Origin of the sequence: Arcobacter defluvii (assembly GCF_013201725.1) — a bacterium.
GTDB lineage: Bacteria > Campylobacterota > Campylobacteria > Campylobacterales > Arcobacteraceae > Aliarcobacter > Aliarcobacter defluvii.
On sequence record NZ_CP053835.1, the window covers coordinates 2247650 to 2478335 of the forward strand.

Here is a 230686-nt window from a genome sequence, read left to right on the forward strand (position 1 = left end):
TTTTTTATACACCATAACATTCAAAGGTAATAATGAAGAAGTTAAAACTCTTATTTTATGAAATCTTTTCCAACCGTCTAAAACTCTTGCTTTAAAAATATCACTTCCATTATTTAGGTCTTTAATAATATATTTTAATAGGTATTTTGAAGCGTAATTAACATTATCTTTAAAAGCTACTTCTTCTAAATCAGTTCTATCTAATTTAAAATGTTCAACTACTCTTTTATAAGTTCCTTTTATATGGTCTAATTTTTCATAAGGGAAATATAACACTAAATGTAAATGGGGAATCATTGTTGAATGATTTTCAATAGCCTTGATATAATATAATTCTGCTCCAACATAATTTTTAATTCTTTTATAAAATGTTTGATAAATGTTATTAAGTTCTTTATATCCACAAGAAACAGATTCTTTTAAACTACTAAATATAAAATCTTTGTTATCTTCAACATATAATCTACCTTTTGGAGTTGCCACACTTCTAAACGGATGGTATTGGCTTGGTAATGTTAAAGTTATGAAAACACTACAATATTCTTTTCTTCTTGCTAATTCTTGGATTGTTAAGGCTCTTTGTTCTGTAATCCTGGAATATTCCTTATATTTCTTTTCAAAATCATAATTTATTGATAAAGTTTCTTTTTTTGATAAATTTATAAATTTATGATGTTCCAAATAAGATTTTTGTTTTTGTTCTTTTTCTATTGAATGTTGATAATAGAGTTTTATATTTTCTTGAAGTTCTGCGTAGAGTTTTGAATGTTTTTGTAGTTTTTTTGAATAGTATCCTTTCATATTTTTCTCCCTTGGTCTTTACAACATATAAAACCTTGGAGAAAAAATCGGACGTTTTTATTTTAAGTTTTTAAAATTATATTAATTTTATTTATTTCTTTATATTCAACTTTTTCCAAAATTTCATATAAGAAATCAGGCTCAAAATACCTATTCCCGTATCTATTAAATAATTCTGAATCAGTAGCTCCACTATGCCCCATTAAACTTTCCCCTCTCTTATCTTTTAAAGATTCTGGAATATGTTTAATTTTATTAGCAAAACTATGCCGTAATGAATAAAATGATTTTCTATCTATATCTTTAAAATTAAGTTTTTTAAGTTTTGTATTAAATGTATCTTCACAACGCCTAACAGTATTTTTTATATTTTGCTTAATATCTAAATTTTCTTCTTCATTAACAAATATAAAATTATGCTTATCTTCTTTTCTTTGATTTACAAACTCTAAAAATTTTAAATTCTTTATAAATACATCCGTAAGGGGAAGTTTTCTTTTAGTATTTTTAGTCTTCTCTTTTTTTACTTCATTTAGATTTATATCTTCACTTGTATTCTCCGTTGAAACACTTAAATAATAAATTGTATTTCCCTTTTTATCTGTTGTATGTTGTAAATCATTTACCATCAATTGACCAGCTTCGATAGGTCTAATACCTAAAAACATTGTTAAAAAAATTCCATAAACTTTAAGAGGGTCATTTTTTAATGTAAAAAGAAGTTTATTATTCAAATAATCAAATTCATTAAAAATGATTTGTATTTCTTCATCCGATAAAGGTAATCTTTCAAGACTTGAATCACTTTTGATTCTATATCGTTGTAGCACTATTCCATCCAAAGGCGATTCAAATTTATATTTGGCTGAACAAAACTCTATAAAATTTGTTATTTGTTCAAAATGTTTATTTTGTGTTCCAAGTCCAATTACTTTATGGTCTTTATGTTCTAATCTAAAAACATTATTAGCTCTATCTTTTAGTATATTTTCCATAAATTCAACTTGCTTATGAATATCTAAATCTCGTGTAAGTTTCTTTTTATTCCTATTAGCAGGTAGAAAAGAAATTAAATGTTCAAGTTTTTCCAAATCTTTTGTTGTTAATTGGCTCAATTTTTTATTAGGGAATGCCTCATTAATAAGATAATAGCTTGGCACATAATCTTTTTTTGTATCTTCTATTATTTTTTGTTTTTTGATTAAATGATTTACATACATATCAACCATTATTTCAAAACTATCTTCTTTAATTTTCTTTTTCTTTGGCTCTACAAACTACTTGATTTTTATTTTTCTTATGTTTATCAATTGATTCTTCAACACTATATCCCTCAAATTTTGATAAATCAGCTTTTAAAACTTCTCCATAGTATTTAAACAATTTCCAATAAAACTCTTTTATTTCTCTTAATTCATTTAGTTCATTTTCATTTATTTTTGAAATAGGTATAACTTGATTTTCAACATAATCTTTGATTTCTTGAAAATCTCTTTTTTTATCTAATTTATTATGTTTTTTTAAATGATATAAAACAGCTTTTTTTGTGCTACCTTCATAAATTTCATTATCAATTTCAACACTATTTTTATGATGTCTTAATTCTTCCAATTCACTATATTCTTCAATAGAGTCTTGAAGATAATTAAATAAAATTTCGTCCATTTTTGAAGAAGTCATTACTATCCCCATTTTAAAGTATTCATTAGCCCAATAATTCAATAAACTTGCTAATTGTTTGGCAGTAGTATAACATTTCGTTTGTAATGATTTTCTAATAATCTGATTTTTATTTGTTGATAGTTCTTTGTTTACTTTTTTATGAAAATAGTAAACTCCGTTTCGTCTTTGTAGATAGTTCAATTTTAGCCCTTTGGTAGCACACAAAAGTAGCACACCAAACGAAAATCAAAAATTCAAACCCTTATTTATGGTATTTAGGAGATTTTTTCCGTTCGGGAAACACATCTCCACTAACAATGAAATACAGATAAAATCTCACTTATAAATGATGCTTCAAAGATATAAATCCAAAAAAAGAACTTTTATGGCATATAGATAAAGAAAGTCAGTATGCTTCTTATGAATATGAAGAATTACTAAAAAGACATGGAATAATTCAAGGTATCAGTCGAAAAGAAAATTGTAATGATCTTGTACTTTCACTCTCTTCGAGAATGCAGTTACAGAAAGTTTTTTCCATACATTAACTAAATTGATATATCATGAGATTTATCATATAAAAGAATAAGCAAAAAGATCTATATTTGAATATATAGAAGTATTTTATACTAGAGAAAGAAGTCATAATGCAAATAATAATTTATCACCTGTCGAGTTTGAAGAAAAACAAAAATTGATACAAAAGGAAGGTAGAAATTTCATTGTCAATCTGATAAAATAATATCAAGAATTGACACAGATTTTCTAACACTCTCTAAGCATCCCATCATTAGTAGAAATATATTTCTTTTCATCTGTTATCCTATTCTTTTACTTTCTCTACCCATTTTAAATCTTTACTCCATTTTACTTTTTCTACATAATCTTTTTGTTCTGCTGTTAAATCTCCTGGGTAATCATTAAAATGACAGAAAAAAGTTCTTTTACAAACTTTTTCTAGATAATCAAACATATCTTTATTTATCTCTATACCTACTATTTCTATCCAATTTAATGGCTCTGACACTCTTACATCCATTGAGTATCTATTTTTAGGAACTTTTTTATTATCTTCTATAATATATGACTCTTCATTTATTGCATAATATATATTCTTATCTCCATTTGGCAAATCATAACAAATTGGATCTCCCCATTTATGACATTCATGTGTTCTTAATTTCTCAAGAGTTCTTTTATATTCATTTGGTACTGCTTCTATACTCAAATCATTTACTCCTCCGATATAAAAAGACAAATTCCATCTATAATACATATCACTTTTAGCTGGATATATTACTTCATGATTCTCTGGCATTCTTGCGTAGTAGTATTTATATGTTGTTTGAGGATTAAAGGTTTCTGTAATATTTCTTCTACAAGTATCGTATTTAGAATATTTTTCATTATGAATCTTTCTTTCTTTCTTCCACTGTTCTACACTTATATCTCTACTAGATGGACTAAAAGTAGAAGGTACCCATTCCCCACACTCTTTATAATCTGGATCCATCCCCAAGGGATTCCTCCCTATTTTCCAGTAAGCAGTAAATGGTATATCTGCAGGAACTTTTTGTACATCTTTATTACGCTCTTTATCTATTAGATCAAGACTAAAACTAATTCTTTCTGTATCTCTTATCATATAACCACCATTATTTTTATCATATCTTAATGGTTCAAAGTAAGTTGTTGTTGTATAGGTTCCTTTATTTGATTCAAATGGCGAGCATCCTATTATTAAACTTTGAATTATTACAAGTAGAAATATATTTCTTTTCATCTGTTATCCTATTCTTTTACTTTCTCTACCCATTTTAAATCTGTACTCCATTTTACTTTTTCTACATAATCTTTTTGTTCTGCTGTTAAATTTCCTGGGTAATCACTAAAATGACAAACTTGTGAGTCTTCACAAACTTTTTCTAGATAATCAAACATATCTTTATTTATCTCTATACCTACTATTTCTATCCAATTTAATGGCTCTGACACTCTTACATCCATTGAGTATCTATTTTTAGGAACTTTTTTATTATCTTCTATAATATATGATTCTTCATTTATTGCATAATATATATTCTTATCTCCATTTGGCAAATCATAACAAATTGGATCTCCCCATTTATGACATTCATGTGTTCTTAATTTCTCAAGAGTTCTTTTATATTCATTTGGTACTGCTTCTATACTCAAATCATTTACTCCTCCGATATAAAAAGACAAATTCCATCTATAATACATATCACTTTTAGCTGGATATATTACTTCATGATTCTCTGGCATTTTTGCGTAGTAGTATTTATATGTTGTTTGAGAATTGAAGTTATTGTATATTTTATCGCTACAAGTATCGTATTTAGAATATTTTTCATTATGAATCTTTCTTTCTTTCTTCCACTGTTCTACACTTATATCTCTACTAGATGGAGTAAAAATACTAGATACCCACTCCCCACACTCTTTATAATCTGGATCCATCCCCAAGGGATTCCTCCCTATTTTCCAGTAAGCAAGAAATGGTATATCTGCAGGAACTTTTTGTACATCTTTATTACGCTCTTTATCTATTAGATCAAGACTAAAACTAATTCTTTCTGTATCTCTTATCATATAACCACCATTATTTTTATCATATCTTAATGGTTCAAAGTAAGTTGTTTTTGTATAACTCCCTTTATTTGATTTTAATGCTGTACATCCTGTCATAAAACTTATAATTAGTAGTAAAAATATATTTCTTTTCATCTGTTATCCTATTCTTTTACTTTCTCTACCCATTTTAAATCTTTACTCCATTTTACTTTTTCTACATAATCTTTTTGTTCTGCTGTTAAATCTCCTGGGTATTCATTAAAATGCATAGAAAACGTGTATCTATTCTCACCCTTTTCTAGATAATCAAACATATCTTTATTTATCTCTATACCTACTATTTCTATCCAATTTAATGGCTCTGACACTCTTACATCCATTGAGTATCTATTTTTAGGAACTTTTTTATTATCTTCTATAATATATGATTCTTCATTTATTGCATAATATATATTCTTATCTCCATTTGGCAAATCATAACAAATTGGATCTCCCCATTTATGACATTCATGTGTTCTTAATTTCTCAAGAGTTCTTTTATATTCATTTGGTACTGCTTCTATACTCAAATCATTTACTCCTCCGATATAAAAAGACAAATTCCATCTATAATACATATCACTTTTAGCTGGATATATTACTTCATGATTCTCTGGCATTTTTGCGTAGTAGTATTTATATGTTGTTTGAGAATTGAAGTTATTGTATATTTTATCGCTACAAGTATCGTATTTAGAATATTTTTCATTATGAATCTTTCTTTCTTTCTTCCACTGTTCTACACTTATATCTCTACTAGATGGAGTAAAAATACTAGATACCCACTCTCCACACTCTTTATAATCTGGATCCATCCCCAAGGGATTCCTCCCTATTTTCCAGTAAGCAAGAAATGGTATATCTGCAGGAACTTTTTGTACATCTTTATTACGCTCTTTATCTATTAGATCAAGACTAAAACTAATTCTTTCTGTATCTCTTATCATATAACCACCATTATTTTTATCATATCTTAATGGTTCAAAGTAAGTTGTTGTAGTATAGGTTCCTTTATTTGATTCAAATGGCGAGCATCCTATTATTAAACTTTGAATTATTACAAGTAGAAATATATTTCTTTTCATCTGTTATCCTATTCTTTTACTTTCTCTACCCATTTTAAATCTTTACTCCATTTTACTTTTTCTACATAATCTTTTTGTTCTGCTGTTAAATCTCCTGGGTATTCATTAAAATGCATAGAAAACGTGTATCTATTCTCACCCTTTTCTAGATAATCAAACATATCTTTATTTATCTCTATACCTACTATTTCTATCCAATTTAATGGCTCTGACACTCTTACATCCATTGAGTATCTATTTTTAGGAACTTTTTTATTATCTTCTATAATATATGATTCTTCATTTATTGCATAATATATATTCTTATCTCCATTTGGCAAATCATAACAAATTGGATCTCCCCATTTATGACATTCATGTGTTCTTAATTTCTCAAGAGTTCTTTTATATTCATTTGGTACTGCTTCTATACTCAAATCATTTACTCCTCCGATATAAAAAAACAAATTCCATCTATAATACATATCACTTTTAGCTGGATATATTACTTCATGATTCTCTGGCATTCTTGCGTAGTAGTATTTATATGTTGTTTGAGAATTGAAGTTATTGTATATTTTATCGCTACAAGTATCGTATTTAGAATATTTTTCATTATGAATCTTTCTTTCTTTCTTCCACTGTTCTACACTTATATCTCTACTAGATGGAGTAAAAATACTAGGTACCCACTCCCCACACTCTTTATAATCTGGATCCATCCCCAAGGGATTTCTTCCTATTTTCCAGTAAGCAGTAAATGGTATATTTGCAGGAACTTTTTGTACATCTTTATTACGCTCTTTATCTATTAGATCAAAACTAAAACTACTTCTTTTTGTATCTCTTATCATATAACCACCATTATTTTTATCATATCTTAATGGTTCAAAGTAAGTTGTTGTTGTATAGGTTCCTTTATTTGATTTTAATGGCGAGCATCCTATTATTAAACTTTGAATTATTACAAGTAGAAATATATTTCTTTTCATCTGTTATCCTATTCTTTTACTTTCTCTACCCATTTTAAATCTTTACTCCATTTTACTTTTTCTACATAATCTTTTTGTTCTGCTGTTAAATCTCCTGGGTAATCACTAAAATGACAAACTTGTGAGTCTTCACAAACTTTTTCTAGATAATCAAACATATCTTTATTTATCTCTATACCTACTATTTCTATCCAATTTAATGGCTCTGACACTCTTACATCCATTGAGTATCTATTTTTAGGAACTTTTTTATTATCTTCTATAATATATGATTCTTCATTTATTGCATAATATATATTCTTATCTCCATTTGGCAAATCATAACAAATTGGATCTCCCCATTTATGACATTCATGTGTTCTTAATTTCTCAAGAGTTCTTTTATATTCATTTGGTACTGCTTCTATACTCAAATCATTTACTCCTCCGATATAAAAAAACAAATTCCATCTATAATACATATCACTTTTAGCTGGATATATTACTTCATGATTCTCTGGCATTCTTGCGTAGTAGTATTTATATGTTGTTTGAGAATTGAAGTTTTCTGTTACATTATCTGTACATGCTCTGTATAAATCAAATTTTTCAAAATATTCTTCCATCTCTTTTTCTCTATACTCTTCTCCTAATTCTAATTTATACTTCGCTAATCTTGGCTTCTCCCCACACTCTTTATAATCTGGATCCATCCCCAAGGGATTTCTCCCTATTTTCCAGTAAGCAGTAAATGGAGTCCATGTATGAAGTTTTTGTACATCTTTTTTATTCTCTTTATCTGTTGGATCAAAACTAAAAACAACATGTTTTGTATTATTTTCACTGACAACTAAATGTCCTCCATTCTCTTTATCATATCTTATTGGTTCCAAATAAGTTGTTGTTGTATAACTCCCTTTATTTGATTCAAATGGTGAGCATCCTATTATTAAACTTTGAATTATTACAAGTAGAAATATATTTCTTTTCATCTGTTATCCTATTCTTTTACTTTCTCTACCCATTTTAAATCTTTACTCCATTTTACTTTTTCTACATAATCTTTTTGTTCTGCTGTTAAATCTCCTGGGTATTCATTAAAATGACAGAAAAAAGTTCTTTTACAAACTTTTTCTAGATAATCAAACATATCTTTATTTATCTCTATACCTACTATTTCTATCCAATTTAATGGCTCTGACACTCTTACATCCATTGAGTATCTATTTTTAGGAACTTTTTTATTATCTTCTATAATATATGATTCTTCATTTATTGCATAATATATATTCTTATCTCCATTTGGCAAATCATAACAAATTGGATCTCCCCATTTATGACATTCATGTGTTCTTAATTTCTCAAGAGTTCTTTTATATTCATTTGGTACTGCTTCTATACTCAAATCATTTACTCCTCCGATATAAAAAGACAAATTCCATCTATAATACATATCACTTTTAGCTGGATATATTACTTCATGATTCTCTGGCATTTTTGCGTAGTAGTATTTATATGTTGTTTGAGGATTAAAGGTTTCTGTAATATTATCTATACATGCTCTGTATTTTCTCTTAGTCTGATAATAAATTTCCATCTCTTTTTCTCTATACTCTTCTCCTAATTCTAATTTATACTTTGCTAATCTTGGCTTCTCCCCACACTCTTTATAATCTGGATCCATCCCCAAGGGATTTCGCCCTATTTTCCAGTAAGCAGCAAATGGTATATCTGCAGGAACTTTTTGTACATCTTTATTACGCTCTTTATCTATTAGATCAAGACTAAAACTAATTCTTTCTGTATCTCTTATCATATAACCACCATTATTTTTATCATATCTTAATGGTTCAAAGTAAGTTGTTGTAGTATAGGTTCCTTTATTTGATTCAAATGGCGAGCATCCTATTATTAAACTTTGAATTATTACAAGTAGAAATATATTTCTTTTCATCTGTTATTCCTTTTTATCCTATTATTTTATTTTTATCTTCTAAAATATCTATTTGAGAGTAAAATATCTTTGCATTTTGTTTATCAACTTTTTCAAACTCTGTTCTAAAATATTCTCTATGATATCTTTTATTTTTATTTCTTGGATTCATCCCTATATCTTTCATATAAGATATATGTATATATTTATCATGAAAATAGTTACTTAACTCTATAAACTCTTCTGCTTTACTTTTACTATTAAAAATATCAGTTAATTCTGCTATCTCATCTTTTAACTCATTTGGGTCTATTTTAGAAAAAATATTTTTTTTAGCTTTTAGCTCTTGTAATTTTTTATCTATTTTTTCATTATATATATTTCCTATTCCACCTATTCTAGTCACTGCTTCTATAGCTTCTATTTTATTTGATATTTCTATATCTGATAAGTAGGCTTGCTTTTCTCTTAATTTTTTATGAGATGTTTTTAGAGTTGAATATTTATCATATAAATTATTAAATCTATTGATATAATTTTCTAATTCTTCCTCATATTTCCACTCACTATTTTCTGGAATCTCATTTAAAGGAACTCCTACTTCTTTACACTTATCATACATCTTATTTAAATAATATTTTGAAAGTTCATTATTTGATATATTATGTTCTAATTTACTGGGATACCCTCCACCTATATCTGAGTGAGCACCTAAGAACACTATTTCTTCAAATTTATCTTTAATCAAATCTATTGGATATTGTTTATCATTGTTTGATATTAAATGTGCTGGGAAATTTATCCTAAATTCATCATCTGCCAAAAAATGATGTAATTTATCTACTATATATGATGGCTCTATATGAAAGCTATATGCAATATTTATATCATTTCCTGGCTTCCCAAAAGAAGCTACTGTATCAAAAACATTTAAAGTTCTTATTTTTACTTTTGAATGATGATATAAAAGCTTTTCATCATATCTGATACCATGTTGTTTTAAAAGATTTACAAAGTGCCTAGCAAGGGCTGCTCCTCTTGAAAATCCAAATATATCAAACTCTAAGTTTACTGGATAATAATCTATATTTTCATTTTTTCGGTATTCTTTTACATATTCTTCTATTGCAGTATTTATATAATACAACATCCCTTTTATTCTAATTTCCCCTCCACTTCCAAATGCTCCTCCACCAAACCAATCTTTATCTTGTGTACTAGATATTGAACCAACTCCTCTTACATATGCACACATTGTTTGTGGAAAAATTTCTCTATTTGTAACGATTACTTTTTCTCTCTTTGGATAATTCCCATTTTTCTTTTTATACTCTTCATCTTCTAATCTTTGTTTTTCACTTGTTTCCACTAAAGGATTTGGATAGACTTCAAAAAGTTTTCTTACATTTGATAAGGCATTTTCTTTTAGTTTTTCATCACTTATATCATTTCCTGTTCCATCAAAAAATATCCCCAATCTAAGAGTTTCTTTAGATAATCTATGATTTATTTTTATTATTACTGCTTCATCATATTCTCTAATACCATCTGCATCTAAATCTATCCAACCTATAATATAATTTACTTTTCTTATATCTTCATTTTTTTCTACTTTATCTTCTATTTTAAAACTATATCTTACTTCACCATTTTCTACTGATACTTTATCTTGTATTATTTGTTGAAAATTTTCTATTTTTAATTCATCATCTTCATTTTTGGTAGATTTTTTTAGTTTAATCTCTTCAAAACTTTTATTTTTCAAATCATTTATTTTTATTTTACTTCCAGAGTAGCTTTCGAGCATTATTAGTTCTAAATCTAATTCTTTTCCCTCTTTTATACCTAATGTTTGTGCTTTTAAAGTTATCTCTTCATTTATAAAATATTCTTTCATTATTGACCTTCAAAATCTAAATTAAATAAACTTTTTACGATTTGTGCATTATTTGCTACTATTCCATCATATGCACTATTACTATTAAAATTTAATGTATGAAAATATATTCCACTACTATTTATTGATATTGAATTATTTCCACATCTTAATACTATTTCTTCTTTGCCATTTAGATTTACTTCTTTATGTACCTCTTTTTTTATCTCTTTTGAATTTATATAAAAATCATTATCTATTTCTAACCCAAAATCTTTTACTACTTCTTGATATAAATTTTGAAGAAATTTTTCTTGTTTATCTTTTTCAACATAAATATGTAATATATTTTTTATTGTGCTTATTAGATTATTTTCTGTATAAATATTTAAATTATCATTAACCAAAAGATTAAGATTTTTGTTAACATTAATATCATAATCCTCTTCAACTGTTAATTCTTTATCTTTCTCTATCTTCTCTTTACTATTTGATTTTACTTCTACTATTTGTTCATTATTTATTATTATTTTTGAATCTCTTTTTATATCTTCTATCTTATCATTCTCTATTATTATCTTTTGATTATGTTTTACTATTCTTGTCTCATCATTTTGTATTAAAGAGTTCATATCTCTTTGTGCTTTTATATTTAATTCTTCTTCTCCTTGTTTATCTTCAAACAATATCTCATTAAATCCTATTTCATCTTCATATTGTGGTGTCGTATATGTTCTTATATAACTTTTCGTTTTATTATTTGGCAAAGAATGTGCTATTTTATTCTCACCATTATATAAGCTCCCTATTATTATTGGTTTATCAGGGTCTCCATTTATAAAGCTTACTATTACTTCACTATTTACTCTTGGTATAAACATTGAACCATAGTTATTCCCACTTGAAATATTTGACACTCTTAAGTAACAGGATGTTGTTTTATTTCTTTCAAAATGAAACACCACTCTTACTCTTCCTTGTTCATCTACATCTATATTATTCTCTTCTTCTTTTAAATTATTCTCATTATTTGAAACTATTGCTGTTTGTATTCCATATATTTTTGTTTGTTTTATTGTTTTATTTGGTTTATATATTATTTCTTTTGGAATACAAGTTACTTCTACTTCATATTGTAAGGTTTGATTTAAAGTTGTATATTCATCTAAAGCATTTGGAAAGTATGCTTTATATTTCACTCCTAATATTATTACTTCTTTTGATTTATTTACTTTATCATCATATAGTTCTACTAATAAACTATCTTTTAGTTGTATCTCTTTTGAATAAGCTTTTATTGTTTTTATTTTTGAAGTTTCTCTTAATGAATCTATATTACTATATCTAGTTAAATCTTCATAATAACTCTCATTTAATAGATTCAATTTATCTTTTAATTTTTCTACTTTTAATTCTTGTTGTAATTGTTTACTATTTGGATTTTCTTCTTCATTTTCTTTATATACATTACTATTTATTTTATATTCTTTACTTGGTCTATTATAATCATAATAATCCTCTATATGAGAAGTTGCATTAAATTTTTTGATTATATTAAAATTAGAAATTGATTTTATTACTGGATTTACTAAAGCATAATCATTTAATTGGCATAGTATTACTTTATATGGTTGATTATTACTATAATCAAATATTAAATTATATCCTTCTGTTTGAGCTAACATCATTATAAAATCTAAATCACTTTGATTATATTGAGTTGTATATTCTCTTATTGGTGTTTTATCTTTATCTATTCTTATCTCTAAAGATGTATTTAATAATGCTGAATATCTTTGTATTATTTCATAAATAATATCTTCAAATTTTTTATTCTGAAATATTTCATATTTATTTGTAAAGTTTAAATAATATAAAGGATGTACTACTTCAATTTTATACATATATTTTTTTGCAACAATCGAATCTTCTTCTATTTTACAAATTTTTCCAAATATATTTTTTTTTATTCTTAAATTTATTAAATCTTCAATTATAATTTCTACATCAGTATCTAATAATAAATCAATATTTAAAAATTCATTACTTATAAAAGATACATTAAAACTATATATTTCATCTATATTACTATTCCCTGTTAAAGAATAAATTGAATAATCCTCTTCTATTAATCCTTTTATCTCTTCTTGCTTATAGTTTAATAATTTTATTCTACCTTTTACTTTTTGCAATGTCGCTTTACTATCAAGTTTATTTATTGATTCATACATAAAATTAGAAATTTCATTTATCTTTTCCATAGTTGCTTTATTAAATTCCATTCTTAATTCCTTTTAATCAATATGCTTAATATAAATTTAATAGTTTTAAAGAAATAACTTTTAAATTCTTTTTTTTGTAAATTTTCTATTTCATCTTTATTTAAAGAACTACCAATAATAAATTCATATATTATTATAGATACAGAATAGATATCAAAATCAAAATTTACTTTATCTTTAATAATATTTGGTGAGCTATATTTTTTATTCATTGCAATATAATTTTCTCTATTAAATGAAATAGTGTTATTTGATAAATCTTTTGAAATACCAAAATCAAATAAAATTAAATCATCTTCAAAAATATAGATATTATAAGGAGAAATATCACAATGAACTATATTATTTTTATATAAATATTTTAGAGTTTTAATTAGTTCTTTAAATATTATATATTTATCTTTTAGACTCAAATCACTAATAGATATATCATTAAGCAATTTCCCATCCAAGTATTCCATTACTATATAAGGAATAACTTTTTGAGGATCTATGCCAAAATCAAAAACTTTTACAATATTTTTTGAACTTAATTTTTTTAAAATAGAATATTCTGCATACATAAAAGCATCAATATCTTCTTTTTGTAAAAGTTCTTTAGTTGGTACTTTAATCACAACTTTTGAAAAATTATTAAAATAGTTATCATAAATATCTCTTCCCAAAAAGATATCACAAAACCCTCCTTGTGATATCTTTTTTTCTATAATATATCTATTATTTAATACTATATTTTCCATTTTTATATATTATTTGGTATTGAGAAAGATAAAGTATTTCCACTATTATATAATCTAGAAACACCACCTATTTCAAAGGAACTTTTAAAATCATATTTTTCAAAAGATACGATTAAAGAATCATCTTTAACTGTTAAATTTTTTGATTTGTCAATAAATTTAAATAAAGCCCAATCATTATTTATATAATCTTCTACAACAATTTTATTACTTAAATCATATAGTTTAAGTTTTACAGAACTATTCAAAGAATCACTAGGCCAATTTATTTTTTTCATAATAATTGGTCCATGTTCATAAACAATAGAAGTATTATCAAATGTTATCTCAGCTGTTGCTAAATTTTCACCTAAAGTATGAGGTTTAATACTAAAAATCGTTCCAAAACTACCATCATTCTTAAAAAATACATTTCTAATATTTTGTGCTTTTATTAAACTATTAATAAATTCTTTTGAGAAATTCAATTTATTACCATCTATATTTCTTGCTCTTGCTGTTGATTTTTCATAATCTATATCAATAAAACCTGAAATATATTCTTTATAAAAATTATCTAAAACACCATCTTTTCTAAAAAATTCATTGAAATCATCAAGTTTTATAAAATTATCATCATTAGTTATATCAGCAGGATATTTTCCTTTTATTCTTTCTTTATAAAAAGATAAAACCATTCTTCTGTATTTTTTATTTATATAAGATTTTGCACCTTTTGAAATAAATACTAGATTGCCCTGCATAACAACTTCATACCATTTTTTTACCTGTGGAGGCATTAGTTTTAGTTGATTTAAAAGAGGAGCAACTTTTCCATGAACTCTATTTGAAACTATTTTAAAAGCATCCTCTTCAAAATTTACAGAACCATTTATATTGCTCATAATTTCATAAGTTTTATTAAACTCCTCAAATAATGTATTCAAAAGATTTTTTGATTGATATTTTTCATCTAATAAATCATTATATGGTTTAAAAAATTCTCTTATCATTGAAACACTATTCACATCAAAATTATCTAATTTATTTAATGCAATATTTGATGTTAATTCAGAAATAGTTTGATTATTTATATCTAATGTATCTTTTACTTTTTCAGAAGATGAATAAAGTTCTGTATTCTCTTTTAAATGTTTCAATATAATAAGAATAGGAGAATCACTAGAAGTTAATATGGCTAATTGTTCATTTAATTTTTCAATTTCATCATAAGATATAATATTCAAATTAATTAAAGCTTCATTCCAAAAAGTTTTATAATCATTAAAATAAAAACTCATAATTTTTTCAAAATATTCATCTTTTTCTTTTTCATTTAAATCAACTTTTTGTCCTATAACCCAATTATTTAATAAAATATCATTTAAAACTCTTTTTCCATCTAAAACAACAGCTTCATAACCTAATTTAGTAAATAACCCTGGTATTTTTATATCTGAACCAATAAATAATGAACTATTATTTCCCAAAACTTTTTCAAAAGAAAAATCTTTCGAGCTCAAATAAGAAAATTTACTTTTCCAATCTTCATAAGTCAATCTTTCTGCACTTAATTGAATCAATCTATTTCTTGCTGTTTCAATAACTTGTTTAGATGTATCAAAGGAATTAAATCCTTCATTTAAAAGATACTTCCAATGAGATAATAAATCATTTTTTAATATTTCATCTTTTGAATATGTTTGATTCCAATCATTACTCATATATGTAATTAAAAAATCTTTATCTCTTTTTTCCAAAATCTCTAGCATTAAATATGCTTTTGTACTATCCCATGTTTTTGAAAAATCATCTAAATTAATAGTAATGTTATTTTGTATTTTATTTGCAACTTGTGGTAATAATATTCTTAATAAATCACTATAATATAATCTTTTTAATTCTTCACTTCTATCTTTATATTTAAAAATAAAAGAGTTAAAAAAAGAGTTGTTTCTTAATTCAAATTCATCTTTTTGAATTTTATTTACTAGATTAAATAACTTATTACTATCTTTAAACTCACTTTTATAATCAACTATATTTCTTAGATTAGAATACTCTTTATAGCTATTTTCTAATTCATTAAGTTTTTCATTAGTATTTATAAAATTATTCATCATAAAAAAACCACAAAAAATAAGAAAAGTTAAACTTGCAACATAAGAAATTATTTGATTTCTTTTTACTTTTTTCTTATAGTTTTCATCAATTTTTCCGATTTCTGATTCTTCAAAAATTACATTTTCAAGAAGTTTTTTAACAAATAAAGCTTTTGATTTTCCACTTGATTCATAATCTTTTTTAATAGAAGTAAAATATACACCTCTTAACATCAAAGGTTTTCTATATCTTGTTTCAGTAAAACAAGTATCTACAAAATAATTTATTTTTGACAAAATTTGAGACATTTTTTCAGTAAATAAAAAAATCTTACCTCTGTTATCTAAATCCCATTCAAAATGCATCTTATCTAAAATAGAAGAATTTAATCTTTTTAATAATGAAGAAAAATCTTGAGTTATATTATTATCATTTAAACTCTCTTCTTCAAAAGTAACACCTAATATTTCATCTTTTTCATCACCATTTAAATTATTAAAATAGTTTTCAAATCCTTCTACTTTATCAGTTTTTGTAATCAAAATATAAATAGGTATACTAGACATAAAAGCACTAGATAATTCATCAAATCTATCTCTTAGATTTTTTGCAAAATTATCTAACTCTTTATTGTTTTTATTTTGTAAAGTATCTATACTAATAGCTAAAATGATTCCATTTATTGGTCTTTTCCATCTCCTTTTTATAAAGAATTTTAAAAAGTATTTCCAAATGATAGGATCTTCTGGATTATCTTTTTGTTGAATATAATTTCCTGGTAAATCAACAAAAATTGAATGTTCAGCAAAATACCATTTAAATTTTTCGTCTTCTTCATTTTGATAAGTATCTTCATAATTGATAGGGAAATTTAAACCTGAAGACTCAATAAAAGAAGTTTTACCTTCTAATTTTTCACCCATTATTAAATACCAAGGTAATTCATACTTTGATTTAAATCGATAGATAGAAGAATTTTTGACTATTCTCAATGCTTTATTAAACTTAGATTTTAAACTCTTTATTTTTTTATTAATAATTTTTTTATATTCATTTCTCAAAATTCTTTCTTCTAAAACTTCTTGTGTTTCTTTTTTTCTTAGTAAAGAAATCAATAATAATATTATTACTGTAAGAAAAAAAATAGTAAATGAAATCAATAATCTAAAAGATAAATCTTTAAAACTTTCAAATATAAAAGGTGTAATGAAAATAATTGACAAAGATATAACTAAAGATATTGTAATAGCCCAAATTGAAATCTTTTTAAAATTAAAATTTATCATTTTTTGTTTCCTCTATATTTTTCTGAATGTTAGTATTTGAAATATTATTAATTAAATTTAAAAAATTTTCATTTTTCTCATATAATCTATAACTTAAAAATATGAAAAAAGTAGTTAATAATAAGAAAATAAAAGTGAGTAATAAAGGATAAGATATTTTATTAAAAAGTTTATATCTTCTTTTTATTGGTTCAACTTTAGTATAAAATTTGATAGGATCTCTTCCTTGGACAATTTTTATTTGTTTATAGAGACTATCTTTTATATTATTTATTTCCATTTCACCTCTATCTACCACTCGATATTTACCAAGGAATCCTAAAGATAAACAAATATACATAAGTTCTAATATATTTATATATTTTGCAGGTGTTTTTAAAAATTTATCCATTAAGTGAAAAAAGTTTTCTCCGCCATAAGTTTCATTATGGAATATATTTAATAAACTTTTATTAAACCAACTATCATTATTTGAAAATGTACTATTTACAATCTCATCAATAAATGTACATAAAATATATCTTGCTACTAATATTTCCATATTTTCTATTTTATTTTCAACTGCCGACTCATTAAAAGTATTTATTTTTGCAATAAATTCATCTCTTATATCATCCATATTTAATTCTTTTGAATTTTCTTTTAATTCTAAAACAGATTCTATTAAGGGAGTTGCAACTAATAAAAATGGATTAAACGATACATTTTGAAAATCTTTTTCTTTTATATCATTTTTATATATTGCTTTGTTTTTAAATTCACTAAAACTATTTTCTTTTTTGAAATTTGTTATTTTTTGTTTATTAACATCTTTTGAAATTAATACTGTACTATTATTCATAAACTCTTCTTTAATTATTTTTTATTGCCCATAAAGCATATTCTACATTTGGAATTTCAGTAGATAAGTGAAATGCAAATGCAGCAGATTTTAATAACTCTTTTAGGTTTTCTTCTGTTAACTCTAATTTAAAATATAAATGATTAACTTTATAAGGAATCTCTTTGGGAGCTGTTGCTAAAGGCTTGATTTTAAAGCCTATAAGATGATAATTAACCAAATTTTTTATATTTTCAACTGTCCCAAATTTCAATCCATTTATCAAAATTTCTTTAATTTTATCAGCACTAATATCGGCTGAAACAGAGAAAATAAAATACGAATTTTTGATTAGTTCTTTATCTTGAATAGGAACAATATGTATTCCATATTTTCTTTTTTCAATTTGTAAAGATATACTATTTTGTTCTAGTACCATTGTTAACATATTTTTTAATTCGTCAAACAATCTTTTAAAACTTTCATACTGTTCATTATGATTATAATTAAATTGATTTAATAACCTTTTCTCTTTCTTCATAAAAACAGCCAACTCACTTGTTAAAGATACTAAATCAATAAATATTTTATCAGGATGAATTCTATTTTGTGTTAATAAATAATGTATTCGACTTTCATATTTATTTAGAAGTTGAAGTAAAAGATAATCTCCAATTTGAGTATTCTTCATAACAGAATCAGTTACTTTTTGTGATAATTTTTCAGCTCTAAAACCAATAATTTCTAGAATTTCTTTAGTTTGAGTATATAGCTTATTAGCAACTTGTATATCTAAATAAGTAGGTAAAAAATCATTATCTAAAGATATTGTTCCATTAAGTGAAATATCTGCAATTTTACAAATAGGTAAATATATAAATCTTGCATCTAAATCATCTTCAAAAAGTAATCTAAAGTTATATTCTGCAATTAGAATATCACTAATACTCGTTTCACCTGAATTTATATTTGGAATATTTTCAATCGTTCTTGCTTTAAGTCTAGTTTGCATATTTTTTTGTTCCTCAAAATATACCTCATCACTGTTTTTTATATTTATAGGTAAAGCCAAATATACAACTTTATTTAAATAATTACTTTTAATATCTAAAATTAAACTATTATTTTCTGAATTAATCTCAAAATAAGTTCCATCAAACAACAATCCAGAAGCTTTTGTTATAAGTAATTTACCTGTAGATAAAAGATGTTCATCAATTTGTAAATTATAAAATCCCCAATTATTTTCTCTAGACATTGAAGTTCTTTGAGCTAATTCATAAGTAAAATATCTATCATTTTGTTGGAAATGTTGTGGTTTTATAAAAAGTCCTTCTCTCCAAACTACTCTATTTTCCATTATCTACTCTTTGCATATTAAATTTATTAATTTCAAACTCTCCAAAATTATAAGAACTCTTTTTTAAATCAATAACACTTTTCCAAGTATAATCGTTATCTATTATTCTAAAATTACATAAAATACCTAAATATCTAGCTTTATTATTGAAAGCTATTTTATAGTTTTGAAGTTGATTTGCTAAAATCACATGTTTTGATTGAGAAATCAAATCATTTTTTAAACTTTCTTTATCATCAAGTATTGTCCAATAATCATATTTCATAAATTTTTCTGCTGATTCTAATTCATAGAAAGTGACCATTAAAGGTGAAGAACGATCATCAATATCTAGATTTAGTTTATCTCCTGATTTTAATACCAATTCTAAATGTGTTGGATCTTTTGCACACCCAATTATAAAAAATGTACTTATTAAAATTAATATAAACCTACTAAAATTCCTATACATTATTACTCCCTCTATATTTTTGATGTTTTTAAACTATTCAATAAATCAATATATTCTCTTGAATAGTTATTTTTAAGTTTATTGAAAATTTCACTATTTTCACTTTTTAGATTTTCATAGTCTTTGATATATAAATCCCATATTTGGAATTTTTTTGGTAGATATGATTTATATTTAGAATTTTTATCTAATTTATTAAGAACATTTTCAGGAGAAAATTCTTCTATAGTATTAGAAATAGTAAAATTTATATTAGAATTTACAACTAAATTATGATTATCTAAGTCCATGAAAGAATTTTTTACTGCTTGAGAAATAGTAATAACTTCATTTGATGTATTTAATAAAGTCATTAAAGATTCATTTTTACCTTTTTTTATTGGGTTTAAATCATCATTATTTGAAATTAATTTCTCTAAATTCATATCTGACAAAAATTTATCTTTAATTGCCAAAGAATTTCTTAATCCAGTAATTGTATTTAAAACAATATCAACTATTTCATCTATTACTTTTTTTTGTTCTACTTTTGATAATTTACTTATTTTTATACCTAATCTTTGTTCTAGTTGAGAAAGAATTTCATTATTGACTTCACTATTTTTTATTTCAATAATTTCATCTTCAATTTCACATTCTATTCCTTCTTCCATTGTCTCTACTTTATATGATGAAGTATCTAAATGTTCATTTAATACATCAAAACTTGGAATATTATCTTCATAATTTTCTTCTTCTAAAGAACTACTAGAATTTAATATATCAAATATTTTATTTTCATTGTTTTCATAAATATCAAAGAAATTATTTGTATTTATTTTTTTTTCTTCTTTTATAAAACTATTATTCATAACTGAACTATCTTCAAGTAAAAAATCATCATCAGGAATAATCATTTGATTATTCATACTTTTTTCATTATTAAGAAGATAATCAAAAGAAGATAGACTTTTTAAAGAGGCTTCTTGTTCTAAAAACTTAACTTTTATTTCATAATTACCAATTATATAAATATCATTAGTATTTATTTTTATTGGAATATCTTTAGGCAATTTTTTATATGGATTTTTAAGAAATGTTCCATTTGTACTAATATCAGTTAAAAAATATAATCCATCTTTATATTCAATTAAAATATGTTTGCCTGAGATATGACACATTTCATCATACAACTGCCAATCTGATTGAATAGAACGACCAATAATTGCATCTTTATTTTCTAATCTAAAAATATTATTTGTTCTATTATTTTCATTAATTATTTCAAATAATAATTGCATTTCTTTATTTTTCCTCTAAATTTTTAATAGTAGGTTTAGCGCTATATAATGGTTGATATGCCGCACTATATTTTGAACAAGAAACAAGTAATAAAGAAACAGATAACATTATTATTGTAAAAAGTAAATTTTTAATAAGTTTCATTTTTTCTCCTTAAAGTATTTTTATATATTAGTCAAATTTGCATTATATAATAATTATATAACTAATTTCATTTTATTATTATATTTAAATTATTATCTAAAGAAACATCTATATATTTGATTTTAGTTTTATTTAAACTTGCATTAATAATATAATTTGATATTTTTGGTAATACATTCATATTAATTATATAATCTATATTTCTTGCACCCGTATCTATAGTATTTGATATGGAAACAATATGATTTAATAAAGAATCTTCTATTTTTAAACTAATATCTCGTTTATGTAATTGTTTTTTTATACTACTAAATTTTAATTCAACTATTTGTTTTAAAGCTTCTTCTTTTAAATTTAAAAATGGAACAACATTCATTCTTCCTAATAATGCTGGTTTTAAATAATTACTTAAAGTTGGAGTAATATACTCATTTATTTCATCCAATGAATATTCTGTTTTAGTTAGACATAATTCTGTAATTATTTCTGTAGCTAAATTTGAAGTCAAAAAAATTATTGTATTTTTGAAATCTATAATTCGTCCTTCTGAATCGGATACTTCACCTCTATCAAAAATTTGATAAAATAAATTTAAAATATCAGGATGTGCTTTTTCTATTTCATCCAATAAAACAACACTATATGGTCTTATCCTTACAAAATCTGTTAATTGCCCTCCTTCAGAATACCCAACATATCCAGGAGGAGAACCAATTAATCTTGAAATTGCGTGTTTTTCTTGAAATTCTGTCATATTAATTACAGTTAGAAATCTTTCACTTCCATATAATAATTCTGCTACAGATCTTGCTGTTTCTGTTTTTCCTACACCACTTGGTCCAACAAGAAGGAAAACTCCATTAGGAGAATTTTCTTTTTTTAAACCAGCAATTGAGACTTGTAGGAATTTACTTAAAAATTCAACTGATTTTTCTTGTCCTATAACTCTTTTTTTTAAATTTTCTGATAAATTTAAAATATTTTTCATCTGCTCTTGAATCATATTCCCTAAAGGAATTCCTGTCCAAGATGAAACTACTTTTGCAATATCTTCTTTTGTAACATTTGGAGAAGAATCAGTTTTTTGTTCTTCTATTTTTTTATATTTGTTTTTTAGATTTTTGATTTCAAGTTCTAATTTTTTAATTTCTTTTTTATAATCTTTTATACTATTATCATTATCTCTTGATAAACTTTCTAACTCTCTATTTTTTTCTTCAAGTTGAACTTCTATAACTTGTAAATCTTTAGGAAGATTTGTTCTCATAATCTTTACATTTGTACAAGCTGTATCTAAAACATCTATTGCTTTATCTGGCAATTGCCTACCATTTATATATCTTGCAGATAAAAATGAAGCACTAAATAAAGCTTCATCTTCAATATACACATTATGTGATTCTTCATATTTTTTTGATAATCCTCTTAATATTGTCGTTGTTTCTTCAACTGATGGTTCAAAGATATTTACTTTTTGGAATCTTCTTGAAAGTGCAGCATCTTTTTCAAAATATTTTCTATATTCAAGCCAAGTAGTTGCAGCTAAAGTTCTTAGTTCTCCCCTTGATAAAGCAGGTTTTAAAAGATTCGCAGCATCTGAACTGCCTTCACTATTACCAGAGCCAATCAAAGTATGGGCTTCGTCAATAAATAAAATAATAAACTTACTACTTGATTGAATTTCTTTTATAATACCTTGAAGTCGTTTTTCAAATTCACCTTTAACACTAGCACCTGCTTGTAAGATACCCATATCTAAAGATAATATTTCTGCATAATATAACTCTTTAGGTACTTGTTTTTTTATTATTTTTATTGCTAAACCTTCAGCTACTGCTGTTTTTCCTACCCCAGCTTCACCTACTAAAATTGGATTATTTTTTCTTCTTCTTAATAAAATATCTATAACTTGACTTATTTCATCCTCTCTACATAAAACTGAATCTAACTTTTCTTCTTTTGCTAAATTTGTAAGATTTACAGTATATTGTTCTAATAAAGATGTTTTTTCTCTAGTGCTTTTACTTTGAGTAGCTTTTTTATCTAAAGTATCTTTTTCTGTTAGGATTAATTTTTTTAATTCATCATAATTGACATCTTTGAAGATAGTAAAATATTTTGTTTTAGAATATTTATAAATATTCTCAAAAAATGATAATACTAGAGAATTTTCTGTAATATCTTTAGATGAAAAATTAAAAATTGAATAAAAATAAGAATCTTCAAGAAGTTGTATTAACATGTTGGAAAATACTGGATTTGTACTTTCTGTTATTGATAATTTAGAACTATTTTCTATAATATTCTGAAATTCTTTTAAATTTAAATTATATTGATCTATTATTTTAAAAAGTAAACTCTCCTCTTCTAAAAGCATTGCATAAAATAAATCTTCAACAATAATTTCATTTCCCATTCTTTCGATTGTTCTTTGTGCTGCTTTTTCTAAATAATTTTTTGTTCTATAATTTAATGCATCAATTAATTCTTTTAATTCAATTTTCATATTTCTCCTTTTTTATTACTAATATATCTTCATCGACACTTGAGTTCCCTAACCAAAGGTTTATTCCTAGATAATTGTTATTATTCGATAAAATAAATTTTTTTTTATTCTCTTTTTTTATATTTAAAACTAATTCATAGCTAAATAAATCTCGTATACAAAAAAATATAAGTTCATCAAGTTCTTTACTTTTTTCACCTAAAATACTATATTTAAGTAAGTCTTCATAATCAACATCTTTTAATACTATTCTAAATTTGTTATTTCTACTTATTACATACTCTCCAATTAAAAAATCTTGACCAAGAGATGAATTATTAAAACCAAGTAAACTATTTTGAAAAGAAGGTATAATATATTTTTCTTTTATACATTGAATAATCTCTATATTTTCATGATTTAAATAATGTTTTAAAATTGTTTCTAAGGTTGAAGATGATTTATTTTTCATCATCAATATACCAAGAAAAGGAATAAGTTTTGAAAAATTCAATAAACTATTTTCTGTATTTGTATATAAACCTAAAAAAGACAAAATATATTTAGAAAATCTGTCACTTAAATCTTGTTTATATTGAACATAATATCTATGTTTTTCCCATATTGGATAAATAAATTTTTGTAGATGATGATTAAATAAATTTAAAAAATCATATAAAATTTTATCACTATCAAAACTTGATAAAACCATTTCACTATAATGAGTAGGAAGTGGTGATGATGAGCCAAAAATACTCAAAAAATTTAACGTAACTTCTACTTCCACACCGTTTTGTAAATCAATAAAATTTACATAATTAACTTCTGATTTTGGAAAACTTAAACTATGATTTGATTTAAATATAATTTTTTTATATAAATTTTCTTCAATTTCATTAGGATGATACATCTTTAAATATACAATTATTGCGCGTATTGATTGAGGTAAATCCATCTTAGTTATATCTTTATTTATTCTTTTATTTATTTCTTCTAAAGTCATTACTTTATCTTTATATTAAATACTGATTACCCATTTTTATAGGCCATTCAAATGAATCTTCATTAATTACATCTACACTTAATTTATGAAAAGAGTTTATATTATTATATAAAGCAAAAAATTTATTCAATACTGAAGAAAATATATATGCTTCACCAAGAGATGAAAATTTATTTTTATCTAATTTTAATTTTATATGAATACCTTTTATTGGTAATCCTTGATTAATAAACTCCATTGTTTCAAATTTTATATCTATTAATCCTTCTAATATTCTTTTTGTTTTTTCTTTCTGTTTTTTGTCATAAATAGATATAAAATCATAAGCTTCTAAAATCTTTTGCAAAGTTTTTATATCTTTTAAAGATAAATAATTTAATGATAAATTTGAAATAATTTTCCAAAAAAAATCTCCTTTTATAGGAGCAGGATAACTTCTTGTTGGGATAGTTATATTTTTAAAAGGAGTCTCATCCTTAGCATTAGAATAACTCGAAACACAAATATCACCTGTCATTAATGAAGATGGTAAATTTTTATTTGTAGATAAAGTTTTTATTGATATTGTAGAATTCATATTAGATAATAAATTATCCTTTGAGAAATTCGAAAATCTAACATATATATTTGTTTGAGTTCCATCTAAAGATAGTTTAGTTTTTATAGAATAATGTTCATTATCATCATTTGAATGTGCAAAATATTCAAAAGGTAAAAAATCTTGATAATTTTTATTTTTATCAGACCAACCTCTAACTTTTTCTATTTGAAAAATTTCACTAAATTCCCTATTTATTTCAGAAGTTAAAACTAAGTATTCTTCTTGTGTTGAAGTCTTTCTTATTGGAGTAGCATCTGAATTAAAAAGATTTATTATAGGAGTAGAATAAAGAAGAAAATTGTCCTTTGTTAAAGTATCAGAAAATGAAAAAGTTTTTTTTAAATCAATCTTTACTTCAAAACTATTAGACTGAAATAACAAATCACTATTTATTTTTTCAATCAAGTTTAAATTACGAATATCAACAAATAAAAATTTATCTTTAAAGCAAAAATATTCTTGTAATAATATATATCCTTCAAAAATATTTGCCGAATAAGGTAACATATATTCAGTTGAATCAAAACCAACTGGTTTTATAGAATTTTTATCAATTTTGATTTTTGATATATTCTCATTTTCTGTATTCTTTAAAATAACTTCTATATTTTCTACATAATTCATTAAAAAAAGATATAAATCTTGAGATAAAAATTCTGAACCATTTAAAAAAATTCTTAAACTTTCAAACTTAATATCTTTTAATGTTGAAGAATTTGTTGTTTTAAATGATAAATTTAAAGAACTTTTTTGACCAAAATTTGAATAATTAACTTTTTCTAATTCAAATGGCATAATAGTTGTTTCATAAACTGTTTTAAATTTACATTGAATAGTATCTGGTTTTAATTTACTTAAAACTTCTGTTCCTTTATTTATTACAATATTTTCTCTTCCATTTTTAACTGCATCATATTTAATAACACTATATGATGGAACAACCCTAGCATAATTTGGCCAAAGAAGTTGTACTAAAGTATTTGATAGCTCAGGTAATTCTTGATCTAATTGCTGTTTTAATCGTCCTGTTAAGAAAGCAAATCCTTCTAGTAATCTTTCAACATCTGGATCTTGTCCCTCTTTTGACAAAAAAAATGATAATCCAGGATTTTTTTTAGAAAAATTTACACCATCTTGTCGTAAAGCTATTAATTCATTTTTATAATATTCATTAAACATATTTATATATCTTTATAAAATTTTACTTTTTCTACATTTAACAAATTTGTTTTAAAATAAGACAACTTTGCATTTCCATTTACAATTAGGTAACCTTCTATTAGTATTTCCATTTTATTCATCTTTAAAGACTCTCTTAAAATATTAACTTTTGTTTTTAACAATCTCGGTTCATATTTTTTAATACAATCTTCACAATTAATTTCTATTTTTTCTATAGATTCTTTTAAACTTAAATTTATATTGTTTAAATCAGGTTTTCCATAATCTAAAACTGTTTCAGAACTTCCTGCATTTGTAGAGAATATTTTTGATAAATTATTTGATATAGAAGAATATAATACTTCTACATCATTAGAATAATTAAACTTTTTATGAGTTAATCTTTCAAATAAACTACCTTTATACATTATTATTCTTTCTCTAGCTTTCCTACTAAAGATAATTCAAAATTAGCTCCCATATACTTAAAATGAGGACGTAATGCAATTCTAACTTTATACCAACCTGGATCACCTACAATATCACTTACTTCTATTAACATATTTTTAAATGGTCTTTTACTTCTAATTTCAGAACTTGGATTTTCTTGATTTGCAATATATTGTTTTGCCCATTTATTTAATTCTCTTTCTAAATCAGCTCTTTCTCTAAATGAACCAATATATTCTCTTTGTAAAACTTTAATATAATGAGACATTCTTGTAATTGCAAATAAATAAGGTAACTGCGTACCTAGTTTATAATTTAATTGTGCTATTTGACCTTCTTCTGTATCAGGGAAAATTTTTGGAATTTGAACAGAGCTTGCAGCAAAAAAAGTAGCTGAATTATTACCTTTTCTCATTACTAATGGAATAAATCCTTGTTCTGATAATTCATATTCACGTCTATCAGATATTAACACTTCTGTTGGAATTTTCATTTCAATATCCCCCATACTTTCAAAAGTATGAACAGGTAAATTTTTTACTTCACCTCCAGAAGTTGGACCAATAATATTTGTACACCATCTATAACTAGCAAAACTTTCTGTTAATCTACTAGCAAAAGCATAAACAGTATTTCCCCATAAATAATTTTCATGACTTGCAGAAACATCTTCTTTATATGAAAAATTTAAAATTGGATTATCTTCTGGATCATATGGAGCTCTTAGTAAGAATCTCGGTAAAGTTAAACCTACATATTTTGAATCTTCATTTTGTCTAAATCCCCTCCAAGCAGTAAATTGAGGTGAATTTATAATATCTTCAAGATCTTTTAAATCAGGTAATCCCTCAAAACTGTCCAATCCAAAAAATTTAGGACCAGCAGCTGCAATGAATGGTGCGTGAGACATTGCTGCAATTGAAGATACTTTATTCAAAAATTTTATATCATAATTAGATGGAGATAATTCATAATCTGCTACAATTGTTCCAACAGGTTGTCCTCCATGTTGACCATAACCACTTGTATAAATATGTTTATATAGTCCAGATTGAGTAATATCTAAACAATCTTCAAAATCTTCCATTAACTCTTCTTTAGATACATTCAAAATTTCCATTAGAATATTCTGTCGGAAATCTGTTCTCTCAATTAAAAGATATAATCCTCTCCATCTTGATTCTAATTCTTGAAAATTTTTATTATGTATAATCTCATCCATTTGAGTAGAAATTTTGCTATCTAATTCAGCTATCATTTTATCAATTACTGATTTATTCACTCTTTCTTCTGAGTCATCTGTATTAATTAATTCTTGAATTAATGCTTCAACACCATTTTTAACAACATTATAGCTATCATCATTTTTATTAAGTTTTGTATGAGAAACGATATCATCTAATAAACTATTATTTTCTCTTATTTGGCTATTTTCAATTTGTTCTTTTGTTAACATATTAATCCTTTAATTATTATCTTTAGTTATTAAATTAAGTTCAGATAATAATTGTTCTCTTTTATTTGTATCTTGAACCAAACTTTCTATTGCTTTTCTAAATGCAGGAACATTTCCTAATGGACCTTTTAATGCAATCAATGATTGTCTAAGTTCCATAAGTTTTTTGAGTTCAGGTACTTTTTCTACAATTTTTTCAGGAGAAAAATCACTAATATGTTTTATATCTAAATCAATTTTTATTGAATCATTATTTGAATTATTCAATCTATTTTTTACATCAAAATTTAACTTTAAATTTTGAGCTTTTATTACTTCATTAAAATTATTTTTATTGATATTAATTGTTTTTTTCTCTTCAATTGATTTTCTTTCTTCTGAAGGATTAAATTCTCCTAAAATTGTCATTTTATATGGTATTTCAATATCTTCTAAAGCCTCTCCTACTGAATGCTTATAAGTAACATTTATTCTTTCTTTTGGTGATTCTGATTGCTTCATATTTTTCTCCTATAATTTAATTTCTAATGCTTTTTCTATATCAAGTTTACAAAATACTTTATACATATTTTCAAATTTTAATGGTTCAAAATCTATGTTTGTAAAATTACTTAATATTAAGTGATATACCTTTGCAGATAATCTTGGATTCCATTGTGTTAGATTAAAAATATTTATTTTTATTTCCAATTCTTCAAGTAAAACTAATGCTATCTCCTTTTTATCAAATTTTATTGCGAATTTCACATATTCAATTATTAAGTTAAATTTTTCTTCTTCATTCGATGAAGCAAAAACTTTTTTTTCAAAAAACTTCATTGCTTCTTTTATTTTTCCTCTTGATGCATATTCATTCACCAATACTAAAAAATCTTCTTCTTTAGTTTCTTCTTTTTCTAAAATTATCTCTTTACTATTAAGTTCGTTTTCTATCCATATTTTTGATTCATTATTACAAAATGGACTCCCATCAATAAAATTTAGATTTAAAAGTTCTTGATTTGTTTTTATGAAAGATAACAAATTATTTTTAATCTCTTCAGCATATTCATAAGATTTATTCTCTATTAAAATATTATATATGTAGTAATGTCCTGTTATCCAAAAAGGAGATACTTCTATAATCTCTTCAATTAAAATACTAGCTTCTTGAAAGTTTTTTTTGGAATATAACTCTTCTATAGCTAATAATTCATCTTTTTGTGGAGGATAAATAGAAGTTTTACTACCTTCTGAAAGTGGTAAGCCATCAACTTCTAACCAAGATAAAAATCTTGTAATTCTTAAAGCTGTTATATTTATAAAATTTTTATTTCTATAATATTTTAATCTTAGTTTTTACATCTTTTAATAGTTTATTAGCCTCAAAATCTGACTTTACATCTGTTATTTCTTTTTCTGATTTTTGAACTACAATTTTCTCAGTTTTATTAACAATATCAATTATTGTTTCTTTTGTAATTTCAAGTAAATTTCTAAAATACCTTTCATCTTTTTGTGTTAAAGTTACAAAAAGTTCAGATGATTTTTTAAATAAATCATTTATTTCTTGTTTTGATTGTATTGATTTTTTAAATATATCGTTTTTTGAAACTAAATTTGTTAGATTAGTTTCTAACCAAAGTAATAAATTGATTTTTGATTTTTTTGAATTTGGAAAAGATTGTTCAAAATATTTTTCTAAAAATTTAATATAAGTATCAAAGGAATAAATGAAACCAGAGAAACCTTCTAATTTACATTTTGAATAAAACCATAAAGTAATTAATTTTATATCTTTAGTATTCGAACAAAGATAATTTTCGCAATTTGTTATCAAAAAACTATAATCTATTATTTCTTGATTAACACTTGTTTCTTTATCTATTTCTTGCTCAATTAAAAGATAATTATCTTCTAACTTACAATCATATCCATAAAAATTATCAAATTCTTTTAAAATACTTTCTCTTAACAAATCATTTTCCTGTGTAATTTGATGAATTTTAATATATTATTTCTTTATTTATTATTTAATTATTAATATATGTCATAAAATTTTATATAATTATTTTATAATAATATATTTACAAACTAATTAAGTTTACTTTGGTTAAAATGAGAAAATTTGTGAAATTAAAGGAAAATATTGCTTAGAGGAATTGTATTAAAAGATAAAAATATAATTATATTATCTATTATATTTCTTTTATTAATTATTTTTATCTATATTTTCTACTTAAATTTTATTATTTCAGATTTAAAGAATGATTTAAAATCAAAAGAAAACCTTTATTCAATACAGATAAACAATAGAATAGATGAGATTTTAGAACTTTCTGAACAAATTAAAGAATTACATAGAATAATGGACGTTGGTTTAGTTTTAAATTCAAATGACAAAATAGTATTCAATAATAAAATAGATGAAAATAGTTTAAATAATTTATTTAAAATCATTCCAAATGGTTTTCCTTTAATAGATGTACAAGTCAGTTCTAGATTTGGAGAAAGAATACATCCAATTTCAAATATAGAAAAATTTCATTCTGGATTAGATTTAAAAACTAAAATTGGTAATAATGTTTATTCAACCGCTTCTGGAGTTGTATATAAAGTAAGAAATGAAGACAATGGAGGTTATGGAAAATTTGTAACAATTTTACATGCCTTTGGATTTACTACCTTATATGCTCATCTAGATGAAGTTCTTGTAAAAGAAGGTGATTTTGTAGATAAAAATAGTGTAATTGCAACATCAGGAAATACTGGAATATCAACTGGACCACATCTTCACTATGAAATTAAATTTTTAGAAAAACATTTAAATCCAATAGATTTTATTTATTGGAATAAAAAATCTTTTAACTCTATATTTATGAACAATTCTAATATAGAATGGAAAAATTTAATAAACAAATTCTAAAAAATTAGGAATTAAAATGCTTGATGATACTAAATACAAAAACATAATAGAACAAATTCATGAATTAAATAGACAGAATTATCTAAACTCTGATGAAAATATAGATAAATTAATTTATAAAATAAATAAATTAGAGGAAAAAATTGAGAATAAAAAATTTACTTTAAATATAAAAGAATACATTTTATTTTCTCTTTTAGGAATCAATTTATTACTTACTTTATCTATTTTTTTTGTACATATTTTTGCCAATGAAGTTGATAGTGAAGAAAAATTTACTAAAAATAATAATTCTGAAGTAAAAATTGAACAAAAAATTTCAACAAATGATGAAATTTTAAAATTTAATCAAGATTCTTTAAAAAATATTGAAGATATAAAATATGAAGATATAAAACCAATAATAAAAAAAGGCACTCCATTCTTCTGTGAAGGGGAAATATCAACAAAACAGATTCCTTATACAGTTGAAATAAAAGGTAAATTATATAGCGATAAATTCACCTTTATTTTACAAGAAAATTCAAAAAATAAAGATTGTTTCATAAAAAAAGATAATTTATAAATAATGTTTTAAATTATGTTATTATATTATTATGTTTTATTTTATTATTTAAGGAGCAAGGATGAATAATCCAGTATTTATTTCAATTAAAGGAAGTACTCAAGGTTTGATTACTGAAGGAGCATTTACTGCTGAATCTGTTGGGAACTCGTTTCAAAAAGGACATGAAAATGAAGCTTTAGTAAAAGCTTTTAATCACAATATTAAAATTCCAAGAGATCCTCAATCTGGACAACCTTCAGGTCAAAGAGTTCATGAACCTTTAGTTATTACAAAACTTGTAGATAAATCTACACCACTTTTATATAATGCATTAACAAAAGGTGAAACATTAACTAATGTAGAATTAAAATGGTATAGAACAAGTTATACAGGAAAACCAGAACATTATTTTAGTTTAGTATTAGAAGATGCTGTAATTGTAAATATTGATTCATTTATGGATATGCAAGTAGGAGAAACTAAAGTTCAAGTTGCTCCTTTAGAAAAAATTTCTTTTGCTTATAGAAAAATCACTTGGAGACATGAAGTAGCAAGCACTTCAGGAGAAGATGATTGGAGAATAGGCGTAGGATTAAATGCTTAACTTAAAAAAGGTGGGAACCCACCTTTTTTTATCTTAAACTAAAAGAGAACATAATGAAAGAAATTTTAGATTTATTATCAACAAAAGCGACATTGCAAAAAGTAAAAGGTAGAATAAAATTATTAAACTATAAGCAAGAAGAGATAAAAGGATTAATAGAAGAGGATTATTCAATTTATTCTTTAACAGGGAATAGTAATATAGATGAAATATATAGTTTTAATGTATCTTTTATAAGTAATGAATTTTTAAATATTGATTTATTATTAGATACTGATGTAGAAATTATAATTGAAGATTTAATAAATTTAAGAATAAAAAAAAATATATTTGGAAAAATTTGTAAAATAGAAGAAGATTCGATTGTTGCAAAAAAATATATGTATAAAATTGAAGTAGTACATCCTTTATATTATTTAAACTTTACAAATAAATATGAAATATTTCAGAATAAAAAATTTGAAGATATTATTTATGAAATAATACAAAGATATTCAGCATTATTAAATACATCTTTAGAGATAAGAATAGATAAAGATAAAACACCAATAAGAGAATATACAACTCAATATAATCAAAGTGATTTAGATTTTATAATGATGTTAGCTCAAACAGAAGGATATAATTTAATATTTGATTATAGTAATAATCAACCATATAAAGTAATACTATGCCAATTAAATGATTATGCTTTAGTAAATCCAGTAATAAAATCAATTTCTAATTTTAATATAATCAAAAAATTTAATGCAACTTCTCATATAGAGGATTATTATGATTATAATAGACCAAGTAAAGAATATAAAATAAATAGTAATGTATATAAAGAAAATGAAGAAGAAAATCAAAATAGTAAACAATTACAACAAGAATTAAAAGTAGAAAAATTAAAAGATAAATTGAATCTATTAAATGAGAGTTATTATGAAGATTTAACTAGATATAGTAATATAGATTCATTAAGAGAAACTTCAAAAATAAAAACAATAAAAGCTTATTCAAAAGAGATACAACTAAAAGATAGTTTATTAGTAGAACTATATGATGATAAAGTAAATAAATCAAAAGAAGTAATAATATTAGGAGTGAAATATAAAGCATACTTTCCAAATGCTTTAGATGAATATACAACTTTAAATCAAACCTTACAATATGAAGTAGAAGTAACTTGTATTCCAAAAGAAATAATATATAAACCAAATAAAACAATAAAACAATCAAAAATATATGGAATACAAACAGCAATAGTTTCAAATAATGAGAATAATTTAAAAGAAGAAGAGAATAATATAGATGTAGATGAACAAGGAAGAGTAAGAGTGGTGTTTCATTTTGAAAGAAATAAAACAACATCTTGTTACTTAAGAGTGTCAAATATTTCAAGTGGGAATAACTATGGTTCAATATTTATACCAAGAGTAAATAGTGAAGTAATAGTAAGCTTTATAAATGGAGACCCCGATAAACCAATAATAATAGGGAGCTTATATAATGGTGAGAATAAAATAGCACATTCTTTGCCAAATAATAAAACAAAAAGTTATATAAGAACATATACGACACCACAATATGAAGATGAAATAGGATTTAATGAGATATTGTTTGAAGATAAAAGAGGAGAAGAAGAATTAAATATAAAAGCACAAAGAGATATGAACTCTTTAATACAAAATGATGAGACAAGAATAGTAAAACATAATCAAAAGATAATAATAGAGAATGATAAGATAGAAGATATAAAAAGAGATTCAAAAATAATAATAAATAATGAACAAATAGTAGAAGTAAAATCAAATAGTAAAGAGAAGATAGAGAAAGATAAAGAATTAACAGTTGAAGAGGATTATGATATTAATGTTAACAAAAATCTTAATCTTTTGGTTAATGATAATTTAAAACAAATAATAGAAAAAGATTTTACATTAAGAGTAAAAGGAAATCAAACGGAATATGTAGAAAAAGATGTGAAAAAAAAGTATTTACAAAATCTTTTTTTACAAATTTCTAATAATTTTAGACTTGACATAAAAAACAATTATCATATCAATGCAAACTCAATAAAACAAGAAGCAAATAAAATTGAGATTATTGCTAATGAAGCTATTACTTTAAGAAGTAATTCTAATTGTTTAACTATCAATAAAAGTGGCATTTTTTTAAAAACTAATAATTTAGACACTACTTCTTCTTATTCTGGGGTATTTGCAAATGATGTAGAAAAAGTTGATATTCAAAAACCTCTTTATGAAAAGCTCAAAGTAGTTTCTATTGAAGCCAATATTCTCAAACAAAATTCTATAAATGATTCTTTAATTTTTAATGCTAATACTTTACTTTATAAAAATGATTCATGGATTCAATCTAATACTTTATCCTCTTCTCAACTCTCTTTATTACAGTGGCATTTTATAAAAAACAATGACTCTTTTGACAATGATCTTCATTCTGATTTTATCTCTAAAGATAATATTACTATTGATGGTTTAAATCTAATCGTTAATCTTGAAAGAAACAATTTATATAAATATGCTCATATTTTCTGTTTTACTAATAATCACAAAGAAGAAGGTTATATTTTAATAGAATTAAAAAGAAATATTAAAGTAATTGATATAAAAATAAAATATCTTTCTAATGAAGAGATTGAAGCTACTGCTATTCTAAATATTGTAGAACCAACTCAAGAGGAGTTAAATCAAATCAGATGGAATATAGAAGGTAATCTTATCTCTAAATATAATGGTTTACAAACTATAAAACACAATATAAAAAAAGAGAATATTTATGAAATAAACTTTTATTCATTTATAATCAATAATCAAAATATTCAAGATTATGCTAATGCTTTTGCTGTGTTTGATGAGGATGAAAAAAAATTAAATGATTTAGGGATAAATTAATGAGTAAAAAATTAGATGATAAAATATTATTACATGCTAAACCAATAGTCTCAAAAGAAGAATTTATAAATAATTTCAAAAATATTACTTTAGAAATAAAACTTTTAAGAAATAATAAAGAACCTATAAAAGATATTTCTTTTAAAGCTGAAAATATAAAAGTAGAAAAAGTTTCAAATAATATAGAATTATTAAAAAAATATAATTTAATATATGAAAATAAATATATTATAAAATATGAATTTACAGCAAGAGAAATAGCAACAAAATTAGAATTAACAGATGAAGAAATAAAAGATGTATCTTTTGTTTCTGGTTGGATAGATGCTAATTGTGATGGAAAATTTAGTAAAAACTATGAAAAATGGGTTGAAATTGCTATTTGTAGAGGAATCACTAAAGAAATGTTAGTTGCAATGGAATGTATAGAAGCAAGTAATAATCAAGAGTTAATAGATGCTTTAAATAAATATTGTTGTCAACATGAGATTAATACTCCTCTTAGAGTTGCTCATTTTTTAGCACAAGCTGCAACTGAAAGTGGTGGGTTTACAAAATTTGTGGAAGATGGTACATATAAAGAATCAATAGCTATACAAAGTAGCTACTATAGTGCATATAGAAATAGTATTGAAGGAAAAAATATTCAATTAATTCCAAGAAAAGATAGAAATGGAAATATACAAAGAGATAACGATGGAAATATAATTTATAACTGTAAACAACCTGAATATTTTAACTGTAAATATGGTGGGAAACAAGGTAATACAAAAGTAGAACCTCTTAATCCAAAAAAACAATATTACTATCAAATCAACGATGGGTTTAATTATCGAGGTAGAGGGTTAATACAAATAACATTTAGAGATACTTATAAAAACTTCACTACAAGATACAATGCTAAAAATCCAGATGATATAAAAGACTTTGAAGCAAATCCTAATTTATTAGAGCAAATAAAATATGCTGTTGCTTCTGCGTGTGATTATTGGGCGAATAAATCAGGTGGTGGAAAATCATCACTCAATGCTCATGCTGATGAAGGTACAAGGGATGAAGTGGTGTTGAAAATAAGTGCGGTTGTGAATGGGTACTATCCGAAAGAGTTGTCAGAATACAATAATTTAACATCAAGTGAAAAAGCCAAATATAAAAAAGCAAACGACAACCTCTATATAAAAACACCAAACGGCTACGATGAAAGACTAGAAAACTTTCATAAACTTAAACAACATATGGAACTATGAGGAAAAAAATAGATGAAAAAACAGATAGTAAAAACAATTACATTTTTAGGAATATTTTTTAGTTCAAATCTCTTTGCAATCACACCACCAACTCCAGAAGAATATAAAGAAATTGTAGATTCTTTTAAGCTTATTGATACAAGCGAAAAAGAGCTATCAAGAACCTATAAGATAAATGGAGAAATTATAAAAGCCGAACTTCAAAAAGAAGAAAATGAACCATTTCAGGAAGTTCAACACATTATAACTATTGGAGACAAAGATCTTGGAGAGCCTAAAAATTGGACAGGAATAGATAAATATGATCAAAAACTTTTATTTGTAGCTTGTATTTCACTCAATAAAAAGATAGTTTTAGCTTCTTTAGTAAGGTCATCTTTTAATGCAAAAAAAACAAAGCAAACAGCAGTTCGTTATGCAGGGTATGTAACAGAAATTGAGGAAAATACTTGTTGTGGAAATTATGGTGATATAGGAGATGACTGCCTCTTTGATGAAGAACATTCTGCAGGTTGGGAAACTTCAATCCCAACCTACAACCCAAACGAGTTCTACCCCTACTTCAATGAACAAAGAATCCTTGAAAGACTTTATGAAACTGGAACTTGTGATAAAAAAGCTACAAATGAAGCTAATATTGAAGTTTTACTAGGAAATAAATGGATACCTCAAGAACAAAGTTGGGATATAAAAGAAAAAATAGCTACTACTATTTTAACATTAAATCAACTTTTAGAAAATGCAAAATCAAATCAAAAATTAACATTTGAACAAATCAATGAAGTTTTAAAAAATGAGGAATTAAATATAAAAACTCTTCAAAAATATAATGATTTAGCATATTATTTACAACTATCAAATAAAAATAAAGAAGCTATTTTTATTTTAGAAAAAATTATAGAAAAATTTCCAAATAGAACTGTTGCTTATCTAAATCTTGCTGATGCTTATAATGGATTAAATAATAAAGATAATGCAAAACAAAACTATGAAAAATATATAGAACTTATGAAACTAGATAATAAAAAATCTAAAATCCCTATAAGAGTTTTTAAGCATTTAAATGTTTTTAAATCTAATGAAACTATAAGGGAAAAATAGATGAAAAAACAGATTGTAAAAACAATTACATTTTTAGGAATATTTTTTAGTTCAAATCTCTTTGCAATCACACCACCAACTCCAGAAGAATATAAAGAAATTGTAGATTCTTTTAAGCTTATTGATACAAGCAAAAAAGAACTATCAAGAACCTATAAGATAAATGGGGAAACTATAAAGGCGGAACTTGAAAAGCAAGATGATACAAAAACAACTCAATTCATACAACATATTATAACTCTTGGGAGTAGAATTCTTGGAAAACCAAATGATTGGGTTCTTACAAATAAAGACGACCAAAAGCCTTTATTTGTTTCTTGTATTTCATCCGATAAAAAAATAGTTTTATCGTCTTTGGTTAGATCATCAACTTATTATCAAAAAACTAAAGAAAAATTTGTTAGATATTCTGGTTTTGTAGCTAAGATAGATAAAAATACTTGTTGTGGAAATTATTGGATAGATAGTGGTCTTTTAAATGGCGAAAACCCTACCGCTAAAACCTCCATCCCAACCTACAAGCCAAACGAATTTTACCCCTACTTCAACGAACAAAGAATCCTTGAAAGACTTTATGAAACTGGAACTTGTGATAAAAAAGCTACAAATGAAGCTAATATTGAAGTTTTACTAGGAAATAAATGGATACCTCAAGAACAAAGTTGGGATATAAAAGAAAAAATAGCTACTACTATTTTAACATTAAATCAACTTTTAGAAAATGCAAAATCAAATCAAAAATTAACATTTGAACAAATCAATGAAGTTTTAAAAAATGAGGAATTAAATATAAAAACTCTTCAAAAATATAATGATTTAGCATATTATTTACAACTATCAAATAAAAATAAAGAAGCTATTTTTATTTTAGAAAAAATTATAGAAAAATTTCCAAATAGAACTGTTGCTTATCTAAATCTTGCTGATGCTTATAATGGATTAAATAATAAAGATAATGCAAAACAAAACTATAAAAAATATATAGAACTTATGAAACTAGATAATAAAAAATCTAAAATCCCTATAAGAGTTTTTGAGCATTTAAATGTTTTTAAATCTAATGAAACTATAAGGGAAAAATAGATGAAAAAACAGATTGTAAAAACAATTACATTTTTAGGAATATTTTTTAGTTCAAATCTCTTTGCAATCACACCACCAACTCCAGAAGAATATAAAGAAATTGTAGATTCTTTTAAGCTTATTGATACAAGCGAAAAAGAACTATCTCACACTTTTAGAGTGAATGGAGAAGAAATAAAATTTACCATTGATAAGTTAGATGATAAACAAGCCCTTAAGAATGGGCAATGGCAAAGACATCTAATAAAATTTAACAATATTAAATTGCAAAAATTTAATGGTGGTAATCTGGTATATATATATGATCAAAAACTTTTTGCTGTAGCATGTATCGCAAAAGATAAAAAAACAGTTTTAGCTTCCATTGTTAGATCTTCTGTTAAAGATTATAAAGAAATACATTATGGAGGATTAGTATCTTTAATTGATAAAAACATAAAAGATGATAGTTATGTCCTAGATGAAGATGAAATTTTTAAAACACCAATATCACGGTTTATTTCAATCAAAACCCCCTACAACCCAAACGAGTTCTACCCCTACTTCAATGAACAAAGAATCCTTGAAAGACTTTATGAAACTGGAACTTGTGATAAAAAAGCTACAAATGAAGCTAATATTGAAGTTTTACTAGGAAATAAATGGATACCTCAAGAACAAAGTTGGAAAATTAATAAAGAATAAATAGATTCAAACAGAACTGTTACTTATTTAAATCTTACAAATGCTTATAATGGATTAAATAATAAAAAATCAATTCTAATAAATATAACTTACTCTCATTTAACCACTAAAAGTGTAGATTAATAGGAGTTGTGTTAATCTCATAATATTTTATTTTCAGGATTAAAAAAATATGAACAAAAAATTGTTTACGCTAAAAGATTTATGCAAAGATTATGAAAATACTCCAATTTTAAAAAATATAAATCTAGATATTTATGAAGGAGAATTTCTTACTCTTTTAGGTCCTAGTGGTTGTGGGAAAACAACTATTTTAAGACTTTTAGCTGGATTTGAGAATCCAAATAGTGGTGAAATTATTTTACAAGAAAAAAATATAAATAATATACCACCAGAAGAAAGAGAAATAAACACTGTATTTCAAAGTTATGCTCTTTTCCCACATATGACTATTTTTGACAATGTTGCTTTTGGATTAAAGATGAAAAAAACTCCAAAAGATGAAATAAAAAAAGAGGTAGAAAATGCCCTTACAATGGTTAAATTATCGAAACATTCTCATAAAAAACCACACGAATTAAGTGGAGGTCAACAACAACGAGTTGCAATTGCAAGAGCAGTTGTAAATAAACCTTTAATTTTATTATTAGATGAATCACTTAGTGCTCTTGATTATAAACTTAGAAAAGAGATGCAAATTGAACTTAAAATGCTACAAAGAAAACTTGGAATTACTTTTTTATTTGTAACTCATGATCAAGAAGAAGCTCTTTCTATGTCAGATAGAATTGTAGTTATGAATAAGGGAAAAATTGAACAAATAGGAACTCCAAAAGAGATATATGAAGACCCTAAAAATCTTTTTGTTGCGCAATTTATTGGTGAAGCAAATTGTTTTGAAACAAAAATAATAGAACAACAAGATGGTCTTATGAGTCTTCAATACTATGAAAAAATTTTTCATTTAAAATCAAAAAAGATTTTGACAAATTATTGTACGATACTTATAAGACCTGAAGATTTTAGAGTTGAAAAAAATCTTGAAGATGTTAAAACAAACAACTATTTTGTAGGAGAATTAGAAAATATTATTTACAAAGGTACAACTATCGACCTTTTGGTGAAACTTGAAGATGGAAAAGAAGTTATTGCAAGTGAATTTTACAATGAAGATAGTGATGCGTTAGGTTATGCAATTGGTTCAAAACTTTATTTGTATTGGGTTGATGGATGGGAGGTACTTTTAGGACATGAATAAACTATCTTTATTTTCTAAAATATCAATATTTTTTATTGTTTTTTGGCTTTTAGTTTTTGCATTATTTCCTAATTTACTTGTAATAGGAAGTAGTTTTTTAACAAAAGGTGAAAATGAATTTTTAATCTTTACTCCTAGTTTACAAAGTTATATAAAACTTTTTGATCCTATTTATTTATCTGTATTTTTGGATTCAATTTATTTAGCAGTTGGAACTACATTTTTTGCACTTATTTTAGCTTATCCTTTTGCATATATTATTGCAACTACAGCAAAAAAATATAAATTTTTACTTCTTTTACTTGTGATTATTCCTTTTTGGACAAGTTCACTTGTAAGAACTTACGCCCTAATTGCGATACTAAAAACAAAAGGTTTATTAAATGCTTTTTTATTAACTATTGGAATTATAAATGAACCTTTAGAGATTATGTATACCCAAACAGCCGTTTTTATAGGAATGGTGTATACCCTCCTTCCATTTATGATTTTACCTTTATATGTTTCAATTGAAAAAATTGATTTTAAACTAATTGAAGCAGCAAAAGATTTAGGAGCTTCAAAATATAATATTTTTAAAACAATAATTATTCCTTTATCACTTCCTGGAATTATTGCAGGTTGTACTTTAGTATTTTTACCCTCACTTGGAATGTTCTTTATTCCTGATATTTTAGGTGGAGCAAAAGAGTTGATTTTTGGAAGTTTTATAAGAAATCAATTTTTATTATTTAGAGATTGGCCTTTTGGTTCTGCTGCTAGTGTTGTTTTACTTTTAATGATGTTCATTTTATTGGCACTTTTAGCAAAATCACAAAAAACAACACCAAAGCCTTTTTATAAAGAATAACTTAAATTAAAGGAAAATTTTAAAAAGACAATAGTTTTTTAACAATGTATTTTTTAAGAACATTGCAAGTTTAAAAAACTTGCTGATGTTTGATTTTGGAAGCACTATTTTTATGCAATTATCTAGAATTTTGCTAGTAGTGTTTCTATGATCAAACAAGTTTAAATGTTTGGTTGGCAATTAGTATAGTGATAGCTTTTTTGAATGCTATCTTTAGATTTTAGTACTAACTTGTGATCTTTTATAATTTACTGTTTATGACTTAGAAAAAACACGAGCTGGATCATAAGGGGTGTTGTATCTAAAAATGGAATAGATAATAGTTGCTAGTTTTCTTGAAACAGCAATAAGTCCTTCTTGTTTAGATTTTCCTTGAGATTTTTTAGTATCATAATATTGCTTGAGCTCTTTATTGTGTATCATACAACTTACACTTGCCATATAAAGAGCATGTTTTGCTAGTGATGAACCTCTACGACTTAAATGACCTGTTGATTTAGAATTACCTGAACTATTTTCTGTTGGAAATAGTCCAAGATACCCTATAAATTTAATAGGTGTTGTAAATCTTGATAAATCACCACATTCACTAATAACTGCAGCAATAGTTTTAGATGAAACACCTGGAATAGTTTTTAAGTTCTCAATCAATGAATTAGTTGGAACATCTTTTTCTTCTTTAATACCATTGTTTTCAAGTAAAGCTAATATTTCATCTTCTAAAATAGATAACTCATCTTGATAGATTTTAAGAAGTCTAATAGAACTTTTAATAGCTATGGCTCTTGCATCTTTGGCTTTACCAGAATAGATAGAATTTTTTGCAAGTTCTAAAACTTTTAGGGCTTTTTCACTATTAAAGCTATTTCCTTGAATATGTCTAAATATCTTAAGTATTCTATCAACACTACTATGTTTATAATGATGTGCAGTTGGATATTTATCCAAAAGTGCAAGTCCTGTGATACTAAATATATCAATAAAATTTTCAAGTTCGGGAAATGTAACTGTTACTTGAGTAATAATTCGTTTTTTTACCTCTTTCATATCTGATTGAATAGAAGCACGATTACGATACAAAGTTCTTAAACTTTGATATTCATCATCAGTTACATAACCTGAACTAAATTTGCCATCTTTTAGGAAGAGTGCAATAATCCAAGAATCAATATTGTCATTTTTTACTTTTTTCATTGTGTGTTGTTCTCTATATCTGGTTGTTTGAAATGGATTTAATAGTTTAACATTAAACCCATGAGCATTTAAAAACTCTAAAAGATTTTCACCATAAATTCCAGTTGCTTCAAGACCAATTATAAAATCGTTTGGATTTGATGAGATAGCTTCAAGTTTAACAATAAACTTTGAAAATCCATCAATACAATTTGTAACCCTTATAGGTTTAGTAGTAATTTTTTTCTCACTATCATCAATGATAGTAACAACATGAAAATTTTTAGCAATATCAATTCCAACATAATACATCTTTTTATACCTCAGTTTATAATAATCTTTAGTTGTTCTAGCCTAAGCTAGATTCACAGCCTCGTTAATCTATAAGTAGTAAGTGCTATACAGCTACCTCTACAGCTTTTAATAAATGATTAACAACTAAAGATATCAACAGGCTTAAATGATGTAGTTTGGTTAGAAGAAATATTAATTTAATTCATCATTGCTACAAGGAGAAAAATGTTGTTATATCTAAAGTCATAGACTGTAAAAAGTAAAAGATTTGAAGTTAGTACTTCAATCTTAGAAGAATATATTTTTTAGTTAAAAACTAGATGATATATTCATAAAATTAATTATACGAGGAGAATAGATGAGAAAAGTTTATGCAAGTTTTATCTATTTTCTTTTATATTTACCAATTGGTGTTTTGATTATTTACTCTTTTAACTCTTCAAAATACAGTGTTGAATGGAAAGGTTTTACTTTAAAATGGTATGAAAGTTTATTAAATCAATCTGCACTTTTAGAAGCTGCTTGGCATTCTATAAGTGTAGCTTTTGTATCAGCAATAATAGCTACAATTTTAGGAACTTTAGGAGCACTGACACTATATAGATATGATTTTTTTGGTAAAAAATTTATGCAATCCTTAGTTTACGTTCTTATTATGTCACCTGAAATTGTAATGGGAATTTCACTTTTAATGCTATTTGTTTTTATTTCACTTCCTTTAGGATTTTTTACTCTTTTAATAGCTCATATTACATTTTGTCTTCCCTTTGTAATAGTTACTGTAATGGCTAGATTAAATGGTTTTGATAAAAATATTATTGAAGCTGCAAAAGATTTAGGAGCAAGTGAATTTACAACTTTTAAAACTATTATTTTGCCAAATGTAATCCCCGCAATTGTTTCAGGATTTTTATTAAGTTTAACTCTCTCTCTTGATGATGTTGTTATTAGCTTTTTTGTGACAGGTCCTGATTATGAGATTTTACCACTTAAAATTTACTCTATGGTGAGACTTGGAGTAAAACCTGAAATAAACGCACTTTGTACAATCATGTTTATTTTCACATTGATTATGATATTATTTTCACAAATTTTGATTAAGGAGAAAAAATGAAATCCATTTTTATGATTATTTCCCTTGTAATTTCCCTATTTGCAAGTGAAAAAGTTCTTTATGTTTATAACTGGTCTGAGTATATGCCTGAATCTGTTTTAGAAAACTTTACAAAAGAGACAGGAATCAAAGTAAAATATTCAACTTATGATTCAAATGAAGCAATGTATGCAAAAGTAAAAACTGCTGGAAACTCTGGTTATGATATTATCGTTCCATCTACTTATTTTGTAAATAAAATGAGTAAAGAAGGTTTATTAGAAAAAATTGATAAATCAAAACTTCCAAACTATAAAAATCTTGATTCAAAACTTTTATCAAAACCTTTTGATCCAAATAATAACTATTCTATTCCTTACTTATGGGGAAGTACAGGTATTAGTTATAATACTTCATTAGTAAAAGAAGATATTAATTCTTGGAAAAATCTATGGAATCCAGTATATAAAAATTCTATTTTATTAAATGATGATATGAGAGAAGTTTTTGGAATGGCACTTAAAGTTTTGGGATATTCAGCAAACTCAACAAATCCTAAAGAAATAGAAGAGGCTTTCAATAAACTAAAAGAACTTTTACCAAATGTAAAAATGTTTTATTCAGAATCTCAAAAACAAGTTTATCTAAATGAAGAGGTAAAATTAGGGATGAACTTCAATGGTGAAGGATTTATGGCAAATGAAGAGAATGAAAATATAAAATATATTTATCCAAAAGAAGGAGCACTTTTATGGATAGATTCATTGGTTATTCCAAAAGGTGCAAAAAATATTGATAATGCTCATATTTTTATAAACTATTTATTAAAACCTGAAGTATCTAAAATAATAAGTGAAGAGATAGGTTATCCTTCTCCAAATGCAAAAACTCTTGAACTTTTAGATGAGAAAACAAGAAACAATAGAATCATCTATCCAAATGAAGAAGATTTAAAAAACAGTGAATTTCAAACAGATGTTGGTGAAGTTTTACCTACATATGAAAAATACTGGGAAATGTTAAAAACTTCTAACTAAAAAGAAAAACTATCTTCAAATTATTTTGAAGATAGTTTTATCACAATTGTTTAATAAATCTTCTTTCTATCTCTTGTTCACTTAACTCTAAATTATCTTCATTTAGAAAACCATAAAAATAACTCTCATCATTTTTTTGAACTTCAATGATTAAAATATTATCTTCTTTATGATTTTCTAAAAATTTTTCTACTGCTTCAAATGCAGAATTTTTCCAATATTTTTCAATTTCATTATTATTTCCTGCATCATAAAATAAACAATCTTCACACATTGAAAATAGATAGTTTCCTGCTCCTTCATAAATTTCAAAAGAGTTATTATCATTATCTAATTTTTCATTTGTAAAAGGGCAATTTAAAGTAAATGTTCCCATACTTTTTGGTTTTATTACTATTTTATTCAAAACTCAATCCTTTTTTAGTGGAATTATACAACATCAATTGTTTATTTTAAAACCACTTTTATATCATCCATACTTTTAAAATCTATAAATTCATTTAATAGCGCAACAAGTTGTACAACTTCACTATTTTTCATTCTGATACAACCACTTGATTCATAACTTCCTATCGTTTTTTCATTAAGTGTTCCATGAATTCTAAAAGTCTCTTTTCCATCTACTTTGTGCGTTAAATTTATCTTAGCACTTCCCATATAATTTAGCTTATCTCCACCTTTCACAACTTTTGGTAAATCTATTCCTCGTTTTTTAAAACTTTGTATTGTATCAGCAGTTGGATACCAAACTGGATTTAATGTAATCGAAGTTATATTTCCAACACCTAAGGGTTTTTTTATATCTTTCTTTGCTGTTGAGACTTTATAAGTCTTCAAATTTTTAGTTTTATTATCATATTTTGCTTTTACATACATCAGATTTTTTGAAGAATCAACCTCAATAATCAAACTATCATAAGCTCCCATTTCAGATAAAAGATTATCAACTTTTCTAAAAGTAGATAATTTTGGAGTATATCTATCAAAAATTTTTGTTCCAATAGTTGAAAAATCTTTTAAAAATATTTCTTCATCAAAAGAGAGTTTTTTCAAACTTATTTGTTCTTTTAAATAATTTGAAGATTTTTCTAAAAACTCTTTTGTCTCTAAAATTGAATCTTTTTGATTAGTTGCACCATATAAATAAAGAGAAAAAATTAGAAAAAAGAAAAAAAACTTTTTTATCACTCTGTCGCCTCATGAATTGATTCTTTTACAGAATGATAAACATCACTTGAAGTATCTTTAGTTGCTTCCCAAGCTCTATTACTATCCTGTTTTATCCCAGTCCAAGTTGCACAACCTTGAAAAACAACTATAAGAATTGTTAATAATATAAATTTTATCATTACTTAACTCTCCTAAAAAATAAAATCATATTCATAGTTATACCATTTTTTAATATTAAAGAAAATTAAGAATTTTAGGCATTTCATTAATTAGTTTTTAGATACAATTGCCAAAAAAATTTAGGATTATTATGACTGAACAAATAGAAACATCTTTATGCCATATTTCTTCTTTTGCTCCTTTTGATGATATAAGTGGTGCTTCACATTTCCCAATCTATAACACTGGAACATTTGATTTAAAAAAACAAAAAGGTGATAAAATTTATGATTATACAAGAAGTGATAATCCAACAAGAGAAGTTTTAGAAAACTTATTTACTCATGTTGAAGGTGGAGCTGGATGCGTTTGCACACATACAGGGATTGCTTGTGTTTCACTTCTTTTTGAGACAGTTTTAAAAGCAAATTCTCAAATTTTAGTTGAGGCTGATTGTTATGGTGGAACTTTCAGACTTCTTAAAATTTTTAAAGAAAAATACAATATTCAAGTACATTTTGCAAATTTTTGCGATGTTGATATGATTGAACATATTTTAAAAACTCATGATATTGATTTAGTTTTATGTGAAAGTCCTACAAATCCAGGATTGAAAATCATTGATTTAGAAAAAATAGCTCAACTATCTCATAAATATAATGCTTTATTTGCGGTTGATAATTCTCTTGCAACTTTTATAAGTCAAAGACCTTTAGAGTTTGGAGCTGATTTTTCACTTTTTTCAACTACAAAATATATAAGTGGTCACGGTAGCGTTGTTGCTGGAGCGATTGTTGCAAAAACAAAAGAGTTAAGCCAACAAATTCATTATTATGCAAATGCCCATGGAAGAAGTCAAAATCCTATGGATGTATTTTTAATAACTCTTGGTATTCCAACTTTAAAAATAAGAATGAGAGAACATCAAGAAAACTCTATAATCATTGCAAAATTTTTAGAAAAACAAGATTATATAGTAAAAGTTACACACCCTGCACTTCCAAGCCATCCTCAATATGAACTTGCACGTAAACAAATGCAGTTTATTCCTGGAGTTTTTTGTGTAGATTTTTCAAGTGCTGAATTAGCTGAAAAATTCATAGAAAATACGAAAATTTTCGGTGAAAAATGTTCATTTGGAAGTCCAGATAGTAGAGTTGAAATTCCTGCAAAAATTTCACACGCAAGTTTTTCAAAAGAAGAATTAAAAGCTATTGGAATAAGTGATAGCACAGTTAGATTTTCTATTGGTTTAGAAAATGTTGAAGATTTAATAAAAGATATAGAACAAGCAGTAAAATAAAATGAATAACAAAACTTTCAATCACATCCCTTGTGGGCAAACTTTACCTTTAAACAATATTCATGCAGTTTCTGTGAGTATGCCAAGTTTACAAGATGTGATTGATTACGAAGAACAAACACCTGAGATTTTAGAAAAAATTACAACAGCATATCCAAGATTTATTATTCATCCTTATTTAAAACTTTTAGCAAATTATTTAAAAGAAAAATATGAAGTTTGTGATAATTATGAAATAATTCTTTTAAGTTCTCAAAAGGCTGTAAAAGCTGTGAGTTGCAGATATTTTATACATAATAAATTTGAGTTTGATGAACCTTTTGGAGTTATAAAAGTTTTAAAAGGACGACAATATCAAAAGGTTTTAAAATTTATTCAACATCTTGGATACAACTTATCTTCAAGATTAGCACAAGATTATTTATATAAAGTTGGAAGAATCCCAAAACTCCACGATGAAGAACTTGAAAACGAATCAAAAGCAAAAGAGATTTTAATTTCAACATTAGCAAAAGCATATAAACAACCTTCACAAAATGTCTGTTTAAATCCATCTGGAATGAATGCAATGTATTGTGTTTTAAAAGGAATCAAAAATATTCAAGCAAGAAATGGAAGAACAGTTTTAGTACAACTTGGTTGGCTTTATCTTGATACTATGAATATAGTAAATCACTATTTTGAAGAGAGTAAAATCTTTTATGATGTTACAAAATTAGATTTACTTGAAGAGTTTTTGAAAAAAGATGGATTAAAAGTTTCAGCAATAATAACAGAAATTCCTACAAATCCACTCGTACAAACAGTGGATTTAGAAAGACTAAAAAATCTTTGCAATACATACAATATTCCTTTGGTTATTGATTCAACTTTTGCAACTCCATATAATCTTGATTTAAACTCTTATGCTGATATTTATGTGGAATCTTTAACAAAGTTTGCATGTGGAAATGCAGATGTTTTAATGGGTGCAATTATCTTAAATCAAAATTCAAAAATTTCACATATCTCTTATGAGTTTTTCAAACATGCAGATGAACCATACATAAAAGATATTCAAAGAATGGCTTATCAAATAAAAGATTATGAAAAAAGAGTAAAAAAAATATCTTCAAATACAAAAAAACTTGTAAATTATTTACAAAAAGCTTCTTTTATAGATGAAGTTTTTTACTGTTTAAGTCCTGATTTTAGAGAAAATTATGAAAAACTAATGATAGATGAAAATTCACTTTGTGGGATTGTTTCTGTAACTTTTAAAAAAGATTTTAGAACTGTTTATGATAAGCTAAATTTTGCAAAAGGGCCAAGTTTAGGAACTGAATTTACACTTCTGATGCCTTATACTTATCTTGCTCATTATGATTTGATAGTTTCACAAAAAGGACAAAAACTTTTAAAACAAATTGGATTGCCAACTAATCTTTTAAGAATCTCTGTTGGAACTGAAAATATAGAAGATATTATAAATGAATTTGAAAAGATAAATGAAATCTAATTTCTTTATCTTTTAAAAAACTAGCTTATACCCTATTCCATACTCTGTTAAAAGATATTTTGGATTTGTTCCATTATCTCCAAGTTTTATTCTAATATTTTTAATATGATAATCCAAACTTCTATCACTTTGGATAATTGAAGATAAAAAATCCAATAATTTTTCCCTATGTACAGTTTGATTTTTATGTTTAATTAAAAAAGACAAAATTTCAAACTCAGTTTTTGTCAATTTTAAAGCTTCTTCATTAAATAAAATTACATTATCATTTATCTCAAATAATGCTTTTTTACTTGTATTTGATACAAAATTGGAACTATTTCTTAGTTGAACCCAAATTCTTGCTTCCAACTCTTCTGGATCGATTGGCTTAACCATATAATCACTTGCACCTAATTTAAAAGCTTGAAGTTTTGTATTTTTATCTGAATATGCACTTAATACTAAAATAGGAATATTTATTTTGTTTTTATTTACAAATTTTAATACTTCAAAGCCATTAAAATCAGGTAAATTTATATCTAATAAAACAATAGAGTATTTATTAAAACTTATATTTGAAACAGCATCTGTAACTGTATTTACAATATCAACATTAAAATCATACTCTTGTAAAAAATCGCTGATTAATAAAGCACTATTATCATCATCTTCTACTAATAAAATTTTATATTCCAAATTATTTCCCTATACTCTGATTCCTCAGATTTTACTATTAGTTGACTTAGATTTTAATACTACAATTTCAATATAGGTTAAGAATTACAATATTTACATAATGTGATACTTAAAATTTCAAATAAAGGATTCAAAATGTTAAAAAGAATTAATACCAAAAAAAAGTTATTAATCTTTCCAGCCGTGTTTATTTTGATTATGCTAATTTCAGGTATTGCATATAATTACTTTAGTAATTTAGAAAATTCTAGAAGTAAAATTTCTTTAGAAACAGAAGAATTTATCCAACAATTACTAAAAGGAAGAATATCAGTATATCAATTTTTAAGAAATCCAAATATTGAAAATGCACAAAAAGTTAGAGAAAACTTCAAAACTTTAGATGATAATGTATCAAATCTAAAAGAACAAGTTACAATGGAACAAAATAAAGTTTTATGCGATGAAATAGTTACTTATTCAAAAGGATATATTACTAATTTTGATCTATTTTCAACTAAATTAATAGATGATTTTACAAATAATAAACCTGAATCACAAGAAGTTAAAGACATCATAAAAAAAATGGTTGATGTTGGAATTATGTTAGAAAATAAAATTAACGAAATAAATAAAAGTGCTTTAGAACTAAAAGAAGAAGCAAAATCTTTATTTAATACTATTTTAACTTCAATTGTTATTTGTTCCATTATTTTCTTTATTCTAATTTCACTATTCATATCTAAAATGATTATTAAATCTTTAGACAACTTCAAAATAGGATTAATATCGTTTTTTTCATATCTAAATAGAAGCTCAAAAGATATTTCATTATTAGATGATTCTTCAAAAGATGAATTTGGGGAAATGGCTAAATTTGTTAATGATAATATTAAACAAATTGAAAAAACTATTAATCAAGATACAGCTCTAATAGAAGATGCTAAAGTTGTAATGACTAGAGTTAATAATGGTTGGTATGGTCAGTTTATAGAAAAATCAACTTCAAATGCCTCTTTAGAAGAGTTTAGAGATAATGTAAATAAAATGATTGAAAGTACTAGAAAAAGATTTGAAGAAGTAGATGAAATCTTAGAAGAGTACTCAAAACTTGATTATAGAAAAGCTTTAAAAATGCATCCAAATGATGAAAAAGGTGGAGTGTTTGAAAGATTAGTAGTAGGAATTAATACCCTACAAGATTCAATTACACAAATGTTAATAGATAATAAAACAAATGGATTAACATTAGATGCAAGTTCAGATATATTACTTATAAATGTAGATAAATTAAATCTAAGTTCAAATGAAGCAGCAGCATCTTTAGAAGAGACAGCAGCAGCAATAGAAGAGATAACAAGTAATGTAAGAAATAATACAGAGAATATTGCAAAAATGGCAATGCTTTCAAATCAAGTAACAAAATCAGCAAATGATGGAGAGAAACTTGCAAATCAAACAACTCAGTCAATGGATGAAATAAATAATCAAGTAAACTTGATAAATGAAGCAATAACTGTAATTGATCAAATAGCATTCCAAACAAATATACTTTCACTTAATGCAGCAGTAGAAGCAGCAACAGCAGGAGAAGCAGGAAAAGGATTTGCAGTTGTAGCAGCAGAAGTGAGAAACCTAGCATCAAGATCGGCAGAAGCTGCAAAAGAGATAAAAGCAATAGTAGAAAATGCAACAAGTAAAGCAGATCAAGGGAAACAAATAGCAGGACATATGATAGATGGATATAAACAATTAAATGAAAATATCCAACATACAATAAACTTGATTTCAGATATACAAAATGCCTCAAAAGAGCAATTGTTAGGAATAGAGCAAATAAATGATGCAGTAACCCAGTTAGACCAACAAACACAACAAAATGCGATGGTGGCAAGTCAAACACATGATGTAGCAGTAATAACAGACCAAATAGCGAAATTAGTTGTAAGTAATGCAAATGAAAAAGAGTTTAATGGTAAAAATGAGGTTAAAGCTAGAGATATGAAAAAAGAGCAAAAAGCTCCTTTTCAAATTCAAAAAAAAGATGCAAAACAAAAAAAACAAACTGTTGTTGAAGAGATAAAAAAAGCTGATGAGTGGGAAAGTTTTTAACTTTCTTAATAAAATATTATTAAATTAAAAAAGGTCATAGTATGTTTAATGAGATGGAAACAATTGTAGAAAGTACAGGTGCTTTAATTTATATTATTGATTTATCAAACTATGAAATAATTTATGCTAATAAAAAATGTAAAGAAGAGTTTGGAGAAATTGTGGGTAAAACTTGTTTTAAGGTTTTACAAAAAGATTTTAAAAGTCCATGTATTTTTTGTCCTTTACAGAAACAAAAAATAAATTTAATAGATATTCCTATTGGAACAACTTACGAATGGGAAAATGAAAACTCTATAAACCATCATTATTATTTGTTTACAGATAAGATAATAGAATGGTTAGATGGAAGAAAAGTTAAAGTACAAATAGGTATTGATATAACAAAACAAAAAAAATTAGAAAAACAAATTTTACAAGAAAAAGATGATTTTATAAAATCATTTAAAACTATAATTGATTCTACAATAGAAGGAATTATTGTTTATGATGAAAATAAAAAATGTATTGATGTAAATGCAGTTGCACCTAAATTATTAGGATATGAAAGAAATGAAATGATAGGAAAAGATGCCCTTGATTTCATAGCTTCTGAATCTTTTAATTTTGTAAAAGAAGTTATAAATAATGACAATCAAGAACCTTATGAAGCTAAGATGATTAGAAAAGATGGTTCAATTTTTCCAGTAATTTTAAGAGGAAAAGATTTAACTCTTTTAGATAAAAAAATCAGAATTTCTGCTGTTGTTGATATAAGTGATTTAAAGAAAAAAGAGAAAGAGATCTCTCAATTAGCTTATTATGACAGTTTAACTGGTATTCCTAATAGATTATTACTAAGAGAATTATTAATCCAAATGATAAAAGAGATAAAAAGAGTAAACTCTTGTGGAGCGCTTTTATTTATAGATTTAGACCATTTTAAAATCATAAACGATACGAAAGGGCATAATATTGGAGATATTGTTTTAATAGAAACAACAAACAGAATAAAAAATATTTTAAGAGAAAATGATATTGTAGCTAGATTAGGAGGAGATGAATTTATTGTTGCTATGAAATTTTCTAATAATAATGAAAATTTAGTAATGAACTACATAAATGATATTTCAAATAAACTTCTTCAAGAGATAAGAAAACCATATATCATTCAGAATTTTGATTTTAGATTATCTGCTAGTATTGGTATAGTTCTATTCAAAAACGATTCTTATAGTATAGATGAATTGATGAAATTCGCTGATACAGCTATGTATAATTCAAAAGAAAAAGGAAGAGATAGATTTAGCTATTTTAATCCTAAATTACAACAAGTAATAGAACAAAAAGCCGATTTAACTCAAAAATTAAGAGATGCAATAGAAAATAAAGAGATGGTAATACATTATCAACCTCAAATTTTATATGAGAATAATCAGCATAAAATAGTTAGTGTTGAAGCTTTAGTTAGATGGAAAGATAAAGAAAAAGGCTTGCTTTTTCCTAAAAAATTTATTTCACTTGCTGATGAAACAAATTTAATTGTACCATTAGGCAAATTAGTTTTTGAAAAAGTTTTAATCCAATTAAAACAATGGAAAGAAGATTCTATAAAAAAAGATTGGAAAGTTTCGATAAATATAAGTTATAAACAATTTCAAGAAAAGTTTTTTTATGATTTTTTGAAATCTCAAATAGAAAAATATGAAATTGAACCAAATAAAATAAAGTTAGAATTAACAGAAAATTTATTAATAAAAAATACCCAAGAAACTTTAGATAAAATAAAAGAATTAAATGATTTAGGAATCAACTTATCAATTGATGATTTTGGAACAGGTTATTCATCTCTAGCCTATTTAAAACAATTATCAATCAATGAATTAAAGATTGATAAATCTTTTATAAAAGAGTTATCAAATAGTTTAAATGATTCAATTATTGTTGAAACTATATTGTCAATAGGTAATAAATTTAATTTAAATGTAATTGCGCAAGGTGTAGAGACACAAGAGCAATATGAAAAATTAATATCTATGGGATGTAAACATTTTCAAGGTTTTTTATTTAAAGAACCAGTTAGTGCGGATCTCTTATAAAATAATTTAAAGGAATATCTTGAAAATCATATCTCTATTTTTACTAATGATTTCTTTTTTATACTCAAATGAACTAACTCCTATTTCAATTCAGTTGAAATGGAAACATCAATTCCAATTTGCAGGATTTTATGTAGCAAAAGAGTTAGGAATTTATGAGAAATATGGTTTAGATGTAAATTTCAAAGAGTTTGATGGAAAATTTGATCCACTAAATACAGTATTAACAAATCAAAATAATTTTGGAATAGATGATTCTTCATTAATTTATCATAAATTAAATGGAGCAGATATTGTAGCTATTTTTTCAGTTTTCAAATCTTCACCAATTGCCTTATTTACTCAAAAAGAGTTAGATACTTTAACTTCTTTAAAGAATAAAAATATAGAGTTTGCTAAAAATGAAATTTCAAATATTTCAATAAATGCTATTTTAAAAAGTCAAGATATTCATGTAAATGCAAAAGAACATACTTTTTATTCCAAAAGTTTTATAGAGAAAGAATCAGATGCAATTGTTGGATATTTATCTAATCAAGCTTATTTTTTAGAAAAAGAGAATATAAAATATAATACTTTCCTTCCAAAAGATTATGGATTTGATTTTTATGGTGATATGGTTTATACCTCAACACAATTTGCAAAACAAAATCCTAAAATTGTAAAAGATTTTATTGAAGCTACAAAAGAAGGTTGGATATATGCTTTTAATAATATTCCTTTTAGTGTAAACCTAACCTATGAAAAATATAACACTCAAGAAAAATCAAAAGAAGCTCTAACTTATGAAGCAAATATTTTAAAATCTTTTAGCAGTTATTCTAAAAAAGATTTTGGAAATATTGATAAATCAAAAATCAAAGAGATGGCAAATACAATATCTTTGATTTATCCACAAAAATTTAAAAATATGAATTTAGATGATTTTATTTGGAATGAAAAAGAGGCATTAAATGATTTTTATAAAAACTATTATCTAACAAAAAATAAAGAATTTACTGTTTGCATACAAGATAGTTCTTTTCCTATAGATGGAATAGATGAAAATAATAAATTAATAGGAATATCTGGAGAAATTTTAAATAATATTGCAGAAAAATTTCAATTTATATTAAAACCAATAAAAATAGATGATTATAAAAAGAATATTCAAAATGTCTTAGATAATAAATGTGATATTGTAACTATCACTGCTGAAGATTCTTACAAATACTATAAAATTATGGATAGAAGTAATTTTTATTTAAAATCAAATTTAGTAATTATTACAAAAATAGATAAACCTTTTATTGAAAATAATATATTAGAAAATAAAAAGTTTGTTACAAGATATAGTGTATTTAAAGATTATTTAACTTCACACTATTTGGGCACAAATATTTTAGTTGAAAATGATTTAGAAAAAATTATTTCAATGCTAAAAGATGATGAAGTAGATGGTTTTATAACAGACAATATAACAGTTGATAGATTAATTCAAAAATTTGGATATGGAGAATTTAAGATTTCAGGATTTTTGAATCATATTGAACCAATAAAAGGTGCTTTTGCCATCAAAAAAACTAAACCCGAATTAAAAGAAATTATCAATTTTGGATTAGAAAATTTTTCACATGAAGACATTGAACAAATAGAAGAAAAATATAAAGTTACAAGATATAAAGAAGTTATTAATAAAGATTTAATTTGGAAAATATTTTATACATTTTTATTTATCTTAATTACTATTTTATTTTTTGTAGTTTTTCTAAAAAGAAAAAATGACGAATTAAATGAGTGGCTTAATTCTACAATAGAAGGTGTTGCTCTATTTGATAATGGAAAACTTTTTAAAGCAAATAATCAACTTCTAAAAATTCTAGGTTATGATAATTTTAAAGAAATTTATAATAAATCATATTCTGATTTTGTTGCTACAAAAGATTATCATATCATAAAACAAAAACTTAAAAATGACCAAGAACCTTATGAATTAACTTTTGTTAAAAAAGATGGAACTTTAATAGATGGATTAGTAAAAGGTCATAATATAAAAAATTCAAATAAAAGAATTAGTACAATCATAGATATTAGTGAACTAAAAAATACTCAAAGAAAATTAGCTGAATTAAATTTAAATCTTGAAGAAAGAATAAAAGAAGAATTACAAAAAAATCACGAACAAAAAGCAATTATGTTCCAACAAGCAAAACTTGCTGAAATGGGGTCAATGATGAATATGATTGCACACCAATGGAGACAACCTCTAAATAATATTTCACTAATAGTAAACACAATAATCATAAAACATAAAAAAGAGAATTTATCAACTGAAACTCTAAATAATCTAAAAATAAATTTCAAACAACAAATAGATTATTTATCAAATACAATAGATGATTTCCAAAATTTCTTTAAACCAAAAAAAGATAAAGAATTTTTTGTTTTAAAAGAGGTGATTCTATCTACTTATAATCTTATTAAACCTATATTTGAAAGTAATCGTATAAAGTTTAATTTTTATTCAAATATCTCTGATGTGACTTATTATGGTTATAAAAATGAACTATACCAAGTAATATTAACTATTTTTAATAATTCAATTGATGCTTTTAAAGAAAATGATTATTTAAATAAAACAGTTGATGTGACATTAGAAGAGAATGAAAAAAATCTAATAATTAAAGTAAAAGATAATGCTGGTGGAATAAAAGATGAACTTTTAGAAAAAATATTTGATTTATATTTTTCAACAAAAACTAAAAAAAATGGTACAGGTTTGGGACTTTATATAAGTAAAACTATTATAAATAGACATTTTAAAGGAGAGATAAAAGCTTCAAATATAGATAATGGACTTGAAATAATTATAACTTTTCCTAAAAATTAAAATTTAATAATTTTAATATTTTAAGTTTTTCTTTAATATCAGTTATTCAGTATCTTAAGGAATGGATATTGCATTATTAAGATAAATATAAGACCTAAGTTCTTCATAAACTTGGGTATTTGATATGAAAGAATAAATTAAAAATGGAAATAAAACGTAAAATAGTAATTTTGTATATTATCTCTCAAATAGGCTTTATTTTAATTGCTCTAGCAGGATTAAACTCTCAAACTACCCTAGGTATAATCTTAACTCTTCTCTTCTCAACTTTTATAGGAATAATTTGCTTTTTATTCATAAAATCAACAACAAATGAATTTTATAGTTTTAATAAAAACTTTGAAAACTTTTTAGATTTTTTGACTTCAAAAAACAACAAATATATTCCTTGTTTAATAAAAGGAAATAGTGAAATCACCCAATTAGATTTAAAACTAAATAATATTTCATTAGAAATTGATAAAAGAATGAAATATGATATGAAAGTTTTAGGAGAGATTGTAATCACCATGGATAGAGTTGAACAAGGAATTTATAGCTCAAGAATAAATTCAAAAACAACAAATCCAATGCTTATGACATTAAGAAATACAATTAATAAAATGTTAGATGAAGTAAATAAAGATATGAATGATTTAGTAAATATCTTAGAATCTTATTCAAAAGATGATTTTACTAAGCAAGTTGATATTACAAATAATGTAAAAGGTGAAATGTTAAAAGTTCTAACAAGCATAAATTTTTTAGGGGAAACTCTTAGTTTAAATGCTAAAAAAAATTTAGACAATGGTTTAATCTTAGAAAATAACTCCAAAAATATGTTAGAAACTGTAAACTTTTTTGCTACTAAAGCAACAGAACAAACTTCATCTTTAGAAAAAACTACCTTTTCTTTAACTCAAATAACAACCACAACAAAAAACAATACAAAAAATGCACAAAAGATGTATGAACTTGGAAAGATTGTAAAAAAAGCTGTCATAAATGGAGAAGTTTTAGCTTCAAAAACTGCTAATTCTATGGATGAAATAAATAAAGAGATAACATTTATAAATGAAGCTATAACAATTATTGACCAAATTGCATTTCAGACAAATATTTTATCACTTAATGCAGCTGTTGAAGCGGCAACTGCTGGTGAAGCTGGACGCGGATTTGCAGTTGTTGCAGCAGAAGTAAGAAATCTTGCAAATAGAAGTGCACAAGCGGCAAGTGAAATAAAAAATATTGTTGAAAAAGCAACAACAAAAGCAAATGAAGGGAAAAAAATAAGTGATATGATGATTGAAGGTTATGAAGAATTAAATAATGATATAAATCAAACTATAGAGATTATACAAGATGTAAGTAGCTCAAGTAATACACAATTAGAAGGAATTGAAGAGATAAATAGAATGATAAATTTATTAAATCAATTATCTTTAGAAAATGTAAATCAAGCAAAAAATGTAGCAAAAATCACAACAACAACTCAAAAAATGGCACAAGAGTTAGTCTTTGATGCAAAAAGTAAAAGGTTCTAAAAGGAATAACAAATGAGTAGTAATGAGACTATTTTAGATGAATATGCTTTTTTAGTAAGTGAAACAAATGAGAAAGGTATTATAACTTTTGCAAATAATGATTTTTGTAAAATTGCTGGTTTTACTTTGGATGAATTAGTAGGAAAACCTCATAATCTAGTAAGACACCCCGATATGCCAAAAACTGCCTTTAAAGATTTATGGGAAACTGTAAAAAAAGGAGAAATCTGGACTGGTTATGTAAAAAATAGAACAAAAGATGATGGTTTTTATTGGGTTTTTGCAACAGTTTATCCTTTTGAAAATTATGATGGAGAAAAAGGTTATTTAAGTTGTAGAAAAAAAGCTTCAAAAGAAGAAATAGAAGTTTATGAAAAGCTGTATAAAAATTTAAAAGAAAATGAATAAATAATCTATGTAATTTAATTTATTACATAGATTATTATAGGAAGTAAAAATAAAATTGCTATTGTACTTGAAGCTGTCATAACTGCAATTTCTTCAAAAGGTCCATTAAATCTTAAAGCAAAAAGATAACTCGTAGTTGCAATTGGCATAGAATATTGAATCAATAAAGTATAAATTAAAACTGGTTCAAAATTTCCAAAATAAAAAATAGTATAAACAACTAAAAATCCTAAAACTACACGCACTACTCCCATTCTAACTGCTTTTATATTTTGCCCTATTTTTATACCAACAAGTGATGAACCAAAAGCCATAAGCAATAAAGGGATTACTATTCCTCCTAACATTTTACATACATCTTCTATTATAAAAGGAACTTGTGTATTTGTTCCTTTAAAAGCAAGCGCGAGAACTAAAGCGTATAAAACAGGTGTTTGCAAAGCTTTTTTTAGATTTAAAGAACTATTTGAAAGCCATAACCCAATAGTAAAATGATAAATATTTATCAAAACTGAAAAGGTAATTGCATAAACAAATGCAGTTTGTCCCAATAATACATAAACAATAGGAATTCCCAAACCACCAGTATTTGGAAAAATAAAACTTTGTAAAAATGGTCTTATTGGTTTATTTTCAAATTTCAAATAAGCTATTGTTAGAATAGTACAAATAGCAATAATTATTGTTCCGTAAATTAAAATTGTTATTATATTTTCGCTAGTTAAATCTTTATTATTTATTGAAGCTATTAAAAGAGCTGGTGTTCCTAAATTCATAATTAAAGAACTAATCATATCCTTATCAAAAGGTAACTCTTTTTTTTTCCAATAGTAACCAATAATTATTAGTATTACAATTGGCATAAGTTTATTGAACAGCAGTTCTATCAACTAAAATCCTTCATAATTTTTTGAAACTATAAACAATTTACAATATAATGTCAAATAATACAAAATAATACACTACATAATGGATAGTAATATGGAATCAACTTTATTAAGAGTGTTTGTAAGTGTTGCAAATAAAAAATCTATCTCTTTAGCAGCACTTGAACTTAACTTTACTCAATCAAATGTAACTCTAAGAATAAAACAATTAGAAAAAAATTTAGGATATTTACTTTTTCATAGAGTACCAAGTGGTGTAATTCTTACAAAAGAGGGAGAAAAACTCTATCCACTTGCAAGTGAAATTGTAAAAAAAGTTGAAGTTGCTGAACTTAAAATGAAAAATTTAACCCATCAAGAAACACTTAGAATTGGTTCTGGACAAGCAAATGTAGCTTTGAGATTATTGGCTTTTATAGATAAATTAAATAAAAAATATCCAAATATACAATTGGAATTTTATGCAAATGCAAATCCACAAGTTTTAGAAAAACTTCTTGATTATAAGCTTGATATTGCTTTTATAACTGGAGTTCCAAACCATAAAGACTTGATAATTTTAAACAAATTTTATGATGATTTATATATGGTTGAACCAAAAAGTTTGGAGTATAACAACACACTTATCGCATATAAACAAGATAGCACCCACTATAAATTTTTAGCTTCTTATGAAAAACAAAGAGGAAATTTAGATTTTAAAACAATATTTATAGAAAATTATGAAGTGATGTTAGGTTGTGTAAAAGCAGGAATGGGAAAAGCTTATGTTTCAAAAATGATTATTGATAAATATGCTTATACAAATGAATTAAAACTTACAAAATTACCAAATGAGTTAGAAACCCATTTAGTTTGCAGAAAAGATTATATTCCTATGATTGCAACTTATTTAAAGAAAATAAAATTATAAAATTTTCCAAACTTTAAATTAACAATTTTTTTCTAAGATTTCACAAATGGTCATAAAATAATTTATCAACTATACAAAATAAATTTTATGTACAAACAGTCTTTTCCTACTAATTTTCTGAATGTAATCTCTAAATTTAATAAGAAGTGACCATTTTGTTTAATACAAATTTTTATTTATAAAATAGCAGTTATCCAAATTTGAACTATCTAAGATATAAATTATTGAAACAATCATAATTATAAAAATCAAACAACCCCAAATATAACCTTTTTCTGAAAAACTTTTAAAAATATTTCTATTTTTATATTTTTTCTTTATAAGTGAAGATTTGTTAAATTTTGTCATTACACTTTCACAAGCAACTTCACAAAGTCCACATTGAACACATCTTATATCAAAACCTGCTTTTATATCAAGGTCATCAATAGGACAGATTTTTACACATTTTTCACAACTTATACAACTCTCTTTATCAAAAAACTCAAAAGTTTGTTTTTTCTCTTGTGGCAAAATTGCACTTACAAAAAAATAAGGGCATAAAATAGAACAATACCACGCACGAAATACTAAAAATATACTTGTAAATCCTGTTGTTAAAATTCCAACAAAAATTGAAGCTGTATCAAATTTTGTAAAATTTAAAAACAAATCAACAGCTGATGTAAAATACGAAATAGTTGAAAATGCCAAAATAAAAGCAAATGACATAATCGTAAAAAAAAGGACAAAAGGATTTTTTAGTTTCATAGCAATAATCGAAGCAAGAGAAGTTGGACAAAAATATCCACAAAAAAATCTTGATATTGTTAAATTTAATCCTACTAATAATCCAATAAAAAGAGAAATTACAATATAAATCAACTGATGAGTTGAAGCTTCAAAAGCTATAAATAAAAACTCAAATCTATGAAACTCAAAATTGAACATCAACAAATGAATATCATTAAAACTTAACCATGGAAATAGAATATACAAAAAAAAGGTAATCAATAATGATGGAGCTAAAATCTGTTTTTTTGCCATAAGTCTATCCTTTGTTCAGGTGGTAAAGTACCATTTTCATATAGATTGTTTTTTAGATTATTTATTAATCTACTAATCAGATTTTCGTTAAAAGTGTGATATTTTTTTACAAGTTCACTTTTTTTATCAAAAATCAAAATATAAGGCACACTTTTTGTCACTCCAAAATTTTTAGAATCATTAAGTGAAATAGAGATTGTTTTTAGATTAGAAGTTTGTTTTATTGAAGTTGGGATATCTTCATCTACGAAAAGTAAAGTTATAAAAATCTCACTATTTTTTTCTCCTAAAGAGACTAAATAATCATTTGTTTTAATACAAACAGGACACCATGAAGTTACAAAAGCAACTATATTTATTTTATCTTTTTCTATATTTTCAAAAGAAAAAGAGGTAGCAAAAGCCACCTCTTTTAATATAAAAAATAGAAAAATTATCTTGAGAATTTTCATTTATTTGTATCTTTTAAAGAAAGAATCCAATCTACAAGTATTAGAGCTTCATCTGCTGTTATATCTTGTGCTGGCATTGGAATAACATCATATTTATTTGCACTTCCATATTGAATAGAGTGAATTAAAACATCTTTGTTTCTTTCTTTGTTTGAAACTTCTAAATAAGAAGGTCCAACTAATTTAACATCCACACTATGACAAGCTAAACACCCTTTTGATTCAGCTAAAATTACTGGATTTTTTAAATCCATTGCAGGTTTATTAGCTAATTCTTCTTTATATTTTTTATATTCTGCAAGCGATGCTGTCATAAACTCTTCCGTAGCTTGTGCTTGAAGAGCAAGTGGTTCAGCAAAAGATACAACTCTTACACCTTCTCTTGTTGTTGCCATTAAAAAAATTGAAACTACTACAAGAGCTATTGCTCTTAAAGCTGTTTGAGAAGTTACTACCTCATCATTAAATTTATTTAATACATATAAAAATGCAATAATTAAAAGTATTGAAGAAATAAATGGTAAATAAATAAATCCTGTATGCATTAAAGCTTCACTAATACGTGCTGTAAATACAAATGGTAATAAAGGCATTACAACAATATTTAAAGGAGTAGCAAGTAAAAACCATTTTTTACCTTGACTAATTGCGATTTTTCCTACTTCAACCTCACCTTTTTTTACCCATCTAGCACCTATAAATATCATTACAACACCAGTTGCCATAAATGCTGTTAAAAAGAAATTTAAAAGTCTAAATCCAGTAACAGGAGTAAACATAATGTCCCAAATATTATTTATAGTTGCAAATAATTCTGGTTGCATATAAAGATTTGTCATTGACATAAATACAAAAGGAAGTGTAAAAAACGCTAAAACAGCAGATAATCCAATTGCTATATGAAAACCTTTATGATTTTGTAAAGCATGCCATGAAAATTTATAAGCATAAGAAAGTAAAAAGGCAATGATATTTCCATAAATAATATGTAAAATATGTGGACTAACTTTCAAAATTGCTGTATAAAAAAATCCTGTAAAAAGTACAGAAATTACAAGTAAAGGAGCAACTCCCCATAAAGCACCCATATTTTCTGATACTGTTGTGTAGTTTGTCATTCTATATGCAAACTTATCATAGTTTGAATCTTTTTTAAATACACCCATAATATTATAAATAACAGAAGCTGTTGAGGCTCCAATTAACATATATATAAAACAGATATGAACAACAAAAACTATAATTCCCAAAATACTAAAAAACTCTAAAGGAAGTCCTAAAGTTGGTGTAATTAATGGAATATCAAATGGTAATTTCCAATTCATTTTATAACTCCTTTAGTATTTAAAGATTTGATATAAGCTGCAAGGGCATCTTTTTCAGCTTCAGTTCCAACAAATGGAGGCATATATGGCGTTCCACCACCTGGAAGATTATTTAATCTATTTCTAATAGCATCATGTGACCAACCAGTTGTTAAACCTTTTAATCCATTAATACCATTTTGAGTATGACAGATACGACACTCTATTTGAAAAACTGACTTCCCTACTTCAATAATGTTTGATTTATCTTCATTTACTCTTTTTTTATTTTCATCTAAAAAAACAGCATGTTCTAAAATACCAACTTTATTTAAGTATGGAACGTCTGTAACTCTAATTCCATTTGAATACATATAGTTATAAATCAAAAAAGGTTTTCGTATAAACTCTCTAACTCTTTCTTCATATCCCCAAAGAACTAAAAATCCTGCAACCATTAAACTAGCTGCTAAATAAGGCATTCTTTTTGGAGAAAAATAAGCAATAATTGTTGTGATAATAATACTTCCACCAATACCAATAGCTATAAGATACATTAAATCAAATCTATCTTCAAATGCTCTTGTCATAACAGCTGTTGGTATCATGGCAAGTGCAGCTGCTGGAATTTCTGTGTAATACCAATAACCAAAAATTGCACTTATTGGAACAGTTATCAGCATAATTCCTGCTAAAAATTTTACTAATCTTGCTTTTGCTTCCTTGTCTTCTTCATTTTTTGAAAAAGTTGCGATGATCCAAGTCCACATTATTGCAAGTGCTGCTGCAAATGCTATTGATGTAAATGTTCTAAAGGCAAGTGAAGGCCACCAAGTTGGATTAAATAAGGCATTATTATAGTTTACATTTCCAGGGTAAACTTCAGGGTCAACCCAAGGTTGTCCATCAAAATTTGGAGTAAGCATAAATGCTAAAATTGCAGTGATAATAACCATAGTTAACCATGAAGAAATAGCATAATAAACACCAATTCTTATAGTTTTAGCTCTACCTTGTGCAGTTTCTTGATTTTTTTTCCAACTCATAAATAGTAAAAGTAAAAGTACAACTTCAAAGTTAAATACAATCCACTCTATAAACCATTTCCAGAAAAATACTCTAATAAGCCCACCTATTGCATTTGGACTTAAAATATTGGCATGAATCCACATACCAACACCTGTTAATGCTCCAACTGATGTAGATACAATAAAGAAAACCATAACAACTTTAAATGTTAAATTATATGCTGCCATATCGTTTTTCTTATTTGCCCACCAAGCCATTGCAGCTAATACAATAGATCCACCAACTGCTCCTCCATGAGATACAAAAACATGAATAATTGCGTTTATAGCCATTAACATTCTTTGACCTATAAAAGGCATCTCAAAAATGGGGTAATCAAACATACCCAAATCCTCCCTATATATATATTTGCTTATGCAAATGCTATTTTAATGCTACTGTGTTAATTATTCGTTTGTGTTTTTTAGGGATTTTAAATGTTGATTTTATAACCATTTACTCTATTTGAAACGATAATATCATTTCCTAGAATTTGTCTAAGTTTATGTATATGAAAACGGATTACACCATTTTTATTATTACTATTAGCAGGATAAACTCCATTTTCTAAATTTTCAGAAGAGACAAATAAGCCTCTAAATTTAAGTAAATAATCTAAAATCAAAAGAGGTTTTTCTCCTAAATGAACTTCTGTTTTATCAATCAGGATTTTTTTATGAAATATTTCATATTCGATATTTTTTCTTATATGAATAGAATCTGAATAAATTTTGAATTGTCTTCTAATAAGTGCTTTTATACGCAATAAAATCTCTTTTTCATCTATATTTTTTATAATACATTCATCACAGCCAGATAAAAAAGACGGTTTAATAATATTTGGAATTGAAGCTATAACCATTTTCATAGTCATATCATGATATTCATTTAATAATTGAATTAACTGAAATCTAGGAAGAGATTTTTCATTTATATTTATTAGATATAAATCATATAAATTATTATAAATACACTCCAAAAATTCACTATTATTACTACAAATATCTACTGAAAAATCATTATTTCTTAAAATTTCTATAATTTGAGAAATCGAATTATCACTACTTTCTAAAACTAAAATTTTTAATACCTTCAACAACTCTCTCCAATTTTACGATTAATAAAATTGTAAAATAAATCTATTAATTATCTGTTAGTTGAAATAGTATAGAATCACAAAAAAATTATATTTGGGAAAAAAATGATAAAACAAGCACAAAAAGATAATATTACAAATATTTCAACTCTTATTTTTGATGCAATTCATAATATTGCAAATACACTAACTGGTGAAAATGAAGAAAAACAAATACTAAAAACTTTAGATTTTTATATAACAATGGATATAAATAGATTAAGTTATAACAATATATACACTTATGAAATAGAAAATCAAATAGTAGGATTATTACTTGCTTACAATTCAAATAATATAAAAAAATTAGATAGCCCAATCTTAGAACATCTAAAAACTAAAAATATTTATTTAGATTCATTTGAAAAAGAGTGTTTTGAAGATGAGTTTTATATAGATACAGTTAGTGTTAATCCAAACTTTCAAGGACAAGGAATAGCAAAAAAACTTTTTGTTTATATAGAAGAAAAAGCAAAAGAGTTAGGTTTTGAAAAAGTTTCTTTACTTGTTGATTTTGAAAATCCAAAAGCTTTAGCTTTATATGAAAAAATAGGATTTAAAAAGAACACTATCTTAGAAGTGGCAAACCATAATTATCATCATATGATAAAAATGGTTTGAAATTAAGATTTAAAAAACTTTAGAATTTAAAAGTAAAAATAAAGCTAAAATAAACATAAAAATTGGAGCAGCTATTTCTAAAATATTTGCAAATATTTGTGATTTATTTGATACTTTATTAAGAGTTACTCCTAAAAAAGATGAAGCAAAAATCACTGTTGCCATTCCAAGACTTATGCTTATACTTGCCAAAATTACTGCAAAATATGTTTTTAATAAAAAAGCATAAACAAAAAGCAAAACTGTTCCAGGACAAGGTATTATTCCAGCTGTTAAAACAAAAATCAAATCTTGTTTTTTACTTCTTTTTGTATCTATTATTGGTCTATTATGACTTGTTTTTACAAAATTTATATTTTGTGGATTTAGTGAAAACTTTGTAGTTTCTAAAGGCACACTACAAGAACAACAAGAACATGATTTTTTAGTTAATTTTCTATATAAAATATATAAAGCTAAAAGCATTATAATAACTGCACAAAATGCTGTTACATATGAAATAGAATCTTCCATAAATCTATTTAAAACACTTTCAAGCACAAAAACAGAAAATAAAACTAAAATCAAAGCTCCAATAATATGAACAAAAGCAGTAACCAATGAAATAACAAAAGCTTCAAAATAAGAACTTTTTTGTGAAGAAAAATATGAGAAAGCCAAAGCTTTTCCATGACCTGGACCTAAAGCGTGAATTGCTCCATATAAAAATGAAGCCATAAGTAAAAATATCAAAGCAAATTTGTCACCATTTTCTATATCAACTAAATATTTTTTTATATTTAAAACAAATTTATCTAAAATATTTTCATTTTTTATTTGCTCATTTTTAACTTGTATTATTTCTTCTTTTTTTTCATTTTTAATTTCTTCAACTTTAGGAAGTAATACTTTTTCTTCTATTTTTTGTTCAGCTAAAGATGGAGCATTTATAGTAAAAATAACTTCATTTGTATTTGTCTGTTTTGATATTTTATAAGGTATATAAAATAATTGTTTCATATCTTCAAAAACAATCAAAAAATAACTCATATCATCAAAAATTTTTATTGTTAAGATGTTTTTATCATAAATTTTATAATTTAAATCAATATTATATTCAAAATTTAAAATGGAATTTTTGTAAGTTAATTTGTAATTTTTTACTTTAAAAGGTAAAGGTTTTTTATCTATTTTATTATCATAAGAGATTGTAGTTAAGAAATTTTTTGGTTCTATATAATCAATCAAAGATTGTTGAATTAAAGCTAATTCTTTTTCTTCAAATTTTCCATCTAAATTCAAATCATAAATTTTAAATAACTCTTCTTGAAACTCTTTTGCAAAATTCCAATTTACTTTTAAAGTTTTTATATACTCTTTATCAGCTTTTATTTGAGTAGATACATGAGTTCTTGGACTATAAATAGAACATAAAGAGCATCCAAATAGGATACTCTTAAATAACAAAAATATTATAAAATATCTAATCATTTATAACTATTAGCTATTTCATTTGCCGTTTTTAATAAATCTTTTGACCAGTTTTCAGATAAAGGGTCAATTGCTACAACATTTGCTCCAATATTTTTAGAGATTGTTTGTGCACTTTTTTGAGAAAATTGTGGAGAAACAAAAACTATTTTTATGTTATGTTTTTTAGCTTCTTCTATTAACTCAACTAATTCATTTGGTTTTGGCTCTTTTCCTTCAATTTCAATAGAGATTTCTTCAATTTCATATCTTTTTGCAAAATATCCCCAAGAAGGATGGAATACCATAAATGCTTTGTCTTTATATGGAGCTAAAATATTTTTAATATCAGCATCTAAAGTATCAAGTTCTTTTAAAAACTCTTCATAATTTGTTTTATAAAAATCACTATTTGCTGAATCAATTTTTACCATTGCTTCATAAATATTTTTTGCTTGAATTTTTACTAAAATTGGATCTAACCAAATATGTGGATCTAATCCAGTATGGTCATGTCCATGTTCTTCATGCTCATCTTCGTCATGGTCATCATGTTTCGCTTCATGTTCGTGTTCATGTTTTGCTTCATGATTAGCTTCTTCATCGTGATGTTCATGTTTTGCCATTTCTATTTTTTCAATTCCAATTGTTGTATCAACAAATAGAGTATTTTTTGCACTTTGTTTTAATTTTTCTAACCAAACTTTTTCAAAAGAATCTCCAATTAAAAAATATGCTTTTGAAACAACTAAAGATTTCATTTGAGATGGTTTTGGTTCATAATTATGAGGAGAAGCTCCTGGTTTAACCATTACATTTATCTCATATTTATCTTTTACAATTTTTTGAACAAAATATTTTTGAGGTAAAATATTTACAGTTAATTCTGGCTTTGAGGCATATAAAAATGAACCTAAAGCAATGAATAAAAATATAATTCTTTTCAAATTTTTTCCTTTACTATTTTGCAACCAAGTTGCAATTTTTTTGTAATTCTAATCTCATTAATCTTTAATGCAACTTAGTCGTAAAACTAATTTTAAAAAAAAATTGCTATAATCTTAACTATGAATATATTAGATAATTTAACAAACATTACAAATATCAAGCTTACAAGTGCTAGAAAATCTATTTTAGAACTTTTAGTAAATTCAAATAAACCTTTATCTTACGAAGATATGAAAGATTATATTTCTATGGATAAAGCAACCTTTTATAGAAATATTACTATTTTCGAAGAGGAAAATTTGATAAGTTCTTTTGAATCAAATGATAAAAAAAGATACTTCGAAATTAAAAAAAATCAACACTCTCACTTTATTTGTTCAGAGTGCTCGAAAATTGAGTGTATTCATGAAAAATTAGATTTTGTTATGCCTGGATATAAAATTGAAAATATTATTATCAAAGGTATATGCAAAAATTGTATGGAAGGAAAAGAATGATAAAAAAGTTTTTAGTAATTGAAGATTTTATTTCAAAAGAAGCATTAAGTGGAATTATTCTGTTTATTGCTACTGTTGCAGCTGTTATTGTTGCAAATTCAAGTTTAGGTCAAGCTTACTATGATTTATGGCATATGCCTTTAGGTATAACTTTAGGTGATAGAACTATTTCTATGAACTTAACTTATTGGATAAATGATGGGTTAATGGCTCTATTTTTTCTTATGGTAGGACTTGAAATAAAAAGAGAAATGATAATAGGTGAACTTTCAAGTGCAAGTAAAGCCTCTTTTCCAATCGTTGCTGCAATTGGAGGGATGGTAATCCCAGCTTTGATTTATGTTGCATTTAATAGTGAAAATCCAATGGGATTTGGTATTCCAATGGCAACAGATATTGCATTTGCTTTAGGTATCTTAATGCTTTTAGGAACAAAAGTAAATCCTGCTGTTAAACTATTTTTAGTTGCCCTTGCTGTTGTTGATGACTTAGGTGCTGTTTTAGTAGTTGCAACCGTTTACACAAGTGAAATTAAATTTGAATATTTTTTACATGCAGGAATTGCATATGGACTTATCTGGTTTTTAAATTACAGTGGTGTAAAAAAAATCTTACCATATCTAATTTTAGGAATATTCTTATGGGTATTTATCCATGAAATTGGAATTCATGCGACAATCGCTGGAGTTTTATTAGCTTTTGCTATTCCAATTAGTTCTAAAATAGATGAAAAAGAGTTTATTCAAAAAACAAGAGATTCAGTAGATGATTTTGAAAAAAACATAGATGAAATTCCTATTTTAAATCATCATCAAACAGATGCTTTAGAAAGTATTGCTTATGGATACGATAAAGTTCAAAATCCATTAGTTAGACTTGAGCATAACCTGCATGGTTTATCTGCATTTTTTATTATGCCTTTATTTGCATTTTCAAATGCAGGAGTTTTAATAGACTTCACAACAGTTTCAGCAAATCTAATGATAGTTTCAGGAGTTGTTTTTGGATTATTAATTGGAAAACCAATAGGTATTTTTGGTTTTACTTATCTTTTAACAAAATTAAGAATTATTAAAAAACCTGAAAACATCTCTTGGTTTGAAGTAATTGCAGTTGGTTTCTTAGGTGGTATTGGATTTACAATGTCAATTTTTATCACTCATTTAGCTTTTGTTGATGAAGGAATTATTGCTGCTGTGAAACTTGGAATCTTCGGAGCTTCATTTATAGCTGCTGTATTTGGTATTTTATTAATTTTAGCAAGTAATAGAAAAAAATATAACTCTTAAAATTAGAGAATTAGGCAAATTTTATAGAGTTTTAATCTAACTATTTTCTCTTTTATTCTTATATAATCAAAAAAAACATAAAGGATAAAAGATGAAAATAGCACTTATTACTGGTGCTAGTAGAGGTTTAGGAAAAAATATGGCTCTACAACTAGCAAAAAAATCTTATAATATAATTTTTACATACAATAATTCAAATAATGCTGCTTTAGAAGTTATAAAAGAAATAGAGAGTTTTGGGCAAAAAGCATTTGCAATAAAACTAAATACCTTAGAAGTAGACTCTTTTGATATTTTTGTAGAAGAATTTAAAAATTGTCTAAAATTAAATTTTGATACAAATTGTTTTGATTTATTGATAAACAATGCAGGAATCGGAATAAATAACTCTTTCGAAAATACAACTCTAAAAGAGTTTGATGATTTGATGAATATACATATTAAAGCACCATTTTTTTTAACTCAAAAACTACTTCCATATATCAAAGATAATGGAAATATCTTAAATATTTCAACAGGGCTTACAAGATTTAGTTTAGATGGATTTTGTGCTTATGCAACTATGAAAGGAGCGGTTGAAGTTATGACAAAGTATCAAGCTTTAGAGTTAGGGAAAAGAGGAATAAGTGTAAATGTAATAGCACCTGGAGCAATTGAGACTGATTTTGGAAATGGTGTAGTTAGGGATAATGAAGAAATAAATAAATTAATTGCTTCTAAAATTGCTTTAGGAAGAGTTGGTGTTGCAAATGATATTGGAGAAGCTGTCGCTAATTTAGTTTCATCAGAATGTAAATGGATAAATGGACAAAGAATAGAAATTTCAGGAGGAATGTGTTTATAAATGAAAGATTTACTTGAAGAGTTAAAAAACTTAGTTTTAAAAGAGAGTTTGATTGAGGGAATTAATACTACAAATATTCCTTCAATGATAATTTTCAAATCTTCAAATATAACAAAAGAGTTGCAAACAGTTTATGAACCATCACTATTTGTAATTTTACAAGGAGCGAAGATTGTAACTATTGGAAAAAAAGTTATAACTTATGATAACTCCTCTTTTTTAATCTCATCTACATATCTTCCTATTTCAGGAAGAATAGTAAAAGCTTCAGAAAATGAACCCTTTTTATCTTTTAAAATCTCTTTTACTTTAGAAGAGATTTTTGAAGCAATAAAAGAGTTTTCTATTACTTTAGATAAAAATAAAAGCTCTTTAGCCCTTTGCTCATATAAAATAAATGAAGAATTATTGGATACAGTTTTTAGACTTTTTAAACTTTCTAAAAAAGGAAAAGATATAGAAACTCTTTTAAAAATGTATAAAAAAGAGTTACTTTACCATTTACTTATCACTAATAAAACTATTGAACTTTTACAACTTAGTTTTATTGAAGGAAATGCTTATAAAATTTCAAAAGCTATCTCTTTTATGAATAAAGATTTATATGAATCTTTAAGTGTAGAAGAGATTGCAAAAAGAGTAAATATGAGTGTTTCTAACTTTTTTAAATATTTTAAAACTTTTACAGCATTAACTCCTTTGCAATATAGAAAAATACAAAAACTTCAAGAAGCAAGAAGATTGATGATTACACAAAATATGGATATTTCAGGAGCTGCTTTTCAAGTTGGTTATCTAAGTAACTCCCAATTTAGTAGAGAATATACCTCTTATTTTGGTATAAATCCTAGTTTAGATATAAAAAATATTAAAAAAAGTGGTATTGCCTTATTTAATACATAGCTAAAATTTTCTTCCATCATAATAATTAAAAAGATAAAATTTTAATCAATTCATCTTTTTCTTTCCATTCATTTATAACTTCCTTAGAAAATACTACTTTTTTGATGTCTAATTCAATTAACTCCATATCTTCTCTAAAAGCTTCTGCATAGCCTGTTTTAGTTTCATGCACTCTCACGGATGTTACTAAAACATCCCCTTCTGCATTTGAAAAAGTTGTGTGTTTTAGAATATGGTCAATAAACTTTAAGAACATTAAACTATAAGATTCAGCACTTGGTGATACTGGCATTTCTATCCAACGTTCACTATTAGTTTTAAAAAAGTTTTTAAACTCTTCTTTTTCTTCACTCCACATTGAATAAGCATGGTCAAAAGAGTCTATAATATTTTCAATATGTTTTTTTGTTAAACCAAAATCTAAAATCATATATCCATTATCCAACTTATTTGAAGTAAAAAATACTTCAACAATATAAGAGTGTCCATGAATTGACTTTTTACATCTATTTGTAGAGCAGTTTCTCACTATATGAGCACCTTCAAATTTAAATTTTTTTCTTATAATCATCTTCTTCTCCTTTGAATAAATTATTTATTCAATACTCCAACGCAAAGTTTTACCAGCAAACATTGGAACTACTTGTTCAGTTTCATTACTATAAATTTCAGGAACTATAAAATCTTTTTTGATTAAATTAACTTCTTTTTTAATAGGCATTAGATTATAAATTCTTTGTGCATTTAAACTTACAAAATTATTTAGATTGTCTAATTTTTCATGCTTTTCAAATAATTCTGTTAAAACTTGTAGTGCTATTGGTGAAGAGAAAATACCTGCTGCACCATCTGCTGCTTCTTTGTTATTTTTTGGATGTGGTGCAGAATCTGAACCAAACATTATTTTAGGATGAGCGTCTAATACAACTTTTAATAAAGCATCTCTATCTTCATATCTTTTAACTATAGGTTTACAAAACAAATGTGGATTTAATCCTCCACCAGCAACATCATCAAGGGTTAAAAGAAGATGATGAATTGTAACTGTTGCATATAAGTTTTCATATTTATCCAGTAAAGTTACTGCTTCTTTAGTTGAGATATGTTCCATAATTATTTTAAGATTTGGGAAATTTATTGCTAAAGATTCATAAATAGGTAAAAACTCTTTTTCCCTATCCATTACAAAACCTTTTGTTTCTCCATGTACACACAAAGGTATGCCTAATTTACTCATTGCTTCAAGAGTTGGTCTTAAAATTTCAACATCCATTGAAGATACACCAGTTTGGGAATTTGTTGTAACACCAAAAGGATAAAGTTTTACTGCAATTATCTCATCTTTTATATCTTCTAAAAATGAATATGTATAATCTACTTGAAAAAATATCGTAAGATAAGGATTAAAATCATCATCTTTACAAGCTTCTTTTATTCTTTTTTTATATGATAAAAGAGCTTCTTTTGTAGTAATTGGAGGAACAAGATTTGGCATTACAAGTGCTCCTACAAAATCTTTTGATGTTTTAGAAGCTACAAGTTTTAACATCTCATCATCTCTTAAATGAAGATGCATATCTAAAGCAGAATTTATAATAAATCTTTCCATATTAAATAATTTCCTTTTTTTATTTTGGGCATTTTAACTAAAGAGTTTTTAAATGCAACTAAGTTGCATTTAAATCTTATTTGCTAATATTTCAATAAAAAAAGGGAAAAAATGAGAAAAATGCCTTTAGATATTCTTGAAGCTTGGATGAATGCAATTAATACTGCTAATATAGAAAAACTACTTAACTTATATGATGATCACGCTGTATTAATTCCTACATTTTCAAATAGATTATTAAATACACCAGATAAATTAAAAGATTATTTCGAAAAATTAGGTAGTAGAGAAGAACTAAGTATTGCCCTTCATGAAAAAACTGTGATTTCTCAAGAAATTCAAAATCAAATTTTTTCATTAAGTGGTATTTATAATTGGAGATTTGCAGTTGATGGTGAATTACTAAACTTTGAAGCTCGTTTTAGTTATGTTTTAGATATTTCAAGACCTAAGCCTATTTTACATCACCATTCATCACAAATACCACGTATGTTATAAAGTTTAAATAGGTATTAATTTATTTAATACCTAAAACTCTTTTCATAAATAAAGAAGCTGTTAAATCCCCTGTTACATTTATTGTAGTTCTGCACATATCTAATATTCTATCGACTCCTAAAATAAGTGCTATTCCTTCAAGTGGAACTCCAATACTTTGTAAAATTGTTGCAAGTATTACAATACCAACTCCTGGAGTACTTGGTGTTCCAATTGATGCTCCAACAGTTGTCAATGCTAAAATAACCAATTCAAAAAAAGATAAATCTATTCCAAAAATTTGAGTTAAAAAAACTGCTGCACTTACTTGATAAAGTGCTGTTCCATCCATATTTATAGTTGCACCCAAAGGTATTACAAATTTTGAAATAGTTGGAGGTATATTTAGTTTTGTTTCTGCTGTATTAATTGAAAGTGGCATCACTGCAGCCGAACTTGAAGTTGAGAAAGCCATAAGTTGAACTTCTTTTATCTTTCCTAAAAATTGAAATGGTTTCATATTTGAAGAGAGATAAACTATAATTAAATAAAAACACAAAAGTAATATCAACCCAAAAAGTACAGTTAAAATATACATAAACATTGAAGAAATTGCTTGAAAACCTATTTTTATTGTTATATTACAAATAAGTCCAAATACTGCATAAGGAGCTAGTTTCATAGCCCATTCTACTATTTTCATTGAAAAAGCTTGAATTGATTTTGATAAATCAACCAAAGGTTTTGATTCCTCTTCTTTTAGATTTAAAAGAGCAACTCCAACAAAAATAGCTAAAACAACAAAAGCTAAGATATTTCCTGCAAGTTCTGCTTTTGCAACACTTACAGGTATTAAATCTACTATCATATCTGGAATTGATATATTTTGTATTGTTTTTGCTACTTGAGTATTTGCTACACTCATTTGAGATATTACTTCTTTTGAAACATACGAACCGGGATTAATTATAGTTGTATTTATTATCCCTAAAAACACTGCAACTAATGTAGTTAAAATAAAATAAGGGAAAATAAAAAATCCCAATTTTTTTAAAGTTTCGACACTTTGAGCACTTACAATTCCTAAAATTATAGAACTAACAACTAAAGGAATAACTATCATTTTTATTAATGCTAAAAAAATATTTCCAATCAAAGCTATCCATGGAGCTAACATAAAAGAAAGCTTTTCATCTACCATTGCAAATGCACTTGGTGATAAAAATAAACCTAAAATCAAACCAAGAATCATTCCAACAATAACTTTAAACCATAATTTCTTTAGCATCTTAATCCTTTTTTATTTTATAAAATATCGAATATAAAACTGGTGTAAAAACCAAAGTTAAAATAGTTGAAACCATTAAACCAAATATTATAGAAATAGCCATTGGTTCCCACATAATTCCACCACTATACCATAAAGGAACAAGTCCTAAAACAGTTGTAAGTGTTGTTAAAACAATCGGTCTAAATCTACTAATACTAGCTTCAATTATAGCTTTATATGGTGAAAAACCATTCTCTATTTCTTCTATTTTTATTCTTTCAAGTAAAACAATTGCATTATTTATAACTATTCCAGAAAGAGAGATAATCCCTAGAAGAGTCATAAAACCAAAATATGAATTTGTAATAAATAATCCATAAGAAACTCCAATTATTCCCAATGGAATTGAAGTTAATATAATCAAAGGTTTTTTTATTGAATTAAACTGCGCAACCATCAAAAGTAAAATTGACATAAAAGCTATTGGAAGATTTACAACTATTGAATCATTTGCTTTTCCAGAAGCTTCATATTCTCCTCCAAACTCATAATAATATCCAAGTTCAAAAGATTTTGAAAACTGCTCAAGCCAAGGTTTTATCTCTTCAAAAATCAAAAGTGCATTGTAGCCATCTTCTATTTCTGCTCCAACTGTTATTGTTTTTAACCTATCTCTTCTTATTATATTTGATTCTTCATAAACTACTTGTATTGTTGCAACTTGAGATAAAGAGATATTTTTTCCACTTGTTTGAGAATATACATTTACTGTTTGCAATCTATTTATATCATCTTTTGTCTCTTCATTTGAACGAAGAATAATAGGAATCAATTTGTCATCTTTTCTATAAGTTGCCACTTCAAAACCACTTAGATTTGTTTGTAAAGAAATAGCAATATCAAGATTTGAAATACCTTCTTTTAAAGCTTTTGCTTCATCAATCTGAATGACTAATTTTTTATTTCTAATTCCCCAGTCATCAACAATATTTTTAACTCCTTCAAATTTAGATAATTCTTGTTTTACTTTTGAACTTAATTCAAAAAGTTTATTAGTATCTTTTCCACTAATTCTTATTTCTATTGGTTTTTTAACTGGCGGTCCCATTGCTAAAGTTTTTGCATTTATTTGCATATCTGGGAATTTTGATTTTGCAAAATTTTCTATATCTTCTTCAATTTTTGGTAAAACTTCAGTATCTTTTGTATTTACCAAAATTGTACTATATTCACTACTTGCCAACTCTTGTTCATAAGACAACCAAAATCTAGGTGCACTTTCACCAATAAAAGAGACAAAATTTATAACTTCATTATCACCATCTTTTGATGACATATATTTCTCTTTTATATATTTTTCTATAACTTCAACATTCTCTTTTGTAGTCTCTATTGCTGTTCCTATTGGAAGTCTAATTTCAGCTGTAAATGTCGATTCCGTTGCTTCTGGGAAGAATTTTTTTGGTACAAAATCTAATACTTTCAAAGAACTAATAAACAATAAAACAACCACAATAACAATAGCTACTTTATGATTTAGTAAAAGATTTAAGAAATATCTATAAAATCTAATCGCCCTACTCTGTTTTAACTCTTTAGTTAAATCTTTTTTCATAAAATATTTACTTAAAACAGGCGTTAAAGTAAGAGCTAAAACCCATGAAGATAAAAGTGTAATTGTCACAACTTTAAATATAGAGTTTGTATATTCTCCTGTACTTGATTTAGCTAAAAAAATTGGTAAAAAAGCTGCTGAAGTTGTAAGAGCTGATGTTAAAAGAGGTATTTTTAACTCATTTGCACTTTGAATTGAGGCCTCAACTACATTTTTTCCTTTTTGCATCAAAACCATAATTGATTCACTCATAACAATTGCACTATCAACAAGTAATCCTAAAGAGATAATTAAAGCTGCAAGTGAAACTTGATCTAACCAAATATCAAAAACTGACATAATTATAAATGAGGTTAATATCGACATTGGAATTAAAAAAGCTACTATTAATCCAGTTCGTAAACCCAAAGAAAAAAGCATTACTAAAATAACAAGCACCATAGCTTGAAGAAGATTATTCACAAAATTATTTATAATATGGTCTACAATTTTTGGTTCATTAAATAATCTATCAAGTTTTACTCCTAAAGGAAGTTTATCTTGAACTTGTTTTGTCAAAATATCTATCTCTTCTCCAAGCTTGATAATATCACCATCTTTTTTCATAGAAATTGCTAAAATAATCGAATCTTTACCATCTTTTTGAACTACCAAAGAACTTGGATTTTTATAATCAGATTTTATATTTGCAATATCTTTTAAATAGACTTTTTCTCCCGTATTTAAAGGAATTATTGTATTTGATATTTGTTCTATATTTTCATAATTTCCAGATGGCTCAATAGATAATCTACTTGATTCTATTTTGATATTTCCTCCAGAAAGTACAATATTTTTACTCTCTAAAATATTTTTTAAATAACTAGCACTTAAATTCAATCTAGCTAATTTTGAGTTATCAAATTCAACATAAACAACTTGAGGTTGTATACCAATAATATCTATTTTTGCAACATCATTTAATCTTAAAAAAACATCTTTTGTATCATTTGCAATATCTTCAAGTTCGGCTTTACTCAAACCATCACTAGAAATAGAAATCAAAGAACCATAAACATCCCCAAACTCATCATTTACTATTGGTTTTAAAGCGCCATCAGGAAGTTCTCTTGCTCCATCATCTACTTTTCTTCGTAAACTATCCCAAATTGGACGCATATTTTTATGTTTTTCCAAAATATTTACAAAAATGATAGAAACACCACTTTTTGAAGTTGATTTAATAAAATCAATTTCACTCATTTCTTGAATCTTTTTTTCTAATTTATCAGTTACAAGTTGCTCTATTCTTTTTGCACTTGCTCCAGGGAAATATGTCACAACTGTTGCAGTTCTTATTATAAATCCAGGGTCTTTTGCTCTTGGCAAATCTAAAAAAGAGAGAATTCCATAAATAAAAATTAAAATAGCAAAAACAATAGTTACTTTGTCATTTTTTAAAGCAAAGGAAGTAATATTCATACTATTGTCCTAACTCTTTTTCATTTCCTATAACAACAACCATACCTTCAAAAACTTCACTCATTCCAGCTTTTAAAACTAAATCATTTTCATTTAAACCACTTATTACTTCATATCCTTCTTTTTGTAAGTTACCAACTTCAATATTTTTTCTATTTATAAAATATTCATTAGCTTTTTTTTCTATCCTATAAACAAAGTAACCATCTTTATCATTTAAAACAGAATTTGAAGGTATTAAATAGACTAATTCTTTTCCTTTTTCTTCAAAATTAAAATAAACATCTGCTGACATCCCTACTTTAATCAAAGGATTTTTTTCTTCTAGTTTTACTATTACTAAATATGTTTTTTCATTTGAAGAAGCAACTTTTGATATTTCTGAAATTTTTGCATTTACAACTATATTTATTGAATTAAAAAATACTTTTACAAAATCCTCTTTTTTAATTTTATTTATAAATATTTCTGGAACATGTATTCTAACCTCATCAACAAACTTATCACTTACCAAAACTATTGGTGTACCAACTGCTACATTTTCATTTTCATTTACAAATTTTGCTCCAATTACTCCATTTATCGGAGAATATAACTCTGTATAAGATAGTTGGAGTTTTGCATATTCTAACTCTTTTTTTATATTTTCAACTTTTGCTTTATTTGCTTCAAAAGAACTTCTAGCATTATCAATATCACTTACACTTGCATTTTGATTTATATATAATTTCTTTACTCTTTCATAAGAATTTTTTGCATTTTGTAAACTAGCTATTGCTTCACTTAATGCATAATTTACTTGAGAAACTTTTAATTCATAAGGTTTAGAATCAAGTTTAGCAATCAAACTATTCTCTTTTACTTCATCACCAATTTGTATTTTAAAATAGTTCAAATTTCCTTGGACTTTAAAACTAAGTTTTGTTTCATTTGAAGAAGAAGCAACGGCATTAAAAATTCTTTTTTCTAAATCATCTTTTATTGTAGGTTTTACCACAAAAACTGATTTTTTACTCTCTTCTTTTTTAGCTTCTTCTTTCTTTTGACAAGCTGTAAAAAAAAGTAAACATCCAATTAATAAAATTTTTATCATTATGATTCCTTTGTTACTTTTAATATTTTTTTCTCTAAATTATCTTTTTTGTTTATATCGATTAAAATATCAATATTTCCACTAAAATAGTAGATTGAACTTAAATCAATCAAATAATCAATTATTGAAATATTTTCATTTAATCTTGAAACTATATAAGCATTTTGAGCATCTAATAAAGAAATAATATTTTCATTTCCCATTTTATATCTATCTTGAATTAGTTCAAAATTCTTTTGGGCAAACTCTTGAGCTGTTTTTGAAAAAGATATTTTTTCATAAGATTTTTTTAAAGAATCATAGTTTTGTTCTACATTTTTTTCAATCAGATTTTTTATTTCATTATATTGAAGTTTTAAATTGAGTAATTCAACTTCATTTTTTTCAATATTTACAGATTTTAATCCACCTTCATAAATAGGTAAAGTTAAATTTATAACTGCTTGATATTCGTCATTATCCCAATATCTAGTAGTATTTGAACCTTGCGCATATCTATCTACAATTTTTCTTGCATTTCCTTCAAAAGCAATAGTTGGTAAATATCTTGAAGCTTTGTTCATCTTATATTCTTCATTTTTTGCAACTATTAAATCATGTAATTGTTTTAACGTAGAATGAGAATAAATAATCTCATCTAAAAATAACTCTTGTACTTTTTCATTTGAAATAAAATTTATTGAGTCTTGATTTAAAATTTTAAAAATTTTTGATTCCATTCCATAATCAAAAAAAGAGAAATTTTTATTTATTTGTAAAAGATTTGCTAACTCTATTTTTAAAGAATCTAATTCTTTTATAGAGTTTGCTAATTCTATATTTACATTTGCTAATTCACTTTCCCATCTATAAATATCACTTCTATCTTGAACACCTATTTCTACTCTTTGTTTTGCAAAACTTAGATTTTGTTTGATAAAATTTTGTTTGATTTTCATAATATCATTATGATTATTTGCTTTTATAATATTTAAGTAGGTTAACACTACACTGTAAAAAACTTCATCAACTTTTGCCTTAACACCATTTTTATTTGATTTTTCAAGTAATTCTTTGATTTTTATATTTTTTATTACTTTATCTGAATAAATCAGTTGTGTTAGTTTTACACCAACATCAACTGTCCCTTCACTATACAAACCACTACTGTATTTTGCCCTATCACCATCTATTTGAATTAGATTTGAATAAAAATCAATTTGTGGTTTATAGTTAGTTTTTGATTCATCAACATCTAATTTACTTAATTTCATACTATTTAAACTTTGTAAAATTTGAAGATTGTTCTGTTTAGCTAAAGAAAATAAATCTTTTAAATCTATATTATTTTCACTTTTTATCTCTTGTTTTTTTTCTTCAAGAAATTCATTTTCTAAATGTAAATATTTATTCTTTTTATTCTCTTTTAAATATTCAAAGATAATCAAAGCACTAGCTCGTATTAATTTACTTTCATCATATTCTGAATATATATGATTATAAGTCAGTATAGAATTTGAACTATTTTTTAACTTCTTTGTCTCTTGTAATAAAGAAAAATCATAACTTTCTAATTTAGTTTCACAAGAATCTTTACAAATATCTATTTTGAAATTTATTTTATCATCACTTGAAAATAAAGCTTTTGTTTCATTTTTTATCTCTTTTACATATTTTTCAGAATTAACATCAACTAAAAAATTTAACTCATAACTCTTTGCATAAGAATTACTTGAAAATAAAAAAAATAATGTAGTTAAAAAATATTTATTCACAAAAATCCTTTAATAAAATCTCTTCTATATCTTTTATTGATTTATCATTTAAACTTTTTGATGTTAAATAAGGTTTGATAAAAAAGTAAATATTCAGAGAACCTCTTCTTACATTTTTTCTTAAGTCATTTGATAAAAGATTCCAATATGATAAATTATTTGTTGAAATTATCCAAGAATTACTCACTAAAAAATTCTTTTCATGCTCTTCAATATCTTTTATATAACCATATTTTATTTGATGATTTAATAGTTGTTTTATAAGTTTTATTTCATTTTTTAACTCATCTTCCATTATTTTTCTAAACTTTGGGAAAGAGATAAGTAATAAATTCATTTCTAAATGTAAAAATCTATAATTATAATCTGTTTCTAAATTATCTAATAAAAAATTCTTAAGTAAGAAAATTTCATCTTTTTCATAATTTAAATTTTTCATTTCTTTGAAAATAATATTCATATAATCAATAAATATTTCAATTAAAATTTCTTCTTTATTTTTAAAATAATAATACAAATTACCAATACTAATTCCTAATTTATCAGCTATATGCCGTGTTGAAGTGTTTAGACAACCTTTTTCATTAAAAAGATTTATAGAAGTTTCAATAATTTTTGATTTTGTAGTTTTCAATTTTTACCTTTTAGAACAATTGCTCTAATATTAGAACATTTGTTCTAAATTAAGACTTAAAAAAAAAGGTAGTAAAAACTACCTTTTTAAAATTTTTATAAAACTTTAGCTTTTACTTCATCTTTACCAATAAATTCTTTATCATTTGCATTTTTTACAACTCTATTTGCTATTGTCAATGTACTTTGAGCAACATTTTTTGTTTGCATAGCAACATTTGCATTTTGTTGTGTTTGTTGATCAAGTTCTGTAACTGCACCATTTATTTGTTCAATTCCTGCAAGTTGTTCTTTTGATGAATTTTCTATATCTTTTATTAAATCCATTGTTTTTAAAATGTTTTCATTAAGATTATTATAACCAAGAATCATTTTATCAGAGATTGCTTTTCCTTCATTTGCCTTATTTGTAGCATTTTGTACTAAATCTTTTATTTCTTTTGCAGCTTCAGCACTTCTATTTGCTAAATTTCGCACTTCTTGTGCAACAACTGCAAAACCTTTTCCTGCTTCTCCTGCTGTTGCTGCTTCAACAGCTGCATTAAGTGATAAAATATTTGTTTGGAATGCAATTTGGTCTATTACAGTTATTGCTTCATTTATTGCATTTACTTCTTTATCTATTTCATTCATAGCTTCTGTTGTTTCACTTGCTAAAGATTGACCTTCATTTGCAGATGATGTTAAATCATTTGCATATCTTGACATCTCAATAACTTTATCATTATTACTAGCAATATTTGAAGTTATTTCTTCTAAGGCTGCTGCTGTTTCTTCAAGACTTGCAGCTGCTTGAGTTGAAGAAGAACTTAATGTTTCAACATTTGACATCAAAATATTTGAACTATTTTGTAAAGTTAATCCATTTGATTTGTTTTCAACTAACATATCATTTATCAATTTTGTTACATTATTTAAAGCCAAAGGAATTTTTCCATTATCATTATCTATAGAATTTCTAAAATCTAATTTTCCAAAACTATCTAAAATTTCTAAAATTTTGTTTGTATCTTTTCCAACAATTTCATTTAATTTTTCAAGCATTAGATTCATACTATTTCGTAATTTTTCAAGATTTTCAGATTCAACTTTATTTTCTAATCGTTTTGTTAAACTTCCTTTATTTACCTCAACTACAACTTTTCCAACTTCTTGTAAAAACTTCTCATCACTTTCTATAATGTTTTTAGTTTTTATTATATTTTCATTTATGATTTTAGACATTTTTCCAAACTCATCTTTTACACTATCATCTAAAGTTTCTACAGTGTTTGTTTCTTTATTTAGATAAGTAAAAAATGACAATAATCCCGATTGGAAAATATTAATTGAATTTGAAATTCGAGTAACTAAAATAGCAAAAATCACTAAATTTACTATTATGATTATAAGTCCTAAAATAACTAGATTTTTTTGAGTAAAGTCTATTGTTTTTTCTATTTCTATAGATTTCTCACTATTGATTTTAAAATTTAAATCAATCCATTTTGCTAGTTTTGTAGTTAATTTTTCAGCAAAAGGATCAAGTTCTTCCATGATTTTATTTCCCTCAGAAGGACCAAATTTTACATATGTATTCGCCATTTTAAAGCCTACTTCGTAAAATTTATTAAAATCATTTTTGAACTCGTTTAAATCTTTTACTAAAATTTCATCTTTATTTTTATATTCAGCTATCATTTTATCTAGCAATTCATTTGCTTTTAAAGAATAATCTTTTGCTATATTAAATCCATCATCAAATCCTTCTGCTCCTCTTGTAGCAGAAACATCTGTAAGCCATTGTTGCACTTGAGTTACATCTTTTTGTAATTCTAAAAAATTAAATACCGTAGGTAAAATCTCTTTTTCTTTCTCTTTTACTCTATTTTCAACAGAAGATAATAAAAAGATATTAACTACTAAATTAAGCAAAGAAATTAGAACTATTAAAATCCCAGATAAAACTAATATTTTCTTAATAGAAAAATTTTTGAACATAAAACCCCTTAAGAGCGAAATAAGGGCGGAAGACTATAATAATTTTTCTTAATATTTTATTATTATCTTGGATATGAACAATTATTTATATCTATACAGATACCATTTATGTACTCTGGACAATCTGTTGCTAGCCAAACTATAGCTTTTGCAACCTCTTCAGGTTCTGCAAATCTTCCTGTTGCAACTGTTTTTTTAAACTCTGCTTTTCTCTCTTCACTATTATCTTTTTGCATATCAGTTTCAGTTGGACTTGGAGCCACACAATTTACAGTTATCCCATATGCACCTAAAAGTTTTCCATAAATTTTTGTAGCATTTATAAGCCCTGCTTTTGCTATTCCATACCAAACATCTGGATGTCCAATTTGCCCAGCAATTGACGCTGTATTTACGATTCTTCCATATTTTTGTTTTTTCATATGTTCACTAAAAATATTTATCAACTCAACAGGAGTATATAAATCAACATTCATTATATGTTCGCGTGCTTCTTTTGGGTAGTTATTATAAGAATACTTTGGTTGCATATATCCTGCATTATTTATTAAAATATCTATATTTCCTACAGTTTTTGATAACTCTTTTAAACCATCAACATCTGATAAATCATATTCAATACAAGTTACCTTTTCAACACCTACTAAAGGACAATTTACAAAATCTCTGGCAACAATAATTATTTCATATCCAAACTCTAACATTGCTCTTGAAACTGCTAATCCAATTCCTTTATTTCCACCTGTAATTAATACTCTTTTTGACATTCTCTCTCCTTTAACTTATAATATCAAAACCATTGACCTTGGTCATTTTATTAAAATTTAAATTTTGTTAGAATAAATCTATCAACAAATAGGAAAAAAATGATTTATAAAAATGAGAAATCTCTTATAAATATCATAAAATATACTCCCATAATATTTATTATATCCCTTTCTTTACTAATCTCAATTTTTCTATATTTTGAAAAACAAGATGAATTAGAAAAAGAGAAAATATTTTTAAAAAATGAATTTCTAAAAAGAAATCAAGATTTTGTAAAAACTGAAGTTGAAAATTTATATGATTTAATTATCCGAACGCAAGAGAAAACAGAAGAAAAATTAAAAAGAAATATTAGAGAAAGAGTTCTTGAAGCCAATAATATAGCAACAAGAATTTATAATGAAAATAAAGATACTAAAACTAAAGATGAAATAATCAAAATGATAAAAGATGCGTTAGTTGATATAAGATTCAACGATGGTCGAGGTTATATTTTTATCTATACTTTTGATTATGAATGTATTTTACTTCCTATAAATAGGGAAAATGAAGGAAAATTTGTTTATAACTTTCAAGATACAAAAGGTATGTTTTTAGCAAGAGAAATTGTAAAAAGCCTCCAAGATAGAGATGAAGCATTTTTATCTTGGTATTATGCAAAACCTAATGATTTAACTAAAAAAGATTTCAAAAAGATTGGTTTTAATGTACATTTTAAACCATATGATTGGTTTATTGGAAGTGGAGAATATGTAACTGATTTTGAAGAAAATATGAAAAATGAGATTTTAGAATATATCTCAAAATTAAAAACAAATGAAAATGACTACTTTTTTATTTTAGATTACGATAAAAAAACACTTTTTCAAAAAGTTGATAATTTAATTGATAGAACTTTTCAGAAAATAGATTCTAATAAAGAGAGAACTTTATTTAATGATATTTGGAATATATCAAAAGATGGTGGAGGTTTTCTCACATATGATTACCAAATAACAGATAAGGAAATGCCTCTTACAAAAACAAGTTATGTAAAAGGATTATTTAGCTGGAAATGGATTTTGGGAAAAGGTTTTTTTCATAATCATATGAATCAAATTATTGAAGAAAAAAGTTTAGAATTAAATGAAAAATTTAACAAAAAAATAAAAAATATTTTTATAATCACTTTTATTCTTACTCTTATTTTATTAACTATTTCTCTATATATATCAAAAAGATTAGAAAAAAAATTTTTAAACTATAAACTTGAGTTAAAAAAACAACAACATATTCTTTCTCAACAATCAAAAATGGCTGCGATGGGAGAAATGCTTGGAAATATCGCTCATCAATGGAGACAACCTCTTTCTCTTATAACAACAGCAGCAACAAGAATGAAACTTCAAAAAGAGTTAGAAAATTTAGATGATGTATCATTTAATGAATCAATAGAAAACATAACTAATTCTGCTTTATACTTATCAAAAACAATTGATGATTTTAGAAACTTTTTTAAATCTGATAAAGAAGAGACATATTTTAGTATTGAAGAATCATTTGAAAAAGCTTTTAAATTACTTAGTGCCCAATTTAAAAATCACGAGATTTCATTTATAAATAAAATTGAGGATTTCAAAATTTATGGGTATGAAAGTGAATTTATTCAAGCACTTATAAATATCTTAAACAATTCAAAAGATGCGCTTTTAGAAAAAGATTACCCTAAATTAATTTTTATAAATAGTTATATTGAAAATAACAAATCAATAATAAAAATAAAAGATAATGCAGGTGGAATAAAAGAAGAGATTATAGATAAAGTTTGTGAACCCTATTTTACTACAAAACATCAGGCAAAAGGGACGGGAATTGGTCTTTATATGACAGAAGAGATAATTTCAAAACATATGAATGGAAGTCTAAAAATAAATAATACGAAAATAAATTATGGAAATATTGATTATTTAGGACTTGAAATCACTATAGAATTAAATGCAGAAAAAAGTTAACCTTTTATTTTCTGCATTATTTATATTTTTTAGTTGATAATATTAAAAATAACTTCTTTTAACTCTTCTATTTATCTAATAAATATTCGTATTTTTTATCAGTTAGTAACTTCATAAATGCAACTAATGCTTCAATTTTTCTATCATTTAGCGCATTTGCTCTTAACTCTTTTATTGAAATAGTATCTTTAACTTCAGGTTCATCCCAAGGTTTCCCAGTTTCAAGATTTATAGTTCTTTCTTTATTATTATATTTATCATAAAATTCTACAACTGTTTTTAAATCTTTAAATACTCCATTATGCATATAAGGAGCTGTTACAGCTACATTTCTAAGTGTTGGAACTTTATATTTTCCTTTTTGGTTTGTATCAGTTACATTTGGATTAGCTAATAAACCTTCATCGATAACTTTTACTCCATTTTTAGCTCTTACTTCTTTATTTTCAGGAGTTCCAATATTATGATACTCATAATTTGTAAATGTTTCGCCAGCTTTATCTTCACCTTTTAGAACATGACAATTTGCACATGAATTATTGTTATTTGAGAAAAATATTGATTTACCCAAATCTTCAAGTGGAGTTAAATCATATTCACCTTTTAAATATCTATCATATTTAGAATCAAAAGGAGAAAACTCTTCAGTTCTTTCAAATGAAGCAATTGCTATAGTCATCGCATCATAAGCTTTATTTTCATCTTCAAATATATCTTTACCAAAAATATTTTTAAATGAATCAACATACAAACTATTCTCTTTTATTCTGTCAACTATCTCTTTTTTACTTGCCATTCCCATTTCTATTGGATTTAATGGTGGACCACCTGCTTGTTCTTCTAAAGTTGCAGCTCTTCCATCCCAAAACTGTCCACCAACATATTTTTGTTTTTTCTCATCAAAATGAAATTTTGGAGAAAATTTTGCATAAGATGCAGTTGGTGCTTTTCTATCCCCTAATGATTTACCATCATCACCTAAAGAAACCATTTTATTTACACCATTATCTCTATCATCAATAAATCCACTATTTGGATTATGACATGTAGCACAACTTTGTGTTCTATTATGTGATAAATTCACATCAAAATATAAAACCTGTCCTAAAGCCTCTTTTGATAAGACATCATTAGCATTTAGACTTGAAAAACTTAAAAACATCAAAATTAGTAAACTTGATTTTTTCACTAAATCCCCCTTTTTTTAATAAATTATAAAATGGTGTTAAAATTAAATCTTTTAAAGATAAATAATCTTTCATTTGCTCAACTCTTAGACCAAATTTTAGAATTTTTACTTCTCTTGATAAACAAAGTGAGCCAAAAATTCTATCCCAAATAGCTATGTAACCACCGTAATTTTTATTAAAATGTTTTTTATCATGGTGAATTTGATGCTGTTTTGGAGAAAGTAACCACTTCTCTAAAAAACTTCCATAAGAAAATGGAATATGCGAGTGTCTAAGATTTGAGCCAAATAATGAAAATATAAATAAAACTATATTAACTCCAAAAACCATATAAATATCTATTTTTGCTCCAAATAGATATATAAAAACTCCTGTTACTACTCCCACACTTAAAGAGTATCTAAGTCCAAATAAAAAATTTTCAACTGGATGAACCCTATAAAATGTTATAGGGGTTAAAACTTTTGCACTATGATGAACTTTGTGAAATTCCCAAAGAAATGGGATAGTATGCAAAAATCTATGTAACCAATATCTTGAAAAATCACTTACAATAAATATACACATTGTATACATTAAAACTATTTGTTTATATGAAAATAATTCATTTTCATAATAATCAAAATATAAATACAACTCTTTATTTACAAATAAAGCAACACTTTTTGCACTTATAATAAATGGAATCAATAAAAAAATATTTATAAAATATGATAAAAAAAAATAGTAATAATCTAACTTTGCACTTGGGTGTAACCAAAGTTTTGAAGAAGTGATTACTCTCGTATTTTTTTTTGTAATATAAAAATAAATCATTGCAAGTACCATTGAACTAATAATATAAACCCAAAAAAGTCTTTTACTTGGGTTTATTAAATATTCAAGTGCAAAAAAATCATTCACTTAATTAATCTCCATCAGCATCTAAAACATTTGGACTTAAACCTAGTTTTTCAATTAAAGATAAATAATAAGCATTATGTAATTCTCTTAAACTTGTAAATAAATCTTTTGCATTTGAAAAATCATCTTTTTTCAATTTTGATAAATTTACTTTTGCTTCATTGATTTTATTTAAAGCAGTTTCTAACTCTTTTTGAGCATTTAAATTTTTAGCTATATTTGAAAAACTGTAATATTTTTTTTCTTCTAAAACTTCTTTTTGTGCATCTAAAATTGCATCTATAGCTGCAAATGAATTTTGACTTAAAAAATACTCTGCTCTATTATTTTTAGGATCATTTTTAAATTTCGATGATAATCCAGCAGGATTACCAACTCTCCACTCTTTTAGTCTATATGAACTTGCTATTAAAGTATTTATAATTATTGCATTTTCAAGTTTTTCATCTTTTGGTTTTGAAGTTAAATACTCTTCATAAACACCTTTAATTTCTTCTAAATAAGAAATTAAAGAATCAATAATTACTTTTGCTAACTCTTTTTCTCTTAAAGTCAACTCTTTATCATTATATAAAACATATTCCAAAGCATTTACAGTCTTAAAAGAGTTTTTAAATAGAGCTTTTTTGGGCTCATCTTTCCCATCAATTACCCTTTGCATTTGAGAATTTAAATCTTCTTTTAGATTATTAAAAACATCCATAAATCTTGGTGTATCTAAATAATCATCATCAATCTCTCCTGCAAAATAGATTGCTTCAACTTTTTTCCAATCTTTTATAAAATTCGTAAAATTTTTATCATTAATATCTTCTTTTAAAATTTTTGCATCTTTAATTGCTATTTCAACATTTGGAATAGATACATTTTTAACTATATTTAAAAGTGCTCTATCTTGAGCAAAAATCATTGATGCAGAAAAAAACATCAAAAGTAAAACTTTTTTTATCATTATAATTCCTCTAAAAATTTAATCAATTTTTCTCTTTGTTCTTTTGGTAAATTCATATAGTTTTCTTTACTATTTTGAGCTTCACCACCATGCCATAAAATGGCTTCTTGAAAACTTCTTGCTCTTCCATCATGTAAAAGTCTTGGTTTTTCTTTATTTATTTTTTCGTGAAGTGCCAATCCCCATAAAGGTGCAGTTCGCCACTCATTACCGTTTGCCATAAATTCAACTCTTCCATCTGCTAAATCTTTACCCATATCATGAAGTAAAAAATCTGAAAAAGGAGATATTTTGAAACCTTTTTTTGTATTAAAACTACTTATATGACATTTCGAACATGAAATAGCTTCAAATAAAGATAATCCCTCTTCATATTCTTTTGTTTTTTTAGCTTCATAAGTTTTAATATTTTTTAAATAATATGTTACAGCATCCAATCTATCATCAGGTAAATCTATCATATCTCTTGGTTTTGGTGCTTCATTACACTCTTTTTGATATTTTGTACAATTTCCATCAGGGAATATTGTAGTTGTTAACCCCATGTCATTTGAAGCTGCACCTGCCACTTGCTCTTTTAAAAAGCCAACGCTTGCTTTCCAAGTATAAATTCCAAGTTCATTTTTTTTTGTAATATTTGAATAGACAAAATTTGCACGTCCCGAAATACCATCATTATTTGAATCATTTTCATCAACATTTGCCAATATATCTTCATGTGAAATCAAACTTATTAATCCCATTCCATTCAAACTTGGAGCAATTCGATAAGAGATATTTACATCTTTATTTAATTCTCCATAATTCAAATTTTCTAAATTATATTTTGGTTTTAATAAGATTTGTTTTTCTCCATCTGGAAAAACTATTCTAATCTCTTCAAAATCTATCTTGATTTTTCCTTCATAATCAACTCCAAAAATTCCATTTATTGAAAGTTGATTTCCATAAACTGGCTCAGGTACAAAACCTTTATATATTAAATATTCTTTATGTTCATCACTATCATTTGATTTTATTGATAATCTTGCAAGTAAAGATCTTGAAGATAAATTTTCATCTGCAAAAAGAGTTCCTCTACCATTTTTTGGATGACAACTAACACAAGTGTTTGCATTAAAAAGTGGACCTAATCCATCACGTGCAGTTGTTACACTTGGAGCTTCAACCCAAGGAATAGAAAAAAAACTTCTACCTAAAATAAATTTATCATACTCTTTGTCATTTAGATTATTAATAGGCTTTAATAATAATGAACTATTTTTATCATTTGATAAAAAATTACCACTATTATTAACTGCAAAAAGCCCTGTAGCAAATATTACTACAAGGCTTTTTATTAAAATAGTTCTTTTCAAAAATGAAAAATTAAATTTTTGTTTCTTCTGGATCAGTAACATCATCTGTACTTAAATTAATTCCATTTGCAGCTGCAACATTAACCATTTCATCACCAAGTTTTCTTAACTCATTTTTTAATTTTACAATAACTTTTGATTGCTCATTATCAGGTCTAATTTGATAATCAAAATGAGCTTTTGTTTTTGCTACTTCATCAATACTATTAATTTTTTCTTCAATTGAAGACATTAATTTTTCTATTCTTTCTTTTGTCTCTTTATCTACAGCATCAAATAAAGATTTACCATATTTTTTACCATTATAAGTAGCTGTTAAAATATTTTTAAATCCTAAGTAGTTTGTTAAGATATCTCTGTGTGTATTATCAGAGAAACAAGAGTGTTCATCTTCTTCACTAGGAGTTAAAACTGCAACAGCAATTCTTTCATTTGCTAATTCAGATTTAATAAATACACCCATTCCTGCAATTATTTGTTTTAAAGCTTCTTCTGTTTCAATATTTTTTGAAGCATCTTTACCTTTTAATTCACCTTTAATTGCTGCTTGATATAAACCTTTATTTCCTTTTACAGTTTTTTCCCAAGCAGAAGTAACTAATTCTAAATCTACAACTAATTTATCAGTTGCTGCTTGTAAATAAGCTATTCTTCTTTTTGCATTTTTATCTGTAGTAAAATCTGTAAGTGATCTTTGCCCAGCTGTCATAGCTCCAGGAGTTACAGCATCTGTCATAAAGTTTGAATAATCTTGATCTTGTCCCCATAATAAAAATTCAATTGCATGGTATCCAGTAGAAACATTAGCTTCTCCACCATTTTCATTTAAATCTGTAAGTGCATCAACCGTAATTTTTGTAACATCAACTTCTTTTGATTCTTCTCCACCTGGATTAAATTTTCCAACAGTATCAATAATATTTCCAGAAGTTAATTTTCCATCTGCATCAACTGTATAATCTATCATATTTTCATCTAGTGGCCAAGCATTAATTTGTCCTTCTAATGAACCATAAGTTTCTGCAATCCAACCTTCTTCCGCATCAATTGGTCCATTTGAAAGTCTAAAAATCTCAGTTTGCCCATAAGATTCTCTTGATTCTAACCAAGCTTTTTTTGCAGCATCAAAATTTGCTTGTGTTGGATTTTTTGCAAATGTATCAATTGAAACTTTTAATGCTTTTGCATCTTTTAAAGTATCACTATAATTTGCTAGAGCAATATCAGAATATGCTTCTAAAATTGATTTTGACTGAGCAAGCTCAAATTTTTTTGGTTCAGCATTAGTTGCAGCATTTGAAGTTAAAGCGATAGCTGCAACAACAGAGAAAGAAACTAACATTTTTTTAGTTAAATTCATAATCTAATTCCTTTTTGTTAATTTTAATATTAATTATCATAATGAATTAAATCAAAAAAAAACTTCATTTCTTCTTAAAGTGATAATTATTATCATAAATAATTTAGAATATAGATTTTAAATTTTTTATTAACTCTTTTGTTTTTTCATCTTTTATCTTTTCATCTAAAACTTTGTCTAGTTTTTCCTCTATTTTATCTCTATTTTTTTCAAGCTTTTTATCTATTTCATTTTTTAATAACTCTTTAGTATCTAAAGAAATAGTTGGTTTTTTCATATCACCTTTTAAAGTTATTGAAAAATTACTTTTCTTGATTTGAGTATCAAGTTTTGCATCTATTAAATTTTGTTCAAAATCCAATAAAGAATCTTTTATATCAATTTGAGTATTTTTACTTTTCATAGTTAAATCAGATATTAACTGCTTTTCATTTATATCACTATTTACTTCTGCTGATTCATAAACCTCTTTTGTTAAATCAAATTTTGATAACTGATTTATGATATTTGAAAAATCATTTGGTAAAAAATGCCCATTTAATAAAGTTCCATTTAAATTACCTTTTTTAGTTAATAAATCATAATTTAATTTGAAGTTTGCCTTAGAATCAAATACTTCTGGATTATTTATCATATATAATAAATCTTTCATATTTATATTATTTAATGTAGTAATAAAATCACTATTTTTTAAATTAAAATCTAAAGTTCCTCCTAATATATTTGAATTACCACTAATTAATAGATTTTCTTTTTCATTTTGAATTTCACCTTTTAAATCAAGTTTTCCTCTTAATTGAGTTTTTGTAAAATCTTTTATATTAGATAAAGAAGGTATATTTAACAAATAATCACTTTTTAAAGAATCTTCTGTAAAATCAAAAATTGCTTTTTCCATATTTATATTTCCAATATTTGATAAAACACTAATTTTTGATATAGCTTTGTTAGGAACTAAGGAAGTATTAATTACGGAATCTAAAGTAATTGTATCTTTCAACTCTTGTTTAAAGACTGCATTTATAACTTCATTTATAATTTTTGCATTTGAAATTTTAGAGACAATATTTCCATCTAATTTATCTAATGAACTATTTTTTATTTCACCTTTTATATCTAAATCTCCTGTCATATATACAGGTTCATCCAACATATGAAGAAGTTTTTCAACTTTTGCATTTTCAATTTTAAAATCTACATTTTGAGCAATAAAATCTTTTAATTGAAGTTTATAAGTTGATAAACTTTCAAAAATATTGGTATCTCCTTCTATTGAAATTACTTTATTTTCAACAGAAACATTTCCTTTTGTATTAAATTCAGCATTTAATTTTCTACCAATTACACTTTCTAATTTAATTAAATTTTTAATATCAATCTTATAATCACTATTTAAAGAATTATTATCCAAATTAATATGTGCTTTTTCAATAAAGATATCAGCAATAGAACTTAAAAGTTCTGATTTTATATCTACTTTATTAGATAATAAAGAAGCATTTATATCTCCTTGAAAATTAATTGCTGTATGAATTGATTGTTTAAATTCTTGATTAAATACATCATTATTCAATAAACCCTTAGAAATATTAGCAGTTAATAATCCATCTAAATTGTGTATATCAATATTTTTAATATTTGCATTTATTGTTAAAATACCTTTTATATATTCAGGTTTATTAAAAAGATTTAATAATTCCTCAATTTTTGCATCAGTTAATTCCAAATAAATATTATTAATATCAAAATTAACTAAATTTAAATAATATTTAGTTTTACTTGTAGCTATATTTGAAAAACCTTGAATAATTGCTTCTTGTTTATCTCCTTTAAAAATTCCATTTGTATAAAATGAACCTTTTAAATCTTGATTTGTTAAATTTTTTAATTTTGATAATTCATTTATTTTAATATCATATTTTAAATTTACACTTTTTTTAAATATTGCTAAATCACCAGAAATATTTATATAAGAATCATCATTTATGACTGCTTCAAAATTTATTGTATTAAGTGTTAATCTAAAATTATTTACTTTTAATTTTACATTTTCTTCTTTACTATTTACTTTACCTTCAATATATGATGAAATGATCTTATTTCCGTATTTTGTAAATAATATACCATATACAGAACCAATAAGCAAAACAATAATTACAGTAAGAGATAAAAATAATTTTTTCATAAAAAAGCACCTTCTTTTCATAAGTGCGATGATTATAACAAATTGTTTATAAAATAACTATTTTAAAACTTTTAGCTTATTTTTAGTTTTATTTTTTTATAATCACAGCCACAAAGTGTTAAGTAGGGATACGCAAGCCGAACAGACTTTGAGATATATAAAAATTATAAGGAATCTAGAATGAAAAAAATCGTTCTTTTAATGCTAGCTATCGCTGGTTTTGCATTTGCTGCTGATGAAGCTGTTGTAAATGAAACTTTAAAAGCATACTCTGTAGTTGCTGCTGGAATTGGATTAGGTCTTGCTGCACTTGGTGGTGCTATTGGTATGGGTAATACTGCTGCTGCAACTATTGCTGGTACTGCTAGAAACCCAGGTTTAGGTGGAAAATTAATGACAACTATGTTCATTGCTTTAGCGATGATCGAAGCACAAGTTATTTATGCACTTGTTGTTGCTATGATTGCATTATATGCAAATCCATTTTTAGGGTAATCTTTAAATCTACAGATTTAATAAATACTTCAAGAGGTCAAGAAGTTTTTCTTCTTGACCTCTTTTTCGTTGCAGTTATGGTGGAATTGGTAGACACGCGGGCTTGAGGGGCTCGTGCTTAATCGCGTGAGGGTTCAAATCCCTCTAACTGCACCAATAATTAAAAAATAATCTTTTCATATCAAGTTAAACTAACTATAAAAATACTATAATTCGCCAAAAATCACTTAAGGAATCTTAATGTTAAATATCTATAAATTTTTATTTATAATTCTATTTTTACCACAATTTTTACTATCACAAGATATTCCAACAACTCCAATAAAATTATTAGCTAAAGAATCTCAACAGCAACAAGCTATTGCAAAACCTACAGAACAAACAAATACAGATGATTTAACACAAAACATAGAAGACCAAATAGATTCAGAGAATAAACTTGTTGATGATGTTATAAATAATATAAATAATGAATCATATTTAACAACTCTTCCTGAAAAAAACTATTATGATAATGAAATACTATTTTTAACAAATAGAATAAATGCAAATAATCTTCAAAAAAATACACTTGCAGTAAAAAGAGATGAATTAAGAGTTGAATTTTTAAAAGAAAAAGCAACTTATGAAGATACTTTAAAAAATATTATTTTAGGTAAACAAGAATTTAGGAATAAAAAATATTTTGAAGAAATTTTAAAAAATAACATTAAACAAATTCAAAATTTCAAATTAGATGATTACGCTTCACTATATGAAAGTGAATCAAAAAACAGTAGCGTAAATAAAGTATCAGCTGATTTAGTTGATAATTATATCGAACTTTACAATCAAAAACATACACAACTTTTTGTTTTGCAATATTTATATTCTAATATCCAAAAATTTAGAGCTTCAAACTTTTTTATTGATGAATTTAACCTAAAATATTTAATTGATAAAATTGATAATGTAAAAGGTATCTCTTTTATATCATCTTTAACTTCATATCATCTAAATTTTTCTATTGGTGAATTGATTATTGCATTATTAATAATTCTATTTTTTAGATTAATAAATAGATATTTAATTGTAATAATTACAAATTTTATATCAAAATTACTTATAAAAGATAAAAATCACAATTTAGAAGAGAATATTTTATTTCATCTAAAAGATGCAATTAATTCTCCTGTAATCTACAGTTTATACCTTTTTTCTATTCAACTTTCAATGTTCATTTTAGTAAAAGATCAAACTTTTATAAACAGTGTTATGCCTTGGATTAATACAATTTATATGGCTTTATTAACTTGGGCAATCTATGCTATTTTAGACAATAGTATTTCTATATACGCACAAAATTTATTAGAAAAATACCAAAATGTTAGAAAAGAAATGATTGTATTTATTTTAAAAATAATTAAAGTTGTACTTATTTTGGTTGTAGTTTTATTTTTATTCACTCAGCTTGGAATTGATGTAAAAGCAATAGCTGCTTCACTTGGAGTTGGAGGTATTGCTATCGCACTTGCTGCAAAAGATACTCTTGCAAACTTCTTTGCTTCATTAAACATTATGACTGATAACTCTTTTTCACAAGGGGATTGGATAAGAACTAATGATTTTGAAGGAACAGTTGTAGATATCAGAATGAGAACAACTAGAATTAGAACATTTGATAATGCCATGATTACTGTTCCAAATTCTCAAATTGCAAATGCTCATATTATGAACTGGTCAAAAAGAAAAATTGGACGAAGAATAAAAATGAGTATAGGTGTAACTTATGAAAGTAAAATGGAAGATATTGTAAACCTTAAAAATGATATTCATGATATGTTATTAAATCATCCAAAAATTGCAACAAATAAAACTATAAATATATCAAAAACTAAAGCATTTGAAGCCATAAAAAGAGAAGATTTAGATGGAATAAAAAATACTTTATTAGTATTTGTTGATGAATATTCTAGTTCTTCAATTGATATTTTAGTTTACTGTTTTTCAAAAAGTCCAGTATGGGAAGAATGGTTAATTGCAAAAGAAGAAGTTATGGTTGAAATATCAAAACTTGTTGAAAAAAATAACTGTGCATTTGCATATCCTGCTCAAACTATTTTTCTTAAAAATGATAATGAAACAAAAGAAAAAATAGAAGATTAAATCTCTTCTATTTTTCTACTAATAAATCAGCTTTTGATCGAATCTTTTTTTTATATAAAAATTCTTTTTCTCTTTGTGTAAATTTTTCTTCTTTCTCTTTTTTTACTGGTTCAACAATTTTTTCTTTTTTAATCTTTTTTTCTTCTTGAATTTCCTCTTTCTTAAACATCGTTAGAAGTAAATAAATAGAAAAAACTAGATTAAAAATAATTACTATCCACTTCGAAATAAGTGCAATTTCTAAATATTGAAGTTTATCTTTTAATTTCAAATATTCCACAACATCACTATAAATTACATTTGCAAAAAGAGCAATAATCAAAAGTAAAACAACTAAAGTAATTCTTTTTCTAAATTTAAATAAATAATACCAAAAAACAGCAGATTTTACTTGTTTAAACATATTTTATTCCTAAACAAAGAAATTTAAACCAAGAGCAGCAAGTGCAACTACTAAAGATTTTGTTTTCAAATCATCAACAATCTTTCGCTCTTCATCTGCAATAATTATTTCTAACTCTTCATCACTATAATCATCAAAAGTTTTATGATTTTCAACAAGTCTAGCTTTTGTTGCAAGAACTGCTTTTTCTCTAATTTTTGCATTTATTGCTTCTTTTAATTGTTTACTTTTTATTCTTGGATAATCAAAAGCTTTTGTAGCATTTTCACTTGCTATGTTTAATAATTTATTTGAATTTTCTTTTAATTTATCTTTTATTCCCATATTTTTTCCAATTTGATTTTTTTTATTCTATCATTTAACAATTAACAAAATCATAATTAACTAATATTAAAAAAGATTGAAGAAGAAATAATGGCTAAGAAATAGCCATTATTTATAAAAATATTTTCTAAAATTTAGAAAAAAACTTACAGAATATACTCCCAACGTGGATATGCAGCAGCTATTGCTTTCATCTCATCAAATTTAAATACTTTAATGATTTTAAATCTTCCACTTGTTAAAAATGCTTTTATTCTCATTTTGAATCCTAGTATTTTCGTATGTAAATAATATTAAATTTTAAATAATAATATACTTAAATATATATTTATTTACATATTTTTTTTAATTTTATGATATACTTTTGCATACTATTTTTGGAAGTTAAATGGATAAGGATAATTTCAAGTTATTATTAAAAAAAGCAAATTTCAATAAACGGACATTTTCAGAGCATTTAGGATTAAAATATCAAAGTGTAAATTCATGGGGAAACAATGGTAGAAATATTCCTTATTGGGTTGAATCTTGGCTACATTTGTATATTGACAATAACAAATGCAAACAAATAAAAGAGATATTAAAAGATAGTGGAGTTTGTAAATAAAGGCTCAACAAAGCCTTAATTAAGTATACTAAACATAAAATAAGTAAAATTTCATAAAGGAAGATTATTGGAAGCACAATATGAAAAAATCATTGTACTAATTATTGTAATTACAGCTTCAGCAATGACTTGGAAAATGGTAAAAGATTTTTATATGACAAAATTTCATAGAGTTTTTGCTCATTTAATAGCCGTGATAACTGGTTCTTTTATGCTGTTATCTTCAATGATTCTATTTGTACCAAAAAATTATCAAAGAGGCGCTGGCCCCGAAGTAGAACTTAATTTTATAGGTGTTATAACTGTAATTGTAATGTTAGCAGTTTTATATCTATTCTTCAAATATATACCAAATAACAAAAAATAAATTTTAATTGTAGGAATTACTATGCAAGCATTTTTAGAAGAGGCTAAAAAATCTAGCCGAACTATTGCAAATTTAAGCACTGCTATAAAAAATAAAGTATTAAATGAAATGGCAGATGCTTTGATGAACCATTGTGATTTTATCATTTCACATAATGATAAAGATATGAGTCAAGCAAGATTAAATAATTTAGATGAAGCTTTACTAGATAGATTACTTTTAACAGGTGATAGAGTAAAAGGAATGGCAGATGCCATAAGACAAATTGCATCTCAACAAGAACCATTAGGAAGAATTCTTGATGGTTGGGTAACCCAAGATGGTTTAAATATACAAAAAATATCAATTCCAATTGGAGTAATTGGAATTATTTATGAAAGTAGACCAAATGTTACAAGTGATACAGCAGCACTGTGTTTTAAAAGTGGAAATGTTTGTGTTTTAAAAGGTGGAAAAGAAGCTGAACACTCAAATAAAGCAATTGCTGTTGTATTAAAAGAAGTATTAGCAAAAAATAAACTCCCTGAACAAGCTATATCTTTACTTCCTGATTCAAGTAGAGAAGGTGTTGCAAAACTTATAAAACAAGATAAATATGTTGATTTAATAGTTCCACGTGGTGGAGAAGCTCTTATTAAATTTGTGAGTGAAAATTCTTCAATTCCAGTAATAAAACATGATAAAGGAATTTGCCATATTTATATAGATAAAGATGCTGCTGCTGCAAAAATTATTGATATTGTAATTAATGCAAAATGCCAAAGACCAAGTGCTTGTAATTCAATAGAAACTTTACTAATCCATGAAGATATAGCTCCATATATTTTAAATGGATTAGAAGATGCTTTTAATGAACAAGGAACAATTTTAAAAGCTTGTCCAGAAACATTAAAGTTTATAAAAGCTATTCCTGCAACTATTGAAGACTATAGTACAGAATATTTAGCAAATATTTTAAATATAAAAATTGTAAAAAATATTGAAGAAGCAATCATACATATTCAAAAATATGGTTCAGGACACTCTGAATCAATTTTAAGTGAAAACTATACAGCAGTAAATAAATTTTTGAGTGAAGTTGATGCAGCTTGTGTTTATGCAAATGCAAGTACGAGATTTACAGATGGTGGAGCATTTGGACTTGGAGCTGAAGTTGGTATTTCTACAAATAAACTTCACTCAAGAGGACCAATGGGAATAAATGATTTAACAACATTTAAATATAAAATTTACGGTTCAGGTCAAATCAGGAATTAGGAAAAAAATGAAAAAAATATTTTTAACATTATGTAGTGTTTTTGTTGCTTTATTCTTTTGGTACTATTTAGGAGCAAAAGCTATATTAAAAGATGATTCAAACTCTTTTTCAAAACTTCAGTGCGTATCGTATGCACCTTTTGCAAAAGATGAATCACCTTTCTTATTTGATAAAGGTTTAGTAATTTCAGAAGAACAAGTAAGAAATGATTTAAAACTTCTTTCTAAATACACAACTTGTATTAGAACATACTCAACTGTAGGTTTAGAAATGATTCCAAAGATAGCACGAGAATTTAATCTTCAAATGCTTATGGGAGCTTGGGTTAGTTCAGATGAAAAACAAACAAAAGATGAAATATCAACTTTAATTAAATTAGTAAATGAAAATCCTGAAATTGTAAAAGCTGTAATTGTTGGAAATGAAGTTTTATTAAGAGGAGATATCTCTGATAAAAAACTTTATGAATATATACAAGAAGTAAAAACTGCTCTTCCAAATGTAAAAGTAACTTATGCTGATGTTTGGGAATTTTGGTTAAAACACCCAAGTATCAAAGAAGTAACTGATTTTGTAACTATTCATATTTTACCTTATTGGGAAGATGACCCAATGAATATAGATGAATCAATCAAACATTTAGCTGATGTTAGACATGAAGTTGAACAAATTTTAGGAACTTCAAATATTTTAATTGGAGAAACAGGTTGGCCAAGTGAAGGAAGAATGAGAGAAGATGCCTTACCAAGTAAAATCAACCAAGCAAAATTTGTAAGAGATTTTGTCTCTTTAGCCCAAGAAAAAAACTGGAATTATAATATCATTGAAGCCTTTGATCAACCATGGAAAAGAGTTAGTGAAGGTGCTGTTGGTGGTTTCTGGGGATTATTTGATAAAGATAGACTTGATAAAAATGTATTCAGTGGAGATGTTTCAAATTTTCCAAATTATAAATATTTAGCATTTGGTTCATTAGTTTTAATCCTTGCTTTTTCTTTATTACTTAGAAACAAAGATATATCAACTAAAAAAATCTTCTTATTTAGTTTTATAAATACTCTTTTTGCAATACTTTATATGTTACAAGTTGAACAATATAATATTATTGCTAGAAACTATTTAGAATTTTCATGGGCTTTTGTTGTGTTATTAACACAAATTTTTGTTTATTATTTTATGCTTTCATATATAATAAAAGAAAAAAGAACAGATGTTATTCCAAGTATATTGTTTTATTTAGCTTCATTTATTGCTTTCATTTTAACTATGAATTTAGCTTTCAATGGAAGATATGAAAATTTTGAAATTTATGGATTTATCATTTTAGCCATCTCATTTATATGGTTATATAAAAATCAATATTCAAAATTAAATTTTGGTAAATTTGAAAAAGTATTAGCTTTAGTTTTAGTTATTGGTTCAATTATTACAATATACAATGAAACTTTTTTAAATATTTTCTCTAATATTTGGGTTATTTTAGCATTAGCATTTGCTTATATTTTAAATAAAGGCACAAACAAAAATATCTCTTTGTGTGATTTAAAAGAGTTAGGAATTTATACATTAGTATTTGCTGGAATTTTCTTTGCCTTTAAATATGGATTTGTATCAAATAAAGCCTTAGCAATACAGTGTAATCTAAACTCTGCATCTTTATCTTGCGAAATAAAAGATTTTATGGGAGCAGCTGTTTATTTTGGATATATTGGATTTGTTACTATTTTAGTAGCTGTGATTGCATTTATAACAAATAAAAAATCATACTCTTTAATTGCTCTATTCTTTAGTGTTGGTTCATTAATTCTTACAAATACATTCTTAGGTTCGATTTCATTTTTATTAGCTGTTTATCTTCTTACAAAAGATGAAACAAAAAGTTTAAATTAGATTTTTATTAGAAGATTGTGCTAAATGCACAATCTTTATTTTTTAGGCTCTTTCATCATTTCATTCATCATTTTTTCTTGTTCAGGAGAAATATTTGGAAATTCTGCTTCACTATCACCAATAATCTCTTCAATTGGTTTTATAGGAAATGGTGGAAGTTTAAATTTATCATCTTTTATATCTATATTAAATACTGCAAATTTTGCTTGTTGAATTTGAATAATTCCTAAAGACTGACTAATTTGTTTTAATGGAACAGATTTGTAAACCCAAATTTTATCTTCACCTAATTGCCAAATGTCACATTTATAACCTAAAATTTCTTCTGTTCCTAGATTTTTTGCACCCATTTGAATAAAAGAATCATAAGTTTTAATATTTTGAATTGGATTTTCTTCATCTAAAACTAATTTTTGAGAATAAATTACTTCATCATTAAAATCTGCTGTAAGCATTTTATCATTTACAATTTTTGAAACTGTTCTCTCTTCTTCTTTCTCTCCCATTATTGTTTGAACGATACGTTCATCTGTCAATTCAAGATTACCAAAATCTTTAAAATACAATTTACTTGTTCCACTTATTGTGTCACCTTTTTCAGTTCCTTCAGCATTTCCAGCTATTTCATATTCAACAATTCCTGATTTTATTTCATATCTGTTTCCAGCGAATAAATCAACTAAACCAATTAACAAAAATATAAATATATATTTTATTTTTCCCACCTTCTTTTCCTCTAATAAATTGGCAAAATTATACAGCTAATATAAAAAATATGCAATAGATTTTATATACATATTTATAATAAATACCACCAAAGTAACACCATTTTTACTTATGATAAAAAAAACAAAGGAGTTTAATATGTCTTATTCTAAAAAAAGATATTTAGTTTATTTTATTAGCACAATTTTCATAATGCTAATACCTTTTATAACAATAAATAATAATCATATATTGTTATTATCTTTCGAAAGATTACAGTTTCATTTTATTGGAATGGTTTTTAATGTAAGTGAACTTTATGTTATGCCTTTTTTATTAATGTTTTTATTTATTGGTATTTTTGCAATGACTTCAATGTTAGGAAGAATTTGGTGTGGTTGGGCATGTCCTCAAACTATCTTTAGAGTTATCTATAGAGATTTAATAGAAAGTACAATTTTAGATTTAAGAAGAATTAAAAACAAACAAAAAGAGATAGACTACAATAAAAAATCAAATCAAATTAAAAAATATATATCTTTAATTTTATGGGGAATTATTACTTTAATTATCTCTTCAAACTTTATGTTATATTTTGTTCCACCTGAAGATTTTTTTGCTTATATACAAGACCCTTTAAATCATAGTTTTATGATTTTATTTATTATAAGTGTTGCCCTATTTTTAATCTATGATATTGTTTTTATGAAAGAAAACTTTTGTGTTTATGTTTGTCCATATTCTAGAATCCAATCAGTATTATATGATAACAATACAAAACAAGTAACTTACGATTTTAATCGAGGTGGAAAAGTTTATGAAAATGGAGCAAAATCTATTTTTAAAGTAAAACAATGGAGTAATAATGAAGAATGCACAACATGTGAAGCTTGTGTAAAAGTTTGTCCAACTCATATAGATATTAGAAAAGGTTTACAAGTTGAATGTATAAACTGTCTTGAATGTAGTGATGCATGTTCAACTGTTATGCAAAAATTTGGAAAAGAATCTTTAATAAATTGGGGAAGTACAAATAAAGTAATAAATAAACAAAATATCTCTATTTGGACAAAAAGAAATATTACATATTTTGCTTCTTTATTTTTATGTATATTTTTAGCATTTTATTTTTCACTAGAAAAAGAAGATTTTTTAGTAAATGTAAATAAAACAACAGAACTTTACAAAAAAAATGAAGATGGAATAGTTTCAAATAACTATATTTTAACTTTCCATAACACACAAGATAAAGCTTTGACTTTTGATATAAAACTAAAAGATGATAAAAACTTTAAAATAAAAAGATTTGAAAAGTTCTCTTTAGAAGCTGGAACTAAATCTAAAAAAATATTAATTATTGAAACTACTAAAGATTTTGATAAAAACATAAATAAAACATCAAATGTTTATATAGAAATATTTTCACAAGATAGTGAATTTAAAATAGTAAAAAAACTAGCTTTTATTCATCCATAATCTAAATAGCTTTTTCAAAAAAGAGGGAAAAACAAGCGCCCTCTTTTTTATTTTCAACTAAAATTTTTCCAGAAAAACTCTCTTCAATAATCATTTTTACTAAATAAAGTCCAAGTCCAGTTCCTAGCTCTTTTGTCGTAAAATATGGTTCAAAAATCTTTTTTATATTTTTTGTTTTTATTCCACCAGCATTATCTAAAACAGTTATTTTAACCTCAGCAGAATCACAAAAGATATCTATTTTTATTTTTGGATTTTTTATATTTTTTAAAATATCAATTGAATTTGAAACTAAAGAAAAAACAACTTGTGAAAGTTCATTTTTAACTCCATAAATCTGTATATCTTCAAAAGTTTCAAAATTCACTTCTAACTCTATATTATTACTTTTTAAATCTGCACTTAATATTGTTATTGCATTATTTATAGCTTCTTTTACACTAAATAAAACTTTCTCTTTTGATTCAATATAAAACTCTTTAAAATCATCTATTGTTTTTGATAAAAAAATCACTTGTTCATTTGCTTGATTTATTTTTTTATCAAAATAGATTTCATCTAAGTTTTTATTTTCAAATCTCTTTTTTAGATTCATTAAAATATATGAAATATTGTTTAATGGTTGTCTAAATTGGTGCGTAATATTTGCTATCATTTCTCCTGATTTTACAAATTTAGATTGCTGTAAAACCATTTTCTCAAAGTTTTTGTTTTGAATTTTCAAATCATTATATTTATATGCAATTGAAATAGTAAAAAGCATAGCTTCAATTGCAAAAACTACTAAAACTAAATCAAAATATCCCATTTGATTATAAAGATTTTTAAAATCAAAAATAAAAAGTAAAATACAAAAAATTGACCAACCAATTACATAAATAAGTGCGGGTTTGAAACCTTGCTTTAAATTAAAAATTAAAGAGATAAATAAAATGGCATAAATAATTGTATAAGGTAAATATTCAAATAAAATATAGTGATAAAATGCCGTTAAAATAACAACATTTAATAAAAATGTATTAAATAAAAGCTCTTTAAAATTTGTGATTTTTGGAAAAAAATTTCCTTCATAATAATTTATTGCAAATACTACAGCAAATATAGAAGCAATAACCAAAGAAAACTCTTGAACCAAAATATTTATTTCAAAAAGTTTACTATATGAGATTATAAAAATCAAAGAGAAAATTTGCATAAAACAATAACTAATATAAAATATCTCTTTTGAATATAAATATCTAACAAATGTATATACAATTGTCATAATTAATATTCCAAAAGTTATTCCATAAAATAGAACTATATTTATATCAAACATTTATTTTATAACCACTGTTTGTAAGATTTAAAATCAAATCTTTTGGAATTTTTGTTTTTATATTTTTAACTAATGTTTTCAAAGCATCTTTTGTCATAACACTATCCGCCCAAACATAGTTTTCAATCTCTTCATAAGTTACATATCTATTTTTATTTTTTATTAGTAATTCTAAAAATAAAATCTCTTTTATTCTTAATTTTACTATTTCATTATTTATTACTAAATTTTTATTAAATGTATCAAAATATATTTCATCATCAATTTGTACAATATTTGAAATATCATCTTTCAATGAATTAACACATAAAAACAATGCCTCTTCAAACTCTTTTTCCTTTACAGGTTTTACAAGATATTTTACAAGTTGAAGTTCAATTGCTTTTAATAAATACTCTTTATCACAAAATGCTGTAATAACAATAATTTGAGTTTTTTTATCTTTTTGTCTTATTCTTTTTACAAATTCTAAACCATTTAATTTTGGCATTTGAATATCTGTTATTATAATATCTGGTTTATATTTTTCATAAAGTTGCAAAGCAATTATCGCATCACTTGCTTCATATATAGTTTCAAAAAAATTTTCTAGATACTCAATCCCATTTTCTCTTGCGATTTCATCATCTTCAACATACAAAATTTTTATATTTTTATTGATATTTTTTAACATTTAAAATTATATCTTATATATGATTATGTTAAAATTCCGCCATGAGAAAATATAATTTTGAAACAAAAGAAGTTATTGTTACAACGACTTTTTCAACACCTTTAGGTGAAATGTTTGCAGCTGCATCTAAAAAAGGCATTGTAATACTATCTTCATTTACACCTTTTCATATTGAAGCAAAAATTGAAGTTTTAAAAAGTACATTAAATGCAGATGTAATTCCAGGAAACTGTGAAGCTTTTGAAATTTTAAAAATTCAATTAAATGAATATTTAAACAAACAACGAAAAACATTTGAAATTCCACTACAACTTGTGGGTTCTCCTTTTCAAATAAAAGTTTGGAAAGAATTACTAAATATTCCTTATGGAAAAACTATAAATTGTGCTGAAATAGCTAAAAAACTTGAAGATGAAAAGTTATCAAAAGCTGTTTCAAATGCAACTTTACAAAATATGATAGATATTTTAGTTCCAAGTTTTAGGGTAATTTTAGATGAAGTTAAATTTTCAATTGATGAAAAAAACAATTTTTTATTAAAGTTAGAAAAAGAATGATAAGCAAAACAATTTTTAGACAATATGATATTCGTGGCATAGTAAATGAGGATTTGACCTATGAAAATGCCAAATTAATTGGTTATTATCTAGGACTTCATATAAAAGAAAAAACAAAAACTATGCCATATATAGTTGTTGGTTATGATGTAAGAACTCACTCTCAAATGCTTTTTAATGGATTGATTTCTGGAATTAATCTCTCAGGTTGTAAAGTTTTAAATATTGGACTTGTAGCAACTGGAGTTAACTATTTTGCCTCTTTTCAAGAATTTTTAATAGATGATAAAAAAATAAAACCAAATGCATCAATTATGATTACAGGAAGTCATAATGCCAAAAAATATAATGGATTTAAAATCACTATAAATAATGAACCATTTTTTGGAGATGAACTAATCTCTTTATATGAAAAAATAGCAAAAAATACAAATATACAAATTCCAAATAATTTTGATTTTATAGAACTTGATGCTAAAAATTTATATATAGATTTTATGGTTAAACAGTTTTCTCACCTAAAAGATTTTAAAATTCCTTTTATTGTTGATTGTGGAAATGGAGTTGCAAATACTGTTTTATGTAATATTTTAGATAAATTAAATCTAAATTATAAAGGAATTCATCTAACTCCAGATGGAGAGTTTCCAAATCATCATCCAGACCCAACAAATGAAAAAAATCTAGAAGATTTAAAAGCTTTATTGATTAATGATTATAATTTAGGTTTTGCCTATGATGGAGATGCAGATAGAATTGCCGTGTTAACTCAAAAATATAATATAAAAGGCGATATGTTAGCCCTACTTTTTTCAAAGACTATGAAAAATCCAGTTATTATTGGAGAAGTAACATATTCACAAAATATTTTTGAAGAGTTAAATCATGAAGCAAAAACAATTATGAATAAAACTGGTTATTCAAATTTAAGACTAAAACTAAAAGAGTTAAATGCTGATTTAGCAGCTGAAGTTTCAGGACATATATTCTTTAATGATAGATATTATGGTTATGATGATGCAATTTATGCAACATTTAGAGTAATAGAACTTTTATATGAAGGAATAAATCTTGATGTTGAACTAGATAAACTTCCAAAAGTTTATACAAGTTCAAATATTGAAATAAATGTAAATGAAAAAGATAAGTTTAAAATCATAAAAAAAATTGATGAAAAATTAAAAACTATTCAAAGAGGTTTTCCAATAATCAAAGATATAGTTAAAATTGATGGTCTTAGAATAAATTTTGAGTATGGTTTTGCTTTGATTCGTGCTTCAAACACAAATTCTGTAATAGTTACAAAATATGAAGCTACAAGCTATGCAACAGCTGTTAGTTATAAAGTTGCAGTTGAAAATATTTTAAATGAGGTAATAAATGAAATTAATAGCACTACAAATTAAAACTTCAAACAATTTTCAAGAAAATCTTAATAATTTAAAAGAATTAATAAATTCATGTGAAAATAACTCTTTGATTTTAGCACCAGAGCTAGCTTTAAGTGGGTTTTCTTATGATAGAATGGATGAAGCATCAAATTTTTCTTTAAAAGCAATAGATGAAATAAATGAACTTAGTATCGATAAAATCATAGCTTTAACATTTATTACAAAAAAAGATGGAAATTTTTATAATACTTTATATATTTTTCATAATCAAAAAATTATTCATACTCAAGCAAAATATAAACTATTTCCATTAGGAGATGAACTTGAATATTTTAGTTCGGGAAATATTGAAGATATAAAAATTATTGAAATAAATGGTTTAAAAATAGCAACACTTATTTGTTTTGAACTTAGATTTCCAGAACTTTGGGAAAAAGTAAAAGGTGCAGATATTATTTTAAATCCTTCAATGTGGGGATTAAAAAGAAAAGATCACTATGAATCAATTTCAAAAGCATTAGCTCTTGTAAATCAATGTTTTGTAATTGCATGCAACAGTGCAGATGATAATATGGCAAAAGGAAGTGCAATTATAAGTCCATTTGGAAATGTGATAAAAGATGATTTAAAAACTAAAATTGAATCTAAATTTGATTTTGAAGAGATGAAAAAAGTTAGAAAATATATAAACATAGGTTTATAATAAATATTTTCTTTAAAGATTAGAGATTCTCTCTAATCTACCTTAAGTGAATTTCTTATTTCTTCTAAACTCACTCCATTTTGTTTAGCTAATAAAGCTAATTTTGTAATTCTTTTTATATGTGTCGGAATCACTTTATATGTTGTAAAAGTCGTTGCTTTTACACCTATTTCTTCTGCAAATTTACCTTGAGAAGAAAACCCTATCTCTTTAATTATTTTCTTAAATTCTTTCTTTTCCAATGTCTTTTTATTCTCATAAATTTTTTTGGAATTATAGTTTTAATTAACTAAATAAATTATTAATCAATCCTAAAAAAACAAGCAAAATATAGTAATATTTGACAATTTTATAAATTTTTTGTATAATCGGCTACTTTATTTAAAGAAAAAACAAAGGAGAAAGCATTGAGATTAAGAGCAATACTACTTATTCTACTATTTATTTCTAATGTTTTTGCATCAGATTTTGATATAAAAAACTTAACGCAAGACGAAATTGAAACACTTAAAGAGATAAAAAAACAAGGTCAAGCTCATGGTCTTAGTTACTCATTAATGGCTATAGCAATTAAAGAGTCAGGACTAGGGAAAGTGATGGTTAACTTGGATTCAAAAGATTTTGGTTTATACCAAGCTAATATAAAAACTGTTATTAGTAGACAAAATGCAAAAGATACAGCATGGAATAGAAATATGTTAGCAACAAAATTAATTTCTGATTTTAAATTTGCAACTAAAAATGCAATTGATGAATTAACTTATTGGCAAAAAATCCACAAAAATGACTGGACAAAAGTATGGAGCAGTTATAATGGTGGATGGAAATATAATAGTAGAGAAGCTAGAGAATATTCTCAAGAAATAGCTGCAATTATAAGAGAACTCAAAAAAATAGATGTATAGAAACTTTTAACTAGGATTTTCCTAGTTATTATCCTTTTTTAAATTTTTAATTTTCATATATAACTTTCCATCATAAATTACAACATTATTTAATCTTTTACATTTTATTGATAATCATTCTTAATATTAATTATATTTTAAGTTTATTTTCTATAATATTTCAATAATGATTATCAATATAAAGGATGCATTATGTTTGATTGTATGGAAATAAAAAATAAAAAAAATTTAGTAAAACCTACTGGTTGCACTTGTTAAAAGGATTTAAAATGAGTATTCTAATTATTGGAGGAGACCAAATCTCTCAAATTTCATCAATGCTTACTGATTTAGGTGCAAAAACTATTAATCATTGGGATGCAAGAAAAAAATCTTCAGCTCCCAAGAAAAAAGTTCCACAAGATACTGATTGTATAGTAATGCTTACATCTTTTTTAAATCATAATACAATGCTGAAATATAAAAATGAAGCAAAAAAGAAAAATATACCTTTTATTTGTGCAAAAAGATCAATCTCATGCGTATATGATGAATATGTAAAAATCATGGGAATAAAAGATTGTAATGAATGTTATGCAAAATGTGACAAGGAATTAAAATGTTAGAAAAAAATTTAATAGGTTTTTCTCAAAAAGAAGAGTATTTACCAAAGGATTTTGATGAATTTAATTCTGTAAATAGATTAAGACAACTATTTTTAAATCTTAGCAATAATATTTTGGATTCTTATTGTCATTTTTCAAAATATGAACAAAGAAAATTATCAAACTATCAATTAGAAAGTGCCTTTTCTTATAAAATAAAAAATTTACTTCCTACAAGTTTCATAAAAGTTCAAAATAAAAATAATAGACATTTTAAATTCTGTATTAATTCTACGAAGATAATTAACAATTATTTAAATCCTAATAAAAAAACATCTCTTTTTATTTCAAACAAACAATTATTACCTATTGCAAAATTAATTTCAATTTGTTTTACAAATAACAATTTACAATTATTAATTGATAAACATTTATTATTTCATGAATTTGTATTAAAAAAGATAAAAAAACTCCACATAGACAAAACAGTAATTGATTTAGGAGATTCTATTTGCATTAAATCAAAAGATTTTGTTGGGCTTAAAATTTATACATCTTGGAAAGATATAGAAGTTAAAAAACCAAATATAAAAGATGAATTAAAAGGTGCAATAAAATCTATAAAAAAAGGTGAATATTTTCAAATATATTTAGCCTATCCAAAGAACAATGAATTTACTAAACAAATACCTGTTTATGTGGACGAATTAAAAAATGAAGAGTATCAAATAAAAGCTATTCCTTACTCTTTAAGATCAATAATAAAAAATAATTAGGAGAATATGACGAATGGCAACAGCTATATTTTTTGCAAGTAGTACAGGAAATTCTGAAGAGATAGCAAATAAAATTGCTTCAAAACTTGGGGATATTGAAGTATTTGATTTAGCAGGAACAAAAATAGATAAAATAAATGAATATGATAAACTTATTTTTGGTGGTTCTACTTGGGGGGATGGTGAATTAAATGATGATTGGGAAGATGCTTGGGGAGATTTTTCTAAATTAGATTTATCAAATAAAACTGTTGCTCTTTTTGGGTTAGGAGATCAAGAAAGTTATAGTGATGAATTTTGTAGTGCTTTAGGAATTATTTACGAACAAATTAAATCTAGTGGAGCAAAAGTTATAGGATTTACTTCAACTGAAGGTTATTATCATGATGGTTCAAAAGCTCAAATTGACACTAAATTTGTTGGATTAGTAATAGATGAAGATAATCAAAGTGATTTAACTGAAGAGAGAATTGAAAACTGGGTTAATGAAATAAAAGCAGAAATTTTATAAAAATTATATCTAGATTAAAAAATAGTATATTAAGAAACCTTAATATACTATGACTCTTGACAATTTTCACAAACTCCATAAAGTTGCATTGAATGACTTGATATTTTAAATTTATTTTTCTTAGCAATCTTATCTTGTCTTTTTTCAATTTCATCATCAATAAACTCAACTATTTTGCCACAATTAGTACAAATTAGATGATCATGATGAGATTTTGCATTACTTTCATATTTTTTTCCATCTGTTCCAAAAGTTATTGATGTAATTAAATCAACTTCTTCTAAAAAACTAAGTGCTCTATAAACTGTAGCAATTCCAATATTAGAATCAGAGTAATCTTTTTTAATTTGATTATAAATCTCTTCTGCTGTTAAATGTTCTTTTGCATGTAATAATATACTTAAAACAATCTCTCTTTGTTCAGTATATTTTAATCCTTTTTGTTTAACAATCTTTTTTAGTTCATCAATTATTTCTGCATTATTATTTTCATTTAGCATAAAAATCACCCTTAAAAATTTTATAGCGAGTTAATAGTATATCCAAAGTAAACCAAAATTACAATCAAGCATTTATCATACTTAACTATAAGAAAGGCTAATTATATTATAATAATCATTATTAATCCTAAATGAGGAAAAAAATGACTTTAGATGAATTAAAATTAAATGAAACTGTTGAAATTGTTGCAATTAATTGTGATAATATCTTAAAGAATAGATTATACTCTTTTGGCATAACAAAAGGTGTAATTGTAACAATCGAAGGTCTAACTCTTACAAAAAGTACAATCGAAATAAAAGTAAACCAATCAAAAATAGCATTAAGATTAAGTGAAGCTTCAAAAATAGAGGTTAAATATGCAAACTAATGTCATAACTATAGCATTAGTAGGTCAACCTAATGTTGGTAAATCTATGCTTATTAATTCTTTATCAAATGCTAGATTAAAAGTTGGAAATTTTTCGGGAGTAACAGTTGCAAAAGAAGAAGTTTTTTTAGAATACAAAAATTATCAAATTCAAATTATTGATTTACCTGGTGCTTATTCTTTAAATAACTATACTTTAGAAGAAAAAGTTACTAAAGAATTTTTGGATAATTCTCCTTATGATATTATTTTAAATGTGTTGGATTCTACAAATTTACAAAGAAATCTACTTTTAACATCAGAATTATTAGCTTTAGATAAAAAGATGATTATTGCACTTAATATGAGTGATGAAGCTGAAAAAGAATCAATTTTTATAGACGAAATTCAATTAAGTAAAATTTTGGGTAAACCTTGTATAAAAACAAGTGCAGCAAAAAAAATAGGAATAAAAAATCTTTTAGATGAAATTGTAAATAAATTTGAGAATGAAAAACTTCCGACAAAACTATTTTTTTCTGATGTTATAGAAGAAGAGATAGAAACAATCATAAAGTTATTAAATGAATGTAATTATAAAACAAATCAAACTTACAGACAACTTGCTATAAAACTTTTAAAGGAAGATAAACAAACTTATAAACTTTTTAGTGAAGATCCTATTTGGATAAAACTACAACCTATTTTAAATGAAGCATTTAAACATTTATACATTCACTTTGGAACGAAGAATATAGAAGATATATTCAATGATGAAAAATTTGCTTTTGCAAAAGGTGCAGTTACAGAAACTGTAAAACAGGATTCTAGTAAAGAAAAAACTTTAACTGAAAAGTTTGATTCTTTCTTAATTCACAAATTTTTTGGTCTTCCAATTTTTCTATTTTTAATGTGGGGATTATTTCAACTAACTTTTGAAATAGGAAATATTCCTATGGATTTAATTGATGCTTTTTTTGCAAGTATTATCAATAATACAAAACAAATTTTAGGAGAAAATCAACTTTCTTCTATTATAGGTGATGGAATAATTGCAGGAGTTGGTTCAGTAATTTTATTTTTACCTAATATAGTTATACTATTTTTTGGAATTGCTTTGCTTGAAACAACAGGTTATATGAGTAGAGTTGCTTTTTTACTTGATGGGTTTTTCCATAAATTTGGACTTCATGGAAAATCTTTTATCCCATTGGTAACTGGTTTTGGTTGTTCAGTTCCTGCATATATGGCTGCACGAACTTTAAAAAATGAAAAAGATAGATTATTAACTTTATTTATCATTGGCTTCATGTCATGTGGGGCAAGACTTCCTATTTATGTACTTTTTGTAGGAGCTTTTTTTGGAGAACATAATGCAGGAAATGTATTATTTTTAATTTATATTTGTGGTGCTATTTTAGGTTTATTTGCAGCTAAAGTATTAAAAATTGTTGTATTTAAAAGTGAAGATGAACCTTTTGTTATGGAGATGCCAAAATATAGACTTCCATCATTTAAATTGATTTGGCATACTGTTTCAAATCAAGCTATGATGTATTTAAAAAAAGCAGGAACTTATATTTTAGCAGCTTCTTTACTTATTTGGTTTGCAAGTAACTATCCAAAACATCTTGATATTGAGGAATCGTTTAACAAAAAAATAGAACTAACTACAAATGAAGAAGAAAAACTCAATTTACAAAATGAATTAAGTTTATATAATCTTGAAAATTCTTATTTAGGATATATTGGTAAGTTTAGTGAACCACTATTTAGACCTTTAGGATTTGATTGGAAGATGTCTGTAGCTCTTGAAACAGGACTTGCAGCAAAAGAAATAGTTGTTTCAACATTATCAATTCTTTATGGATTAGGTGGAGAAAATGACGAAACTTCTGATAGTTTAATAGAAAAAATAAAAAACAATATTCCATTTGCTTCAGCAATGTCATTTATTGTATTTATAATGATTTATTTACCTTGTTTAGCAGCTTCTATGGTATTTGTAAAAGAGGCAGGAAATTGGAAATATTTATGGTACTTATTTATTTTTACAACATCAACTGCGTGGATTATGTCTTTTTTTACATATAACATAACAAAATTACTAATAAGTTAAGAGAGACTCTTTACTTAATTAGTAAATAAAAAGTATTTATTTCAATTCAAATTGAGATGAATACTCTTTTCCATTATAAATTATTCTAAAATCCCATTTTCCATTTTCTCTACCATCAATATATCTATAATCATAAGCAGAGCTATCTCCAGCTGGAATTATCATTTCTCTACTTCTTGAGATTTCACCTGTTGGACTTATCCAATTAATCGTTATTAGTTGCTCATTTATAGGATCTCTAATAACTTCAAACTTACATATAATTGAATTTTCATCTTCTAATATTAAACAATCAACATTTGGATTGTATGGTTCAGTTAAAACTACATTATCTTCAATTGTTTTTTCTTCATTTAATGTTGCAGTTTCTGCAAATAAAGTAGCAGTTAATATTAAAAAAGATACTAAGTATCTATTCATTTTTCTCTCTTTCTTCTTTTTCAAGATTCATAAATTTAATTAATATATATTTTATTGGAGCATAAAAAGTTGTCATTGAAATTATTACTACAATTAATTGTGCTATTTTAAAAAAAGCACTACTTTCACCAACTACAACTAATGCTAAATAATAACTAAAAATCCAAGAGATTATAGCACAAATTATAATACTTATTATTACAACGATATTATATTTCATTTTTTTTCCAAATAGGTGTTTCATTTAAAGAAGCTCTGTTTTTTAAAATCTCAAAAGGTGAATAAGCTTCTTTATATCCCATTGAAAAATGATTTTGTATCCAATAACCTAAATATATATACGGTATTTTAAGTTCTTTTGCGATTTTTATTTGTGCTAAAATAGAAAATTTTCCAATTGATAAATCAGAATAATCATGATCATAGTAACAATAAATTGCAGAAATTGATTGAGGTAAAATATCCACCAAAGCAACACCTATTAACTTATCATCTCTTACATATAAAAATTCTTTTGCATAATTTTCTGTAGCTTCAACATAAGATTTAGAATAATCTTCAGGTTCAATTGGTGTATATGGCCAATTTTTTTTATCATTCATAAATCTATGATATTTATCATATAAATTTAAATGTTCCATAGTAAGAGATGGTGGTCTTATATAAAGTTTTGTATCTTTATTTTTTGAGATAACTCTTTTTTCAGATTTTGAGAATTTATAATTTTCAACATCTATTCTCATAGAAACACATTTATCACAAGTTTTACATTCTGGAACAAAATGCATTCTTCCAAATCTTCTCCAGCCTCTTTCTAGCATTTTTTGATAAAGTTCAGTAGAACAAGAATATATATATCTATATCTAATATCTGAAAGCTTTTCATCAAAATAAGAACAAGTTCTATTCTCTTCTAAAAATTCAACGTCTTGATTTAAAATATGCATAATTTATTCGTTAATTTTATCTTTTATCTCTTTTGCTACTAAAGAAATCTTTTTTATTTTTTCTTCATTTGATAAACTATCATCAATAATATGTTTTACAAATGCACTTCCTACAATTACGCCATCAACACCATTAACTTTTTCTTTACATGTTTTTTCATCAACACCAAAACCAATATAAAGCGGAGTTTGTGAATATTTTTTTACATTTTGAATAATTAAAGACAAATCCTCTTTTTGACCACTTCCTGTTATTCCAGCATAAGCAACCATATAAATAAATTTTTTTGCATTTGATACTAATTGCTTAATTCTTTCTTCACTATCTGTAGGTGCAACAAACGAAATATTTGTTTTATTATATTTAACAAATAAATTTTCATAATTTTGAACCATTTCAAAAGGAAGATCAGGAATAATTGTTCCTTGAATATTATATTCTTCTGCTTTTTGTAAGAATTTTTCCATTCCATAATGATAAAATGGATTCATATACCCCATCCATAAAGTATCAATATCTTGTCCAATTTTAGAAGATACTTCAAATAAATCTTTTAACTTAAAGCCATTATTTAAAGCAATTAAATTTGCTTTTTCAATAACTGGACCATCTGCAACAGGATCAGAAAAAGGAATTCCTAACTCTAAAATATCAACACCTGATTCTTTCATACTATAAGCTAAATCAATAGTAAAATTATTGCTTGGTAGTGATGATGTAATATAACCTACTAATTTTTTCAAAATGCTAACCCTATGTTTAATTTTTAAATATTTTATCCAAAATCTACTTTTAAACTATTAATTACTTATTTTTATTATCTTCTGTATTTTTTAAATTTTTTTTAACTATCAAGTTGAATATTCTTTGAATATTTATAAAAAATCTTGTTGTATATGTCATTTGTGTATTTTCTATATCATCACCTAATTTTACATTTATAGCTTCTGATTTTTTCATTGATAAAACTTGTGAAGGGAAAACACTTCTATGCCCTGTCATTAAAAATGCAATAATAATTGAAATTGCAGCATAATGACCAACATCCATACCAAAAAGTTCAACTGACATAATCATTGCAGCAATTGGAGCACTTGTTGTTCCTGCTAAGACACTAACAAAACCCAAGGCAGCAAATAATGGAATATATCCATCAACTAAATATCCAAAAAAGTTACCACTTGTTGCACCAACATAAAAAATTGGAGTTATAACCCCACCACTTCCACCAAAAGACAAAGTTAATGAGGTAAAAATTGTTTTTAATACAAAGGTATACCAAGGAATATTTTCATTTATCATTTTATCCGTTGATAAAGCATCTTTTATAGTTTGGAAACCTATTCCTAAATAATGTTCTCCAACAACTAAAGTTAAAACTACTATAAAAATTCCACCTAAAAATGCTTTTAAAATATAATTCATTTTTATTGCACTAATGTATTTATGAAAAGTACTTAATGCTGTAATTATAAAATCTGCAACCAATCCAAAAAAGATTCCTGCAATTATAACTTTTGAAATCAATACATAATTAAAATCAAAATTTGAATAAAACGCTATATTAAAATATGTGTAACTTATACCTAACATTTTTGCAACAAAAAAAGCAGAAAATCCTGCAACTATTGAAGGTAATAAAATATCATACATTAAACCACCAACAATCAATATTTCCACTCCAAAAATTGCTCCTGCAAGTGGTGTTCCAAAAACAGATGCAAATCCAGCACTAATTCCACAAATTACAATTTTTTTTCTATCTCTTGCAGAAAATCTTAGTTTCATTGCAATAAATGAAGCTAATGATGCACCAATTTGCGCTCCAGGTCCCTCTTTTCCAACTGAACCTCCTGCAAAAATTGTAAGAACTGTTGCAAAAAGTTTAGTTGGTACAACACTTACATTAATCTTTCCAGAATTTTTGTGAATTGCTTCAATTACCTTTTCTGTTCCATGCCCTTGAGCACTTGGAGCAAATTTTTTTACAACAAAAACTGTTATTGCTAAAGCAAAAGGTAATGTATAATAATAATCAAAAGGAAGTAATGATCTTGAATTTTCACAATATGTTAAAAGTTTTAAAAATAAAGATACAACTACTCCTACTAAAGCACCAATTAAAGAGGATAAAAAAATCCATTTTGTAATACTTGCAAACATAATTGTTTGTTCTGCTAAATGTTGTTGAATATTTGTTTCATTGTTCATAAGAATACTTTTTTAGTTTATTTTGAGTTTTGTATCTATAATTCTAACGAAACAGATATTTACAAGTTCTTTAAATTTTTATTTTTTATAGCAAATATTAAAATTTTTATTAAAAAAGTTTGTTTTAGATATAATCATAAAAAGTTATTAACAGATATTAGGAAAAAAAATGAGCATAATAAAAAATGATTTTGAAAAAATGAACATAACAAAAATCAAAAAATCAAAAAATCAAAAAAAATTAACTGTTATTACAGCTTATGATGCACTTTTTGCAAAATTATTTGAAGAAATAGCAGATATGATTCTTGTAGGAGATAGCCTTAATATGAGTTTTGCTGGACGTCCTGATACACTTTCTGCAACTTTAGAACAAATGATATATCATACAAATGCAGTTTGTACAGGAGCACAAAAAGCCTTTGTAATTACAGATATGCCATTTGGAACTTACATAAATAAAGATGAAGCATTAAAAAACTGTATAGAAATATATAGACAAACAAATGCAGCAGCAGTTAAAATAGAAGGTGGAGAAGATAGAGCTGATATTATAAAACATCTAACTTCAAATTCTATTGCTGTAATGGGACATATAGGATTGATGCCTCAATATGTAAGAAGCGAAGGTGGATATAAAGTCAGAGGAAAATCAAAAGAGGATGAAGAACAGTTAATTCGTGATGCAATTGCAGTTGAAAAAGCTGGAGCTTTTTCAATTGTTGTAGAAGGCGTTATGAGTGATGTTGCAAAAAAAATCACTGAAGCTGTAAATATCCCTATAATTGGGATTGGTGCAGGAAATGTAACTGATGGTCAAGTTCTAGTTTGGTCAGATATGTTAGGATTTTTTGAAGAGTTTAAACCAAAATTTGTAAGACACTATTTAAATGGGGCAGAACTTGTAAAAGAAGCAGTGAATCAATATAGAAATGATGTACAAAACAGCTCATTTCCATCAAAAAATGAAGAGTATTAATATAAATGGAAAGATTAGTAGAAGTTGAACAAATATCATTTGAAGAAGAAAGTACAGAAGTAAATCTACGTCCTTCAAACTGGGATGATTATATTGGTCAAGAAAAAATCAAAAAAAATCTAAGAGTTTTTATTGATGCATCTAAAAAAAGAAAAGAAGCACTAGATCATATATTATTTTATGGACCTCCTGGACTTGGTAAAACAACTTTATCATATTTAATATCAAATGAAATGAATACAAATATAAAAATCACAGCTGGACCTATGATAGAAAAAAGTGGAGATTTAGCTGCAATTTTAACTAATCTTGAAGAAGGTGATATTTTATTTATTGATGAGATTCATAGACTTAGTCCTGCTGTAGAAGAAATTTTATATCCAGCTATGGAAGATTATAGATTAGATATAATAATTGGTTCAGGACCAGCTGCTCAAACTGTAAAAATAGATTTACCAAGATTTACTCTAATTGGAGCAACTACACGTGCAGGAATGCTTTCAAATCCTCTAAGAGAAAGATTTGGTATGCATTTTAGAATGCAATTTTATACGCACGAAGAGTTAGCAAAAATCATTCAAAAAGCTTCAATTAAGCTAGGGAAATTTTGCGAAGATGATGCATCATTAGAAATATCAAAAAGAAGTAGAGGTACACCCAGAGTTGCATTGAGGCTGTTAAGACGAGTAAGAGATTTTTCTGAAGTAGAAAATGAAAAATTAGTTCATATAGAAAGATGTAAATATGCTTTAGATGAATTAGGGGTAAATGAAAGTGGATTTGATGAAATGGACATAAATTTACTAGAACTTCTAATTTCAAATAGAGGAAAACCTATGGGACTTTCTACAATTGCAGCAGCTCTTAGTGAAGACGAAGGTACAATTGAAGATGCAATTGAACCTTATTTACTTGCAAATGGATATATAGAAAGAACGGCCAGAGGAAGAGTAGCAAGTATAAAAACATATGAAATGTTTAGACTTTCATATCCAGGAAATCAAAAATTAGATGATGATTTAACTCAAGGAAAGCTATTTTGAAAGCTGTCTATTTTATAGTTGCAATTGCAATTGTAATGATATTTTTTATGGTTGAGTTATTCAATCCATTTTTAAGAGCTATTCTTGTATCAATATTATTAACTGTTGCAACTAGTTCTTTAACACTTTTTTTAGAAAAAAAATCAAGAAGTAGAATTGCTGCTACATCATTTATTACAATTGCACTTGCTGCACTATTTTTTATTCCTATTTTATATTGTATTTTTTCATTTATTAATTTTTTCAATCAAGTTGATCAAGAACTATTAGTAAGAAATTTGGATGATATAAAAACCTTTATACAAGAAAAATCTGTAAATCTAGCCTTTATGAATAATTTTTTAGATAATCTTAGTTCAAAAATTGATGTAGGAAAAACTGTACAAGACATATTTGCTATTAGTGCTTATTTAGGAAAGAATTCTGCTAAATTTATGATTGATATGGTAATGATTTTAATATTTTTCTTCTTCTTTACCCTTTATTCTACCCCGCTTTTAACTTTCATAAAAGAACTATTACCAATTAAAAAAGAAGATTCAGTAATTTTATTTAGTGAATCATCAAATGTAATGACAGTTGTTTTATACTCAATTTTAGTTACTGCAATATTTGAAGGTTTTTTATTTGGTTTTTTCTTAACTTTTTTTAATTATGATGGATTACTATTTGGAGTTTTATATGGATTTGCATCTTTAATTCCAGTCATTGGTGGAGTAATAATGTGGCTTCCAATTGTAATTTATGAAGCAACAACAAATTCAATAACAAATGCTTTTATTATTGCAATTTATTCTATAGTTGTAATCTCAATATTTGCAGATACATTTGTAAAACCAATGATAATAAAATATATAAATAAAAAAGTAGTAAAAACACCTACTAGCGTAAATGAATTATTGATTTTCTTTGCAATAGTTGCTGGTCTTTCAACATTTGGTTTTTGGGGAATGATTATTGGTCCTGCAATGGTGACCTTTTTTATCTCAATTATGCACTTATTAAAAAAGTATTCTGATGATTTTAAAGAAAATGTATCTTATGACTAAGATACATTTCTTTAAATGTTAATTATCTCCACTCTCTCTTTCTCCACCATAAGAAGAAATTCCATAGTCTAAATTTGCAACTGATTTAAATCCCAAATCAAGCATTATTCTTTGACAATATGCACTTCTACTTCCACTATGACAATAAACAATAACAGAAATATCTTTTTGGTTATTAATTCTTTCAAGTGCATGATAAAATGACGTTGTAGGTATTAAATAATCTGTTCCTTTTATTCTTGTTCCAACCCATTCCATCCATTCTCTTGTATCAACTAAATTAAATTTTACGAAACCTAATTCTCTTGCTTCAAGTAATGATTCTAACTCTTGAGAATTAATTTCTTCTTTAAGCAATAATTTTTCGCACTCATCTTTTGTTAATCCTCTTGAATGTGTTGCAATTGCATCGTGCATACTAAGTTCATTTTTTGTTTCTTCTGCTTTTTCTTTTGTACAATAAATTCCACAGTGACATGAACCTTTAAGTGGTATTTCTTTAGTTAATGCTGGAGTACATGGACAAAGTCTATTTTCACTTTTTTCTTGTTCTTCTAATGTTTCTCCAATAACCATAAAACAAGGACAAAATCTTTTTCCATAAATTAATTTATTTCTTGTTAATCCCATTTGTATAGATTCATTAACTTCATCATCTGGATTATACACAAGGTTATGCTCTTCTAAAACCTTATCTGTAAATTGTTTTGTTAATTCTAATTCAATTTGAAATTCTTCACTATTTATATCTATTTTTCTAATCATAAATTATCCTAATATTTTAAAGTTTGTAATAGTAATATAATTTATATTAATATTTCTCTTTAGAGTGAAATTAAAGAATTTATATAATAAACTCATTTATTAATCATTGATAAATAAAGCTTTTCAACTTTTTCTCTCGCCCATGGAATTTTTCTAAGAAATTTTAAAGAAGATTTAACACTTGGTTCATAATTGAAACAATTAATATTAATCTTTTTACCTAATTCATCCCAGCCATAGTTATCAACCAAAGAATTTATTATCATTTCTAATTTAATTCCATGTAATGGATTATTTTGATTATTATTCAATTTTATTCCTAGTTTTTATTTATTATAACATAAGTGAATAAAGAAGAGGGAATAAACAAACCAAATAAAAGGATAAAGGGGAAAAACCAACAAAGGCTGGAAGGATAGAGGGGGGGGTAAAAAAAAAGCTTTTGCTAAGAGGAACTGTAAAGAAGTTCAAATTAGTAAAAGCTTGGTAAATAAAAAACTCAAGAGCTGGCAGCGGCCTACGTTTCCACCAGGGGACCCGGCAGTATTATCGGCGATGAAGTGCTTGACTTCCAGGTTCGGAATGGGACTGGGTATTTCCACTTCTCTATAGCCACCAGCAAAGTTGAGTGAAAAAAGTAAGAAGAAACATAAAGAAAGATTCAATATGTAAATACTCTTTACACTCAACTCATAAAGGAGTTAAGAAAAAATAATGTTAAAGTCTTTTCACAATATATATTAAATATAAGAAATATATTTAATAAGATAGTAAACCAAAGAATTGTTTAAAATAAGCCAAACGTTCTATTAGTACTGGTCAGCTAAACGCCTTACAACGCTTACACATCCAGCCTATCAACCAGCTAGTCTTGCTGGGAACTTCAGGGAAAGTTAATCTTAGAGTTGGCTTCGAGCTTAGATGCTTTCAGCTCTTATCACATCCGTACGTAGCTACCCAACGATGCTCTTGGCAGAACAATTGGTACACCAGTGGTACGTTCATCCCGGTCCTCTCGTACTAGGGACAAATCTCTTCAACTTTCCTACGCCCACGGAAGATAGGGACCGAACTGTCTCACGACGTTCTGAACCCAGCTCGCGTACCGCTTTAAATGGCGAACAGCCATACCCTTGGGACCTACTTCAGCCCCAGGATGCGATGAGCCGACATCGAGGTGCCAAACCTCCCCGTCGATGTGAGCTCTTGGGGGAGATCAGCCTGTTATCCCCGGCGTACCTTTTATCCTTTGAGCGATGGCCCTTCCACACAGAACCACCGGATCACTATGACCGACTTTCGTCTCTGTTCGACTTGTATGTCTCACAGTCAAGCTAGTTTATGCCATTATACTCAACTGGCGATTTCCATCCGCCATGAACTAACCTTTGTAAGCCTCCGTTACTTTTTAGGAGGCGACCGCCCCAGTCAAACTACCCACCAGACATTGTCCTGATACAAGATAATTGTACGCAGTTAGTAACTCAAATATTCAAGGGTGGTATCTCAAGGATGGCTCCATATGTACTTGCGTCCATATATCATAGCCTCCCACCTATCCTGCACATGAATATCCAAGCTACAGTGTCAAGCTGTAGTAAAGGTGCACGGGGTCTTTCCGTCTTTCCGCGGGTAGGAGGAATTTTCACCTCCACTACAATTTCACTGGATCCCTGGTTGAGACAGCTCCCATCTCGTTACGCCATTCATGCAGGTCGGTATTTAACCGACAAGGAATTTCGCTACCTTAGGACCGTTATAGTTACGGCCGCCGTTTACTCGGGCTTCAATCAAATGCTTCGCTTGCGCTGACATCATCAGTTAACCTTCGAGCACCGGGCAGGCGTCACACCTTATACATCCACTTACGTGTTAGCAAAGTGCTGTGTTTTTGGTAAACAGTCGGGAGGGACTCTTTGTTGCAACCTCTATCGCTTTTTGGAGCAAGTCCATATACAATAGTAGGCACACCTTATACCGAAGATACGGTGCTAGTTTGCAGAGTTCCTTAACCAGGGTTCTTCCACGCGCCTTAGAATACTCATCCCACCCACCTGTGTCGGTTTACGGTACGGGCAACATATAATATACTTAGTGGCTTTTCTTGGCACGACAGTATCATCGATTCTCCATCTCCTCCGAAGAGTGTCAAGAGCCTGTAAGATCTCGGCCTAACGTTACCCGGATTTGCCTAAGTAACAGCCTACGTCCTTCGAGCCACTATTCCATCAGTGACCTCGATTAACTCTATGCGTCCCCACATCGCGCTTATATGTTGGTATTGAAATATTAATCAATTTGCCATCGTCTACCCCTTTCGGACTCGACTTAGGTCCCGACTAACCCTACGATGACGAGCATCGCGTAGGAAACCTTGGGTTTTCGGCGTTGAGGATTCTCACCTCAATTATCGCTACTCATGCCTGCATGCTCACTTCTATCCGCTCCAACGCTCCTTACCGGTACATCTTCTACGCTGAATAGAACGCTCTCCTACCACTCAATTAAAATTGAATCTAAAGCTTCGGTGTACATCTTAGCCCCGTTATATTTTCCGCGCAGAATCACTAGACCAGTGAGCTGTTACGCTTTCTTTAAAGGATGGCTGCTTCTAAGCCAACCTCCTGGTTGTCACAGTAACTCCACATCGTTTTCCACTTAGATGTAACTTAGGGACCTTAGCTGTTAGTCTGGGTTGTTCCCCTCTCGACGATTGATTTTATCACCCACCGCCTGACTCCTGTGATTCCACATATGGTATTCATAGTTTGATAGGGTTTGGTACCGCGGTAAGCAGCCCTAGCCCATTCAGTGCTCTACCCCCATATGCTACAACACAAGGCTATACCTAAATATATTTCGGAGAGAACCAGCTATCACGAAGTTTGATTGGCCTTTCACCCCTATCCACAAGTCATCCGGAGACTTTTCAACGCCTATCGGTTCGGTCCTCCACTGGCTCTTACACCAGCTTCAACCTGCTCATGGATAGATCACTTCGTTTCGGGTCTGCAGCATCTGACTAATTCGCCCTATTAAGACTCGCTTTCGCTACGGCTTCGTACTTGACTTAACCTTGCCAGATACCACAACTCGCAGGCTCATTATGCAAAAGGCAGTCCATCACCCTGATAAATCATAGGGCTCTGAATGATTGTAAGCTAATGGTTTCAGGTTCTATTTCACTCTCCTCGCTGGAGTACTTTTCACCTTTCCCTCACGGTACTTGTTCACTATCGATCTGTAAGTAGTATTTAGGATTGGAGGGTGGTCCCCCCAGTTTCAGTCAAAATATCACGTGTTCCGACCTACTCAGGATACCATTAGAGCTATTGAGAATTTAAATTACAGGAGTTTCACCTTCTATGCTACACTTTTCCAAGTATTTCATCTATCCTCTTTAGTCTCACATTATGGTCCTACAACCCCCAATGCAAGCATTGGGTTTGTCCTAATCCGCTTTCGCTCGCCGCTACTGACGGAATCTCGTTTGATTTCTCTTCCTCTGGCTACTGAGATGTTTCACTTCACCAGGTTAGCTCCCCGTAGGGTAATATATATCTCTATATACTGGGTTGCCCCATTCAGAAATCCCCGGATCAAAGCTCTTTGGCAGCTCCCCGAGGCTTATCGCAGCCTAATACGTCTTTCATCGCCTCTTACAGTCTAGGCATCCACCATTAGCCCTTAATAGCTTATTAATAAATAGAGTTAAACTCTATCGCTTTTTGATAATATTCTTTGGCTACTATCTTATTAAACATATTATTTAAAATATATCCAATAAAATAATGTTGTGTTCTATCTAATTTCTTAGATATGAAATTTTTTTTGTTTTAAATTATTTAACATTTCTGTTATCTAATTCTTACGAAAAAATTAAAGACTTTAACATTATATTTTTAAATATCATTTTGATTCGAAAATCAAATATAAATTCAATATCCTTTGAACTTATATTTAACTTCTTTATCACTCTATAAATTAATTATTACGCATTTACTCTTAATAGGTGGTGGAGAATAGCGGGATCGAACCGCTGACCTCCTGCGTGCAAAGCAGGCGCTCTCCCAGCTGAGCTAATTCCCCAACCTAAATTAATCTTTCTAGATTATTTAATGGTGGGCCTATCAGGACTTGAACCTGAGACCTCACGATTATCAGTCGAGCGCTCTAGCCAGCTGAGCTATAGGCCCCTTTTACTACCTATTTAAATAATCTTTATAAACCGAATATAAAAACTCTTTCTTTTTAGTTTTAAGTTAAGAATCGAATCTTAACTTAATTCTCTGAAAGGAGGTGATCCAACCGCAGGTTCTCCTACGGTTACCTTGTTACGACTTCACCCCAGTCGCTGAATCCACTGTGGAAGGTAGCTACTTTAGCATCCCCGCTTCGAATGAGTTCAACTCCCATGGTGTGACGGGCGGTGAGTACAAGACCCGGGAACGTATTCACCGTAGCATAGCTGATCTACGATTACTAGCGATTCCAACTTCATGTAGTCGAGTTGCAGACTACAATCCGAACTGGGAGATATTTTTGAGATTTGCTCCACATCACTGTATTGCTGCTCTTTGTATACCCCATTGTAGCACGTGTGTAGCCCTGGACGTAAGGGCCATGATGACTTGACGTCGTCCTCACCTTCCTCCTACTTGCGTAGGCAGTCTCATTAGAGTTCTCAGCCGAACTGTTAGCAACTAATGACGAGGGTTGCGCTCGTTGCGGGACTTAACCCAACATCTCACGACACGAGCTGACGACAGCCGTGCAGCACCTGTATATAAGTTTCTGCAAGCAGACACCAATCTATCTCTAGAAAGTTCTTACTATGTCAAGTCCAGGTAAGGTTCTTCGTGTATCGTCGAATTAAACCACATGCTCCACCGCTTGTGCGGGTCCCCGTCTATTCCTTTGAGTTTTAATCTTGCGACCGTACTCCCCAGGCGGTACACTTAATGTGTTAACTGCATTACTGCAAGGTCGAGCCTCACAACAACTAGTGTACATCGTTTAGGGCGTGGACTACCAGGGTATCTAATCCTGTTTGCTCCCCACGCTTTCGCGTCTCAGCGTCAATAATGTTCCAGTAGATCGCCTTCGCAATCGGTATTCCTTCTGATCTCTACGGATTTTACCCCTACACCAGAAATTCCATCTACCTCTCCCACATTCTAGGTATACAGTTTCAAAAGCAGTTCAATAGTTAAGCTATTGGATTTCACTTCTGACTTATATACCCGCCTACACGCTCTTTACGCCCAGTGATTCCGAGTAACGCTTGCACCCTCCGTATTACCGCGGCTGCTGGCACGGAGTTAGCCGGTGCTTATTCATATAGTACCGTCATTATCTTCCTATATAAAAGGAGTTTACGCACCGAAATGTGTCATCCTCCACGCGGCGTTGCTGCATCAGACTTTCGTCCATTGTGCAATATTCCCCACTGCTGCCTCCCGTAGGAGTCTGGACCGTGTCTCAGTTCCAGTGTGACTGATCATCCTCTCAAACCAGTTAGGCGTCATTGCCTTGGTGAGCCATTACCTCACCAACAAGCTGATACCATACAGACCCATCCTCTAGCACTAAAGCGTTTCCCTTGCATACTTATGTATTAAAGGCATATAGGGCATTAGCAGACGTTTCCATCTGTTATTCCTTTCTAGAGGGCAGGTTATCTATACATTACTCACCCGTGCGCCACTTAGCTGACAATTATAGCAAGCTATAATCCGTTCTCGTTCGACTTGCATGTGTTAAGCACGCCGCCAGCGTTCACTCTGAGCCAGGATCAAACTCTCCATAAATTATAGAGCTTTTGAAACTGACAAATTTTATAACTCTTCAATTACAAAATTATCACTCAAATTTTATAGACAAGCATTTGTTTTACCAAATTTCTTGTTTTTATATTTTTATTTAACATTTATTCTTATTTTTAATCTAAATAAACATAGATTTTTATAAGAGTCTCATATTCGGTTTATAAAGATTACTTTACAAACGTTTATAATTATTTTTAAAGATCATTCCCTCTCGATTGAAGCGTATCTCTTCTCACTTTTCGTTTGAAGCGTTCCAGTCAAATTGGACGGGAATTATAATAGATTTTTATTAGCTTGTCAATACCTTAACGCTGAAATGTAGCTTAAATTTTTAAATTTATCCTCTTTTTATCACTTTTACTTGTTTTTTGTGATTTTTACTTTGTTTTACTTGGGTTTTTCACTCTATACAAATCAAAATAGATGTTATATCATACAAACCATTTAGTCCGTTATAAGTTTTTATGTCATTTATTAGATCTAAAGAAATTAAAAAAGAGATATCAAATGTAATTTATAATAGTTTGATAGAATGTTTTAATATTCCAATAAAAGACAAATTTTAAGTATTTATTGAAATATATCAAGAGGATTTAATTTTTCCAGATGAATAATTAGGAAATAGTTATTCAAATATTTTATTTATCAATTTAATTCTAAAAAAGATTTAGTTATTACAATTATAAATGTAGAAATGAAATTTTAACAAAAAATGCCCTTTATAAATTTTATGTTGGAACTATCTAATATAAATAAAGATATTTTGAAAGCTTTACAAAACTGTATTAACTCTTAGCAAAAAATATTTGAAAATGTAATTCTTGAAACTATTAAAAAAGCCTAAGTTCAAATCATAAATGCATAATTTCTGAAGAAAAGGTGTAAGTGGGGTTAACAAATATTTTGTTATCCTTATTTCGCCAAAAACAGGAAAAATATTTATGCGAAAATTCACACAGTTAACCCTAAAAGTAAGATATCAAATATCTGCTTACACTAAAGTTGGATACACTCAAATTCAAATAGCAAATACTTTAGGTATTTCACAATCCACTGTTAGTAGAGAGATAAAGAGAAATAGTTCTGAAGGTATTTATAAACCAGAACTTGCTGAACAGTTTAGTTTCTATAGACACAAATATAAATCAAAGCATTTAAAGCTTACTAGAAAAGTAATGAATTACATCAAAGATAAATTAAAATTAGATTGGTCTCCTGAACAAATATCAGGAGTAATGAAATTACAAAAGCTTTCTTATGTATCACATGAAACTATTTATCAATATATCTACAAAAATAAATGCCATGGTGGAAAGTTATATTTAATGCTACGTCATAAAAACAAAAAGTATCACAAGAGATGAAATGACTATAACTCTAGAGGAATTATTAAAAATAGAGTATCAATTGAGAAAAGACCAAAAGTTGTTGAATACAAAAAAAGAGTTGGTGATTTTGAAATTGATACAGTCATTGGTAAAAACCATATTGGAGCATTAGTTACAATAGTTGATAGAGCAACAAAGTTTACTCTCATCAAAAAAGTTGATTCTAAGAAAGCTGATGTGGTTACACAAGCTTTAATTGATATGCTTTATCCAATAAAAGCAATTACTCATACAATTACTTCTGATAATGGTAAAGAGTTTGCTTATCATGAAGAAGTATCAAAAGCTTTAGATACAAAGTTTTACTTTGCAAATCCATATCATTCATGGGAAAGAGGATTAAATGAACATACAAATGGTTTAATACGTCAGTATTTACCAAAACAAACAGATTTCACTAAAGTCAAAAGAAGAGAAATTAGAGAAATACAAAACAGGTTAAATAACAGACCTAGAAAATCTCTTGGTTACAAAACTCCATCTGAGGTTTTTTATGCTAAAGTTGCAAAAGTTTTAACAGCTTAGTTTGGTGAATTTATGCATTTATCTCTTGAATTGGCGATTTATAAAAAAGTAAAATGGCTCCGGCACCTGGATTCGAACCAGGGACCAAATGATTAACAGTCATCTACTCTACCGCTGAGCTATGCCGGAATTTGATTTTTATTTTATTGTAAGTTTTGAATTTATAAATGGCTCCGGCACCTGGATTCGAACCAGGGACCAAATGATTAACAGTCATCTACTCTACCGCTGAGCTATGCCGGAATTTGATTTTTATTTTATTGTAAGTTTTGAATTTATAAATGGCTCCGGCACCTGGATTCGAACCAGGGACCAAATGATTAACAGTCATCTACTCTACCGCTGAGCTATGCCGGAATCTATAAATTATAAGTATCAAAGTCAAAGTAATGGCTCCGGCACCTGGATTCGAACCAGGGACCAAATGATTAACAGTCATCTACTCTACCGCTGAGCTATGCCGGAATTTATGACTTTAACTTTAATGGGGTGGAATTATAGTAGAAAAAGTTTTTATTGTCAAGACTTTTTTATATATTTTTATAAAAATCAACTCCACTACTATTTACAATATATATTTTCTTTTCTTCTAAAAGTTTTAGTAAAATATCTTTTGATTTATCATCAAACATATTTTCTATATCTTCTTTTGTAAGTGGTCTTCTTTTTAACATAAAAAGTATTTCATCTTCACTATAAGTTTGAATCAATTTTGGTCTATTTTTAAAAACGATATTTACATTTATATTTTCAAATCTATTTGCAACTTTTTCTAAAAATTCATAACTTACTGGATTTACTTTATATGCTGGTGGTCTATCTATAGTTCCAATATCAACTCTTTTAGGATTGATTTGTTTTACGGCATTAAACAATAACTCTATTTCTTCATCTTTATCATTTACATCTTTAACAAATAAAATTTCTAAAACAAAATCATTCGTTGTTTTTTGTGAGAATTCAATCATAGAAGGAACAATTTTTTCAATTTCTACACTTTTGTTTTGTCTATCAAGTTTTTTAAAACACTTTTCACTTATGCAATCTAAAGATAATTTAACAATATCAATTTTTAATAGAGCTTCAAAAATATCTTTTTTATAAATCGTACTTCCATTTGATAAAATTAAAGTTTTTGTTTCACCTTTTATTTTATTAATCTCATCAATTAAATCATTTAATTTTGGATATAAAGTTGGTTCACCATTACATGTTATAGTTATTACATCTATTTTTGGATGATTTTTAAAACTCTCTTTTATTGCACTTGTAATTTCTTCAACACTTGGAAATGTATCCATTTTTTCAATAGTTTTTGCACCTTCTAATTCACAATATAAACAATCAAAATTACACTGTTTTTTTGATGGCGATAAATCAATACCTAATGATATACCAAATCTTCGTGAAGGTATTGGTCCAAAAATAATAGAATTTGAATAAGACAAAATAAAAATCCTTTTAAATAAAAAAAGAGAAGCTAAATAGCTTCTCTTTTATAATAATTTTCTAAAACAAATTTGTTTTATGCTTTTTTTGAAACTCTTTGACACTCTTTTACAAAGTGAATTGCATTTTCAACTGGAACATCAGGTAAAATTCCATGACCTAAATTAAAGATGTGTCCACTTCCACCCATAATATTTTGAATTGCTTCAACACACATAGTTGTTGCCTCTTTTGAATATAATCTACAAGGTTCCATATTTCCTTGTAAAACATATTTTTCACCTAATTTTTCCTTTGCAAGAGCCATTGGTGTTCCCCAGTCTACTCCAAATACATCGAAGTTTCCATAAACTAAACCTCTTTCAATAAATGAAGCTATTCCTTTTGGGAACATGATAATAGGAATATGAGGATATTTTTCTTTTAAATACTCAGCAATCTCCACCATATATTTCCAAGAAAATTCATCATATTTTGAAGGTTCAATTGCCGCAGCCCATGAATCAAAGATTTGAACTACATCAACTCCAGCTTCAATTTGTTTTTCCATATAAAACTTAACTACATCTGTTACACGTCTAAGGATTTTATGTAAAAATTCTGGATTCGAATACATCATTTTTTTACAAAGATTGTATGTTTTTGTTCCTTGACCTTCAATCATATAAGTAGCAAGTGTCCAAGGAGCACCTGTAAATCCAATTAAAGCTTTATCTTGGGGTAATCTTTGTTTTAAAATCTTAATAGTTTCATAAACATAAGTTAATTTATTTGCAGCTTCTTCACCACCAATTAAAGCATCTAAATCTTCTTCAGTTTTAATTGGTTTATCAAATACTGGACCTTCACCTTTTAAAAAGTCTAATTTCATTCCCATTTCATTTGGAACAACTAAAATATCACTAAATAAAATAGCTGCATCAACACCAACTATATCTAAAGGTTGGATTGTAACTTCAGCTGCTAATTCTGGATTGTGACATAAATTTAAAAAGTTTCCAGCTTTTGCTCTAACTTCCATATATTCAGGTAAATATCGTCCAGCTTGTCTCATCATCCAAACAGGAGTATAAGGAGTCTCTTTTCTAAAACATGCATCTACAAAAATTTTTGACATTTTTAACCTTTTAATATTTTCCAACTTTATTTAAAAAATAAAGTCCTAATGATAATAGTGCAATTGAAACAGCAAAATAAAGCATCTCTAATGCACCATCATATTTTGTATGTAAAACTTTTTGAAAAAAGCTTACAATTAATACCATAACAATTACTTTTGCAATTTTATCTTTTAATTGGTCTAATGAATGAATTGCTAGAATATTACTACCACTTGCTTCAGCAGCATCAATTTTTGAAATAAATAGTTCGTAAATACCAAATGCAAAAATTAACATAACTACAGCAATTAAGTATAAATCAACTGCACCTATAATCTTACTTACTATTTCTTCATGAAAATTTTCTGGATGCAAACCATTTAAATAAACATCTAGTGCATATTTAATAACTTCATAAATATCCATTGAAGCAACAACAAAAAGTATTATTGAACCTAATAATCCAAATATTACTGCAAGCAAAACAAAAAGTCTTGCTTGCCACATTGTAGTTTCAAAAATTTTTTCTAACATATTAAATGTCATTTTCCATATCAATCCATTTAAGAGCGATTCTAACTGCATTCGTTGCAGCCCCTACTCTTACTTGGTCAGCTACGTTAAAATAATGAACAATATTTGAAGCATATACATCTTTTCTAATTCTTCCAACATAAGTTAAATCTGTATCTGTTGAAATAATTGGCATTGGATATTTTTTATTTGGTAAATCATCTATTACTTTTAAATTCTCAAAATTATCAAATACTTCTCTAACTTTTTCTAAATCAACTTCAATATTTTCATCAAATGTAACTGTAATTGATTCACTATGAGATCTTAAAACAGGAACTCTTACACAAGTTGCAGCAACTTGAATCTCTTTATGCATAATTTTTTGAGTTTCATTTACCATTTTCATTTCTTCTTTTGTAAATCCATTTTCTTTTGCAACATCAATTTGAGGAATTACATTTAAAGCTATTTGATAAGGGAAAGCTTTTATCTCTGTTTCATCTAATCTAAATGCAAAAAAGTCTTGCATTTGTTTTACAAGTTCTTCCATACCAGTTTTTCCAGCACCTGAAACAGCTTGATATGTTGAAACATCAACTCTTTTAATACCATATAAATCATCTAGCGGTTTTAAACTTTGAACCATTTGAATAGTTGAACAATTTGGATTTGCAATTATTCCCGTTTCTTTCCATAATTTAATATCTTCTGGATTAACTTCTGGAACTACTAATGGAACTTTTGGATCCATTCTAAAATGACTTGTATTATCAATTACAACGGCACCTGCTTCAACTGCATATTTAGCGAATTTTTCAGAGACTGAACCACCTGCACTAAAAAAAGCAATTTCAACATCATTTTCTTCAAATACAGTTTCAGTTAATTCTAAAACTGTAACTTCTTTATTCATATATTCAATTTTTGAACCAGCACTTCTTGCACTTGCCAATGGTATTAATTTATTTATTGGGAAATTATTTTCTTCTAAAACTCTAAATAACTCTTCACCAACTGCACCAGTTGCTCCAACAACTGCAACATTAAACTTTCTCATTTCTTATTCTTCCTCATCTTTTTCTAAATTATCATCATTTTTTTCTAAATCTAAAACATCTAATAAAGTTTGATTTTTTGCATTTGTAGAAATTTCAATATTCGTTTCTAAAATTTCTCCATCTTCGTTATATCTAATAACATTTCCATTTTCATCAAGTTCTATCTCTTCATCCTCTTTTGGACATTTAGCAATAGACACAACTTTATCATTTTTATCTACATTTACAATAATTACTCCAGCTGTATTTCTACCTGCTTTTCTAATTGATTGCATATCAACTCTAATCATTTTTCCAATTGAAGTTAATAACATTAAATCTTGTGAATCATCAACTAAAACTTCTCCAATAACATTTCCAGTCTTTGGTGATAATTTCATAGATATAACTCCAGAACCCGCTCTATTTGTAAGTCTATATTCACTTACTGTTGTTCTTTTCCCTATACCTTTTTCTGAAACAGTTAGTAACTCTTGTTCTTCATTACTTACAACATCAGCATCAACTACAAAATCTACATCATGTTTAAACTTAATACCTCTAACCCCTCTTGTACTTCTTCCTTGATCTCTCGTTTTTTCAATTTCAAATCTAATACATTGTCCCATACTTGTGAAAATCATTAAAAATTGCGTATCAACATCAGCAATTTTAGCAGTTACTATTTCATCTGCATCATCAAGAACAATTGCTCTTACGCCATTACTTCTGATATTTGAGAATTCACTTAAAGAAGTTCTTTTAATAATCCCATTTCTTGTGAAGAATACTAGAGATTTAGATTCATCAAAATCAGGTGTTGGAATAATTTCCATAATTTTTTCATCAGGTCTTAAATTGATTAAGTTAACGACTGCTTTACCTTTTGCCGTTCTACTTCCTTCAGGAATTTTATAAACTTTTAACCAATATAATTGTCCCATATTTGTAACAAACATTAAAGTATCATGAGTATTACTTACAAAGAATTTTTCAATAAAATCATCATCGTGTGTAGTAACTGCAACTTTACCTTTACCACCTCTTTTTTGTTTTTCATAAGATTTAATTGGAACTCTTTTTACATATCCATTATGTGTAATTGTTACAACCATAGGTTCATTTGGAATTAAATCTTCTATATCAATTTCATCATAAGAATCTTCAATTTCAGTTCTTCTATCATTTGCAAATTTTTCTTGAATTTCTGTTAATTCTTCTTTGATAATTTGATTTAATTTTTCTTCAGATTTTAAAATTGATTCTAGTTCTGCAATTAATATCATAAGTTCAGCATATTCAGCTTCTAATTTATCTCTTTGAAGACCTGTTAATCTTCCAAGTCTCATATCTAAAATAGCTTGAGATTGAATTGGGCTTAATCCAAATCTTGTCTCCAAGCTAGCTTTTGCTTCTGCATCATTTGAACTTGCTCTAATAATTCTTACAACTTCATCGATGTTATCAACAGCAATTTTTAAACCTTCTAAAATATGTGCTCTAGCTTTTGCTTTTTCTAAATCAAATATTGTTCTTCTAATAATTACAGTTTTTCTATGTGATAAGAAAATATTTAATAATTGAGGTAAATTAAATACTTTTGGTTCTTTATTGTAAACAGCTAAAAGAATAATTCCAAATGTAGTTTCCATTGGAGTTGATTTATATAAATTGTTTAAAACAATCTCACTCATTGCATCTTTTTTAAGCTCAATTACAACTCTAATACCTTCTCTATCAGATTCATCTCTAACTTCCGCAATTCCTTCAATTTGTTTATCTTTTGCAAGATTTGCAATAAGTTCAATTAGTCTTGCTTTATTCACTTGATAAGGTAATTCATCAAGAACTATAATCTCTTTTTTACCTCTTGTTTCAATGTGATGTTTAGCTCTAATTCTAACTCTTCCACGTCCTGTGTTATATGCATCAATAATTCCACGTCTTCCAAAAATTGTTCCACCAGTTGGGAAATCTGGACCTTGAATAAATTGCATTAATTCATCTGCTGTTGCATCTGGATTATCAATTGTATATAAAACAGCATTTAATAATTCATTAATATTATGTGGAGGAATTTTTGTAGCCATTCCAACTGCAATTCCTTCACTACCATTTAAAAGTAAAGTAGGAACACGAGTAGGAAGAACTGAAGGTTCTTTCATTGTATCATCATAATTTGGAACAAAATTTACAGTATCTTTGTCTAAATCTCTTAATACTTCTTCAGCTATTCTTGTCATTCTTGCTTCTGTATATCTCATTGCTGCTGCACTATCACCATCGATTGAACCGAAGTTTCCTTGTCCATCAACAAGTGGTGCTCTCATTGAGAAATTTTGTGCCATTCTAACTAAGGCATCATAAACAGAAGTATCTCCATGTGGATGGTATTTACCAATAACATCTCCAACAATTCTTGCTGATTTTTTATAAGCTGATTTTGAAGTAATACTTAAATCATGCATAGCATATAAGATTCTTCTATGAACAGGTTTTAAACCATCTTTTGCATCTGGCAATGCCCGACCAATAATAACACTCATAGAATAATCTAAATATGAGGCTTTAACTGAATCCTCAATATTTACATCTATAATATCTTGATTTTCGAAAAGGTTTTCCATAAAAAAAGGCCTTTGTAATATAAAATTGATTTATTTTATCTAAATTGCGCTTAGTACTTCTTGTAATAACTTTTTAGAAAATAAAAAAGGGGATAAAAGTCAAAACCTTCATCCCCTTTTTATTTTTTAAATTAAAAATTAATTTTCAGCTTTATATTTTACAATAGTTGCAAAAATTTCATCTTTTAATTTTAATTTTTCTTTTTTCTTAGATTCAATTTCAAATTGATCAGCATGAGACTCTTCAAGTTTAGAAACTAAATCATCTAACTCATTGTGTCTTTCAAAAAGTTTGTTAAAATGTGCATCTTTTTGTTTTAACTCTGTAATTACATCTCTGTATTCGTGAAACATACTTATATCCTATGTGTTTAAATTTGAATTCGCCGATTATACTAAAAAAGTACTTAATTTTTTGTAAAATTATTTAATATTAACTTCTATAATCTGCATTTATCTCAACATACTTATAACCTAAATCACAACCATATGCTGTAAACTTACCATCACCTAAACCAATATCACAAACTATTTTATATTTATCTTTTTTTAGAACATCTGCTGCTTTTGCTTCAGTTTGTGCATCAAAACAGATTTCACCTTTATTAAATACAACAACATCATTATAAGAAATTACTAATTTTTCATCGTCACAATCAATTCTTGATGCTCCAATAGTTGAAGCAATTCTTCCAAAATTTGGATCTTCTCCAAAAAGTGCAGTTTTTACTAGAAGTGAATTAGATAATGCTTTTGCTGCAATTTCGGCTTGTTCATTTGAAACAGCATTGATCACTTCAAATGCTGCAACTTTCTTAGCACCTTCACCATCAGCTACCATTAACATCGCCATATCATGCATTACAAGTCTTAATGATTCTTTAAATGCTTCTTTATCATAAGCATTTGATTTTCCATTTGCTAAAACCATTACTGTGTCATTAGTTGAAGTATCACCATCAACAGAAATTGCATTAAATGTAGTTTTACTATTTACAATTAATGCCTCTTTTATATCTTCAAAAGGAGCAGCAGCATCTGTACAAATAAAACAAAGCATAGTTGCAAGATTTGGATTTATCATTCCAGCACCTTTTGCAACAGCACCTATTTTAAATGAAGTTCCATTTTCTAGTTTTACTTCATACATACAAGTTTTTGGGTATGCATCTGTTGTCATAATTGCACGTGAAAGGTTTTCACCATTTTTAGCCATTAAGTCAAATTTTTTCGCACCTGCAACTAATTTTTCAATTGGTAATGGATTTCCTATAACACCTGTACTGCTCATTACTGGATTTATTAAATCAAAATCAAGTTGAGAAAACAAAGTATTAATTGATTCAATACCTTTTCTTCCAGTTAATGCATTTGCATTTTTTGAGTTAATTAATACAAAATTCGTTTTAAAATTTTCACCATATTGTAAAAAATGTTTTAAAGGTGCTGCTTGAAATCTATTTTCTGTAAAAATTGCTGCAACAGTACAAGCTTCTTTTGTATAAATAAATCCTAAATCGTTGTTTCCATTTGGTTTAAGACCTGCATGAATCCCATCACAATAAAATCCATCAATTTGATCGATATAACCTTTTATTGGCAAAATAGTAAACATTTTATATATCCTCTGGTTGTTTTGTTAAATTTATAATTTTTTTAGCTCTTGCTATACCTTTTTGAGAACCAACAAGCAATAATCTGCAATTTGCAATAATTGAAGTTGTACCTTTTGGCATTTGGATAAATTTATCATTTCCTTCTGTAATACCAATTACTGAAACTTTTAATCTATCTCTTAAACGTAAATCTTTTAATTCTCTATTTACTACCCAAGAATTTTCTCTAACAAATACTTCTTCCATATCAATTGGAGTATCTTTTTTATATAAAAACTCATCAAGAACATTTTCCATATCAGGTCTTATAGCCATGGCACTTACTCTTTTTGCCATCAAAGATGGCGTTGCAACCACTTTATCTGCTCCAAGTTTTTTTAACCTTATTTTTTCATTTTGAGTTTCTGCATTCGAAATAATCAAAAAAGGAGCTCTTCCTAATTCTTTTTCATAAAGTCTAACAGAAGCAATTAATGTAATATTATCTGAAATATTTTTAGATAAGGAAATAGCTCCTTTTGCAGAACTTAAATGTGATTTCAAAAAAGCTATCTCTTTATAAGGTTCTTCTTTCACAAAATAAGGATAGTTATTCTCTTTTGCTATTTGCTCAATATCTTCACTTGGATCAACAACAACGAAGGGAACATGATTTTCTCTAAATTGTCTAGCTAATTGTGCTGTATATTCATTATGATAACATATTACAAAATGACGTCTTAATCTTGCTATTTTATAAAGCATTTTTCTTTCCTTTAATAATTCTAGTAAAGAACCATTTGCTATAACATCAATTACAATCCCCACTGAAAATGTAAGAATTAAAAACCCAGCAATCATCAATGTGACAGTAAAAACAATACCTTGATTACTGAAATTTGCTTCATTTAATGCACCAAAACCAGTAGTTGTAAAAGTATATGCTGATTGAAAAATTGCATGCATAATCGAATAATCTTCAATATATACATAACCTAATGTTCCTATCATCATAATAAGCTGAATAAGGATTAAAGGTAATCTAAAAGGTTTTAGTTGAGAGTAAATTAATGGATTTAAATCGTATTGAGGTTTGACTGTTCTAATTTCCCAGCCAATAGCCTTCTTTATCTTAGTAAAGATGCTCATGAAAGCACTTTTCTAGCGCCTTCTTATGAGTGTTTTTTAAGAGTTCTTAACTCTTTTGCAGAAATTTTTAATTTAGTTGTTGTTCCATCTTCTAATGTAACTCTAACTGTTCTAATATTTGGTAAAAATCTTCTTCTAGTTCTGTTTTTTGCATGACTTACGTTGTTACCAACCATTGGTCCTTTTCCAGAAATTGCACATTTTCTTGACATTTGTCTTCCTTACATAGTGAAAAATATTGGCGTATTGTATCTTAATTTTCTTAAGTTAAATTTAAACATTTTCTAAGATATAGTTTATTTTTTTTAGATTTTCCTTTAAATCAAACTCTAAAGCTAATTTTTTATTCTCTTTTTTTATCTTTTTTAACTCATTTTTATCTAATAAAACAGCATCGATTTTAAATGCAATACTTGGATCAGTCGGTGAATCCATTGAAGCAAAAACATCTACAACTTCTTTTGCATCATTTTCAATACTTAAAAAAACTACACATTTACAAAACATTGCTTTTATTACATTTGAAGAAAAAGATTTATTATAAGTTGGTAATAAAAATATATCTGAAGCTAAAAATAAATCATCAATATTTGAATAATTTTCCAATAAAATAATCTTATCTTGTAAATTTTGATATTTAGGAAGCTGAAATTGTAAAGCACTAATTTGCTTTTGCTCACCTGCAATAATTATCTTAAAATCAGGATAAGTTATAGAAGAACAAATATCCAAAAACTCCTTTATACCTGAAGTTTTAAAATTTTTTGCAGTAAATAAAATCAATTTTGTTTTTACATCTATTTTTAACTCTTCACAAATCTTAGCTTTTACATCTTTTGGTTTTTTATATTCAATATTTATTGAAGGATAAATTACTTTTATTTTTTCATGAGAAACTTTTGTTTTTGCAATAATTTGATTCATTGAAGCAAAACAATTTGTTATGGTAATTTTTGAATTTTTAATATTTTCAATTGATTTTTCATCTAAATTACCTGAATGAAAATATACATCTGCATATTTTTTTTTATTGAATAATGAAATTAAAAAATTTCCTTCTTTTAAAATTTCAATATTTTCTTGCTTTTTTAATTCTTCAATTAATAAATTTGATGATTTGTATGAAATTGTTGTTTTGTTCATAAATTACTTTCTATAATAATATTGTATTGATTTTCTTATTATAGTTAAAAGTGCTTTATGATAATATTTAAAAAATAATTGAAAAGGATTTTTTATTCAAACAAAAAAGAAAATTATTTATCTTGATAGAGATGGTGTAATAAATCATGATTATGGTTACGTAAGAGAGATTGATAAATTTCATTTTATTGATGGTGTTTTTGATGCTTGTAAACATTTTATAAATCTAGGTTATGAAATAATTATAATCACTAATCAATCTGGAATTGGCCGTGGCTATTATACAAAAGATGATTTTTTTAAACTTACACAATGGATGGTTGAAGAATTTAAAAAACATGGAATAGACATTCTAAATGTATACTTTTGTCCACATTCACCTGAAGAAAATTGTGATTGTAGAAAACCTAAAATTGGTATGATTCTTCAATCGCAAAAAGATTTTGAAATTGACTTAATAAATTCTTGGTTAATTGGTGACAAAATAACTGATATTGAAACAGCAGTTAACGCAAATATTTCTAATAATATATTAATCTCTCAAAAAAAAGACTATCCAGAACTTTTAAATATTGCAAATAATTTATTAGATACAATAAATATAATAAAAAAATAAGGCTTTTAATGAAATATAATGATATAAATTTTAATAAAAAAACTGTATTAATCACTGGTGGAGCTGGATTTATTGGCTCAAACCTTGCTTTTTATTTCCAAAATAATTATCCAAATTGTAAAGTAGTTGTACTTGATTGTTTCAGAAGTGGAGAAACTTTTTCAAATGGAAATCTAAAAAGTTTTGGGCACTTTAAAAATCTTTTAGGTTTCAATGGAATTGTAATTAGTGGCGATATAAATGATAAAAAATTATTAAAAGAATTAGAGATAAACTATAAATTTGATTATATTTTTCACCAAGCTGCCATTTCAGATACAACAGTAAGTGAACAAGATTTGATGATAAAAACAAATGTTAATGCTTATGAAAACTTATTAAAAATTGCTATCAAACATAAAGCAAATATGATTTATGCAAGTAGTGCTGCAACTTATGGAGATAGTAATAGATTTGAAGTTGGACATGAGTCACCAAATAATGTATATGGTTTTAGTAAAGTAATGATGGATAATATAACTTTTGAATATCTAAAAAAAGATTTAAATATTTCAATTGTAGGATTAAAATATTTTAATGTTTATGGTTCAAGAGAATTTTTCAAAAATAAAACCGCTTCAATGGTGCTTCAATTTGGACATCAAATATTAAAAGGCTTAACTCCAAAACTTTTTGAAGGAAGTGATAAAATATTAAGAGATTTCATTTATATTGAAGATATTATCCAAGCAAATATTCTTGCAACAAATCCAAAAAGATCTGGTGTTTATAACATAGGAACTGGAAAAGCTAGAAGCTTTGAAGATATTGTAAATATCTTACAAAAAGAATTAGAAATTGACAATGGGAAAGAATATATTCCTAATCCTTATGTAGGTTCTTATCAATTTTTTACAGAAGCTAATATTGAATCTACAAAAGAATTTTTAGGTTATAATCCAAGATTTGAAATGGAAGAAGGAATTAAAGTTTATATTCCAGAAATAAAAAGATTATTTCAAGAAGAAGTTAAATGATAAAATTAGATAAAAATCCAAATATCTTAGTAATTGGTGATTTAATGATAGATCACTATTTATGGGGAAGCTGTGATAGAATTTCTCCTGAAGCACCTGTACAAGTTGTAAATGTAAAAAAAGAGAGTGCTGTATTAGGTGGTGCTGGAAATGTATTAAATAATCTTGTTACTCTTGGAACAAATGTAGATGTAATAAGTGTTATTGGTAATGACAGTGTTGCAAATGAACTAAAAAATTTATTAAATAAAATAGAAATATCAACATCAAATTTAATTATAGAACAAGATAGAAAAACATCTAAAAAAAGTAGACTTATTGCATCTCAACAACAAGTTTTAAGATATGACATGGAAAGTATTGATGATATTAAAGAAGAAAGTTTAAATAAAATTTTAAATGCATTAAAATCAACTATAAAAAAATATAACTCAATAATTTTATCTGATTATGGGAAAGGTGTATTAACAACTGAACTAACTCGACAAATTATCAAAATTGCAAATGAGAATTTAGTAAAAGTTTTAGTTGATCCAAAAGGTAAAGATTATTCTAAATATAAAGGAGCTTTTACATTAACTCCTAATAAAAAAGAAGCTATTGAAGCTACAAATATAAATATAAAAGATGAAGATTCATTAGTTAAAGCATTAAAAAATTTAAAAGAAAAATGTGATTTAGAAGTTTCACTAATTACTTTAAGTGAAAATGGAATAGCTATATTTGATAATGAATTAACAATTAAACCAACATTTGCAAGAGAAGTATATGATGTTACTGGAGCTGGAGATACAGTTATTGCATCTATTGCTTTTGCATTAGGAAATGATTTAAATATAAAAGATTCAATATATTTTGCAAATTTAGCAGCAGGAGTTGTTGTTGGAAAAATTGGAAGTGCAACTGCAACATTAGATGAAATATATGAATATGAATCTAGCTTACACAAATCAAATTCAACATCTCACATAAAAACTTTTGATGAGATAACTAAACTTTCTAAAAAATTTCATGAAATGGGTAAAAAAATTGTTTTTACAAATGGATGTTTTGACATTTTACATGCAGGTCATGCAAAATATTTAGAAGTTGCAAAAAGTTTCGGTGATATTTTAATAGTTGGTGTAAATGCAGATAGTTCTGTAAAAAAATTAAAAGGACCAACTAGACCTATAAATAATCAAGATGACAGAGCTTATATTTTAGCTTCATTAGAATCAGTTGATTATGTTGTAATTTTTGAAGAAGAAACACCTTATGAGCTTATAGAATTAATAAAACCTCATACTTTGGTAAAAGGTGGCGATTATGAAGGAAAAGATATTGTAGGACAAGATATTGCAAATGAATTGAAACTTGTACAATTTGTTGAAGGAAAAAGTACAACTAATACGATAAAAAGGATACAAAATAATGAAGCAATCAATTAAAAATGAATTTATATCTCATTTAGAGACTATAAATCTTGTAATTGAAACTATGCAAGAAAAATTAGAAGAGGCATCAAAACTTGCAGTTGAAACTTTAAAAAATGGAAATAAAATATTACTTTGTGGAAATGGTGGAAGTGCTGCCGATGCACAACATATTGCTGCTGAATTAACTGGACGATATAAAACTGAAAGAAGAGGACTTCCAGGAATTGCACTTACAACAGATACAAGTGCTCTTACAGCTATTGGAAATGACTATGGATATGATAGAGTTTTTGATAGACAAGTTGAAGCATTGGCTAATCATGGTGATTTAATTATTGGGATTAGTACAAGTGGAAATAGTAAAAATGTATTAAATGCATTTAAAGTTGCAAAAGAAAAAGGTTGCAAAACTTTAGGATTTAGTGGAAGAGATGGGGGAGAAATGAATAAATTATCTGATATTAATTTGGTTGTTCCATCAAATAATACACCTAGAATTCAAGAAATGCATATACTTTTTGGACATACAATCTGTCAAATTATTGATAAAGAGTTAAATTAATGACTACATTATTTACTATATTAAATATTTTAAAATTATCTTTTTTTAAGAAAATGAAGTTTTTCTCTCGAGCTGTTTTTTTTACAAAAGAATTTGAATCACTTTTTAAAACTTTAAATCAAGATAAATTAAAAAGTATAATAAAATTAAATCCAAATATTTTTTTAAAACCATTTAGAGCATATATGTTCTGTAATATTAAAATTTCTGAAAAATTTAAATTTCTAGAATCTCATTATTCTTTTTTGAATAAATATTTTTCAGAAAAAGCAATAAATAAAATTTATAAAAATTTAAATAATACATTATTAGAAGCTATCATTGACGAAAACTATAAAATAGATGTAAATCTTTGCTATATTGGCAGTTTAGGTAAAGAAGGTGAATTGACTTTACTTTTAAAATTGAATGAGGAAGAAATATACTCAATCCAATTTTCTTTCTATGAAAATTCACTTATTATTTGTGGCGTTCAAGGAAGAAACACAACAAATACAGAAGAATTAAAAGAATTAACAAAAAAAATGCATGGAGTAAGACCAAGAAATTTAATGTTTTTTATTTTAAGACAAATTTGTGAAGTATTAAATATTCGAAATATTGAAGCTATTGGTTCAAGAAATCATGTTGCAAATTGTAGTAAAGTAAGAAATACTAATAAATTTCTAGCAAATTATGATGAGTATTGGGAAGAAGAAAAAGCAAATAAAGAAGGAGATTTTTATATTCTCTCGTTAATTGAACAAAGAAAAAATATGGAAGAAATTCCTTCCAAGAAAAGATCTATGTATAAAAAAAGGTTTGAAATGTTAGATAATATGAAAAAAAATGTTAAAAAAAATTTATTAAATCTAATTTCACTATAACTTTTGGTACAGCCATTTTAATTATATCTTTATCATTTTTTTATAAATATTTTTTTGTCTAAAAAGAGACCTTTTAAAAATCTGTGTCAAGTAAAGTTAGACTTCTAAAAATTCACCTAATTTACCCTCATAATTGAGAGTTAGATTCCAGTTTCTAACTGGCATTGCCATTTTGCACTTACATTCTTTATCCCCAATAAAGTAATTTTGAAAATGAATTCTCATTTGAAAATACTCCTTTAGTCTTCGTTAATTTTCTAAATTGTCTATGTATTGATTCAACTATAGTTGTTGTATAAATTACTTTTTTAATCTCTGGATAATATTTAAAATTCTCATTTATTTTACCAAGATTGTAAAACTATTGAATATTTCTTACCTCATTTTTCATCAAGTAAAAGTAATGCATCTTCAGCAGCATCTTTAGTTGTTGCTGGATAAAGAGGTTTCAAGTCATTCATAAACTAACTCTTTATGATTTTTTGAAGTCACATTATTCATCAGATTAAAAATTTAATGAATAATGTATAGCTGTAGTTTTGTATTTGGGAATATTGTTTTTATAACTTTTGGAAAGCTTCTTAATCCATCAATAAAAGCTGTTAAAATATTTTGTAATCCTAGATTGTTTAAATCACTTAAAATACTAAACCTAAATTTGGACCTTCACTTTCCTGAAAGATATAATCTAATTATCTCTTTTTAACATCAAGTTTTAATCCAAGAACTGTATAAATTGTTGTTTAATTTTTTTTTACAAATTATGGTTCAAATGTTCATACTCTATCACGAGAAGTGTTTAATAAAAAATGCCATCTATAAATTTTATTGTTTTAGATCTTTTACCATTTCTTCTATTCTTATTTCCAAATAAAACATTTTGTGTAATATGAGATTCAACTTCTGATTCTAAAGCATTTCAACTAATTATTTAACTAAAGGAGCAAGAATACCATCTTAAGCACTTATTTTTTACTAGATATTAGTTGTTATACAGATATTCATTAAAGTCAAATGTCTTTGTTCGTATTTCTTCAATCATTTGTAGCAATCCTTATATTTATTTTATCAGATTGACACAGTAAGACTCTCCTAAAAAATGTATATTTAGACTTATATGATATACTTTGGATAGTAAATATGAAATTTATCTCCTTCCTTTCCAATCAATAATGTTTCTAAAAGTGACTTTTGTAGCTTTATTTTCTATGATAATTTGTTTATTCTGAAATTTCTTGACAAATACACATTTGTAATTGTACATCTACAAGTACAAATTTATTAGAATTTATTTTAATACTATTGATTAGATTCATAAAATTCATTTCATATGATAAAAATTATTTTTGAGAATTTAATTTTTCTATTAAGATTCTCTATAAAAATATTTAATAAAAAAATGATATAAAATCTCACTTTAAATATTAAATGATTTTAAATTTCTATCTTTTTTTTAACTAAATATTATTATTTTATTTATATAAATTAAAAAATCTTTTTTCTGATATTATATCTATTTTACAATCAAGATAAATTTTTCTTAAATAATTTATTACTAGAAAATTAATAACTAATATTACTATTTATATATTTTATCATTTTAACTGCTCTAATATTTTATTAACACGATTTTTGTAGGTATGTTCCCTCAAAATATGTTCTTTCCCATTATTAATTATATTATTCATCATAAACTTATCTTTTTTCATTCTTAATATTAATTCATTTAATTCTTCAATATTATGATACACTAAAATATTTTTACCTATTTCAAAATTAATTTCAATATCTTTTACATAATCTTGTAATAAACAACCTCCTGCTGCAATTGCTTCAAAAGTTCTCATATTTAATCCATTTACTACATTATGTTCATGTTTTATATTTAAAATAAATTGTGATGAATTATATTCTTCTGCAACCTGCTTTATATCTATATTCTTGTCAATATATTTTATATTATTCTTTAATAAATTTTTCTGCCATTTAGCACCAATAAGTTTTAATTTAATAGAATTTATTTGTCTCAAAAATTCTAATCTTTCTTTTGTATAGGAAGCAATAAAAAGTAAAAACTCTTCTCTTCTTTTATTTTTATCAAAAAAAATATTTTCATTAACAGCTAAAGGTAAATAACTTCCAGAGGGAAAACCAAAAATTTTTCCTTCATCTAAAAAAAAAGAATCTGTATAAAAAAGATGATCAAATTTATTAGCTATATTTTTATGTAAACTTGAAAATCTATCTCCAATCCATCCACATTTTACAATATTTGAGAAATTATCAAAACATTCAAAAATTTTTTCATTAAACATAAAAGGACTTATTACTATAACCAACTCTGGTTTAAACTTTTTTATTTCAATATCAATTATTTTTGAAATATTTTCATACATTAAATCTTTAGAAATTACTTTAAAAATATTTCTCTTTAAATTTTCTAAAAAACCTAATTCATTTAAAAATAAGATTTTATTTTCTATGTTATTTTGAGAGTAAGCTTTAGCTAAATTTTCAGCCCATTGAAGCATATTCTTTTTACCAATAATTAATGTCTTCAAATTTTATCTAACTTTCTATACTATAATACTTTTTTAAATACCAATCAATAGTTTTAACTATTCCACTATCAAAATTTTCATCTGCTTTCCAGCCTAGTTCATTCTCTAGTTTACTCGCATCTATTGCATATCTTTTATCATGTCCTGCTCTATCTTCTACAAATGTTATTAAATCTTTATATGAAGTTATTTTTGGAACTCTTTTATCAAGTATTTCACATATTGTATTAACTATTTCTAGATTTGTTCTTTCATTTCTTCCACCAATATTATAAGTATTTGCTTTTTTACCATTATGGTAAACTAAATCTATACCTTTACAATGGTCTAATACATACAACCAATCTCTTATATTTTTCCCATCACCATAGATTGGAATAGGATTTCCTTTTAGTGCATTTCTTATAATTGTAGGAATTAATTTTTCATCATGTTGTTTAGGTCCATAATTATTTGAGCAATTTGTAATTACAGTATTCATTCCATATGTTTCATTATATGCTCTTACTATCATATCACTACTTGCTTTTGATGCTGAGTAAGGTGAATTTGGAGCATAAGGTGTTGATTCAGTGAACATATCTTCTAGCTTTAGAGAAAGTGTTCCATACACTTCATCAGTTGAAATATGATGAAATCGTGAATTGTTATATTTCTCTTTATAAGTAAATGGTTTATCCATCCAATATTTATAAGCTACATCAATTAGAGTAAAAGTTCCATTTACATTTGTTTGTACAAACACTCCTGGATTTTTAATAGAGTTATCTACATGAGATTCTGCTGCAAAGTGAATTACACCTTGAACATCATATTCAGCAAATATAAATTCAACTAATTCTTTATTACAGATATCACCTTTAATAAATTTATAATTAAGGTTATTTTCACTCTCTTTTAGGTTTTCCAAATTCCCTGCGTATGTTAGTAAATCTAAATTTACTAAGTTATACTGTGTGTATTTTTCTAAAAAATATGGTACAAAATTACTACCTATAAATCCTGCACATCCTGTTACTAATATTGTTTTATTTTTATTATTAAACATATCTCTTCCTTTATTTCCTATCACCTAATCTTTTTAGACAATCATCTAATCCATCTTTCCAATAAGGAATTTCTATATTAAAAGCGTTTTTTATTTTTACTTTATTTAGTAAAGAATAATGTGGTCTTTTTGCTGATGTTGGATATTGGTAAGTTTCTATTGGATTAATTTTACAATTTAATTTTGCCATCTCCATTATCTCTTTAGCAAAATCATACCAAGATAAAACTCCTTCATTTGAGTAGTTATATATTTCTACTTTCTCATTATTAATCACTGGAATTATATCTAAAATTATTTTAGCTAAATCTTTCGCATATGTTGGAGTTCCAATCTGATCAAAAATTACACCTAAACTCTCTTTTTCTTTCCCTAATCTCAACATTGTTTTTACGAAGTTATTTCCATAGTAGCTATAAACCCATGAAGTTCTAATAATTATAGAATTTAATGGATTTATATCTCTCATTTCATTTTCACCATTAAGTTTTGATTTACCATAAACTGATTGAGGATTTGTTTGAAATTCTTCACAATATGGTTTAAAAATTTTACCATTAAACACATAATCTGTTGAAATATGAATTAATTTTATATTTAACTCTTTAGCTACAATAGATAGTTTTTTTACAGCTTTTCTATTTATTAAATCTGCATTTATTTCATCAGATTCTGCTTTATCTACTGCTGTATATGCTGCACAATTGATTATTACATTTATATTATTTATTTGGCAAAAGTCTTTCATACTATCTTTAGAAGTAATATCGATATTAGTTCTATCTGTAAAGAAAAAGTTATAAGAGTATAAAGTAGATAACTCTTTTATTTCACTTCCTAATTGTCCATTTGAACCAGTTACTAAAATATTCATTACTAAAAAAATCCTTAATTAAAATTTATTTTATATTCTATCAATTGATTTCTAAAAGTAGATTCTATATTATCTTTATTTTGTGTATTTAAAAGAAAATTATTTTTATTTATTTGTTCAAGAATCCAATAATTAATGTCTTGAGAATAATGAGTAATATCTTTATAATTATTCAAGTTATGTGTTATTTCTTTTGTTATTTGAAAATCAAATAATTCTACATTTGACAAAGGGAGGAACTTATCATAAATATATTCTTTAAATTTTAATATCGTATTTAAACTCTCTTTTTCTTCCCAATCTTTATATGTTAATATCGAGTAAGGAGGAAAAAAAATAATGAATTTTATATTTTTATTCTCGAGAATTAATTTGTATAAATTCAAATCAAAATTATTCCTTAATTGTATTAAATTCCAAAAACTCTGTGCATGATTAAATTTTATATCACGTTCATTCCAATTATTAATAACATTTTCTAATCTAAAATTTTTTTGATATTTATTTTGCCATTCAAACATATGATTATAGTTATCTTCTACTTTACTTTTGTCATTATTTTTTGAAAACAATACATAAAAAGACCTTTTTAATGTATCCAAACTTAATAAATATTTGTAATCATTAAAAATATTATTATCATATAAGTAATAGGGCAATTTATTACTTTGTCTATCATTAAGGAATGAATATATATCTAAACCAAATAATACTGTTTCAATTTTATGTGTATTAAAAGAAATATCTAAAAGTTCTTTAAATTCAAATGCTTTTCCACCTGCAATTGACAATTTTATTGGATTATTCAATATATATTTAGTTTTTTCTAAAGAAAAATTTTCAGTCATTGACGTTCCAATTATAATTGAATTATATTCATAATTTTTTGCTAATCCTGGATTTAAATATTTTTGATTCCCAGAATAATCAAAAGTATAAATTGAAGCTTTTCGATAATGTTGAAAGGGATCAATAATATAATTAAAAAAAACTATTAAACTAAAAAAAACAATAATATTTAAAATTAAGTATTTTAACCATTTTTTAGAATTCATTTAAATCCTTAAAAATTAAAATATAAAAATTCTGATATCTTATTTAAAGATAAAAGACTAATAAATAAACTAATAAAAGTTAAAAATAATGTTTTATAATTAAATTCTAACACATTAATTTTCTCTATAGAATTTTTATAAAATAAAATAAAAAATATTCCAATTAAAATCCAAGCTAAACTTTTATTTCCATCTCCAATATGTATTGTAACCTTATCAAAAGTTATTCCATATTGATTTAAAAATCCAAATATGGGAGCATACTTCTCAGGAAAAACTACACTATTAAAACCAAACATTCCTTTTAAAACTTTAATTGCATCATCCCATTCCTTAGCCCTAAAAAATACCCACGCTATATTTACAAAATTAAATGTTATTAACCAAGCTAGGATTTTATTCATTTTAAAACCTAGGTTTGACCAAATTCTATGAATTATTAGTGCTATTCCATGCAAAAATCCCCAAAATACAAATGTCCAACCAGCTCCATGCCAAAGTCCACCTATTACAAATGTTGCAAGAAGATTTGAGTATGTTCTAAAACTTGATATTTTATTTCCACCAAGAGGAATATAAATATAATCTCTTAAAAATCTTGAAAGTGTTATATGCCATCTTCTCCAAAAATCTTGTATATTTAAAGCTTTATAGGGAGAGTTAAAGTTAATAGGAAGTTTTATATTAAACATTAATGCTATTCCTATTGCCATATCTGTATAACCTGAAAAGTCAAAATATAATTGAAAAGTATAAGATAAACTTGTTGCCCATGCTTCAAAAAGACTTAAAGTTGTTGCTGTATCAAATCCAGCTGTTGCCCAAACTGCAAAGGTATCAGCAATTACAACTTTTTTAAACAATCCAATTGAAAATATAAAAAGACCTAAAGCAATATTTTTATAATTTTTTACCATATTCCAAGAAGATGCAAATTGAGGCATCATCTCTTTATGATGAACAATAGGACCTGCTATTAATTGAGGGAAAAAAGTTACAAACAGTGCATAATTTAAAAAGTCATACTCTTTTGTTTCACCTCTATAACTATCAACCAAATAAGCTATTTGTTGAAATGTAAAAAATGAAATTGCTAAAGGTAAAACTAAATGTAAAAGATTTACATTTGAAGAAGTTACTAAATTAAAATTTTCAATAAAAAAATCTGCATATTTATAATATGCTAATAAAGCAACATTACAAATAATTCCAAAAATCAAAACGGTTTTTTTTGCAAAAGATTTATTTATTCTATTTTTATTATCTTGTATATTGTTTGATAAACTATTTCCAATTAAATAATTGAATAACATAGAAATAAGAATTAAAGGTAAATAAGTAATATTCCACCAAGAATAAAAAAACAAACTTGCAAATACTAAAAAACCTTTAGAAGCTTGAGTTAATCTTTTACTATTTAAATAAAAATAGATAAAAAATGTTATTGGTAGAAATGCAAATATAAATTCATAGCTGTTAAATAACATTAAATTTCTTTTTTTCTCTCATAATAATTTACTCCAAATTCAAATAAATCATTTGTTTCATTTAATTTTGGTTGTTTTATATCTTTTCCTGATAGATTCAACTCTTTTTTATTTAAAATCCAATCTATATTTAAATCTCTATCATCAAAGGCTATACCTCTATCACATTCAGGACTATAATAGTTATCTACTTTATAAGCAAATATTGTATCATCTTCAAGCACTACGAATCCATGTGCAAATCCTCTTGGAACTAGCATCTGTTTTTTATTTTCAGCACTTAATTCAACAGCTACATATTTTCCAAATGTTGGACTTCCTTTTCTAATATCAACTGCAACATCAAGCACACGTCCTTGAATAACTCTTACTAATTTTGTTTGTGCATATGGAGAAAGTTGATAATGAAGTCCTCTTAAAACTCCTTTTGAAGATTTTGATTCATTATCTTGACAGAAGTTGATTTTATATCCAAGAAATTCTTCTAATTTATCTGCTCTAAATGTTTCTACAAAGTATCCTCTATCATCGCCATGAACTTTTGGTTCAATTATTACTATATCTTTTATATCTGTTCTTACAAATTGCATATTATTTCACTCTTCTTGGTTGATTTGCTCTATTTATCAAATATTGTCCATATTGATTTTTCTTTAATGGTTCAGCTAATTCTATAAGTTTCTCTTTTGAAATATATCCCATCTCATAAGCTATTTCTTCTAAACAAGCTACTTTTAGACTTTGTCTATTTTCTATTGTTTGAATAAACGAACTAGCTTCTAACAAGCTTTCATGTGTTCCTGTATCAAGCCAAGCATACCCTCTTCCCATTAATTCTACTTTTAATCTATTTTCATTAAGGTAATCTTGGTTTAAAGTTGTGATTTCCAATTCACCTCGATCACTTGGTTTTACTTCTTTCGCTTTTTTTACTACATCATTTGGATAAAAGTATAATCCTACAACTGCATAATTTGATTTTGGGTTATTTGGTTTTTCTTCTATAGATATTACATCACCATTATCATTAAATTCTGCCACTCCATATCGTTCTGGATCTTTTACATAATATCCAAACACTGTTGCTTTATTCTCTTCTTTTATATTTTTTATACTTTGGGCTAAAAGATTTGTTAATCCATGACCATAAAAAATATTATCTCCCAAAACTAAACAAGCATCATCCCCTGCCAAAAACTCTTCACCTAAGATAAATGCTTGTGCTAATCCATCAGGACTTGGCTGAATAACATATGAAAATTTCATCCCTAAATCATTCCCATCACCAAGTAAATTTATAAAACTTTCTTGATCTTGGGGTGTTGTTATAATTAAAACTTCTTTTATTCCTGCTAACATCAAAACTGAAAGTGGATAATATATCATTGGTTTATCATATATGGGAGTTAATTGTTTACTTACTCCTTTTGTAATTGGATACAATCTTGTTCCACTCCCTCCTGCTAATATTATACCTTTCATTTAACACTCTCCTTTAAATTAATTCTATCACTATAGATATAAAACATTAAAATTGTAAAAAAAGATAAAAATATTTTACCTGTAAAAATATCTTGATCAAAAAAACTAACAACTATCATATAAATTAAAATAGAAAAAGCTTTTATATTTTTGTATAAATTAACTTCTTTTAATACAAGAAATAAAAAATAGCAATAACAAAAAAAACCAATTATTCCTAAATATAATAATATTTCTAGAACACTATTATGAATGTTTGAATAAGGCTGTAAGCCTATTTTAGACCAATTATCAAGTCCCCAACCCAAAATAGGTTTTTCTTTAATTAAATCAAAAGTATAAACCCAAATTTTATCTCTATTTGATGAATTACCATTAAATAATAATTCTATTCTATTATGTAATGAATCAATAAAAATAAAAGAAAATGAAATCAATAAAAATAAGATAAATAAATAAATAAAGTCTTTTAAATAAATCCTTCTTAAATCACTAAATATATATATAAATAAAGCTAAAAATATTCCAAACCAAACTGCTCTTGAGTAAGAGAACAATGTACAAAATATAAATAATACCCCTAATACAACTATAAGATAATTAATCCTTTTTTCTACTCTCCTAAATAATATACATATTATTACTCCCAAACCAACAATTAACCCAAAAATATTCCTATTAAAAGTTGCACCTGTTAATCCTAATTTTAAATTTCCAACATTATTTTTAAAAAGATCATAACCTATAATACTTTGATATATACCATCAAAAGATTGTATAGTAAGTGAAACTAAGAAAAAAACAAATAACATTCTTTTGGAGAAGAATCCTTTTGAATAAAAAAATAAGAGAATTATAAATATAAAAATATATCTATAGATATAATTAAATAAAACTTTCCAGGAGAGTATATTTGTATCATTAATTATATTTGAAATAGCCATAGAAATAATAATAAATAAACTTGCATATAATATATCTTTATATTTTAATAGTAAATCATTAAAATATACAAATTCCTTAAACTTCAATATATAAATTAGAAAAAATAATATTAATACTAATGTAGCACCTTGATAAAATGAATTTTTAAATGGAATAGAAATAATCCAAGTGACAAAAATAAAATTAAATACACTTTCCCAACTAATAAATAGTCTACTAAACATTAAATAATTCCTCTATTTTTTCTAAAACTTTTTTTACTTTAATACTTTCCATACACTCCATATGTGTAGGACATTTTGTCTTATAACAAGGATGACATTTTATGTCTTCAGTTGGTTTTAGGAATTCATGTTTTCCTGAATAAGGCATAAATTTAACACAATGTTTTATATCAGTTGAACCAAAAATAGTAATTGTATGTGTACCAACACCTGCTGCGATATGAGAAGGTCCACTATCATTTCCAATATACAAATCAACTTCAGATAATAAATTTTTAAGTTCTGTTAAATTCGTTTTATTTACAAAAGAAGTTACTTCATTATTATTAAAATTTCTTAATATAAATTCCGAATCTTCAATTTCTAAATTACTACCTACAAGTATTATTTGATAATTATCTTTAATTAATATTTTGATTAAATCTAAATATTTATTTATTCCCCATCTTTTACTAAGCCATCTTTCACTTGTTCCAGTTGAAATAGCAATATATTTTTTATCTAATTTCTCTTTAAAAAATTTCTCTTTACCTAATGGCAATTTAATAACTTCATCATTAATTTTAAAATATTCTTCAATTTTTTCTTGTGAGATATAATTTGTAGCTTCTATAATCTCTTGTATTGTTTTTGATTTAGCCTTTATTCCAACTAATTTATGAAAAAATGTATGAGATTTATTTACATATACTTTTTTCTTTAAAAATAAACTAATATAATGAGATGGCTTGTTACATTGTAAATTAATTATTAAATCAAATTCTTGTTTCTTAAATTTTTCAATACTTGAAAAAATACTTTTATGTAATATATATTCATCAAAATAGTCACTATCTTGAAATAAACCTTTACCTACATTTGTCGTTAGAAATGAGATATTTGCATCTTTAAAAAAATATCTTATAGCTCGAAAAGTTGGTTCTAAAGTAACTAAATCACCTAATGATGAAAATCTTATAACTAAAATATTCATTTTATTTTACCATCAATCTTTTTTAAAAAATCAATAAATCTCATTTGTGTTTCTTGATAAATTTGAATAAATCTATTATAACCATTTTGAGAAAATTCTTCTATTTTATTTTTATCATTAATTAAATCTATTAATGTTTTACTTAAAGAAATAGGATTGTTTTGACAAGTTAGTAAATCTTTTTTAGAATAGAATTCCCATAAAACATCTGATTCCATTGTAACAGTACATTTTTTGCAAGCTGTTGCTTGATAAACTTTATTAGGAATTACACTTTTTGCTTTTTGACTATTTCCAAAAACTCCTAAAACAATATCAGAACTTCTAATTAAATCTGCTAATTGTTCTTCTTTTATAAGTTCTCCATTCATTGCTACATTTTGAAGATTTAATTCATCAAATAAATTTTTCATTTGATTATACATTTGTCCTCTACCTATAACATTTGCTTCAAACTCTATACCTTCTTTTTCCATAATACTAAAAGCGTTTAAAATAATATCTATTCCATGTAAAGGGATAAAAGAACCATAAAAAAGTATCTTTACTTTATTATTTATTATCTCTTTTTCTCTAGGATAATAAATACTTGTATCAGCTAAGACTGGTAAAACTAAATGTTTTCCTTTGAATTTACCAAATAATTCTTCCCAATACTTAAAATGAGCCATTGTGTCACTAAGTAAATATTTAGAAAATCTAAAATTAAACCAATCTTGAAAATATTTCCACCAAGCTCTTGGATTTTTATTCGTTATTTTTTTTCTATCATAAACATATGTATCATAATTAGAAATAAAAAAATCATTAACTATTCTATCTTTTTTTAAAAAATATTTAAAAAACTGATTTTTTGAAAATGGTAATAAAATGTAAATATCATTTTTAAAATCTAAATTCTCTGTCATTTTTTTAATTATATTAAATCTTGAATAATCTTTGTTATGTCTAAATAAATATTTTATCATTTGTACCACTCATAATTTTTTAATTCCTTATTATTTTCATCCAATAAATTTAAAATATAGTTTGTAACTCTTTTTGAACTAAATAATTGATGAACTTGAGTTCTTAACCATCTTGATTTTTCTAACCTTTCTTTTTCATTATGAATAAAGTAATGAATTTTATTTATCAATTCTTCATTCGTTTCATAATATTCTAATTTATCTTCAAAAAAATCTTCACCATTAATTATTTTAGTAGATAAAGGAAAAGAACCATTCCCCATAATATGCATAAGCCTATCAGAAGTGTACCATTCATATTTAAGTGTAAAATCTCTATTATGATTAATACAAATTTTTGAATTAGCAATTGTTGAAAGATAATTTTCTCCAATAACAACTGATTCTTTATTATGTCCAATATATTTTATATTAATTTTTGTATTTGTATTAATATAATCAATTAATTTGCCTCTTTCATTATCATATCTACCAGAAAACAATAAATCATACGAAAATGAATTATTTTCAAATCCTCTATATTTTTCAATATTTTCATTAACTAAATTTGGTAAAAAATAAGTATTTTGATTATACTCTTTAATCTTATCTATAAATTCACCACCAGCTGTAGTTAATATAAAATCAAAATAACTAGCAATTTCCTCAAAATATTTTTGTAAAGGAATATCATTATACCAATAAATCATTCTTATTTTTTTATTTTTTATATATTCAAAGGTTTCTTTAAAAATAAGCTCTGCATGACCAAAAACTATTAAATCAGGTGCAATATCATCAATTAAAGATTTAAAAAAATCATTCATCTTCTTCTGCCCATTTTTTTTATTTTTAAAAATAGACAGATATCTTGATGAATCCCTATAATCAAAGTTATGAACAAAATGACCATTTTCAACAAAACCCATAGAAATTTTTACAGGGTTTGAATATAAACTTCCACCAATTTTTGTAAATAAATTAAATGGAGCACAATGAATAATTCTCATAAATTTAAACCTTTATAAACATTTATAGTTTTTTCTAACATCTTTTCCAAAGAAAAATTAGAAGCTATATAATTATATCCATCAAAACTTAGATTTCTCGATTTTAAGATATTACTAGCTAACTCTTTATCATTTCCAACTTCAAAGAAAAAGCCATTAACATTATCTATAATTATATCTTTTACTCCACCATGATTTGTAGCAACTACAGGAGTATTTAGAGCTATTGCTTCAGCAACTGCTCGTCCAAAACTTTCAGGTTTTTTTGATGAACTAACAACTACATCACTTAAAGCATAAATTTCTGCTATTTTACTTTGGCTTCCAGTAAAAATGATATTATCTTGCAAATTCAACTCTTTTATTAAAATTTTCAAAGAGTTTAAATAATCTTCTTTATCACTTCTTGTTCCACCAACAATCAAAGCTTTTAATTGAGGAATTTCTTTTTTTACTAAATTTATTGCTTTGATAAAAGTTTCATAATCTTTTAATTGAGTTACTCTTCCAACACTTGAGATTATAAATTTATCTTTTAAATCATATTCTTCTTTAAATTCATTTATAAAATCTTCATCTAAGTTGGAAGGATTAAAAAGTTCTAAGTCAATCCCTCTTGGAATTACAGTTATTTTAGATTGTGGTGTTTGATAATTTTTTTGAATATACTCTTTTATACTATTACTTACACATATAACAGCATCTGCTTTTTGCATAATTGAACTATAAAAACCTACACTATTAAAACCATGAACAGTGCTAACAACTTTTATATTTAATCTTTTATTTGCAAAATAAACAAGCCAAGCAGGAACACGACTACGTACATGAATAATATCAGGTTTTAGTTCTTTTAAAATTTTTTTTAAACTATTTATTCTTGAAATTGTAGTAAAAATATTTTTACTACAAACATCAAACTTTATAAAAGTTCCTCCATCAAGATTTATTTGATTTTCAAGTTTACCACCCAAACTAATAACAAAAGATTCTATTCCTTTTTTAACAAATTCGCGGTTTAGTTCAACAACACCTCGTTCAACTCCACCTTCATTTAATTCAGGTAAAACTTGCACTATTTTCATAGATTATAATTTCCAAGTAGGATTAGGAACTATTCCTTTTACATCAATCACTATTTTTTCACCTTTTATTAGATTATTATATTCCTCTTCAGTTATTGTTTTAAATAGATTATGACCAACAGCTACAACTATTGCATCATATTTTTTTTCATTTTCAAAAGGATTTTCTACAAAGTTATAATCATAATAACCTTTATCTTTTTCATCAATCCAAGGTTCATAAACATCTATAATAGCTCCAAAATCTTCCAACTCTTCAATAATATCTACTACTTTTGTATTTCTTATATCAGGACAATTTTCTTTAAAAGTTAATCCCATCATTAATACATTTGAATTTTTTATAATTTTTCCAGATTTTATCATCAATTTAATTGTTTTATCTGCAATATATTTTCCCATTGCATTATTTATTTGTCTTGCACCTAAAATCAAATTTGGTTTATATCCCAACTCTTCAGATTTATAAGTTAAATAATATGGATCAACACCTATACAGTGACCACCAACAAGTCCTGGTTTAAGTTTTATAAAATTCCATTTAGTTGCAGCTGCTTCTATAACATCATTTGTATCTATATTCATAGTATCAAAAATTAGTGCTAATTCATTTATAAGTGCGATATTTACATCTCTTTGTGTATTTTCTATTACTTTTGCAGCTTCTGCCACTTTTATTGAACTTGCTTTATGAGTTCCTGCAACTATTATTGAATTATAAAGTTCATCTACAACATCAGCTATTTTTGGAGTTGAACCTGAAGTTATTTTAAGTATTTTTGTTACAGTATGTTCTTTATCACCTGGATTTATTCTTTCAGGGCTATATCCACAATAAAAATCTTGATTAAATTTTAATCCTGAAACATTTTCTAACTGTGGAACACAAACTTCTTCTGTAACTCCAGGATAAACTGTAGATTCATAAATTACAATATCATCTCTTTTAAGAACTTTTCCAATTGTTTGGGAAGATTTAATTAAAGGAGTTAAATCAGGTCTATTTGATGAATCAATAGGAGTTGGAACAGTCACTATATACACATTACAATCTTCTATCTCTTCTATATTTGTTGTATATATCATTCCATTTGAAATTGATTCTTGAACTTCTTCTTTTGTTAATTCTAAAGTTCTATCATATCCATTACTTAACTCTTCAACTCTAGGTTTATTAATATCAAATCCTACAACTTTATATTTTTTACTAAATGCATGAGCTAGTGGTAATCCAACATATCCAAGACCGATTATACAAATCTTTTTATTCAATTTATTTTCCTTTTTTTAAATCTTTACTTTTTTCAATAACTTTACAAAATTTACTTTTTCATCATCCATATCTTCAATAATATTTACCAAACGATGAAATTTTGTATTCTCTTTTTTTGAATCTAAATCTATAATATTAATTTTAGCATCTGTGTTTGCTCTTACTTCACTTAACATTGAAGTTGAATCAGTTGTAATAAAAAATTCATCACAAACAGCTATAAAATCTCCAATAGGATTGATTTTTGGTTCTTTTGAATAAATAAGTTTATAATCAAAATCATATTTATTTATTAAATTTTCAATTTCTTTTGAAGTTCTTCTTGAAGTTGTTATATATTTTAAATACTCAGGATAATTCTCAAAAATAAAATCTAATTCATCTTTTATTAATTCATATTCCATTGTAAAAACATCATTATCTCCTCCAATTATAATTGCAAGTGATTTTTTATCTTTAACTTTTTTTACATAACCTTTTGCTTTAGGAAATGATAAATTTAAAGGAAGAGTTAGAATATTATCTTGTCGTATTGGATTATCATGCTCTTGTGCGATTATATAATAAAAATTTTTGAATTTATATGATTTTGGAAGCATTAAAGCTATTGATTTTTTATTATACTTTTGAGCAATAAATTTATTAAAATAATAAGTTCCTGAACCTGTACTAATTATTGCATCATAAAAATCAAAATAATATTTTTTATAATCTTCAAATAAAGCATCAGTAAAAAAATCAAATTTATCAAAAAGATAAGATAGCAATTTATGAAATTTTGATTTAAATTTTACTTCTAAAATATCATAACTTACATCTTTTATTTTGCAAAAAGCTATTGATTGATTTAAGTGTCCTGGTTTGCCATCACTTATTATTAGAATTCTTTTCATATATCTCTCTATAATGACTTTTAAATCTTTTATGTGGCCAAAACCACTGTTTTTTATCTTCATAAATTATAGCAGATATTGCATTAGCTTCTAATTGTGAAATTTTTTTTAGGTCTTCTTTTTCATTCTCAGTTTTTATAGGAATAATTGGTTCATAAATTTTAATTTTATAAGTATAATTTTCTTGATTAAAAATAGCAAGAGGAACAATATACGCATCAAACTTTCTAGCTAAATTTGCACTAGAAGATGATTGATACGCTTTTTTTCCTAAAAACTCAACTTCTTCACCATCTCTTGCATTTATATTTTGATCAATTATTAAAGATACTGCTTCTTTTTTTAGCATTGCTTTTACAAGCTTTTTTAAAGCTCCATCTTTAAAAACTATTTTACTTCCAGATGCTTCTCTTGCTTTTACAATAAATTCATCTATTTCACTAAAATTTGACTCTCTGGCTACTTGATGTAAAGGTATTATAAATTTATTTATATAACAACTTAACATTTCCATATTCCCAAAATGAGCAGAAATTAAAATAATTGGTTTATTCTCTTTTTTTAGATTTAAAAGTATCTCTTCATTTTCTATTTTAACTGTTCTTTTTAATTCATCATCAGTAACATCTAAATTTTCTATTAAAGATTGAACCCATAAAACCATATTAAAATATGAATATTTTTGAATACTTTTTATTTCATCATTAGATAAAGAATTATTAAAAACAAAATTTAAATTTGTTTTTATAATCTTATTTGTATTTTTTGCGAATAAATAACCACAATATGCTACAAATCTAAAAAATGATCTTCTTACTGATTGCGGTAATTTTCTTAAAATAAAAACTACAAATAAAAAAATTTTATATACTATTTTTTTCATCATAAAATCTTTATTTTTAAATCTTCCGGTGTTTCTAATTTATCAATGTTTGATTCAATTAAAAATGATTTATTTGATAAATTAATTTCTAAAAAATCTTCATTTAAAATATATTCAACTTTTGGTCTAGAAAAATCTTGATTAACTGCAATATTCAATGAAATCATAAAAGACATCCATTGCATTACTCTAAGACTAGGTAAAAGTTCTTCATATTCTAAAATATCATTTTTTGTTGGAAGTGATTTTTTTGAAAATTTTATTGTATGAGCTACAATCATTCTTGATGTATGTAAAAAATCATAATTTAAACCATTTAAAATAAAATCAAATGCATTATCATTTGATTTATAAAAATTCAAAGTTGAGCCAATAGAATGAAGTTTAGATGCAATTACAAGTAAACTTCTACTTTTACTATCTAAATTATGTAAAGGTTTCAAAATATCAAATATTTTTTTTGCATTATTACCCAAATATGCACTTTGTTTTTCATCAATTTGAAATCTATCAAGCAAACTTCTAACACTAACATTAAAATTTTCAGGGAACTTATGGTTTGAATTTCTAAGTAAATCGGTTAAATAAACACCTTCTCGAACCCCAACTCCTGAAGTTACAACTTGTTTTATTTTAAGCTCATCTAAAATTGTTTTAAAAATAAAAGCACCCTCTTTTATAGTATCAAATCTATCTTTTTTTACTCCAAAAGATTTTAAATCATCATTATCTTTTGCTCTAGAAATTCTGTCAAATAAAATTATTTCATTTTCAACATTATAAGTAAATCCATGAAGAACATCTAAAGGATATTGATTTTTTGCCATTACTATTTTTGATAAAGCTCTAATACTCCCACCAATTCCCACAACTTTTTGAGGGATTTCTATATTTAATTCAAAAATCTTTTTTAAATTATCTAATATATATTTTTTCGCACCTTCAATATTATTTTTATTAAAATAAAGTTCTTTTATTCTAACTGTTCCAATATTTAAAGATATAGATTTTTCTATTTTTCCAGCATTTACAAAAGCAAATTCTGTAGAACCACCACCAATATCCACAGTCACAAAAGTATCATCATGTAATAAATTTGAAGCTGCAACTCCACCAAAATATGCCTCTTTTTCTCCATCAATTACTTTTATATTTAAGCCTAAATCATTTTTTATTCTATTTATAAAAACTTTTGAATTTGGTGCATCTCTTAAAGCTGATGTTGCTACACATATAATTTTTCTTGATTTTAATGCATTTGATATATTTAAAAAAGATTTTAAGGATTCATAAGCTCTTTGCATGGGTATATCTTGAAGATTACCATCATTTTCATAACAACCTTCAGATATTTTCACCCTACTTTTAGTCTCATTTATTAAACTAAATGCAAATCTGCTACTTTTTTGTAATACAACCATTCTCATTGAATTGGAACCAATGTCAATGATTGTCGTTACTTTAGACATTAATTCTCTTCTTCCATTAATTGTTCATATTTGAACTTTAACTCTTCCATTGTCTCTTCGTTATCTGGATCAATAATAATACAGTCAACAGGACAAACTTCAACACATTGTGGTTCTTCATAATGACCAACACACTCTGTACATCTATCTGGATCAATTACATAAATTGGGTCACCCTCTTCAATAGCATAATTTGGGCACTCTTCTCTACATGCATCACATGCAATACATTCATCAGTAATCATTAAAGACATATAATTTCTTCCTATTGTAATTTAATTGTCTTGGAGTTATAACCTAAAATTGATTAATAATTTCTTTAAGTAAGTCATATTTTTCTTTATTTTTTGTTATAAATAAATATTCATTTGACCTATAAATATATAAATCTTTACAAATATATAAAGCTGCCGCAATATCAAATTCTCTTATATTGCCACCATATAATACAAATTCATAATCAATTGCACTGCATAAACTAAGAGCAACTGCACCTAAAGTTCTAAATTTGATATGTAGTAAACTTAATTTATCACAAATTTTTGGATATGTATAAGCTCTTTCAAAAATTGCAAGTTTTGTTTTTACAACTTTAATTTTATCTTTATAGTCCATTGTAATTAATGAAAAATATTTCTTTTCTTCATCAAATACTCTATAAGTCATGATTCCTGAAACTAAATTTGTTACAAAACCAGCAACTATTTCTTCATTATATTTTAATGCTACAGATGTACCATAATATGGTAAATCAGAATAAAAATTATTACTCCCATCCAAAGGATCTATTACTAGAGTATAATCTTTATTAGTTGTTAATAATCCACATTCTTCTGAATAAATATTTCCAAATTTATCTAAATACTTAATAAATATTTTTTCAGCAATTAAATCCATTTTTAAAGAATCATCTCCGCCAAATCCAACACTATTTGTGTAGGAATAATCATTTAAAGATAGATTTTCATTTATATATGTATATATTTCTTTATTAGCTAATTTTACAGCCTCTATAAAATCTCTTTTATGAAAGGCTGTATTATTTTTATTCATTTTTACAATAAATCTTTTATTATTGCTTTTGCTGCTTCTCTTCCATCAACAGCTGCAGTTACAGCTAAATGAGCACCTCTTCTGCAATCCCCACCTGCATAAACTTTTTTATTTGAAGTTTTGTAATCTGAATTAATTACAATTCCACCCCAAGAATTTGTTTCAACATTTAGTTCTTTTAAAAATGCAGGAACTTCAGGAGAGAAACCAAGTGCTAAAATCACAACATCTGCCTCTTCTAAATATTCAGTTCCTTCACTAATAACTACTTTTTGTCTTCCGCTTGCATCGGGTTCACTCATTGAAGTTTCAAGTAATTCAACTGCAACTGCTAAATTATTTTCAACTTTTATAGATTTTGGAGCAACATTAAATACAAATTCAACACCTTCTTCTTTTGAATTTACAACTTCTTTTTTAGATCCAGGCATATTTTTTTCATCTCTTCTGTAAAGACATTTTACAGTTTCAGCACCTTCTCTAACAGATGTTCTAACACAATCCATAGCTGTATCTCCACCACCAATAACTACAACATTTTTATCTTTAACATCAATATAATTTATATTTTTGTTTCCAAGATTTCTTTTTTGAATCCCTGTTAAAAAATCAATCGCAAAGTATACATTTGATGCATTCTCACCATCAACTCTTACTTTATTACTTGAAGTTGCACCAATAGCTAAATAAATTGCATCAAACTCTTTTTCTAAATCTGATATTGATTTATCTTTTCCTATTTCACAATTAGTATGAAGTTTCATTCCTGCTTCAAGTAACCAGTTAATTCTTCTATCAACAGTTGTTTTATCTAGCTTAAATCCTGGGATTCCATACATTAAAAGTCCACCAGCTCTATCTGCTCTTTCAAACATTTCAACATCAAATCCACGTCTAAGAAGAAATGTTGCAGCTGAAATTCCAGATGGTCCAGAACCAATAATCGCAACTCGTTTATTATTTTTTTTAGTAGTAAATTGAGGTTTCAATCCATTTTCAAAAGCATTTTCTGAAATATATGTTTCAATTGCTCCAATAGAAATTGCTCCATGACCTGTATTTAAAGAACATGCACCTTCACAAAGTACATCTTGTGGACAAATTCTTCCTAAGATTTCAGGAAAAGGAGATGTTTCATTTGATAAAGCAAAAGCCAAATCTGGATTTTTTGTTGCTGTTTGTTTTAACCATGCTGGAATATAATTTCCTAATGGACATCCTGTATGACAATATGGATCACCACATTGCATACATCTATCTGCTTGTTCTGTTGCTCTTTGTTTTGTAAATACTTGATATACTTCATCAAAATCTTTTAATCTTTGAAGAACATCTCTTTTTTCTGGATTTACTCTTTCAAATTTTGTAAAATTTAACATTTTTCTTAATCTCCCTTGTCCGGATCCAGTGGTAGCACTGTCATATTTTTTGGTTTTACCATCCAGAAATTTCTAATTTCAGCTCTAAAATTTTGTAATATATGTTCAGCTATTTCACTTTGTGTTTCGTGTAAATAATCTAATAATAATCTTTTTAAATATAATCTTTCTCTTTCAGTATCATCTGTATCAACTCTAACTGGTTCAATTAATTCTTGATTCATTTTATCAACAAAAGTTTTTTCTGGATCATAAACAAATGCTAAACCACCTGTCATACCTGCTCCAAAATTAATTCCAGTGTTACCTAAAATTACAGCTATTCCACCTGTCATATATTCACATGGATTATCACCTGTTCCTTCTACAACAGTTATACATCCAGAATTTCTAACTGCAAATCTTTCACCCACAGCTGCTCTAATATATAATTTACCACCTGTTGCTCCATATAAACAAGTATTACCTGCACCTGCAAATTTTGGACCTTGATGAGCTGGATTAATGATGATTTTACCACCATTCATACCTTTTCCAACATAATCATTTGCTGCACCATCAAGATATAAGTTCATACCTTTTGATAAAAATGCTCCAAATGATTGACCTGCAATTCCTTTTAAATTAATATTTATAGAATTTTCAGGTAAACCTTTATCTCCATAAAATCTTGCAATTTCTCCTGATATTAAAGCACCAAATGATCTATTTAAATTTGAAATATCTGCATTTACTTTTACAGGTGAACTTGGATTTTCGATTGTTCTATGAACTTTTTTTAATAATTCTTTTTCAAATTTATTATCATCAAAAGGAGCATTAGTCTCTTTTTGACAAGTATCAATTCCTTCCACTCTTCTTAAAATATTTTGAAAATCAAATTTTTGTGCAAATTTATCATCAATAACTTTTAATAAATCAGATCTTCCAACAATCTCTTCAATCGTTTTATAACCTAAACTTGCAAGAATATTTCTAACATCTTCAGCGATAAATGTAAAGTAAGAAATTAGTCTTTCAACTGTTCCTGTAAAATAATCTCTTAAAGTTTCATCTTGTGTTGCAACTCCAACTGAGCATTTATTTGTATGACAAATTCTTAAAATTTTACATCCAAGTAGTGTTAAAGATGCTGTTCCAAATGCGTAAGATTCAGCACCTAACATTGCAGCTTTAACAACATCAAGACCTGTTTTCAATCCACCATCTGTTTGAACATGAACAAACTCTCTTAAATGATTTGCTTTTAAAGCATTATGAGCTTCAGAAAGCCCCATTTCCCATGGATTTCCTGCATGTTTAATTGATGTTAAAGGAGCAGCTCCTGTTCCACCATCTCCACCTGAAATAATAATCTTATCAGCATAAGCTTTTGCAACTCCTGCTGCAATTGTTCCAACACCAATTGAAGATACAAGTTTTACTGTGATTTTAGCTAATGGATTAATTTGTTTTAAGTCAAAAATTAATTGAGCTAAATCTTCAATTGAATAAATATCATGGTGTGGTGGTGGTGAAATTAAAGTAACACCTGGAACTGTATGTCTTAATGTAGCAATAAGACCCGTTACTTTATGTCCTGGTAATTGTCCACCCTCACCTGGTTTTGCACCTTGTGCAACTTTAATTTGTAACTCTTCAGCACTTCTTAAATATGCAGGTGTTACCCCAAATCTTCCTGATGCAACTTGTTTGATTTTAGAATTTCTAATAGTCCCAAATCTTTTTGCATCTTCTCCACCCTCACCTGAATTTGACATACCACCAATAGTATTCATAGCAGTTGCCATTGCTTCATGAGCCTCTGGAGAAATTGAACCTAATGACATAGCAGCAGTTGCAAATCTTTTGAAAATAGTTTCTTTTGATTCAACTTCACTAATATCTATAGGTTTTCTATCTGAATTAAATTCTAAAAAGTCTCTAATAAATTTTTTATCTCTATTAGCAACTAACTCTCTTAATCCTTCAAAATCAGTAATATCTTCTTTTGAAGAAGCATGTTTATTGTGCATAGCTTTTGTTGTAGCTGGACCATAATCATGATATTCACCACCATTTGAATATTTATAAAATCCACCTAAATCAAGAGGGAAAATAGAATGTTCTTCTTTAAATGCATTATGGTGAGATTTATTAATTCTTTCTTCAATATCAGCAAATGTTAAACCTGATAATTCACTATGAGCACCAGTAAAACAGCTATTAATAATTTCATCATCTAAACCAACAATATCAAATAAACCAGAATTTCTATATGATGCAATTGTACAAATACCCATTTTTGACATAATTTTCAAGATACCTGCATTTACAGATTTTTGAGTATTTTTTAAATATTTTTGCATTTCATATTTAGTTGGTTTCTCTCTTTGGAAAAAAGCAACTGTTGATGCATACATCATATATGGATAGATTGCTGTACATCCAAAAGCAATTAATACAGCTGCCATATGAGGATCATAAACTTCTCCTGTAATAGTTACAAGTGAAACATTATGTCTAATCCCTTCTTTTAATAATTTTTGATTTAAAAAACCAACTGCCATTGCTGCAGGAATAATTTTTTCATTATCATTTACAGCTCTATCATCTAGAATCACAACAGCAACACCATCTTCTCTAACTGCTTTTACAACATATGTAGCTAAAGTTTCTAAAGATTCTTTTAAATTTGATTTAAAGCTTGTTGAGAAAACTCTATTTTTATAATATGCATCATATCTTGGAGATTTTTCATCACCAAAAGAATATAAAACATCATATTTTTCTTTCATTAAAATAGGACTTGTTACTTTTAATCTTCTAGCATATTCTGGTTTTTCATCTAAAACATTGTGAACTCTACCAAATCCAGTTTCCAAAGACATAACTACTTTTTCTCTATATGGATCAATTGGTGGATTTGTAACTTGTGCAAATTTTTGTCTAAAAAAATCTGTAAAATTTCTATTTACTTTCGAAAAACAGGCTAACGGAGTATCATCACCCATAGAACCAACTGGTTCTTTTCCATCTTTTGCCATTGGCTCAATAACTTGATCCAATACTTCATAAGTAATATTAAAATACTTTTGTTTTTTCTCTAAATTTTCAAATTTATAGTCTTTTACATTTAAAAAAGTATCTTCTATATATTCTTGAACATAATCCATATCATCATTTAACCATTTTGAATAGTGTTGAGATGATTTTAAATAATTATTGATGTCATCTTCTTTTAATATTTTTCCATGTTTAAGATCAAGTGCAATCATTTGACCTGATTGTAATCTTCCTCTTTCAAGAACATTATCATCTTCTATATTTAAAGTTCCATATTCAGATGTAATATATAATTTATCATCTTTTGTAATAACATATTTAGATGGTCTTAATCCATTTCTATCAATTAAGCATCCGATATGTCTTCCATCTGTTAATGAAACAGCTGCTGGTCCATCCCAAGCTTCCATAGTAGTTGCAGTATATTCGTAAAATGCTCTTAAGTTTGAATCCATATGAGGAGCATTTTGCCAAGGAGCTGGTACTAATGCACGTGCAGCTTTAAAAAAATCCACTCCATTTGCAAGTAAGAATTCAAACATATTGTCTAAAGATGTAGAGTCTGAACCAACATTTTGTAAAATTGGTAATAATCTTTTCATCTCTTCTTCTGAAAAAACATCTGATTTTAACTGTTCTGATTTTACTTCAACATTAAATCTATTTGCTTCAACAGAATTTATCTCTCCATTATGAGCTATTGCTCTAAAAGGTTGCGCTAATCTCCATAAAGGAAGAGTATTTGTTGAAAATCTTTGATGAAATAAAGAAAAAGAAATTTTAAAATCTTCATCTCTTAAATCTATATAAAAATGCTTAATGTGCGTAGGCATAATAAGCCCTTTATACGCAATTACCTTAGATGAAAATGTAGGAATATAAAAATCTTTCTTTTCTATTAATTTATGCTCACACTCTTTTCTTGTTAAGTAAAGCATTGCTTCAAATCTTTTAGATGACATTAAAGTACTTGGGATAACAAATACTTGAATAATATGCGGTAAACTCTCTAAAGCTTGTTGACCTAATGCATCAGTATCAACAGGTACTTCTCTTGTTAGAATAACTTTTAAATCATTTCTTTCACAATATTCTTTAAAAGTATCTATATCTTCAAGTCCTCCTGCAAAAATCATCGCAACTGCGTAAATTTCTGGTAAATCAACACCTTTTTGTGCTGCTACCTTTCTCATGAAAGAATCAGGCATAGATAATAATAAACCAGAACCATCTCCTGTTTTACCATCTGCTGCTACTGCACCTCTGTGCATCATTCTTTCAAGTGAAGTTATTGCATCTTCTAAATTTTTATGACTTGGTCGATTTTTCATATCTGCTACTAAACCAAACCCACAATTATCTTTAAAAGAAGTTAGTAAGTCTAAATTACACCCCATCATTTTCCTTTATATTAATCTTTCATATTCCGTAGTAAAGTTGGATAATAATATACTATAAATTAGTTTAAATTGTAGTTAAACACTTGAAATATTGAATCTTTACAACCGCTAATTATACAACAATTATTTCATATAAAAAAGTATAAATTATATATTTTTTATACAACAGATATTTTTTATACAATTTGTATAAAGTATCAAAAAATAGACAATTGTTAATAATTACATAATAGTTACATAACTTTTAACTATAATTTTTTATATCAAAATTTAAGGAGAGTAAGATATGAGAAAATTAGTTTTAGGAACAATTGCAGCAGCAATGTTAGCAACATCGGGATTAGCAGCAGATTATACAATGAAAGTAAGTCACGTTGTAAGTGCAAGTACACCAAAAGGTAAAGCAGCAGACTTTTTTGAAAAAAGAGTTGAAGAATTAACAGGTGGAAAAATTGATGTTCAAGTATTCCCAAATTCTCAATTATACGGTGATGGTGAAGAAATCAAAGCACTTGTTATGAATAATGTACAAGTAATTATGCCAAGTTTATCTAAATTTACAAGTGTTGCACCACAAATGCAATTATTTGATTTACCTTTCATTTTTAGAGATAAAGCACATCTTTATAATGTAATGGATGGAGAAGTTGGTAAAACTTTAAAATCATTTGTAGATGCAAAAAAACAAATGATTGCTATGGATTACTGGGATGCTGGATTTAAAGATTTTTCTAGTAGCAAAAAACCTTTAATTGTACCAGAAGATGCAAAAGGAATGAAATTTAGAATTCAAAGTTCAAAAGTTTTAGAAGCACAATTTAAAGCTGTTGGTGGAAATCCACAAGTTTTACCATTTTCAGAAGTATATTCAGCATTACAACAAGGTGTTGTAGATGGAACTGAAAATCCATTATCTAACTTCTATACAAAAAAATTCCATGAAGTTCAATCTAGTCTTACTTTAAGTAACCACGGATACTTAGGTTACCTTGTTGTTATGAATGAGCAATTTTGGAATAAATTACCAAAAGATTTACAAGAAAAAGTTTCTCAAGCTATGAAAGAAGCTACTGAACTTGAAAGAAAAGAATCAGCAGTTGAAGATGCAAAAATTATGGATGAATTAAGAAAATATTCAAAAGAAACAGGAAAACTTGAAATTATAGAATTAACACCTGAACAAAAACAAGAATGGAAAAAAGCTATGTCAGTTGTTTATCCTAAGTTTTATGATGTAATAGGTGAAGATTTAATTAAAAAAGCAATTGATACAAAGTAGTAAAGTTTAAAATATGAAAAATTTTTTTGAAATTATCGACTTAATTGTAGGTACAATCAATAAAACAATGGCAGTCTTAGGACTGTCAATTGGTGTTTTATTAGCATTTATCAATGTAATATTAAGATATGTTTTTGATATGAGTCTTACTTGGGCTGCTGAACTTACAAACTATCTTTTTATTTGGTCTGCACTTTTTGGTGCTGCATATGGTTTTAAACAAGGAGCACATATCTCTGTAACTTTACTTATTGAAAAGTTTCCTCCGTTTATTACCAAATGTCTTCTAATTTTTGCAAATTTTATTTCAATCGCATATCTTGCTACACTATCATATTTTGGATATGAACTTATCCTTATGTTAGCAGATTTTGGAGAAATGAGTGTTGATTTAGAAATTCCTTTATGGATCCCACACCTTGTACTTCCTATTGCTTTTGCATTAGCCGCATATAGAGCTGCTGAAAAATTAGTTGAAATTTATAATACTGATGCAAAAGATATTGAATTATTTAATGAACATGAAAATGTAATACATGAAGTTACATCAAATAAAGGAGAAAAATAATATGGTTATTGCAACTTTATTTATCTTATTATTTGCACTTATGCTTTTAGGAGTACCTGTTGCTGTCGCATTGGGAACAACTACACTTATAACTTCATTCTTTTTTACAGATATGGATTTAATGGGAATTCCTTCTAAAGTTTTTGATGGATTAAATAAATATACACTTATGGCTATTCCTATGTTTATTTTAGCTGGTTCTTTATTATCAAGAGGCTCTTCAGCTACAAGAATAATCGAATTTGCAAAAAGTTTAGTTGGGCACCTTCCAGGAGGACTTCCAATTGCAGCAATTTTAGCTTCTGTTATATTTGCAGCAGTAAGTGGAAGTTCACCTGCAACTGTTGCGGCAATTGGTTCTGTTATGTATGGAGCAATTAAACAAGCTGGTTACAATGAACAATTCGCCATCGGAACAATTGCTACATCTGGAACATTAGGTATTCTTATTCCACCATCAATTGTTTTCATTGTTTTTGGGGTAACTGCTGATCAATCTATTGGAAAACTTTTTATGGCAGGAGTTATTCCTGGACTTATGATTGGTGCAATGATGATGATCGCAACATATTTTTTAGCTAAAAAAAGTGGTTTTAAAGCAACTCAAAAGGCAACTTTTAAAGAAAGATTTTTAGCATTTAAAAATGCATTTTGGGCATTATTAATTATTGTAATTGTAATTGGTGGAATTTACGGAGGTATTTTTACTCCAACTGAAGCTGGTGCATTTAGTGTAATGTATGCTTTTTTTGTTTCATTCTTTATTTACAAAGATACAAAATACAAAGATTTATATAAAATTATTCTAGACTCAGCACAAACAAGTTCAATGATTTTCTTTATCATTGCAAATGCTATGCTTTTTGCTCACTTCCTAACAGACGAGCAAATTCCTCAACATATTACAGAAATGATTATTGAGGCAAATATGGGACCTTTAATGTTCTTATTAATTGTAAATATTTTACTTTTATTAATGGGACAATTCATGGAACCAAGTTCAGTGGTTATGATTACAGTACCGTTATTACTTCCAATTGGAGTTGCTTTAGGAATTGATCCTATTCATCTTGGAGTTATTATGGTTGTAAATATGGAAATTGGTATGATTACCCCACCGGTCGGACTCAATTTATTCGTTGCAAGTGGTATTACCGGACTTAGTTTAAAACAAGTAATTATCGCTTCATTACCTATGACAACAATTTTGATTATAGGCTTATTATTAATTACTTATATACCTGCAATTTCATTGTGGTTACCAACTTTAATGTATGGATAAAAAGAAGAGAGACTTTCTCTTCTTTTTTCAAATTAAAAAATTCTCAAAAATTATCCCATCAACTTTTTTAGCTATTTCTTCATATCTATTTTTATTTTTTATAGTCCAAGTTATAATTTCTATACCTTTTTTTTTACAAAAAATATAAATTGAACTATCTAATAACTTTTCATCTAAAGAGACAAAATCAGGCTTTACTTTGAAAAATCTATATAAAAAAAGAATTTTTTCATATTTCCTAAAATTATTAGGAAGACTTTCAAAAATTAATCCTATTTTATGATTTAATCTACTCGTTTTTAGATAAATTAATATATCTTTTTCAAAAGAACACAAAAAATATTCACCCTTATATTTTCCCAATAATTGAAATACAATCTCTTCTAATAAACCTATATTTTTATGTTTTTTTATTTCGATAATCAATGTAATTTTTCCATTTACTAAAGACAAAACTTCTTCTAATAATGGTATTTTTTCATCTGTTTCATATAAATTTAAATCTTTTAAAAAAGAGTATTTTACTTCTTCAATATTCTCTTTTTTATTACACAAACGATATAAATTCTCATCATGAAAAACTACTATTTTGTTATCATTTGTAATATTGATATCAAACTCAACTGAATAATTATTTTCAATAGCCTTTTTAAATGCTAATAAGGAATTTTCAGGAATTAATTTATTATGATGAAATCCCCTATGAGCAATATATTTATTTTTAAATAAACTCATAATTTATGTCTTTAACTAAACTATCTTTTGGTACAAAAACACCAAACTTTGCACCTACTTTTGTATTTCTAACTCTTAGTTTTCCTTTCATATTTTTATCCACAATGATTTTCGACATATATAAACCTATTCCTGTACCTTTACTATCTTCTTTCGTAGTAAAATATGGTTCAAAAATTTTTCCTTTAGGTTCGACTAAAACTCCTCCACCATTGTCTTCTACATATAAAACTACATAAGTATCTTCTTCATAAGCTGTTATTTTTATTGTTGGATTTTTTATATTTTTTTCTATTAAAACATCTTTTGCATTATTTAAAATATTTAATAAAACTTGTTCATATTCATTTAAATACGTCTTTAAAGTAATATTTTTATCTATATCTATTTGTAAATCTATATTATAGTTTTTTAATGTACTCGAAATTATATTTATAACCAAATCAACAACTTTATATAAATAAAACTCTTCTTTTTCTTTTTTAGGCATAAAAAAATTTCTAAAATCATCAATTGTTTGAGACATAAATTCCAAAACTTTATCTGCTTCTTGAGATTTTTGTTCCATAGTTTTTGAATCAAGTGCATCAATACTATATTTAAATCTTATATACATAAGAATTGAAGATAATTCACTTAATGGTTGCCTCCATTGATGAGCAATATGAGAAATCATCTCACCCAATGCAATAAATTTGGATTTTTGTACTAATAATTGTTCTTTTTCTCTATTTTTTTCAATCTCTTTTCTTACTTTTTCTTCTAAGGATTGATTTAAAACTTCTAATTCTTTTGCATTAAAAAGAACTTTATTTTCATAATCCTTTAGAACTTTATCAATTTTTTGAGAGATTACAATTGAAATTAAAATTGCAATAGACAAAAACATTATAAAAAGAACTACATTTTGTACTACTTGATTTTTAACTCTTTTTTTTAAATCTTTTGTTTTAAGAGCAATCTCATTTTCCATATCGTCAGTATAAACACCAACAGCTATAATCCAATTCCATTTTTCATAATATTTAAAATATGAAATTTTTTGTTTTATCTCTTTCGTATCAGGTTTTTTATAAGCATATTTAGTAAAAGATTCACCTTTATATCGAATATCTCTTAAAAAATCTTCTCTAAATTTTTTACCATCTTCATCTTTGTAATTTGTTGAGATATATTGTCCAACAATATCTAATCTATTTGGATTTACTATTAACTTTGCAAAATTATCTCCACCTTGCATATTTTCAACTTCATAAACAAAAAAATAGTTACTTGTATTCTCTTCAAAGGTAATATTATTTAATAATCTTACCGCATCCATTTTTTGTTCTTCATCATCTAAATTTGATTTAACAATATTGTAATTTAAAATATCAATAATCGTATTTATCTCTTTTTTCAAAGTCATTTTTTTATCAGAATAATATTCATTTACAAATTTTTCCATTTCAATATCAAAATCATTATATGTATTTTTTACATAAAAATATGACATTGCAAAAACCATTGATGACATTATGACAATAAAAGTAAAAATAATTATTTTTGATAAATTTTTTTCAGTAACCAATCCCAAAATAAAACCTTCTTAACCTAATTTCGCTATGATAACATAATTTTTATAATAAGGATTCTTAGAATATGAAAAATGATTTTATAAATAAACTTAACGCTTATACCGTTTTATATGCAGAAGATGAAGATGGAATTAGAAATAATATTCAAGAGATTTTAACTCATCTGTTTAAAGAAGTTATTTGTGTAAAAAATGCAAGTGATGCATATATGAAATATCTTGAATATAATCCAGATTTAATTATAACTGACATAAAAATGGGAAATGAAACAGGAATAGATTTATTAAAAAAGATAAGAAAATCAGATTCAAAAACAAGAATTATTATAACTTCAGCATATACAGATTTAGAATATTTACTTCAAGCAACAGAGCTTCATTTGATTAAATATATTATAAAACCAATAACTCAAGATAAACTTATGGAAGCACTTGAAGCTTTTATAAATAGTTATGACACAACAAAAATTTATAATTTAATACCAAATTGGATTTTTAATTTTAGTAAAGCAACTATATCAAATAGTAAAGAAGAATTTACTCTTACAAAAAAAGAAAATATTTTTTTAAAGCTTTTAATTAGTAAAAATAGAATTATTACATATGAAGAACTTGAAACAAATATTTGGGATGAAGATTCTATCATGACTGCAAATGCTATGAGACTTTTTATCAAAAACTTTAGAAAAAAACTTCCTAAAGATTTTTTGAAAAATATACAAGGTGTTGGATATAAACTAGTTAGAGATTAGTTTTATATCCTCTTTTTGTTCTTCCTTTTCTTCATAAACAGAAGCTTTTTGTAATTTATCAAGTTGTATAAAATATGAATGTCCTAAATAAATAACATAATAAACTGCACTAAAAAGCGTTGCAAATGGGATCATTGAAATAATATATAAAAACAATGTTCTAAGTCTAAAATTATTCCCTTGAGTTTTATAAATTGTTTTATACTCTTCTTTACTTAAAATTGTTGAGCTTACATCAAAATTTAGAAGTTTATGAAAGAAATAATAAAGAGGTAAAGAAAAAGCTATTATATTTAAAACAGGAACAAAATAAACTGGAATTAACACTAAAAATAAAATTATCATCATTATTGCACTTTTAAATAATACCCATAAAGAAGAAAATAAGGTTCCATATCCATTTAAAACTAAATGAGAATAGTATCTTTTATGTAATATTCCTAAAATCATTGGTGTTAAAAAACCAATAATAATTATTGATAAAATCACTGAAGCTTGTAAAACAATAACTGTTCCAATTGAATAAAGTAAAAATCCTGCAATCCAAGAAGTAAAAGAATATTTAAACAAAAATACTATCAAATAAGTTGCCCAAATAAAATAAAAAGGAGCATTTTCATCAATAACAACTTCTTGTCCATTTTGAGAAGCTGCTGCTATTTCTTGTAAACTTGAAATTCCAAAATCTGCTGCCGCAAAAAATATTGCATATAAAATAATCATCGTTATAATCAACGGAATTAATGCAATTCTTAACATTGAACTTGTAAAAAAATCTTTTATACTTTTAAATATAATTTCTATTTCATCCATTTAAATCCTTTTTTCATCAAATCTTGTTCGATACTCACACTTTTGACAAAGTTCTTCAACTAAAATATTTTTTTTAAATCCCTTTTGAATATCTAAAACTTTTTTTGATTTTAATATATCTTCTATTTGTGTATTGTTTGTATTCCCTAAATTTACAACTGCATTTTGGTCTAAGCAACAAGGAATAACATCACCATTTGTTAAAATCCCAAAATGTGAATCTAAACCATAACAAAAACCTTTTGTAGAAACAATCTCATTATTTAAAGATGGCCAGTTAAAATATTCATCAAAATTAAAAAATATTTTTCTATCTATTCTTATATTTTTAGGTCTTTGTTTATAAACTTCTTCTATATTTATTTCTGTATTAAATGCTTCATTTATTTTATCAAAAACTTTAGTATTAAACTCTTTTGCACTTTTTTCTTCATCTAAATTCCAAATTCTAAAATTTATAAAATATTCATGTTTTCTACTTTGAGCAAATTTTACAAAATTTATAATTGGTTCTAAATATTCATCTAAAGATTTCTTATGCGAATTTGCATTATATGAATTTATTGAAAAATTTATTTGCTTTATTGTTGAATTTAAAAGTGTTTCATAATGTTTTTCATTTATATTATTTGCTGTTGTTGTAATATTTACTTTTAATCCATGCTTTAAACTAATATTTAGATATTCATTTAAATTTGTCAAAACAAGTGGATCGCCAACAACATGATAAGCCAACTCTTTTGTATATGGCTTTAATTGAAAATTTAAACTATCAAATTGTTCTAAACTCATTATTCCATTTGGTAAAATTTTTGGAGGGCAAAATGTACATTTTAAATTACATATATTAGTTATTTCTATATGTACTTTTTTAAATTTTTTTATATTCATTCCTTATTTTAATTTTTTAAATTGTATCTAATAGTTATTAAAAAATAATCAATTACTAAAATGAGTTTGACTATAATATAGCTACTATTAAAAAAGGTAATAATATGGAAATGATTTTAAATGAAAATGATTTAGTAGTTGGTGCAAGATTTGAAAATGGAACAATTCAAGATTATATAGATGATAAAAAAATTTATGGTCTTATTAGAATTGAAAATACAACTGCAAATTGGTTCTTGTTTAATAAAGACGAAAGCGAAGATGATCTTCAAAAACTTTATAAAAAAGTTTTAAATGAAGAACATTTTATACAAGATGATTTTGGTGAAGAAATAGTAATCTTTAATAAAAATGGTAATATTGCTTTTAATGAATTTGCAAACAAAATAGATGAATATTTAGGTGATGAAATAGGAAACTTTATCTAAATAAATCTATTAGTCAATAAAAACTTTTTTATAAATAATATCAAAATTCTGAATTGGGTCAGGATTAAATTCATCCTCTTTTTCATGCGTCCAAAATAGATATTTATTTCTAAATTTATTATAACTATTTACAAAGAAAATATTAAAAGCTGTAGCAAAAACAACATTTGTCTTTTTATCTATAAATTTATACTCATATTTTCCATAAATTTTAGGTAAAAAAGTATCTTGTATTTTTTTTAAAATTTCAAATCTTGGATTTATTTCTTCATTTTTAGTATTTTCATAAACATTTGAATTTAAATAAACTCTTTGTGTATTATAAATATATCTATTGTATTTGTGGGCATAAGTTGATATATCAATAAATTTATCAATATAACTTTCATGTAATACTTTTATCTCTTCTCTTTCACTTTGTGTTAAATCTGTAGAATATTTCAAAGGATAAATATAAACACCAATCATAGATAAACTATCAATTTTTGACTCACTATTTTTTGTAGGTTGTAAATAAACTTTTGAATCCATTTGAGTTAAAGAATAATAATTTTTTATAGCATATTTTATAAAAATATCATAATAAACTAAACTCAACAAAGATACTAATAAAACAAAAAACAAAATTACACTTTTAAAAATTTTTGATAATATAAAACTTATAAAAAAACAAAAAGATATAAAAGATAAATTTGCTGGAATAAATAAAAAGCTTTCAGGTACGACTAATTCAAAAGATGGCATTTAAACTTCTAATTTAACAAATAAGGTAAATCTCTTTTTAATGATTCCAATAAATCCTCATTTAAAAAAAATTTTGAATATTTCTTTTCAGGATTTTTGTAGCAAAAAGCACAGACATACCTATTTTTTTTAATTAATTCGATACTTGGCATTAAAATTTCTTGTAAAGATGGATTGTTTTCATAAAAAAGATACATTTCTTCTAAATTTTTTTCAAGATCATTATCTTTTAAGAAAATCACATTTTCTTGCATAAACTCAATAACACTCTCTTCTTTTGATTTTATATTTAAAAATGCCTCTTTTACATCTTCAAATCTCATATCAAATTTAGCTCCAACTAACAAGGTTTCTTTTAGATTTTCTAAATCATTTTTTTGGAAATAATATTGCAATAAAAGATTTAAATAATGTTCTTGAACATCTTTATCATAACTTTCTATAAATTCAAAAACTTCATTTGCATTATTTATTTTCCCATTTTCAAGTAAAATATTATGAAGGACACCTATTTCTCCAATAATTTCATGTAGTCTATCACTCATTAATTTCCTTATACAATTTTATATATTGTATCCAAAATAGATTTTAAAAATATTATAAAATATGCTATTATAAGCCCTATAATAATTAAATCACAAAATTAAAGATTTAAAATATCATTTATCAAGAAGATTTCAATGTCAAAAAGAATAAAAGAGATAATATTAATCATAATATTTCTAACAACGAGCCTATATGGGAATTTAGAAAAGGTCTCTTTACAACTAGAATGGAAACATCAATTTGAATTTGCAGGATTTTATACAGCTTTAGAAAAGGGTTATTATAAAGATGTTGGCTTAGATGTAGAAATAAAAGAGTTTGAAGATGGAATTAATATAAGCCAAGATGTTATTGATGGAAAATCAACTTTTGGGCTTAGTTCTTCGGCATTGATTTTAGAAAAACTAAAAAATAGACCAGTTGTCTTAATTGCTTCTTATTTTAAACAAAATGCTTTAGCATTAGTTACAAAACCAAATATAAAAACTCCTGCTGATTTAAAAAACAAAAAAATCATGGCTTTAGATTGGGAAATGGGTCATACAAGTTTAGGAGTTATGTTAAAAGATTTTGGAATAGAAAAAGATGATTATACTTTAATACCTCATGATTTTAAAATTGATAAATTTATAAATAATGAAATTGATGCAATGAGTATTTTTATAACTTCTCAACCTTTTGAATTAAATAAATTAGGAGTTGAATACAATATTTTAAATCCTGCAAATTTTGGAATTTATTCTTATGATGAAGAACTTTTTACAAGTGAAAATATTATTTATAAAAATCCAAAAATGGTTGAAAACTTTATTAATGCTTCAAATAAGGGATGGGAATATGCTTTTAAAAACAAAAAAGAGATTGTTGATTTAATTTATAATAAATATACAAAAAGAAAAACTAAAGAATCTTTACTATATGAAGCAAATAAAACAGAAGAAATATTTAAAACAAATATTTTTAAAATAGGTGCTGTCGCACCTGAACTTATAAAACTAAATGCTGATTTATACTCAAATCTTGGATTAGTTGATAAAAACTTTGATATTACAGCTCTTTTAAATTCTTATTATATTTCTAATGAAAATAAAAATTTGATATCATTTACGGAAGAAGAAAAAGCTTATTTAGAAACTCATCCCATAATAAAAATTCACAATGAAATGAATTGGCCTCCTTTTAATTATAATGTAAATGGAATACCAACTGGATTTTCAATCGATTATATGAATCTTTTAGCATCTAAATTAAAAATGCATGTTGAATATATTTCTGGTTTTACATGGAATGAATATATTGAAAAATTAAAAAAACAAGAAATTGATGTTATGTTAAATATGTCAAAAACAAAAGATAGAGAAAAAAATTTTATATTTACAACTAGCTATACAAAAGCAATTGATACAATATTTACTAGAAAAAATAGTAATTTAAAAAATATTAAAGATTTTGAAGGAAAAACACTTGCAGTTATAAAAGGTTTTTATGAAGAAGAACTTTTAAAAAGATATTACCCAAATATAAAACTATTATTAGTAAATGATTCAATTGAAGCATTAGAAAAAGTTGCTTTTGGAGATGCTGATGGTTCTATTGATAATTTTGCAGTTGGAAATTATCAAATTGAAAGTAACCATATTTCAAATTTAAAACCTGCTTTTTCTATAAATGATGAAAGATTTAATTTAGATATGTTTATTGCAACAAATAAAAACAATGAAATATTAAGAAATATTTTACAAAAAGGTAAAGACAAAATAAACGAAGAAGATATTTTAGAATTAAAAAGAAAATGGATTAATCCAAAAGAAAATGATAAAAATTCAAATATCTATTTAAGCCAAGAAGAAAAAGCTTACTTAAATAATAAAAAAGTAATTACAATGTGTGTTGACCCAGAATGGGAACCATTTGAAAAGATTAATGAAAAAGGGCAACATGAAGGAATTGCAGCTGATATTATAAAAATTATATCTTCATCTTTGAATATCAACATTGAACTTGTTCCAACAAAATCATGGGAAGAGAGTATAGAATTTTCACAAGAAAAGAAATGTGATATTTTAAGTTTTTTAAATGAAACACCAAAAAGAAAAGAGTGGTTAAATTTTACTGAACCAATATTTGAAGATCCAAATGTAATAGTTGCTAGACTTGAAACCAAAGAGATCAAGGATTTATCTAAAATAAAAGCATCTATTGCTTTACCAAAAGGTACAGCAATGGCAGAATTATTTGCTAAAGATTTTCCAAATTTAATAATCATTCCTACAAATTCAGAAGATGAAGCTTTTAAATTAGTTGAAGATAAAAAAGCTGATTTAACTATACGTTCAATGATTATAGCAGCATACACAATAAAAAAAGATAATATATTTAATCTTAAAATTGTAAACCAACCAAAAGGTTATGAAAATTATTTAAGAATTGGAGTAGAGAAAAACAACATTACTCTTTTAAATATTTTAAATAAAGCTATTGAAAATATAGATAAAAAAGATATTGAAAATATAGTAACAAAATGGGTTGTAATAAAATATGAAAAAACAACAGATTATACATATTTTTGGATAGTATCTGCAATAATTATAATATTTATCATATTTATTTTATACAGACAATATCTGCTAAAACTTACAAATAAATATTTAAAAGATGAAGTTATAAAAAGAACTACTCAGCTAGAAAATTCAAACTTGATTTTGGAACAAAAAAAAGATGAACTCTCAACTTTAAATAAAACTCTTGAAGAAAAAATAAAAAAAGAAGTTGAAAAAAATAGACTTATACAAGAAAAGCTTTTTAAAGCAGATAAATTAGCTTCTATGGGAGAAATGATTAGTAATATTGCCCATCAATGGAGACAGCCTTTATCTATAATTTCGACTATTGCAACAGGAACTAAACTTCAAAAAGAGATTAATACATTAAAAGAAGAAGAATTAATTGAAAATATGGACTTAATAAATAAAAATGCTCAATATTTATCAGAAACTATTGATGATTTCAAAAATTTTATAAAAGGTGATAGAAAAATCCAAAATTACAATTTATATAATACTATACAACATTTTATACATATAGTTCATTCTTCAATAAAAAATTCTAATATTCAGTTAGTTCTAGATTTAGATAAAACAATTTATGTAGAGGGTTATCCAAATGAATTAATTCAATGTTTAATTAATATTTTTAATAATTCTAAAGATGCATATGAAGAGATAAAAGAAAAAGAACCACTATTCTTCATTCAAACAAAAAAGGAAGATAATCAAATTTATATAATAATAAAAGATAATGGTGGAGGGATTCCTGAAAATATTATTTCTAAAATATATGACCCATATTTTACAACAAAACATAAATCACAAGGAACAGGACTTGGTTTAAATATGACTTATAAACTTGTAACCGAAGGTGCACATGGTAAAATAGATGCTACGAATGTGAAATATATGTATAAAAATAAACTGTATAAAGGCGTAGAATTTAAAATAATAATTGAAATATAAGAGTGGATGGGGTAGAAGGATTCGAACCTTCGAGTGACGGTACCAAAAACCGTTGCCTTACCGCTTGGCGATACCCCAAAATGAAGATTGAAAAAATGGAGCTGGTGAAGGGAGTCGAACCCCCGACCTGCTGATTACAAATCAGCTGCTCTAGCCAACTGAGCTACACCAGCGCCGTATTTCTTTTAGAAATGGTGTCAAGAGAGGGACTCGAACCCTCGACCTCCGGCTTATGAGACCAGCGCTCTAACCAGCTGAGCTACCTTGACACAAAAATTGGTTGCGGAAATAGGATTTGAACCTATGACCTTCGGGTTATGAGCCCGACGAGCTACCTAGCTGCTCTATTCCGCGATAAATAAAAGAACCTATAACTTTAAAAGTTAAATGGAGCGGGAGACGAGACTCGAACTCGCGACAGTCTGCTTGGAAGGCAGAAGCTCTAGCCAACTGAGCTACTCCCGCAAAATGGTGGGTCATGAAGGACTCGAACCTTCGACCACTCGGTTATGAGCCGAGTGCTCTAACCAGCTGAGCTAATGACCCACAATGGCGGACAGTGAGGGATTTGAACCCTCGGTACCGTTACCAGTACGTCTCCTTAGCAGGGAGGTGGTTTCAGCCAACTCACCCAACTGTCCTTTTTGCGCTAATTTTACTATCATAAAATCAGGACGGAAATTATAATAGTATATCACTTAAAGCATACTTAAAATTTGAAGGGATATTAAATATTTTTCAATATCTCTTCAACAACCTCTTTTGGATTTTCAGATTTGTATATTGGTCTACCAACAACAATAAAATCTACTAAATTTTCTTTTGAAAAAGGAAGATCTGCCACTCTTTTTTGGTCACCACTATCCTCACCAAAAGGTCTAATTCCAGGACATAAAGTTATAAAATCTTTCGAAGTATTATTTTTAATATCTAAGCTTTCAAATGCAGAACAAACAACTCCATCTATTCCTGATTCAAATGTATCAATTGCAAATTGTGTTGCTTTTGTACTTATATCTTCATTGTAAATAGCTTTAAAACTATCATTATCAAAAGAAGTAAGAGCAGTTACAGCTAAAACTAAAGGTTTATTAGGAATATCTTTTATCCTATTCATAACTGTTTTCATAGCTTCTACACCTGAACTTGCATGAACATTAAACATATCCACTAATCCAAAATTTGCTATTTCTTCAGCAGCATCTGCCATTGTATTTGGAATATCATAAAGTTTTAAATCTAAAAATATTTTAAAATTTGGATTTATTACTTTTAAATCTTCTAAAAACTTTTTACCATCTCTAATATAACTTCTAAATCCAACTTTTAACCAAACATCAAAATCTTTTATTTGTTTTACTAACCTAAGATTTTCTTCAGCAGTTGGCAAATCTAAAGAGACACATAATTTCATAGCTCTACTCACAATTATGCCTTTACAACTTTATCTAGTAAACCATTTACAAATTTTGGTGCCCCATCACTTGCTAATTTTTTAGATAATTCTATAGCTTCATTTATTACTACTGCTTTTGGTAAATCTTCAAATAATATTTCATAAATAGCTAATCTTAAAATTGATTTTTCAACAGAACCAATATCTTCTAAAGTTCCTTGATTCAAATGAGATATTATTTCAGTATCAATTTTTTCCAAATTTTCAATTGATCCATTAAATAATTTTAGTGCAAAATCTTTTTGTTTATTTCTAATTTTTTTTTCTTCTAAAATTTCATCAACAAATTTTGCTATACCTTCATTTCCTAAATCATAAGCATATAATAAACCAATTACAGACTCTCTTGCTTGTGTTCTAGTTGCCAAAACTATTTCCCCATTTCAGTATATAAATCTAGCATTTCAATGATTGTAACCATTGCTTCAGCACCTTTGTTACCAACTTTTGAACCTGCTCTTTCAATTGCTTGCTCTATCGTATCAGTTGTTAAAACACCATTTGATACAGGTTTTCCATATTTTAAACCAACAGTAGCAATTCCTTTAGTAGCTTCAGCAGAAATATAATCAAAATGAGGAGTAGCGCCTCTTATAACAGCTCCTACACAACATACTGCATCATATTTACCACTTGATAATGCTTTTTCTAAAGCAAAAGGAATTTCAAAAGCACCTGGTACTAAAATTAAATCTAAGTTTTCTTCATTTCCACCATGTCTTTTAAATGCATCTTTGGCACCTTCAACTAATCTATCAGTTATAATATGATTAAATCTACCATTTATAATTGCAACTTTTTCCGTACCTTTTAGTCTTAAAACACCTTCAATTATTTTCATTTATTTTCTCCAAAGATTATGTGTTAAGTTTTTATTATATAAAAAAGCCTCTTTATATCTGTTGAACAATCAAGTGTCAAAAATATAATTTTTTATCTATAAATAATTGATTTATTTCTTCCAGATTTTTTTGCTCCGTATAAGGCTTCATCTGCTTTTTTAAACAATAATTCAATATTATCATCTTTCTTTAAACTTGATATACCTAAAGATATTGTTTTATAGCCTACTTTTTCAAATCTAAAATTCTCAATTTCTTTTCTTAATTTTTCTGCAAGTATAAAAGCACTATCTTCAGATGTTTTTGTACAAATAATTAGAAACTCTTCACCACCATATCTTCCAAAAATATCTGAAATTCTTATGTTTTCTGAAATTATTTTTGACAACTGTTTTAAAACATTATCACCAACTAGATGACCATAAGTGTCATTTACTAACTTAAAAAAATCAATATCAATTATAATTAGAGAGAGATTATCTTTATGCCTTTTTGCAACTTCTATCTCTTTTTGTAAAAAAGTATCTAACATTCTTCTATTATAGATTCCTGTTAATTTATCTATTGATGCAAATTTTTCCAACTCTTTTTTTGCAGTAATATCAACTCCTACTGAAATAAATTGTTCAATAGAGTCATTTTTAGCATTTTTTTTGGGAATAATATATTGATTTAACCAATAATCTTTTCCATCTTTACTTTTATTTTGTATTTCACCTTCCCAAATTTTCTTATCTAAAATAGTTTTCCATAACTCTTTTATAATCATTTTATCTTGTTTTGGATTTGATATAATAGAAATTTTTTTCCCAATTAATTCCTCTTTTGAGTAACCACTTATTTGTTCAAAAGCTTTGCTTGCTTCTACTATTGTACTATCAATTTTAGTCGTTACAGTAATTACATATTTATCAATAATTAATGTAAATTCATTTAATTTTTTATTAGCTTTCAAAAGTTTTTCTTGCAATATTCTAGGAGTTTTTGAAACAAAAATCGCCATTATAAAACTTAACGCAACTGTCAATAAAAAAACTATTACTGCAACATTTGTTCGTTCTTTTAATAATTCTTTTTTATAATCTTTCTTCGTTTTTAAAATTAATATGGCATTATCTTCATTTTTCAAGGAATCTTTTAAAGAAAAAGTAAAAATTCCATTATTTAAACCATCTGGAAAATCTATAGATATATCTCTTGCTATATTTTTATATTTATTAAAAGCAAATTCTTGATTTGGATGTAATATATAATTCTTATTTTCATCAATAATATAACAATCAAATATAGAAGAAGAAGCTAAAGATTTAAATAAATTATTAGTTAATAAATTTATTACAACCATTGCACTAAATTGATTATTTTCAAATAAAGCTATTCCAACTCTAATTGTCGGTCTATATGGAATTTCAATTTTTCCATGTTCAATATTTAAATCTAATTTTGAATGCCAAATCTCTTTTTCATTCAGTTTAGATATACTTTGGAAATAATCTCTATGATATTTATTTTGAAGATCTTTTTCTCCAACAATAAAGGCTTGTTGGTTTTCTTTATTTCTATCAACTCTTACCAATTCTTGCCCAGATTTATCAATAAGTCTTGCTTGCATAATGATACTATTGCTATTTGCCACAGCTAAAAAAATATTATTTAGATTTTCTTTATTTAAAGAATTTCTTTCAATCAAAAATTTCTTTGTTAAATTATCATAAGCTAAAGATTTAGCGATATTATCAATATTTTCAAAAGTTGGTTTTAAAATAGTTTCATTTTTAATTTGAAATATTTCTTTTGCTTTTCTATTTAAATCTATTTCAATATCTTTAATTTCAAAAGTATAAGCTACTATTACACTAAAACAAGAAATGATAATGCCAAAAACAATAAAATATAAAGTGAAAAATTTATGAAAGTTTTGTTGATTCAATACAAACACCTACCTTAAAAGCGGGAATTGTATCAAAACAGAACTTTAAATTGACTATACCAATATAAGAATAAAAGATGAATGATATAATTTTTATATCATTCATCTTACTAAGTTTTTAGAAGTTTTGCCCTAGAGCATCTTTGATTGCAAAAATATCATTTATAGTTTTATATAAATCTTCAACTTTTAGCATATTTGGACCATCACTTTTTGCAACACTTGGATCAATATGTGTTTCAAAGAAAAATCCATCAACACCAACAGAAGCAGCAGCTCTTGCCATATAAGGAACAAAAGCAGAATTTCCACCAGTTGTTCCTCCTGTACTTGGAATTTGTACACTATGAGTTGCATCAAAAATTACAGGAGCATATTGTCTAAGCAATAATAAATTTCTCATATCCACAACCAAAGCACCATATCCAAAAGTATTTCCTCTTTCACAAAGCCAAACTCCAGCTTTTTGAGAATTTTCATAATTTACTTCAAAAACACCTCTTGTATTTAGTATCTTTTCAACTGGATGTTTCATAGCATCAGCTGCTAAAAATTGTCCTTTTTTGATATTTATTTTTGCAGGAGTTTTTGCAGCTGCTACAAGTAAATCAGTCTGTCTACATAAAAATGCAGGAATTTGTAATATATCCAGAACTTCACCAGCAGGTGCAGCTTGATATGATTCATGAATATCTGTAACAACTTTATATCCAAACTGCTCTTTTATCTCTTGAAATATTTTTAATCCCTCATCAAGTCCTGGTCCTCGAAAAGAGCTTAAACTTGTTCTATTTGCTTTATCAAAACTTGCTTTAAAATAAAATTCTACTCTTTTATCTTCACTTAATGGCTTTAGTTTTTCTGCTATTTTAAATACTGTATCTCTATCTTCAAGTACACAAGGTCCAGTTATTACTTTCATTTATTCCCTTTAAAAATTATTTGTTTTTCTTTGCCAGTTATTGCATAATAAAATTCATAAACATTCTGGCAGATGTATTCTATATCATTTTTTGCATGTTCATCACATGCTAATAAAATTTTATCACCAATTTTTATCTCTTCTTTCCATTCAGGAAGTAGTATTATATCATCTTCTCGTTGAAGGAGTAAAGGAACAACATTATTTTTTAATTCTTTATTATATAAAGATATTGAAAATAAACTAAAAAAAAGAGTTTCATTAGCTAATAAATGTTTATAAATTTGAGGAGTCAAAGCTTCGTTGATTTCAAATTCCATAAGTAAAGGTTTTTCATTTATATCTTTAACCAATCTACTCACTAATTTTGAAGCCCATTCATTGTCTTTTTTAATTATCTGTTTAATAAATTTATCACTTAAAGGCATAACTAAAGCATTTGTAACTTTGTTAACTAATATTTTTGATGGAGTAAAAATATGATTTATTTTTGCATTTTTAAATAAAAAATCATCTACCATATCATTTTCTCTAACAATTGTTATAATCTTTGGATTTAATTTTTTCGCGGTTGCTAAAATAGATAAATTTGTTGTATCATCATCTGTAACAGCAGCAATTGCTACTGCATCTTTAATACCAATATCTAATAATAACTCTTTATCATCTGCATTACCAAAAACTATATTAGAAATTTCATCTTTTGTAAGTTCATGATTTTTATTTTTATCAATTTCAACTAATTTCATTCCAATATCATTTTCATTTAATTTCTCAAAAATTTTTCTTCCCATTCTTCCATATCCACAAACAATATATAAACCTTTTGGAAAAATTGGTGAAGTTATATTTAAACTATCTAAACCATATATCCATTTTTCAAGTTTAAATAAATTTGGTGAACAAAGAGCTAAATTTATCTCAGAAGATATTATAGAAAAAGGATTAACAACAACTTCAGCATCTAAATCTTTTAAATTTTCTGTATGATTTGTTGTTGTTGATTTAACAGCAATTTTTATATTTTTATTTAAAGCTTTTGCCATAAGAGTTATCTTTAAATTTAGAGCATCATCTTCAAACAAAGAAACAATAGCTTTACAATTTCTTTTTTTTAATCCTGCTGTTTCTAAAACTCTTATAGAATAATTTTCACTATATAAAACAGGAACAGTTGGTGTAAAATTTTCTAATATAAGATTATGAATTTTCATCTTATCTCGTTCTATTACAACAGTTCTAAATCCTTGTTCCATAGCTTTTATTATAATTTTTCTAGTAATTTGGTTATATCCTAAAATTACTATAAATTTTTCATTTAAATTTTTTATTTGTCTTAAAAATTTTGCTTTTTCTATCTCTTGTAAAAAAAGTTTATCTTGAAATAAAGAAATTAAAGAACCTATACTATAAAACCATCCAAGAACTGTTAAATAAATTGAAAAAGTCACCCACATTCTTTGAGGATATGAAAAAGTAAATGGTGTTTCTCCAAATCCAATAGTTGTTGCAGTATATGAAATAAAATAAAAAGCATCAAAAATAGACATTTTATAAGGATTCCCATTTGCATCAATCTCATCAATTAGTATTAATCCTAATATTGCAATTGTATATGTTATTAATATTACTAAAAAAGGTCTCCTCATTTTTTGCAAAATAATAAATAATGAATTATTTCTCAAAGTTTCTTCTTTTTATCTTTTTGATTTTAAAGTATCACCTACATAAAGGGCAACAGAAGTGATATTTGCGAGTAAAGCACCTCCTGATAAAGAGACAATTCCAGCCATAACCTCAGGATTTACACCACCTGAATAAGCAGCTATCGTCCAAACAATAGCAGCAGCAATAAGTTGAATATCTGCAACAAGTGAAGTTGCAAGTAAAACTGAACCTAACTGTGTTTTATCCCCAAGTTTCAAAATAGTTGCTATTAAATTTATTACTATTGCAGCAAAAAGTTCATATTTACTATGACTCTCTATTGCATGAATATCTCCATAAAAAAATCCAAAGTTTAGTGTCATTGCTAAAATTATAAAAAATCCAGATATTACCTTATCTAAATTCATGATAGTGATCCTCCAAATCTTTTCCTATTTTTAGTTTTCTTTTAAATACCTCATCAATATTATCATAAACTCGTGAATCTTTATCAATAAAAAGAAGTCTATGTCTATTTAATTGACTTATGTTTTTTAATCCCATAATTGCTAATAAACCTTTTACATTTTTTAGTAAATTTTTATGATAATTTGCAACATAATTTGCATGTTTAAATACGAAATATTTTCTTCTTTTACTTTTATCTTGAGTTGCTAATCCAACAGGGCACTCTCTTCCTGTTGTACCAGAACAATATCTTGCTCTAATACAACCTGCACTCATCATAAAACCACGTGCAATTTGAACAAAATCAGCACCTAAACTCATAACTATAATAATATCATCAGGAGTTAAAATCTTACCACTTGCAATAATTTTGATTTTATCTCTTATTGCATATTTATTTAAAACTTTATCAACTAAATAAACCGCATCTCTAATTTCAAGACCAACTCTTTCCATCATTTCAAGTGGTGCAGTCGCACTTCCTCCACTTCCACCATCAATAGTTATAAAATCAGGATAAGCGTCATTTTTTTCTTCTATTCTTCTTTTTATCTCTTTTGCATAAGGTTCAATATTTTCTAAATCTGAAATTACTATTTTCATACCAACTGGTTTATCTGAAAGTTTTTGTAATTTTCCAATAAAATCAAATAACTCTTCAATACTATTACCATAAGGAAATCTATTAGGAGAGAATACATCTTTATATGCTTCAACATTTCTATAATATGCAACAGCTGGAGTTACTTTGTGACCTGCAAGTTTTCCACCTGTTTGTTTTGCACCTTGAGCTATCTTTATCTCTGTCATTTTACAGAACGTCATAACTTTTTGGTATCTATCCGCATCAAAGTTACCTTGTTTATCCCTAGCTCCATATAATCCTGAACTTATTTGGAAAACAATATCAGGCATATCTGAGGGTACTTCTTTTGGAAAATTTTCTAAAGGTGCATCCCAATTTGGTCTATAAAACTGTTTTTTTTGTACATCTAACATATAAGTTTCAGCTTCTAAATCACCTTTAAAAACAAGTTTTCTATAAACATCAGCTGCTAATGCCCCGTTGAAGAAAAATTTTGCCAAAGATTTAACAACTTTATTTAAAGATGAGCTATCTACTATTTTCATATATGAAGAATCATAATTTAAATGTGTAGTAAAAAAATTTGATGTAACTCCACCCTCACCTGAATTTATTGGAAATTTTCCTAAATATGCTCCTTGAACAAAAGCTCTTGTTCCCTCAGGAGAAATTGAACCATCACTCATTGCAGATCTTGCAATAATACTTTTTACATAAAATGGTTTTTTTCTATTTTCACCAAAAACAACCTCAAACTTCTCTTCTATTTCATTGTCATTTAAAACAATATTAGAGTGTCTAATCATAAATTTAGGTTTTGGTAATGGTTGAGAGGGAGAAAAAGAAGCATAATTTGGTAAATCACGCGCAGCTTTATAAACCCAATCCAATTTATCTTTTGATTCATAAAATTTTTCATCACCAAAATATTGTCTAAATGGTTCACGCACCTCTTCAAACAAATATCTTAATCTTCCAATAATTGGATAATTTACTAAAAGTTGATGTTTTCTTTGAACATATTTATCATGAATAAACCAAGCAATTATAATTACAACAAAAATTGCCCAAAACTCTTCCCAAAATGAAAAGCTATTTAAAAATTCCATATTATTCCTTTTTACTTGAAACTAAAAATCCACTCAAAACTATTAATAGTATACCTAAAACAATTAAAAATGATGGAAATGCATCACCTAAAATCAACCCTAAAATTATTGAAAAAACAATATTACTATATGAAATTGTCCCAATTATTCCAGCTTTTGCACAAGAATAAGCTTTTGTCATATAAATTTGAGCATATGTTGAAAAAATACCCAATAAAATTATATAAAGCCAATCATCAATTTTTGGCATAACAAAAGTTCCAAGCATAAAATCTAAATTTGGATTTGTATAAAAACTACCAATAATCAGTAAAATCAATGGTCCAATAGTTCCGATTGTCATAAAAGATAATACAATCGCTCTTGAATCATAAAATTGTCTTAATTCTCTAACTGACGTGTATGCTAAAGCAGCTCCAACTCCTGATAAAATTCCTAAATAATCACTTTTTTCTAAATTACTTCCATCAAACTCTGTAATAAAAACTATTCCTATAAAACCTATAAAAACACCCAACCAACCTTTTATTCCTATTTTTTCTTTTAAAAATATATAAGCTAAAATTGCTGTAAAAATTGTTGATGTTTTAGAAAAGGTCATAGCTTCAGCCAAAGAAATTTGAGCAATATTATAAAAAAAGAATAAAAGAGCAACAAAACCAATAACTCCTCTAAAAACAAGTAACCAAAACTTTCCACCTATTTGTTTTAAAGGTGAGTTATAAATAGATATTAAAATAAAAATTACCCCAAATACATTTCTAAAAAATACAACTTCTACTGAACTCATATTATCGCTTAAGCTTTTTGCAACTGCTCCCATAAATGCAAACATTAGTGAAGCAAAAAGCATATATTTTATACCTTTATTTACATTTTCTTCCATAAAATCCCTTATATTAAAGTTTGATTGTATTTATTATCCAATTAAAAAAAGATTATTACATCAAAACATAAAGCTAATTTTAGATAATATAATTCCCTTATATTATAAATTTTGTAGGGGAATTATGGAATATTTAAAAATTATTGGAGGTAAAGATATTTCAGGTAGTGTAGAAATATCTGGAGCTAAAAATGCTGCTTTACCTTTGATTGCTTGTACAATTTTGGGAAAAAACGAAATAACAATTGGAAATCTACCAAATGTAGTAGATATTAACACTTTTTTAAAACTTATAAAAAATCTTGGTGGAGATTTTGTAAAAGATAAAAATTCAGTAAAAATAAATACATCAACTATAAATAATACAAAAGCAACTTATGATATTGTAAAAACAATGAGAGCATCAATTTTAGTCTTAGGACCAATTCTTGCAAGATTCGGTCAATGTGAAGTTTCACTTCCAGGAGGTTGTGCAATAGGACAAAGACCTGTTGATTTACATCTTAAAGCTTTAGAGCAAATGGGTGCAAATATAGAGATTTTACATGGTTATATAAGAGCAACTGCACCAAATGGGTTAAAAGGTGCAAAAATAGTTTTTGATAAAGTTACAGTTGGTGGAACTGAAAATACTGTTATGGCAGCTTCATTAGCTCATGGAACTACGACTATTATAAATGCTGCAAAAGAACCTGAAATCGTACAACTTTGTGAAGTTTTAGCAAATAGCGGTGTTAAAATTGAAGGAATAGGAACTTCAAAACTTGTAATTGAAGGAACTAATCAAAAATTACTTGATATTAAACCATTTGATGTAATTCCTGATAGAATTGAAGCAGGAACTTATATGTGTGTAGCAGCTATTACAAATCAAAAATTAAAAATTGAAAAAGTAATTCCTTTACATTTAGAAGCAATTATTTCTAAACTTGAAGAGATGAATTTTGAAATAATTCAAGATGAAAATAGCGTAACAATTATGCCAACAGATGAGATAAAACCTGTAAATATTATTACAACAGAATATCCAGGTTTCCCAACTGATATGCAAGCTCAATTTATGGCACTTGCAACTCAAGCAAACGGGACAAGTACAATTGATGAAAGATTATTTGAAAATAGATTTATGCATGTTAGTGAACTTCTAAGACTTGGAGCAGATATTCACCTAAATGGAAATATCGCAACAATCAATGGAAAAACTGGAACACTTCATGGAACTGATGTTATGGCAACAGATTTAAGAGCATCATCAGCTTTAGTTTTAGCAGCACTTGTTGCCCAAGGAGAAACAGATATTCATAGAATTTATCATCTTGATAGAGGTTATGAAAATCTTGAGGGGAAACTATCAAAAATCGGTGCAGATGTAAAAAGATATAACGAATAGCACACTTTCTAGTAGAACTTTACTAGATAAAACAAGGAAAAAGGTATTATAAATGAAACTAGAAATTTCTTTATTTAGGTTTGATAAAGATTCGGATTATCTGCCATATTACACAAAACATTTTTTAAAAATTGAAAATGAAACTTCTTTATTAGATATTTTAAAAACTTTACATAAAGTTGAAGAGTTTGGTTTTGTAGATTCAATAGATTTTGATTTAGTATTAAATGGAACATATGTAAAAACATCTTTAAATTTAGAAGAAATTGTTGGAAATTTTGGGAAAGAATTGACAATTGAACCTATTTCACAAAGAAGAGTTTTTAAAGATTTATTGATTGATGAAACAGATTTTCACCAAAAAATTGAGATTTTTAAAGATTTTATTGATGATGAAGATGTTATGAATTATTCAAATTTAAAACAATATTTTTATGCATCAAATACTTTAAATTATAAAAGCGATTATATTGGTGATTCAACTTTAATCTTAGCTTATAATTTAATTCAAAAAAATCCTAAAGCAAAAAATTATATTTTACAAATTCTATCTGAAATTGAGTGTGGAGGAGAATATCATACTTGTTTAAGAGATAGAATTTTTAATTTTAATCCACTTATTGAAGAAAAAATCCATACAGTTTTAAGTGAATTAGGTCTATTTGAAGATTTGAATAAACAAAATTTTAAGGGAAATAAAACACTTATTTTAGATTTTGGAAACTTTGCAAATCATTTTGAAATAGTGCATGATTTCAAAGATTTTAATATTGCATATTATCCATCAAAAAATCCAAATCAAACATTAGAGATGTTTGATAGATTGAAAGCAAATATTTTAAAACTTGATAGTATGAAGCTTGATTTAGCAAAAAATACTTTCAATAAAAATCCACAAATTACATACTTTGTTGCATCTACCATCTTACTTGATGCATTTGATAATAATGCTGATTTTTTAGTTGTTGATAATGAAGAAGATTTTTATATTTTTGATTATAATAGAAAAGAGATTGAAAAACTTTGTGGAAGAGAGATATTAATACCAATAATTCATAAAAATGAATTACAAAAATTAATAAGTGGTGATTTTAAAGAGGCTAAAAAAACTTTAGATAAACATCAAATAAATCCTGAAATTATATAGAGAATAAATTGAATTTAGGTATAGAATTTGTTCTTTATGGTATCTTAATAATAGTGGCATTATTGCCACTTTATATCTATAGAGAAAAACTTTTTTTCTCAAAAAAAACTTTTAATGGAGATTTTGATACATTTGTAAAAGATTTGAAAATTCATATGCAAAAGTATCATCCTAATATAAATATTGATTACTCTATTATTCAAAAAACAAAAGATGAAAAAAATTTGGAATTTAGAGAAGCATTTATTGTTGAAAATGTATTAGAACAATTTTTTAATTTTCCTTATAAAAAAACTACTCAAAAATCTGTTTCAAGAGATAAACTTTGGGCAAATTATGATGAAAAATCTCTTTCTAGTTCAAAACTTCCTAGTGATTGGTCTCAAAGAAAAGAACTTGCTTGGAGAAGAGATAATCGATGTTGTAATAGATGTGGCAAAGAATTATCAAACATAAATGAAAGTTATATAAATTTTGTAAAAGATATTAAAGATAAAGGAAGTTATAGTTTAGAAAATATTATTATCTTATGTATTGACTGTAACAAAGTATTAAACTCAACAAATCCTAAAAATAGTATTGATTCATTGGTTCTAAAAGATAAATTACTAGACTTAATAAAAACAAAATAATAAAAATCTTTAAATAATTAATTTATTTATTATAAATATAATATATAATGCCTTTTATTACTACTTATCATGTAAATATATAAAAGGTTAAACTTATGGAAATAAATAATTCTTATTCACAAAATTTATATCAAAAATCTTCATCAACTAAAAAAGTTGATGAAGATTCAAATAGTGATATTTTAAGTATATTTGAAAAGCTAATAGATAAATCAAAAGCTACTGATATAAAAAATTCAGCATACTTTGAAACTTCAAATATCCCTTCAACTTCAAGTGTAACCTATGAAAAGCCAACACCAATAAAATGGGAAGATCAATTACTTTATCCTAATATGAAGTATGAATTTGATCCAGATGCATATGAATCATACGAAAATGCAAAGGAATATGATCCTATTGCATATGAATGGATAACTCAATTAAGAATAGCAACAAATGGAAATAAATATGAAGATGCTCCTGAGTTTGAAGCTTTTATAAAAAAATGGATGGATAAAGGGGAAAGTGAAGAACATGCTTTAGTAAGAGCTACTACTTATGCACTAGCAGGATTACTTGATTATGGTAAACAAAAAGTTTGGCAAATAGGTAACGATTTACCTTATGGAGATATTAAACAACATGGCTTTCATCTAATCAATAATGAACCATTAAAAAATGCTGTAATAAAAACTCTTGATAATTTAAGTGTGGGAGATGCTACTGATTTAGTACGTTCAATTTTTGATGGTTATCCTGAAAATAAAGGAGCGCCTTCAAGTTTCCAAAAACTACTTGATGATTTTGGAGTTAAACTTGAAGAGTTAAAAAAACTAAATCCTGAAGAACATAAAGATGATAAATTTACTTTTACAGGTGATGTAAATTTAAAAGATGGAACTGATTCTAAAGAATACAACAACTTTATCTTTGATACTTTAATCAAATTCTTTGAAGATAGAATTGAAAAATTAGATTACTATGTTGCAAATAAACCTCCTGAAGATACTCCTGATTATCATGAAGTAAGAGATGGTTTAAATTCTTTGATAGATAACTTTAAAAAAGAAGTTGATATTTATAATAATTCAAAATAGTAGAATATTTTTTTAAATTATCATTATAAAAAAATTAGACTTTTAAGATATGTTATTGTCAATTTTCACTTCATCAACTTTCTTTTTTAATTTTTCAATAAAAGAGTATAAATCTTCATTTTTTATCTCTTCTTCATATCCAAGTAGATATTTTAACATCAACTCTTCTTTACTTAAAATATGTCTATCTTTATCTAATAATTTTATATTTTTATTCTCATCAGATATTATTTCAAAAGCTTCTTTTAAAATTTCTGTTTTACTAGAACTCTCTTCTTCTATTTTTAAATTTGTTAAATTTTTTGGTTTTGAAGCTTTTAGTTCATCTATCCATTGTCTTTTCCCTGTTCCAAAGTTTTCACTCTGTTTTACATCATAAAATGAACCATTTTCATAATCTATTGATAAAACTAAATCTGGTACTGAATCAAATCCATTTTTGGCAAGTTTTGTTAAACCTGCTACGTTAGAGGCAATTGACATCTGTTTTACAAAATCTGACATATTTGGATTCTCATTAATCTTTTTTATATAAATCTCAGCAACATTTGTCCCATCTTCTGTTACAAATTTTCCATCTTTTATCTCTAAATCTTTTAAGTTATATCCTGTTACATTTTTTATATTTTGTGTAAGATTATATTTTGAAGCTGAAGTTCCATTATATTGGGTTGAATCATCTGAACGACTTGAAATAATATGTCTAAATAACTCTTTTGCATTATTTGCTGTATTCATCACATCTTCAACTGCTTTAGCAAGAGTTTCATCATCTGTTCCACTAACAGTTGCTTTTAGAGTATTTGGGTCAATAGTAAAAGTAAGTTTTGTATCTTGTGGAATTGTTACATTATATTTATTTAGAAGTGTTTGAAACTGCTCATTTACTTTCTCTCTATCATATGCTTTTCTTTGGGCTACATCTACATCACCATAAATTAGTGGCATATCTCGTAAGACAGGATCATTAGATCTATAAGTAATTAAATGACCATTATTTAAGTAATTTATTTCTTGTGAATATGCAGTTTTTCTTTCTTCTTTTGTTAATCCTTCTACATAGTAAGGAGAAGCTATATCAAAATATTTTTCAGAAATATGGGCACTTGGATAGGCAAAATTTTTATTTTCTTCATTCATTTTTGCATAATGCTCATCTATCATCTGTTTTTGTTTTTTTTCTTCTTCATTAACATAACCATTTCTAGCTTGGATAACTGTCTCTTCTTCTAGTGAATTTAATAAACTTGTAGTATTTAAACCATCAGAGTCTATATTTACACTTACTGCATCTGCTAATGTATCACTAGATTCTTTACTTGAATTATTATCTATATTTGTTACTTTTATAGCTCCTTTTAGTGAGCTAAATGATTGGGTTGTATTTGTTATTGTCATAATAATTCCATATTTGTACAATTTTATATATTCATTTAATAATATTATCATTTATCTTTATTATTTCTTAATATATTTATCTATAAAATATCTTATTTTATTATTAAAGGAAAAATTATGTTAAAAAATTGTTTTAGATTGGTACTAAAATTTATTTTGGTAATGTTTTTTGGTTTTTTATTTGCAACTAGTGCATCAGCTACAATAAATGAAAATGGTGCAATCATTGAAAATAACAGTTTTGCTACTGCATATCCAATAGGTTATTGGCAATATCATGCTTCAACAGTTTGTATGTTGGAAGCAGGTGAAACTGAAGCTTACTTTAGTTTTACGGCAAATAGTGGAGATAGAGTATATGCAAGCGCTATTCTTAGTCAAGATTATGTAAATTCGGGTATGACTATTCAAACATTCAATAATAATCAAGTCAGTTTAGCACCAGCTAGTGATGATGTAATTACTTCTGCTTCTGTACTTCCTTTTATTTTTGCAAATGCAAGTGCAACTTCAAACTCTCAAACATTTTTTATAAGGGTAACTAGAGGAAGTTATGTAGGAGATATGTTTTTCCCTATTTCTATCAACAATAGAATAAGTTCAGGAATGGGTACATTTAATTTTACGGGAACTGCTTCTAATACTGGTAATCCAAATATTTTAACTAATCCAAATGGTGTTGATTCTTCTGTTATTTACATGGATTTAACAAACAATACAACAATTCCAAATGGTGCTATTGTTAAATCTTTTGCTACAACAGGAACTCTTAATCCTAGTAATTTAGGTGGTATTACACATAAAATCTTATCAGCTGAAAATAATGTTTGGTACACAGCTATAGTATCTGGAACTTTTGGATTAACTACATCTAATAATTTAAAAGTTGCTAAAAAATGGAGTTTTAAATACAATTTTAAAGGTACTTCTTCATCAAAAATGTCAAATGTAAAAGCTAAAATTAGTTACGAATATGATTTAACTAATCAATTTCAATAGTAAATAAAAAAAAGGAGACTCAAAATAGAGGTTCCTTTTTTGATTATTTTTTCTATTAGTATTTATTATTTTCTATTCCTTCTATAATAGAAGTGGGTAGTTTTTCTGAAGACTTTATCTCTCCATCAAGTGTATCACCTGATATATTTAATCTGATATTATAAGAACTATTTTTATCTAAAGCACCTAAAAAATAACTGGCTGTTTCTAAAACTCTATTTTCATTTGAGTTATCTATAATTTTTATCTTTAAATCACTTAAGTAATTTAAATAATCCTCATTAATAGATATTGAGAAATTTGTTTTTATTGAGTTATCATTGATTTCACCAAAAATAGTAATATTTCTATCATTATCTTTGTCTTTTAAGTTTATATCTATACTATTTAACAATTGGATAATATATTTACCTGAAGAATCTACTTCAGTAAATAAAATATTTCCTCTTTCTACAATTTGTTTCTCTTTTTCAACTTTTTTCTCTTCAACTTCCACTTCTTTTATTACTTCTATTTTTTCTTGTTTTGGTAACTCTTTTATCTCTTCTACTTTTTGTATTGGTGGTCTTGTAGGTTTTACCATCTCCATAACATATTCATCTTTTGGATAAAAATAATAACTTGCAAACCCAACTATAGTAACTAATGTAACTACTATTTTAATTCTTTTATCTTCAAAATCAACCATAATGTTTTAACTTTCTTATTATTAATTTAATTATTTTTATAAAACTAGCATATTTTAGATTTTAATTTGTTTATTTCTCAATTATTCTTTTAGCATAGTCTCTGAATTCACCAGTTAGTGAAATATATTTGGATAAAGTTACTTTTATCTTACCACTCCAATTACTATGAGATGATATTTTTACAAGACAATAACTAAAAAGTTATTCTACTATCCTATACATATTAAAAAAAACTCTCTCTTTATCTTTTTGTTTTATAAAAAAGTGATAATTTACTCCACTACTTTTAGCTTCAAAATACTCTATATTTTCTTCTAATTCATCAATATATGAATTATCAAAAAATGTTGCATTTAATGGATCTTGCTCATTAAAAACTTGTAAACTCTCAATTCTAATAAATTTATTTGTTGAATTTATTAGATAGGTAATATTGTTAAAAATTGAGTTATGATAGGTGTTATTTGTAACTATTTTTACTATTGAATTTTTGTTTTTATCAGTTGTGATAGTTATACTTGAAGCCTCTGCAATATCTTCTAAAAAAATATTATGAAGATGATTAATATGTTTTAAACTATCCTCTTTTTTTGTAAAAATATTATTTGAGTATTTTGTTTGATCTAAAGTTTTATATAAAAAAACTATTATTATCAAAAATAGTGTTATGGAGATAAGAAGTTCTAAAAGAGTAAATGATTTTTTCATAATTCAAATTTAAAAGTATAAATTTTCTTTTTTATATCGCTATTTTCCATAAAAAAGCTTCTATAATATGTTGTAAAATTCAAACTATTATGATTTGATTCTAAAGTTAGAGAATCTAAATTTTCATCTTTTATAGATACTTTTATATCTTTTAATTCAGCTCTTAATTTTTCATTTTCAAACTTATATTTGTTTTCTATATTTATATTTTCATTCTTATCAAAAATCGTATCATTAAAATCTATTGCCATAAGAATATAGTCATTTATCTTTGCTCTTTCATCACTTTTTGAAACCATAAAAATATTTTCACTTTTAATTTGAAGTAAAGTAATCATTACAACACTAAGTAATACAACAGAGATAATAACCTCCATCAAAGTAAAAGCTTTTTTATTTTGCATAATTATTTTATACCTATTCTTATTACTTCATCAACAGATGTTTCACCGTTTTCAAGCATTGATTTAAGTTGCTTATCTAAACTTATCATTCCATTTTTATTTGCAAGTTTCATCAAAGTATTATCATCAACTTCACCTTTTAGATACTCTTTTATCTCATCATCTATTATAAAAAGTTCTCCAATAGCAACTCTTCCACTATAACCTGTGAAATTACAAGCTTTACAACCATTTGCTTTATAGATTGTTTTTGTTGTATCAAAGCCAAAAAATTTGTGTGATGCCATTGATTCATCTTCACATTTACAAACTGGACAAAGTTTTCGCACTAATCTTTGAGCTAAAACTGCAAGTAAAGATGAAGAGATTAAAAACTTTTCAACTCCCATATCTATAAGTCTTGTTATTGCTGCTGGCGCTCTATTTGTATGAAGTGTTGAAAATAATAAGTGTCCTGTTAAAGCTGATTGAACTGCAATTGAAGCTGTTTCACTATCTCTTATCTCTCCAACCATTATAATATCTGGATCTTGTCTTAAAATCGACCTCAAACCACTTGCAAAAGTAAGCCCTACTTTTGTATTTACTTGTATTTGAGAAAAGGCATTTGATTTATACTCAACTGGGTCTTCAACAGTTATGATATTTTTTTCAACACTTACAACTTGATGTAAAAGCGAGTGCAAAGTTGTTGATTTTCCACTACCTGTTGGACCAGTAACTAAAACCATACCATAAGAGTTTTGTAAAGTTTTTTCTAGCTCATCAGTTATATAAGTAGGAAATCCAAGCTCTTTTACACTTTTTATATCTTCACTTTGCATCAAGATTCTCATAACAACTCTTTCACCATAAAAAGTTGGTAATATTGAAACCCTTATATCCAAACTCTTTCCAGCTATTTTGATTTGAGTTCTTCCATCTTGTGGAACTCTTTTTTCACTAATATCCAAATTTGAAATAACTTTTATTCTTGAAATTACCAAAGACATAATATTTTTATCAAGCTCTATATGTTTTACTAAAACTCCATCAACTCTATATTTTACCTCTGCTTTAAATTCATGCATCTCTATATGAATATCTGAAGATTTTTTCTTTATTGCTTGATAAAAAAGTGAATTTACAAATTTGATAATTGGAGCTGATTCTTCAGAAGTTAAAATATCACTTCCAACTTTTAAAAACTCACTTACAGAAAAATCATCATCACTTAATGTTGCATCTTCTTGTTCTTGTTGAATCGCACTCATCTCTTTATCAGTTTTTATCTCTAAAAATCTATTATAAAGTTTTTCAAAAGAGATTTCATCTAAGAAAATTATCTCTTCATCTGTTTTTATTTTTGATAAATAATCAAATGAAACACTCATATACTCTTTTGATAAAGCAATTACAACTTTTTCATCAATTTTTGTATATAAAACATAGTTTTTTAAAGCTGTTATATAATTCTCAACCTCATCAAAAGCTGTTAAATTTAGATTATGAACTTCATTTATATTCATATTATTGTCCTAAAAGTTCTTTCACTCTTTTGTCATGTTCAGCTTGTGAATCTTTATTTATCGAAGTTTCACTATTTAAATCTTTTAATTGTTCATTTAAATTTTTAATTTTTTCTTCTCTTTTTTGAGCTTCCAATTTTTTCTTAATAGCATCCTCTTTTAATCTTATTAAAGAATCAGCTAAATATCTATCTTCCATTCCTTTAAGTTCTGCTAACTGATTTCTTACATAAGTAATATCTTTTGCTTTTGGTATCATATATGGAGTTACAATAACAACTAAATTATTCTTTTTATTTGTTGTAGAATCATTTGTAAATAGACTTCCAACTAAAGGGATATCTCCTAAAACTGGAACTTTTTGAACTGTTGATTCACTTCTATTTTCTATTAATCCACCAATTATTACACTTTCACCATTATTTAAAATAGCTGTAGTTTTTATCTCTTTTTTAAGTGTATCAGGATTTTGACCTGCTGATACTTTTGTAGATTTAATTCCCTCTAATAAAGCATTTATTTCCAATGTCACTTTTGATTCACTTGAAATTCTAGGTTTTACTTTAAGTGTAAGTCCTACATCTTCTCTTTGATAATTTGTTCTTTCAGTTCCACCATCAGTTACACTACTTGAAGTTTCAACAGAAATTTTTTCACCAACATAAATTGAACTCTCTTTATTATTTACAGCTAAAATAGATGGTTCAGAAACCACATCTAAAGCTCCATTTTGTTTAAGTAGATTTAAAGAAGCACCAAGAGCAAGACCTGATTTTATATCAGGAATATCTAATCCAATAGCATCTTTTACTAAAGAGATTGAATTTGAACCACCATTTAAATTTGATGAGAAAGTTGCAAGTCCATTACTTCCAGCTGTTCCTCCAAAAATTCCATATTGAACTCCAATATTATTTACTAATTCATCATTAACTTCAATAATTCTAGCTTGCACATAAACTTGAGCTTTCTCTTTATCTAATTCATCCATTAATGTTTGAATATATTCAAGCTCATCAGCTGGTCCCATAACAATTATTGTATTTGTTTCTTCATCAGCTGAAATCAATGGCTTTCTATTTGGATCACTATATGTTTTTTTACCAACAACAGAATCAAGTATTTTTATAACGTTTATAGCTTCTACATTTTTTAAAGAAAAAACTTTTACTTCTCTTTTTATTAGAGAACTTCCTTCATCGACATTTTTAATATATCGTGCAAGATAGTTAATATTTCCTGCTTCTCCAATAATTACAACAGAATTATTATCTTTATTCTCAACAACTGAAACTTTTTGAGTTTCTACTTTTTCATTAAATTTTGATTTTGCAATTGCATCTAGATTTTTTTTAGCTTCACTTGCATCTATATTTTTAAGTTCAACTATAACACTATTTTTATTTGCACCACTTGTCATGATTTTAACTACTTCTTTTACTGTATCAATATTGTCTTTGAAATCAGTTATTACTAAAGCATTTGAATCTTTATTTGTAACCATTTTCGCATCTTTTGAAATAAGATGTCTTATTTTTGAAGCAACATAATCAACATCAGCATCTTTTACAGTAAAAACTTCTGTTACCATCCAATATAAATCATTTGATGAATTATTATTTGCGATTGGGACATTGCTATTTGCACTTTCATTTAGTTTTACAATTCTTAAAATTTCATCGGTTTGAACCAAAGAATAACCTTTGTCTTCAAGAACATATCCTAAGATTTTGATTAATTCATCTTTATTTACTGGTTTATTAGAAACAAAATCAACATTACCTTTTATATCTTCTGTTATTAAAATATTTTTATCTATGATTTTTGAAGTTATTTTTATCAAATCCATAACTTTTAAATCTTTGAAATTTATATTTACTTTATCATCAGCACCATTTAATTGTAAAACTATCAAACTTACAACTAAAATTTTATTAATCAATCTCATAATTTAACTCCACTACTTCATTATTTCTTAGAATCTCTATATTTAAATATTTTGTATTTTCAATATTGTTATAAACTTTAAATGCTTCAGCATAAGAACTTAAAACATTGTTATTAACTGATTTTATAACATCTCCTTTTTTTAAACCAAGTTTCTCAAAAACAGAATCTTTATTTATATTTTCAATCTTAAAACCTTCAATTTTATCTCCATTTTTTAACTCTTGTATAGAAATATTACTCCATATTTTTTCCACATTTGAAATATAAGAATTTAAATATTCTCTCTTTACAACAGCTCCATTTTCTTTTTCTTCTATTTGTTGATTACTTTGGTTCATATCAAAATTTGAAATCTCTTTCTCTTTTATTTCCAATTTATATTCTTTATTATTTTTTTTGAAAAGTACATAGTTTTTAAAAAGTTTAAAAAGTACATAACCATCTATTTCTTCACCATAAGCTAATATATAACTTTGTGTTCTAGATTTTTCTTCTATTGTTATCCAGCCTTTATCAAAAGCTGTGTAATAGATTGCTTTTAAATCATACTTTTCTAAAGTTTGAAGAGGTTTATCTTTTATTTGCTCAAAACTTCTATCTTCAATTTTTTTAATATTAGAATAAAAATCATATTTTTTATAATCTAAAGTTGAAGAAGAATCTTTTATATATGAAACTCCATTTTTAGGAAGAAAGAAAAATAAAATTGAGTTCAATATATATGCTATTAATATGATATAAATAAAAGGTATCAATTTTTGAAATAATTTACTAAAATTTATATTCATATACATACCTTTCATTTTCATATTTAAAATATTTTAAGAGTTTAGAATATGAGTTTTTCATCTGTTTTGAAGCATTTAATTCAACTTTTAATACTCTATTTAAGATATTTATTTCTGCTTTCATTTCACCAAAAAGTCCAAAAGCTTCCATATAAATTTTATTTGGATTTAAAATAGAGTGTCTTATATCTATTTTATCTATTGGACTTGGAGCAAAAGAGGTAAAACTATCTATTAAACTTATATTTGTTAACTCAATTTTTGTATATAAAAATAGACTCATAAAATTAAAACTATCAACTTTTGCTATATTTATACCTTCAAAAAATATATTTGCATTTGATACGTTTAAACTCAATAATTTCTCATCTCTTATTTCATCAGAGATTATTATTTGTTTTTGTTCTAACTCTTTTTCCAATAAATTATAAAGGGATTCTTTAGGTAAAAAAATCATAAAAAATAGGATAAAGGCAAATAAATACATAAAAAATTTCAAAATCTTTTTCATCATTTAGTTCCTACTTCAAGAATTATAAAATTTTTATCTAGCTCTAACTTTTTTATGATTAGTTGTTTATTTAAAACTCTATTTAAAAAATTATCTAAAACATGAGAATCTGTCGTTTCAATTTTTATTTTGATACTCTCTTTTGTTGCTGTTTTTACAATTTTTTCATTTTTAAATATTGAATTTTTTAAAATCTCATCTAAAGTTTTATTTATATACTTTTCGTTTTTCCAAGAATTTGATAAATCTTTATACTCTTTTGCTTTTGTTTCTAATTGAATTGTTTCCAAACTTTTTTCCAAATAAAGTTTTTTTTGATTTGAGACTAAATAAAAAGATATAAAAAAAAGTGTCAAAAAAAGTAAAATTATATATAAAGGGTTTATTCTAGTCATAATTGAACCTTTATATTTGAAATAAGATTTGAAGAATTTGTTGAAATGATTTTATATTTTTTTGATATGTATTCTTCTAGTTTTTTTCCATTTACATTTAAAAAATCTATATTTAAAATATCATTTTGCAACTCTATATTTTTTATTTCAAAATCATTATTTGATAAAATATAATAAATCGCTTCACGTTTATTTATCTCTTTTTGAGCAATCTTTTTATTTGATGAAATTATTGAATCAATTTGTATCATACTATTTGGAAGATTATTTGATATTTTTATATCTTGCATTTTTTTATCTAAATTTGATATTTCATTTGAATAAATAAAATATTTTGAAAAATTTATAACTATAAAAATTAAACAAAAAGCCAAAATCATATTGATTTGTTTTGAAGTCAAGAAATTACTATAAAGTTTAATATCAACTCTATTTGCAGATAAATTTATATTCTCAATATAATTTTTCAAATCTACTTTTTCACTCAAAAGTTCTTTTGGTATTTTTACTAAAATCTCATCTTGCGTATATAAAAAACTTTTATCATCAACATAAAACTGCTTGAAGTTTTTACATTCATTTTGAGCAAAATATATAGAATTTACTAAAGATAGATTTATTCCACTTTGTTTAATTGCTTCATAAATTTTTTGATTTATATATGCAAAACATAAATATTTATTTGTTTCAAGTTTTATTACTTGATAAGATAAATCAGTTACATCTTGAAGTAAATCTTCAAATAAAGTAGGAACAACAGCCCTTGCTTGTGAAATGTTTTTTACTGGAATATCAAATATTCTAACCCAATAAAATTCAGGAGATAAAATAATATCAACCTTTGAAGTCTCATTTATCTTTGTATCTGAACATAAAAATATTTTTTTACTTTTACTTGAAACTAAATTCAAAATACTCTACTCCTCCATTTTTATTTAAAATATAATAAGCTTTTGCAAATTGCTTTAAATAATCAACATCTACAAATAATTCATAAAATAAAATCTCTTTTTCTTTTTCATTTTGAGTTATCTCTTTTTTATCATAATCCATAAATCCAATATAATCTTTCACTTTTGAAATATCTATGTTGTAACTCTCTTTTTCGAATTTTTCAAATAAATTATCTAATTGTTTATTATTTTTGATGTTGTCATTTTCTTTTAATATAGCTTGCAAAGTATAAATATCATAAATCTCATTTCTTTGTAAAAAGTCTTTTAAATATTCATATTTTTTGTCATCTTTTTCATTCAATAAATTTATATTGTATTTATCATACTCTTCTAGTTTTATACTGATTTTTGCATCTTGAACTAAAATAGGATATTCAACTCCTATATACTCTTTTAATATATCTTCATCCAATTTTTTTGAAAGAACATTTGATATTTCATCTTTTGCATTATTTATATAAAACATAATTTGTGTTTTACTAAATTTTGCATTTTGTTCAGCAAGATAAGAATCTGTATCTTGTAAATTTTTTAATATCAAAAGAGAAATAACAGCTATAAAAAGAAGAGAAATTAGTAAAACGATAGATTTTTTCACAGATTAACCTAAATTCATAGAAAAAATTGGTAAAAGCATAGAAATAACAATAAAACCTATGATACTTCCAACAAATAACATAAAAATAGGTTCTAATAAAGATAAAAAAATATCTGTTTTATCCTTATTTGCTTCATTATAAAGTGATGCCAAATTATTCAAAATTTGTGATAATCTACTTGTATCTTCCCCAATTGCAATAGAATGAATAAAAGCTTCATCAATTTTATATATCTTATTATTTGCCAATAAAACTGAGAGTTTTTTCCCTTCAACTACACTCTTTGAAGCATCAATAAATACTCTTTTTATTACAGAATTTTTTAAAATATTTGCACTTAAGTTTATAGCTTGAACTATTGGAATACCTGATTTTATAAGGATTGAGTTCATATATGAAAAACGAGATAATTCACCTTGTTCTATCATCTTTGAAAAAAATGGAACTCTTAAACAAAATTTGTCAAAAGCATATTTAAATGGTTTTGATTTTTTTAATAAAAAAATAAATCCACCAATTAAAACAACAAAAAATAAAATTATATAACCATAATTATTTGAAAAGAAGTCCCCTAAAGTTATAACTATTTTTGTACTTGTTGGTAATTCTTGATTTATTTGAGTAAAAATTCCAGTAATTTTTGGAACTATAAAACTAAGCATAAAACCAACCATAAAAAAAGAAATAAATAGGATAAAAAGTGGGTAAGCCATAGCACTTCCAACTTGTTTTTTGATTCTATCTTGCTCTTTTAAAAAAACAGATAATTCTAATAAAACAGATTCTAATAATCCACCATTTTCACTGATTTTAATAGATTGTTTATAAAATTCTGGAAGTTTTAAAACATTTTGAGAATCAAGAGCTTGATAAAAGGTTTTTCCTTCATCTAAATATGTAGAAATTGACTCAAAAAAAGAACCTAAAACTCTATCATTTTTATATCGTTGTTTTAATAAATCAATTGCCTGAATAAGTGAAATTCCTGAGTTTAAATATATACTTAAATCTCTACTAAGATAAGACAAATCAGCAAGAGTTATATTTCTTTTTCTCTTAAAAGAGATTTTTGAAATAGAAAAATTTTCTTCTTGTAAAAAAGTATATAAAATTCCCTTTGCTTTTAGTTTTACTTTTGCTTCTTCAAGTGTTGATGCTTCTAGTTTTGATTTTACTTTTAAACCATTTGAATCAAAACCACTATATCTAAAAAGCATCTTTTACCTCAATTTCTTGAATATTAAAAGTTTCAAAACTTTCATTTAAAAAGTTGTATATTTTTGGTTTTGTAAAAATTGAATTAAAAACATAAACTTTATTTTCAAAAGTATCTACAATAAACTCATTTGTTTTAAAATCACTATTTATTTTCAATTCAAAAATTACATCATAATTAAAATTATCAACTCTTAACTCTTTAAATTCCATTTTTCTTTCATTTTTATCATATTCATAAACTTCAGGTTTAATTTTAAAAAACTTTTCTATCTTAAAATCTTTATCTAACTTACCATCAACTTTTACATAACAACTGAAATTTTCATCTATACATAAAAAAGATAGCTCTTTTTTAAAAGAAAATTTTTTTAGTAAAAAATCTTTAAGATTATCTAACTCTAACTTTTGATTTTGTTCTTTTATATTAAAGCTATTTGTTGAAAAAACTAAAAGATATGTTGCAGACATTATCAAAATAACAATTATTAATTCAATTAGAGTAAAACTCTTTTTTACTCTAATTAATTTCATTTTTATTTGCTACATTTTGATAAATAAATATCATCTTCACTATTTTCTTTTTTATCTGCACCAAATGATACTAAATCAAAACCATCATCAGTTGCTATATAAACAAACTCATTTCCCCAAGCATCTTTTGGAGACTTTCCATCTTCAAAATATTTCTTTTCAACTAAGATTTTTAAACCCTCTTCTGTTGTTGGATATGCAGAAGTATCCAATTTAAACATTTTTAGAGTTTGAGCTATACTTTTCATTTGAATACATACAAGTTTGTCTTTAGCCTCATCACTTTTACCTGTTAAATTTGGTAAAACAAATGCAGCTAAAAGTCCTAAAATGATAATCACTACCATTAATTCCATTAAAGAGAATGCCTTTTTCAATACTTATACCTTTTTAAATTTTGGACTATTATACATAAAAAATTTTAAATTATGTCTAATTATTACTAATTGGTTACATTTTATTTCTTTCACTTTATTATTGTAATTTCTAAATCATTTTTCAATACTAATAATCTTATAAATTATATCTAAAAGTTTCTTTTATATTACAAAATCCATAATTATGGGATTTATCATATCTTAACACAGAAGTTATGTGCATCTTTAATTAAATCGATATTTTACAATTTTAAATCAAATTTTTTAATATTTTTTTAATATTATACAATATCGATAATTGTTATTAATATTATATTAATTATACTTATTCTAAAATTTCAAAAAAAAATCAAGGAAAAAATATGCATAAAAAAATGACAAAATATACGATACTCTTATCCGCATTATTATTCACAGGATGTGGAGGAGGGAGTTCATCATCTTCAGATACTTCTGCACCAACTTTTACATCTTCAAATAGTGTTAGTGTAAATGAAAATCAAACATCTGCTATTACTTTAGTTGCAACTGATTCTTCTTCTATTACTTACTCTTTAAGTGGTACTGACAGCTCTTTTTTTGATATTGATAGTTCATCTGGTGTTATTACTTTCAAAGTAGCTCCTGATTTTGAAGCTAAAAACAGTTATTCATTTACTGCTATTGCTTCTGATTCTTCTAACAATAGTTCTAGCCAAGAAGTTACTATTAACATTTTAGACGTTGATGAAAATGGTACTTTTATTGACGACATTGTTTCTGGTATTAAATACATAAATGGTTCTATTACTGCTTTCACTGACATCAATGGTAATTTTCAATACATTGCGGGAAGTCCTATTTCATTTTATATTGGAAATATTAAAATTGGTGAAATTGAACAACTCCCTTCTGACAATAAAGTATTTATTCAAGATTTAGTTGGTGTTGACAGAAACAATACTTCTGATGAAAAAGTAATAAAAATTGCTAAACTATTACAATCTATTGATTCTGATGAAACTGACAAAATCCTCATTACTGAAGAAACCTTTAAAAAATTTGAGTCTATTTCTGATAACATTGAAAATATTGATATTGACACTATTCTTATCAACAATGCTTTCTCTCCTAAATCTGAAAATAGTGTTATGGAACATTTGGAAAATACAAATATTAAATATGATACAGTAAATCCAACATTAACTTATGATAAGTCTGAAGAAGAAGTTGTATCTCACTCTAGTTTATATAAAATAAAAGGAACTGCAAGTGATAATGTTGCATTAGAAAATGTTAATTTAGAAATAAATGGAACTATTACACCTATAGAAGTTACAAATGGAGAGTATACTGCTTCTTTAAGTCTAAAAGCAGGAGAAAATATCTATAAAATTATTGCAACAGATAAAAATGGGAATAAAGCTGAAGTTAGAGGAAGTGTTTATTTAGGACATACAACAGCTGGTGCAAATGCTCATTCAGGAGCAATAAAAGGAGGAAAACTTTATACTTGGGGAAGAAATAATTATGCTCAAACAGGTATAGGTTATACTTCAACTTTATCAACATCAACTACAGAATATCCACATCCAATTAGTCCAAAATATATAGCAGTAAATGATGTAAAATTTGTATCACTTTCATTTAACCAAAACTTTTCAACAGCAATTGATGAAAATGCTAATTTATGGACTTGGGGAGAAGATAAATCAGGTCAATTAGGAAGAGGTAATTTAGAAAAAGATAGTTGTAGCGGAACTGAAGATTGCAGAAAAACTATTGAAAAAGTTGATAATTTAACAAATATCATATCTGTTGCAACAGGATATAATCATACTATTGCTCTAAAAAATGATGGAACGGTTTGGACTTTTGGTAAAAATGATAAAGGACAATTAGGAGATGGAACTACAACTAATCAGTCAACTCCTGTAAAAGTTTTATTTAATGAAAGTGATAATGTAAAAGTAGTACAAGTTGCTGGTTCTTCAAATTCTTCTTATGCTATTGATAATTTAGGAAGAGTATGGGCTTGGGGAAGTAATTCTTATTCAAATTTAGGACAGGGAAGCGCTAGTTCAACTGCACAAACTACACCTATTTTAGTTCCATTTTCTCAAGAAGTTGAAATTGTATCTATAGATGCAGGAAGAGATCACGTTGTAGCTTTAGATAAGTCAGGAGTAGTTTATGCTTGGGGATTAAATGCAAGTAGTCAAGTTGGATTTAATGGAATTAATTATAAAGGAAATGCAAATGCTTGGGCAAGTCCAGTAACATCTCCTACAATTATCCCATCAACTCAAACAAACCCTGCAACAGAAGTTTTTGCAAATGGTAATATTAGTTATATTTTAAGAAGTGATAATAAAGTATATCCATGGGGAATGTTTGGGACAACTGACTCTTCAGGAAAAACAACTTATGCAAATTTAGATGAACCAGAAGATAAACTTCCTCTTTTAACTTCTGTGAGAGATATTGCTGTTGGTATTTTACATCAAGTTGCTATTCAAAAAGATGGAACTATATTTACTTGGGGATGGAGTTTTGAAGGATCTTTAGGAGGAGGAGAAACTACTGCTGATACATGGATGTATAACAATCCAATAATCCCAGTATTTCCAGAGTGATTAATATGAAAAAAAATATTCGTTTAATGGGCTTAAGTCTTTGCACTTTTGCCCTAGTTGGATGTGGAGGAGGGAGTTCATCATCTTCAGATACTTCTGCACCAACTTTTACATCTTCAAATAGTGTTAGTGTAAATGAAAATCAAACATCTGCTATTACTTTAGTTGCAACTGATTCTTCTTCTATTACTTACTCTTTAAGTGGTACTGACAGCTCTTTTTTTGATATTGATAGTTCATCTGGTGTTATTACTTTCAAAGTAGCTCCTGATTTTGAAGCTAAAAACAGTTATTCATTTACTGCTATTGCTTCTGATTCTTCTAACAATAGTTCTAGCCAAGAAGTTACTATTAACATTTTAGACGTTGATGAAAATGGTACTTTTATTGACGACATTGTTTCTGGTATTAAATACATAAATGGTTCTATTACTGCTTTCACTGACATCAATGGTAATTTTCAATACATTGCGGGAAGTCCTATTTCATTTTATATTGGAAATATTAAAATTGGTGAAATTGAACAACTCCCTTCTGACAATAAAGTATTTATTCAAGATTTAGTTGGTGTTGACAGAAACAATACTTCTGATGAAAAAGTAATAAAAATTGCTAAACTATTACAATCTATTGATTCTGATGAAACTGACAAAATCCTCATTACTGAAGAAACCTTTAAAAAATTTGAGTCTATTTCTGATAACATTGAAAATATTGATATTGACACTATTCTTATCAACAATGCTTTCTCTCCTAAACCTGAAAATAGTGTTATGGAACATTTGGAAAATAGCCTAGTAAATTATGGTATTTGGAGTACTCCTGCTGGAAGTGCTACTGTAGATTATGATAAATTAGAACCTTTTATGAAAACTATTATAAATATTGAAGCTAATGAAATTGGTTCTGTTTCTCAAGGAAGAGAACTATTTATAGCTCAATGGCAAGCAGCGCCAGGGACGAGAAGTACATTAGATGGACTAGGACCAATGTTTAATGCTGATGCATGTACAGCTTGTCATGTATCTGATGGCAGAGTAGCTCCTTTTAATACTAATGGGGGATTAGATGATTCATTCTTATTTAGAGTTGGAGATAAAAATGGGAATACTCATCCTATTTATGGAGGACAATTCCAAACTCATTCAACTGTAGGAGAAGCAGAAGCAAGTATTAGTTTAACAAAAAATGAAACAACAGGAAAAATTGAATTTTCTTCAATTCCAAATGTAAAAACTGATGGATTTAATCTTGGACCTAGAATAGCTCCACATTTATTAGGAATGGGGCTTTTAGATTTAGTTCCTCAAGAAACAATTTTAGAGTATGAAGATGAAAATGATGAAAATAATGATGGAATTTCAGGTAGAGCTCATTGGGTTTTTGAAGAAAATGAGACAAGATTAGGAAGATTTGGATGGAAAGCAATAAATTCTACTTTAAGAACTCAAAATGCTGGTGCTTTTCACCAAGATATGGGATTAACTTCTTCAGTTAATAGTGAAGAAAATTGTACTTCAAATCAAGAAATATGTTCTTCTGAGCCAAATGGAGGATACCCTGAAGTTAGTGAAGATTCTTTACAAGCTATTGTAAATTTTATGACAACAGTAGGAGTGCCACAAAGAAGAATTGAAAATCAAGAAAATTTTGATAAAGGTGCAATACTATTCAATTCAATTGGTTGTGCTTCTTGTCATAGACCAACAATGATTACAGGAGAAAGTACAAAATTCAAAAGTTTAAGTAATCAAAAAATTTATCCTTATACTGATTTACTACTTCATGATATGGGTGAAAATTTAAGTGATGGGGTAAAAGAAAAAGATGCAAATGCAAGTGAATGGAGAACACCACCTTTGTGGGGGATAGGAATTGTTGAACAAAAAGAAGGTGCAAGATTTTTACATGATGGAAGAGCTTCAACTATTCAAGAAGCTATTTTAGAACATAGTGGAGAAGCACAAAAAATTAAAGAAAAATTTGTTGATTTAGATTCAACAGATAAAGAAAATCTATTAACATTTTTAAGAGGAATATGATTTTCTTGATTTCTAGAGTTAAAAAAACTCTAGAAATTAAAATATTTTAATATTTCTAGAAAGTAAAGGTAAAAGCTGTTCAAATTGTTCATTTGTAAGTTCAATTTGTAAACTTACATTTGTTGAGAAATCTTTTGATTTTATATTTATATCTTCTTGATTTAAAAGATATTCAAGTTGTGAGAGTTCACTATATTCACACTCTAAAGTTTTAAAGATTAATTTTTTATACTCTTTAAAAGTCGCTATTTTTATAGCCTCATTTACACTATCACCATAAGCTCGTACTAATCCACCAGTTCCAAGTTTTACACCACCAAAATATCGCACAATTATCACTGCACTATTTATGATTTCAGCTCCACTTAAAACAGCAAGTGATGGTTTTCCACTTGTTCCTTTTGGTTCTCCATCATCACTACTATTTTCTACTATTTGTTCAAACTCATTTAAATATCTATAAGCATAAACAAAATGTACCGCTTTTGAATGTTCTTTTCTTAATCTTATCATCACCTCATCAAATATTTCATAAGGCATTAAAAAAGCCATAAATTTCGATTTTTTTTCTTCGATTGAACAACTAAACTCTTTTTGAACAAACTTCAACTATAATTTCTCCCATGAGATTAGATTTATACTTAACTACAAATTTCAATATACAAAGCCGAAACAAAGCAAGTGAATTAATAAAATCAAACAAAGTTAAATGTGATGGGCAAATTATAACAAAACCATCTTTTAATGTTGAAGAATTTCACAAAATAGAACTTTTAGAAGAAGATTTTTATGTTTCAAGAGCTGCTTATAAACTAAAATATTTTTTAGAAGAATTAAAAAAATTTCATTTAAAAGATAAAAATTGTTTAGATATAGGAAGTAGCACAGGTGGTTTTACACAAATTTTACTTGAAAATGAAGTGAAAAAAGTAACTTGTGTTGATGTTGGAAGTAATCAACTTCATGAAAGAATAAAACATAATCCAAAAATATCTTTTTTTGAAAACACAGATATAAGAGATTTTACAAGTTCTGATTTATTTGAAGTTGTAACTTGCGATGTTTCATTTATCTCTATTTTAAATATTATTGAAGATATAAATAGACTCGCTTTTAAAGATATTATCATACTTTTTAAACCCCAATTTGAAGTCGGAACAAATGTAAAAAGAGATAAAAAAGGTGTAGTAAAAGACCTTAATGCAATAAATATTGCAAGAGAAAATTTTTTAGCAAAAACTATACAATTAAATTGGAAATTAATCTATTCAAATTATAGTAAATTACAAGGGAAAGATGGAAATGCAGAAGAACTCTTCTACTTTAGTAAATAAAAAAACAATTACTTCAATAGCTATTGGTGGATTTGATGGTATGCATATTGCCCATCAAGAACTTTTCAAAAATCTTGATGAAAATGGTGCTATTGTATCTATAGAATCAGGTTTTGCAAATCTAACTCCCAAAAGATATAGACAAGAATATAGTAATTATCCTATTTATTATTATGTACTTGATAATATAAAACATCTTGAAGGTGATCAATTTATAAAGTTATTAAATGAAGAATTTCCAAATTTGAAAAAAATAGTTGTAGGTTATGATTTTTGTTTTGGTAAAAATAGAAAATATTGTACTAAAGATTTAAAAGAACTTTTTCACGGTGATGTAAAAATTATAGATGAAATAAAACTAGATGATATTGCTGTGCATTCAAGAGTTATTAGAGAGTATCTAAAAGATGGTGAAATCGAAGTTGCAAATAAACTTTTAGGCAAAGAATACAAAATTTATGGACACCAGATAAAAGGGCAAGGTTTAGGCTCAAAAAGTTTTGTTCCAACAATAAATCTAAAAGTGAATGAATTTTTACTTCCAAAAGAAGGAGTTTATATCACAAAAACTATTTTAGAAGAAAAAGAGTACAACTCGATTACTTTTTTGGGGCATAGAGTTAGTACAGATGGAAGTTTTGCAGTTGAAACACATATTCTAAATGAAGATATAAAAAATAATAACTATACAACTCAAATAAAATTTATCAAAAAATTAAGAGAAAACTTAAAATTCGATAGTTTTGAAAAGTTAAAAAATCAGATATTAGAAGATATAGAAACTACTAAAAAATATTTTATCAATATTTATTAATATGCATTTAGATAAAATATTAAGATGATAGATAAAGTATTTAATAAATCAATTACAAAACAGTTCGAATTTGATGAAGAAGTAGCATCAGTTTTTGACGATATGTTAAACAGATCAGTTCCTTTTTATAAAGAAATGCAAAGATTATCTATTAACTTTGCTTGTAATTTTTTAAATGAAAATGATAAAGTTTATGATTTAGGATGTTCAACTGCCTCAACTTTAATTGAGTTAAGTAAACACTGTAAACATGAACTAAAACTTATTGGAATTGATAACTCTAGTGCGATGTTAAATAGAGCAGCAAAAAAAGCAAAAGCTTTTGGTGTTGAAATAGAACTTATAAATGCTGATTTACATGATGTAAATTATGAAAATGCAAAACTTATTCTTTCAAACTACACTTTACAATTCATAAGACCTCTACAAAGAGAAAAATTAGTAAAAAAAATATATGATTCATTAGAAGAAAAAGGTATTTTTATCTTTAGTGAAAAAGTTATCTCTTCAAATTCAACTTTAAATAAACAATCTATTGATGAATATTATGAGTTTAAAAAAACTCAAGGATATAGTGAATTTGAAATATCTCAAAAAAGAGAAGCTTTAGAAAATGTATTGATTCCATATACAGAAGAAGAAAATAAAAAGATGATTTTAGATGCTGGATTTAGCCATTGTGAAACTATTTTCAAATGGGTAAATTTTGCAACATTTATAGCAATAAAAAATTAAAGGATTAAGATGTTAAAAGTTGGAGATATAGCACCTAGTTTTTGTGCACCAAATCAAGACGATGTAGAAATCTGCTCAAGAGATTTAGCAGGAAAATGGATAGTTTTATACTTTTATCCAAAAGATTTAACTCCAGGTTGTACAACTGAAGCTTGTGATTTTACTGATAAACACTCATTTTTCGATGATTTAGATGCAGTAATTTTAGGTGTTAGTGCCGATGATACGCAAAAACATAGAAAATTTATTGATAAATATGATTTAACTATTACTCTTTTATCTGATACAAATAAAAAAATGTGTGAAGATTATGGAGTTTGGCAATTAAAACAATTTATGGGTAAAGAGTTTATGGGTGTAGTAAGAAGTACATTTATTATTAATCCTGAAGGAAAAATTGCTGCAATTTGGGATAAAGTAAGTGTTAGAAAGAAAAAGAGTGTAAAAGGTGAAAAAATAGAGATTTTACATGTAGATGAAGTAAAAGAAAAACTTCAAGAATTACAATCAAATTAATAGGAATAAAAATGGGAAAGATATTTAATAAAGTTTTATTATTAGGTGCAGTTTCTTTAATATCTTGCAATCTAATGGCAGAAGAGACAATTTGTTTTAAAAATGGTGTAGATAAGCCTTCAACAATTGAAGATACTGCTTTAGAAGGTGATATTTGTAAAGGAAAGCTAACAGTAAATGATATGAAAAGCAATGGGTGGGATGTTTTAGATATAAAAATAACATCTTCTCAAAATAAATTTAATTATTCATACTATTTTTATAAAGAAAATCACTCTAGTGCAAAACCTGTAAGCACAACTTCTAATGCAACTTTACAAACAAATGTTACAGCTGATTTTTCTATTAAACCAATTGGTTCGAAAATAACAAATTTACAAGATAATAAAAGTACCATTAATATAGGAAATTTGATAGTTGGGCAAACAGGAATTGTTGTTCATATTTATGATAATGACAAAAGACAAATTATTTCAAATGCTAAAGTAATAAGCTCAAATGCAAACTCTTCAGTAGTTGAATTTTTCCCATTTGATGACTTACTTCAAGAAGCTCTTCCTACTTCAAATAGACAAGTTTCTATAAATGATGTTTTAGTTTTAAATTATATGTATAACTCTTCACTTTTAATTGCGCCATCACTTGACTCTTTTCAAGCAGTAAGAAGTAATTTTAAGTCAAATAACTTCATACATTCAGATATTTTTGCAGCAAAATTAAAAGTTGAAAACAAACCTTTCCCAACAAAAGAAGATATTCAAAATTTTGCAATATCTCAAAATTTAGGAACAATTTTCTTTGTTTTAGATAATAAAGTATTTATAGTAGATACAAAAACATTTACAATTTTAGCAACGTATGCATTTGCTTATGAAAATGGTGAAAAACAAATGCCATTTTATACAAGAGTTGAAGAGATTGAAGGTTCAATTTTTGATTTCTCATTCTTTTCAAGTAATGAAAGTTTAACTTATGATGAATATTATGAAAAAGTTTTAGGATTAAAATAATGATTGATAAAAAACATTTAGATTACTTAACTTCTATTGTAGGTGAAGAAAACATAAAAAGTGATAAAGCTCATTTAATCGCTTTTTGTTATGATGCAACAAGAACAAGATTTGAACCAGATGCTGTAGTTTTTCCAAGACATGAGCAAGATGTAAGTGATATTTTAAAATATTGTAATGAACACAAAATTATCATCGTTCCAAGAGGTGCAGGTTCTGGATTTACTGGTGGGGCACTTCCTGCAAATGGTGGAATTATTCTAAGTCTTGAGCGACACATGAATAAACTTCTTGAAATTGATATGGAAAATATGGTTGGAGTTGTTCAACCAGGACTTATAAATATGCAATTTCAAAAAGCTGTGGAAGAAGTAGGATTATTTTATCCACCAGATCCAGCAAGTGAAGAGTATTCAACACTTGGTGGAAATGTAAGTGAAAACGCAGGTGGAATGAGAGCTGCAAAATATGGAATTACAAAAGATTATGTAATGGCATTAAGAGCAGTTCTTCCAAATGGAGATATTATAGTTGCTGGTAAAAAAACTATTAAAGATGTTGCAGGATATAACACAGCTGGAATTTTAATAGCAAGCGAAGGAACATTAGCGGTTATTACTGAAATTACTTTAAAACTAATTCCAAAACCAAAATACAAAAAAACATATATGGGAGTTTTTCCTAGCGTTGATAGTGCTATGACAGCAGTATTTAAATCACTTGCTGCTGGTGCAAATCCAGTTGCTATGGAATTTTTAGATGCACTTGTAATTAAAGCTTTAAGACAAAAATTCCCACAAATTTCACTTCCTGAACATGCAGGTGGAATTTTAGTTGGTGATGTTGATGCAAGTAGTGAAGCTGAAATTGAATCACAACTTCAAACTTTAAAAGAATCATTTGCAGCAAATGGTTCTATTGATTTTATCATAGCACGTGATGAAGAAGAAGGTAAAAAACTTTGGTTTGCTAGACGTAATGCAAGTCCAGCAACTATGATTTATGGAACTAAAAAATTAAATGAAGATATTTCTGTTCCTAGAAGTAAATTACCTGTAGCACTTGAAGGAATCTATAAAATTGGTGAAAAATATGGATTTAATGTTCCTTGTTTTGGTCATGCAGGTGATGGAAATATTCACGTAAATGTTATGGTTAAAGATAAAACAAATGAAAAAGAGATGGAAGATGGACACAAAGCAATTGAAGAGATTTTCCAATACGTTGTTGATTTAGGTGGAACTTTAAGTGGTGAACATGGAATTGGAACTTCAAAAGCTCCATTTATGCATATAGCTTTTACAGAAGCTGAAATGAATCTATTTAGAAGCATCAAAAATGCATTTGACCCAAATAACATTTTAAATCCATTCAAAATGGGACTTTAATGATAAATGAATAATATAGAAGAAAAAAAAAGCTTTTTAAAAAGATTCATAGAAAGTTTAGATTCATTTTTTAATGATGATACAACTTACTATGCTGCATCTTTAAGCTTTTTTACAATCTTCTCTATTTTACCTATAATTGCACTTATTATTGCAATTATCTCAAATTTTTCTGAATTTGATAATTATATAGACATATTTACAAATTATATATTTAATCTTATTAATCCAACTCATTCAAGTGAAATAGTAGAAACTTTAAAAAGATACATTTCAAATTCAAATCAATTAGGATTATTGGGGCTTGTTTACATGACTTTTGTATTTGTTATGTTTTTTAAAGATTATGAATATATAGTTAATAAAATTCATAGAGCTAAAAGAAAATCTATACAATTTTCTTTTATTTTTTACACTTTATATCTTATAGTTTTAGCTCTGTTTTTTACAGCTACAAATATTTTGATGTCTTTATCTGATAATACAATTTTAGAAGAATTATTATCATATATTTTTACTTGGCTAATATTTTTTAGCTTATTTAAACTAAGTGTTAATCGTAAAATTCACAATAAAGCAGCACTTATCTCTTCATTCGTAACATTCGTAATATTATCTATTACAAAAAACTTATTTATTTACTATGTAATTTATAACAAAACATATACAACTATTTATGGTTCATTAGCAACATTATTATTTACATTTTTTTGGATTTATATCTCTTGGATAATTTATTTATATGGAATAAAAATGTGTCATAGATTAAATATTCAAGAATATGCTAAAGAATTAGCTGAATAATTTATTTTTTATACTTAAACTTTATAAAGGATAAAAAAAATTATTATATAATCAAAATTATTCTAAATAAGGTAAATTATTGATAATTGAAAACTATAAACTTTTAAGAAAAATAGATATAGATTACTCTTTTGAATTGTTTTTTGCACAAGAACTTAAAACTGAGCAAAATATCATTATAAAAACTTCAAAAGAATTTTATACAAATGAAGAAATTTTAAAAAAATTACAAAATGAATTGAAAAAATTATCTCTATGTGATTATGAAAGAATATTAAAAGCAAAAAAACTTGAACGATTCAATAATAAATATTTTTTAATATTTGAATATTTTGAAGGAGAAACTCTCAAAAAAATTATCGAAGATAAAAAATTTAAATTAAACTCTTTTATTGATTTAGCTATAAAAATTTCTGAGACAATTTTATATTTACATAAACAAAATATTATTCACACAAATCTTTCATCGCACTCTTTTTTAATAAATAAAAAAAATGAAATAAAACTTTTAAATCTTTGTTATTCAAAATTTAAAAATGAAATTGATTTAAATACATTTCAGTTTGATTTTACAGATGTTTATAAAGCACCTGAACAAACAAATAGAATTAATGCAAAGATTTCAGAAGCAACAGATATTTATTCTTTAGGAATTATTTTTTATGAAATGCTTTCGGGTTCAATTCCATATGATTTAGAAGATTTAACTTCTTTATCTCATAGTATTGTTACAAAAGATTTTCTTTCTCTTTATGAAATTGATTCTTCTATTCCAAAAATTCTTTCAAATATTATAGATAAAATGATAGTTAAAAATCCTTTGGAAAGATATAGTAGTATTTTATCACTATTGATTGATTTAAAGAACATTCAAAATTTACTTAAAGAAAATCAAAATATTGAATTATTTGAAATAGACCAATTTAAAAAGGATTTTTTATTACACAAAAATAAAACTCTATTTGGAAGAGAAAAAGACTTAAATTATTTTACAAATTTATTTAATTCACAAGATGAAAATACACTTTTTATAATAGCAGGGCATTCAGGAGTTGGGAAAACAACTTTTGTAAAAAAAATCTTAGAACTTTCAAATAAAAGTCAAATTTTAGAAGTAAAACTTGATAATTATAAACAAAATACACCTTATAAAATTTTATATTATAAGTTGAGAGAATTAACAAAACAACTTCTAACAAAAGATGAAGAAAAACTCAAAATTTGGAAAGAGAAAATTGATTCAGTTTTAGGAGATGAAGCAAAAGTTCTTTATGAAATGATCCCTGAATTAGAGATAATTTTAGGTAAAAAATTTGATTTAGAAGAATTAAGCCCAAATGATGCAAAAATAAGATTTGATAACTATTTATTTAAATATTTACAACTTTTTGCAACAAAAGAAGAACCTTTAATAATATTTTTAGATGATATGCAATGGAGCGATAATGTAACTATCAATTGGCTAGATGATGCATTATATAAACTCAATAATATTACTATACTACTAACTTATAGAAATAATGAGGTAGATGAAGATTCCAATTTATCAAAATTACTCGAAAAATTCAGAAATAGTGATATAAAAAACTATTTCATAAGTTTGGAACCATTAAAAGTAATAGATATTCAAAATCTAATTAACAGTAATATAAAGATCGAAAACAATAAAGAAATTGCAGAAATTATTTTCAATAAAACATCTGGAAATTCGTTTTTTGTTGTTCAATTTATAAAACAACTACTAAATGAAAATATTTTATATTTTGATTATGAAACTTTTAGGTGGATATGTGATTTTGAGAAGTTATCAAATATTTCTGCAACACAAAATATTCTTGAACTTTTAGAAAATAGAGTAAATCAACTATCTGTTGATGAAAACCAACTTTTAAAAATTGCATCTTGTATTGGTAATAAATTTGAAGAAAATCTATTAAGAGATGTTTTAAATAATCCAAAAAATTTTAAAAATTTATTAAAAAATATTATTACTGAAGAATGGATTGTAAAAGATAATATAAAAAGTGCAAATCAAATATATCATTTTTCTCACGATAGAATACAACAAGTTATTTATTCTTCTATTAAAGAAGAAGAACTAGAAAAATATCATAAAAATATTGCTGAATCTATTTTAAAATTAAATTTACATATAGAAAATAAAGATTCTCTAACTTATGTAAATCATTATAATAAAGCAAAAAATCTTTTTAGAAGTAAAGAAGAAAAAGAGTTTTTAGCAAATTTAAACTATGAAGCTTCATTACTTGCTAGAAAAAATGGCGATTTTTCTATGTCTTTTCATTATATGAAAAATGCTTTTTCTTTATTTCAAAATCTCGAGAATAAAGAAAACTATGTTGAGATATTAAAGAATTATGCAATTTGCGAACATCTAATTTTAAATAAAGAAAATGCTTTAATATATTATAAAAAGGCTATAGAAAATAGTAATTTAAATTTAGAAAAAGCATATATTCATGAATTGATTATAAAATTATATGCTGATTTCTCAGATTTCAATGAAGCTTATAACATAGGAGTAAAAGCATTAGAATTGTTTAATGTAAAAATTCCTAAAAAATTCAATAATTTTATTTTTGCAAAAAATTTATTATATTTAAAATATAAATTAAGAAATAAAAACCCTGAAGAATTACTAAATCTACCAACAGCAAAAAATGAGCAAATAATTATATCAATAAAACTTCTATCAGCAGTTTTAAAAAATGCCTACCAAATTGACCCGAAACTTTGCGTTTTAACATCAATGGAGTTAGTAAAATTATGTTTAGAGCATGGTGATACAAAAGATGCAGTAATTGGTTTTATGGTATTTGGAGTTATTTTCCAAGGTGCAATTTTAAATAATCATAAATTGGGATATAAATACGCATTACTTTCAATGAAAATGATAGAAAAATATAACAATAAAATTTTATTTCCAGAAGTAAATTTTGTTTGTGGATATTTTGGTTTATCGTGGATATTACCAACAGAAGTAACTGAACAAAAATGGTTTGAATCATACAATAATGGATTAATGATTGGAGATTTATTTCATAGTGGTTGTGCAGCAGCTGGAATAATTGAAAGTATGTTTTTAAGAGGAGTAAACTTTCAAACTATTCTTTCTCAAATAGATATATTTGAGAAAAACTTAGAAAGAATTAATGCAAAAGAACAAATAGGTGCAATACTTAGTGTAAAACAAGCAATAAAAAATCTTCAAGGTAAAACAACGACAGAAAAAAGTTTTAATGATAATAATTTTAAAGAGAACCTTTTTGTAAAAAGTTTAGAAAAATATAATTCTTTACATTTTGCCCATTATTACTATATAAATAAGATGATAGTTCTATATTTTCATGAAGATTATAAAGAAGCTTATTCTATATATTTACAAAGTAAAAACTTTTTAAATGATTCAAAAGGTACAATTCATGGAAGTGAGCACTATTTTTATGAATCACTTATTTTAGCCCAACTATATAAAAGTGCAAATAGTTTAAATAAAAAAAGATATTTAAAAATTTTACATAAAAATATTACTCTTTTTGAAAATTATAGTGTAGATTGTCCTGAAAATTTTATTGTTAGAAAAAATATTTTAAAAGCAGAGTTATATAAACTCAAAAATAAATTCACTGAAGCGTCTGAATATTTAGGAAAAGCAATTGAATCAGCTGAAATTTATTCTCAAATACATTTAAAAGCTATAGCAAATAAAATTCTAATAGAGATTTATAAAAGTTCAAATCAATTAAAAATATCAGAACTTTTAAAAAAAGAGATGTATGAATCATTAATAAATTGGGGAATGGATATAAACAAACATTCTAAAGAAGAAAATAAGCATATTTTTGAAAATTCATTTGATTTAAATACACTCATAAATTCATCAGAAGCTATAATAAAAGAACAAAAATTACCTAATCTTTTAAACACTTTATTAAATATTATTTTAGAAAATGCAGGAGCTCAATACGTAATTGTTCTATTAAAAGATGAAAATAAATATTTTGTAGAAGCAACAGCTTCTTATAAATCAAATAGAGTTGAAGTTATGCAAAATATTGAACTTGCAAATTATAAAAATATTGCTAAAAATGTTGTTAATTACGTGATAAGAACTAAAAAACCTTTGATTATAGATGACATAAAAAATGATGCAAATTTTTTACAAGAAGAAGAAACAATAAATAGAGGTGTAAAATCTATTTTATGTTTACCTTTAATTCTTCATAATTCAATTAAAGGAATTATATATTTAGAAAATAACTCTATTTCAGGAATATTTTCCAAAAATAAAATAAATTTATTAAAACATTTAAGTGGACAAATTGCAATTTCAATTGAAAATGCAATTATTTATAATAATTTAGAAAAAAAAGTACAAAAACGTACAAAAGATTTAGATAAAAAAAATGAAGAGTTAGAAAAACAAAATATCCAACTTCAAGAACAAAATAATAAAATTATTGAACTTAATACAAGTATTATAAAAGAGAATGAAAAAAGAAAAAAAGCAGAGAAAAAACTTCAAGAAGTTGTTGAACAACTTGATTTATTAGCTACAACAGATTCATTAACTAATATAAAAAATAGAAGAGTATTTGATATTATTTTAGAACAAGAGTGTGCAAAAATAAATAGATCAAAAGAGTGTTTATCTCTTATCATATGTGATATTGATTATTTTAAACTTTACAATGATTATTATGGACATCTTCAAGGTGATGAATGTTTAAAAGAAGTTGCACAGTGTATTCAATCAAATTTAAAAAGATCAACTGATATTGTTGCAAGATATGGAGGAGAAGAGTTTGGAATAATTATGCCAAATACAAAAAGAGAAGCTGCCTTAAAAATTGCAAATAATATACATGAAGCTATTTATAAACTAAATATTATTCATGAAAAATCACAAATTGATAGTAAAAAAATAACTATTAGTATGGGATTAGCAACAACTAATGATATAGAAGAAATAACACCTAAAAATTTAATAAGATATGCAGATAATAACCTTTATAAAGCAAAAGAAAATGGGAGAAATCAAATTTTATAAGGAGAGAAAATATGATTAAGAATTATTTAGCAGTAGTTGTTTTAAGTTCATCAGTTGCGCTTTTTGCACAAAATCAAGATATAGATCCATTTGCGATAAATAATGGAGAAATTCCAACAAAAAGTGAATATTCAGGAAGTTTGTTTAAATTTAATTACAATTATCCAAAAGAGTATAAAAAACCTGAAAATACTCCATGGAGTAAAGTTTTAAATAACAAACCACTTACTAAAGAAAATGCTTATGATTATATAATGGCTTTAAAAAAATATGTTGAACCATCAATGAAAACATTTATACTTGATCAAAATACATGGAATAACAGTTCTCAAGAAGGTTGGTATAGTATGCTTTGGGCAGGAGAAGATGTATCTTTAACTGGATGGGAAGGGAGAGAATCAATTTATGGAACTTATACAGGACAAATTCAACCAGCATCTGTTTATAAAGATTATGGATTAACTGTTCCAGTAAGAAATTATGCAGCAATTTATTATGATGAAACTGCAGCTTATACTCTTTATAAAGTATTCAAAAATTGTAATAAAAGTAAAAATGAGTGTATTCCCCTAATACAAAATAATGAAGCACAATTTGAAGAAGGTGCAATTATAATAAAAGCTGCTTCTGCTTCTGCAACTCCAGAAGAATGGCCATTACTAGAAGGTGCTGCAAAATGGCAAGTATATAGAAAACCTTTTGATTTAAATGGAACAATAAATGATAAACCAACAGTTGTTACAGATACAAGAGTGACAATTTTTGATATTATTGTTAAAGATTCTATCGCTTCTCCACAAACAGGATGGGTATTTGCTACTTTTGTATATGATAAAAATGCAAAAGGTGAAAATGCTTGGGAAAAAATGGTTCCACTTGGTGCAATGTGGGGAAATGACCCAAAAGTTAATTCAGCAAAAAATCCAAAAGAAGAACTTAAAGAGACTTATATTAATCCAAATGCACCCGAATATGCAAAAGTTACACTAGGTTATGGATTAAGATTATCAGGACCTTTTGATATTGCAGTAAAATATAATGTAAAAGTTGATGATACAACTGTAGAATCGCTAAGAAGTTCATCTTGTCTAAGTTGTCATGGAACTTCAAGTTTTAAATTAAATGATTATAATATGATTACATTTTTTTATCCTGTTAAATCTATTCATAATAATATATGGGATATGTATACTCCAGGAAATATTCAATGGAACGAATGGTTTCAAAATAGATGGGGAAATATACCTCAAAGTCAAAAAAAAGGTGTAATTGCGCTTGATTATAGTACTTTTTTAGAACAAGTATTAATGAATTATGCAGCTAAATATAGTCAAGATAATAAACTAAATAATGCAAAATTCTTTGAAGAATGGAAAAGATATAAAAAAGAATCTAGGAAGCATTAAGAAACCAAATAAAAGGATAAAAACCAACAAAGGATGAGAGGGATAGAGGGATAAAAAAAAAAGCTTTTGCTAAGAGGAACTGTAAAGAAGTTCAAATTAGTAAAAGCTTGGTAAATAAAAAACTCAAGAGCTGGCAGCGGCCTACGTTTCCACCAGGGGACCCGGCAGTATTATCGGCGATGAAGTGCTTGACTTCCAGGTTCGGAATGGGACTGGGTATTTCCACTTCTCTATAGCCACCAGCAAAGTTGAGTGAAAAAAGTAAGAAGAAACATAAAGAAAGATTCAATATGTAAATACTCTTTACACTCAACTCATAAAGGAGTTAAGAAAAAATAATGTTAAAGTCTTTTCACAATATATATTAAATATAAGAAATATATTTAATAAGATAGTAAACCAAAGAATTGTTTAAAATAAGCCAAACGTTCTATTAGTACTGGTCAGCTAAACGCCTTACAACGCTTACACATCCAGCCTATCAACCAGCTAGTCTTGCTGGGAACTTCAGGGAAAGTTAATCTTAGAGTTGGCTTCGAGCTTAGATGCTTTCAGCTCTTATCACATCCGTACGTAGCTACCCAACGATGCTCTTGGCAGAACAATTGGTACACCAGTGGTACGTTCATCCCGGTCCTCTCGTACTAGGGACAAATCTCTTCAACTTTCCTACGCCCACGGAAGATAGGGACCGAACTGTCTCACGACGTTCTGAACCCAGCTCGCGTACCGCTTTAAATGGCGAACAGCCATACCCTTGGGACCTACTTCAGCCCCAGGATGCGATGAGCCGACATCGAGGTGCCAAACCTCCCCGTCGATGTGAGCTCTTGGGGGAGATCAGCCTGTTATCCCCGGCGTACCTTTTATCCTTTGAGCGATGGCCCTTCCACACAGAACCACCGGATCACTATGACCGACTTTCGTCTCTGTTCGACTTGTATGTCTCACAGTCAAGCTAGTTTATGCCATTATACTCAACTGGCGATTTCCATCCGCCATGAACTAACCTTTGTAAGCCTCCGTTACTTTTTAGGAGGCGACCGCCCCAGTCAAACTACCCACCAGACATTGTCCTGATACAAGATAATTGTACGCAGTTAGTAACTCAAATATTCAAGGGTGGTATCTCAAGGATGGCTCCATATGTACTTGCGTCCATATATCATAGCCTCCCACCTATCCTGCACATGAATATCCAAGCTACAGTGTCAAGCTGTAGTAAAGGTGCACGGGGTCTTTCCGTCTTTCCGCGGGTAGGAGGAATTTTCACCTCCACTACAATTTCACTGGATCCCTGGTTGAGACAGCTCCCATCTCGTTACGCCATTCATGCAGGTCGGTATTTAACCGACAAGGAATTTCGCTACCTTAGGACCGTTATAGTTACGGCCGCCGTTTACTCGGGCTTCAATCAAATGCTTCGCTTGCGCTGACATCATCAGTTAACCTTCGAGCACCGGGCAGGCGTCACACCTTATACATCCACTTACGTGTTAGCAAAGTGCTGTGTTTTTGGTAAACAGTCGGGAGGGACTCTTTGTTGCAACCTCTATCGCTTTTTGGAGCAAGTCCATATACAATAGTAGGCACACCTTATACCGAAGATACGGTGCTAGTTTGCAGAGTTCCTTAACCAGGGTTCTTCCACGCGCCTTAGAATACTCATCCCACCCACCTGTGTCGGTTTACGGTACGGGCAACATATAATATACTTAGTGGCTTTTCTTGGCACGACAGTATCATCGATTCTCCATCTCCTCCGAAGAGTGTCAAGAGCCTGTAAGATCTCGGCCTAACGTTACCCGGATTTGCCTAAGTAACAGCCTACGTCCTTCGAGCCACTATTCCATCAGTGACCTCGATTAACTCTATGCGTCCCCACATCGCGCTTATATGTTGGTATTGAAATATTAATCAATTTGCCATCGTCTACCCCTTTCGGACTCGACTTAGGTCCCGACTAACCCTACGATGACGAGCATCGCGTAGGAAACCTTGGGTTTTCGGCGTTGAGGATTCTCACCTCAATTATCGCTACTCATGCCTGCATGCTCACTTCTATCCGCTCCAACGCTCCTTACCGGTACATCTTCTACGCTGAATAGAACGCTCTCCTACCACTCAATTAAAATTGAATCTAAAGCTTCGGTGTACATCTTAGCCCCGTTATATTTTCCGCGCAGAATCACTAGACCAGTGAGCTGTTACGCTTTCTTTAAAGGATGGCTGCTTCTAAGCCAACCTCCTGGTTGTCACAGTAACTCCACATCGTT

General features: G+C 26.0%; 203 protein-coding genes, 14 tRNA genes, 5 rRNA genes and 1 pseudogene (2 of these 223 cut by a window edge). 75 read left to right on the forward strand and 148 right to left on the reverse strand.

Features of this window, described 5'->3' with window-relative positions; all coding sequences use genetic code 11:
- The 26 genes from ADFLV_RS11260 to ADFLV_RS11385 all read right to left on the reverse strand — a co-directional run.
- Positions 1–801 carry the 5' portion of a replication endonuclease gene (locus ADFLV_RS11260; RefSeq protein WP_129011271.1) on the reverse strand. It extends 330 nt beyond the left edge of the window, so 801 of the gene's 1131 nt are visible here — the first part of the coding sequence; it begins with the start codon at positions 799–801; its stop codon lies off the left edge, out of view.
- Positions 802–863: 62 nt separating this feature from the next.
- Positions 864–2030, reverse strand: coding sequence for a site-specific integrase (locus tag ADFLV_RS11265; protein WP_129011272.1), 1167 nt, complete (start codon positions 2028–2030; stop codon positions 864–866).
- A gap of 19 nt (positions 2031–2049) precedes the next feature.
- The gene (locus ADFLV_RS11270; RefSeq protein ID WP_129011273.1) at positions 2050–2664 is read right to left on the reverse strand and encodes a DUF6538 domain-containing protein; all 615 of its coding nucleotides are present in this window, start codon (positions 2662–2664) and stop codon (positions 2050–2052) included.
- Positions 2665–3286: 622 nt separating this feature from the next.
- Positions 3287–4246 carry a hypothetical protein gene (locus tag ADFLV_RS11275; RefSeq protein WP_172658799.1) on the reverse strand — a complete coding sequence of 320 codons (960 nt, stop codon included), beginning with the start codon at positions 4244–4246 and terminating at the stop codon, positions 3287–3289.
- An 8-nt stretch (positions 4247–4254) separates the two neighbouring features.
- Entirely contained in the window at positions 4255–5211 is a 957-nt protein-coding gene (locus tag ADFLV_RS11280) for a hypothetical protein (protein WP_172658800.1), read from the reverse strand.
- An 8-nt stretch (positions 5212–5219) separates the two neighbouring features.
- Complete coding sequence (locus ADFLV_RS11285; protein ID WP_172658801.1) at positions 5220–6182, reverse strand: hypothetical protein; 963 nt, start codon at positions 6180–6182, stop codon at positions 5220–5222.
- A gap of 8 nt (positions 6183–6190) precedes the next feature.
- Positions 6191–7153: a hypothetical protein gene (locus ADFLV_RS11290; RefSeq protein ID WP_172658802.1), complete on the reverse strand. Its 963-nt coding sequence runs from the start codon at positions 7151–7153 to the stop codon at positions 6191–6193.
- An 8-nt stretch (positions 7154–7161) separates the two neighbouring features.
- The gene (locus ADFLV_RS11295; RefSeq protein WP_172658803.1) at positions 7162–8124 is read right to left on the reverse strand and encodes a hypothetical protein; all 963 of its coding nucleotides are present in this window, start codon (positions 8122–8124) and stop codon (positions 7162–7164) included.
- Between the two features lie 8 nt (positions 8125–8132).
- A complete protein-coding gene (locus tag ADFLV_RS11300; RefSeq protein ID WP_172658804.1) occupies positions 8133–9086 on the reverse strand; it encodes a hypothetical protein in 954 nt (317 codons plus the stop codon).
- Between the two features lie 13 nt (positions 9087–9099).
- Positions 9100–10962, reverse strand: coding sequence for a T6SS phospholipase effector Tle1-like catalytic domain-containing protein (locus tag ADFLV_RS11305; RefSeq protein ID WP_129012238.1), 1863 nt, complete (start codon positions 10960–10962; stop codon positions 9100–9102).
- Positions 10962–13223, reverse strand: coding sequence for a type VI secretion system Vgr family protein (locus ADFLV_RS11310; RefSeq protein ID WP_172658805.1), 2262 nt, complete (start codon positions 13221–13223; stop codon positions 10962–10964). Before ADFLV_RS11310 ends, ADFLV_RS11305 begins: the two co-directional genes overlap by 1 nt.
- A 2-nt stretch (positions 13224–13225) precedes the next feature.
- A complete protein-coding gene (locus ADFLV_RS11315; RefSeq protein ID WP_014474885.1) occupies positions 13226–13963 on the reverse strand; it encodes a serine/threonine-protein kinase in 738 nt (245 codons plus the stop codon).
- Positions 13964–13965: 2 nt separating this feature from the next.
- Positions 13966–17331: a type VI secretion system membrane subunit TssM gene (gene tssM / locus ADFLV_RS11320; protein WP_014474886.1), complete on the reverse strand. Its 3366-nt coding sequence runs from the start codon at positions 17329–17331 to the stop codon at positions 13966–13968.
- The gene (icmH, locus tag ADFLV_RS11325; RefSeq protein ID WP_129012202.1) at positions 17318–18172 is read right to left on the reverse strand and encodes a type IVB secretion system protein IcmH/DotU; all 855 of its coding nucleotides are present in this window, start codon (positions 18170–18172) and stop codon (positions 17318–17320) included. Before icmH ends, tssM begins: the two co-directional genes overlap by 14 nt.
- 10 nt (positions 18173–18182) lie before the next feature.
- Positions 18183–19511: a type VI secretion system baseplate subunit TssK gene (tssK, locus tag ADFLV_RS11330; protein WP_014474888.1), complete on the reverse strand. Its 1329-nt coding sequence runs from the start codon at positions 19509–19511 to the stop codon at positions 18183–18185.
- Positions 19501–19962 carry a type VI secretion system lipoprotein TssJ gene (gene tssJ, locus ADFLV_RS11335; RefSeq protein WP_129012203.1) on the reverse strand — a complete coding sequence of 154 codons (462 nt, stop codon included), beginning with the start codon at positions 19960–19962 and terminating at the stop codon, positions 19501–19503. The genes tssK and tssJ overlap by 11 nt, the downstream gene beginning before the upstream one ends.
- An 11-nt stretch (positions 19963–19973) precedes the next feature.
- A complete protein-coding gene (gene tagH / locus ADFLV_RS11340; RefSeq protein WP_129012204.1) occupies positions 19974–21242 on the reverse strand; it encodes a type VI secretion system-associated FHA domain protein TagH in 1269 nt (422 codons plus the stop codon).
- A 4-nt stretch (positions 21243–21246) separates the two neighbouring features.
- Complete coding sequence (locus tag ADFLV_RS11345; protein ID WP_164968551.1) at positions 21247–21387, reverse strand: hypothetical protein; 141 nt, start codon at positions 21385–21387, stop codon at positions 21247–21249.
- A 67-nt stretch (positions 21388–21454) separates the two neighbouring features.
- A complete protein-coding gene (locus tag ADFLV_RS11350) occupies positions 21455–23893 on the reverse strand; it encodes an AAA family ATPase (RefSeq protein ID WP_129012205.1) in 2439 nt (812 codons plus the stop codon).
- The gene (gene tssG, locus ADFLV_RS11355) at positions 23883–24875 is read right to left on the reverse strand and encodes a type VI secretion system baseplate subunit TssG (protein WP_014474893.1); all 993 of its coding nucleotides are present in this window, start codon (positions 24873–24875) and stop codon (positions 23883–23885) included. Before tssG ends, ADFLV_RS11350 begins: the two co-directional genes overlap by 11 nt.
- Positions 24876–24885: 10 nt before the next feature.
- Positions 24886–26655 (reverse strand): type VI secretion system baseplate subunit TssF, encoded by a 1770-nt coding sequence (gene tssF / locus ADFLV_RS11360; protein ID WP_129012206.1) that lies wholly within the window; start codon positions 26653–26655, stop codon positions 24886–24888.
- A gap of 2 nt (positions 26656–26657) precedes the next feature.
- The gene (gene tssE / locus ADFLV_RS11365) at positions 26658–27065 is read right to left on the reverse strand and encodes a type VI secretion system baseplate subunit TssE (RefSeq protein ID WP_014474895.1); all 408 of its coding nucleotides are present in this window, start codon (positions 27063–27065) and stop codon (positions 26658–26660) included.
- A gap of 2 nt (positions 27066–27067) precedes the next feature.
- Positions 27068–28543 (reverse strand): type VI secretion system contractile sheath large subunit, encoded by a 1476-nt coding sequence (gene tssC / locus ADFLV_RS11370; protein WP_129012207.1) that lies wholly within the window; start codon positions 28541–28543, stop codon positions 27068–27070.
- Positions 28544–28552: 9 nt separating this feature from the next.
- Positions 28553–29044 carry a type VI secretion system contractile sheath small subunit gene (tssB, locus tag ADFLV_RS11375; protein ID WP_014474897.1) on the reverse strand — a complete coding sequence of 164 codons (492 nt, stop codon included), beginning with the start codon at positions 29042–29044 and terminating at the stop codon, positions 28553–28555.
- Positions 29045–29053: 9 nt separating this feature from the next.
- Positions 29054–29845 (reverse strand): type VI secretion system domain-containing protein, encoded by a 792-nt coding sequence (locus ADFLV_RS11380; RefSeq protein ID WP_129012208.1) that lies wholly within the window; start codon positions 29843–29845, stop codon positions 29054–29056.
- A gap of 13 nt (positions 29846–29858) precedes the next feature.
- Positions 29859–30500, reverse strand: coding sequence for a type VI secretion system ImpA family N-terminal domain-containing protein (locus ADFLV_RS11385; RefSeq protein ID WP_164968552.1), 642 nt, complete (start codon positions 30498–30500; stop codon positions 29859–29861).
- 171 nt (positions 30501–30671) lie between these two features.
- Between ADFLV_RS11385 and ADFLV_RS11390 the strand changes: the two genes are divergently transcribed.
- The 10 genes from ADFLV_RS11390 (at position 30672) to ADFLV_RS11435 (ending at position 41722) form a co-directional block, all read left to right on the forward strand.
- Positions 30672–31448, forward strand: coding sequence for a M23 family metallopeptidase (locus ADFLV_RS11390; RefSeq protein ID WP_014474899.1), 777 nt, complete (start codon positions 30672–30674; stop codon positions 31446–31448).
- Positions 31449–31464: 16 nt separating this feature from the next.
- Positions 31465–32013 carry a hypothetical protein gene (locus ADFLV_RS11395; RefSeq protein ID WP_129012210.1) on the forward strand — a complete coding sequence of 183 codons (549 nt, stop codon included), beginning with the start codon at positions 31465–31467 and terminating at the stop codon, positions 32011–32013.
- Positions 32014–32074: 61 nt separating this feature from the next.
- The gene (locus ADFLV_RS11400) at positions 32075–32599 is read left to right on the forward strand and encodes an Hcp family type VI secretion system effector (protein ID WP_014474901.1); all 525 of its coding nucleotides are present in this window, start codon (positions 32075–32077) and stop codon (positions 32597–32599) included.
- A 53-nt stretch (positions 32600–32652) separates the two neighbouring features.
- Positions 32653–35499, forward strand: coding sequence for a type VI secretion system Vgr family protein (locus ADFLV_RS11405; protein ID WP_172658806.1), 2847 nt, complete (start codon positions 32653–32655; stop codon positions 35497–35499).
- Positions 35499–36746 (forward strand): glycoside hydrolase family 19 protein, encoded by a 1248-nt coding sequence (locus ADFLV_RS11410; RefSeq protein ID WP_129012221.1) that lies wholly within the window; start codon positions 35499–35501, stop codon positions 36744–36746. The genes ADFLV_RS11405 and ADFLV_RS11410 overlap by 1 nt, the downstream gene beginning before the upstream one ends.
- Before the next feature lie 12 nt (positions 36747–36758).
- Positions 36759–37847 (forward strand): tetratricopeptide repeat protein, encoded by a 1089-nt coding sequence (locus ADFLV_RS11415; RefSeq protein ID WP_129012222.1) that lies wholly within the window; start codon positions 36759–36761, stop codon positions 37845–37847.
- Positions 37848–38930, forward strand: coding sequence for a tetratricopeptide repeat protein (locus tag ADFLV_RS11420; RefSeq protein WP_129012223.1), 1083 nt, complete (start codon positions 37848–37850; stop codon positions 38928–38930).
- Positions 38931–39614 carry a hypothetical protein gene (locus tag ADFLV_RS11425; RefSeq protein WP_129012224.1) on the forward strand — a complete coding sequence of 228 codons (684 nt, stop codon included), beginning with the start codon at positions 38931–38933 and terminating at the stop codon, positions 39612–39614. It abuts the gene before it with no gap.
- Between the two features lie 172 nt (positions 39615–39786).
- The gene (gene potA / locus ADFLV_RS11430; protein WP_129012225.1) at positions 39787–40872 is read left to right on the forward strand and encodes a spermidine/putrescine ABC transporter ATP-binding protein PotA; all 1086 of its coding nucleotides are present in this window, start codon (positions 39787–39789) and stop codon (positions 40870–40872) included.
- On the forward strand, positions 40865–41722 hold the full coding sequence (locus tag ADFLV_RS11435) for an ABC transporter permease subunit (protein WP_129012226.1): 858 nt from the start codon (positions 40865–40867) through the stop codon (positions 41720–41722). Before potA ends, ADFLV_RS11435 begins: the two co-directional genes overlap by 8 nt.
- A gap of 255 nt (positions 41723–41977) precedes the next feature.
- On the opposite strand, the gene ADFLV_RS11440 is transcribed toward ADFLV_RS11435, so the two are convergent.
- Positions 41978–43207: an IS110 family RNA-guided transposase gene (locus tag ADFLV_RS11440; RefSeq protein WP_129012243.1), complete on the reverse strand. Its 1230-nt coding sequence runs from the start codon at positions 43205–43207 to the stop codon at positions 41978–41980.
- A gap of 340 nt (positions 43208–43547) precedes the next feature.
- On the opposite strand from ADFLV_RS11440, the gene potC reads away from it, so the two are divergent.
- Both potC and ADFLV_RS11450 read left to right on the forward strand, forming a co-directional pair.
- Positions 43548–44303, forward strand: a complete 756-nt coding sequence (potC, locus tag ADFLV_RS11445) for a spermidine/putrescine ABC transporter permease PotC (RefSeq protein ID WP_014474908.1) — start codon at positions 43548–43550, stop codon at positions 44301–44303.
- Positions 44300–45319 carry an ABC transporter substrate-binding protein gene (locus tag ADFLV_RS11450; RefSeq protein ID WP_129012232.1) on the forward strand — a complete coding sequence of 340 codons (1020 nt, stop codon included), beginning with the start codon at positions 44300–44302 and terminating at the stop codon, positions 45317–45319. The genes potC and ADFLV_RS11450 overlap by 4 nt, the downstream gene beginning before the upstream one ends.
- A 40-nt stretch (positions 45320–45359) precedes the next feature.
- On the opposite strand, the gene ADFLV_RS11455 is transcribed toward ADFLV_RS11450, so the two are convergent.
- Genes ADFLV_RS11455 through ADFLV_RS11465 form a run of 3 tightly spaced genes read right to left on the reverse strand, consistent with a single transcriptional unit; the run spans position 45360 to position 46668 of the window.
- Positions 45360–45725 (reverse strand): hypothetical protein, encoded by a 366-nt coding sequence (locus tag ADFLV_RS11455; RefSeq protein WP_129012231.1) that lies wholly within the window; start codon positions 45723–45725, stop codon positions 45360–45362.
- A 41-nt stretch (positions 45726–45766) separates the two neighbouring features.
- Entirely contained in the window at positions 45767–46507 is a 741-nt protein-coding gene (locus ADFLV_RS15160) for a L,D-transpeptidase (protein ID WP_129012230.1), read from the reverse strand.
- Complete coding sequence (locus tag ADFLV_RS11465) at positions 46504–46668, reverse strand: hypothetical protein (protein WP_014474912.1); 165 nt, start codon at positions 46666–46668, stop codon at positions 46504–46506. The genes ADFLV_RS15160 and ADFLV_RS11465 overlap by 4 nt, the downstream gene beginning before the upstream one ends.
- Positions 46669–46799: 131 nt before the next feature.
- On the opposite strand from ADFLV_RS11465, the gene ADFLV_RS11470 reads away from it, so the two are divergent.
- Positions 46800–47951 (forward strand): trans-sulfuration enzyme family protein, encoded by a 1152-nt coding sequence (locus ADFLV_RS11470; protein WP_129012229.1) that lies wholly within the window; start codon positions 46800–46802, stop codon positions 47949–47951.
- A gap of 1 nt (position 47952) precedes the next feature.
- Positions 47953–49449, forward strand: coding sequence for a PLP-dependent transferase (locus ADFLV_RS11475; RefSeq protein ID WP_129012228.1), 1497 nt, complete (start codon positions 47953–47955; stop codon positions 49447–49449).
- 12 nt (positions 49450–49461) lie between these two features.
- On the opposite strand, the gene ADFLV_RS11480 is transcribed toward ADFLV_RS11475, so the two are convergent.
- A complete protein-coding gene (locus ADFLV_RS11480) occupies positions 49462–50127 on the reverse strand; it encodes a response regulator transcription factor (protein ID WP_129012227.1) in 666 nt (221 codons plus the stop codon).
- Between the two features lie 135 nt (positions 50128–50262).
- Here ADFLV_RS11480 and ADFLV_RS11485 point away from each other — a divergent pair, with 135 nt between their 5' ends.
- From ADFLV_RS11485 to ADFLV_RS11505, 5 genes are all read left to right on the forward strand, one after another.
- A complete protein-coding gene (locus ADFLV_RS11485; RefSeq protein WP_014474916.1) occupies positions 50263–52218 on the forward strand; it encodes a methyl-accepting chemotaxis protein in 1956 nt (651 codons plus the stop codon).
- A gap of 41 nt (positions 52219–52259) precedes the next feature.
- Positions 52260–54296, forward strand: coding sequence for a sensor domain-containing protein (locus tag ADFLV_RS11490; protein WP_014474917.1), 2037 nt, complete (start codon positions 52260–52262; stop codon positions 54294–54296).
- A 19-nt stretch (positions 54297–54315) separates the two neighbouring features.
- Complete coding sequence (locus ADFLV_RS11495; RefSeq protein WP_129011959.1) at positions 54316–57165, forward strand: ABC transporter substrate-binding protein; 2850 nt, start codon at positions 54316–54318, stop codon at positions 57163–57165.
- Between the two features lie 143 nt (positions 57166–57308).
- Positions 57309–58688, forward strand: coding sequence for a methyl-accepting chemotaxis protein (locus ADFLV_RS11500; RefSeq protein WP_129011958.1), 1380 nt, complete (start codon positions 57309–57311; stop codon positions 58686–58688).
- A 12-nt stretch (positions 58689–58700) separates the two neighbouring features.
- Complete coding sequence (locus tag ADFLV_RS11505; protein WP_014474920.1) at positions 58701–59096, forward strand: PAS domain-containing protein; 396 nt, start codon at positions 58701–58703, stop codon at positions 59094–59096.
- 14 nt (positions 59097–59110) lie between these two features.
- On the opposite strand, the gene ADFLV_RS11510 is transcribed toward ADFLV_RS11505, so the two are convergent.
- Positions 59111–59986 (reverse strand): AEC family transporter, encoded by an 876-nt coding sequence (locus tag ADFLV_RS11510; RefSeq protein WP_129011957.1) that lies wholly within the window; start codon positions 59984–59986, stop codon positions 59111–59113.
- A 91-nt stretch (positions 59987–60077) separates the two neighbouring features.
- Between ADFLV_RS11510 and ADFLV_RS11515 the strand changes: the two genes are divergently transcribed.
- Positions 60078–60896, forward strand: a complete 819-nt coding sequence (locus ADFLV_RS11515) for a LysR family transcriptional regulator (RefSeq protein ID WP_129011961.1) — start codon at positions 60078–60080, stop codon at positions 60894–60896.
- A 159-nt stretch (positions 60897–61055) separates the two neighbouring features.
- Here ADFLV_RS11515 and ADFLV_RS11520 read toward each other — a convergent pair whose 3' ends face one another.
- The 5 genes from ADFLV_RS11520 to ADFLV_RS11540 form a co-directional block, all read right to left on the reverse strand.
- The gene (locus tag ADFLV_RS11520) at positions 61056–61922 is read right to left on the reverse strand and encodes a 4Fe-4S binding protein (RefSeq protein ID WP_129011956.1); all 867 of its coding nucleotides are present in this window, start codon (positions 61920–61922) and stop codon (positions 61056–61058) included.
- A complete protein-coding gene (locus ADFLV_RS11525) occupies positions 61901–62374 on the reverse strand; it encodes a TlpA family protein disulfide reductase (protein ID WP_129011955.1) in 474 nt (157 codons plus the stop codon). Before ADFLV_RS11525 ends, ADFLV_RS11520 begins: the two co-directional genes overlap by 22 nt.
- A complete protein-coding gene (locus ADFLV_RS11530; RefSeq protein WP_129011954.1) occupies positions 62371–63699 on the reverse strand; it encodes a c-type cytochrome in 1329 nt (442 codons plus the stop codon). Before ADFLV_RS11530 ends, ADFLV_RS11525 begins: the two co-directional genes overlap by 4 nt.
- Entirely contained in the window at positions 63696–65090 is a 1395-nt protein-coding gene (locus tag ADFLV_RS11535; protein WP_129011953.1) for a c-type cytochrome, read from the reverse strand. The genes ADFLV_RS11530 and ADFLV_RS11535 overlap by 4 nt, the downstream gene beginning before the upstream one ends.
- Before the next feature lie 89 nt (positions 65091–65179).
- Positions 65180–65842, reverse strand: a complete 663-nt coding sequence (locus tag ADFLV_RS11540) for a response regulator transcription factor (RefSeq protein ID WP_014474927.1) — start codon at positions 65840–65842, stop codon at positions 65180–65182.
- Between the two features lie 105 nt (positions 65843–65947).
- Between ADFLV_RS11540 and ADFLV_RS11545 the strand changes: the two genes are divergently transcribed.
- On the forward strand, positions 65948–66502 hold the full coding sequence (locus ADFLV_RS11545; RefSeq protein WP_129011952.1) for a GNAT family N-acetyltransferase: 555 nt from the start codon (positions 65948–65950) through the stop codon (positions 66500–66502).
- A 9-nt stretch (positions 66503–66511) separates the two neighbouring features.
- Here the strand turns inward: ADFLV_RS11545 and ADFLV_RS11550 are convergent, their stop codons facing one another.
- Positions 66512–67972: a HoxN/HupN/NixA family nickel/cobalt transporter gene (locus ADFLV_RS11550; protein ID WP_129011951.1), complete on the reverse strand. Its 1461-nt coding sequence runs from the start codon at positions 67970–67972 to the stop codon at positions 66512–66514.
- Positions 67969–68898: a metal ABC transporter solute-binding protein, Zn/Mn family gene (locus tag ADFLV_RS11555; RefSeq protein ID WP_014474930.1), complete on the reverse strand. Its 930-nt coding sequence runs from the start codon at positions 68896–68898 to the stop codon at positions 67969–67971. The genes ADFLV_RS11550 and ADFLV_RS11555 overlap by 4 nt, the downstream gene beginning before the upstream one ends.
- Before the next feature lie 120 nt (positions 68899–69018).
- Between ADFLV_RS11555 and ADFLV_RS11560 the strand changes: the two genes are divergently transcribed.
- The 4 genes from ADFLV_RS11560 to ADFLV_RS11575 all read left to right on the forward strand — a co-directional run bounded on the left by ADFLV_RS11560 (position 69019) and on the right by ADFLV_RS11575 (position 72432).
- The gene (locus tag ADFLV_RS11560; RefSeq protein WP_014474931.1) at positions 69019–69396 is read left to right on the forward strand and encodes a Fur family transcriptional regulator; all 378 of its coding nucleotides are present in this window, start codon (positions 69019–69021) and stop codon (positions 69394–69396) included.
- Positions 69393–70685, forward strand: a complete 1293-nt coding sequence (nhaA, locus tag ADFLV_RS11565) for a Na+/H+ antiporter NhaA (protein ID WP_014474932.1) — start codon at positions 69393–69395, stop codon at positions 70683–70685. The genes ADFLV_RS11560 and nhaA overlap by 4 nt, the downstream gene beginning before the upstream one ends.
- 91 nt (positions 70686–70776) lie before the next feature.
- A complete protein-coding gene (locus ADFLV_RS11570) occupies positions 70777–71529 on the forward strand; it encodes an SDR family NAD(P)-dependent oxidoreductase (protein WP_129011950.1) in 753 nt (250 codons plus the stop codon).
- Entirely contained in the window at positions 71530–72432 is a 903-nt protein-coding gene (locus ADFLV_RS11575) for an AraC family transcriptional regulator (protein ID WP_129011949.1), read from the forward strand.
- Between the two features lie 25 nt (positions 72433–72457).
- On the opposite strand, the gene ADFLV_RS11580 is transcribed toward ADFLV_RS11575, so the two are convergent.
- Positions 72458–73003 (reverse strand): 6-pyruvoyl trahydropterin synthase family protein, encoded by a 546-nt coding sequence (locus tag ADFLV_RS11580; protein WP_129011948.1) that lies wholly within the window; start codon positions 73001–73003, stop codon positions 72458–72460.
- A 24-nt stretch (positions 73004–73027) separates the two neighbouring features.
- Positions 73028–74041 (reverse strand): dihydroorotase, encoded by a 1014-nt coding sequence (gene pyrC, locus ADFLV_RS11585; protein WP_129011947.1) that lies wholly within the window; start codon positions 74039–74041, stop codon positions 73028–73030.
- A 111-nt stretch (positions 74042–74152) separates the two neighbouring features.
- On the opposite strand from pyrC, the gene ADFLV_RS11590 reads away from it, so the two are divergent.
- Positions 74153–74539 (forward strand): nuclear transport factor 2 family protein, encoded by a 387-nt coding sequence (locus ADFLV_RS11590; protein ID WP_041654872.1) that lies wholly within the window; start codon positions 74153–74155, stop codon positions 74537–74539.
- A gap of 19 nt (positions 74540–74558) precedes the next feature.
- On the opposite strand, the gene ADFLV_RS11595 is transcribed toward ADFLV_RS11590, so the two are convergent.
- From ADFLV_RS11595 to ADFLV_RS11625, 7 genes are all read right to left on the reverse strand, one after another.
- Positions 74559–75806 (reverse strand): dicarboxylate/amino acid:cation symporter, encoded by a 1248-nt coding sequence (locus ADFLV_RS11595; protein WP_129011946.1) that lies wholly within the window; start codon positions 75804–75806, stop codon positions 74559–74561.
- Between the two features lies 1 nt (position 75807).
- Positions 75808–78864 (reverse strand): efflux RND transporter permease subunit, encoded by a 3057-nt coding sequence (locus tag ADFLV_RS11600; protein ID WP_129011945.1) that lies wholly within the window; start codon positions 78862–78864, stop codon positions 75808–75810.
- A 1-nt stretch (position 78865) separates the two neighbouring features.
- Positions 78866–79957, reverse strand: coding sequence for an efflux RND transporter periplasmic adaptor subunit (locus ADFLV_RS11605; RefSeq protein ID WP_129011944.1), 1092 nt, complete (start codon positions 79955–79957; stop codon positions 78866–78868).
- Positions 79957–81711 carry a TolC family protein gene (locus ADFLV_RS11610; RefSeq protein ID WP_129011943.1) on the reverse strand — a complete coding sequence of 585 codons (1755 nt, stop codon included), beginning with the start codon at positions 81709–81711 and terminating at the stop codon, positions 79957–79959. The genes ADFLV_RS11605 and ADFLV_RS11610 overlap by 1 nt, the downstream gene beginning before the upstream one ends.
- Positions 81704–82345 (reverse strand): TetR/AcrR family transcriptional regulator, encoded by a 642-nt coding sequence (locus ADFLV_RS11615; protein ID WP_129011942.1) that lies wholly within the window; start codon positions 82343–82345, stop codon positions 81704–81706. The genes ADFLV_RS11610 and ADFLV_RS11615 overlap by 8 nt, the downstream gene beginning before the upstream one ends.
- Before the next feature lie 95 nt (positions 82346–82440).
- Entirely contained in the window at positions 82441–84324 is a 1884-nt protein-coding gene (locus ADFLV_RS11620) for a methyl-accepting chemotaxis protein (protein ID WP_129011941.1), read from the reverse strand.
- Positions 84325–84386: 62 nt separating this feature from the next.
- A complete protein-coding gene (locus ADFLV_RS11625; RefSeq protein ID WP_129011940.1) occupies positions 84387–85091 on the reverse strand; it encodes an SDR family NAD(P)-dependent oxidoreductase in 705 nt (234 codons plus the stop codon).
- A 99-nt stretch (positions 85092–85190) separates the two neighbouring features.
- Here ADFLV_RS11625 and ADFLV_RS11630 point away from each other — a divergent pair, with 99 nt between their 5' ends.
- Positions 85191–87083 (forward strand): sensor histidine kinase, encoded by a 1893-nt coding sequence (locus tag ADFLV_RS11630; RefSeq protein WP_129011939.1) that lies wholly within the window; start codon positions 85191–85193, stop codon positions 87081–87083.
- Positions 87084–87150: 67 nt separating this feature from the next.
- Here ADFLV_RS11630 and ADFLV_RS11635 read toward each other — a convergent pair whose 3' ends face one another.
- The 6 genes from ADFLV_RS11635 to ADFLV_RS11660 all read right to left on the reverse strand — a co-directional run bounded on the left by ADFLV_RS11635 (position 87151) and on the right by ADFLV_RS11660 (position 95031).
- A complete protein-coding gene (locus ADFLV_RS11635) occupies positions 87151–88272 on the reverse strand; it encodes a cytochrome-c peroxidase (RefSeq protein ID WP_228712407.1) in 1122 nt (373 codons plus the stop codon).
- Entirely contained in the window at positions 88214–89176 is a 963-nt protein-coding gene (locus ADFLV_RS11640; RefSeq protein WP_129011938.1) for a sterol desaturase family protein, read from the reverse strand. Before ADFLV_RS11640 ends, ADFLV_RS11635 begins: the two co-directional genes overlap by 59 nt.
- A 4-nt stretch (positions 89177–89180) precedes the next feature.
- Positions 89181–90128, reverse strand: a complete 948-nt coding sequence (locus ADFLV_RS11645; RefSeq protein WP_129011937.1) for an imelysin family protein — start codon at positions 90126–90128, stop codon at positions 89181–89183.
- Entirely contained in the window at positions 90128–91528 is a 1401-nt protein-coding gene (locus ADFLV_RS11650) for a di-heme oxidoreductase family protein (RefSeq protein WP_228712406.1), read from the reverse strand. Before ADFLV_RS11650 ends, ADFLV_RS11645 begins: the two co-directional genes overlap by 1 nt.
- Entirely contained in the window at positions 91497–92846 is a 1350-nt protein-coding gene (locus tag ADFLV_RS11655; RefSeq protein WP_228712405.1) for an imelysin family protein, read from the reverse strand. The genes ADFLV_RS11650 and ADFLV_RS11655 overlap by 32 nt, the downstream gene beginning before the upstream one ends.
- Before the next feature lie 103 nt (positions 92847–92949).
- Positions 92950–95031: a hypothetical protein gene (locus ADFLV_RS11660; protein WP_129011934.1), complete on the reverse strand. Its 2082-nt coding sequence runs from the start codon at positions 95029–95031 to the stop codon at positions 92950–92952.
- Between the two features lie 180 nt (positions 95032–95211).
- Between ADFLV_RS11660 and ADFLV_RS11665 the strand changes: the two genes are divergently transcribed.
- The 3 genes from ADFLV_RS11665 to ADFLV_RS11675 all read left to right on the forward strand — a co-directional run bounded on the left by ADFLV_RS11665 (position 95212) and on the right by ADFLV_RS11675 (position 97671).
- Complete coding sequence (locus ADFLV_RS11665; RefSeq protein ID WP_014474953.1) at positions 95212–95526, forward strand: F0F1 ATP synthase subunit C; 315 nt, start codon at positions 95212–95214, stop codon at positions 95524–95526.
- Positions 95527–95597: 71 nt separating this feature from the next.
- Positions 95598–95682 (forward strand) — tRNA-Leu (locus tag ADFLV_RS11670).
- A gap of 84 nt (positions 95683–95766) precedes the next feature.
- Positions 95767–97671 carry a mechanosensitive ion channel family protein gene (locus tag ADFLV_RS11675; RefSeq protein WP_129011933.1) on the forward strand — a complete coding sequence of 635 codons (1905 nt, stop codon included), beginning with the start codon at positions 95767–95769 and terminating at the stop codon, positions 97669–97671.
- 7 nt (positions 97672–97678) lie between these two features.
- Here ADFLV_RS11675 and ADFLV_RS11680 read toward each other — a convergent pair whose 3' ends face one another.
- The gene (locus ADFLV_RS11680) at positions 97679–98074 is read right to left on the reverse strand and encodes a hypothetical protein (protein ID WP_014474955.1); all 396 of its coding nucleotides are present in this window, start codon (positions 98072–98074) and stop codon (positions 97679–97681) included.
- Between the two features lie 9 nt (positions 98075–98083).
- Positions 98084–98398, reverse strand: coding sequence for a hypothetical protein (locus ADFLV_RS11685; protein WP_014474956.1), 315 nt, complete (start codon positions 98396–98398; stop codon positions 98084–98086).
- Positions 98399–98786: 388 nt separating this feature from the next.
- Between ADFLV_RS11685 and ADFLV_RS11690 the strand changes: the two genes are divergently transcribed.
- The 4 genes from ADFLV_RS11690 to ADFLV_RS11705 all read left to right on the forward strand — a co-directional run bounded on the left by ADFLV_RS11690 (position 98787) and on the right by ADFLV_RS11705 (position 102520).
- A complete protein-coding gene (locus ADFLV_RS11690; RefSeq protein WP_014474957.1) occupies positions 98787–99005 on the forward strand; it encodes a hypothetical protein in 219 nt (72 codons plus the stop codon).
- A gap of 67 nt (positions 99006–99072) precedes the next feature.
- A complete protein-coding gene (locus ADFLV_RS11695; protein ID WP_014474958.1) occupies positions 99073–99372 on the forward strand; it encodes a hypothetical protein in 300 nt (99 codons plus the stop codon).
- 21 nt (positions 99373–99393) lie between these two features.
- Positions 99394–100629 carry a glutamate-5-semialdehyde dehydrogenase gene (locus ADFLV_RS11700; RefSeq protein ID WP_129011932.1) on the forward strand — a complete coding sequence of 412 codons (1236 nt, stop codon included), beginning with the start codon at positions 99394–99396 and terminating at the stop codon, positions 100627–100629.
- Between the two features lie 7 nt (positions 100630–100636).
- On the forward strand, positions 100637–102520 hold the full coding sequence (locus ADFLV_RS11705) for a glycoside hydrolase family 17 protein (RefSeq protein ID WP_129011931.1): 1884 nt from the start codon (positions 100637–100639) through the stop codon (positions 102518–102520).
- 35 nt (positions 102521–102555) lie between these two features.
- Here the strand turns inward: ADFLV_RS11705 and ADFLV_RS11710 are convergent, their stop codons facing one another.
- Positions 102556–103245: a hypothetical protein gene (locus ADFLV_RS11710; protein WP_129011930.1), complete on the reverse strand. Its 690-nt coding sequence runs from the start codon at positions 103243–103245 to the stop codon at positions 102556–102558.
- A 139-nt stretch (positions 103246–103384) separates the two neighbouring features.
- On the opposite strand from ADFLV_RS11710, the gene ccoG reads away from it, so the two are divergent.
- Complete coding sequence (gene ccoG, locus ADFLV_RS11715; RefSeq protein ID WP_129011929.1) at positions 103385–104701, forward strand: cytochrome c oxidase accessory protein CcoG; 1317 nt, start codon at positions 103385–103387, stop codon at positions 104699–104701.
- 1 nt (position 104702) lies between these two features.
- On the opposite strand, the gene ADFLV_RS11720 is transcribed toward ccoG, so the two are convergent.
- Entirely contained in the window at positions 104703–106019 is a 1317-nt protein-coding gene (locus tag ADFLV_RS11720) for a sensor histidine kinase (protein WP_129011928.1), read from the reverse strand.
- On the reverse strand, positions 106012–106692 hold the full coding sequence (locus tag ADFLV_RS11725) for a response regulator transcription factor (RefSeq protein WP_129011927.1): 681 nt from the start codon (positions 106690–106692) through the stop codon (positions 106012–106014). Before ADFLV_RS11725 ends, ADFLV_RS11720 begins: the two co-directional genes overlap by 8 nt.
- Before the next feature lie 41 nt (positions 106693–106733).
- On the opposite strand from ADFLV_RS11725, the gene ADFLV_RS11730 reads away from it, so the two are divergent.
- From ADFLV_RS11730 to ADFLV_RS11740, 3 genes are read left to right on the forward strand one after another with little or no spacing between them, the layout of a single operon-like run.
- Positions 106734–107249 (forward strand): methylated-DNA--[protein]-cysteine S-methyltransferase, encoded by a 516-nt coding sequence (locus ADFLV_RS11730; RefSeq protein WP_129011926.1) that lies wholly within the window; start codon positions 106734–106736, stop codon positions 107247–107249.
- A complete protein-coding gene (locus tag ADFLV_RS11735) occupies positions 107246–108655 on the forward strand; it encodes a phosphomannomutase/phosphoglucomutase (protein ID WP_129011925.1) in 1410 nt (469 codons plus the stop codon). The genes ADFLV_RS11730 and ADFLV_RS11735 overlap by 4 nt, the downstream gene beginning before the upstream one ends.
- Positions 108630–109343, forward strand: coding sequence for a carbon-nitrogen hydrolase family protein (locus ADFLV_RS11740; protein WP_129011924.1), 714 nt, complete (start codon positions 108630–108632; stop codon positions 109341–109343). The genes ADFLV_RS11735 and ADFLV_RS11740 overlap by 26 nt, the downstream gene beginning before the upstream one ends.
- Positions 109344–109375: 32 nt before the next feature.
- Here the strand turns inward: ADFLV_RS11740 and ADFLV_RS11745 are convergent, their stop codons facing one another.
- Positions 109376–109585: a hypothetical protein gene (locus tag ADFLV_RS11745; protein WP_014474968.1), complete on the reverse strand. Its 210-nt coding sequence runs from the start codon at positions 109583–109585 to the stop codon at positions 109376–109378.
- Positions 109586–109750: 165 nt separating this feature from the next.
- Here ADFLV_RS11745 and ADFLV_RS11750 point away from each other — a divergent pair, with 165 nt between their 5' ends.
- From ADFLV_RS11750 to ADFLV_RS11765, 4 genes are all read left to right on the forward strand, one after another.
- Positions 109751–110248, forward strand: a complete 498-nt coding sequence (locus ADFLV_RS11750) for a transglycosylase SLT domain-containing protein (protein WP_014474969.1) — start codon at positions 109751–109753, stop codon at positions 110246–110248.
- Positions 110249–110517: 269 nt separating this feature from the next.
- Positions 110518–110853 carry a DUF2325 domain-containing protein gene (locus ADFLV_RS11755; RefSeq protein ID WP_014474970.1) on the forward strand — a complete coding sequence of 112 codons (336 nt, stop codon included), beginning with the start codon at positions 110518–110520 and terminating at the stop codon, positions 110851–110853.
- Complete coding sequence (locus ADFLV_RS11760) at positions 110847–111608, forward strand: hypothetical protein (RefSeq protein ID WP_014474971.1); 762 nt, start codon at positions 110847–110849, stop codon at positions 111606–111608. Before ADFLV_RS11755 ends, ADFLV_RS11760 begins: the two co-directional genes overlap by 7 nt.
- Before the next feature lie 13 nt (positions 111609–111621).
- Complete coding sequence (locus tag ADFLV_RS11765; protein ID WP_014474972.1) at positions 111622–112119, forward strand: flavodoxin; 498 nt, start codon at positions 111622–111624, stop codon at positions 112117–112119.
- Between the two features lie 47 nt (positions 112120–112166).
- Here the strand turns inward: ADFLV_RS11765 and ADFLV_RS11770 are convergent, their stop codons facing one another.
- On the reverse strand, positions 112167–112619 hold the full coding sequence (locus ADFLV_RS11770) for a Fur family transcriptional regulator (RefSeq protein WP_129011923.1): 453 nt from the start codon (positions 112617–112619) through the stop codon (positions 112167–112169).
- Positions 112620–112762: 143 nt separating this feature from the next.
- Here ADFLV_RS11770 and ADFLV_RS11775 point away from each other — a divergent pair, with 143 nt between their 5' ends.
- Complete coding sequence (locus ADFLV_RS11775) at positions 112763–112990, forward strand: FeoA family protein (protein WP_014474974.1); 228 nt, start codon at positions 112763–112765, stop codon at positions 112988–112990.
- A complete protein-coding gene (gene feoB / locus ADFLV_RS11780; protein ID WP_129011922.1) occupies positions 112980–115088 on the forward strand; it encodes a ferrous iron transport protein B in 2109 nt (702 codons plus the stop codon). The genes ADFLV_RS11775 and feoB overlap by 11 nt, the downstream gene beginning before the upstream one ends.
- A gap of 36 nt (positions 115089–115124) precedes the next feature.
- Here the strand turns inward: feoB and ADFLV_RS11785 are convergent, their stop codons facing one another.
- The 5 genes from ADFLV_RS11785 to ADFLV_RS11805 form a co-directional block, all read right to left on the reverse strand.
- Positions 115125–115508: a hypothetical protein gene (locus ADFLV_RS11785; RefSeq protein WP_014474976.1), complete on the reverse strand. Its 384-nt coding sequence runs from the start codon at positions 115506–115508 to the stop codon at positions 115125–115127.
- Complete coding sequence (locus ADFLV_RS11790) at positions 115501–115728, reverse strand: hypothetical protein (protein WP_041654881.1); 228 nt, start codon at positions 115726–115728, stop codon at positions 115501–115503. The genes ADFLV_RS11785 and ADFLV_RS11790 overlap by 8 nt, the downstream gene beginning before the upstream one ends.
- Complete coding sequence (locus tag ADFLV_RS11795; protein WP_129011921.1) at positions 115718–116455, reverse strand: arginyltransferase; 738 nt, start codon at positions 116453–116455, stop codon at positions 115718–115720. The genes ADFLV_RS11790 and ADFLV_RS11795 overlap by 11 nt, the downstream gene beginning before the upstream one ends.
- A gap of 3 nt (positions 116456–116458) precedes the next feature.
- A complete protein-coding gene (trpA, locus tag ADFLV_RS11800; protein ID WP_014474978.1) occupies positions 116459–117199 on the reverse strand; it encodes a tryptophan synthase subunit alpha in 741 nt (246 codons plus the stop codon).
- A gap of 61 nt (positions 117200–117260) precedes the next feature.
- On the reverse strand, positions 117261–118667 hold the full coding sequence (locus tag ADFLV_RS11805; protein ID WP_129011920.1) for a chloride channel protein: 1407 nt from the start codon (positions 118665–118667) through the stop codon (positions 117261–117263).
- 169 nt (positions 118668–118836) lie between these two features.
- Between ADFLV_RS11805 and panB the strand changes: the two genes are divergently transcribed.
- The 3 genes from panB to ADFLV_RS11820 are packed head-to-tail and all read left to right on the forward strand — an operon-like array spanning position 118837 to position 121738.
- Positions 118837–119646: a 3-methyl-2-oxobutanoate hydroxymethyltransferase gene (gene panB / locus ADFLV_RS11810; protein WP_014474980.1), complete on the forward strand. Its 810-nt coding sequence runs from the start codon at positions 118837–118839 to the stop codon at positions 119644–119646.
- Positions 119647–119651: 5 nt separating this feature from the next.
- Positions 119652–120689 carry a Holliday junction branch migration DNA helicase RuvB gene (gene ruvB / locus ADFLV_RS11815; RefSeq protein WP_014474981.1) on the forward strand — a complete coding sequence of 346 codons (1038 nt, stop codon included), beginning with the start codon at positions 119652–119654 and terminating at the stop codon, positions 120687–120689.
- Complete coding sequence (locus ADFLV_RS11820; RefSeq protein WP_129011919.1) at positions 120686–121738, forward strand: AI-2E family transporter; 1053 nt, start codon at positions 120686–120688, stop codon at positions 121736–121738. Before ruvB ends, ADFLV_RS11820 begins: the two co-directional genes overlap by 4 nt.
- Positions 121739–121756: 18 nt before the next feature.
- Here the strand turns inward: ADFLV_RS11820 and ADFLV_RS11825 are convergent, their stop codons facing one another.
- The 7 genes from ADFLV_RS11825 to ADFLV_RS11855 all read right to left on the reverse strand — a co-directional run bounded on the left by ADFLV_RS11825 (position 121757) and on the right by ADFLV_RS11855 (position 128313).
- Positions 121757–122503, reverse strand: coding sequence for a ferredoxin-thioredoxin reductase catalytic domain-containing protein (locus tag ADFLV_RS11825; RefSeq protein ID WP_129011918.1), 747 nt, complete (start codon positions 122501–122503; stop codon positions 121757–121759).
- Between the two features lie 92 nt (positions 122504–122595).
- Positions 122596–122814, reverse strand: a complete 219-nt coding sequence (locus ADFLV_RS11830) for a VF530 family protein (protein ID WP_129011917.1) — start codon at positions 122812–122814, stop codon at positions 122596–122598.
- Positions 122815–123007: 193 nt separating this feature from the next.
- Positions 123008–123123 (reverse strand): 5S ribosomal RNA (gene rrf, locus ADFLV_RS11835).
- 168 nt (positions 123124–123291) lie between these two features.
- Positions 123292–126204 (reverse strand): 23S ribosomal RNA (locus ADFLV_RS11840).
- A gap of 312 nt (positions 126205–126516) precedes the next feature.
- Positions 126517–126592, reverse strand: a tRNA-Ala gene (locus tag ADFLV_RS11845).
- Between the two features lie 30 nt (positions 126593–126622).
- Positions 126623–126699, reverse strand: a tRNA-Ile gene (locus ADFLV_RS11850).
- Positions 126700–126795: 96 nt separating this feature from the next.
- Positions 126796–128313 (reverse strand): 16S ribosomal RNA (locus ADFLV_RS11855).
- The 16S, 23S and 5S rRNA genes sit together here with 2 tRNA genes alongside, the layout of an rRNA operon.
- 959 nt (positions 128314–129272) lie before the next feature.
- On the opposite strand from ADFLV_RS11855, the pseudogene ADFLV_RS11860 reads away from it, so the two are divergent.
- Positions 129273–130244, forward strand: a pseudogene (locus ADFLV_RS11860) (IS30 family transposase).
- A gap of 54 nt (positions 130245–130298) precedes the next feature.
- On the opposite strand, the gene ADFLV_RS11865 reads toward ADFLV_RS11860, so the two are convergent.
- From ADFLV_RS11865 to ADFLV_RS11930, 14 genes are all read right to left on the reverse strand, one after another.
- A tRNA-Asn gene (locus ADFLV_RS11865) sits at positions 130299–130373 on the reverse strand.
- Positions 130374–130412: 39 nt separating this feature from the next.
- A tRNA-Asn gene (locus ADFLV_RS11870) sits at positions 130413–130487 on the reverse strand.
- Between the two features lie 39 nt (positions 130488–130526).
- Positions 130527–130601: transfer RNA gene (locus tag ADFLV_RS11875), tRNA-Asn, on the reverse strand.
- Positions 130602–130634: 33 nt separating this feature from the next.
- A tRNA-Asn gene (locus ADFLV_RS11880) sits at positions 130635–130709 on the reverse strand.
- A gap of 65 nt (positions 130710–130774) precedes the next feature.
- Positions 130775–131692, reverse strand: coding sequence for a radical SAM protein (locus tag ADFLV_RS11885; RefSeq protein WP_129011824.1), 918 nt, complete (start codon positions 131690–131692; stop codon positions 130775–130777).
- Between the two features lie 77 nt (positions 131693–131769).
- The gene (hemE, locus tag ADFLV_RS11890) at positions 131770–132810 is read right to left on the reverse strand and encodes a uroporphyrinogen decarboxylase (protein WP_129011823.1); all 1041 of its coding nucleotides are present in this window, start codon (positions 132808–132810) and stop codon (positions 131770–131772) included.
- Positions 132811–132820: 10 nt separating this feature from the next.
- A complete protein-coding gene (locus ADFLV_RS11895) occupies positions 132821–133327 on the reverse strand; it encodes a YqhA family protein (RefSeq protein ID WP_014474987.1) in 507 nt (168 codons plus the stop codon).
- Position 133328: 1 nt separating this feature from the next.
- Complete coding sequence (locus ADFLV_RS11900) at positions 133329–134366, reverse strand: aspartate-semialdehyde dehydrogenase (RefSeq protein ID WP_129011822.1); 1038 nt, start codon at positions 134364–134366, stop codon at positions 133329–133331.
- A gap of 3 nt (positions 134367–134369) precedes the next feature.
- On the reverse strand, positions 134370–136973 hold the full coding sequence (gyrA, locus tag ADFLV_RS11905) for a DNA gyrase subunit A (RefSeq protein ID WP_014474989.1): 2604 nt from the start codon (positions 136971–136973) through the stop codon (positions 134370–134372).
- A gap of 138 nt (positions 136974–137111) precedes the next feature.
- A complete protein-coding gene (locus ADFLV_RS11910; RefSeq protein ID WP_014474990.1) occupies positions 137112–137327 on the reverse strand; it encodes an HP1242/YdcH family protein in 216 nt (71 codons plus the stop codon).
- Positions 137328–137406: 79 nt separating this feature from the next.
- Positions 137407–138588 (reverse strand): bifunctional glutamate N-acetyltransferase/amino-acid acetyltransferase ArgJ, encoded by a 1182-nt coding sequence (gene argJ / locus ADFLV_RS11915; protein ID WP_129011821.1) that lies wholly within the window; start codon positions 138586–138588, stop codon positions 137407–137409.
- A gap of 1 nt (position 138589) precedes the next feature.
- Positions 138590–139717 carry a potassium channel family protein gene (locus ADFLV_RS11920; protein WP_014474992.1) on the reverse strand — a complete coding sequence of 376 codons (1128 nt, stop codon included), beginning with the start codon at positions 139715–139717 and terminating at the stop codon, positions 138590–138592.
- 23 nt (positions 139718–139740) lie between these two features.
- Positions 139741–139929 carry a 50S ribosomal protein L28 gene (gene rpmB, locus ADFLV_RS11925; protein ID WP_014474993.1) on the reverse strand — a complete coding sequence of 63 codons (189 nt, stop codon included), beginning with the start codon at positions 139927–139929 and terminating at the stop codon, positions 139741–139743.
- Positions 139930–139990: 61 nt separating this feature from the next.
- Positions 139991–140860 (reverse strand): glycosyltransferase, encoded by an 870-nt coding sequence (locus ADFLV_RS11930; RefSeq protein ID WP_129011820.1) that lies wholly within the window; start codon positions 140858–140860, stop codon positions 139991–139993.
- Between the two features lie 115 nt (positions 140861–140975).
- Here ADFLV_RS11930 and gmhB point away from each other — a divergent pair, with 115 nt between their 5' ends.
- Genes gmhB through ADFLV_RS11955 form a run of 5 tightly spaced genes read left to right on the forward strand, consistent with a single transcriptional unit; the run spans position 140976 to position 145338 of the window.
- Positions 140976–141476, forward strand: a complete 501-nt coding sequence (gmhB, locus tag ADFLV_RS11935) for a D-glycero-beta-D-manno-heptose 1,7-bisphosphate 7-phosphatase (RefSeq protein WP_129011819.1) — start codon at positions 140976–140978, stop codon at positions 141474–141476.
- A gap of 8 nt (positions 141477–141484) precedes the next feature.
- Positions 141485–142492 (forward strand): ADP-glyceromanno-heptose 6-epimerase, encoded by a 1008-nt coding sequence (rfaD, locus tag ADFLV_RS11940; RefSeq protein WP_129011818.1) that lies wholly within the window; start codon positions 141485–141487, stop codon positions 142490–142492.
- Positions 142489–143922, forward strand: a complete 1434-nt coding sequence (gene rfaE1, locus ADFLV_RS11945; protein WP_129011817.1) for a D-glycero-beta-D-manno-heptose-7-phosphate kinase — start codon at positions 142489–142491, stop codon at positions 143920–143922. Before rfaD ends, rfaE1 begins: the two co-directional genes overlap by 4 nt.
- Positions 143906–144472 carry a D-sedoheptulose 7-phosphate isomerase gene (gene gmhA / locus ADFLV_RS11950; RefSeq protein ID WP_129011816.1) on the forward strand — a complete coding sequence of 189 codons (567 nt, stop codon included), beginning with the start codon at positions 143906–143908 and terminating at the stop codon, positions 144470–144472. Before rfaE1 ends, gmhA begins: the two co-directional genes overlap by 17 nt.
- Complete coding sequence (locus tag ADFLV_RS11955; protein WP_129011815.1) at positions 144472–145338, forward strand: VirK/YbjX family protein; 867 nt, start codon at positions 144472–144474, stop codon at positions 145336–145338. Before gmhA ends, ADFLV_RS11955 begins: the two co-directional genes overlap by 1 nt.
- Before the next feature lie 187 nt (positions 145339–145525).
- On the opposite strand, the gene ADFLV_RS15305 is transcribed toward ADFLV_RS11955, so the two are convergent.
- From ADFLV_RS15305 to gltB, 22 genes are all read right to left on the reverse strand, one after another.
- Positions 145526–145681: a transposase gene (locus ADFLV_RS15305; protein WP_412486630.1), complete on the reverse strand. Its 156-nt coding sequence runs from the start codon at positions 145679–145681 to the stop codon at positions 145526–145528.
- A 170-nt stretch (positions 145682–145851) separates the two neighbouring features.
- Positions 145852–145983, reverse strand: a complete 132-nt coding sequence (locus tag ADFLV_RS15310; protein WP_412486629.1) for a transposase — start codon at positions 145981–145983, stop codon at positions 145852–145854.
- A 950-nt stretch (positions 145984–146933) separates the two neighbouring features.
- Positions 146934–147899, reverse strand: coding sequence for a CgeB family protein (locus ADFLV_RS11965; RefSeq protein WP_129011814.1), 966 nt, complete (start codon positions 147897–147899; stop codon positions 146934–146936).
- A 7-nt stretch (positions 147900–147906) separates the two neighbouring features.
- Complete coding sequence (gene rfbB / locus ADFLV_RS11970; RefSeq protein ID WP_129011813.1) at positions 147907–148947, reverse strand: dTDP-glucose 4,6-dehydratase; 1041 nt, start codon at positions 148945–148947, stop codon at positions 147907–147909.
- 10 nt (positions 148948–148957) lie between these two features.
- Positions 148958–149821, reverse strand: coding sequence for a dTDP-4-dehydrorhamnose reductase (rfbD, locus tag ADFLV_RS11975; RefSeq protein ID WP_129011812.1), 864 nt, complete (start codon positions 149819–149821; stop codon positions 148958–148960).
- 14 nt (positions 149822–149835) lie between these two features.
- Positions 149836–150876 (reverse strand): hypothetical protein, encoded by a 1041-nt coding sequence (locus tag ADFLV_RS11980; protein ID WP_129011811.1) that lies wholly within the window; start codon positions 150874–150876, stop codon positions 149836–149838.
- An 8-nt stretch (positions 150877–150884) separates the two neighbouring features.
- Positions 150885–152363, reverse strand: coding sequence for an MBOAT family O-acyltransferase (locus ADFLV_RS11985; RefSeq protein WP_129011810.1), 1479 nt, complete (start codon positions 152361–152363; stop codon positions 150885–150887).
- Positions 152363–152953: a dTDP-4-dehydrorhamnose 3,5-epimerase gene (rfbC, locus tag ADFLV_RS11990; RefSeq protein WP_129011809.1), complete on the reverse strand. Its 591-nt coding sequence runs from the start codon at positions 152951–152953 to the stop codon at positions 152363–152365. Before rfbC ends, ADFLV_RS11985 begins: the two co-directional genes overlap by 1 nt.
- Position 152954: 1 nt before the next feature.
- Positions 152955–153845, reverse strand: coding sequence for a glucose-1-phosphate thymidylyltransferase RfbA (gene rfbA / locus ADFLV_RS11995; protein WP_129011808.1), 891 nt, complete (start codon positions 153843–153845; stop codon positions 152955–152957).
- Positions 153842–154657, reverse strand: a complete 816-nt coding sequence (locus ADFLV_RS12000) for an O-antigen ligase family protein (RefSeq protein ID WP_164968533.1) — start codon at positions 154655–154657, stop codon at positions 153842–153844. The genes rfbA and ADFLV_RS12000 overlap by 4 nt, the downstream gene beginning before the upstream one ends.
- Before the next feature lie 349 nt (positions 154658–155006).
- A complete protein-coding gene (locus ADFLV_RS12005; protein WP_129011806.1) occupies positions 155007–155987 on the reverse strand; it encodes a glycosyltransferase family 9 protein in 981 nt (326 codons plus the stop codon).
- Positions 155984–156955 (reverse strand): glycosyltransferase, encoded by a 972-nt coding sequence (locus tag ADFLV_RS12010; protein WP_129011805.1) that lies wholly within the window; start codon positions 156953–156955, stop codon positions 155984–155986. Before ADFLV_RS12010 ends, ADFLV_RS12005 begins: the two co-directional genes overlap by 4 nt.
- Positions 156952–157944, reverse strand: coding sequence for a glycosyltransferase family protein (locus tag ADFLV_RS12015; protein WP_129011804.1), 993 nt, complete (start codon positions 157942–157944; stop codon positions 156952–156954). Before ADFLV_RS12015 ends, ADFLV_RS12010 begins: the two co-directional genes overlap by 4 nt.
- Positions 157941–159029: a glycosyltransferase family 4 protein gene (locus ADFLV_RS12020; RefSeq protein WP_129011803.1), complete on the reverse strand. Its 1089-nt coding sequence runs from the start codon at positions 159027–159029 to the stop codon at positions 157941–157943. Before ADFLV_RS12020 ends, ADFLV_RS12015 begins: the two co-directional genes overlap by 4 nt.
- Before the next feature lie 3 nt (positions 159030–159032).
- Complete coding sequence (locus ADFLV_RS12025) at positions 159033–160301, reverse strand: nucleotide sugar dehydrogenase (RefSeq protein ID WP_129011802.1); 1269 nt, start codon at positions 160299–160301, stop codon at positions 159033–159035.
- A gap of 15 nt (positions 160302–160316) precedes the next feature.
- The gene (locus tag ADFLV_RS12030; protein ID WP_014475003.1) at positions 160317–161195 is read right to left on the reverse strand and encodes an ELM1/GtrOC1 family putative glycosyltransferase; all 879 of its coding nucleotides are present in this window, start codon (positions 161193–161195) and stop codon (positions 160317–160319) included.
- Positions 161170–162078, reverse strand: a complete 909-nt coding sequence (locus ADFLV_RS12035; protein ID WP_164968532.1) for an LpxL/LpxP family acyltransferase — start codon at positions 162076–162078, stop codon at positions 161170–161172. Before ADFLV_RS12035 ends, ADFLV_RS12030 begins: the two co-directional genes overlap by 26 nt.
- The gene (locus tag ADFLV_RS12040) at positions 162078–163547 is read right to left on the reverse strand and encodes a Ppx/GppA phosphatase family protein (protein WP_129011800.1); all 1470 of its coding nucleotides are present in this window, start codon (positions 163545–163547) and stop codon (positions 162078–162080) included. The genes ADFLV_RS12035 and ADFLV_RS12040 overlap by 1 nt, the downstream gene beginning before the upstream one ends.
- Positions 163547–163801, reverse strand: a complete 255-nt coding sequence (locus tag ADFLV_RS12045; RefSeq protein WP_014475006.1) for a YfhL family 4Fe-4S dicluster ferredoxin — start codon at positions 163799–163801, stop codon at positions 163547–163549. Before ADFLV_RS12045 ends, ADFLV_RS12040 begins: the two co-directional genes overlap by 1 nt.
- 43 nt (positions 163802–163844) lie before the next feature.
- On the reverse strand, positions 163845–164600 hold the full coding sequence (locus ADFLV_RS12050; RefSeq protein WP_129011799.1) for an inositol monophosphatase family protein: 756 nt from the start codon (positions 164598–164600) through the stop codon (positions 163845–163847).
- 2 nt (positions 164601–164602) lie between these two features.
- Entirely contained in the window at positions 164603–165979 is a 1377-nt protein-coding gene (locus ADFLV_RS12055) for a glutamate synthase subunit beta (RefSeq protein ID WP_129011798.1), read from the reverse strand.
- Between the two features lie 5 nt (positions 165980–165984).
- Positions 165985–170421 (reverse strand): glutamate synthase large subunit, encoded by a 4437-nt coding sequence (gene gltB, locus ADFLV_RS12060; RefSeq protein WP_129011797.1) that lies wholly within the window; start codon positions 170419–170421, stop codon positions 165985–165987.
- 289 nt (positions 170422–170710) lie between these two features.
- Between gltB and ADFLV_RS12065 the strand changes: the two genes are divergently transcribed.
- From ADFLV_RS12065 to ADFLV_RS12075, 3 genes are read left to right on the forward strand one after another with little or no spacing between them, the layout of a single operon-like run.
- The gene (locus ADFLV_RS12065; RefSeq protein ID WP_129011796.1) at positions 170711–171703 is read left to right on the forward strand and encodes a DctP family TRAP transporter solute-binding subunit; all 993 of its coding nucleotides are present in this window, start codon (positions 170711–170713) and stop codon (positions 171701–171703) included.
- A gap of 13 nt (positions 171704–171716) precedes the next feature.
- Complete coding sequence (locus ADFLV_RS12070) at positions 171717–172271, forward strand: TRAP transporter small permease (protein WP_129011795.1); 555 nt, start codon at positions 171717–171719, stop codon at positions 172269–172271.
- A 1-nt stretch (position 172272) separates the two neighbouring features.
- A complete protein-coding gene (locus tag ADFLV_RS12075; protein ID WP_129011794.1) occupies positions 172273–173553 on the forward strand; it encodes a TRAP transporter large permease in 1281 nt (426 codons plus the stop codon).
- 27 nt (positions 173554–173580) lie between these two features.
- On the opposite strand, the gene ADFLV_RS12080 is transcribed toward ADFLV_RS12075, so the two are convergent.
- Entirely contained in the window at positions 173581–174288 is a 708-nt protein-coding gene (locus ADFLV_RS12080) for a glycerophosphodiester phosphodiesterase family protein (protein ID WP_014475013.1), read from the reverse strand.
- A complete protein-coding gene (locus ADFLV_RS12085; protein WP_228712400.1) occupies positions 174275–175864 on the reverse strand; it encodes a cache domain-containing protein in 1590 nt (529 codons plus the stop codon). Before ADFLV_RS12085 ends, ADFLV_RS12080 begins: the two co-directional genes overlap by 14 nt.
- A gap of 65 nt (positions 175865–175929) precedes the next feature.
- On the opposite strand from ADFLV_RS12085, the gene ADFLV_RS12090 reads away from it, so the two are divergent.
- Positions 175930–176616 carry a response regulator transcription factor gene (locus ADFLV_RS12090; protein WP_014475015.1) on the forward strand — a complete coding sequence of 229 codons (687 nt, stop codon included), beginning with the start codon at positions 175930–175932 and terminating at the stop codon, positions 176614–176616.
- On the opposite strand, the gene ADFLV_RS12095 is transcribed toward ADFLV_RS12090, so the two are convergent.
- Together ADFLV_RS12095 and ADFLV_RS12100 are read right to left on the reverse strand one after the other, a co-directional pair.
- Positions 176602–177429: an EI24 domain-containing protein gene (locus tag ADFLV_RS12095; protein ID WP_129011793.1), complete on the reverse strand. Its 828-nt coding sequence runs from the start codon at positions 177427–177429 to the stop codon at positions 176602–176604. The two genes, ADFLV_RS12090 and ADFLV_RS12095, sit on opposite strands and share 15 nt — an antisense overlap.
- A complete protein-coding gene (locus ADFLV_RS12100) occupies positions 177430–178320 on the reverse strand; it encodes a radical SAM/SPASM domain-containing protein (protein WP_014475017.1) in 891 nt (296 codons plus the stop codon).
- 104 nt (positions 178321–178424) lie between these two features.
- On the opposite strand from ADFLV_RS12100, the gene ADFLV_RS12105 reads away from it, so the two are divergent.
- Positions 178425–178748: a hypothetical protein gene (locus tag ADFLV_RS12105; RefSeq protein WP_014475018.1), complete on the forward strand. Its 324-nt coding sequence runs from the start codon at positions 178425–178427 to the stop codon at positions 178746–178748.
- Between the two features lie 9 nt (positions 178749–178757).
- On the opposite strand, the gene ADFLV_RS12110 is transcribed toward ADFLV_RS12105, so the two are convergent.
- Both ADFLV_RS12110 and ADFLV_RS12115 read right to left on the reverse strand, forming a co-directional pair.
- Positions 178758–179492, reverse strand: coding sequence for a hypothetical protein (locus tag ADFLV_RS12110; protein WP_014475019.1), 735 nt, complete (start codon positions 179490–179492; stop codon positions 178758–178760).
- Between the two features lie 8 nt (positions 179493–179500).
- Complete coding sequence (locus tag ADFLV_RS12115) at positions 179501–180037, reverse strand: hypothetical protein (protein ID WP_129011792.1); 537 nt, start codon at positions 180035–180037, stop codon at positions 179501–179503.
- A 135-nt stretch (positions 180038–180172) separates the two neighbouring features.
- Between ADFLV_RS12115 and ADFLV_RS12120 the strand changes: the two genes are divergently transcribed.
- Positions 180173–183550, forward strand: a complete 3378-nt coding sequence (locus tag ADFLV_RS12120) for an ABC transporter substrate-binding protein (RefSeq protein WP_129011791.1) — start codon at positions 180173–180175, stop codon at positions 183548–183550.
- 3 nt (positions 183551–183553) lie between these two features.
- Here the strand turns inward: ADFLV_RS12120 and ADFLV_RS12125 are convergent.
- The 16 genes from ADFLV_RS12125 to ADFLV_RS12200 all read right to left on the reverse strand — a co-directional run bounded on the left by ADFLV_RS12125 (position 183554) and on the right by ADFLV_RS12200 (position 193396).
- Positions 183554–183628 (reverse strand) — tRNA-Gln (locus tag ADFLV_RS12125).
- An 18-nt stretch (positions 183629–183646) separates the two neighbouring features.
- Positions 183647–183723, reverse strand: a tRNA-Thr gene (locus tag ADFLV_RS12130).
- A 19-nt stretch (positions 183724–183742) separates the two neighbouring features.
- A tRNA-Met gene (locus ADFLV_RS12135) sits at positions 183743–183819 on the reverse strand.
- Between the two features lie 8 nt (positions 183820–183827).
- Positions 183828–183904: transfer RNA gene (locus ADFLV_RS12140), tRNA-Met, on the reverse strand.
- 34 nt (positions 183905–183938) lie between these two features.
- A tRNA-Gly gene (locus tag ADFLV_RS12145) sits at positions 183939–184015 on the reverse strand.
- 4 nt (positions 184016–184019) lie between these two features.
- Positions 184020–184096, reverse strand: a tRNA-Ile gene (locus ADFLV_RS12150).
- Between the two features lie 4 nt (positions 184097–184100).
- Positions 184101–184191, reverse strand: a tRNA-Ser gene (locus ADFLV_RS12155).
- Between the two features lie 86 nt (positions 184192–184277).
- On the reverse strand, positions 184278–184964 hold the full coding sequence (gene pyrF, locus ADFLV_RS12160; protein ID WP_164968534.1) for an orotidine-5'-phosphate decarboxylase: 687 nt from the start codon (positions 184962–184964) through the stop codon (positions 184278–184280).
- Between the two features lie 14 nt (positions 184965–184978).
- Positions 184979–185374, reverse strand: coding sequence for a transcription antitermination factor NusB (gene nusB / locus ADFLV_RS12165; RefSeq protein ID WP_014475023.1), 396 nt, complete (start codon positions 185372–185374; stop codon positions 184979–184981).
- A gap of 2 nt (positions 185375–185376) precedes the next feature.
- Positions 185377–185847 carry a 6,7-dimethyl-8-ribityllumazine synthase gene (ribH, locus tag ADFLV_RS12170; protein ID WP_014475024.1) on the reverse strand — a complete coding sequence of 157 codons (471 nt, stop codon included), beginning with the start codon at positions 185845–185847 and terminating at the stop codon, positions 185377–185379.
- A 92-nt stretch (positions 185848–185939) separates the two neighbouring features.
- Entirely contained in the window at positions 185940–187778 is a 1839-nt protein-coding gene (locus ADFLV_RS12175) for a sensor domain-containing diguanylate cyclase (RefSeq protein WP_129011789.1), read from the reverse strand.
- Positions 187779–187896: 118 nt separating this feature from the next.
- Positions 187897–188700, reverse strand: coding sequence for a 3-deoxy-8-phosphooctulonate synthase (gene kdsA, locus ADFLV_RS12180; RefSeq protein WP_129011788.1), 804 nt, complete (start codon positions 188698–188700; stop codon positions 187897–187899).
- Positions 188697–190385 carry a potassium channel family protein gene (locus ADFLV_RS12185; RefSeq protein WP_129011787.1) on the reverse strand — a complete coding sequence of 563 codons (1689 nt, stop codon included), beginning with the start codon at positions 190383–190385 and terminating at the stop codon, positions 188697–188699. Before ADFLV_RS12185 ends, kdsA begins: the two co-directional genes overlap by 4 nt.
- Positions 190386–190397: 12 nt before the next feature.
- Positions 190398–190775: a DUF6394 family protein gene (locus ADFLV_RS12190; protein WP_129011786.1), complete on the reverse strand. Its 378-nt coding sequence runs from the start codon at positions 190773–190775 to the stop codon at positions 190398–190400.
- Positions 190762–192510: an FMN-binding glutamate synthase family protein gene (locus ADFLV_RS12195; protein ID WP_129011785.1), complete on the reverse strand. Its 1749-nt coding sequence runs from the start codon at positions 192508–192510 to the stop codon at positions 190762–190764. The genes ADFLV_RS12190 and ADFLV_RS12195 overlap by 14 nt, the downstream gene beginning before the upstream one ends.
- 1 nt (position 192511) lies before the next feature.
- Complete coding sequence (locus ADFLV_RS12200) at positions 192512–193396, reverse strand: DMT family transporter (protein WP_129011784.1); 885 nt, start codon at positions 193394–193396, stop codon at positions 192512–192514.
- A 124-nt stretch (positions 193397–193520) separates the two neighbouring features.
- Here ADFLV_RS12200 and murA point away from each other — a divergent pair, with 124 nt between their 5' ends.
- The 4 genes from murA to ADFLV_RS12220 all read left to right on the forward strand — a co-directional run bounded on the left by murA (position 193521) and on the right by ADFLV_RS12220 (position 197644).
- Positions 193521–194786 (forward strand): UDP-N-acetylglucosamine 1-carboxyvinyltransferase, encoded by a 1266-nt coding sequence (gene murA, locus ADFLV_RS12205; protein WP_129011783.1) that lies wholly within the window; start codon positions 193521–193523, stop codon positions 194784–194786.
- 52 nt (positions 194787–194838) lie between these two features.
- Positions 194839–195933, forward strand: a complete 1095-nt coding sequence (locus ADFLV_RS12210) for a DUF5644 domain-containing protein (RefSeq protein ID WP_129011782.1) — start codon at positions 194839–194841, stop codon at positions 195931–195933.
- A gap of 8 nt (positions 195934–195941) precedes the next feature.
- A complete protein-coding gene (locus ADFLV_RS12215; protein ID WP_129011781.1) occupies positions 195942–196565 on the forward strand; it encodes an HNH endonuclease in 624 nt (207 codons plus the stop codon).
- 95 nt (positions 196566–196660) lie between these two features.
- Positions 196661–197644, forward strand: coding sequence for a hypothetical protein (locus tag ADFLV_RS12220; protein ID WP_129011780.1), 984 nt, complete (start codon positions 196661–196663; stop codon positions 197642–197644).
- Positions 197645–197686: 42 nt separating this feature from the next.
- Here the strand turns inward: ADFLV_RS12220 and ADFLV_RS12225 are convergent, their stop codons facing one another.
- Entirely contained in the window at positions 197687–199042 is a 1356-nt protein-coding gene (locus ADFLV_RS12225; protein ID WP_164968531.1) for a DUF4885 family protein, read from the reverse strand.
- Positions 199043–199159: 117 nt separating this feature from the next.
- On the opposite strand from ADFLV_RS12225, the gene ADFLV_RS12230 reads away from it, so the two are divergent.
- The gene (locus ADFLV_RS12230) at positions 199160–200041 is read left to right on the forward strand and encodes a hypothetical protein (protein ID WP_129011778.1); all 882 of its coding nucleotides are present in this window, start codon (positions 199160–199162) and stop codon (positions 200039–200041) included.
- A 55-nt stretch (positions 200042–200096) separates the two neighbouring features.
- Here the strand turns inward: ADFLV_RS12230 and ADFLV_RS12235 are convergent, their stop codons facing one another.
- The 13 genes from ADFLV_RS12235 to gspG form a co-directional block, all read right to left on the reverse strand.
- Positions 200097–200729: a hypothetical protein gene (locus ADFLV_RS12235; RefSeq protein ID WP_129011777.1), complete on the reverse strand. Its 633-nt coding sequence runs from the start codon at positions 200727–200729 to the stop codon at positions 200097–200099.
- A 202-nt stretch (positions 200730–200931) separates the two neighbouring features.
- Positions 200932–201438, reverse strand: a complete 507-nt coding sequence (locus ADFLV_RS12240; protein ID WP_129011776.1) for a PulJ/GspJ family protein — start codon at positions 201436–201438, stop codon at positions 200932–200934.
- On the reverse strand, positions 201435–201842 hold the full coding sequence (locus tag ADFLV_RS12245) for a prepilin-type N-terminal cleavage/methylation domain-containing protein (RefSeq protein ID WP_129011775.1): 408 nt from the start codon (positions 201840–201842) through the stop codon (positions 201435–201437). The genes ADFLV_RS12240 and ADFLV_RS12245 overlap by 4 nt, the downstream gene beginning before the upstream one ends.
- A gap of 2 nt (positions 201843–201844) precedes the next feature.
- Positions 201845–203350 carry a GspE/PulE family protein gene (locus tag ADFLV_RS12250; RefSeq protein ID WP_129011774.1) on the reverse strand — a complete coding sequence of 502 codons (1506 nt, stop codon included), beginning with the start codon at positions 203348–203350 and terminating at the stop codon, positions 201845–201847.
- A gap of 1 nt (position 203351) precedes the next feature.
- The gene (locus ADFLV_RS12255; protein ID WP_172658807.1) at positions 203352–205298 is read right to left on the reverse strand and encodes a secretin N-terminal domain-containing protein; all 1947 of its coding nucleotides are present in this window, start codon (positions 205296–205298) and stop codon (positions 203352–203354) included.
- Positions 205285–206088: a PDZ domain-containing protein gene (locus tag ADFLV_RS12260; RefSeq protein WP_129011773.1), complete on the reverse strand. Its 804-nt coding sequence runs from the start codon at positions 206086–206088 to the stop codon at positions 205285–205287. The genes ADFLV_RS12255 and ADFLV_RS12260 overlap by 14 nt, the downstream gene beginning before the upstream one ends.
- The gene (locus ADFLV_RS12265; RefSeq protein ID WP_164968530.1) at positions 206072–206602 is read right to left on the reverse strand and encodes a hypothetical protein; all 531 of its coding nucleotides are present in this window, start codon (positions 206600–206602) and stop codon (positions 206072–206074) included. The genes ADFLV_RS12260 and ADFLV_RS12265 overlap by 17 nt, the downstream gene beginning before the upstream one ends.
- Positions 206599–206994, reverse strand: a complete 396-nt coding sequence (locus tag ADFLV_RS12270) for a hypothetical protein (RefSeq protein ID WP_129011771.1) — start codon at positions 206992–206994, stop codon at positions 206599–206601. The genes ADFLV_RS12265 and ADFLV_RS12270 overlap by 4 nt, the downstream gene beginning before the upstream one ends.
- Positions 206991–207905, reverse strand: coding sequence for a hypothetical protein (locus ADFLV_RS12275; RefSeq protein ID WP_129011770.1), 915 nt, complete (start codon positions 207903–207905; stop codon positions 206991–206993). The genes ADFLV_RS12270 and ADFLV_RS12275 overlap by 4 nt, the downstream gene beginning before the upstream one ends.
- Positions 207886–208548 carry a hypothetical protein gene (locus ADFLV_RS12280; protein ID WP_129011769.1) on the reverse strand — a complete coding sequence of 221 codons (663 nt, stop codon included), beginning with the start codon at positions 208546–208548 and terminating at the stop codon, positions 207886–207888. Before ADFLV_RS12280 ends, ADFLV_RS12275 begins: the two co-directional genes overlap by 20 nt.
- A 3-nt stretch (positions 208549–208551) precedes the next feature.
- Positions 208552–209766 (reverse strand): type II secretion system F family protein, encoded by a 1215-nt coding sequence (locus ADFLV_RS12285; RefSeq protein ID WP_014475043.1) that lies wholly within the window; start codon positions 209764–209766, stop codon positions 208552–208554.
- Complete coding sequence (locus ADFLV_RS12290; RefSeq protein ID WP_129011768.1) at positions 209756–210298, reverse strand: hypothetical protein; 543 nt, start codon at positions 210296–210298, stop codon at positions 209756–209758. Before ADFLV_RS12290 ends, ADFLV_RS12285 begins: the two co-directional genes overlap by 11 nt.
- A 2-nt stretch (positions 210299–210300) precedes the next feature.
- A complete protein-coding gene (gene gspG / locus ADFLV_RS12295; RefSeq protein ID WP_041654891.1) occupies positions 210301–210675 on the reverse strand; it encodes a type II secretion system major pseudopilin GspG in 375 nt (124 codons plus the stop codon).
- Positions 210676–211037: 362 nt separating this feature from the next.
- Between gspG and ADFLV_RS12300 the strand changes: the two genes are divergently transcribed.
- Both ADFLV_RS12300 and ADFLV_RS12305 read left to right on the forward strand, forming a co-directional pair.
- Entirely contained in the window at positions 211038–213290 is a 2253-nt protein-coding gene (locus ADFLV_RS12300) for an RCC1 domain-containing protein (RefSeq protein WP_129011767.1), read from the forward strand.
- Between the two features lie 5 nt (positions 213291–213295).
- Complete coding sequence (locus ADFLV_RS12305; protein ID WP_129011766.1) at positions 213296–215332, forward strand: di-heme oxidoredictase family protein; 2037 nt, start codon at positions 213296–213298, stop codon at positions 215330–215332.
- Between the two features lie 36 nt (positions 215333–215368).
- Here ADFLV_RS12305 and ADFLV_RS12310 read toward each other — a convergent pair whose 3' ends face one another.
- Entirely contained in the window at positions 215369–215941 is a 573-nt protein-coding gene (locus tag ADFLV_RS12310; RefSeq protein WP_129011765.1) for a YigZ family protein, read from the reverse strand.
- 14 nt (positions 215942–215955) lie between these two features.
- Between ADFLV_RS12310 and tlyA the strand changes: the two genes are divergently transcribed.
- The 9 genes from tlyA to ADFLV_RS12355 all read left to right on the forward strand — a co-directional run bounded on the left by tlyA (position 215956) and on the right by ADFLV_RS12355 (position 228410).
- Positions 215956–216666 carry a 23S rRNA (cytidine-2'-O)-methyltransferase TlyA gene (gene tlyA / locus ADFLV_RS12315; RefSeq protein WP_014475049.1) on the forward strand — a complete coding sequence of 237 codons (711 nt, stop codon included), beginning with the start codon at positions 215956–215958 and terminating at the stop codon, positions 216664–216666.
- Positions 216635–217480, forward strand: a complete 846-nt coding sequence (locus ADFLV_RS12320) for a bifunctional riboflavin kinase/FAD synthetase (RefSeq protein ID WP_014475050.1) — start codon at positions 216635–216637, stop codon at positions 217478–217480. Before tlyA ends, ADFLV_RS12320 begins: the two co-directional genes overlap by 32 nt.
- Positions 217481–217504: 24 nt before the next feature.
- A complete protein-coding gene (gene cmoA, locus ADFLV_RS12325) occupies positions 217505–218215 on the forward strand; it encodes a carboxy-S-adenosyl-L-methionine synthase CmoA (RefSeq protein ID WP_129011764.1) in 711 nt (236 codons plus the stop codon).
- Between the two features lie 9 nt (positions 218216–218224).
- Positions 218225–218731, forward strand: coding sequence for a thioredoxin-dependent thiol peroxidase (gene bcp, locus ADFLV_RS12330; RefSeq protein ID WP_129011763.1), 507 nt, complete (start codon positions 218225–218227; stop codon positions 218729–218731).
- Positions 218732–218742: 11 nt separating this feature from the next.
- Positions 218743–219741, forward strand: a complete 999-nt coding sequence (locus tag ADFLV_RS12335; RefSeq protein ID WP_129011762.1) for a plasminogen-binding N-terminal domain-containing protein — start codon at positions 218743–218745, stop codon at positions 219739–219741.
- A complete protein-coding gene (locus tag ADFLV_RS12340; RefSeq protein WP_129011761.1) occupies positions 219741–221129 on the forward strand; it encodes an FAD-binding oxidoreductase in 1389 nt (462 codons plus the stop codon). Before ADFLV_RS12335 ends, ADFLV_RS12340 begins: the two co-directional genes overlap by 1 nt.
- A gap of 6 nt (positions 221130–221135) precedes the next feature.
- Positions 221136–221933 (forward strand): YihY/virulence factor BrkB family protein, encoded by a 798-nt coding sequence (locus tag ADFLV_RS12345; RefSeq protein ID WP_014475055.1) that lies wholly within the window; start codon positions 221136–221138, stop codon positions 221931–221933.
- A 79-nt stretch (positions 221934–222012) separates the two neighbouring features.
- On the forward strand, positions 222013–227004 hold the full coding sequence (locus ADFLV_RS12350) for a diguanylate cyclase (protein WP_129011760.1): 4992 nt from the start codon (positions 222013–222015) through the stop codon (positions 227002–227004).
- Positions 227005–227015: 11 nt separating this feature from the next.
- Complete coding sequence (locus tag ADFLV_RS12355; protein WP_129011759.1) at positions 227016–228410, forward strand: hypothetical protein; 1395 nt, start codon at positions 227016–227018, stop codon at positions 228408–228410.
- Positions 228411–228538: 128 nt separating this feature from the next.
- Here the strand turns inward: ADFLV_RS12355 and rrf (ADFLV_RS12360) are convergent.
- A 5S ribosomal RNA gene (rrf, locus tag ADFLV_RS12360) occupies positions 228539–228654 on the reverse strand.
- Positions 228655–228822: 168 nt separating this feature from the next.
- A 23S ribosomal RNA gene (locus tag ADFLV_RS12365) occupies positions 228823–230686 on the reverse strand; it runs 1049 nt beyond the window's last position.

Excerpts from the sequence above, each read along its gene's own strand:
- ADFLV_RS11265 (WP_129011272.1), bottom strand. The coding sequence starts at position 2,030 with ATGGTTGATATGTATGTAAATCATTTAATCAAAAAACAAAAAATAATA.
- ADFLV_RS11275 (WP_172658799.1), bottom strand. The coding sequence starts at position 4,246 with ATGAAAAGAAATATATTTCTACTTGTAATAATTCAAAGTTTAATAATA.
- ADFLV_RS11280 (WP_172658800.1), bottom strand. The coding sequence starts at position 5,211 with ATGAAAAGAAATATATTTTTACTACTAATTATAAGTTTTATGACAGGA.
- ADFLV_RS11285 (WP_172658801.1), bottom strand. The coding sequence starts at position 6,182 with ATGAAAAGAAATATATTTCTACTTGTAATAATTCAAAGTTTAATAATA.
- ADFLV_RS11290 (WP_172658802.1), bottom strand. The coding sequence starts at position 7,153 with ATGAAAAGAAATATATTTCTACTTGTAATAATTCAAAGTTTAATAATA.
- ADFLV_RS11295 (WP_172658803.1), bottom strand. The coding sequence starts at position 8,124 with ATGAAAAGAAATATATTTCTACTTGTAATAATTCAAAGTTTAATAATA.
- ADFLV_RS11300 (WP_172658804.1), bottom strand. The coding sequence starts at position 9,086 with ATGAAAAGAAATATATTTCTACTTGTAATAATTCAAAGTTTAATAATA.
- ADFLV_RS11305 (WP_129012238.1), bottom strand. The coding sequence starts at position 10,962 with ATGAAAGAATATTTTATAAATGAAGAGATAACTTTAAAAGCACAAACA.
- ADFLV_RS11310 (WP_172658805.1), bottom strand. The coding sequence starts at position 13,223 with ATGGAATTTAATAAAGCAACTATGGAAAAGATAAATGAAATTTCTAAT.
- ADFLV_RS11315 (WP_014474885.1), bottom strand. The coding sequence starts at position 13,963 with ATGGAAAATATAGTATTAAATAATAGATATATTATAGAAAAAAAGATA.
- tssM (WP_014474886.1), bottom strand. The coding sequence starts at position 17,331 with ATGATAAATTTTAATTTTAAAAAGATTTCAATTTGGGCTATTACAATA.
- icmH (WP_129012202.1), bottom strand. The coding sequence starts at position 18,172 with ATGAATAATAGTACAGTATTAATTTCAAAAGATGTTAATAAACAAAAA.
- tssK (WP_014474888.1), bottom strand. The coding sequence starts at position 19,511 with ATGGAAAATAGAGTAGTTTGGAGAGAAGGACTTTTTATAAAACCACAA.
- tssJ (WP_129012203.1), bottom strand. The coding sequence starts at position 19,962 with ATGTATAGGAATTTTAGTAGGTTTATATTAATTTTAATAAGTACATTT.
- tagH (WP_129012204.1), bottom strand. The coding sequence starts at position 21,242 with ATGCAATTATTATTTGAAATAATTAATGAAAATAATAGAACAAATAAT.
- ADFLV_RS11345 (WP_164968551.1), bottom strand. The coding sequence starts at position 21,387 with ATGAAACTTATTAAAAATTTACTTTTTACAATAATAATGTTATCTGTT.
- ADFLV_RS11350 (WP_129012205.1), bottom strand. The coding sequence starts at position 23,893 with ATGAAAATTGAATTAAAAGAATTAATTGATGCATTAAATTATAGAACA.
- tssG (WP_014474893.1), bottom strand. The coding sequence starts at position 24,875 with ATGACTTTAGAAGAAATAAATAAAAGAATAAATAAAGATATAACTAAG.
- tssF (WP_129012206.1), bottom strand. The coding sequence starts at position 26,655 with ATGTTTAATGAATATTATAAAAATGAATTAATAGCTTTACGACAAGAT.
- tssE (WP_014474895.1), bottom strand. The coding sequence starts at position 27,065 with ATGTATAAAGGTAGTTTATTTGAAAGATTAACTCATAAAAAGTTTAAT.
- tssC (WP_129012207.1), bottom strand. The coding sequence starts at position 28,543 with ATGTTAACAAAAGAACAAATTGAAAATAGCCAAATAAGAGAAAATAAT.
- tssB (WP_014474897.1), bottom strand. The coding sequence starts at position 29,044 with ATGAAGCAATCAGAATCACCAAAAGAAAGAATAAATGTTACTTATAAG.
- ADFLV_RS11395 (WP_129012210.1), top strand. The coding sequence starts at position 31,465 with ATGCTTGATGATACTAAATACAAAAACATAATAGAACAAATTCATGAA.
- ADFLV_RS11400 (WP_014474901.1), top strand. The coding sequence starts at position 32,075 with ATGAATAATCCAGTATTTATTTCAATTAAAGGAAGTACTCAAGGTTTG.
- ADFLV_RS11405 (WP_172658806.1), top strand. The coding sequence starts at position 32,653 with ATGAAAGAAATTTTAGATTTATTATCAACAAAAGCGACATTGCAAAAA.
- ADFLV_RS11410 (WP_129012221.1), top strand. The coding sequence starts at position 35,499 with ATGAGTAAAAAATTAGATGATAAAATATTATTACATGCTAAACCAATA.
- ADFLV_RS11415 (WP_129012222.1), top strand. The coding sequence starts at position 36,759 with ATGAAAAAACAGATAGTAAAAACAATTACATTTTTAGGAATATTTTTT.
- ADFLV_RS11420 (WP_129012223.1), top strand. The coding sequence starts at position 37,848 with ATGAAAAAACAGATTGTAAAAACAATTACATTTTTAGGAATATTTTTT.
- ADFLV_RS11425 (WP_129012224.1), top strand. The coding sequence starts at position 38,931 with ATGAAAAAACAGATTGTAAAAACAATTACATTTTTAGGAATATTTTTT.
- potA (WP_129012225.1), top strand. The coding sequence starts at position 39,787 with ATGAACAAAAAATTGTTTACGCTAAAAGATTTATGCAAAGATTATGAA.
- ADFLV_RS11435 (WP_129012226.1), top strand. The coding sequence starts at position 40,865 with ATGAATAAACTATCTTTATTTTCTAAAATATCAATATTTTTTATTGTT.
- ADFLV_RS11440 (WP_129012243.1), bottom strand. The coding sequence starts at position 43,207 with ATGTATTATGTTGGAATTGATATTGCTAAAAATTTTCATGTTGTTACT.
- potC (WP_014474908.1), top strand. The coding sequence starts at position 43,548 with ATGAGAAAAGTTTATGCAAGTTTTATCTATTTTCTTTTATATTTACCA.
- ADFLV_RS11450 (WP_129012232.1), top strand. The coding sequence starts at position 44,300 with ATGAAATCCATTTTTATGATTATTTCCCTTGTAATTTCCCTATTTGCA.
- ADFLV_RS11465 (WP_014474912.1), bottom strand. The coding sequence starts at position 46,668 with ATGATAAAATTTATATTATTAACAATTCTTATAGTTGTTTTTCAAGGT.
- ADFLV_RS11470 (WP_129012229.1), top strand. The coding sequence starts at position 46,800 with ATGACTGAACAAATAGAAACATCTTTATGCCATATTTCTTCTTTTGCT.
- ADFLV_RS11475 (WP_129012228.1), top strand. The coding sequence starts at position 47,953 with ATGAATAACAAAACTTTCAATCACATCCCTTGTGGGCAAACTTTACCT.
- ADFLV_RS11485 (WP_014474916.1), top strand. The coding sequence starts at position 50,263 with ATGTTAAAAAGAATTAATACCAAAAAAAAGTTATTAATCTTTCCAGCC.
- ADFLV_RS11490 (WP_014474917.1), top strand. The coding sequence starts at position 52,260 with ATGTTTAATGAGATGGAAACAATTGTAGAAAGTACAGGTGCTTTAATT.
- ADFLV_RS11500 (WP_129011958.1), top strand. The coding sequence starts at position 57,309 with ATGGAAATAAAACGTAAAATAGTAATTTTGTATATTATCTCTCAAATA.
- ADFLV_RS11505 (WP_014474920.1), top strand. The coding sequence starts at position 58,701 with ATGAGTAGTAATGAGACTATTTTAGATGAATATGCTTTTTTAGTAAGT.
- ADFLV_RS11515 (WP_129011961.1), top strand. The coding sequence starts at position 60,078 with ATGGAATCAACTTTATTAAGAGTGTTTGTAAGTGTTGCAAATAAAAAA.
- ADFLV_RS11520 (WP_129011956.1), bottom strand. The coding sequence starts at position 61,922 with ATGGCAAAAAAACAGATTTTAGCTCCATCATTATTGATTACCTTTTTT.
- ADFLV_RS11525 (WP_129011955.1), bottom strand. The coding sequence starts at position 62,374 with ATGAAAATTCTCAAGATAATTTTTCTATTTTTTATATTAAAAGAGGTG.
- ADFLV_RS11530 (WP_129011954.1), bottom strand. The coding sequence starts at position 63,699 with ATGAATTGGAAATTACCATTTGATATTCCATTAATTACACCAACTTTA.
- ADFLV_RS11535 (WP_129011953.1), bottom strand. The coding sequence starts at position 65,090 with ATGTTTGATTACCCCATTTTTGAGATGCCTTTTATAGGTCAAAGAATG.
- ADFLV_RS11545 (WP_129011952.1), top strand. The coding sequence starts at position 65,948 with ATGATAAAACAAGCACAAAAAGATAATATTACAAATATTTCAACTCTT.
- ADFLV_RS11550 (WP_129011951.1), bottom strand. The coding sequence starts at position 67,972 with ATGATTAGATATTTTATAATATTTTTGTTATTTAAGAGTATCCTATTT.
- ADFLV_RS11560 (WP_014474931.1), top strand. The coding sequence starts at position 69,019 with ATGAATATATTAGATAATTTAACAAACATTACAAATATCAAGCTTACA.
- nhaA (WP_014474932.1), top strand. The coding sequence starts at position 69,393 with ATGATAAAAAAGTTTTTAGTAATTGAAGATTTTATTTCAAAAGAAGCA.
- ADFLV_RS11570 (WP_129011950.1), top strand. The coding sequence starts at position 70,777 with ATGAAAATAGCACTTATTACTGGTGCTAGTAGAGGTTTAGGAAAAAAT.
- ADFLV_RS11575 (WP_129011949.1), top strand. The coding sequence starts at position 71,530 with ATGAAAGATTTACTTGAAGAGTTAAAAAACTTAGTTTTAAAAGAGAGT.
- ADFLV_RS11580 (WP_129011948.1), bottom strand. The coding sequence starts at position 73,003 with ATGATTATAAGAAAAAAATTTAAATTTGAAGGTGCTCATATAGTGAGA.
- pyrC (WP_129011947.1), bottom strand. The coding sequence starts at position 74,041 with ATGGAAAGATTTATTATAAATTCTGCTTTAGATATGCATCTTCATTTA.
- ADFLV_RS11590 (WP_041654872.1), top strand. The coding sequence starts at position 74,153 with ATGAGAAAAATGCCTTTAGATATTCTTGAAGCTTGGATGAATGCAATT.
- ADFLV_RS11595 (WP_129011946.1), bottom strand. The coding sequence starts at position 75,806 with ATGCTAAAGAAATTATGGTTTAAAGTTATTGTTGGAATGATTCTTGGT.
- ADFLV_RS11600 (WP_129011945.1), bottom strand. The coding sequence starts at position 78,864 with ATGAATATTACTTCCTTTGCTTTAAAAAATGACAAAGTAACTATTGTT.
- ADFLV_RS11605 (WP_129011944.1), bottom strand. The coding sequence starts at position 79,957 with ATGATAAAAATTTTATTAATTGGATGTTTACTTTTTTTTACAGCTTGT.
- ADFLV_RS11620 (WP_129011941.1), bottom strand. The coding sequence starts at position 84,324 with ATGTTCAAAAATTTTTCTATTAAGAAAATATTAGTTTTATCTGGGATT.
- ADFLV_RS11625 (WP_129011940.1), bottom strand. The coding sequence starts at position 85,091 with ATGTCAAAAAGAGTATTAATTACAGGTGGAAATAAAGGAATTGGATTA.
- ADFLV_RS11630 (WP_129011939.1), top strand. The coding sequence starts at position 85,191 with ATGATTTATAAAAATGAGAAATCTCTTATAAATATCATAAAATATACT.
- ADFLV_RS11645 (WP_129011937.1), bottom strand. The coding sequence starts at position 90,128 with ATGATAAAAAAAGTTTTACTTTTGATGTTTTTTTCTGCATCAATGATT.
- ADFLV_RS11650 (WP_228712406.1), bottom strand. The coding sequence starts at position 91,528 with ATGTTACTGATCCAGAAGAAACAAAAATTTAATTTTTCATTTTTGAAA.
- ADFLV_RS11655 (WP_228712405.1), bottom strand. The coding sequence starts at position 92,846 with ATGAATTTAACTAAAAAAATGTTAGTTTCTTTCTCTGTTGTTGCAGCT.
- ADFLV_RS11660 (WP_129011934.1), bottom strand. The coding sequence starts at position 95,031 with ATGAAAAAATTATTTTTATCTCTTACTGTAATTATTGTTTTGCTTATT.
- ADFLV_RS11665 (WP_014474953.1), top strand. The coding sequence starts at position 95,212 with ATGAAAAAAATCGTTCTTTTAATGCTAGCTATCGCTGGTTTTGCATTT.
- ADFLV_RS11675 (WP_129011933.1), top strand. The coding sequence starts at position 95,767 with ATGTTAAATATCTATAAATTTTTATTTATAATTCTATTTTTACCACAA.
- ADFLV_RS11680 (WP_014474955.1), bottom strand. The coding sequence starts at position 98,074 with ATGTTTAAACAAGTAAAATCTGCTGTTTTTTGGTATTATTTATTTAAA.
- ADFLV_RS11685 (WP_014474956.1), bottom strand. The coding sequence starts at position 98,398 with ATGGGAATAAAAGATAAATTAAAAGAAAATTCAAATAAATTATTAAAC.
- ADFLV_RS11690 (WP_014474957.1), top strand. The coding sequence starts at position 98,787 with ATGGATAAGGATAATTTCAAGTTATTATTAAAAAAAGCAAATTTCAAT.
- ADFLV_RS11700 (WP_129011932.1), top strand. The coding sequence starts at position 99,394 with ATGCAAGCATTTTTAGAAGAGGCTAAAAAATCTAGCCGAACTATTGCA.
- ADFLV_RS11705 (WP_129011931.1), top strand. The coding sequence starts at position 100,637 with ATGAAAAAAATATTTTTAACATTATGTAGTGTTTTTGTTGCTTTATTC.
- ccoG (WP_129011929.1), top strand. The coding sequence starts at position 103,385 with ATGTCTTATTCTAAAAAAAGATATTTAGTTTATTTTATTAGCACAATT.
- ADFLV_RS11720 (WP_129011928.1), bottom strand. The coding sequence starts at position 106,019 with ATGTTTGATATAAATATAGTTCTATTTTATGGAATAACTTTTGGAATA.
- ADFLV_RS11725 (WP_129011927.1), bottom strand. The coding sequence starts at position 106,692 with ATGTTAAAAAATATCAATAAAAATATAAAAATTTTGTATGTTGAAGAT.
- ADFLV_RS11730 (WP_129011926.1), top strand. The coding sequence starts at position 106,734 with ATGAGAAAATATAATTTTGAAACAAAAGAAGTTATTGTTACAACGACT.
- ADFLV_RS11735 (WP_129011925.1), top strand. The coding sequence starts at position 107,246 with ATGATAAGCAAAACAATTTTTAGACAATATGATATTCGTGGCATAGTA.
- ADFLV_RS11740 (WP_129011924.1), top strand. The coding sequence starts at position 108,630 with ATGAAATTAATAGCACTACAAATTAAAACTTCAAACAATTTTCAAGAA.
- ADFLV_RS11755 (WP_014474970.1), top strand. The coding sequence starts at position 110,518 with ATGAGTATTCTAATTATTGGAGGAGACCAAATCTCTCAAATTTCATCA.
- ADFLV_RS11760 (WP_014474971.1), top strand. The coding sequence starts at position 110,847 with ATGTTAGAAAAAAATTTAATAGGTTTTTCTCAAAAAGAAGAGTATTTA.
- ADFLV_RS11765 (WP_014474972.1), top strand. The coding sequence starts at position 111,622 with ATGGCAACAGCTATATTTTTTGCAAGTAGTACAGGAAATTCTGAAGAG.
- ADFLV_RS11770 (WP_129011923.1), bottom strand. The coding sequence starts at position 112,619 with ATGCTAAATGAAAATAATAATGCAGAAATAATTGATGAACTAAAAAAG.
- ADFLV_RS11775 (WP_014474974.1), top strand. The coding sequence starts at position 112,763 with ATGACTTTAGATGAATTAAAATTAAATGAAACTGTTGAAATTGTTGCA.
- feoB (WP_129011922.1), top strand. The coding sequence starts at position 112,980 with ATGCAAACTAATGTCATAACTATAGCATTAGTAGGTCAACCTAATGTT.
- ADFLV_RS11785 (WP_014474976.1), bottom strand. The coding sequence starts at position 115,508 with ATGAATAGATACTTAGTATCTTTTTTAATATTAACTGCTACTTTATTT.
- ADFLV_RS11790 (WP_041654881.1), bottom strand. The coding sequence starts at position 115,728 with ATGAAATATAATATCGTTGTAATAATAAGTATTATAATTTGTGCTATA.
- ADFLV_RS11795 (WP_129011921.1), bottom strand. The coding sequence starts at position 116,455 with ATGCATATTTTAAATCAAGACGTTGAATTTTTAGAAGAGAATAGAACT.
- ADFLV_RS11805 (WP_129011920.1), bottom strand. The coding sequence starts at position 118,667 with ATGAACAATGAAACAAATATTCAACAACATTTAGCAGAACAAACAATT.
- panB (WP_014474980.1), top strand. The coding sequence starts at position 118,837 with ATGAGCATAATAAAAAATGATTTTGAAAAAATGAACATAACAAAAATC.
- ruvB (WP_014474981.1), top strand. The coding sequence starts at position 119,652 with ATGGAAAGATTAGTAGAAGTTGAACAAATATCATTTGAAGAAGAAAGT.
- ADFLV_RS11825 (WP_129011918.1), bottom strand. The coding sequence starts at position 122,503 with ATGATTAGAAAAATAGATATAAATAGTGAAGAATTTCAAATTGAATTA.
- hemE (WP_129011823.1), bottom strand. The coding sequence starts at position 132,810 with ATGTCAAAAATTTTTGTAGATGCATGTTTTAGAAAAGAGACTCCTTAT.
- ADFLV_RS11895 (WP_014474987.1), bottom strand. The coding sequence starts at position 133,327 with ATGTTAGAAAAAATTTTTGAAACTACAATGTGGCAAGCAAGACTTTTT.
- ADFLV_RS11900 (WP_129011822.1), bottom strand. The coding sequence starts at position 134,366 with ATGAGAAAGTTTAATGTTGCAGTTGTTGGAGCAACTGGTGCAGTTGGT.
- gyrA (WP_014474989.1), bottom strand. The coding sequence starts at position 136,973 with ATGGAAAACCTTTTCGAAAATCAAGATATTATAGATGTAAATATTGAG.
- ADFLV_RS11910 (WP_014474990.1), bottom strand. The coding sequence starts at position 137,327 with ATGTTTCACGAATACAGAGATGTAATTACAGAGTTAAAACAAAAAGAT.
- argJ (WP_129011821.1), bottom strand. The coding sequence starts at position 138,588 with ATGTTTACTATTTTGCCAATAAAAGGTTATATCGATCAAATTGATGGA.
- ADFLV_RS11920 (WP_014474992.1), bottom strand. The coding sequence starts at position 139,717 with ATGAGCATCTTTACTAAGATAAAGAAGGCTATTGGCTGGGAAATTAGA.
- rpmB (WP_014474993.1), bottom strand. The coding sequence starts at position 139,929 with ATGTCAAGAAAATGTGCAATTTCTGGAAAAGGACCAATGGTTGGTAAC.
- ADFLV_RS11930 (WP_129011820.1), bottom strand. The coding sequence starts at position 140,860 with ATGAACAAAACAACAATTTCATACAAATCATCAAATTTATTAATTGAA.
- rfaD (WP_129011818.1), top strand. The coding sequence starts at position 141,485 with ATGAAATATAATGATATAAATTTTAATAAAAAAACTGTATTAATCACT.
- rfaE1 (WP_129011817.1), top strand. The coding sequence starts at position 142,489 with ATGATAAAATTAGATAAAAATCCAAATATCTTAGTAATTGGTGATTTA.
- gmhA (WP_129011816.1), top strand. The coding sequence starts at position 143,906 with ATGAAGCAATCAATTAAAAATGAATTTATATCTCATTTAGAGACTATA.
- ADFLV_RS11955 (WP_129011815.1), top strand. The coding sequence starts at position 144,472 with ATGACTACATTATTTACTATATTAAATATTTTAAAATTATCTTTTTTT.
- rfbB (WP_129011813.1), bottom strand. The coding sequence starts at position 148,947 with ATGTTTAATAATAAAAATAAAACAATATTAGTAACAGGATGTGCAGGA.
- rfbD (WP_129011812.1), bottom strand. The coding sequence starts at position 149,821 with ATGAATATTTTAGTAACTGGTTCAAATGGACAATTAGGAAGTGAAATA.
- ADFLV_RS11980 (WP_129011811.1), bottom strand. The coding sequence starts at position 150,876 with ATGAATTCTAAAAAATGGTTAAAATACTTAATTTTAAATATTATTGTT.
- ADFLV_RS11985 (WP_129011810.1), bottom strand. The coding sequence starts at position 152,363 with ATGTTATTTAACAGCTATGAATTTATATTTGCATTTCTACCAATAACA.
- rfbC (WP_129011809.1), bottom strand. The coding sequence starts at position 152,953 with ATGCAATTTGTAAGAACAGATATAAAAGATATAGTAATAATTGAACCA.
- rfbA (WP_129011808.1), bottom strand. The coding sequence starts at position 153,845 with ATGAAAGGTATAATATTAGCAGGAGGGAGTGGAACAAGATTGTATCCA.
- ADFLV_RS12000 (WP_164968533.1), bottom strand. The coding sequence starts at position 154,657 with ATGTTATTTGTTTTTTTCTTAGTTTCACTTACTATACAATCTTTTGAT.
- ADFLV_RS12005 (WP_129011806.1), bottom strand. The coding sequence starts at position 155,987 with ATGAATATTTTAGTTATAAGATTTTCATCATTAGGTGATTTAGTTACT.
- ADFLV_RS12010 (WP_129011805.1), bottom strand. The coding sequence starts at position 156,955 with ATGATAAAATATTTATTTAGACATAACAAAGATTATTCAAGATTTAAT.
- ADFLV_RS12015 (WP_129011804.1), bottom strand. The coding sequence starts at position 157,944 with ATGAGAATTATTCATTGTGCTCCATTTAATTTATTTACAAAAATTGGT.
- ADFLV_RS12020 (WP_129011803.1), bottom strand. The coding sequence starts at position 159,029 with ATGAAAATAGTGCAAGTTTTACCTGAATTAAATGAAGGTGGAGTTGAA.
- ADFLV_RS12030 (WP_014475003.1), bottom strand. The coding sequence starts at position 161,195 with ATGAAAAGAATTCTAATAATAAGTGATGGCAAACCAGGACACTTAAAT.
- ADFLV_RS12035 (WP_164968532.1), bottom strand. The coding sequence starts at position 162,078 with ATGAAAAAAATAGTATATAAAATTTTTTTATTTGTAGTTTTTATTTTA.
- ADFLV_RS12040 (WP_129011800.1), bottom strand. The coding sequence starts at position 163,547 with ATGTCTAAAGTAACGACAATCATTGACATTGGTTCCAATTCAATGAGA.
- ADFLV_RS12045 (WP_014475006.1), bottom strand. The coding sequence starts at position 163,801 with ATGTCTTTAATGATTACTGATGAATGTATTGCATGTGATGCATGTAGA.
- ADFLV_RS12050 (WP_129011799.1), bottom strand. The coding sequence starts at position 164,600 with ATGAATAAAAATAATACAGCCTTTCATAAAAGAGATTTTATAGAGGCT.
- ADFLV_RS12055 (WP_129011798.1), bottom strand. The coding sequence starts at position 165,979 with ATGTTAAATTTTACAAAATTTGAAAGAGTAAATCCAGAAAAAAGAGAT.
- gltB (WP_129011797.1), bottom strand. The coding sequence starts at position 170,421 with ATGGGGTGTAATTTAGACTTACTAACTTCTTTTAAAGATAATTGTGGG.
- ADFLV_RS12065 (WP_129011796.1), top strand. The coding sequence starts at position 170,711 with ATGAGAAAATTAGTTTTAGGAACAATTGCAGCAGCAATGTTAGCAACA.
- ADFLV_RS12070 (WP_129011795.1), top strand. The coding sequence starts at position 171,717 with ATGAAAAATTTTTTTGAAATTATCGACTTAATTGTAGGTACAATCAAT.
- ADFLV_RS12075 (WP_129011794.1), top strand. The coding sequence starts at position 172,273 with ATGGTTATTGCAACTTTATTTATCTTATTATTTGCACTTATGCTTTTA.
- ADFLV_RS12080 (WP_014475013.1), bottom strand. The coding sequence starts at position 174,288 with ATGAGTTTATTTAAAAATAAATATATTGCTCATAGGGGATTTCATCAT.
- ADFLV_RS12090 (WP_014475015.1), top strand. The coding sequence starts at position 175,930 with ATGAAAAATGATTTTATAAATAAACTTAACGCTTATACCGTTTTATAT.
- ADFLV_RS12095 (WP_129011793.1), bottom strand. The coding sequence starts at position 177,429 with ATGGATGAAATAGAAATTATATTTAAAAGTATAAAAGATTTTTTTACA.
- ADFLV_RS12100 (WP_014475017.1), bottom strand. The coding sequence starts at position 178,320 with ATGAATATAAAAAAATTTAAAAAAGTACATATAGAAATAACTAATATA.
- ADFLV_RS12105 (WP_014475018.1), top strand. The coding sequence starts at position 178,425 with ATGGAAATGATTTTAAATGAAAATGATTTAGTAGTTGGTGCAAGATTT.
- ADFLV_RS12110 (WP_014475019.1), bottom strand. The coding sequence starts at position 179,492 with ATGCCATCTTTTGAATTAGTCGTACCTGAAAGCTTTTTATTTATTCCA.
- ADFLV_RS12115 (WP_129011792.1), bottom strand. The coding sequence starts at position 180,037 with ATGAGTGATAGACTACATGAAATTATTGGAGAAATAGGTGTCCTTCAT.
- ADFLV_RS12120 (WP_129011791.1), top strand. The coding sequence starts at position 180,173 with ATGTCAAAAAGAATAAAAGAGATAATATTAATCATAATATTTCTAACA.
- pyrF (WP_164968534.1), bottom strand. The coding sequence starts at position 184,964 with ATGAAATTATGTGTCTCTTTAGATTTGCCAACTGCTGAAGAAAATCTT.
- ribH (WP_014475024.1), bottom strand. The coding sequence starts at position 185,847 with ATGAAAATAATTGAAGGTGTTTTAAGACTAAAAGGTACGGAAAAAGTT.
- kdsA (WP_129011788.1), bottom strand. The coding sequence starts at position 188,700 with ATGAAAGTAATAACTGGACCTTGTGTACTTGAAGATAGAGATACAGTA.
- ADFLV_RS12190 (WP_129011786.1), bottom strand. The coding sequence starts at position 190,775 with ATGAATTTAGATAAGGTAATATCTGGATTTTTTATAATTTTAGCAATG.
- ADFLV_RS12195 (WP_129011785.1), bottom strand. The coding sequence starts at position 192,510 with ATGGAATTTTTAAATAGCTTTTCATTTTGGGAAGAGTTTTGGGCAATT.
- ADFLV_RS12200 (WP_129011784.1), bottom strand. The coding sequence starts at position 193,396 with ATGGAAGAAAATGTAAATAAAGGTATAAAATATATGCTTTTTGCTTCA.
- murA (WP_129011783.1), top strand. The coding sequence starts at position 193,521 with ATGGAATATTTAAAAATTATTGGAGGTAAAGATATTTCAGGTAGTGTA.
- ADFLV_RS12210 (WP_129011782.1), top strand. The coding sequence starts at position 194,839 with ATGAAACTAGAAATTTCTTTATTTAGGTTTGATAAAGATTCGGATTAT.
- ADFLV_RS12220 (WP_129011780.1), top strand. The coding sequence starts at position 196,661 with ATGGAAATAAATAATTCTTATTCACAAAATTTATATCAAAAATCTTCA.
- ADFLV_RS12225 (WP_164968531.1), bottom strand. The coding sequence starts at position 199,042 with ATGACAATAACAAATACAACCCAATCATTTAGCTCACTAAAAGGAGCT.
- ADFLV_RS12230 (WP_129011778.1), top strand. The coding sequence starts at position 199,160 with ATGTTAAAAAATTGTTTTAGATTGGTACTAAAATTTATTTTGGTAATG.
- ADFLV_RS12235 (WP_129011777.1), bottom strand. The coding sequence starts at position 200,729 with ATGGTTGATTTTGAAGATAAAAGAATTAAAATAGTAGTTACATTAGTT.
- ADFLV_RS12240 (WP_129011776.1), bottom strand. The coding sequence starts at position 201,438 with ATGAAAAAATCATTTACTCTTTTAGAACTTCTTATCTCCATAACACTA.
- ADFLV_RS12245 (WP_129011775.1), bottom strand. The coding sequence starts at position 201,842 with ATGCAAAATAAAAAAGCTTTTACTTTGATGGAGGTTATTATCTCTGTT.
- ADFLV_RS12250 (WP_129011774.1), bottom strand. The coding sequence starts at position 203,350 with ATGAATATAAATGAAGTTCATAATCTAAATTTAACAGCTTTTGATGAG.
- ADFLV_RS12255 (WP_172658807.1), bottom strand. The coding sequence starts at position 205,298 with ATGAGATTGATTAATAAAATTTTAGTTGTAAGTTTGATAGTTTTACAA.
- ADFLV_RS12260 (WP_129011773.1), bottom strand. The coding sequence starts at position 206,088 with ATGAATATAAATTTTAGTAAATTATTTCAAAAATTGATACCTTTTATT.
- ADFLV_RS12265 (WP_164968530.1), bottom strand. The coding sequence starts at position 206,602 with ATGATGAAAAAGATTTTGAAATTTTTTATGTATTTATTTGCCTTTATC.
- ADFLV_RS12270 (WP_129011771.1), bottom strand. The coding sequence starts at position 206,994 with ATGACTAGAATAAACCCTTTATATATAATTTTACTTTTTTTGACACTT.
- ADFLV_RS12285 (WP_014475043.1), bottom strand. The coding sequence starts at position 209,766 with ATGCTTTTTAGATATAGTGGTTTTGATTCAAATGGTTTAAAAGTAAAA.
- ADFLV_RS12290 (WP_129011768.1), bottom strand. The coding sequence starts at position 210,298 with ATGAAATTAATTAGAGTAAAAAAGAGTTTTACTCTAATTGAATTAATA.
- ADFLV_RS12300 (WP_129011767.1), top strand. The coding sequence starts at position 211,038 with ATGCATAAAAAAATGACAAAATATACGATACTCTTATCCGCATTATTA.
- ADFLV_RS12305 (WP_129011766.1), top strand. The coding sequence starts at position 213,296 with ATGAAAAAAAATATTCGTTTAATGGGCTTAAGTCTTTGCACTTTTGCC.
- tlyA (WP_014475049.1), top strand. The coding sequence starts at position 215,956 with ATGAGATTAGATTTATACTTAACTACAAATTTCAATATACAAAGCCGA.
- ADFLV_RS12320 (WP_014475050.1), top strand. The coding sequence starts at position 216,635 with ATGCAGAAGAACTCTTCTACTTTAGTAAATAAAAAAACAATTACTTCA.
- cmoA (WP_129011764.1), top strand. The coding sequence starts at position 217,505 with ATGATAGATAAAGTATTTAATAAATCAATTACAAAACAGTTCGAATTT.
- bcp (WP_129011763.1), top strand. The coding sequence starts at position 218,225 with ATGTTAAAAGTTGGAGATATAGCACCTAGTTTTTGTGCACCAAATCAA.
- ADFLV_RS12335 (WP_129011762.1), top strand. The coding sequence starts at position 218,743 with ATGGGAAAGATATTTAATAAAGTTTTATTATTAGGTGCAGTTTCTTTA.
- ADFLV_RS12340 (WP_129011761.1), top strand. The coding sequence starts at position 219,741 with ATGATTGATAAAAAACATTTAGATTACTTAACTTCTATTGTAGGTGAA.
- ADFLV_RS12345 (WP_014475055.1), top strand. The coding sequence starts at position 221,136 with ATGAATAATATAGAAGAAAAAAAAAGCTTTTTAAAAAGATTCATAGAA.
- ADFLV_RS12355 (WP_129011759.1), top strand. The coding sequence starts at position 227,016 with ATGATTAAGAATTATTTAGCAGTAGTTGTTTTAAGTTCATCAGTTGCG.